This is a genomic window from Actinacidiphila yanglinensis (assembly GCF_900107965.1).
GTDB classification, from domain to species: domain Bacteria; phylum Actinomycetota; class Actinomycetes; order Streptomycetales; family Streptomycetaceae; genus Actinacidiphila; species Actinacidiphila yanglinensis.
Map to the genome: position 1 here is coordinate 456,614 of NZ_FNVU01000002.1, position 230,686 is coordinate 687,299.

The window sequence follows — 230,686 nt, forward strand, 5'->3', positions numbered from 1 at the left end:
CGCCCCAGCGCAGCAGGGGGTGCAGCAGGTCGTCGTCCAGCGCCCCGGCGTCGAACACGGCCTGCACGAGCCCGGCCAGCTCCGCCGGGTCGAAGCCGTAGGGGCCGGCGAGCAGCAGCCCGCGCAGCAGCGGCGTGCGCTCGGGCGTCGTGGGCCGGCGCAGCACGGCGCGCGCCACCGCGTTCCAGCCGCCGGTGCCGTACCCGAACCGCTCGTCCAGGTACGCCTCCAGCGCGGTCCGGCCGCCCACCCGGATCGTGCTGTCGTGGCGCTGCTCGGGGCCGGGCGCGGCGGCGAGGAGTTCCGCCAGCCGCCGGGCGACCTCGTCGGTGGCCGGGGCGGTCATCCGCCGGCCAGCGCGGTGAGGCGGAGGAAGGTGATCCGGTCGCCCTCGCGGACCGGCACCTGCTCGTCCAGGCACTCCAGCCGGCGTCCGCCCATGAAGACGGCGACCAGCCCGCCGCCGACCGCGGCGAGCGCGCGCTCCTCCTCGGCCGCGGCGTCGCCCACCGGCTCCGCCCGCTCCCGGTCGGCGCGGAACTGCGCGCCCACCGACCGCCGCGCCTCGGACTCTGCCTGCACCCCGCCGGCGGAGCCGGCCGCCGTGAACTGCGCCCGGACCGCGCGCCGCACGATCTCCCGCAGCGTCAGCGCGTCACCGTCGCCGCCCCCTCCGCCGGCTCCGGTTTCGGCCGCCGCCACCTCCAGCCACACGGCGGGCACCGCCGGTCCGCCCGGCACCCCCACCGTCCGGCTGCGTACCTCCAGCAGCGCCATGGCAGCCGCCCCCTCCCGGATGATCACGTCCCCGCGACCCTACGGCGCCCCACCGACAGTGCCCCCGGACCGCGGGCGCCGTACCGTCAGCGCCGCAGCTTGCCGCGCACCATCCCCAGCAGCGCGGTCAGTTCCTCGATCCGCATCCGCTTGGCGAGGGCGAGGAACAGCGCGACCTGCACCACCAGCCCGACCAGGAGCGCACCGGCCGTGCCGAGCAGCCCGCCGCCCAGCATGCCCTCGGTACTGCGGGCGAGCAGGTAGCTCAGCACCGACGGGATGAGGCTCGCCACGATCAGCCGGCCGTAGGTGCGGCGGATGCGCGGGCCGTCCAGCGTGCCGATCCGCCGCCGCAGCCGGGGCAGCGCGACCATCAGCCCGACGAAGTACGCGACGCCGTAGCCGAACGCCATCCCGATCACCGCCCGCTGCGGCGGCAGCACCAGGTACGACAGCCCCGCGACGGCGGCGTTGACCAGGGCGATCCACACCGTGTTGTAGAACGGCGTCCGGGTGTCCTCGTACGCGTAGAAGCCGCGCAGCATGACGTACTGCGCCGAGTAGGGGATCAGGCCGAGGGCGAACGCGGCGAGCATGTAGCCCACCGAGCGGCCGCCGTTGGCGCCCGTGCCGTAGATCAGCGCGCCGATCCACGGGCCGAGGGACAGGAAGAGGAAGGCGGCCGGCACGATCGCCACCGCCGAGGTGCGCAGGCCGTGCGAGATGTCGGAGCGGACCGCCGCCGCGTCGCCGTCGGCCGCGGCGCGGGATATCCGGGGCAGCACCGCGCTCATCACCGAGACCGTGATGACCGCTTGGGGCAGCTGCCAGATGGTCTGGGCGCTGGTGTACGCGGCCAGGCCGGTGCCGCTGGCGAAGCCGCGCGCCGCCGCGGACTTCTCGGCGGCAGTGGCGAGTTGGGTGACCACGATCAGCCCGGCCTGGTTGGCCAGCACGAACAGGAAGGTCCAGCGGGCGAGTTTGGCGGCGTGCCCCAGCCCGTGCCCGCGCCAGTCGAAGCGCGGCCGGAAGTGCAGCCCCGACGCGCGCAGGTAGGGGATCATCGACAGCGCCTGGACCACCAGCCCGAGCAGGGTGCCGACCCCCAGCAGCCGCACGCCCTGCGGCGAGATGCTGCTCGGGCTCACCGCGGAGTGGCCGAAGCTGCCGAACACCCAGATGTACATCCCGAAGGTGAAGATCACCACGACGTTGTTGAGCACCGGGGTCCACATCATCGCCCCGAAGCGCTCGCGGGAGTTGAGTATCTGGCCGGCCACGACGTGCACGCCCATGAAGAAGATCGTCGGCAGGCAGTAGCGCGCCATGCTCACCGTGACGTGCGCGCCGGCCGGGGTCGACATCAGCGACGGCGACAGCAGGCGCACCAGGAGCGGTGCGGCCGCCACCATCACCAGCACCACCGCGCCGAGTGCCGTGATCACCAGCGTCAGCAGGCGGTTGGCGTACGCCTCGCCGCCGTCCGGGTCGTTCTTCATGCTGCGGATGAGCTGCGGGACGAACACCGCGTTCAGGGCGCCGCCGCCGACCAGGAAGTACACCATCGTGGGCAGCGTGTAGGCGACCTGGTACGAGTCGCCCATCGTGCCCTGGCCGATGGCCGCGGCGATGGTCATGTTGCGGACGAAGCCCGTGCCCCGCGACACCAGGGTGCCCAGCGCCATCACCGCGCTCGACCCGAGCACCGAGTCCGCACGCTTCTCCTGCGTACGGGATTTGCGCCGCGTTCCCGGCCGCGGCGCCCGGTCGACGTCGATCACCGGGAAGGTCCCGGTGGCCTCGGCCGTTACGTCGCCGCCGGTCCCGCCGTAGACGTTCGGGGCGTAGTAGAGCGTGTAGTCCGCGTCCTCGTCGCGGTACAGGTGGGCGTACGGATCGGGGTCGGCCGGGGGGACCTGCCGCGGGACGGAGGTGTAGCCGTACGGACCGTGCTGCCGCTCCTGGGGGGCCTGCCCGTACGCCTCCTGCCGCGGGTGCCCGTCCTGCCCGTACCCGCCGTCCGCACCCTCACGCCGACCACCGCCGCTGCCCGGCGTGCCCATAGCTCTCTCCGCTCCCGCTGCACCGGGTGGCCCCTCGGCGCCACCGCCACCGCCGCCCGCAACGGATACCTTCTCATCCGCGGCGGCCCGGCACGTCCCCGCGCCCGCCGCGGACGGGAGTGGTGCCACTGGGCGTTCCGGCAAGGCGAGTTGGGCCGTGGACGCCGCCCGTGAGGTGCCCGGCGCCGGCGTTGCCGAACGCTCGTGCCCCGCGGGCGCAAGTAGGGGGTGAGGCCGGAACGGTCCGGTCTGCGAGGGAGGGGTGATGAGGTTTCTGCGCAAGGCGGGGGAGGGCGGCGGGCACGAGCCGCCGCAGGGCGACGACGGCGAACTGCTGGCCCGCTCGCTCCGGGAACCGGCCGCCTTCGAGGGGCTGGTCGCACGGCATTCCACGGCGCTGCACGGCTATCTGGCCCGGCGGGCCCCTGCCGCCGCCGACGACCTGCTGTCCGAGGTGTGGCTGCGGGCCTTCGCCGGCCGGTCGGGCTACGACCCGGAGCGCGGCACGGTCAGGGGCTGGCTGTTCGGCGTGGCCCGGCACGTGCTGGCGACGCACTGGCGGGCCGCCGAGACAGCCGGCCCCCTGGGACCCGAACCGGTCGCCGACCCGTGGCACGCCGTGGACCAGCGGCTGGACGCCGCGGCCGTGGCCCCACTGATCCGCCGCACGCTGGCCGCACTTCCCCATGCCGAACGGGAGTTGCTCCTGCTCGTGGTCTGGGAGCAGCTCACGCCGGCGGAGGCCGCGGCCGTGGTCGGGGTGCCGCAGGGCACCGCCCGATCCCGGCTGCACCGGGCCCGCACCCGGCTGCGCGAGGCACTCGACCAGCCCTCCCCGACCAGCCTGACAGGAGAATCCGCATGAGCACCGACGCATGGAACCAGTGGCCGGACCGCGCTGTCGACGGCACCGGCCGCCCCGAACTGGACGCGCTGGCCGCCTCCGGCGAGGTGGCCCCGCCGTCCACCGCGACCGTGGCCGTGGCGCGGGCCGCGCTGCGCGCCGCCGTCGAGCGCGAGGAGCAGGCGGCGGCCGTCCCGGCCGTCCGGCGCCGGATCGGAAGGCCGCGCCGCTGGATCGCCGCGGGCGTGGCGGTGGCGGCCGTCGCCACCGGAGCGGCCGTGATCCCGGTGGTGGACATCGGCGGCCGGACCGCGGCACGTGCCTCCGCGGCGACGTTCCTCGACCGGACGGCGGGCCGCGCGGCGGCGGCCGCCCCGCACCAGGGGACGTACTGGAAGGTGGAGACCGTACTGAACGCCGTCGGCGTCGCCGACCGCCGGACGACCTGGTACATCAACCGGGACACCTCCCGCTTCGTCGCCGAAGTGGGCACGGCGCCGACCCCGCTCACCGGCTACACCGTCGGGCCGTGGAAGTGGGGTTCCGGCCGGACCGCGGTGACCTGGGACCAGCTGAGCCACCTGCCGACCGGCACGGCGGCGCTGCGGAAGCGGCTGACCGGCAGCGGAGGCGCCCACGAGCTGTTCCGCACCGTCGGTTCGCTGCTCGCCACCTCGCCGGCGGATCCCGCGTTGCGCGCGGCGCTGTTCCGGGTGCTGGCCGGCACCCCCGGCATCCACCTCGACGGCACCGCGACGGACAGCCGCGGGCGGAGCGGCACCATGGTCAGCGTCGGCTACACGACCGGCGGGAGCGACCGCCTGCTGATCGACCCGCGCACAGCAGCGCTTCTCGAGGGGACGTACAAGCAGGGGAGCCTGCGCACCACGTACGTCTTCGCCGGCTGGACGAGCAGGATCGGCTGACCCGGCACGATCGGCTGTTCCCGCGACGCTCCCGGCGGCGGGTGGGACGCCGCCGGGAGCGATCAGGGCCGGGCGGGCCCGTCGCCGCGCCTTCGTCAGCCGCCGCCGTCGGAGGACTCCGCTTCGATGATCCGCCGCACGGCGTGCGCGGACCACGTCTCCCGCGTGAGGGCGCGGATCGACCGGCGCAGCTCCTTCTTGTTGCCGGTGTCCGGCACGATCCTGCGGGAGAGGTCGATGGCGCCCGCGAGGGCCGCGAGCGTGCGGCTCCGCGGGTCGGGGAAGCCCAGTTTGGCGGCGCCCTGGAAGTCCGCCAGCACGTGACGGGCCAGGTCGAGGTCGGTCAGGTGGTAGGAGCGCGAGCGGAAGAGGCCGAGCACCCGGCGCGACTCGATCCGGAGGACGCCGCGTTGCACCAGCCGCTCGGCGCAGGATTCGCTCACGGCGCCGGCGTGCCGGCTGATCCAGCGCCGCGTCCGTACCGGCTTGTCGGCGCGCAGCAGCGCCAGGCCCGCGTCGAAGAGGGGGTCGCCGGCCGCGGGCCCGGCGAGCGCCACCACCTTGCCCCGGTTCTCGGCGACGCGCCCGCGCCACTCCAGCTCGGAGAGCAGCGCGCCGGCCATCCCGTAATGGAGATGGTGGCGCAGGACGAGCCCCTTGGCCCGGCCCGGGTTGATCCCGAGGACCATCAACTCCTCGGGCAGGGTCAGCATGTGCGTGTTCATCGGATCGCCCTCCTGCGCGGCGGGACGCGTCCCCGACGCGATCCCGCCGGGTGACCGCAGCCTACGAGGCGGGCGTACCCGTTCCTTCGCCGTACCGTCCCGACCCCGTCACGGCGCCACCCCGGTACCGGCGTCCCTCTGAGGGCCTCTCCGGCGGATCCTGCCGGGCCCGCGACGCCCGGTACCGCACCTCCCAGCGTTGTCGAATCATCCATGGACGACCCGGTACGAGGAGGATTCTCCGCCTTGCGATGCACGGCACCGGACGCCGCGAGCTCGACCGGCAAGATCCGCCGGACAGGCCCTAGTCGGGGTTGTCGGCCCAGGCGATCAGCAGGCTCGGCCCGTAGAGCTCGGCGAACACCAGGAGCGCGAGCCCCCCGGTCAGCACGACGATCGTGATCTTCGCGCGTCGCGACACGTGGACCACCCTCTCTCCGAATGTCCTTCGTACGGTGGTGACTTGAGTCTATGGACCGTGCCCCCCGGCCGCTGCGGTCCGGACCTCCGTACTTCACCGGGGCGGCATCCCGGGAGCGTCCGGCGTGTGCGGCGTCTCCGGTTCGTGCGGGTTGTTCGGGGTGTCCAGGTCGTCCGGGTGCTCGGGGGTGAGCGCCCGAGCCAGCAGGAGCGCGGTGTCGTCGTCGGCCGGTCCCTCGGGCGCCATCGCAGCGACGACCGATCCGCACAGCTCGTCCAGGGACCGGAACGGCCGGGCCAGCGCGCCGCGCAACCGTTCCAGCCCGTGGTCGATGTCGGCGTCCCGCGTCTCGACCAGCCCGTCGGTGTACAGCGCGAGCACGCAGCCCCCCGGGAGTTCCGTCTCGAACGGTTCGAAGGCGCCCAGCCCGACCCCGATCGGCGCGCCCGGGGTGACGCCCGCGAAGTGGACGGAGTGGTCCGGGGCGACGACCGCGGGCGGCGGGTGCCCGGCGCTCGCCATGGTGCAGCGCCCGGTCGCCGGGTCGTACACCGCGTACAGGCAGGTGGCGCCCACGGGCATCGGCGACGGCGCGGCCCGGTCCCGGCCGCCCTGGCCCATCTCCAGGACGAGTTCGTCGATGTGGGTGAGCAACTCGGCCGGGGGCATCGCCAGTTTGGTCAGCGTGCGGACCATGGTGCGCAGCCGTCCCATGGTGGCCGCCGCGTTGATGCCGTGGCCGACCACGTCCCCGACCACCAGGGCGACCCTGCCGTCGGGCATCGGGATGACGTCGAACCAGTCGCCGCCCACACCGGCGTGCGTGTCCGACGGCAGGTACCGGGAGGCCACTTCGAGCGCGCCACCGCCCGACAGGCGGTGCGGCAGCAGACCGCGCTGCAGCGCGAGGGCGGCGGTTCGCTCGCGGGTGTAACTGATCGCGTTCTCCAGGCTGAGCGAGGCCCGCGCCACCAGGTCCTCGGCGAGGACGAGGTCGGGCTCGCTGAACGCGACCGGGTTCTCGCTGCGGACGAAGACGGCGACGCCCAGGATCGTGCCCCGCGCCAGCAGCGGGACCACCATCAGGGAGTGCATCCCGGTCTGCCGGACCACCCGTGCCCGGTCCGGGTCGTGGTCCAGCCAGGTGCCGGGGGAGGTGTCGAGCACCGGCTCGAAATGGGACTGCCGGCTCTCCAGCACCGCGGTGAAGGGCGACGACGGCGGGACGAAGACCGGCGTTCCCCGCGCCCACAGCGACTCGCGCAGGTCGGAGTGGACCGAGGCCACGCCGGCCCGGTAGAAGCCGGGGATGCTCTCCCCGGTGGACCTGAGGTGCTCCAGCGGCTCCTGGCCCAGCGGGATCGCCTCGGAGAGGTCGATCGTGACGTAGTCGGCCAGGTCCGGCACCGCGGTCTCCGCCAGCTCCTGCGCCGTGTCCATCGGGTCGAGGGTGGTGCCGATGCCCAGCTCCGCCTCGCTCAGGCGTTGCAGGCGCCCGCGTCCGCGCCCGCGGCTGACGCTCATCACCACCGAGCACAGGCCCAGCGCCCGCCCGTCACGCCCCTCCAGGCGGACGAAGGCGATCCAGCACTCGCGGTCGCCCCGCGCCGCCATCGTCCCCGCCGGCCACAGCTCGCGACGGAGCAGCGGCCTGCCGCTGTCGAGCACCTGCCGCATCGCGGACACCAGGAAGTCCGGGTGCCGGGTGTCGAGCAGGTCGGTGACGTAGCCGCCCAGTTCCGGGTCCCGGCGGAAGACCTCGTGGTTGTGCACCGCCTCGTTGAACCAGGTGCAGCGCAGGTCCCGGTCCCACAGCGCCAGGCTGAGCGGCGCGTGACCCAGCAGGGCCTCCAGCGCCGGCGGGTCCAGCCCGGGGCGTACGGCGGGTCCCGGCACGCACAGCAGCCAGCCGCTGTCCAGCGCGGAGACGGAGAGGCGCACCTCCTCCTGCCGGCCGTCGCGGCGCCGGATCCGCACTTGGCCCGGCTCTCGGCCGCCGGCGGTGAAGACCCCGGCCGGTGCCGCACCGCCCTCGGCGAGCAGCCGCGCGACCGGGCGGTGCAGCACTTCCTCCGCGGCGTACCCCCACAGGCGCGATGCGGCCAGGGTCCACACCGCGACCGTCAGATCCGCGTCGATCACGGCGAGCACGTCGACCGCTTCGGGAGCGGTCCCGTCTCCCCGTAGCGACATAACGCCGATTCTATGACATAGGGGTTGTGGGCCTGGCCCCTCGGGGTGCCCCCCGTCCGCGTGTTGCGGGACCTCGCGGTCCGGCTGTGGTTGCCCGCGCAGTTCTCCCCCTACCTGGCGGCCGGGTGGGGGTGCCCCCGGCGAAGCCAGGGGGAGTGCCCCCACGCGCCCCTGGTCAGTGACCCTCTTTCCGCGGAAGAAGCCGCACCGACCAAGGGGCGCGGGGAACTGCGCGACACGCCACGGCGGACCGCGAGGTCCCGCGACGGGCAGGACGGGACACCCTGGAGGGTCAGGGCGCCGTCAGCTCCGCGAGCTCCGCGGGGTCGAGCCGCAACCCGGCCGCCGCCACGTTCTCCGCGAGGTGCGCGGGTGACCCGGTACCCGGAATGGCGAGCATGTTCGGCGAAGTGGCGAGCAGCCACGCGAGGGCGACCTGCGACGTCGTCGCGCCGTGCCGCGCGGCGACCGACGCGAGGCGGTCGTGCTCGATCGGATCGAAGCCGCCGCCGAGCGGGAAGAACGGCACGTAGGCGATGCCGCGTTCGACGCATCGCGCGAGCACGTCCGCGTCGTCGCCGCGGTGCACGTGGAACTGGTTCTGCACCGCGGCGATGGGGGCGACGCCCAGCGCCTCGTCGAGCTGCACGACATCGACGTTGCTGACCCCGAGGTGCCGGATCAGCCCCTCCTCGCGGAGAGCGGCCAGTACCGCGAACCGGTCGGCCACGCTCTCGCCGCCCGGCCCCGACATCCCCCCGACCCGCAGGTAGACGAGCTCGAACCGGTCGAGCCCGAGAGTGCGCAGGTCCTCGGTCACCAGCGCCCGCAGCTGCTCCGGGCCGGCCTGGCCGCCGGGCCGGCCGTCCACGAGCAGCGGGCCGACCTTCGTCGCGATGAGCAGCTCGTCCGGGTAGGGCGCGAGGGCGGTGCGGATCAGTTCGTTGGCGGCTACGTCCCCCCGGCGGTAGAAGCCGGCCGTGTCGATGTGGTCGACGCCCGCCTCCACCGCCTGCCGGAGCACCGTGATGCCGGTCTGCGGATCGCGCGCGGGCCCGGTGAAGCCGCCGGCCGCCAGCCGCATCGCGCCGAAGCCGAGCCGGTGGACGCGGCGGTCGCCGCCGAGCAGGAACTGGCCGCTCGCGGCGGCCGTGATCTGTGTGGTCATGTCCCCAGCTTCCGGCCGCCGGCACCGCGGGGAGCACCGGATGGCAACCTGTTGCCACGCCGGTGAGCGAGACTGGGAGGGTGACCGACGAGACCACGCTGACGGTGCACGGCGAGCGGGAGCTCGCCGCGCGGACGGCCCGGCTGTTCGGCGAGACGCGGCGCGAGTTCTTCTGCGCCGCCAACGATCTGCGTACCTGGTACGGCTTCAGGGGCGCGCCCGGCCGCTTCGGCGACGCGGGCGCCGGCGAGCACGGCAACGAGGGGGCCGGGCTCGGAGCGGGCGAAGGGCTGCACGCCCGAGGCGAGATCGTGCGCCGGCTGCGTGCGAGGGTCGCGGGCGGGGTGACCGTGCGCAAGCTCTACACGCCCGCCGTCCTGGCCGACGAGCAGCAGCGGCTGCACCTGTTCGACGTCGCCTCCGCCGGCGGGCTGGTGCGCGTCCGCGCCGCGACCCTGCCGCAGGAGGCGATCGTCATCGACCGCCGCGTGATGATCGTCGCCGGCCGGCACGGCGCGCGGGGCCGCGCGTTCACGATCACGACCGCCCCGGCCCTCGTCGAGGGCGTGCACGCGCTGATGCGTGCCACGTGGGACGCCGGCGTGCCCTTCGCCGACTACCTCGCACGCGAGGACAGCGGTCTGGACGCCCAGGCGCTGGCCGTGCTGCGGGCGCTCGCCGCCGGACTCACCGACGCCGCCGGCGCCCGCCGGGTCGGCATGTCCGTGCGGACCTACCGCCGGCGGGTCGCCGAGCTGATGTCCGTCCTGGAGGCCGGCTCGCGCTTCCAGGCCGGGGTCAACGCGAGCCGGCGCGGCCTCACCGGCGCCTGATCCTCCCCGCGCGGGCGGAAAGGGGGACGGGAACGGGACGCCCAATTCCCTTTCCTGCCACGAGCGAACGGTCGCCGGTGCGCCCATGACCCCTCTCAGTAAGGGCCGTTGACGTTGTCGATGGAGCCGTAGACGTGGTACGCGTAATTGCACGCGGCGGTGATGTTCGCGACCGGGTCGTAGATGTTCGTCGAGGTGCCCGCCACGTGATAGGCGTCGAACGTCGGCTGGATGACCTGGAGCAGGCCGATCGACGGGTGGCCGGCGGCCGCGTTGGAATCCCAGAGATTGATGGCGTTGGGATTTCCGGAGGACTCCCGCATGATGTTGCGGTAGATCCCGTCGTAACTTCCCGGGATTCCGTCCTGCCCCATGATGGCGAGCGAGTGCTTGATCCAGCCGTCCAGGTCGTCGGTGTACGCCGCCGAGCCGGCGGTGGACGTGGTCGCCGCGGCGGGGGCCGCGGTCGTGGTGGACGACGACGCCGGGTGGGAGCCGGTGGGCAGCCTCAGCACCTCGTGCGGATGGATGATGTAGGGGCTGGTGATGTGGTTCTCCCGCGCGATGGCCCGCCAGCCGGCCGTCACCTTCTGGGACCGGGAGATGCCGATCAGGGTGTCGCCGCACTTGACGGTGTAGGTGGGCGCGGCGGTGGTGGACGTCTTCGCCGCGGTTCCCGGTGCGGTCTGCGGTGCGGTCGACGGCGCGGACGCGGGAGCGCCGGCGGCGTGGGCCGTCCCGGTCACGGCCGCACAGGTCGCTGCGGTGAACGTGCCGACGACGATGGCGCCGCGGGTGGAGAGCGCGCGCGTTCTGGATGGGCGCTTGGCTGCGTGCTTGGGCATGGGGCGGACCTCGCTCTAAGGATTCCAACGATGTGTTTTTCCGCAGCCGTCGGCCCCCCTCGCCTCGATCCGACCCGCAATTCCGTCCGGCGGTGTGCCGCGGTGGGGCACATTGCTAGCAGCCGGAAAACGTCCCGACAATTACCCTTTTGACTAACCGGAGTAGTAGTCGCCTTTTGCGCCGGCGCCGTCCGGCGCCATCTCGGCCCATGAAATCGGCTCATGAACGCGCTATTGCCACGGGAGCGCGTACTATCCGGCTTCGTAAGTGATTTACGTCCTATGCCGCGCATCACACAGAGAAAGGCGGCTAATTCATCTCGGAATATCCCACGAATCTCCATACATGGGTTATTCCGGCAATTGATACTTTCGGCCTCAACACCGTGAAACGGGACAGAAGGCCGCGGCGAACCCCCCGCGGCCGCGCTCCCGCCGGCGGGGCGGCCCTCCGGGCGGTGCCGTCCGGTGCGTCAGCGGGCCGACTCGCCGCGGGCCGCCGCTGCCTGCGACGTGAGGACGAGCGGGAGGAAGAGGGTGTCGACGATCTCTTCGAGCGCGGCGTCGGAGGCGGGGGAGTCGGAGGTGAGCAACTCCTGCCGCAGGAGGTCGAACGGGAGGGACTTCATCCGCTCGGTGACGCGGGCCGGGTCGATCTCGCCCCGCTCGGCGGCGCGCCGGTACATCGCGTCGATGGCGGCATGGCGTCCCGAGGGGAGCTGGTTGCGCAGGTCGGCGAGAGTGGTGCCGGTCTCCCGGAAGTAGGCGGCGAGCTGGACGCTCACGGCGGTGACGAAGTGCGCGCGGGTGGCGTTGGTGTGCCGCAGGAGCGCGAGCACGTCGCCGCGCAGGCTGCCGGTGTCGGGCGCGGAGATCGGGTGGCGCGCGCCGGCGCGGGCGAGGGCGGCGAGCACCAGCTGCTGCTTGTCGGGCCAGCGCCGGTGGATGACCGGCCGGCTGGTGCCGGCGCGGGCGGCCACTCCGTCCAGGGTGACGTGGGCGTAGCCGACGTCCAGGAGCTCGTCCCAGGCCGCGTCCAGCAGGGCGCTTTCCAGTTCCGCGCCGCGGCGCCGCTCGCCCATGCCGATCCCTTTCCTCGTTGGATGCGATTGCGCATCTTACCGCCGCGTCCTACACTCGCGGCTTAAGATCCATTCTCGCATCTTAGGGGCGTGCGTGAGTACCTCCACCGACCCCGTGTCCGTGCCTCAAGGCGACTCCGGCACGGTGGACCCGGCCGTGTGGCGGCTGGCCTTCACCATCATCGTCGGGGCCATGGCGGTCGTCTTCGACACCACCATCCTCAGCGTCGCCCTGCACGACCTGGCGGCCGATCTCCACGCCTCGCTGAGCACCATCCAGTGGGTCAGCACCGGCTACCTGCTGGCCATGTTCGTCACCATCCCGCTGGCGGGCTGGGCGCAGGCCCGCTTCGGCGGCAAGCGCCTGTGGATCGCCGCTCTGGGCGTCTTCGGCCTCGGATCCGTGCTCTGCGCGCTGGCCTGGAACGCGCCGAGCCTGATCGGCTTCCGGGTCGTCCAGGGCATCGGCGGCGGCATCATGATGCCGCTGATGACCACGCTGATCATGCAGGCAGCCAAGGGCCGCAACATCGGCAAGGTCATGGCCACCATCACCCTGCCCGTCGCCCTCGGACCCATCCTCGGTCCGGTGCTGGGCGGCATCATCCTCGGCCTGGGCGACTGGCACTGGCTGTTCCTCGTCAACATCCCCTTCTGCGCCGTCGGCTTCTGGCTGGCGCTGCGCAACCTGCCCGACGACCGGCCCGCCCCCGGCGCTCCGCGCCCCCGACTCGACACCGTCGGCCTGCTGCTGCTCTCCCCGGGCGCGGCCGCCGTCATCTACGGGCTCTCCCAGGTCGAAGGGGACGCCGGGTTCGCCTCCACCCGCGTCCTCGCCCCCCTGGTCGCCGGGCTCCTGCTCGTCACCGCCTTCATCCGCCGGTCCTGGCCGCGCGCCGCGGACGCGATCGTCGACCTCAAGCTCTTCCGGCACCGCAACGTCAGCGCGTCCGGCGTCCTCGCCTTCCTGTCCGGCGTCACCCTCTACGGAGCGATGCTCCTGCTCCCCCTGTACTTCCAGCAGGTCGAGGGGCGCGACGCCCTCGACGCCGGACTCCTGCTCGTCCCGCAGGGCGTGGGCACCTTGCTGTCGAGGAGCGTCGCCGGCAAGTACACCGACACGGTCGGCCCGCGCTGGGTCGCCTTCGCCGGCTTCACCGTGGTCGCGCTGGGCACCGTCCCCTTCGCCTTCGTCACCGGCTCCACCAGCGACATCCTGCTGATGGCCGTCCTGTTCGTACGCGGCATCGGCATGGGCGGCGCGACCATCCCCCTGACCAGCGCGATGTACGTCGGCCTCAAGCCCGCCGAGGTGCCGCACGCCAGCATCCTGCAGCGGGTGGTCCAGCAGCTCGGCGGCTCGGTCGGCACCGCCGCCCTCGCCGTCGTCCTCCAGCACGCGCTGGCCGGCGCCAGGACCCGCGCCGATCTCGCGGACGGCTTCGGCACCGCCTTCTGGTGGGCCACCGCCTTCACCGCCGTCGGCATCCCCCTGACCCTGCTCCTCCCGGGCCGGACCAGGACACCCGCCGCGCCCGGCGGGAAGTCCGCCGACGCCGGGAACCGGGCCGCCGGCGAAGGGGTGCCCGCGCCGCGCCCGTGACCGCCGGCGATCCCGGGGTGCCCGCGCCGCGCGCCTGACCGCCGTCTCGCGCGCTCCGGTCCTCCGAAACGGGCGGCCCGCACGGCACGTTGAGGTGCCGAGATGCGACGTCGTGCGCCCGCCCGGCGTCTTGACGCCGCCCTCTGTGAGCGCTAACAATACCCGGAAGGTGATCGGAGGAGCATGTCGCAGACCGCGAGGAACGACCAGACCCGGCGCGCGCCCACGATGGCGGACGTCGCGCAGGTGGCGGGGGTGTCCCACCAGACGGTCTCCCGCGTGCTGAGCAACCATCCCAACGTGCGGGAGTCCACCCGGGCCGAAGTACAGCGCGCCATCGAGCAGTTGGGCTACCGGCGCAACTCGTCGGCCCGCGCCCTGGTGACGCGGCGGACCCTGGCGCTGGGCGTCGTGGCGTGCAACCCGACGCTCTTCGGGCCGTCCAGCACCATGTTCGGCCTGGAGGAGGCGGCCCGCGACGAGGGCTACATGGTCTCCTCCGTCACCCTGCGCACGTACACCGCCCCCGCGCTGAAGGACGCGATCGACCAGCTCAGCGACTGGGGGGTGGAGGGGATCGTCGTGATAGTGCCGCACCGCGCGGCGGTCGGGGCCCTCGCCGAGCTGAAACTGCCCTTCCCGGTGGTCACGGTGGAAGGGGGCCACTCGCTGCCGATCGCCGGTGTCTCGGTGGACCAGGAACTCGGCGCCCGCCTGGTGACCGGCCACCTGCTGGAGGCCGGGCACCGGACCGTGTGGCACGTGGCCGGACCGCCGGACTGGCTGGAGGCCGGGGCCCGCACCCAGGGATGGCGGGCGACCCTGGAGGAGGCCGGGGCGGAGGTACCGCCGCCGCTGGCCGGCGACTGGACGCCGCTGTCGGGCTACCGCGCCGGCCAGGAACTCGTCGGCCGGATGACGGGGGTGGGCGCGCGCGGTGGCGCGCTGCCGGTGACCGCGGTGTTCGTGGCCAACGACCAGATGGCGCTGGGCGTGCTGCGCGCCTTCCGGGAGGCGGGCCTGTCCGTGCCCGGCAAGGTCGCGATAGCGGGCTTCGACGACATTCCGGAGGCGGAGTTCTTCGCACCGCCGCTCACCACGGTCCGGCAGGACTTCGCCGCGGTCGGCCAGGCCAGCATCCGCATGCTCATCGACCAGCTGGAGTCCGGTGTCGTCCGCCCGGACGAACGCGTGGTGATCGAACCGCGGTTGATCGTCCGCGGCAGCAGCACCCCGACCTGAACGGACACGGCAGCTCCCCGACCCGAACGGACACGGCAACCCGCACGTCAGTCCCGCCGGCCCACGCCGGTCGGCCCCGTCCCCTCGTCCTCCCAGCGATCCCCGCGACATCAGCGACCTCGGCGGACGTCCCGCACGGGCGCCCGGCACGAGATGCCGGCTCCGGCGGTCCTCCGGCCCGGGAGCCACCAACGGCCGTACGTCTGGAGACCACATGACAACCGATCCGCCCGCCGTCACCGTCGGTGTCGACTTCGGCACGCTGTCCGGGCGCGCCCTCGTCGTCGCGGTCGAGGACGGCCGGGAGCTGGGCAGCGCCGTGCACGAGTACCCCCACGGCGTGGTCGAGCACCGCCTGCCGGGCGGGCCGGAGCTGCCCGCCGACTGGGCGCTGCAGGTGCCGCAGGACTGGCGCGAGGTGCTGCGCCGGGCCGTCCCGGAGGCCCTGGCCGCAGCCGGTGTGATGCCCCGTCAGGTCGTCGGCGTCGGCACCGACTTCACCGCCTGCACCGTCCTGCCCGCGACGTGGGACGGCACCCCGCTGTGCGAACTGCCCGCGTACGCCGCCCGGCCGCACGCCTATCCCAAACTGTGGCGCCACCACGCCGCCCAGCCCGAGGCCGACCTGATCGTGCGCCGGGCCGAGGAGTCCGGGCAGCCGTGGTTGGCCCGCTACGGCGGGCGGATCTCCAGCGAGTGGCAGTACGCCAAGGCGCTCCAGGTGCTGCACGAGGACCGGGAGGTCTACGACGCCGCCGACCGGTGGATCGAGGCCGCCGACTGGATCGTCTGGCAGCTGACCGGCGCCGAGAACCGGAACATGTGCACGGCCGGCTACAAGGGCATCCACCAGGACGGCGGTTACCCTGACGCGGACTTCCTCGCCTCGCTGCACCCGGACTTCGCCGGCTTCACCGCCAAACTGGAGCACCCGCTGTCGCCCCTGGGGGCCGCCGCGGGCCGGCTCACCGCCCGTGCCGCCGAACTGACCGGCCTGCCCGAGGGGATCCCGGTCGCGGTCGGCAACGTCGACGCCCACGTCACCAGTGCCGCCGCCCGGGCCCTGGACCCCGGACACATGCTGGCGATCATGGGCACCTCGACCTGCCACATCATGAACGCGGAGGTCCTGGCCGAGGTGCCGGGCATGTGCGGCGTCGTCGACGGCGGCGTGGTCCCGGGACTGTGGGGCTACGAGGCCGGCCAGAGCGGCGTCGGCGACCTCTTCGCCTGGGCGGTGCGCACCACCACCTCACCCGAGTACGCCGCCGAGGCGCGCGACCGCGGGGTGTCGGTGCACGAGGTGCTCACCGAGCGGGCCGCGGCCCAACCGGTCGGCGGGCACGGCCTGCTGGCGCTGGACTGGCACAGCGGCAACCGCTCGGTGCTCGTCGACCACCACCTGTCCGGCCTGCTGGTGGGCCTGACCCTGGACACCCGGCCGGAGGACGTCTACCGCGCGCTCATCGAGGCGACCGCCTTCGGCGCCCGCACCATCGTGGAGGCGTTCGGCGCCGCCGGGGTGCCGGTAACCGAATTCACCGCGGCCGGCGGCCTGTTGAGGAACGAGTTCCTGATGCAGACCTACAGTGACGTCCTCGGCCGCCCGGTCCACGCGCTCGCCAGCGAGCAGGGCCCCGCCCTCGGGGCCGCCATCCACGCCGCGGTCGCCGCCGGGGCCCACCCGGACATCCGGGCCGCGTCGGCGGCGATGGGCCGGATCAGGCACCGCGCCTGGGTTCCCGACCCGGCCCGCGCCGCCGCCTACGACCTCCTGTACGCCGAATACCTCGCCCTGCACGACCACTTCGGGCGTGGCGGCAGCGAGGTGATGCACCGCCTCCGAGAGCTCCGCCCCCGCACCGGACGTCCGCACGCCGAATGATGTGAGCGCTCACAAAATACGACCGCACCCGATCCCGCGAGGACACCGCATGGCCAGTGCCGCTCCGCCTCCCGCCGACAACCCCCTCCCGTCGATACGCCGGCAGGTCAGCGACCTGCACCAGGAACTGGTCCGCTACCAGCTGGTCGTGTGGACCGCCGGCAACGTCTCCGCCCGCGTCCCCGGGCGGGACCTGTTCGTCATCAAACCGAGCGGCGTCGACTACGACGGCCTCTCCCCGCAGAACATGATCGTGTGCGACCTGGACGGCGACGTGGTCGAAGGGGAGCTGGCGCCCTCCTCCGACACCGCCGCGCACGCCTACGTCTACCGGCACATGCCCACCGTCGGGGGAGTGGTGCACACCCACTCGACCTACGCCTGCGCCTGGGCCGCCCGGGGCGAGCCGGTCCCGTGCGTGCTGACCGCGATGGCCGACGAGTTCGGCGCCGAGATCCCCGTCGGGCCGTTCGCCCTGATCGGCGACGACTCGATCGGCAAGGGCATCGTCGAGACGCTGGCGCAGCACCGCTCGCCCGCCGTACTGATGCGCAGCCACGGGGTGTTCACCGTCGGCAGGGACGCGCGCGCCGCCGTCAAGGCGGCGGTCATGTGCGAGGACGTCGCCCGGACCGTGCACATCTCGCGCCAGCTCGGCGAGCCGCTGCCGCTGGACCCGGCGGACATCGACCGTCTCCACGACCGCTACCAGAACGTCTACGGCCAGACCGGGCCGTCCGCCTCCCGAGGAGCCTGAGCCATGACATCGTCCGACGCGCGCGAGGTGTGGTTCCTCACCGGCAGCCAGGGGCTCTACGGCGAGGAGACGTTGCGGCAGGTCGCCGAGCAGTCCCGAGGGATCGCCGGGCAGCTCGCCGAGCAGCCCGGCTCCCCGGTCCGCGTGGTGTGGAAGCCGGTGCTCACCGGGGCCGACGCGATCCGCGACGCGATGGCCGGCGCGAACGCCGATCCGGCGTGCGTGGGCCTGATCGCGTGGATGCACACCTTCTCCCCGGCGAAGATGTGGATAGCCGGCCTGGACCTGCTGCGCAAGCCGCTGCTGCACCTGCACACCCAGGTGAACGTGGACCTGCCCTGGTCCACCATCGACATGGACTTCATGAACCTCAACCAGGCCGCCCACGGCGACCGGGAGTTCGGCTACGTGCAGGCCCGGATCGGGGTCGCCCGCAAGACGGTGGCCGGGCACGTCAGCGACCCGGCCGTGGTCGCGCGGGTGCACGCCTGGATGCGCGCGGCCATCGGCCACCACACCCTCCGGCACCTGAAACTCGCCCGGTTCGGCGACAACATGCGCGATGTCGCGGTCACCGAGGGGGACAAGGTGGAGGCGCAGCTGCGGTTCGGGGTGTCGGTCAACACCTACGGCGTCAACGACCTGGTCGCGCGGGTGGACCAGGTGGCGGACGCGGCCGTCACCGACCTGGTGAAGGAGTACGCCGGCGCCTACCGGCTGGCGCCCGAACTCGCCGCGGGCGGCGAGCGCCACGCCTCCCTGCGCTACGCGGCGCGGATCGAGCTGGGGCTGCGCGACTTCCTCACCGAGGGCGGCTTCGGGGCGTTCACCACCAACTTCGAGGACCTGGGCGGGCTGCGCCAGCTGCCCGGCCTCGCCGTGCAGCGGCTGATGGCCGACGGCTACGGGTTCGGCGGGGAGGGCGACTGGAAGACCGCGGCCCTGCTGCGCACGCTGAAGGCGGCGGGTGCGGGACTGCCGGGCGGCACCTCGTTCATGGAGGACTACACCTACCACCTGGCGCCCGGCCGGGAGCTGATCCTCGGTGCCCACATGCTGGAGGTCTGCCCCAGCATCGCGGCGCAGCGCCCGAGTTGCGAGATCCATCCGCTGGGCATAGGCGACCGGGAGGACCCGGTCCGGCTGGTCTTCGACGCCCGTCCCGGGCCGGCGGTGGTGGTGGGGCTGGCCGACATGGGCGACCGCTTCCGGCTGGTCGCCAACCAGATCGAGGTGGTGCGGCCCGTCGAGCCGCTGCCGCGACTGCCGGTCGCGCGGGCGGTGTGGAAGCCGGCGCCTGACCTGCGCACCTCCACGGAGGCCTGGCTGACGGCCGGCGGCCCGCACCACACGGTCCTGTCAGGCCAGGTCGGCGGCGAGGAGCTGGGCGACCTCGCGGACATGCTCGCCACGGAGTTGCTGCTGATCGACGCCGACACCACGGTGCGCCAGTTCGCGAAGGAGATCCGCTGGAACCAGGCGTACCACCGGCTGGCCGGCGGCCTCTGAGTGGCCGTCGTACGGGCGCGGCGGCCCGTACGAGGGAACGCACCTGTCCCGGCCCGGACAGGTGCGGCGCGGCCGCGCGTCCGCCCGTGGAACGCCGCCCCGAAGGGCGGGCAAAATTCCGCTGCGGGACACCTTGACGGGCTATCAGTGAGCGCTAACAATCACTTCCCAAGAGATGCCGGAGTCAAGGAGACAGGCATGGTCGTCGGTCGTACACCGGCACAACCTCCCACCCCCACCTGAGGTCAGCGGCAGTGCCGCACTGCATCGTCGCGCGCCAGGCGCGCTGAGAAGGGGAACCCGCCGGCTCCGGTGCGGCGTCCGGCGTGGACGCCGCACCGAGGCGGGCGGGCGCACCCGCCGGAACCGCGGCCCGATCCAGGGGCCATTCGCAGGAGTACACGGCGCTGCATTTTGTGAGCGCTAACACATCGGCCGCGAGGCCCTCCGTGAACAGGATGATCAGCATGCGCACAAGCCGATCCGCTTCGGTCACAGTCGGACGCTGGGGAGCCGCCGCGCTAACGGTGGCGTTGATCGCGACCCTCGGCGCGTGCAGCAAGAACGGGGCGGGCGGGTCCTCCACGGACAGCGCCAACGCGAAGGACACCTCGGCCGCACCGGCGATCAAGGGCGACATCGCCTTCAACGACGCGAACCTGGCCAAGCTGAACGCAGCGTTGAAGACGGCGCTCGCCGGCAAGGACCTGTCGAAGCTGGACGAGGCGATGGTGGTGAACATCGCCACCGACTACTGGAACGCCGGCAAGTCCGGGTTCACCAAGGGACTGAAGGACCTCGGCGTGAAGGGCACCTACCAGGCGCCCGCCAACGGCCGGCTGGACCAGCAGCTGTCGATCATCCAGACGCTGCGCGGGCAGGGCATCACCGGGATGAGCGTCTCGGCGATCGACCCGACCGCGATCAAGGCCCCCATCGCGTCGGCGAACAAGGCCGGCATCCCGGTGCTGGCGATCGACTCGCCGCTGCCCAAGGACGACGGCGCGGCGCTCTACCTCGGCACCCCGAACTACCAGGCCGGCCAGAAGGCGGGCGAGGCGATGAAGCAGGCGCTCGGCGGCAAGGGCCAGGTGGTCGTGCTCGTCGGCTCGCTGACCGCCTCCAATGCCGTCGAGCGGATCCAGGGCTTCGAGGACGCGATCAAGGGCTCGGGCGTCAAGGTCGTGCAGAAGCTCAGCGACAGCATGGACGCCTCCAAGGCGCTGTCCAACGCCGAGACCGCGATCCAGACCAACCCGAACGTCAACGGCATCTACGGCGTGTACTCCTACGACGGCCCGTCCGCGGGCCAGGCGATCCAGTCCGCGGGCAAGAGCGGAAAGATCAAGGTCGTCTCGGACGACAGCGACCCGCAGACGCTGAAGTTCATCCAGTCCGGCGTCATCCAGGCCACGGTGCTCCAGCAGCCGTACCAGCAGGGCTACACCGGCGCGTACCTGCTGGCCGCGCTGAAGGTGCTCGGCAAGGACGCCACGCTGCAGCTGGTCAAGCCGTACCTGGAGAGCGACGGCACCACGCTCAGCTCCGGTGTCGGCCTGGTGACACAGGCCAACCTGTCGGCGTACCAGGCCAAGTTGAAGCAGATGGGCATCAGCTGATGGCCTCCGCCACCGAGGTGGCCGTGTCGCTGCGGGACGTCAGCAAGTCCTACGGGCCGGTGAAGGTGCTGAACATCCCCGCCCTGGAACTGGCGCGCGGTCAGATCGCCGCGGTGGTCGGGGAGAACGGTGCCGGCAAGTCCACCCTGATGGGCGTGCTGTCGGGCACCGTCACCCCGACCACCGGCTCCATCGAGATCGCCGGGCAGCCGCTGCATCCCGGCCGGCCGGACCACTCCCGCGAGCGCGGAGTGGCCCTGGTCGCCCAGGAGTTCCCGCTGGTGGGCCAGCTCAGCGTCGCGGAGAACCTGCTGCTGGGGCGCCGGCCGCAGCGGGCCCGGTCCGGTCCGGCCGGCCGCGTGGTCTTCGACCGCGCGGGCACCCGGGCCGAGGCGCGGGCGCTGCTGGCCGAGGTGGGCGTGACCTCCGTGGACGTCAACCGTCCGGTGGAGCGGTACCCGGTGCCGGTCCGGCAGATGATCGAGATCGCGAAGGCGTGGGGTCACCGCCCGGTGGTGCTCATCCTGGACGAGCCGACGTCGTCGCTCGGTCCGGTCGAGGCCGAGCGGGTGCTCGAACTCGCCCGCCGCCACGCGGCGGGCGGGGGCGCGGTGCTCTTCATCGGGCACCGGCTGGACGAGGTGCGGGCGATCGCGGACCGGGTGGTGGTGCTGCGCAGCGGGAAGCTGGTCGCGGACCTCACCCCCGCGGAGGCGACCGAGGAGCGGATGATCCGCGAGATGGTCGGCAGCGAGCTGGCCCGCGCGAAGCTGGCCCCGCCGGGTTCGGTGGAACGCGCCACGGTGCTGGCGGTGCGCGGCCTGACCGCGGACGGGCTCGGTCCGGTCGACCTGGACGTCAGGGCCGGCGAGATCGTCGGGGTGGCGGGGCTGATGGGCTCCGGCCGCAGCAGGTTGCTGCACACCGTGATGGGTGCCCAGCCGCGCACGGGGGGCGAGGTGGCCTTCGAGGGCCGGGACTTCCGGCCGCGCCATCCGGCCGACGCGGTGGCGGCCGGCGTCGGCCTGGTCCCGGAGGACCGCAAGGTCCAGTCGTTGCTGCCCGCGCACTCGGTGCGGTGGAACGTCACGCTCAGCACGCTGCGCCGGATCAGCCGGCGCGGGGTGCTGTGGCCCGGCGCGGACAAGGCGCACGCGGCCGGGATCATCGACGACCTGGGAGTGCGGCTGCACAGCCAGGAACAGCTGATCAGCGACCTGTCGGGCGGCAACCAGCAGAAGGCCGTCTTCGGCCGCTGGCTCGCCGCGCAGCCCAAGCTGCTGCTGCTGGACGAGCCCACCCGCGGCGTCGACGTCGGCGCGAAGGCCGAGATCTACGGGCTGATCGACGCGGCCGCCGAGCGGGGGATGGCGGTGCTGGTGGCCTCCTCCGAGCTGGAGGAACTGATGTGGATCTGCCACCGGATCGTGGTGATGGCGCACGGCAGGGCGGTGGCCGACGTCCCGCGCGAACGGTTCGGCAAGGAAGCGATCATGACCGCGGCGGCGGGTACGCAGCCGCCCGTGGTCGTCGGGGAAGGGAAGGCGGGCGCATGAAGATGACAGTGGCTCAGGTCCCGGCCGGCACCACGGCCGGCACGCGCGGGGAGGCGGGCCGATGAACACCAGCACCGCGGCGGCCCCGCCCGAGACGTACGTGGACACCGAGCAGCGCCGGTCGCTGCTGCGGCGGATGGGCGAGACGCCGGAGGTCGGCGTCGTCGCCGCGTGCGTCGTGGTGTTCGTCGCCCTGGCCGTGGACAAGTCGTCGTTCGCCGGTGCGGTCAACCTCCAGGGCATGGGCTTCGACCTCGCCCAGTACGGGCTGATCGCGATCGGCGAGTCCCTGGTCATCCTGACCGGCGGCATCGACCTGTCGGTCGGCGCGCTGCTCGGCACCAGCGTGATCCTGATGTCCTGGTTCAACGTGCGCGCCGGCCTGCCGGCCGGGCTGGCGATCCTGATCACGCTGGCCATCGCCGGCACCGTCGGCCTGCTGCACGGACTGGCCGTCACCCGGCTGAAGATGGCCCCGTTCGTGGTGACCCTGGTGACGTACACCGTCGCCCAGGGCGTCACCCTCGCCATCACCTCGGGCACCTCGATCACCGGCATCTCGGGGGTGTTCGCGGACGTCGGCCAGACCTACGTCGCCCAGATCCCGCTGCCGCTGGTGCTGTTCGCGGTCGTGGCGGTGGTGGCCTGGTTCTTCCTGGAGCGCACCTACGCCGGGCGGCAGGTCTACGCGGTCGGCGGGAACGCCGAGGCGGCCCGGCTGGCCGGTATCCGCGGCGAGCGGCGGATCGTGTCGATGTACGTCACCAGTTCGCTGCTGTCGGCGTTCGCCGGGATCATGGTGCTGGGCCGGATCGGTGTCGGCTCGGCCAGCGGTGTGGGCGTCGGCTGGGAGCTGTCGGCGATCGCGGCCGCCGTGATCGGCGGGGTGAGCCTGGTCGGCGGCCAGGGGCGCATCCTCGGCATCGTGGCCGGCACGATCCTGCTGGAGCTGATCAACAACGGCCTGACGACCCTGCAGATCAACTCCAACTACACCAACATCGTGCTGGGTTGCGTGCTCGGCCTGGCCATCACCGCCGACCGGCTGAGAGCCAGGAGCATCGCGAAACGCGGCTGAGCCCGGGTGGCGGCGGTCCGCGAACCGCCGCCGCCCGCCCGGGGAGCCGACCCGTCACCGGGCCACCGAGCCGCCGGGCCCACCGCGGCGGGGCCGATCGGGTATCGCGAAATCACAGGAACCACCCGACCGGGCGGGACCCGCGCGGCCCGGCCGTGGCGGAGAAGCCCTGCTCAGCCGAGCTGTGCGATGTTGTGGACGGTGGCCGGACCGGTGGTTCCCGATGCACCGGGACGCCTGGGCCACGGCGGAACGACGCCCAGTCCACGGGAGGTTCGGTGCGAGTCCTGCTCATCGCGAGCGCGTTCAACAGCCTCACCCAGCGGGTGCAGGTCGAGCTGCGCGACCGGGGCCACGCCGTGGCCGTCGCGCTGGTTCACGACGCCGCCACGGTGCGCGCGGCGGCCGGCGGGTACGACCCGGAACTGATCATCGCCCCCATGCTCACCACCGCCGTCCCCGAGGACGTCTGGTCCCGGTACACCTGCCTGATCGTGCATCCCGGCCCGCCCGGCGACCGCGGCCCCTCCTCGCTGGACCGGGCGATCCAGGAAGGGCAGACCACCTGGGGGGTGACGGTCCTCCAGGCCGTCGCCGAGATGGACGCCGGGGACGTGTGGGCGTCCGCCTCCTTCGACCTGCCTCCCGCCGGCAAGAGCGACGTCTACCGCGGGGAGCTGGCCGACGCGGCCGTGGCCGCGGTGCTGCGCGCGGTGGAGCGGTTCGCCTCCGGCGACCAGCGGGCCGCGCCGCAGCCCGCGGACGGCCGCGGCGCCAGGCCGTACCTGCCGCAGAGCGAGCGCCGCATCGACTGGTACGCGGACACCACCGCCCAGATCCTGCGCACGCTGCGGGCGGCGGACTCCCGGCCCGGCGTCCTCGACGAGCTGGCCGGCGGGGAGTGGTTCCTGCACGGCGGCCACCCGGAGGACCGGCTGTGCGGGGAACCGGGCCGGATCATCGCCACCCGCGCGCAGGCGATCTGCCGGGCCACGGTCGACGGCGCGGTGTGGATCCCGCAGTTGCGCGCCCGCCGGACCCCGGGCGGGCCGGCCGGGGTCAAGCTGCCCGCCGCCCTCGCGCTCGGCGCCGCCCTGCCACGGGTCCCCGACCTGCCCGCGCCGCTGCGGCTGCCCCCGGGCCGCAGCACGTTCAGCGACATCCGCTACCGCGAGCGGGACGGCGTGGGCCTGGTCGGGTTCTCCTTCCCGGGCGGCGCCATGAGCGCCGGCACGTGCCGGCGGCTGCTGGCCGCCTACCGCTACGCGTGCACGCGGCCGACCGCCGTGGTCGTGCTGGGCGGCTCGCGGGACTTCTTCTCCAACGGCATCGACCTGAACGTCATCGAGGCCGCGGCCGATCCGGCCGCCGAGTCCTGGGCGAACATCCACGCGATGAACGACCTCGTGGAGGCGGTGCTCACCACCACCGACCGGCTCGTGGTCTCCGCGCTGGGCGGCAACGCGGCGGCCGGCGGGGTGATGCTGGCGATCGCCGCCGACGAGGTGTGGTGCAGGAGCGGTGCCGTCCTCAACCCGCACTACCGGCTGATGGGGCTGCCCGGTTCGGAGTACTGGACCTACTCGCTGCCCCGCCGGGTCGGCCCGGAGGCCGCCGAGACGCTGACCCGCGTCCCCGAGCCGCTGGGCGCCGCGTCCGCGCAACGGGCCGGCCTGGTGGACCGGGTGCTGCCGAGCACGCCGCGGGGCTTCACCGAGCACGTCATGGCGCTGGCCGCCGGCCTGGCGGGAGATCCCACGACCCATCAGCGCCTGGCCGACAAGAAGGCGGCGCGCGCCCGCGACGAGGCGGCCCGGCCGCTGGCGGCCTACCGGGCGGAGGAACTCGCGCTGATGCAGCGGGTCTTCTTCGACCCGGCCGCCGCCTACCACGCCCTGCGCCGCGCCTTCGTCCGCAAGGAGCCCCGGCCGGCGGCGGAAGCGGAGGCGGGCGTACGGGTGGAACCGGAGGCGGTTCCCCCGGGGCAGCGGGTACGGCAGGCGGCCCTCCCTTCGACGTGAGCGCCGTCCGGCACGGCGCGGCGCGCGCCCGCGCCGCCCATCCGGAAGAGGAATATCTCCCTCCGGGGAACAGGATCGAGCCGTAGGAGGTTGGCGCACGCATGGCGACACTCGGACTCATCGGCAGTGGAAACATCGGGAGCACCCTCGCCCGCCTGGCGGTCGACGCCGGGCTGGACGTGGTGCTCAGCAACTCGCGCGGGCCGCAGACCCTCTCCGACCTCGTGGCGGAACTCGGCCCGCGGGCCCGGGCGGCGACCGCCGCGGAGGCGGCGGCCGCGGGGGACTGGGTCGTCGTGACGATCCCGTTCCACGCGCTCGGCACGGTGCCGGTCGAGCCCCTGGTGGGCAAGACCGTCCTCGACACCGGCAACTACTACCCGCAGCGCGACGGCGTGATCCCCGAACTCGAGGAGGGCAAGGCGACCGAGAGCCAGCTGCTCCAGCGCCACCTCCCCAGGGCGCACGTCGTCAAGGCGTTCAACAACATCCTCTACCGGCACCTGGGCGAGCTGTCCCGGCCGGCGGGCGCGGCGGACCGCAGCGCCCTGCCGATCGCGGGCGACGACCAGGACGCGAAGAAGCACGCCGCCGAGCTGCTGTCGCTGCTCGGGTACGACACGGTGGACATCGGCCCGCTCGCCGAGAGCTGGCGCTCGCAGCCGGGCACCCCGGTCTACGGCAAGCCCTACGCGGTGAGCAAGGACGGCGAGTTCGGGACCGCGGCGGCCGCGCCGGCCCCCGCCGACGAGATCAGCGCGGCGCTGGCGGCGGCCACGCGCTGATCCGGTCCGCCCGCCGAGGGGCCGGTCCGGGCGACGGATCCGGGCCGGCCCCTCGGCGGGGCAGCGTCGGCAGCCGGCCCGATCAGCGTTCGATGTCGCCCTCGCGGACCAGCCAGACAGCCAGCACCGCCCCGGCGAAGCAGACCAGCGAGCCGAGGTAGACCACCTCGTTGAAGCCGTCGAGGAACCCGTCCCGGGCCGCTTTGGCGACCGCCTGCCGGGACTGCGGGGGGAAGGCGGCGAGCACCTGGTTCAGGTTCCCCGACGAGGCGGCCTCGACCAGCTCGTGCGGATGGCTGCCGTCGGCCGCGGGCGTTCCCGCGGCCGCCTTGCGGACCTCCGCGGAGCCCCTGCCGACGAAGATCGCCCCCCAGACGGCGACGCCCACCGCGATCCCGACCTGGCGGAACGTGTCGTTGATGCCCGCCGCCATCCCGCTCTGCTGTTTGGGCACCACGCTCACGGCGACGTCCGCGATCACCGGGTTGATCAGGCCCACCCCCGCGCCCGCGATCACGAAGCCGGGCAGCAGCGTCGTCCACTCGTCGTCGGGTGAGATGCCGCCCATGAGGTACAGGCCGAGCCCGACCGCGCCCAGGCCGGTGCCGAGCAGCACCCGGGCCGGCACCCGCGACAGCAGCAGCCCGGCGATCGGCGCGAAGAGGAAGCTCACCACGGTGACCGGCAGGTAGCGCAGGCCGGTGCCGAAGGGCGTGAGCCCGAGGTAGTTCTGCATGTAGAGGGTGAGGTAGAGGAACAGCGCGAACAGCGAGCTGGACACCCCGAACGCCGCCAACTGCACGCCGGTGAAGGCGCGTCGCCGGAAGAGCGGCATCGGGAGCATCGGCTCGGACACCCGGAACTCGATCCAGACGAACGCCAGCATCAGCGCCGCGGACGCCGACAGCAACGACAGGATCAGCGTGCTCGTCCAGCCCTCGTCGTTCCCCCGCACCAGGGCCAGCACCAGCAGGAACAGGGAGCCGCTGAAGGCCGCCACGCCCGGCCAGTCGACCCGCGTCGCATGCGGATCGCGGCTCTCCCGCAGCCGCGCGAAGGTCACCACCAGCGTGAGCGCGCCGATCGGCACGTTCAGGTAGAAGATCGACTCCCAGCCCAGCGAGTCCGTCAGCGCCCCGCCGATCAGCGGTCCCACCGCGACCGCCACGCCGATCGTCGAGCCGTAGAGCCCCATCGCCACCCCGCGCTCCCGGCCCGCGGCGAACTCCTGGGCCACCAGCGCCAGCGAGACCGCGAACATCGCGGCGCCGCCGACGCCCTGGATCGCCCGCGCCACGTTGAGGAAGGTCGGGTCCGGCGCGAGCGCGCACAGCAGCGAGGCCGCCGAGAAGATCGCCAGCCCCCAGGCGAACACCTTGCGCCGGCCCAGCCGGTCGGCCAGCGAGCCCGCGGTCAGCACCAGCGCGGCCAGCGTCAGCGCGTACGCGTCCAGCACCCACTGCAGGTCGGTGAAGCTGGCGTTCAGGTCCTTCCGGATCGACGGCAGCGCCACGTTCACCACCGTGATGTCGAGCAGGAGCATGAACGTCGCGACCGACACCGCGATCAGAGTCCACCACTTGCGATCCACGCCCGTTCGCTCCTTATGTCGCGTACATCCTGATTCGCACGCCCACGCTAAGCCGTCCCGCCCCGGAGCGGGTGGAGGTGCGGCGGCAGGGCGCCGGGCGGGGCGGAGCTGTACGACAGTTGGCCGGTTGTTCGCGTGATCTCCACCTGGGCGTGCGGGGTCGGCCGCGTCCCCGAACAAAGGTTCCGTTCGGCCTCCCGCCCGCCGCACCGGACGAGCGGGCCCGCCGCCCCTGCCCCGCGACAGCCGTGAGGACCCATGAACCGCAGCAAGACCACCGCGCCTGACGGAGCCGGCACCTCGCCGGCCCCCATCCGGCGGCGCGCCGCGCGTGCCCGCACCGTGCCGCTCGCCGCCGCCGTGCTGGCCGCCGTCACGCCGTTCGCGCTGGCCGGGACGGCGTCGGCCAGTTCCGCGGCACCCGCCGCCCGCGGACCGGTCACCGCGCAGTGGACGACGCAGACCGTCGCCCGCGGCGTCCAGGTGCGCACCGGCACGATCCGCGACACCGCCGCCGCGCCGTCCTGGACCGTCACGGTGCAGGCCCCGGCGACCAGCCGGCTGACCGGCGCGGCGACCTGGGCCGAGGTGGGCGCGCAGTCCTGGGCCGACAGCACCGCCGCGCGGCTGCGCACGGCCGGGTTCACCCCCCGCACGGAGACCGTGCGGTGGCCGGACTACACCGACACCCCGCACGGCACCATGGGCCTGCGCGTGCGCATCGGCTCCTACGCCGACCAGGCCGCGGCGCAGGCCGCCGCCGCGACCGTCACCGCCGCGGGCTTCCATGCCGTCGCCGAGTGGACGGGCTACGACGCCCAGCAGCCCGCGGACGTGGAGAACATCCACGTCGCAGTGATCGACCCGCGGACGTTCACCGGCACCGTCGAGGGCACCCACGACGGCGACGTGGCGCAGCGCGAGACCACCTCGTCGGTGGCCGCGAAGCTCGGCTCGCTCGTCGGCGTCAACGCCGGCTTCTTCGTCACCGCCGACGCCGACGGCGTCCAGGGCATCCAGTCCGGCATCGCCGCTTACGACGGCGAGTTGGAGTCGATGGCGTCGGGGTCCCGCGCGGCCCTGATCATCGGCGACGGCGGGCGGCAGGTCCGGGTCGCCGACTTGACGTCCACGGTCACCGCCCGCGCCGGCGCGTCGACCTACGCCGTGCAGGGCATCAACCGGGTGCCCGGCACCGTTCGGGACTGCGGGCGCCCCGGCCTGACGCCGAGTGCGCTGCCCTGGCAGGACGTCACCTGCCACACCACGGACGACCTGGTGCGGTTCACGTCCGCCTTCGGCGCGGACCTGCCGACCGGCGCCGGCACCCAGGTGGTGCTCGACGCCGCGGGCCGGGTCGTGTCCACCGGCGCGCGCGGCGGCCGCGTCCCGGCCGGCGGCACCGTCCTGCAGGGCATCGGCACCGCGGCGGCGTGGCTGGACGCGCACGCCACGGCCGGGCAGCGGGTCCAGGTCAGCGAGGAGGTGCGGGACACCGCGGGCCGGCGCGTCCCGCTCGGCAAGGGCGACAGCATCGTCAGCGCCGCGCCCACCCTGGTGAAGGACGGCCGGGTCAGCATCGACGCGGCGAGCGAGGGCACGGTCGACCCGTCGGACCTGTCGTTCGGCTATGCCTGGGCGAACACCCGCCAGCCGCGCACCCTGGCCGGCGTCGACGCGAAGGGCCGGCTGCTGCTGGTCACCGTCGACGGCCGCCTGTCCGGCGGCAGCGAGGGCTTCACCCTTCAGGAGGGCGCCGCGTTCATGCGCTCGCTCGGCGCGGTCCAGGCGCTCAACCTCGACGGCGGCGGCTCGACGGCGATGGCGGTGGACGGCCGGCTCGTCAACTCCACCTCGGACGCCACCGGGGAGCGCCCGGTCGGCGACACGCTCCAGATCCTGCCGGGCCGGCGCAACTCCTAGGGCCCGTCCGCCCCGTCAGGGGACCGCGACCGCGACCGCCCGGCTCCGCACAGGGGCCGGGCGGTTCACGTCGCGGGCGTCCACTCGTCCACGAGGAGGCCGAGGACGGCCTCGTCCGCGAACGCGCCGTACACCCAGGCCGAGCGCCGCAGGGTGCCCTCGCGCGTGAAGCCGGCCCGGGTCGCCGCCGTGATCATCGCCGCGTTGTCGGCGAGGGTCTCGATCTGGAGGCGGTGCAGCCCGCGCACGGCGAAGCCGTACGTGCACAGCACCCGCAGGACGTCGACGGACAGCCCGCGGCCACGGAACGCGGGGCGCAGGGAGATCCCGATGTGGGCGGCCCTCTGGTGCTGGTCGATGCCCCACAGCAGGGCCTCGCCGGCCAGTTCGTCCGACGCCAGCTCCACCACGGAGAAGCAGGCCGCCTCGTCCGACGGCTCGGGCACCGCGTACGGCGAGCGGGCCGAGCCCGGCGGAACGGGCCGCCAGGGGCGGGAGTCGGCGCGCGACCGGGTGGCCACGTCGTCGTACAGCTCGGAGTGCAGGACCGGGACGTCGCTCTCGTGCCGGGCGCGCAGCCCGGTCTTCTCGCCGTGTATCACGGGCCATTGCTATCCGAGCCCGGCGGTGCGATCAACCGGATTGTCGCGCCGACCCCCGTGCGGTGGTACGGCGCGCGGGCCGGGGACGGGTGGGCGGCGGCGTGCCGCGGCCCCGGGCACGGAGGACCGTGCCCGGGGCCGGGTGGCGCGGGGCCTTGGCCGTCACGGACGGCGGTGGACCCGCAGGGAGCGGGTCAGTGGCGCAGTGCCGCCAGACCGTCGGGCGAGCCGAGCCCGGTGGGGGCGTCGTAGCCCTTGAGCGCGGCGCACATCGAGGTGGTGGCGGGGCACTCCTGGCCGCTGCCGGGGATGCTGACGGCCGGACCGCCCACGACGTCGTTGAGCTCGTCGCTGTGGGCGTACAGGCCCGAGGCGTCCTTGATGCCCGCCGCGGGGCCGGCCATCACGTACATGGCCGCGACCAGCGGGGTGGCGGCGCTGGTCCCGCCGGCGTGCAGCCAGCCGCCGGGCAGGCCGTCGCCGGGGTCGGGGGTGCTGTCGTAGACGGCCAGCCCGGTGTAGGGGTCGGCGACGGCGGAGACGTCGGCGACCGTTCGGCCGGGACAGGCGGCGTCATGCTGCCAGGCCGGCTTGTCGATGTGCGCCGAGCAGGCCGCGCCGGCGCCGGAGGGGCGCTGGGTCGGGCCCCAGGCGGTCTCGGTCCAGCCGCGGGTGGTGTCGCTGCGGCTGAGCGAGGTGCCGCCGACCGCGATGACGGACGTGAGGTCCGCCGGGTAGGGCGCGTCCAGCTGGAAGCCGGAGTCGCCGGACGCGGCGAGGATCGGCACGCCGGGGTGGTTGTAGGAGGAACGGCGGGGCGGCAGGCCGCCCTTGGCCGTGATGTCGTTGTCGGTGACCGTGCTCTCCGGCGCGCTGTAGCTGTTGGACACGGCGTCGGCGCCGAGCCGGACCGCGGTGTCGGCGCTGTCGGCGAGGGCGTCCACCGCCGCTCCGTCACCCTCGACCAGGAGGATGTCGCAGTCGGGGCAGGCCGCCGAGACGGCCTCCACGTCGAGGCTGGTCTCCACCGCCCAGCTGACGTTGACAGCCGGCAGCGGGGCCGCGTCGCCGCGCTGGTTGACCTTGCGGAAGCAGCCGTTGGCGGTGGTGCAGGCCGGCAGCCCGTAGGTGGAGCGGTAGACCGCGAGGTCGGCCTCGACGGTGGGCGCGTCGTAGGCGTCGACGATGCCGACGGTGCGGTTCCTGCCGGCGTGCGCCTCGACCGCGGAGGCGAGGGCATACGCGGATTGGAGGTCGGCCGGGCCGTAACCGCCGGGGAGGGTGGCGCTGTTCTTGGCGCCGAACGTCCGGGCGCCCGTCGAGCTGTCCGGCGTCACCTCGGCCTGGCAGGCGAGTTGGCCGGGGGGCGGGGCGGAGCACACGGCCACCGGGGCGGTGGCGGTGTCCGTGCCGTCGGCTCCCGAGGAGGACGGCGAGGTGGCGGTGATCAGGCCGAGGACGGTCGCGGCGACCCCGGCCGCGGCCACCACGGGCCGGATGAGGCGGGTCTTCGTCACGGAGGACTCCTGAGAGGCTGTCATGGTCGCGGTCACCGCACCCGGTAGGCGCTCGGCAGCACCTGGTCGATCCGGTTGCCCTGGCTGTCCCAGGCGGCGAGTTTGAAGGAGACGGTGCCGCCACTGGCACTCGCCGGAACGCTGTAGCCGGCCCGGTAGTCGCCATGGGTGCCGGTCAGGTGCAGGTCCTGCCAGCTCTTGCCGTCGTCGTAGGACACCTGGAGGCGGGCGCCGGAGACCGCGGGAGCGGTGGCGTACTGCTGGCGGGTCACGTCGAGGTCGACGGTGTGGCGGCCGGTGGTGAGCTGGTGCTGGAGGTCGGCGTCGGTGTCGGTGGAGGCGAACAGCAGCGGCAGCGCGGCGCAGGAGTCGACCGGCCCGGCGCAGTGCACGTGGTCCGGCAGCGCCCTGCCCTGGCCCGGGTCGGCGGTGAACGTCCACGTCGTGTCGGTGCTGGGCGACAGGCTCACCCCGTCGCGGACGGTGTGCTGCGCCAGCTGGTAGGTGGCGCGGCCGGCCGGGACCGGCACGCTGGCCTCGAACAGGCCGTCGGAGCCGGTGGCCTGCAGCTCGCCGTTGCGGCTCAGGGTGACCGTGCTGGTCTGGTCGAAGCCCAGGCCGAGGGTGCCGGGCGAGGTGTCGCCGGAGTCACCGATGGCGAACACCATGGTGTCCGCGCTCGCGCAGGCGCCGCAGTACACCGCCGAGGTGCCCCGGTCCAGCTGGACGCTCGGGTGCGGTGCGCCCGCCTCCCAGGTCTCGGCGAGCCGGCTGCCGGGGCGGTAGACGGTGTCCGCTCCGTAGAGGGTGTCGGAGGTCTGCTCGTCCTCGACCGCGGTACGCCAGTTGAGGTCGGCGGGCGAGCCGACGTACTCGGTGCGGACCGTGCCGGGGGTGAGGAACTCGAACCCGGTGGCGGTCTGCGTGCCGGCGGTGGCCGCCCACACCGGCGTCACGTCGTTGACCAGCAGGTCGGTACCGGTCGCTCCGGCGGGCGCGGAGTAGGTCCGGGTGACCGTCGCCAGCGAGGACGCCTTGACCGAGGTCGGGTACGAACCCGGCAGCGCCTGGTAGGAGTTGGCGATGTGGTACGCGTAGGGCCGGGCGGTGCCGGCCGGCGAGGCGAGGTCGGCGGTGGTCACCACCTCGAACCGGCCGTGCTTGACCGGCGCGGTGGTGTTCAGCATGCTGCCGAGCGGGGACGAGCCCATGTCCTGGATCTGGAAGACCGGGCCCGCGGCGTCGCTGGAGGTCGTGCCGTCGCTGCGGTAGAGGGAGATCTCGGTGTTGGTGAGCGTCGCCGGGCGGGGCGTGGCCGGCACCTGCACCTGGTGCGTCGCGGTGCGGGCGTCCAGGGTGATGCTCGTGCCGTCGCCGACCGTGACCTCGGGCGCGACGGTGATGTGCGAGCCGTCGAGGTAGACCGCCGTGTAGTGGCCGGTGGGCACGGCCATCTTCAGGACGCCATTGGTGACGGCGAACAGCTGGTCGGCGTAGGTGGTGTGGTCCGCGTCGACGAGGAAGAGCAGTCCCTGGAAGGCGGGTTGCCCGTCGCCGTCGATCAGGTGCGTGGTGAGCCGGCCCATGGTGTACGTGTCGTGGCCGGCCGGCTTCGCGCTCTGCCCGGCCTGTGCGAACTCCGGGGCGGAGCAGGTCTGCTGGGCCAGCGCGGTGGTGTCGTACCCGGCCAGACCGCTGGGTCCGGTCCGTCCCGCGACGTCCTCGGGGACGAGGTACCGGTGGCCGTTGCTGCGGAAGCTGAGCATGGCCCGCCCGGCCGCCGCGGCCGGGTCGGAGAGGCGGGCGCCGCCGGGGGTGACGGTGGCCCGGAGACCGCCGGGGAGGGTGACCTGGCAGTCCGCGGCGGCGGCCTGGGCACCGGGCGCCTGGCTGAAGGCGGCCGGCGGGCTGCCCTGCGCGGCGGACGAGGGCACGAAGAACAGGCCGCAGGCCGCGGTGAGCGCCAGGGCCCACGTCGCGCTTCTGCGGAGCCCGGCCGGGGCTATGGGTCGTTTCAAGGGGAGGTCACCTTTCGGTGGGCGGGGTCACGGGCCGGTACGTCAGAGGGGTTCGTAGCCCGTGCAGGAGTGGTCGTCCGGGTCCTCGGGGGCCCCGGTGGCTGCGGGTCCGGCCGGTTCCCCCTCGGGGAGCGGCGGGTCGTCCGACGGTTCGGGTCCGGCCGGGCGCCCCTCGATCGGGACGTCCTCACCAGAGCGGCTCATTGGCGCTGAACTCCGTTTGCTGTCGTGGGAAGTGCGGTACGCGAGGTGAGTATGGCCACCGGCGTGAGCGCTGAGCGATGAGTCAAGTGACCTAAAGTTCGGCGCCGGTGCGCGAACCGTTCGCCCGGCGTTGGGCGAGGTGCCCAGGCGACCCGCCGCGACGAACCGGGTGACGCGCCGCTGGTGTTACGCGCCCGCCGGCGGGTCCGCGGGGAGTTCGGCGGCGGTCTCCGCGGGGGTGATCCCGGCCTGGAGCACGGCGACCGCCAGGGCGGTACGGGAGTTGACCCGGTGCTTGCGCATCGCGGAGTTGAGCTGCGCGGCAACGGTCTTGGGCGAGCGGGACAGCGACCTGGCGATGTCGGGGGTGGACAGGCCGGTCAGCATCAGCCGGACCACCTCCAGTTCGCGCGGGGAGAGCCGGTCGCCGTAGCCGCGCCGCCGGCCGCGCACCTGCCGCTCCTCCCGGGTGGCGACCCGGGAGGCGTCGCGCCGGGCGCCGAGGTCGTGCAGCCCCGCCTCGACGCGGGCGAGCAGGTCGGCCGCCTGGCGGGTGTGGCCCGCCGCGGCCAGCATCCGGGCCTGCCGTTCCCGGGCGAGCAGCGCCGGGTAGGGGCGGGGGAGTTGGTCCCACGCCTCGGCCGCGGCCGCCCACCGCTCGGCCGCCCGGTCGGCGGACTCGCGGGATTCGGCGAGCAGGGCGCGGCAGACCGCCAGCGCGCCCGCGGCGCTCAGGGCGGTGCAGCCCCGCAGCCCCCGGGCGTAGCGGGTGACGAGCGTGTCGGCCTCGGCGGTGCGCCCGGCCGCGATCAGCGCCTGGACGCGGACGGGCGCGATCTCGGTGGCCCACAGCCAGATCCCCTTGCGGGTGACGACGCCCATGCCCTCCTCGGTGAGGGCGAGCCCGTCGTCGTCGCGGCCCTCGGCGAGCCGCATGGCCGCGAGGGCGGCGGTGGGCGCCAGCGGCACCTCGACGAAGCCGCGCCGGGTGGCTTCGGCCAGCACGTGCCCGAACTGCTCCCCGGCGGTGCCGAGTTCCGCCGGGTCGGTGGAGGTGGCCGCGGTGAGCAGGGCGGTGACCAGGACACCGTCCAGGGCGATCAGCGGCTCCGCCTCGATGGCGGTGAAGGCGGCCGCGCGCTCGGCGAGCCCCTGCCACCGGCCGCTGTACCAGTCGAGGTGGGCCAGGGTGACCCCGGCCATGTCGCGCAGCCGCAGGTGGCCGCTGGCGGAGGCGAGGTCGACGGCCAGGACCAGGCGGCGCCGGGCCTCCTCGTAGTGCCCCCAGCGCAGCGCGGAGTCACCGATGTTGAGGTGGGCGCGGATCACGCTGAGGACGTCCGCGGTGCCGCTCGCGGTCTCGGGGATGTCGCCGGTGGCGTCCCAGCCGGTGGGGTCGCCCATCTCCAGCAGGGTGGTGATCCGGTCGATACGGAAGGGCAGCCGGCGGTCCACCGGGACGCGGGCCTCGACGAGTTCGGTCGACTTGTCCAGCCAGCGGCGGTGGGCGGCCACCGGCCAGTCCGCGCCGCCCGGGCGGCCCAGCGCGCTCATCGCCGACGCCGCCTCGTAGGGGCGGTCGTCCAGGTCGCCGACGGCGCGCTCCAGTTCGGCCGCGCCGTTGGCGTACTGCCCGGCGTGCATCAGCATGCGGCCCAACTGGGCCCGGACCTCGCCGCGTTCGGATCGGGAGAGGGAGCCGCCGTCCAGCAGGGCACGCAGCACCTGGAGCAGTTCGGTGCCCAGGAGGTAGCCGGAGAAGGCGTAGACGGGGAACTTCCGGCACCACCGGACCACGGCGCCGGCCGGCAGGTCGCCGGCGGACAGCAGGGCGTGCAGGGCGGTGACCGCGGTCTGCTGGTCACCCGAGGCGAGGGCGAGATCGGCGGCGAGCTCGGTGTAGTGGCGCCAGCCCTCGGTGTCGCCCGCCTCCCCGAAGTGGTGCGGTAGGAGGGCGATCGGGACCGGGTCGAGGGCCTCCAGGGCGCGGCCGGCCCGCAGATGGAGGGCGCGGCGCTCGCCGCCGGGGATGTCGTCGTAGACGGCGCGGGCGGCCAGCAGGTGGCGGAAGCGGATCCGCCCGCCGGAGTCCTCGACGAGGGCCCTGGCCCGTACCGCGGCGGCCAGCGCGGTCCGGCCGCGGTCCGCCGGGAGCCCGGAGACGGCGATCGCCACCCGCGGTTCCGCGCCCTCGGCGAGGACGGCGGCGGCGCACAGCATCTGCCGCGCGTCCGGGTCGAGCCGGGCGGCGCCCTCCAGGACGGCGTCGCGGATGGTGGGCGGGACGCCGATCCGGGTGAGGGTCCTGCGCCGCCACTCGCCGTCGCGCCGGATCAGGTCGGCGCGGTCGCGCAGCAGGCGCACGCACTCCTCGACCGCCAGCGGGAGTCCCGCCGTGTGCTCGTGCAGGAAGGAGGCGAACGCGTCGGAGACGTGCTCGTCGTGGAGCATCGAGGAGACCAGCTGCCCGGTGTCCGCGACGGTGAGCGCGGTGAGCACGATCCGCAGATGGGTGCTGCCGGGGGCCGGTTTGGCGGTCAGGCGCAGCAGTTGGGAGCTGGGCGGCACGTCCTCGGGACGGTAGGTGAGCGCGAGGCTGATCCGGTCCGCGACCGGCCGGTTGGCGAGGAAGAGCAGGAAGTCCAGGGTGGCCGCGTCGGCCCAGTGGGCGTCCTCGACGGCGAGCAGGGTGGTGCCGCACCCGGTGAGGAGCTCGTCCAGGGCGCGGAAGAGGCGGTGCCGGGCGGCCCCGGCGTCGTCGAGCGGTTCGGGCGCGGGCGGCAGGGTGTCCGCCCACTCCGGGAACAGCGGGCGCAGGGCGCCGGCCAGGGGGCTCAGGCGCAGGTCGGACACCTGGGTGCGGGCCTGGCGCACGGCGTCCACGACGGGGGCGAGGGTGAGGGCCTCGCGGAAGGGAGGGCAGCCCGCCACGAGTACGCCGGTGAGCCCGGGACGTTCCAGCGCCTCCTGGAGCAGCCGGGTCTTGCCGATGCCGGCCTCGCCCTCGATCAGGACGGTGGCCGGCGCGGCCTCGGTGAGGGCGTGCACGGTGCGGCGCAGTTCCGCCGACCGCCCGACCAGCCGGGGCCCGCGGACCGCGGGCTCGTCGTCCGGCGGCGCCGGTTGGTGTGCCAAGGCCGTGCCTCTCCTCCCAGGGGCTTGCTCGGGCGGCCGCCGGGTCCCCTCCCGGTGCCGGTCCCGTGCCGGGTGGTCGGTCCGACGCCGGACCATTCTGTCCCGCCGGGCCGCCCCTGGCCAGGGGTTCCGCCGCCGCGCGCGGGCGGGCGGACCGGGGGCGGAGCCGCGGCCGGCCCGCGGTCCGGCCGCACGCGGGATCGACGGGCGGGATCGGCCGGCCGGTGCCGCGCCGGGCACGAGGGGGACAAAGGGGACAGCGGGGGCGGTCTGCTATATCGTTCGGACCCGGAGGGCACTGTGGCGTCGGACGGGTTGCGCGAGGAACTGCGGCGGGCCGGGGTGGACGAGGTCGACACCGGCGGCCGCCGGCGGGCCGAGTACTCCTCCGACGCCTCCAACTACCGTGTGGTGCCGCGGGCGGTGGTCTTCCCGCGCGACGCCGACGAGGTGCTGGCGACACTCGATGTCTGCCGGCGCACGGGGGTGCCGCTGGTGCCACGGGGCGCGGGCACGTCGATCGCCGGGAACGCCGTCGGCGAAGGGGTCGTGCTCGACTTCTCCCGGCACATGAACCGGGTGCTGCGGGTCGACCCCGAGGCGCGGACCGCGGTCGTCCAGCCGGGCGCCGTCCTCGACGCCGTCAGCGCCGCGGGCGCGCCGCACGGACTGCGCTTCGGCCCCGACCCCTCCACGCACGCGCGGGCGACGATCGGCGGCGCGCTGGGCAACAACGCCTGCGGCGCGCGGGCACTTGCGTACGGACGCAGCTCGGACAACGCGCTGGAGCTGGACGTGGTCACCGGCGGCGGGGCGCGGTTCACCGCGGGACGGGGTGGGCACGGCGGCCTCGCCGCGGCGATGACCGGGCCGGGCGCCGGGCCTGCCGGCGGGCCGCCGCACGAACAGGCAGCCGCGCTCGACGCCGTAGTACGCCGCGATCTCGCCCTGATCCGGACTGAGTTCGGCCGCTTCACCCGCCAGGTCTCCGGCTACTCGATGCAGCACCTGCTGCCGGAGCACGGCGCCGACCTGGCGAAGTTCCTGGTCGGCACCGAGGGCACGCTCGCGGTGCTGCTCCAGGCGACCGTACGTCTCGTCGAGGCGCCGCGGCACACCGCTCTCGCCGTGCTCGGCTACCCGGACATGGCCGCGGCCGCCGACGCCGTGCCGGGGCTGCTGCCGCACCGGCCGGTCGCGATGGAGGGCATGAGCGCGCGGCTGCTCGACGTCCTGCGGGACCGGCGCGGCCAGGCGGCGGTGCCCGACGTGCTGCCGGCCGGCGCCGGCTGGATCTTCGCCGAGACCGCGGGGGAGAGCGGGGCGGAGGCGGAGGCCGCCGCCCGCGCGCTGGCGGCCGACGGCGGCTGCCTGGACTCCGCGGTGGTCACCGGCGCCGCGGCCGCCGCGCTGTGGCGCATCCGGGAGGACGGCGCCGGCCTCGGCGGGCGCACGCCGGCGGGCGCGCCGGCCTGGCCCGGCTGGGAGGACTCCGCCGTGCCGCCCGAGCGGCTGGGCGCCTACCTGCGCGACCTGTCCGCCCTGATGCGCGGCTTCGGTCTGGACGGCCTGATGTACGGGCACTTCGGCGAGGGCTGCGTGCACGTCCGGATCGACTTCCCGCTCGCCGAACGCCCCGCCGTCCTCGGCGACTTCCTCCAGGAGGCGGCCGCGCTGGCCGGCGGCTACGGGGGTTCGGTCTCCGGCGAGCACGGCGACGGGCGGGCCCGCGGCGCGCTGCTGCACCACATGTACTCGCCGCGGGCGCTGGAGATGTTCGCGGCCGTCAAGGGGCTGTTCGACCCGGACGACCTTCTCAACCCCGGCGTCATCGTGCGGCCCCGGCCGGTCGACGCCGACCTGCGCCTGCCCGCCGCCAAGGCGCCGCCCGGCCGGCTCGCCTTCGCCTACCCGCACGACCGGGGCGACTTCACCGCGGCCGTGCACCGCTGCGTCGGGGTCGGCAAGTGCCGGGCCGACGGCACCGGTTCCGGCGGCGTGATGTGCCCGTCCTACCTCGCCACCCGGGACGAGAAGGACTCCACCCGCGGCCGGGCCCGGGTGCTGCAGGAGCTCGCCAACGGCACGCTGGTGGACCGCGGTTGGCAGTCGCCGGAGATCGCCGAGTCGCTGGACCTGTGCCTGTCCTGCAAGGGCTGCGCCAGTGACTGCCCCGCCGGGGTGGACATGGCCACGTACAAGGCGGAGGCGCTGCACCAGCGGTACCGGCGCCGGCTGCGCCCGCCCGCGCACTACGCCCTGGGGTGGCTGCCGCGCTGGGCCAGGGCGGCGGCGGTGGCGCCGCGGCTGGTCAACGCGGTGCTGGGGGTTCCCGCGCTGGCCGCGCTCGCCCGGCGTGCCGGCGGCATCGACGCGCGCCGTCCGCTGCCGCGCTTCGCGGCCGGGACGTTCCGCCGCTGGTTCACCGCCCGCCCGGCATCCGCCGCCCGCCCGGCGGGAACTCCGGTGCTGCTGTGGGCCGACACCTTCACCGACCACTTCACCCCGGCCGTCGGCCGGGCCGCGGTGCGCGTCCTGGAGGACGCCGGATACGACGTCCGGCTCACCGGGCGCGCGGTGTGCTGCGGGCTGACCTGGATCTCGACCGGCCAACTCGACGGCGCGAAGCGTCAGTTGACCCGCACGCTGGACGCGCTCGGTCCGGCGCTCGACGGCGGCTGGCCGATCGTCGGTCTCGAGCCCTCCTGCACCGCTGTGCTCCGGGGCGAGTTGACCGAGCTGCTCCCGGACGACCCGCGCGCCGCGCGTGCGGCCGCGGCCACCCGCACCCTCGCCGAGCTCCTCACGGCCACCCCCGGCTGGACGCCTCCGGACCTCGGCGACGTGCGGGCGGTCGCCCAGCCGCACTGCCACCAGCACGCGGTCCTCGGCTGGGCGCCCGACGCCGCGTTGCTGCGGGCCGCGGGCGCGGAGGTGCGCGCGGTCGGCGGCTGCTGCGGACTGGCGGGCAACTTCGGCGTGGAGAAGGGCCATTACGACGTCTCGGTGGCCGTGGCCGAGACCGCGCTGCTGCCCGCCGTGCGCGCGGCGGGCCCGGACGCGGTGGTGCTCGCCGACGGGTTCTCCTGCCGCACCCAACTCGACCAGCTCGCCGACCGCGAGGGCGTCCACCTCGCCGAACTGCTCGCCTCCCGCCTCCCGACGACGGGCGAGGCCCCTCCCGGCGGCACCCTCTCGCCGTAGCCGTAGCCGTAGCCGTAGCCGTAGCCGTAGCCGTAGCCGTAGCCGTAGCCGTAGCCGTAGCCGTAGCCGTGCCCGGGGCTCAGCGGGCCAGCAGGTCGCCGCAGAAGGAACGGATGGCGCGGTTGACCAGGACAGGCCGCTCCCACGGCATGAAGTGGCCGGCGCCCTTGACCCAGAAGGGGCCCACCGCTTCGGGGAGGGCGAGCGCGCACCGCTGCTCGACGTGGTCGCCGAGCGTCACCTGGTCCTCGCCGATCAGCAGCAGGGCCCGCTGGCGCACGGGCCGGTCGATCATCTCGGGCGCCGACAGCCCCCGGGTGCCCATCACCACCTCGTAGTCGGCGAAGGCGGCACGCAGCCGGGCCGCGTCGCCGTACGGCTCGGTGAGGAAGTCCAGGTCCTCGCTGTCGAAGGCGTCGGGCGGGCACCACATGCGGTGCCCGTAGAACTCGCTCACGTAACGCCGCCGCCGCTCGGGGGTGTTCAGCTCCGCGACGAGCTCGTCGGCGTGGTGCCCCTGGCGGAGCTGGTAGTCGTGGATCGCGGATCGGGGCCGGCCCGGCGGTATGCCCGCCGCGGTGAACGCCTCGCCCAGGTCGGGCATCGAGTCGTCCAGGATCACCAGGCGGTCCACCCGGCCGGGGTACCGGTTGGCCATGTCGACGGCGACCATCGCGCCCAGGTCGTGCCCCGCGACGACCGCACGGTCCCAGCCGAGCGCGTCGAACAGGCCCGTCAGGTCGGCGTTGAAGGCGTTGAGGTCGTAGTGGCCGTCCGGTGCGAAGTCGGAGTCGCCGTAGCCGCGCAGGTCCGGCGCGACCACGTCGAACCCCGCCTCGGCCAGCGGGAGCAGGTTGTGCGACCAGATCCGGCTGGTGCAGGGGAACCCGTGGACGAGCAGCAGCGGCACGCCGCCTTCGCCCCGGCGCCGCACCGCCAGGCGGTGGCCCGCCCGGACCTCGATCCGGACGGGCGCGACGACTTCTGCGGGAAGGGCCATGCCCCCGGTCTACCCGATCTCCGCGCCGGGCGGGCCCGCATCGCGCATGCGCCCGCTTCGGTGCGGGCCACGGCCCGGTCGGTGCCGCCGCGGGGGGACGCACCGCGGGCCCGCGCGCGACGGAGAGGTCCGCCGCACGCAGGCCCGCGCGATGACGACGCGTCAGCAGCCGTCCACCGGGGTTCAGCCGGCCGCCGCGTTGTCGACCTCGATCCCGTCGAAGGTCGCGTAGGAACCGGAGAGCTTGGTGACAACCACGGTGTGCACCCCGGCGGGCAGCGTGCCGCTGGAGTAGACGGGGACGTCGGCGTGGCGTGCGCCGTCCGCGGGCACCGTGTCGACCACGGTGGCCGGGCCGCCGTCGATCGAGACACTGATGTCGCCCTGGTCGGTGTACTCCTCGCCGAACACGGCCACCCCGGTGCCGATGAAGGTGGAGGTGAGACTGCTGCCGTTCGTCGTGGCGTAGTGGAGGTCGTCGCCCAGGTCGCCGTAGCCCCGGCCGTTCGAGTAGTCCCAGCCGGTGTAGGCGATCGACGGGTCGGTGTCGTCGACGCGGGCCGCGGCCGGCGGGGCGCCGACATAGACCAGGACGGCCGCCGACGCCTTGGAGGCGACGCCGTCGCGGTCGGTCTGGACGGCGGTCAGCGTGTGCAGTCCGTCCGCCGCGCCGCTCAGCGCGCAGCTCCAGGTCCCGTCGGAGCCGGCCGTCGCGGTGCAGCCGCCGCCGCTGGTGTCGCCGACGGTCACGCCGTCGCCGGCCGCGCCCGTCCCGCGCACCGTGAAGGACGCGCCGAGTCCGGTGCTGCCGCCGGCCGGAGCGGTGATCGCCGGCCTGGGCACGTAGGGACCCACGGTGACGTCGGTGCCGTCCGCCCCGGCGGGCACGGTGGCGACGAGGAACCCGGCGGAGACGAACCGGACGTGGCTCGCGGGCTGTCCGCCGAAGTACACCGGGGTGGTGGGTGAGAACCCGGCGCCCGCGACGAGCACCTCGTCCGTGCCGGAACCGGCGGCGGCCGGCGCGGGCGCGGAGACGTAGCTGGTGCGCAGCGGGACGCTGCCGGCCAGGGACCGGTGCGCCGCGCTGACGCCCGCGTTCGCCAGGACGTCCGCGGGGAGGTCGCCGGCTGCGGGCGAGGCGGGGATGGCGGTGTTGTCGCTGACGTGCGAGTCGACCGGCCCGTTGCAGAGGTAGTTGCCCGGCGCGTCGGAGAACCAGTTGCCGGTCACCCAGAAGTGGCCGGTGGACGAGCAGCCGCCCTGCGCGCCGATCGCGGCCAGCGGGTGGAACTCGACGTTGCCGCTGAAGCCGATCCACTCCGAGCCGGCGTCGTCGTAGAAGGCCTCGTAGCGCGAGCCGTCGTTGTAGACGACGTTCCCGGTGACGTGCAGGCCGTTGGCGAGGGTCGCGACCGGGTCGAGCGTGCCGTCCGCCGCGTTCACGTACTGGGCCTGGTGGCCCTCCATGTAGATGGCGCCGCCGTCGTCCAGGACCTGCATCACGTCGAAGATCAGGTTGTCGCTGATGGTGTTGTCGGCGTTGACGTTGGTGGAGTTCTGCGGGTGGTCGGCCTCGTCGACGTGGCCCTGGATCACCCCGGCGGTGATGCCGGTGTAGGGCAGGTCGTACACCTCGTTGTGGGTGATCGAGGTGTGCCGGCTGAAGAGCAGGGTGATGCCGCAGGCCGAGCGGTAGTCGGTGCCGACGTCGTGGATCACGTTGTCGGAGACCGTGGTGTGGTCCAGGATCTCGTTGTCGCCGACGGTGTCGCCGCGCACCAGGTCCGGGTCCGGGGTGCAGTTCGCCTCGATCACCGCGGCCGGCGTCTGGGTCGGGGTCGGGTCGTAGGTGCAGCCGAGGGACAGCGCGGTGGACGCGATCGCGGTGAACTCGTTGCCGTCGACGACGTTGTGGGTGCCGCCGTACATGAAGCTCAGGCCGGCGCCGCCGAGGTCCACGAACCGGTTGCCGGTCAGGGTCACCCGACTCGCCCCGCTGAAGGCGACGTTGGCCAGCGGCTGGGTGAGCGCTCCCCACGGGCAGGTGCCGGCCGGGTCGGAGAAGGTGCACAGGCCCTGGTTGGTGTCGCCGGTCCGGTGCAGGTTGCTCTGCACGTCGGCGAAGCCCGTCGGCAGCGAGGGGGCGTTCCAGGTGGCGTAGGAGAAGCGCAGGCCCGCGAAGGTGAGGTCGTGCAGCGGGTGCGCGAGACTGCCCGCGCCCTGCACCAGCTTCTCCAGCCGCGGCAGTTCGACGTCGAGACCGCTCATCTTCTGCCCGGCGGCCGGCGCGTAGTACAGCGTGTCCGCCGAACCGCCGCCTGCCGTTCCGGAGTTGTCACCCGAGTCGAGGTACCACTGCCCCGGGGCCAGCAGGGTGGGGGCGTTCTGGATGGTGGCGGGCATCTGCGAGGTGGACATCGAGGGCAGGCCGCCGGTGCCCTGGTTGAAGGACGCGATGTCGGTGACGTCCCGCCAGCACGGCTGGTCCATGGTCAGGGTGGTGCCGGACATCCCGGCGACACCGCACCGGGAGTCCGTCCAGGCCCCGTTGCCCGCGGGGTAGTCGAACTCGACCCGGGCCAGCTGCGCCGGGGTGAGAGCGGCGAACCACGCCTGTGCGGTCGGGTCCTTCGCCAGGTCGTACCCGGTGGCCGAGCCGGACCAGTTCCCGGTGAAGTGCAGGGCGGCCGGGGTGGCCTGGGCGACGGGCGCCTCCTTGCCGCCGACGTAGAGCTGGCGGGTGGCGCTGCCGCCGGGGACGCGCGCCGACCACACGCCGGTGCCGCCCACTTCGTGCCAGCCGGTCACCCGGCCTGCACCGGAGATCACCGGGTGGGCGCCCGGCGCGGCCTCCCACACCACGGGGTGGCCCGGCGTGCCCGAGTCCTGCGCCCCGAACTGCCACGTCCTGGCCAGCCGGTAGGTGCCGTCCGTGAGTTCTACCCGGACCCCGGACGGGTTCCGGCCCTGCTCCAGCTTCCGCACCTCGGCCTGCGCGGTGTCCAGCGAGCAGGGTGCGTGCGCGGTGCAGGCCGAGCCGTGGCCGTCGGGCGCGGCCCACAGCACTGCGGCCCCGCCCTGCCCCCCGCCCGCCGCCTGCGCGGGACTCGCCGTCGCGGTCCCCGCTCCCGCTCCCCAGGCCCCCGCGCCCACCAGCACGAGGGTCACCGCCGATCCGAGGAATCTTCCTGCCGACGCCGTCCATTTCATGAGCGCTCCGGGAACCGTCGCCCCTGGGGTTCACCCGCAGGGAATCAAGACATCCGATGACTGCCGCAGCCTGGCACCTGCATCCGGGGGCGTCAACAGGATCGACATGACGTCTCTGCGCAAGATCCCTGCGGGAGGAACGAGTTCGCCGGGCCGAGGGGTCCGATGTCTGTGCGGGGGGTGTGCCCTGTGGGGGCCGGGGCCGCACCCCCCGCGGCAGCCGGGGCCGCACCCCTCGTGGCAGCCGGCCGCACCCCCCATGGCGCGAGCGGCTCCACCGCGGCGCGACCGGCGCCGACACGCGCGAGGGTTGCACCGGCGAATGGTCTGTTTCAGACTGAAAGCGGTTGGGTTCACGCATAAGGGGACAGAAGGCCCGCGGCAGGAGCCGGAGCGGACCTCGGTCGTGCTCGCGTCATGGCGAAGAGCCGTCGGACGTGCCGTTCCGCGTGCCGGACGCCGGAAGCGGACGGGAGCCGGGACGAGGCGCGTCCTTCCCACCCCTTGGAGGGTCCATGCGTGCCGCTGTCGCCACCGGAGCCGACCAACCGCTCTCCGTCACCACCCGTGACGTGCCCGAACCCGGCCCCGGCGAGATCCTCGTCAAGCTCAGGGCCTGCGGAATCTGCTACTCCGACCTCAACCTGCTCGAGGGCGAGTACCCCTTCGCGGCCTTCCCCGTCATCCCCGGACACGAGATCAGCGGGGTGGTGGAGGCGCTCGGCGCGGGAGTGTCCTGGCCCGAGGTGGGCACCGCGGTCGGCGGGCAGTTCCTGCACGACTCCGACGGCACCTGCGACTACTGCGCCGGGGGCGAGCCGATCCTCTGCCCGCGCAAGCGGATCACCGGCATCGTGGTGGACGGCGGCTACGCCGAGTACACCCTCCTGCGCGAGGGGTTCGCGACCCCGCTGCCGAGCGGCCTCGACCCGATCGCCGCCGGGCCGCTGATGTGCGCCGGCATCACCGCCTTCAACGGGCTGCGGCAGGCGGGCGCCACGTCCACCTCGCGCGTCGCCGTGATCGGCGCCGGTGGCATCGGTGCCATGGCGATCCGCTACGCCGTCGCGATGGGCGCCCGGGTCGCCGTCGTCGCGCGGTCGCGGCGCGGCGAGGACAGCGCGAAGGCGCTCGGCGCCGAACTGTTCGTCGCCACGAACGACCAGGACCCCGCCGAGGCGCTGAAGGCATGGGACGGCGGCGCGAACGTCATCCTGAACGCCGCACCCTCCAACTCCACCGCCGCCGCCACGGTGGGCGGCCTGGCCCCCGACGGCACGCTCGTGATGTGCGGCTACAACACCGAGCCGTTCACCCTGCCGCTGCCGGCGATGGTCCTCAACCGCCTGCACGTGATGGCGAATCCGTCCGGGTCGCCGCACGACCTGCGCGACACCCTCGAGTTCTCGGCGCAGCACAACATCCTGCCCGAGATCAGCACCGTCGGCCTCGATGACGCGCAGTCCGTCCTCGACGCCATGAAGGCCGGCACCGCGCACGGGCGCAGCGTCATCGTCTTCGACTGAACCCTGCTTCGACCCCAACCGCGACCGCGGCGCGGGGCGGCGCCGCGGCTTCACAGCAACCCCGGGAGGACCCCATGCCCAAGACCATCCTGATCAGCGGGGCGTCCAGCGGCTTCGGCGCCATGACGGCCCGCGCCCTCGCCGACGCCGGCCACGTCGTCTACGCCGGCATGCGCGACACCCAGGGCCACAACGCCAAGGCCGTGGCCGACGCGCGGGCCTACTCCGAGGAGCACTCCGTGCACCTGCGCACCGTCGAACTCGACGTCTCCGACCAGGAGTCCGTCGACGAGGGTGTGCGCAGGGTGAGTTCGGACGCGGGCCCGATCGACGTGGTGGTCCACAACGCGGGCCACATGTGCATCGGCCCCACCGAGGCGTTCACCCCGGAGCAGATGGCGCAGATCTACGACACCAACGTGCTGTCCACGCAGCGGCTCAACCGGGCGGTCCTGCCGCAGATGCGCGCCCGCCACGACGGCCTGCTGCTGTGGGTGGGCTCCAGCAGCACCTATGGCGGCACGCCGCCGTTCCTGGGCCCGTACTTCGGCTCCAAGGCGGCCGAGGACCACGTGGCCAAGTGCTACGCGGTGGAGCTCTCCCGGTTCGGCATCGACGCCGTCATCGTCGTGCCCGGCTCCTACACCACCGGCACCAACCACTTCGCGCACGCGATGCAGCCGGAGGACCAGGAGACCGCACGCGCGTACGACGAGGAGTACGACGGCCTGTCGGAGGAGGTCACCAAGCGGCTGGCGGGCATCGCGCCGCGCGACGCCGACCCCGCGGAGGTGGCCCGCGCGGTCGTGCGGGCCGTCGACACCCCGAAGGGCGACCGCCCGTTCCGGATCACCGTGGACCCGGCCGACGACGGCTCCCAGGTGGTCAGCGAGGTCGCCGACCGGATCCGTACGGAGTTCTACGACCGGATCGACTTCCGCGACCTGCTGACCGTCCGGACCTGATCCCGCTCACCGTCCGGACCCGATCCGCCTGAGCGTCCGGACCCGATCCGGCCGGCCGCCCCGGTCCGTCACGACGTCCGGCACGGGCCCGGGGCGCCGCCCGGCGTCCGGTGGATGCCGATCTCGTTGATCCGCACGTACCCGGGCTGGCGGTCCGGGCCGCTCTCGCACAGCACCCGCAACCGCCGGCACCTCACGGGTGCGAAGGCGTGCACCCGGTAGGCCGCGGTGTTGCCGGACACCGCGGCCACATCCGTCCAACCGCCGCCGTCCCAGCGCTGGACGCGGTAGTCGCGCAGCTCGTACCCGCTCGTGGTGTACAGGTCGACGCGGGCCACGGTCCGGTCGCCGCCGAGGTCCAGCTCCAGCCACTGCGGCAGCTCGGTGCCCTCGGCGTTGCTCCAGCCGTAGTCCCCGCCCAGCTCGGTGGAGGTCCGCCCGTCCACCGCGCGCTCCGCCGCGTAACCGGGGTACGTGGACGACGCGGTGACCCGCGCGCCGCGCGCCAGGTCGGGCCCGGGCGGGCCGGCGGGCGGGCTCAACGGGAGTTCCAGCCAGGCCAGTCCGACATCCCGGCCCATGTGGGAGACGTCGGGGGCCGGCCGGCCGTCGTAGAACACCGCGAGCCGGCCGCCGACCGGGACGACCGACGGCAGCCCGACGACGTAGGGCGACCAGGCGCAGTTGGTGCGGTCCAGCACCACCGCCTTGTCCTGCGGGTCCCAGTGGTCGAGGTCGCGGGTCCAGTACACCCAGATCGCGTCGGTGTACTCGCCGAAGGCGTCCAGCGCGATGTGGTCGGTGAACAGGAACCAGGTGTCGTTCGCGGGCTCGTGGTACAGCGAGGTGTTCTCGATCTGCTCGTCGAGCGGGACGATCGGTTCGGGGTCGACCTGCCAGGGCCCGTCCAGGTCACGGGTGCGGGCGATGCCGATCGTGCGGCGGGTCGCGCCGTCGTCCTGCCGGGACGCGCTGAAGAACTGGAGGTACTCGCCGCCGTGCCGGACCACCTGCCCGGGACTGGCGGTCGTCTCGTAGTACGTGCCGGGCTGCGGGCTGAACGGCACGACGTCCGGCTGCTTCGTCCAGGGGCCGGCCGGGCCGTCGCCGTGCGCCTTCAGCGTCAGGTACGGGAAGGCGGGGATGCGGTCCGGCGGCGGGGTGGTGTTCGGGGTGCCGAGGTAGAACATGTGCCAGTCGCCGGGGGCGGCTTCGTAGGTGACGCCGTAGCTCGCCGACCCGGAGTCGGGCGCGCCGGGCGGGCCGAGCTGCAGGACGGCGCCCTTCTTGGTCCACCGCACGCCGTCGCCGCTGGTGGCGAGCGACGCCAGCCAGCCGTCGTCGCCGGCGCCGTCGTAGTTCATGTAGTAGGTGCCGCCGTCCTGGTAGACCCACACGTCGCGGGCGCCGTAGACGTCGCAGCGGCCCGGGCCGTCGCCGTGCCGCAGCACCGGGCCGGCGTCGCGGGCGTCGAGGCGGCGGGTGGCGACCGGCCGGCCGTCGAGGTAGGACGGCAGCCACCCGGGTGCGGGTGGCGGGCAGGACGCGGAGCCGATCGGGCGGCCCGGCTCGCCTTGGAACGATCCACCCGGCGCCGGAGCTGCGGCCCATACCGGGCCGGACGCCGCCAGCGACGCGGCGGCCGCCGCACCCGCGCCGCCCGCGATACCCAGCAGGCGCCGCCGGGTGAGACCGGACTCGACCGAACGCTCCATCAGTCCTCCTGTGATGACGGTGAATCAGGCGGTGCTGCCCTCGGGTGGTGCGCTGTTGGGCGGCGCGCCGTTCTTTCGCGTGGCTGCCGGAGCCGGCGGTGGCCGCACCCCCGTACCCCTGCTGAGCAGCGACGAATGGCGGGTCGCCGCCCGGGTCGGACGCCTGTGGGACGCCTGCGGTGCGCCGTACCGCGAGGGCGGATGGGCGGCCGCCTCGACATCCTGACGAGGCGTCAGTCGATCGTCCGCGTACGGGTGCTGCGTCGGCTTCCGCTTAGGTCCCCCGGACGGGATCGCCCCGCGACGGCACGGCAACTGCCTCGGTCCGACTCCTTGCCAGGGGTGGTCGCTGCGCCCACACTGATGGCTTCGGTGGACATGAATCGTTTAAAAAAACGTAACGGAGATGCCGATGCCTGACAACCCTGCCGACACCTCGAACCCGCCCGCCCCGGAGGACCGCACGCCCCAGCGGCCGGGCACTCCGGGTGCCCTGGCGGCTAGTTGGCCGCGGCGGCGCTTCCTCGGCGTGTCCGGGCTGGTCGGTGCGTCGGCGCTGGCCGCTCCGCTCGCGCACCCGCAGACCGCGGCCGCCGCCCCGTCCGGCGCCGCCTCGCCCGCCCGGGCATCCCGTTACGCATCCGCGCAGGCCGCGGGCGCGTCCGGGCCGCCGGCCGGCCTGCGCGCCGAGCACGCCGAGCAGCCGCTCGCCCTCGACACCGCCCGCCCCCGGCTGAGTTGGCGCGCCGACCCCGCCGCGGCCGGCCGGCAGACGGCCTACCAGGTCGTCGTCGGGCGCGACGCGCAGCAGGTGCACGCCGGGCACGGCGACCTCTGGGACAGCGGCCGGGTCGGCTCCGACCAGTGCGTGGACGTGGGTTACGGCGGGACGGTGCCCGGCGCGGGCAGCCGCTGCCACTGGGCGGTGCGCACCTGGGACGAGGACGGCGCGGTGTCCGGCTGGAGCGCCCCGGCGTGGTTCGAGGTCGGCCCGCTGGACGAGGCCGACTGGCACGGCGCGGACTGGATACAGGCCCCCGGCGCCGACCTGCCGTCGCTGACCGGGTCGCACTGGATCTGGTACCCCGAGGGCGCGGCCGGGGACTCCTTCCCGGACGAAGTCCGCTACTTCCGGCGGGACTTCACCCTCGCCGACGCCTCCGCGGTGACGGACGCGACGGCGGTGGTGACCGCGGACGACTTCTACGACCTCTACGTCAACGGGACCCTCGTCGCCTCCCACCCGCAGCAGACCGACGGCTGGCAGCGGGCCCAGGTGTACGACGTGCGGCCGCTGCTGCGCACCGGGGCGAACACCGTCGCCGTGGCCGCCACCAACATCGGCCCCACCCCGGCCGGTCTGCTCGCGGCGGTGCGGGTCACGGCGGGGGCGAGCGTGGTCGCGCTCCCCACCGACGCGTCCTGGCGGACCTCCACCACCGCGCCGACCGGCTGGCAGGACGCCGGTTTCGACGATTCCGGCTGGGCCGCCCCGCTCGACCAGGGCACGTACGGCACCGGCGTGTGGGGGAGCAACGTCACGGTCGACAGTTCGGCCCCGGCGCCCCTGCTGCGCAAGCGGTTCCCGATCGCCGCGCCGGTGTCCTCGGCCCGGCTGTACGTCTGCGGCCTGGGCTACTACGTCGCCTCGCTCAACGGCGAGCGGGTCGGCGACCGCGAACTCGACCCGGCGCCGAGCGTGTACGACCGGACCGGCCTGTACAGCGCGTACGACGTGACGGACCTGCTGCGGCGCGGCGACAACACCGTCGGGCTGGTCCTGGGCCGGTCCTTCTACGCGATCGACAGCCCCAACATCTACTGGGAGTTCGCCTCCTGGATCTCGGACCGGCCCGCCGCCCGGCTGGTCCTGCGCGCGACCCATCCCGACGGCAGCACCACCACGGTCGTCAGCGACGGCGGCTGGGAGACGCGCCCCGGGCCGACGCTGAGCGACTCGGTGTACAACGGCGACATCTTCGACGCGCGCGCCCTGCCCGCCGGCTGGGACCGGCCCGGGGCGCCGTCGGCCGGCTGGACGCCGGTGGCGGTCGGTTCCGGCCCGAAACTCCCGCCGGCCACCCGCCCGCAGATCATGCCGCCGATCAGGGTGACCGGTACCCTCGCGGCGACGTCGATGACCGCGACGGCCTCGGGCGGGTACGTGTTCCGCTTCCCCCGGCTCGTCACCGGCCGTCCCCGGCTCCGGGTGCGCGCCCCCGCCGGCACCACGATCGACCTGCGGTACGGCGAGATCCTCCGCGCCGACGGCACCGTCGACAACCAGGGCGACGCCGGCATCACGCCCGGCGAGATCCAGCACGACACGTACACCGCCGCCGGGTCGGGCCTGGAGACGTGGGAGCCGTCCTTCTCCTACGGCAGCTTCCAGTACGTGCAGGTGGACGGTTATCCGGGCCGGCCGCCGCTCGACGCGGTGAGCGCCCGCATGCTGGGCACCGACCTGCCGTCCGCGGGCGACTTCCACTGCTCGGACGACCTGCTCGACACCGTGCACGCGATGTGCCGCGACACGATCGCCAACAACCTCACCGGTATCCCCACCGACACCCCGATGTACGAGAAGCGCGGCTGGCTCGGGGACGCGTCGCTGTTCTGCGCGCCCAGCGTCGACAACTTCGACGCGCAGACGTTCTGGACCAACTTCCTCGCGGTGGTGGCCGACGACCAGGGGGCCGACGGGAATTTCGGCGACCTCGCACCGGCCGTGGGCCCCGGCCAGGGCGCCGACCCGACATGGAGCACCGCCGGCCTGGTCCTGCCGTGGACGCTCTACCAGGAGTACGGCGACCTCGGCATCCTCGAGACGCGGTACGCCGGCATGAAGCGCTTCGTGGACCACCTCACCGGCCGGGCCACCGGCTCGATCCTCGACGGCACCTACGGCGACTGGTGCGCGCCGGGATACGTCGCGCCGCCGGAGGGCGCGCGGCTGACGTCGACCGGTTCGTACTACCGGTGCGCGGTGCTGCTGTCGCAGATCGCGGGCGCGCTCGGCCGGACCGCCGACCAGACGTCGTACGCGGCGCTGGCCGGGCAGATCGGCGACGCGTTCAACGCGGAGTTCCTGGACACGGCGGCGGGCGTGTACCGCACCGGCACCGGGACGGCGTACCGCCAATCGTCCAACGCCTACCCGCTGTTCCTCGGGCTGGTGCCCGACGCGCAGCGCGACGCGGTCGTCACCCACCTCGTCGAGCGGATCGCCGCGAACGGCAACCATCTCGACACCGGCATCGTCGGCACCATGGCGCTGTTCCCCGCCCTCACCGAGCACGGCCACGTGGACCTCGCCCACCAGGTCGCCGCGCAGCGCACCTACCCCGGCTACGGCTACTGGGTCTCGCTGGGCGCGACCACCCTGTGGGAGCAGTGGATCGCCACCCCGAGGTCGCACGACCACGCGATGTTCGGCTCGATCGACGACTGGTTCTACAAGTACCTCGCGGGCATCCGCCCGGCCGCCCCCGGCTACCGGAGCATCGCGATCCGCCCGTACGTGCCCAGCGGCCTCACCTCGGTCTCCGCGCACCGCGACACCCCGTACGGCCGGGTCGCCGTCGACTGGCGCACCAGCGGCCGCACCTTCGCGATCGACGTCACCGTCCCGGCGAACACCACCGCGACCCTCACGGTGCCCTGCGCCCCCGGCGCCCGCGTCCACGCGTCGCCGGGCGTCACCCCGACACCCGGCGCCCCGGCCGGCACGGCCGCGTTCCGCGCGGGTCCGGGCGCGCACGCGGTGACCGTGAGGAGCTGAGCCCGCGGGTGCGGGCGCGGGGTCGGGTTGCTGCGTGGACCGCAGTGTTCAGCCCGTCCTCGCGCCTCGCCGGCCTGGCGCGGTGCCGCGTCGCCCCGAACATCCGTACCAACCGAACCCCACGCCGCCCGAACCCCGCACCGCCGGGACGCCGCGCCCTCCCAACGCCCTTGCGGCCGGGGCGACATCGGCTCGGCGGGGGACGTTTCTGCCGGTGGGGCGGGTTGGTGGGGCGGGCGGGAGTACCGGATCTTGGGCTTCCGGCTATGTGCGGGACGCACCACGGACACCTCATGGCCCGAACGCGGCAGCAGGGTCAGGTTGCTCCCGACGCGAAGGAACCCACCATGTCCCCATTCTCCCGCAGAAAATTCCTCGGCGCCGCCGCCACCGTCACCGGAGCGGCCGCCGTGGGCGCCGCCACCCCCGGTGTCGCCGCCGCGGCCTCCGAGACCGGCCACGAGCCCGCCGCGCACGGCCAGGACGGCCACCGGTACGGCGACCTCCGCGACATCAAGCACGTCGTCGTGATCATGCAGGAGAACCGCAGCTTCGACCACTACTTCGGCTCGATGAAGGGCGTGCGCGGCTTCGCTGACCGCGCGACGATCCAGCTGCCGGGCGGCAAGTCGGTCTGGGAGCAGCCGAAGACGCCGGCGGTGGGCGCCGACACGCAGTTCCCGTGGCGGCTGAGCGGCGCGAAGACCTGGAGCGGCGCCACCCCGCCGAGCGCGGAGCTCGGCGCGGCCAACTACGGCGGCACCAGCCACGGTTGGACCGACCAGCACGGCGCCTGGTACGGCGGCCTGATGAACGGCTGGTACTACGCCAAGGGCGGCCCGACCACCCTCGGCTACCTGGACCGCAAGGACCTGCCGTTCCACTACGCCCTCGCCGACGCCTACACCGTCGGCGACGCCTACCACTGCGCCGTGCTCAGCGCGACCGGCCCGAACCGCACGTACCTGTGGGGCGGCACGATCAACGCCGACAAGACGCACGGCACGTACACGGCCAACGACGGCGGCGACGAGCTCGGCCGGTTCCTGCCGTGGGAGTCCTACGCCGAGACGCTGCAGAAGGCGGGCGTCGACTGGCGCGTCTACCAGTGCGCGGACGACTACGGCGACAACGGCGTCGAGTACTTCGACACCTTCGCCAAGCTCGACCCGACGCAGGGCGGCACGGCCGCTCCGGGCAACCCCTACTACGACAACGGCGTCAAGAACGTCCCCGAGCCGGTCACCGGCCTCGCCGGCAACGCCGACAACATCAACGCGGCGATCCGCTCCGACGTGGTGAACGGCACGCTGCCGCAGGTCAGTTGGGTCGTCAACAACCAGTTCTTCTCCGAGCACCCGGTCACCGCCCCGAGCAACGGCGCGTACTTCCTGCGCGGAGTCCTGGAGGCCCTCAACGCCGACCCCGAGGTCTTCAACTCGACCCTGGTGATCATCAACTACGACGAGAACGACGGCCAGTTCGACCACGTCGCGCCGCCGGTCCCGGCACCGGGCGAGGGCGACGAGTTCGTGGCCGGCACCATGACCGACTACGGCGTCACCGAGCCGCTCCCGGTGGGCCTCGGCTTCCGCGTACCGCTGCTCCTCATCTCGCCCTGGACCCGCGGCGGTTGGGTCACCTCCGAGGTCTCCGACCACACCTCGGTGATCCAGTTCGTGGAGAAGTGGACCACCGCGCTCGGCAAGCCCGCCGTCTCCCCCAACATCAGCGCGTGGCGCCGCAAGGTGTGCGGTGACCTCACCAGCGCCTTCGACTTCTCCACGCCCGTCTACGGCCTGCCGCAGCTGCCCGAGACCGGCGACCTGGTCCCGGAGACCCGCTACACCCCGCTGCCGGGCGACAACACCATGCCGGTCCAGGAGAAGGGCACCAAGCGGGCCCGCCCGCTGCCGTACCAGCCCAACGCCAACCTGACCGGCTTCGGCACCGGCACCGCGAAGCTGGAGTTCGGCAACGAGGCGCCGTTCGCCACCAGGGCCGCCCACTTCGCCGTCTACGACAACACCCTGACGGCCGTCCCGACGCTGGCCGCCTACCCGGCCGCCTTCCCGGGCCAGTTCACCGTGGGCGCCAAGGGCACGGCCACCGGCACCGGCCCCGTCGGCTCCGGCGCGAGCGACACCGCGTACGACCTGACGGTCACCGGCCCGAACCGCTTCCTGCGCCGCTTCACCGGCGACACCACCGCCGCCGGCAAGGACCTCGTCGTCGAGGCGGCCTACTACGAGGGCGCGGCGGCAGGTCACCCGAAGCTGCGGCTGACCCTGCGCAACAACGGCAAGCAGCCAGTCACGTTCACCGTCCGCCACAACCACTACATCTCCGGCGCCCCGCACCGGGCGCACCTCGCCGCGCACGGCAAGGAGACGTGGGTGGCAGACGCCGTCAAGCTCAGCGACGGCTGGTACGACGTGACGGTCACGGCCGACAGCGACGCCTCGTGGTCGCAGCGCTTCACCGGCCACCTGGAGACGGGCAAGCCCAGCATCACCGGCTGACCCCGGCCCGTCCGCGCGACGTGGGCGGCCCCGGAAGGTGGGGCCGCCCACGAAGTCCGCGCCGGGCAAGGGGACTTCGAAGCGTTCGTCGAGTGAGTCGCGTTCGTCGGGTTCGTCGTGGTCGTCGCGTCGATCGTGGTCGACGCCATTCGTCGAGGGGAGCCGCTTCCTCAGCGGGTGCCCGCCTCCGCGCGGGCGTAGAACGCGGCGAGCTCGTCCGGGTTCTTGGTGTAGACGTCGATCTTCCGGACCAGGCCGTCCTCGACGTGGTGGATCTCGACCATGGTCAGCGGGTACTGCTCGCCGGTGGTGTGGGCCGTGAGGGTTCCGGTGAGCGTCCCGACGACACCGGCCGGCCCCTCGAACACCGCGGCGTCGGTGATGGCGACGTTCGCGTAGCCCATCATCGCGCCCAGCACGGACTGCACGAACACCTCGCGGCCTACGTGCACGCCGCCGTACGGCAGCGCGTTCGGCTCGTCCACGACCACGTCCGTGGCCAGCCTGGCCAGCACGCCGGGCACGTCGCCCTGGCCCAGCGCGTCGTACAGCCCTCGCACGACCTGCGCGGGGCTCTCCGTCACGGTCTCGTTGTCGTTGCTCATCTCGCGTGCCTTCCGGGTGCGTCCCGCGGGGGGACTGGGGGACCGGCCGGCCCGGAGCGCGTACGCCCCTGCACCGGTCGGGCCCCGGGGGATCGGGGCACGCACCATGCAACCGGAGCCCGCCGGGGCGGGGGAGTCCCTGCCGTGAGGGGTACTGGCAGGAACCCCCACGCGCCCCGCGGCCTGCCTACCCTGGACCTCATGGAGAACCGGGACGCAGTCAGCGCATTCCTCCGCTCCCGACGCGAGAGGATCAGCCCCGAGCAGGCAGGTCTGCCGGTGTACGGACAGCGGCGGGTGCCCGGGCTGCGCAGGGGCGAGGTCGCCACGCTCGCCGGTGTGAGCGTCGAGTACTACACGCGGCTGGAGCGCGGCAACCTCCGCGGAGTCTCCGACGGCGTGCTGGACGCGCTCGCCCGCGCACTGCGCCTGGACGCCACGGAGCGCATGTACCTCAACGACCTCGCGCGCGCGGCGGGCCCGGCACCCAGGGCGCGTACTCCGCGGCGGGACGCCGCACCGACGGTACGGCCCAGCGTGGCGCGGATCGTCGAGGGAATGCCGGAACTGGCGGCGTACGTGATGAACAACCGCCTCGACACGCTCGCCGCCAACCCGCTCGGCCGGGCCCTGTACACGGAGATGTACGCCGACCCGGGCTGCGGGGCGAACGTCGCCCGGTTCGCCTTCTTCCACCCCGCGGCCAGGCGGTTCTACACCGACTGGGAACGCATGGCCCGCTTCGCGGTGGGCGCCCTGCGGGTCGAGGCGGGCCGCAGCCCCTACGACCGCGAACTGTCCAACCTGATCGGCGAACTCTCCACCCGCAGCGACGCCTTCCGGGTGATGTGGGGCTCCCACGACGTGCACGTCTTCCGCGACAGCACCAAACGCCTCAACCACCCCGTGGTCGGCGACCTGGAACTCGACCAGGAGACGTTAGGTCTGCCCGACGAGAGCGGCCTGAGCGTGGTCGTCTACAGCGCGCCCCCGCGCAGCGCGACCGCGGACGCGCTGAAGCTCCTTGCGAGTTGGTCCGCCACACCTGACCAGGAGCGCAACGAGGAGACCCCGAGCCAGCCGTGACGGGTGCGCCCGGGGTGGTCAGAACGGTGTGGAGGTCGGGGTCGTCAGCTTGGTAGCCCAGTTCAGCAGAAGTAGTTCTCTCCGCGCGGCGTGACTTCCCATCCGCGGAAGAAGTCGTCACTGATGCGAACCGCGAGCAAGGCCGTACGGGTCGACGGTGCGTCGCTCGGAACGGCACTCGTCCCGTTGCGTGCGCTACCGAGGTGGAAAGCGACAACGGGCGCCGTGCGATCGGCAGTTACGTAGCTGAGCGTCCGGGGACCTCCCGGGTCCGTGGAGCCGAACGTGACGGACGGCGATCCGAACGTGGCGGTGATCTCGTGGAGCGAGTGGTCGTCCTTCGACCAGGTCGCCGCGCTGTCGACGAGGACGCAGTGCTCGGAGGGCGTCAGCGTACGGTCGGGGCGGAGCCAACCCCGACGGTGGGCGTCCTCCCCGTACTGGGACGCGGCGACGTGGATGTCCGGGTCGGCCAGGATCTCCCTCAGCATCGACGAGGGAGCCATGCGCGCGTTCGTGTCGGGAATCCACACGTGGTCCCCGGCCTGCGGTTCGGTTGCCGCGAGCCCGTCGAGGAGGCGCGCCACCGCCGGGAGGCCACCGAAATCCTCGGGCCGGCGTACCGCCCGGTTGAACTGCTCCAGCAGGCGCTCACGGTCCCCGTCGATGCCCGAAGGCACCTGCCGCGCGGCAGCACCTGTTGATGTCTGCTCGTGAAGGCCCGACGCAACGCTGGGAGGCATGCCGCCAGTCTGGTGTTCCCTGCCGAGCGGCGGCAACGATTTTTGCCGTTGCGGGATCCCGGAAAGGCCCGTGGACCTGGATCAGCGCTTCTTCTTCGTGCTCTTCTTCCCAGCGGCGCGACGCTTGTTCGCCTCGTACGCGGACCAGGCGCCTTGGTGGTGCTGGCAACGGGACGAGCCCTTCAACGCGGGATTCCGGCAACTCGTCCCCTGCTGAGTCAGGGCGTTGCACCTCGGCTGTAACTGCCCCACGGTCACTCCTCCGATCACCCACCGAAAACGGATGCGCCTGCCACGATCGCAGCGGCGCCGAGCGGTTGGGGAGGGCGCGCGGCCGGTGTGAAGGAAGCACGACCAGCTCGCAGCGAGGTGCGCTACGTGGGGATCCGCCTGGAACCCGCTTCCGTTGCCTCGTCTCGGAAAGCGGTGAGAACGAGGTGCTCGCCTTCTCCCGTCGCGACGACATCGACCAGGACCGTACTCTCGTCGTCGAATCGGAGGGTGAAGAAGGGGTCGAGCTCCATCAGGAAGTCGAAGCCTTCCTGGTCCTCCGCGGAGAGGCGGGGCTCAAGGGTCGCCTCGCACGTCCAGTCGTCGCCGGTGACGCGGACCGCGACGCGCACTCCGTAGCTGCCCAAGCAGGTCGACCGATTCGCCCACCAGTCAAGGCTCGCGGCGCCCTCGTAGCTGTCCATGGCCCAAGTATCGCGTGCGGCTTGGCCGTTCACCGTTGTTGAGGTTCCGCGGCGTCACGGTACGGCGCGGCTCAACGCCAACCACGCCGTGTACGTGGTCAGCCGCGGTTCTCCACGCGATGCCGTTTCGATCCCGGCCGGTTGTAGAGCTGGGCCGCTGAGCCGAGTACGACGAGGACCAGGCCGACGGTGGCCAACGCGAACCCCACACCGCTGGACCAGCCGAGGAGTTTCGGTAGCCCGTCAATGGCAAGTCCGCTGCCGACCGCGACGCCACCCCCACCGGCCACGAGCGGACTCCGATACTGCGCCGCCCGCCAGCCATTCAGGGTCAGGACTCCCAAGAAGGCGATGAAACAGCCGCAAATGACCATCACCCATGCCGCCATGGCATCCTCCCCCATCAACTCCCAGCGTAGCGGCGGCGTACCCCCGCCTCTACAACGCGCGACCGTCCCCTTTCGCGCCTGAGGTCTCTCCTCCTCTCACTGGGCAGACTGAAGGTGGTGCCGTTGGTACATCGCCATATGGGGGGACGATGCTGGCTCTGCTGATCTCGGTTCTTGCCGTGCTGGTGTCGCTGGGATCGCTCGTCCTTGCGTACGCCTCTGATCGTCGCTCTCAGATGCCGGTCCTGCAGTTCATGTGGGAGACCAACCAGGGGACGACGGGGGAGCCGAAGTGGTGGCTGGCCAACGTCGGCGCGAGCCCGGCGACGAACGTCGTTGTCGCGCAGACCCTTCGTACGAGCCTGGCCCGTGGACTGGATGGCGAGACCTGGTTCAATCCGGTCTCCGTACCCTCGATCCCGGCGGGCGGAAAGCTGGCACTGCTCTGGCTGGGAGGGACCCAGGGCCTCAACTGCGGTTTGGGCGCGAGCTATACGGACGTCCACCGGTTCTTCTACACCACCAAGTGCGGTGACGACGTGTCGATGTTCCACGTCGGCCTGCACCTGCCGCGCTGGCCACTCCTGAAGCTCAACGGGGAGAAAGCGGTGAAGACATGGTGGGGCGTCGAGGATCTGTCCGGACCGGAGTGGTCCCACGCTGCAGGGGGAAGCGTACGTACGCGTTGGTGGCTACCCCGGCGTTTCGGCCTGAGCCGCCGCCTCGGCGGTTGGGCGGACCCCGTTCTCACCTATCGCCCGACCTCAGTTGGCAACGGTACGGAGTGACGCCCACGACTCGGACAAGCGGGCCGCTCGTGGTGCAGGTAGTGGCCGAGAAAGTTGACGAACTGCTGACTGTCGCGTCCGACGGTAACGAATGAGACGAAGGCTCAGCTCACCGGTCAGCCGCATACCCGCTGATGAAGTACTCAAGATCGGGATCGGGCGGGCCGCAGTGCAGGATCTCGTTCACCTTGGACCAGACATCAAGTGGCACGGGGTAACTGAACATATACCAGGGGTCGTCCGGATCGGGGGCGACTACCTCCCGTAATTTCGCCAACTGGTCTTTACCGATGGGAAGCTCGCTGTGCAAAGAGTGATCTCCGCGGAAGGCGGAGATCCTCCACACCATGTTCAGGTCGTCGGGCGGCATACGGCGAGACTATCTGGACTGTCGATGATTTCACGGGTTGAAAGACGGCGGGCAACCAGCACTTCGCGCCGCCGGAACCGTGGGGCGTCACGTCGGCGTCGGCATCGGTGTGACCACCTCATCGGAGCGCCGCGCGCAGATCGCCTGGGTGGGCGCGGCAGTCTTCGGGGCGGCGGTGGAGCACACCACGTGGAACCTGTCGGTGCGCCCACGAAAATACTGCGACGCGGGGTTCGACTCCGGCGGTGGCTTCGAGAGGATGTTTTATCTCCCGCTGATCGCGGGTGCCGGTGTCGTCCTCGGCGTCGCTACGTGCGCCGCAACCCAGTACTTCACACGGAGTGCGCCGGCACCGGTGCGAGTCTGTGCCGTGACGTTGCTGGTGGTCCTGACGACGCTGCTGCTGGGCTGGAGTTTCTTCCCGCTCCTGGGCACCCTCAACGGCTGTCGCGGCGACTCCGGACTCTGCCCGGCCAGCAACATCCCCCCGTGGTGGCCCACCTGGATCCCGGCCTGATAAGACAGCACGGGACGGGCCGTTGGTCGACGTCGCATTCCGGGACGAGCGGCGGCACGCGGAAATCAGCATGCGCCTGGTTGAGACCACCGAGGATTCCGGGAAACGTCTGCAGGCAACGGCCGAGTCGCTTCGGTCAGCTGGAGCTCGAATTCCCGTTGAGCCTCAAAGCGTTTCGCGCTCTATTGCAACGAAGCTGGCGGTCGGGCATTCGGGGCCAGCTGCCTCAGCCGTAGAAGGTGATGTGGCAGACGTAGACGCATGCGTGGCGCGGGACGGAGAGGAAGCTGATGAAACCCGACCGTTGAGGATGTCGAACTCGCGGAGGCCGCCTTCCCGGTCGAAGGGACGGCCGACCTTCGTGGAGTCGTCGCCGAGCGCGGCGAGTTCGGTGGCGAGGCGTTCGACCTCGGCGATCACGCCGGGCGGCAGCCCGCTGGTGAGGTAGTCGGCGCTCGGTTGTAGTCCCAGGTCCACTCGTTCACAGGCCGGTCTGCCCGGTTGCCGTACCCGCCCCGGCCACCCTCACCGCCACCTGGCACCACCCCTTCTGGAACGCCTCCACCCGCCAATGGACCGAAGCGTCCCAGCTCACCCCCGGCACCCGCCTTCGCGAAGCCAACGGCACGTATGCCACCGTCACGGCCATCCGCAACTACCACGCGTTGGCCGTCACCTACGACCTCACCGTGGCCGGCCTCCACTCGTACTATGTACTCGCCGGGGCAACACCCGTCCTCGTCCACAACTGCGACACAACTGATCTCTACCGAACGGCACAGAAGGGGAATGGGGCATCTGAGCGCGCGAATGGCCTGAACCCATCAAACCATCCCGTTGACCTGGAAAATGGCAATGATGGAAGTGCATGGTTCGGTGGAAACCGCGAGACGGCCGAAATATTCGCCAAGCCGGAAATGACGACGCACGAAAACTACATGACTCGATTTACCGTCTCCAATAAATTCATGGAGGCTGCACGCGCCCATCCGGACTTCTATGAAGATTCCTATGAGCTCGATGGCCAAACCGTTCACGAGATCGGAATTCCCCACGATCTAATCGAGGAATTTAATCGCAGCATTGTGGATACGGGGTCATGGGGAAGATGGCATGGGCTTCAGCCTGGTCGTCGTGTAAGCGAGGGATAGCGAGGCCTGTATTGTGCTAGTTGTTCGAGCGTCATACAGGGATGGTCCGCTTGCCGGGAGATGGAAGGATCTGAAAATTGATAGCGCAGGACTTCCACCGGAGTATGTCCGCACCTACGGCTACCTCGGCATCCCCGTGGCTGACGGTGGTACCCGTCGTTGCGTCGTATATCGACGGAGTGGCGAGGCGGACGCATATGGTCAGTGGCCTTACGTGTACGACCATGACGAGCCGTACGAGATTCCGTAGAGCGCATCTTGCTTGACCGAATTCTCGGACGTTTGCTAAACGCCGTTAGATCAGTGACCTAAGGAGATAATCCCCGCTGGGTCTCTGCTAAGAAAAGTCGTGGTGCCCCCGCCGATGAAAAAATTCGGCGGGGGCACCGTGGTGTTTGACGGCAACGCTGACGGCAACGCCATCGGACGTCCCCACGGGGTTCTCGTGGGAGCTCCGGCGTGTCGGCCACAGTTCAGCGGACACCCCTCGCAGCGATGAGCGGACCGTCATGACCATTGTCATTGCCGAGAACGCCGCTCAGGGTGTCGATGGCTTGGTGCTGGAGGCGGAGTCGGACGTGGGCGTAGACCTCGGCGGTGACGGCGATGTGGGCGTGGCGGAGGAGTTCCTTGATCGTGACCAGTTCGACGCCCTGAACCGTTCCGGGTCTGGTGGAGACTCTGATGTGCCCCGGGTCTGGTGGAGTCACCTTGCCGGAGAGGTGATGTCCCAGTCCCTGAGCATTTTCAGCGTTGCCTCTCCAGGGTGAGGACGGCTTTGGCGATGACGTGGCGCCGACTGCCGGGCAAATGCGCCGCCGTGGGGGTGGCCCGGTGATCGCCTCGCATGGACTGCGTTGGATACTCAGCCTGCTTTCGCCGCTGTGACCGCGCTCAGCCTGGTCCGCGCGGTTCGCCCCGGCGTCGACCGGTCCCAGGCCCTGTCGGAACGGATAACGCACGCCCTTCATGCGCTGATGGGCATCGCGATGGCTGTCATGGTCTGGCCGCGTGGCATGGACGTGCCGACACACCGCAAGCGATCGTCTTCGCCCTGGCCGCAGCGTGGTTCCTGGTCTCCCTCGCCCTGCACGGGCGGTGGACCTGGAGCGCGGCGGGGGAGCACCGCCCCCCGTCCACGCGGTCCTGCACGCTGTGATGATGGGCGCGATGGCCTGGATGTTGCTGGCGATGCCGGACTCGATGAGCGGCGGCCACACCTCCGCGTCCGCTGGCGGCTCGATGGCGGACATGCCCGGGATGAGCATGGGCGGCTCGGGTGGCGGCATGGCGATGCAGCTCCACAGAACGGCCCGTACCACCGGTGTCGTGCTGCTCTTCGTCTTCGTCGTCCTGGGGCTCTGGTGGCTGTCGAGGGCGTTCTGCGCGGGCCGCTTCACCCCGGCCGGTCCCGCTCCCGACCAGTAGCCGGACGACTCGCTGGCCCTTCGAGGAGCGGTGGACGCGGGCTGCCACGGACGATGGCCCTGGGCATGGCGGTGATGCTCCTGGCCGTGGTGTGAGGGGTTCGGCCTTGATCGTCCGCGACTGGAGGGATCGCGCAAGATCATGGAACGCGTCGCTTGCGGACGGGCAGGATGCTCAACGCCATGAGCGTGCCGTCCGGGCGCACCGAGAGGGGGCCGTTCCAGCCGGCCGACTCGGCGGCCCCTCGCAACGTCGCGCGAAATCGGGAGGCTTCCTCCCGGTACTCCTCGACGCTGCCCTTCCTAATCAGCTCGTACAGGCTGTCGGCCATTCCGGAGAAGGCTTCGACGCGCACGGAGTCGATGCGGAAGACGTGATCGGTGCCGACGAATCGGACACCTCCGACATGGAATTCGGCGTCGTCGGTACTTGATGTTGCGGCGGCCGCGGGTGCCTCGTAGTGCTCGCGTCCCTGGCGTGCGGTGAGGTACTGGGCAGTGTTCCGGCCTCCACCGGAGAACGCGGACAGGCCGGCCGCGCCGGTGCGGGCGAGAAGCTGGCCGAACCAGGCGAGGTCGCCTGTGCCGATCTGGAAGCCGTCGACGTTCCGGGCCCGCCTCCCCGCACGGGCCGGCATGTGGATGGCGTTGGGGTAGGGGACGCCGGACTTGTCGGGGATTTCCTCGTCGGCGTTTCCGGGGGCGTTGGGCAGACGCAGGGGGAGAGCGGCTTCTCCTGGCGACTGGAGGACGTTGACGACGACCCCGCCCTGGCCGAGGATCTCGGTGGACAGCACCAGGCAGGGAACGCTGTTCCAGGGGCCGATCTGCATGCCCTCGGTCAACTCGGAGCCCTTGATCAGCTGCTGGATAGTGGTGCTTCGGGTGCGGCCGGAGCGCTTGCCGGCTTTTTGGTGGTTGCCCCGGCAGGCCACGAAGGTGATCTTGGACGGCTCGCCGGGCTTCCACGCCTCGATGAGGTAGTCGGGCCGGGGACGCCCCGTCTTATTGCGTTGCGAGACGGCCAAAGGCCACCCGGCCCGCAGAACGGTGCTCGCCTCCACGACCGAGACGGAGTGATCCGGATACCGCTCTTGGACGAGCTGTTCCGCCGCTGCGAGCCCGAACCCGACGGCCAACTCCCGCGCCTGCATGGACTTGTACCAGCGCTCCGGCGTGCGGCCCTTGTCGGTGAGGTCCATCGCGCCGGCCCGGTTGCCGTCCAGCGCTTCGCAGAACTTCAGACTCAGCCAGTGCTCGGCGAGCCCGCGGGCCATGCCCTGGCCTGCCAAGGTGTAGCCGCGGGACAGTGCATGCAGAACCTGCCAAGGTGCCAGCTCGATCCCGGTCTCGCTCGCACGGGTGTCGATCGGAACCAACACCGGCTTCCTGCGCAGAGGCTCCTGGCCTTTCTCCCGGTGCTTCTTGTCGAGTGCCGCCCCGGCGGACTCGACGCGCCCGGCGAGTTCGGCGGTGGAGTGGATGTGCAGGGTTGTCGAGCGGCGCAGCGCGTTCATGGTCTGCCGTGCTGTCCTGGCCATGCTTCCCCCCACGGTGATCGCTGACCTGGCTGCCGCGGAACGTAGCCGGAGGCGTCGGGGCGCACACAAGTGCGCATACGGCGCACGGAACCGGTAGCACGAGACGAGAAGGACGGCGGCGCTGAAGGCACCCGACGGGCGCCGGCTCACTCGTAGTCGAAGCCGAGAGGCCGCAGACCATCGAACACGAAGAGCGACGCAGGCCGTCCCCGTCAGGCGATGTGGCATCGCGGCTCACGTCTTCTCACCCCCCTGTGAGCCCTTCGCGCCGGTCCCGGAGGCCCCCCGCAGGGCCGTGTGCGACACCGCGAACGCCTGTCACAACGCTACAAAATCAACTCGCCCACGGACGCTGTCCGTAATGAGCAACGACCCTCGTGGCCTCTTGCGTTTACGGGAGTCGTCGCAGGTGGCAGAGCTGCTGGTGCGGAACGTGGGTGGCGGGCCGATGTGGTTCGCAGAGTGCCCCCGGCGAAGAAGAAGGCAGTCGCCACCGGATGGTCGGACGCTTGACTAGCAGGAACGACTGGGCCAAGGGCGCTCACTGCTTCTTTGTAGGGTTCTCACGCCGAAAAGAGCAAAGGTCAGAAGACCGTGTGCGTTTTGGCATGGACGAGAAAGGCTCTGACCGGCGTTTCCGCTGGTCAGAGCCTCATTTTCGGTGTGCCCCCGGCAGGATTCGAACCTGCGCACACGGCTCCGGAGGCCGTTGCTCTATCCCCTGAGCTACGGGGGCGACGGGAAGAACATTAGCAGGTTGGGGAGGGTGGACGTGTACGGGGTTTTCCGGGGGCCACCCGGCCCTCGCGGGGGCCGGGGGAAGGGGGCGCGAGGGGAGGCGGGTTCACCCGTGGCGGGGAAGAAACCGGCAAAACGCGGACGCATCGCGAGGGGGGCGCCTACGATTTCGGGTGTGACGGGCGCGTCCGGCCGGGTGCTTGTTGTGGATGACAACAGGGTGATCCGGCAACTGATCAGGGTCAACCTGGAGCTGGAGGGCTTCGAGGTCGTGACCGCGGCCGATGGTGCCGAGTGCCTGGAGATCGTCCACTCCGTGCGGCCCGACGTCGTGACCCTCGACGTCGTGATGCCCCGCCTCGACGGCGTGCGCACCGCCGCCCGGCTGCGCGCCGACGCCCGGACACGGGACGTCGGGATCGTGATGGTCAGCGCGGGCAGCCCGCCCGAGTCCGTCAGCGGGCCGGGCGGCGTCGACGCGTACGTCGCGAAGCCGTTCGAGCCGGCGCTCCTCGTGGAGACGGTGCGCCGCCTGATCCGGCGCGGCGGGCGCACCCCCGCCCAGCCCGGCGGTCGGCAGGGCCAGCCCCCGGCCCAGGACCCGGACCGACCGGCGGGCCACCCCGCCGCCCACCCACCGGCTCACCCCACCGGCCACCCCCACCCCGAGGGGCAGCCCGCCGCCACCCCCGGCCCCGGCCCCTGCTCGTAACCGCGGCCAAACCCGCTCGCCGCCCCACCCCCCACCTCGCCTACGCTTTTCCCGTGACCCCCGCCGAGCTGTCCCGCACCGTCCTGATCACGGTGCGCCGTGCCGTGGACGCGGCCGAGCTCGCCGTGGAGGTGCCCGAGAAGGTCCTGGTGCAGCGCCCGCCGCGCGCGGGATGCGGGGACTACGCGACGAACGTGGCGCTCCAGCTGGCCGGGCCGGCCGGGCGCAGCCCGCACGAGGTCGCCGAGATCCTGCGCCGCCGGCTGGCCCGGGAGCCGGGCATCGCGGGCGTACGCATCGCGGGCGCCGGCTTCCTCAACATCACGCTCAGCTCGCGCGCGTACGACGTGGTGGTACGCCAGGTGCGCGAGCAGCGAGAGGCGTACGGACGCGGCGAGGGGCTCGGCGACGAGCGGCTCACCGTGGCCGCCGCGGACGGCGCCGTACGCGGCCTGCTCGTCGCCGAGGTGGTGAACGGCCTGCTGCGGGCCGCCGGCGCGCACCCGGTCGACCCCGGCACCCCGCCCGAGCGCCTCGACGTGGCCGAACCGGCGGAGCCGTCCCGCACGGCCCCCACCCCCCTCACCTTCGCCGCCCTCGCATCCACGCTCGGCTCCGACGCCGCCCGCTGGGCGCTGCTCCGCCCGCCGGCCGAGGACGCGCCGCGGCTCGACCCGGACGCCCGCGCCGCCCTCCTCACCCAGCGCGAGGCCAACCCCCTCTTCCGGGTCCGCTATGCCCACGCCCGCACCCGCGCCCTGCTCCGCAACGCCCACGACCTGGACATCCCGGACAGTGTCGACCAGGACGCGTGTACGGTCGAAGGGGTGGCCACGGACCGCGCTCCCGCCACCGCTGCCCCCGACAGCGGCGACCCCGCACTCCCAGCTCCGAGCGACCCGACCCCTCCGTACCACCCCGCGGAGACCGAACTCCTCGGCCTGATCGCCGACTTCCCCCGTGTCGTGGAGAGCGCCGCCCGCCGCCGCGGGCCGGACCGGGTGGCCCGCCACCTGGAGCGGCTCGCCGACGCGTTCGCCCGTTTCCACGACGAGTGCGGCGTGCTGCCGAAGGGCGACGAGAAACCCTCGGCCGTCCACGCGGCACGGCTCCGCCTCACCGACGCGGCGGGCATCGTGCTGGCGAACGGCCTGCACCAGCTCGGGATCAGCGCCCCCGACCGGATCTGACCCCGACCGGACCGGCACGACCCCGAACGGCCCGGCCCGACCCTGGTGCGCCCGGGTCCGAGCCGTTCCGACCCGGACCCGGGCGGACGGAGCCCGACCTCCCGGGCCCGGCCGGACCACCCCCACCCGACACCGAACGATCCCGAACCCGAACCGCCCCCGCACCCCCGCACCCCCGCACCCCCTACGAACCCTCACCCCGCCCGTACGCCCGAGGAAGTCCCCAAGTGAGCCGTTCCGCACACCCCGCAGGCCCCCGCCACGCCGACGTTCTGCCCGAAGGGCACTACGCCGGGCCGCCGGCCGACCTCAACGCGCTCGACCCGCGGATCTGGTCGCGCACCGTCACCCGCAACGCCGACGGCGCCGCCGAGGTCGCCGGGCTGGACGTCCGCGACCTCGCCGCCGAGTTCGGCACGCCGGCGTACTTCCTGGACGAGGAGGACTTCCGGGCCAGGTGCCGCGCCTGGCGGTCGGCCTTCGGGCACGGCGCCGACGTCTTCTACGCGGGGAAGGCGTTCCTGTCCCGCGCCGTGGTCCGGTGGCTGTACGAGGAGGGCATGAACCTCGACGTGTGCTCGGGCACCGAACTCGCGGTGGCGCTGGACGCGGGGATGCCCGCGGAGCGGATCGCGCTGCACGGCAACAACAAGAGCAACGCGGAGATCGAGCGCGCGGTGCGCGAGGGTGTCGGCCGGATCGTGCTGGACTCCTTCCAGGAGATCGCCCGGGTCGCCGCCGAGGCCACCCGGCAGGGCCGCCGCCAGCGGGTGCAGATCCGGGTGACCGTCGGCGTGGAGGCGCACACCCACGAGTTCATCGCCACCGCGCACGAGGACCAGAAGTTCGGCATCGGGCTGGCCGACGGGCAGGCCGCCGAGGCGGTGCGGCGGGTGCTGCAGCTGAACAGCCTCGAACTCGTGGGCATCCACAGCCACATCGGCTCGCAGATCTTCGACATGGCCGGCTTCGAGGTGGCCGCGCGCCGCGTGGTGTCGCTGCTCGCCGAGGTCCGCGACGAGCACGACCTGGAGCTGCCCGAGATCGACCTCGGCGGCGGCCTCGGCATCGCCTACACCGCCGCCGACGACCCGCGCGAGCCGCAGGAGATCGCCAAGGCGCTGGGCGAGATCGTGGCCCGGGAGTGCGAGGCCGCCCGGCTGAGCCCGCCGCGGCTGTCGGTCGAGCCGGGGCGGGCGATCGTCGGCCCGACGGCGTTCACGCTCTACGAGGTGGGCACCGTCAAGCCGCTCGACGGCCTGCGCACGTACGTCAGTGTCGACGGCGGCATGTCCGACAACATCCGCACCGCGCTCTACGACGCCGAGTACAGCGTGGCGCTGGTCTCCCGGGTCAGCGACGCCGAGCCGATGCTCGTCCGGGTCGTCGGCAAGCACTGCGAGAGCGGCGACATCGTGGTCAAGGACGCCTTCCTGCCGGCCGACGTGGCCCCCGGCGACCTGCTCGCGGTGCCGGCCACCGGGGCGTACTGCCGGGCGATGGCCAGCAACTACAACCACGCGCTGCGGCCGCCGGTGGTCGCCGTCGCGGACGGGAGCGCGCGGGTGATCGTCCGCCGCGAGACGGAAGAGGATCTGCTGCGACTGGACGTCGGCTGACCGGAAACGCCGCAAGATCGCCGGGCGGACGCGAAATCTTCCCGACCGCGTGGCGATGACCGATTCGGTCTCGCGATCCGGACAGGGTGTGGTTTCTCCCGTCCGGTGCGTGAGACTGGACCACTCAACGAGATGTGCGTGCCCCCGGCCGCCTCGGACCGCCTCCCCGCAGCACCCGCCCGCGTCCGCGGGCCGGACCGGGCGGGGCGGGCGGTGCGAGAGCCGGGCGGCACCGGTGTGACGAGTTTGACGAGAAACGAGGTCGGATGATGCGTACGCGTCCGCTGAAGGTGGCGCTGCTGGGGTGCGGTGTGGTCGGCTCCGAGGTCACGCGCATCATCACGACGCAGGCGGACGACCTCGCCGCGCGGATCGGGGCCCCGATCGAGCTGGCCGGGATCGCGGTCCGCCGCCCCAACAAGGTGCGCGACGGCGTTCCCGCCGAGCTGCTCACCACCGACGCCACCGCGCTGGTCAAGCGCGGCGACATCGACGTGGTGGTCGAGGTGATCGGCGGCATCGAGCCGGTCCGCACCCTGATCACTACCGCGTTCGAGCACGGCGCCTCGGTGGTGTCGGCGAACAAGGCGCTGCTGGCCGCCGACGGCGCGAGCCTGCACGCCAAGGCCCTCGAGCACAACGTCGACCTGTACTACGAGGCCGCGGTGGCCGGTGCGATCCCGCTGATCAGGCCGCTGCGCGAGTCGCTGGCCGGCGACCGGGTCAACCGCGTGCTGGGCATCGTCAACGGCACCACGAACTTCATCCTCGACAAGATGGACTCCACCGGTGCCGGCTACAGCGAGGCGCTGGACGAGGCCACCGCGCTCGGTTACGCCGAGGCCGACCCGACCGCGGACGTGGAGGGTTTCGACGCCGCCGCGAAGGCCGCGATCCTGGCCGGCATCGCCTTCCACACCCGGGTCACCATCGACGACGTGCACCGCGAGGGCCTGACCGAGGTGACCGCCGCCGACATCGCCTCCGCGCGCCGGATGGGCTGTACGGTCAAGATGCTCGCGATCTGCGAGCGCAGCCGCGACGGCCGTTCGGTCACCGCCCGGGTGCACCCGGCGATGATCCCGCTCAGCCACCCGCTGGCCTCGGTGCGTGAGGCGTACAACGCCGTCTTCGTCGAGGCGGAGGCGGCCGGGCGGCTGATGTTCTACGGTCCCGGCGCCGGCGGTGCACCCACCGCCTCCGCCGTCCTCGGAGATCTGGTCGCCGCCTGCCGCAACAAGCTCGCGACGACGACAGGAGCCGGCGAGTCCGCGTACACGCGACTGCCGGTCAGCCCCATGGGGGATGTGGTCACCCGCTACCACATCAACCTCGACGTGGCGGACAAACCGGGCGTCCTCGCTCAGGTCGCGACGGTCTTCGCCGAGCACGATGTGTCGATCGGCACGGTGCGCCAGCAGGGCAGGAACCAAGGCAGCGGCGATGACGCCGCGGTCGAGCAGAGCGGTGCCGGGGAGCGCGACGGCGGCGAGGCGTCCCTCGTCGTGGTCACCCACCGCGCGACGGACGCCGCCCTCTCGGCGACCGTCGCCAGTCTGCGCGAACTCGACACCGTACGCGGCGTGGCCAGCATCATGCGCGTGGAAGGGGAGTAGCACCGCTATGAACGGAACCATCGACCAGCCCCGAATGTCCGGCACCCACCAGTGGCGCGGCATCATCGAGGAGTACCGCGACCGGCTGCCGGTCAGCGCGGACACCCCGGTGGTCTCGCTGCTGGAGGGTGGCACCCCGCTCGTGCAGGCCCAGGTGCTCTCCGAGCGCACCGGGTGCGACGTCCTGCTGAAGGTCGAGGGGGCCAACCCCACCGGGTCCTTCAAGGACCGCGGCATGACCATGGCGATCTCGAAGGCGAAGGAGGCCGGCGCCCAGGCGGTCATCTGCGCCTCCACCGGCAACACCTCCGCTTCCGCCGCCGCGTACGCGGTGCGGGCCGGCATGGTCTGCGCCGTGCTGGTGCCGCAGGGCAAGATCGCGCTCGGCAAGATGGGCCAGGCGCTGGTGCACGGCAGCCGCATCCTCCAGGTGGACGGCAACTTCGACGACTGCCTCGACCTGGCCCGCGGGCTGAGCGAGAAGTACCCGGTCGCGCTGGTCAACTCGGTGAACCCGGTGCGGATCGAGGGGCAGAAGACCGCCGCGTTCGAGATCGTGGACGCGCTCGGCGACGCGCCCGACGTGCACATCCTCCCGGTGGGCAACGCGGGCAACATCACCGCGTACTGGAAGGGGTACCGCGAGTACGCCGCCGACGGCCTCGCCACCCGCACGCCCCGGATGTGGGGCTTCCAGGCGGCCGGCTCCGCGCCGATCGTCAACGGTGCGCCGGTGCGCGAGCCGCAGACCATCGCCACCGCGATCCGGATTGGCAACCCCGCGTCCTGGCAGCTGGCCGAGCAGGCCCGCGACGAGTCGGGCGGCCTCATCGAAGCCGTGACGGACCGTCAGATCCTTGCCGCCTACCGGCTGCTGGCGGGCCGTGAGGGCGTTTTCGTCGAGCCTGCCTCCGCCGCTTCCGTCGCCGGGCTGCTCAAGGCCGCCGACGAGGGCCGGGTCGACCCGGGCCAGCGCATCGTCTGCACGGTCACCGGCAACGGCCTGAAGGACCCCGACTGGGCGGTGGCCGGCGCGCCCCAGCCCATCACGGTCCCCGTCGACGCGGATGCCGCCGCGACCCGGCTGGGACTGGCCTGACCCCGCTCCCGGCGGGCGCCCCTTCCCCTGGTCGGGGCGCCTGTCGGCGGGACAGCCGCCCCTCCCACCCCAGCTTTCCCAGCGGCCACCCCCGCAAGGGGCGCACGCCGCGAAGGCGACACGCATCACGCGCGGTCCGTGCGCCCTATGTCGCGGGGGAACCTTGTTTCGATAGGCTTACCCCAGCGGCGCACAATCGCGCCGAGTTCCGGCAGGTGCCTTCGGCATCGCCATTTCCCGCCTCGCCGCATGGCAACGGAGCCGCGCCCGCAGGGCGTACGCACCAAGGAGATTCGTCGAACGATGGCAGGTCCCGCGTTTCGCGCCGCCGCAGTACGAGTGCGCGTCCCCGCGACCAGCGCAAATCTCGGACCGGGCTTCGACGCGTTCGGCCTGGCGCTGGGGTTGTACGACGACGTGGTGGTGCGGGTCGCCGACTCCGGCCTGCACGTCGACATCGCGGGCGAGGGCGCCGACACGCTGCCGCGCGACGAGAAGCACCTCGTGGTCCGCTCGCTGCGGACCGCCTTCGACCTGCTCGGCGGTCAGCCGCGCGGCCTGGAAGTGGTCTGCGCGAACCGGATCCCGCACGGCCGCGGCCTGGGCTCCTCGTCGGCCGCCATCTGCGCGGGCATCATGGCCGCCCGCGCGGTGACGATAGGCGGCCCGGCGGGGCTGGACGACGCAGCCCTGCTGGAACTGGCCACCGAGATCGAGGGCCACCCCGACAACGTCGCCGCGTGCCTGATGGGCGGTTTCACCGTGGCCTGGACCGAGGGCGGCGCCGCCCGGGCGGTCCGGATGGAGCCGGTGGAGTCGCTGGTTCCGGTGGTCTTCGTGCCCGGGGTGCCGCTGCTGACCGAGACCGCGCGCGGGCTGCTGCCCCGTACCGTTCCGCACGTCGACGCCGCCGCCAACGCGGGCCGCGCCGCGCTGCTCGTCGAGGCGCTGACCAGGCGTCCCGAGCTGCTGTTGGCCGCCACCGAGGACCGGCTGCACCAGGAGTACCGGGCGCCGGCGATGCCGGAAACCCTCGCCCTGGTGAACCGTCTACGCGCGGAGGGCGTCCCTGCTGTCGTATCGGGTGCCGGGCCGACCGTGCTCGCGCTCACCGACGAGGGCGCCGCAGACAAGGTCTCCCGGCTCGCGGGGGACGGTTGGGCGGCCAACCGCCTGGCACTTGACGCCACCGGGGCGAGTGTCCTGCCACTCTCAGGTGGGCAGTGACACGATTGCCGGTCGAAGAGAGGGGGAATATCTGTTGGACCGGGTAGTGTTAACCTCAAGCCAGCATTCACCGCCCTTTGGGCGCGATGGGCTGTGTCCCCGCCGTGGGACCGCACTTCTTCCGGGAGCCTCCCACACCGAATAGGCAGCCAGTCCGGTTCACCCGGGCAGCCTGTCCGGGAAGTGTCGAGCACGCTCCGGATTCGGTACGAGTTTCTCTCCCGTGCCGAGAGCACCTATGTATTTCTGCCGCCATCAGGCGGACCACCGCCCCGGGTCTCAGCAGCGGGAACGCAAAGACCCGGACAGCACGACCGGTCGCCGAGCCAGACAGGCCGACGTCCGCTCCAGGGAAGGACCCTTCGTGAGCGACACCACCGATCTGATGGGCGTGCGCGCAGACAACACTGTCGCCGCGTCCGAAGCCGACGCGCCTGCCACCGGTGCTGCCACGGCCGCACGGCGCCGCCGGTCCGGGACCGGCCTGGAGGGCATGGTCCTGGCCGAACTCCAGCAGGTCGCCGCAGGTCTCGGCATCAAGGGCACTGCGCGGATGCGCAAGGGCCAGCTCATCGAGACGATCAAGGAGCGCCAGGCCGGCGGCGGCGCCCCGGCGTCCGCCCCCGCGGCCGGTGCGCCGGCCGAGAAGCCCAAGCGTCGCGCCACGTCGCGGGCCCGCCTCGAGCAGGCGGCCGAGACCGCCGAGGCTCCGGCGGCGGAGGCCCCCGCGGTGAAGGAGCCGCAGGAGGCGAAGCAGCCGCAGCAGATCGAGATCCCTGGCCAGCCGGCCGGCGAGAAGGCGAAGGCCGCCGCTTCCGCGCCGGAGCGGGCGCAGGGCGAGCGCACCGCCGACGCCGCGGCGGACAACGCCGAGGGCCGTGACGGCAAGGGCGGCGACGCCAAGCAGCAAGGCGGCGGGGACGACCGCCAGGACGGCCGGCGCGGCCAGCGCGGTGACCGCCGCGAGCGGCAGCGCGACCGCCAGCGCAACCGCGGCGAGGACGGCGGCGACAACCAGCAGGGCGGCGGCCAGAACCGCCGGGACCGCCAGCAGCAGGGTGGCGGCGGCCAGGGCGGTCAGGGCGGCCCGCAGCACCAGGGCGGCCCGCAGGGCGGCGTGCAGGACGACGACGAGTTCGGCGAGGGCCGCGGCCGGCGCCGTGGCCGCTACCGCGACCGCCGGGGGCGCGGCCGGGGCCGTGAGGAGTTCGGCGGTGGCGGCGAGCCGCAGGTCGCCGACGACGACGTGCTGATCCCCGTCGCGGGCATCCTCGACATCCTCGACAACTACGCGTTCATCCGCACCTCCGGCTACCTGCCGGGGCCGAACGACGTGTACGTCTCGCTCGCCCAGGTCCGCAAGAACGGCCTGCGCAAGGGCGACCACGTCACCGGTGCGGTGCGGCAGCCCAAGGACGGCGAGCGGCGCGAGAAGTTCAACGCGCTGGTCCGTCTCGACTCCGCGAACGGCATGGGCGCCGACTCCGGCCGCGGCCGCCCGGAGTTCAACAAGCTCACCCCGCTGTACCCGCAGGACCGGCTCCGGCTGGAGACCGACCCGGGCGTGCTGACCACGCGGATCATCGACCTGGTCTCGCCGATCGGCAAGGGCCAGCGCGGCCTGATCGTCGCCCCGCCGAAGACCGGCAAGACGATGATCATGCAGGCGGTCGCCAACGCGATCACCACCAACAACCCCGAGTGCCACCTGATGGTGGTCCTCGTCGACGAGCGGCCCGAAGAGGTCACCGACATGCAGCGCTCGGTGAAGGGCGAGGTCATCTCCTCGACCTTCGACCGGCCCGCCGAGGACCACACCACCGTCGCGGAGCTCGCCATCGAGCGCGCCAAGCGGCTGGTGGAGCTGGGCCACGACGTCGTGGTGCTGCTGGACTCCATCACCCGGCTGGGACGCGCCTACAACCTGGCCGCGCCCGCCTCCGGCCGGATCCTGTCCGGTGGTGTCGACTCGACCGCGCTCTACCCGCCGAAGCGCTTCTTCGGTGCCGCGCGCAACATCGAGGACGGCGGCTCGCTGACCATCCTGGCCACCGCGCTGGTCGAGACCGGCTCGCGGATGGACGAGGTGATCTTCGAGGAGTTCAAGGGCACCGGCAACATGGAGCTCAAGCTCGACCGCAAGCTCGCCGACAAGCGGATCTTCCCCGCGGTGGACGTCGACCCGTCCGGTACCCGCAAGGAGGAAATCCTGCTGGACCGCGACGAGTTGGCGATCGTCTGGAAGCTGCGCCGGGTGCTGCACGCGCTCGACTCGCAGCAGGCGATCGAGCTGCTGCTGGACAAGATGAAGCAGACCAAGTCCAACGCCGAGTTCCTGATGCAGATCGCCAAGACCACCCCGGGCCAGAACAACGACTGACCGTCACCGCCGGGATCGGTCCAGCCGCCCGCGTACCCCCACTGAGCTGGGGATACGCGGGCGGTTGCGCGTTTCCCGTTCGTGTGCCCGCCGCTCGGATGGCGGCATACCGGACCTCGGGCGCACGATGGTTCGTCTGAGGTGACGACGTTCCCGGCGCAGGGAGGCCGGGCTCCGGGAAGGCGCTCAGGGCGCCGGACAGCGAGCAGGTAGGAAGCCGAGGTGCCGCCATGCTGGACGATCAGCAGCCGCGGACCGGCTCCAGCCCCAGCGGGGCCGGAGAGGGCCGCAGGCGCCGGCGGCGCGTCCTGTACATCGTCGCCTGGGCCGCGGTCGCCGTGGTGCTGCTCGGAGCCGCCGGGGCCGGCTACCTCTACCACCGGCTGAACGCCAACATCCACAGCGTCGACATCGACGGCGCGCTGGGCACCCACCGGCCCGCCAAGCTCGGCAACGGCTCGATGGACATCCTGGTGCTCGGCTCGGACTCCCGCTCCGGCGCGAACCGCGAGTACGGCCACGACAGCGGCACCGCCCGCTCGGACACGACGATGATCGTGCACCTGGCCAAGGGCCACAAGCGTGCCAGCGTGGTCAGCATCCCGCGCGACACCCTGATCGACCGCCCGGCCTGCACGGGCGCCAAGGGGGCCGTGGAGCCCGCGCAGAGCAGCGTCATGTTCAACACCGCCTACGAGGTCGGCGGCCCCGCCTGCGCGGTGAAGACGGTGGAGCAGCTCACCGGGCTGCGGATGGACCACTACGTCGAGGTCGACTTCACCGGCTTCAAGAACCTCGTCAACACCCTCGGCGGGGTGCCGCTGACCACGACCCAGGCGATCCACGACGACAAGAGCCATCTCAACCTGGCGGCCGGCACCCACACCCTCAACGGCGAGCAGGCGCTCGGCCTGGTCCGCACCCGGCACGGTGTCGCCGACGGCAGCGACCTGGGCCGTATCGAGCTCCAGCAGGCGTTCATGAAGGCGCTGCTGAACCGGATCGGCGGCCTGGGGCTGATGAACAGCCCCACGAAGCTGTTCTCGGTCGCCGACACCGCGACCAAGGCCATCACCACCGACACCGGCCTCGGCTCGGTGAACAAGCTGATGGGGCTCGCCGAGAGCGTGCAGCACCTGGACTCCGGGAACGTGCACATGGTGACCCTGCCGGTACGCTACGCGCCCGACAACCCCGACCGGGTCGAGCCGATCGACGCCAAGGCCGCCATGGTGTGGGCCGCGCTGCGCGCCGACCGGCCGATCCCGGCCGCCGCGACGCAGGGCTCGGCCGCCGACCACGTGGAGGCGGGCAAGGTGGTCCGCGGCGACGGCGCCCCGCCGGACCGCCCGGCACCGTCCGCGTCAGCCCCGGGGACCGCGTCACCCTCGCCCACACGGCGCTGACCTGCGGGGACGCTCCGGGAATTATCCGGAGCCCGACCTGGTTTTGGAAGGTGCGGCCAGTGCTGGCAGACTGGTCCGCTGGCCCCGGTTCACGTTCCCGTAAACCCGCGTGAGCGACCCGGCGCCCTCCCGAACCTAGGAGCACCCTTGAAGCGCGAGATCCACCCCGAGTACGTAGAGACCCAGGTCACCTGCACCTGCGGCGCCTCGTTCACCACCCACAGCACCGAGACCAGCGGCCAGATCCGCGCGGACGTGTGCTCCGAGTGCCACCCGTTCTACACGGGCAAGCAGAAGATCCTCGACACCGGCGGCCGTGTGGCCCGCTTCGAGGCCCGTTTCGGCAAGAACGCCGGGTCCGCCAAGAAGTAGCGACCTGACCAGCGCCGGTCTCCGGTCGCCCGCCCAGGGTGACCGGACCGGCGCTTTGTCGTCCCGGCTCGCGTCCCAGCCGCCGGCGCCCCGTCCCCGGCGCCCCGGCCCCAGGCAGTACCTACTCCTCCAGGAATTCATGATGTTCGAGGCGGTCGAGGAACTGATCGGCGAACATGCCGACCTCGAAAAGCAGCTTGCCGACCCCGCGGTCCACACCGACCAGGCCAACGCCCGCCGGCTCAACAAGCGGTACGCGGAACTCACCCCCATCATCGCCACCTACCGCTCCTGGCGGCAGACCGGCGACGACGTCGACACCGCCCGTGAACTGGCGGCCGACGACTCCGAGTTCGCCGCCGAGGTCAAGGAGCTGGAGAAGCACCGCGAGGAACTGACCGACCGGTTGCGGCTGCTGCTGGTGCCGCGCGACCCCAGCGACGACAAGGACGTCATCCTGGAGGTGAAGGCCGGTGAGGGCGGCGAGGAGTCCGCGCTGTTCGCCGGCGACCTGCTGCGGATGTACCTGCGGTACGCCGAGCGGGAGGGCTGGAAGACCGAGATCCTCGACGCCAACGCCTCCGACCTCGGCGGCTACAAGGACGTCCAGGTCGCCGTGAAGGCCAAGGCGAGCCACGAGCCCGGCCAGGGCGTGTGGGCGCGCCTGAAGTACGAGGGCGGCGTGCACCGCGTGCAGCGGGTGCCCGCGACCGAGTCGCAGGGCCGGATCCACACCTCCGCGGCCGGTGTCCTGGTGACGCCGGAGGCCGAGGAGGTCGAGGTCGAGATCAACCCCAACGAGCTGCGGATCGACGTCTACCGCTCGTCCGGCCCCGGCGGGCAGTCGGTCAACACCACCGACTCCGCGGTCCGGATCACCCACCTGCCCTCCGGTCTGGTGGTGTCCTGCCAGAACGAGAAGAGCCAGCTGCAGAACAAGGAGTCGGCGATGCGCATCCTGCGCTCCCGGCTGCTGGCCGCCGCCCAGGAGGAGGCCGAGCGCGAGGCGTCCGACGCCCGCCGCAGCCAGGTCCGCACCGTGGACCGCTCCGAGCGCATCCGGACCTACAACTTCCCGGAGAACCGCATCTCCGACCACCGGGTCGGCTTCAAGGCGTACAACCTGGACCAGGTGCTGGACGGGGACCTCGACCCGATGATCCAGGCGTGTGTGGACGCCGACTCGGCCGCCAAGCTGGCCGCGGCCGGCGACGGCAGCTGAGAGAGGGGGCGGATGTGAACCTGCTGCTCGCCGAGGTGGCCCAGGCCGCCCAGCGACTGGCCGACGCCGGGGTGCCCTCGCCCCGCTTCGACGCCGAGGAACTGGCCGCCTACGTGCACGGCGTCAAGCGCGGCGAACTGCACTCCGTCGCCGACGCGGAGTTCGACGCGCGCTACTGGGAGGCCGTCGCCCGCCGCGAGGCACGCGAGCCGCTCCAGCACATCACCGGCCGCGCCTTCTTCCGCTACCTGGAACTCCAGGTCGGGCCGGGGGTGTTCGTGCCCCGCCCGGAGACCGAGTCGGTGGTCGGCTGGGCCATAGACGCGGTCCGGGCGATGGACGTCGCCGAACCGCTGATCGTCGACCTGTGCACCGGCTCCGGCGCGATCGCGCTGGCGCTGGCCCAGGAGGTGCCCCGATCCCGGGTGCACGCCGTGGAGTTGTCCGAGCAGGCCCTGGAGTGGGCCCGCAAGAACGTCGCGGGCAGCAAGGTCGACCTGCGGCACGGCGACGCGCTCGCCGCGTTCCCCGACCTCAACGGCCAGGTCGACCTGGTGATCTCCAACCCGCCCTACATCCCGCTCACCGAGTGGGAGTACGTCGCGCCCGAAGCGCGCGACCACGACCCCGAACTCGCCCTGTTCTCGGGCGAGGACGGCCTGGACACCATCCGCGGCATCGAGCGCACCGCGCACCGCCTGCTGCGGCCCGGCGGCGTCGTCGTGATCGAGCACGCCGACTCCCAGGGCGGTCAGGTGCCGTGGATCTTCAAGGAGGACGCCGGCTGGGCCGACGCCGCCGACCACCCGGACCTGAACAAGCGGCCCCGCTTCACCTCCGCCCGCAAGGCGACCCCGTGAGCAGCCCGCACCTCCCGGCCGCGCACCCCCCGGCGGCACGTCCCGCAACGGCCCACCCCGCAACGGCAGCAGAAGAGCTTCTGGAGGTCCTTCCATGACACGGCGATACGACTGCGCGGACACGACCGACCGGGCCACCGGCCTGCGCGAGGCCGCCTCCGCCGTCAAGCGCGGCGAGCTCGTGGTGCTGCCCACCGACACCGTCTACGGCATCGGCGCGGACGCCTTCGACAAGGAGGCGGTCGGCGACCTGCTGGAGGCCAAGGGCCGCGGCCGCAACATGCCCTCACCGGTGCTGGTCGGCTCCCCGAACACGCTGCACGGCATCGTCACCGACTTCTCCGAGCAGGCGTGGGAACTGGTCGACGCGTTCTGGCCGGGCGCGCTGACCCTCGTCACCAAGCACCAGCCGTCGCTGCGCTGGGACCTGGGCGACACCCGCGGCACCGTCGCGGTCCGCATGCCTCTGCACCCGGTCGCCATCGAACTGCTCACCGAGACCGGCCCGATGGCGGTCTCCAGCGCCAACCTGACCGGCATGCCGTCCCCGCAGGACTGCGATGCCGCCCAGGGCATGCTCGGCGACTCCGTGGCGGTCTACCTCGACGCCGGGCCCACGCCCGCCGCCGTGCCGTCCTCGATCGTCGACGTGACCGGCAAGGTGCCCGTGCTGCTGCGGGCCGGTGCGCTCAGCGCCGAGGAACTGCGCAAGGTGGTACCCGACTTGGAGGAGCGCCGTTGACCACGCCCGACGGGCGTGCCATACGGGGATTCACCACTTCGCCGGCCGCGACCGGGGGAGTCGGCCCCCCCACCCACGCCCCCCACGACGTGCTGCGCGTCCTGCACGTGTGCACCGGCAACGTCTGCCGCTCGCCGATGGCCGAGCGGCTGATGCGGCACGGCCTGGCGCAGCGGCTGGGCGCCGGAGCCGACGCGATCCTGGTCGAGTCGGCCGGCACCTGGGGCCACGAGGGCGCCCCGATGGAAGTGCACGCCGCCGCCGTGCTCACCGAACACGGTGCGGACCCGGCCGGGTTCACCGGCCGCGAGCTGCTCGACGACCACGTGATCGACGCCGACCTGGTGCTCACCGCCACCCGCGACCACCGGGCCCAGGTCATCTCGATGGGCCACGCGGCGGGCCTGCGTACCTTCACGCTCAAGGAGTTCACCCGCCTGGTGCGGGCGATAGACCCGGCCACGCTGCCCGACGGCAGCGTCACCGAGCGGGCCCGCGCGCTGGTCCAGGCCGCGGCGGCGCTGCGCGGCTGGCTGCTGGCACCCAGCCCCGACGCCGACGAGGTGCACGATCCGTACGGTGCACCCATCTCGTACTTCCGCAGCATCGGCGAGGAGATCCACGACGCCCTCGACCCGGTGGTGACCGCGCTCACCGGGATTCCGGCCGCGGTCTGACCTGCGGCTTCGTCCCTGCCACGGCATAGGGCAAACTCGTTACATGCCCGCAACCGGCCTTCTGCAACCCCTCGCGCCGCCTGTGAGTCTCGATAGGTGTTCGCCGTCCCGGCCCGCCCACCACTAGGGTGTGACGCTGTGAAGATCCCCCGGACGTGTGCGCGTGCTCGTCGCACCCCCGAGTACGTCGGAGGCTGCGCGTGCGCGAGTATCTGCTGACCCTGTGCGTCTCCGCGGCCGTCACCTACCTGCTGACCGGCCCGGTGCGGAAGTTCGCGATCGCGGCCGGCGCGATGCCCCCGATCCGCGACCGCGACGTGCACCGTGAGCCGACCCCGCGGCTGGGCGGCATGGCCATGTTCGGCGGGCTGTGCGCGGGCCTGCTGGTCGCCGCGCACCTCAGCAACCTCTCCGGGGTCTTCAAGCTCTCCAGCGAGCCGCGCGCGCTGCTGTCCGGCGCCGGGCTGATCTGGCTGCTGGGCGTGCTCGACGACAAGTGGGGCGTGGACGCGCTGATCAAGCTCGGCGTGCAGATGATCGCCGCCGGCGTGATGGTCTTCCAGGGCCTGGCCATCCTGTGGCTGCCGGTGCCGGGCATCGGCACGGTCATCCTCACCCCGGTGCAGTCCACGCTGCTCACCGTCGCGCTGGTGGTGATCACCATCAACGCGGTCAACTTCGTCGACGGCCTGGACGGCCTGGCCTCGGGCATGGTGTGCATCGCGTCGATCGCGTTCTTCATGTACGCCTACCGCATGTGGTACGGCTACGGCATCGAGCAGGCCGCGCCCGCGACGCTCTTCTCGGCGATCCTGATCGGCATGTGCCTGGGCTTCCTGCCGCACAACATCCACCCGGCGCGGATCTTCATGGGCGACTCCGGGTCGATGTTGATCGGCCTGGTGCTGGCGTCCGGTGCGATCTCCATCACCGGCCAGGTCGACCCGGACGCCATCACCGACTTCACCGGGTCCACCCGCCAGACCGTGCACTTCATGGTGCCCGTCTACATGCCGCTGCTGCTGCCGCTGACGATGATCGCGATCCCGGCCGCCGACCTGGTGCTCGCGGTGGTGCGCCGGACCTGGCGCGGCCAGTCGCCGTTCGCCGCCGACCGCGGCCACCTGCACCACCGGCTGCTGGAGCTGGGCCACACGCACAGCCGCGCGGTGCTGATCATGTACTTCTGGGCGGCCCTGTTCGCCTTCGCCGCGGTGGCGTTCTCGGTGAGCTCCTCCAGCCTGTGGATCGTGCTGGTGATCGTCGCACTCAGCGCGGTCGGGCTCGTGGTGCTGCTGCTGCCGGCCTTCCGTCCGCACGCACCGCGCTGGGCGGAGTCCGTGGTGCCGCCGCGCTACCGGCGCCGGCGGCGCCGGCTGGCAGCCGCCGCTGCCGCCGCGGAGCGGGAGATGCACGGCCCGGACCGGCCCGCGTTGAACGGCTCGACGGCGGTGGGCGACCGCCCGCGGCTGCCGGAGCGTTCGGCCGCGGCCACCCAGCCCGCGCCGACCGCGAACACCACGCGCTGATGAGTGGTCGACCAACTACGCACCGTCACCGAGTCGTTTCCTGTACGAGGAACAACTCCGGTAAATGGGACGGCGTGTCGCTACCTCGCGCGTGTGACAGGCAGCACATCTCCATGGTAAAGACCGCATCAAATACTTTGTGATAGCGTTCACGAAAGCTAGGGGACACGCCGAAAGACCTTGAGTGAGACGGTCTTCCGGCGAGAGGCACACCCTGCTTCCGTCCCCCGCTCGTCTCCGACGACACCCGCTCGCCCCAACTCCCGCCGGAGGAGCCGCCCCATGCAGCCCAACGACGCCCGGATCCTCCGGGGCTCGGCCCTCGCGGCCGGACCTGTCGGAGTCATCGCCACCGTTGTCAGCGCTCTCGTCGCAGGCGAGAAGGGCCTGCTCGGCGGAGTGGTGGCCGTGGCCGTGGTGGCCGTCTTCTTCGCGGCCGGCTCGTGGGCGCTGATGCGGCTCACCCAGAACCAGCCCCAGTTGGCGATGGCCGCCGGGATGCTGGTCTACGCGGTGCAGATCCTGCTGATCGGCGTCTTCATCGTCGTCTTCAAGGACACCAGCGCTTTCAACGGCCGCGCGTTCGGCCTGACTCTGCTGGTCACCGCGCTCGCCTGGGTGGGCGGCCAGATCAAGCAGTCGCTGACCAGCCGGATGCTCTACGTGGACCCCGAACCCTCGGTCCCCGCCGCCCGGACGCAGGAGCCGGACGCGGTCGGGACGGGGTCGCGCGATGCTACGTAAGGGGAGGGTAAGGGGCCTTCATCCTGGTCTGCTATCGTCCGAAGTCGCATCCGGACGTGAGGGCCCCTCGCACATGCAGAGGGTCAAGCCCCCGCGCCCTGCGGTGTATTCGGATTCGGAACCGCGCACGCGGCACGGACGACGGATGCCCGCGTCACGATGCGGGCTCTCAGCGGACCGAGCGGGCTTCGCCACGCCCTACCCGCAGTGCCGAACAGCGGCCCCACCAGCCGCGCTGACACACAAGGTTGCCGTTACTTATGCGTCACGACGAAGGAGTCACGGGTGAGTGCCCACACGCTGCTCGCTGAAGCTGGATGCCACATCCAGCACGGTTGCGCATTCCCCGCTCCTGGCCTCAACTCGTTCGACTTCAAGCCGATCTTCAGCATCGGCAGCTTCGACTTCACCAAGCCGATGCTGCTCGCGATCCTCTGCATGCTGCTGGTGGTGGGCTTCTTCTGGGCCGCGTTCAGCAAGCCCAAGATGGTGCCGGGAAAGCTGCAGCTGGTCGGTGAGATCGGTTACACCTTCGTGGCCCGCAGCATCGCCCGCGAGGTGATCGGCAAGAAGGGCGACAAGTACGTCCCCTTCCTCGCGTCGATCTTCTTCTTCGTGTGGTTCATGAACATCATGTCGATCATCCCGTTCGCCCAATTCCCGGCCACGTCGCGGTTCGCGTTCCCGGTCGGCCTGGCGGCGCTGGTCTTCATCACGTACATGTACCTGACGTTCAAGACGCACGGATTCCGCGGCGGCATCAAGAACCTGGTCTGGATTCCGGGCCTGCCCAAGCCGCTCGTGCCGCTGATCGTGCTGCTGGAGTTCATCCAGAACGTGATCACCCGGCCGTTCACCCTCGCCGTGCGGCTGTGGGCGAACATGTTCGCCGGTCACATGCTGATCGTGATGTTCAGCGTCGCCACCTGGTACCTGCTCACCCCCTCGGCCTTCACCGCGGTGGCGGGCGGCTCCTTCGCGCTGGCGATCTTCATGACCGCCTTCGAGTTGCTGATCCAGTTCCTGCAGGCGTACATCTTCACGCTGCTCGCCTCGATCTACATCCAGGGAGCGCTCGAAGAAGGGCACTGAGCCCGCAGCCGAGCCACCCCACCACCGAAACTTCCGCTGGGAAGCCCCCCAGCGGACCGCATCACAAAGGAAGACAGGGAAATGTCTGCCGAGCTCGTTAACCTCGCCGCCGCCACCACTGCCGGCCGCCTGGGCGCGGTCGCCTACGGCCTCGCCGCCATCGGCCCGGGCGTGGGTATCGGTCTGGTCTTCGGCCACTCGATCGAGGCCATGGCCCGCCAGCCCGAGGCCATGCCGGTCATCCGCACCAACATGTTCCTCGGCTTCGCGCTCTGCGAGGTCCTCGCACTGCTCGGCCTGGTCGTCCCCTTCATCTTCCAGAAGTGACCTGGACTCCCGACCAGTAGCCACTCGACGAAAGGTTCAGACATGATGATCTTCCTTGCGGAGGAGGGGTCGCAGAATCCGCTCATCCCCGACACCGCGGAACTGATCGTCGGCCTGCTCTGCTTCTTCATCGTCTTCGGCATCCTCGGAAAGAAGCTCCTGCCGAACATCCAGAAGACCCTCGCAGAGCGGCACGACGCGATCGAGGGTGGCCTGGAGCGGGCGGAGAAGGCTCAGGCCGACGCCAATCGCACGCTGGAGGAGTACAAGGCCCAGCTCGCCGGCGCCCGCCACGAGGCGGCCCGGATCACCGAGCAGGCCCGCGAGCAGGGTGCGCAGATCATCGCGGAGATGCGCGAGGAGGGTGCGCGGCAACGCGACGCCGTCGTCGCCGCGGGTCACGCCCAGATCGAGGCGGACCGCCGCCAGGTGACGGTCAGCCTCCGCCAGGAGGTCGGCAAGATCGCCACCGACCTGGCCGGCCGCGTCGTCGGCGAGTCCCTGGAGGACTCGGCCCGGCAGTCCCGCGTGGTCGACCGCTTCCTGGACGGGCTGGAGCAGAGTGCGGCTTCTTCCGCTGAGGCGACGCGATGAACGGTGCGAGCCGTGAAGCACTGGCGGCCGCGCGCGAGCGGCTGGACGCGCTGACCGACAACACGTCGGTGGACGCGGCCGCGCTCGCGGGCGAGCTGGCCGCGATCACCACGCTGCTCGACCGCGAGAGCGGTCTGCGGCGGGCGCTGACCGACCCGGCGAAGTCCGGTGAGGCGAAGGCGGAGCTGGTCCGCCGCGTGCTCGGCAACCAGATCGGCGGCGAGACGCTCGACCTGGTGGCCGGTGTGGTCAGGTCCCGCTGGTCGCGCTCGCGCGACCTGGTGGACTCCCTGGAGGAGCTGGCCGACGGCGCCGACCTGATCGCCGCCCAGCGCGGTGGCGACCTGGACGACGTCGAGGACGAGCTGTTCCGGTTCAGCCGGATCGCCGCCGGCAGCAGCGAGCTGCGGGCCGCGCTGGCCGACCGCACCGCGAGCCCCGACGCCAAGGCGACCCTGCTGGGCACGCTGCTCGGCGGCCGGGCCAATCCGGTCACGGAACGGCTGGTCGTACGGCTGGTCAACGCGCCGCGAGGACGTAGCCTGGAGGGCGGGATCGAGTCCCTGTCCAAGCTGGCCGCGGCCCGCCGGGGCCGGACAGTGGCGGAAGTGGTCTCGGCCGTTCCGCTCAGTGACCGGCAGAAGCAGCGGCTCGGTGACGCGCTGTCCCGCATCTACGGCCGCCCGGTGCACCTGAACCTCGACGTGGACCCCGCGGTCCTCGGCGGAGTCCGGGTCCGCGTCGGCGACGAGGTCATCAACGGCTCCATCGCGGACCGGCTCGACGAAGCCGCCCGCCGCATGGCCGGCTGACAGCCACCAACGCAACAAGCATGAAGGCGGCCCTAGTTGGGCCGTGAGGAATACAGGGCCCAACAAGGAGAGCAGGGAACCCAGATGGCGGAGCTCACGATCCGGCCGGAGGAGATCCGGGACGCGCTGGATACTTTCGTCCAGTCGTACCAGCCGGACGCCGCCTCGCGCGAGGAGGTCGGCACGGTCAGCGTTGCCGGTGACGGCATCGCGAAGGTCGAGGGACTGCCCTCGGCCATGGCGAACGAGTTGCTGAAGTTCGAGGACGGCACCCTCGGCCTCGCCCTCAACCTCGAGGAGCGCGAGATCGGTGCGATCATCCTCGGCGAGTTCGACGGCGTGGAGGAGGGCCAGCCGGTGCAGCGCACCGGCGAGGTGCTCTCCGTCGCGGTCGGTGAGGGCTACCTCGGCCGGGTCGTCGACCCGCTGGGCAACCCGATCGACGGCCTCGGCGAGATCGAGACCGAGGGCCGGCGTGCCCTCGAACTCCAGGCGCCCACCGTCATGCAGCGCAAGTCGGTGCACGAGCCCATGCAGACCGGCCTGAAGGCCGTCGACGCGATGACCCCGATCGGCCGCGGCCAGCGCCAGCTGATCATCGGTGACCGGCAGACCGGCAAGACCGCGCTGACCATCGACACGATCATCAACCAGCGTGACAACTGGCGCTCCGGCGACCCGAAGAAGCAGGTCCGCTGCATCTACGTGGCGATCGGCCAGAAGGGCTCCACCATCGCGGGCGTGCGCGCCGCGCTGGAGGAGGCCGGTGCACTGGAGTACACCACGATCGTCGCCGCCCCGGCGTCCGACCCGGCCGGCTTCAAGTACCTCGCCCCGTACACCGGCTCGGCCATCGGCCAGCACTGGATGTACCAGGGCAAGCACGTACTGATCATCTTCGACGACCTGTCGAAGCAGGCCGACGCCTACCGCGCGGTCTCCCTGCTGCTGCGCCGTCCGCCGGGCCGCGAGGCCTACCCGGGCGACGTCTTCTACCTGCACTCCCGCCTGCTGGAGCGTTGCGCGAAGCTCTCCGACGACCTGGGCGCGGGCTCCATGACCGGCCTGCCGATCGTGGAGACCAAGGCCAACGACGTGTCGGCGTTCATCCCGACCAACGTGATCTCGATCACCGACGGCCAGTGCTTCCTGGAGTCCGACCTGTTCAACGCCGGCCAGCGGCCCGCGCTGAACGTCGGTATCTCGGTCTCCCGGGTCGGCGGCTCCGCGCAGATCAGGGCGATGCGCAAGGTCGCCGGCCGGCTCAAGCTCGACCTGGCCCAGTACCGCGAGCTGGAGGCGTTCGCCGCCTTCGGTTCCGACCTCGACGCGGCCTCCAAGGCGCAGCTCGAGCGTGGTCAGCGGATGATGGAGCTGGTCAAGCAGGGCCAGTACGCACCGTTCCCGATCGAGGACCAGGTCGTGTCGATCTGGGCCGGCACCACCGGCAAGCTCGACGACGTACCGGTCGAGGACATCCACCGGTTCGAGCGCGAGCTGCTGGACTACCTGCACCGCGAGCACAAGTCGATGCTCACCGCGATCGTCGAGACCGGCCAGCTGCCGGACGAGACCGTGGACGCGCTGACCGACGCGGTGGCCGCCTTCAAGAAGCAGTTCGAGACGTCCTCGGGCGCGCTGCTGGTCGAGGGCTGATCGCATGGGCGCACAGATTCGGGTCTACAAGCGCCGGATCAGGTCCGTCACCGCCACCAAGAAGATCACCAAGGCGATGGAGATGATCGCGGCCTCGCGGATCATCAAGGCCCAGCGCCAGGTGACGGCATCGTCCCCGTACGCGGACGAGCTGACCCGCGCGGTGACCGCGGTCGCGACCGGCTCGCACACCAAGCACCCGCTGACCACCGAGGCGGAGCACCCGAGCCGCGCCGCGGTGCTGGTCGTGACCAGCGACCGCGGCCTGGCCGGCGGGTACTCCTCCAACGCGATCAAGGCGGCCGACCGGCTCACCGAGCGGCTGCGCGCGGAGGGCAAGGAGGTCGACTCCTACCTGATCGGCCGCAAGGCGGTGGCGTACTACGCGTTCCGTGAGCGCAAGGTCGCCCAGTCCTGGACCGGTTTCTCCGACAGCCCGAGCTACGCCGACGCCAAGGCCGCCGCGGCACCGATGATCGAGTCGGTGCTGGCGGACACCGCCGACGGCGGCGTGGACGAGCTGCACATCGTCTTCACGGAGTTCGTGTCGATGATGACGCAGAACCCGGTCGACCGCCGGCTGCTGCCGCTCTCGCTCACCCGGGACGGTTCCGTCGACGGCGAAGGCGCCGGTGAGGCGGCCGCTCCGGCCAAGACCGAGGCACTGCCGCTGTTCGAGTTCGAGCCGTCCGCGGAAGGCGTGCTCGACGCGCTGCTGCCGCGGTACGTCGAGAGCCGGATCTACAACGCCCTGCTGCAGGCCGCCGCTTCCGAGCACGCGGCCCGCCGCCGGGCGATGAAGTCCGCCACGGACAACGCGGAAGACCTCATCAAGTCGCTCACGCGGCTTGCCAACGCGGCCCGACAGGCCGACATCACCCAGGAAATCAGCGAGATCGTCGGTGGCGCCAGCGCCCTCGCCGACGCGAGCGCGGGGAGTGACTGACCACTATGACCACCACTGCTGAAACGGCACCCTCGGCCGGCGTGGCCGCCGGCCGCGTAGCCCGGATCATCGGCCCGGTCGTCGACGTGGAGTTCCCCGTCGACGCCATGCCGGAGATCTACAACGCCCTCCACGTCGAGGTCGCCGACCCGGCCGCGGACGGCGCCACCAAGACGCTGACCCTGGAGGTCGCGCAGCACCTCGGCGACGGCCTGGTCCGCGCCATCTCCATGCAGCCCACCGACGGCCTGGTCCGCCAGGCCCCGGTGACCGACACCGGCGACGGCATCACCGTGCCGGTCGGCGACGTCACGAAGGGCCGCGTCTTCAACACCCTCGGCGCGATCCTCAACGAGCCGGAGGCCGAGTCCGAGGTCACCGAGCGCTGGGCGATCCACCGCAAGGCGCCGAAGTTCGACGACCTCGAGTCGAAGACCGAGATGTTCGAGACCGGCCTGAAGGTCGTCGACCTGCTCACCCCGTACGTCAAGGGCGGCAAGATCGGCCTGTTCGGCGGCGCGGGCGTCGGCAAGACCGTGCTCATCCAGGAAATGATCATGCGTGTGGCGAAGCTGCACGAGGGCGTTTCCGTGTTCGCCGGCGTCGGCGAGCGCACCCGTGAGGGCAACGACCTCATCGCGGAGATGGCGGAGTCCGGCGTGCTGCCGCAGACCGCGCTGGTCTTCGGTCAGATGGACGAGCCGCCGGGCACCCGGCTGCGGGTCGCGCTGGCCGGCCTGACCATGGCGGAGTACTTCCGCGATGTGCAGGGCCAGGACGTGCTGTTCTTCATCGACAACATCTTCCGGTTCACCCAGGCCGGTTCCGAGGTCTCCACGCTGCTCGGCCGGATGCCCTCCGCGGTGGGCTACCAGCCGAACCTGGCGGACGAGATGGGCCAGCTCCAGGAGCGGATCACCTCGACCCGTGGTCACTCGATCACCTCGATGCAGGCGATCTACGTCCCCGCGGACGACCTGACCGACCCGGCCCCGGCGACTACCTTCGCCCACCTCGACGCGACGACCGTGCTCTCGCGGCCGATCTCGGAGAAGGGCATCTACCCCGCGGTGGACCCGCTGGACTCCACCTCGCGGATCCTGGACCCGCGGTACATCTCGCAGGAGCACTACGACACCGCCTCGCGGGTCAAGGGGATCCTGCAGAAGTACAAGGACCTCCAGGACATCATCTCCATCCTCGGTATCGACGAGCTCGGTGAGGAGGACAAGCTCACCGTCTACCGCGCCCGCCGGATCGAGCGCTTCCTGTCGCAGAACACCCACGCGGCGAAGCAGTTCACCGGTGTCGACGGCTCGGACGTGTCGCTGGACGAGTCGATCACGGCGTTCAACGCGATCGCCGACGGTGAGTTCGACCACTTCCCGGAGCAGGCGTTCTTCATGTGCGGTGGCCTGGACGACCTCAAGGCCAACGCCAAGAAGCTGGGCGTCAGCTGATCCCACGCACCACCCGGGCCGTCAGGCCCACGCGACCGGCGGGCGGTCCGGTGGATCCCGCCGGGGGTCCTCGGACCAGCCTTCCGGTCGCACCCCTTATTCTGTGTCCTATGCATCCTCCGCAGGCGGTGGGTGCCAACCCGAGGAGCCGTCTTGGCCGATCTTCACGTCGAGCTGGTCGCCGCGGACCGCAACGTCTGGTCCGGCGAGGCCAACCTGGTCGTCGCCCGTACCAAGTCGGGTGACATCGGCATCATGGCCAACCACGAGCCGCTGCTCGGGGTGCTCCAGTCCGGTCCGATCACCATCCGGACCAGTGACGGCGGCACGGTGATCGCCGCGGTGCACGGCGGCTTCATCTCCTTCGCGGACAACAAGCTGTCCATCCTGGCGGAGATCGCCGAACTCGCCGACGAGATCGACGTCGACCGGGCCGAGCGGGCGCTCCAGCGCTCCAAGACCGAGGCCGACAGCGGCGCCGAGCGGCGGGCGGAGGTCCGGCTCGCCGCGGCGTCGGGCGCACACTGAACGACGTTTGACCGCAGGACGCAGTACCCGCAGTACCACGGTGCCGCGGACCGCCCGGGAGGGACGGTCCGCGGCACCGGCACAGCAAGGGCGGCAACCATTCCCAGGCGAGGAGGTCGGTGGACGTGATCCTCGCTTTCGAAGTGGGCGGCGCGATCCTTGCGGCGGCGCTGCTCGGTCTCTTCCTCTTCGGCCTGCGCCGCCGCCTCATCCAGCGTCCCGGCGGCACCTTCGACTGCTCGCTGCGGCCGGCCCCCGCCGCCGACGCCGAGCCGGCCGCCGGCGGCAAGGGCTGGGTCTACGGCGTGGCCCGCTACAGCGGTGACCGGGTGGAGTGGTTCCGGGTCTTCTCCTACGCGATCCGGCCGCGCCGGGTGCTGGAGCGCCCGCTGATCGAGGTCACCGGCCGCCGCGAGCCGCAGGGTTCGGAGGAACTCGCGCTGCTGTCGGACGCGGTGGTGCTCTCCTGCGTCCACCGCGGCACCCGGCTGGAGCTGGCGATGAGCGACGACGCGCTGACCGGTTTCCTCGCCTGGCTGGAGGCGGCTCCGCCCGGCCAACGCGTCAACGTGGCGTAGTCCGAGGCGTCGTCGTGGCGCGGCCGGCCCGGGGCGCCGTGGCGCGGCTCAGCGCTCGCCGCCCGGGACCCACAGGATGTCGCCGCGGGACACGTTCGCCGTGCGGGCGAGGATGAAGAGCAGGTCCGAGAGCCGGTTGAGGTATGTCGCGGTGAGCGGGTTCATCGTCTCGCCGTGCTCGGCCAGCGCCGCCCACGTCGAGCGCTCCGCGCGCCGGACCACCGTGGTGGCCTGGTGCAGCAGCGCGGCGCCGGGGGTGCCGCCGGGCAGGATGAAGCTGCGCAGCTTGTCCAGGTCGGCGAGGAAGCGGTCGCAGTCACCCTCCAGCCGGTCGACGTAGGGCTGGTCCACCCGCAACGGCGGGTATGCGGGGTCCGGCACGACCGGGGTGGCCAGATCCGCGCCCACGTCGAAGAGTTCGTTCTGGACCCGGCGTACGACGGCCGCCACCGGCTCGGCCAGGTCGCCGAGCGCGAGCGCCACCCCGAGCACCGCGTTCGCCTCGTTGGCGTCGGCGTACGCGCCGATCCGCGGGTCGGTCTTGGCGGTGCGGCTCATGTCGCCCAGGGCCGTCGTGCCGTCGTCGCCGGTACGGGTGTAGATGCGGGTGAGGTTGACCATGCCGACGAGCGTAGGGCCTGTCCGGCCCGCCATCCTCCCGCCACGGCGCCCCCAACTGTGCGACCAAGGACACATGGTGACGCGGCCGACATCCTGCTGCGCCCGGTGCGACACGAGCGTTAGGGTCCGGCCAGATACCCCAACGGAGAGGTGTGTGCCGTGGCGAAGAAGCTCGCCGTCGTCGGAGCCGGACTGATGGGCGCCGGCATCGCGCAGGTGTCCGCGCAGGCGGGCTACGAGGTGGTGCTGCGGGACGTGACCGACGAGGCGCTGGCCCGCGGCCGGAGCGGAATCGCCGCCTCCTACGAGAAGTTCGTGGCCAAGGGGAAGATGACGGCCGAGGACGCCGAGGCCGCGCTCGCCCGGATCACCACGACCACCGACCTGGACGCGGCCGCCGACGCCGACCTGGTCGTGGAGGCGGTCTTCGAGCGGATCGAGGTCAAGCAGGAGATCTTCCGCACCCTCGACCGGCTGGTCGGCGACGACACGGTGCTCGCCTCGAACACCTCGGCGATCCCGATCACGAAGATCGCCGCGGTCACCGAGCGGCCCGAGCGGGTGGTCGGCACGCACTTCTTCTCGCCGGTGCCGCTGATGCAGCTGTGCGAACTGGTCCGCGGCTACAAGACCAGTGACGAGACGTTGGCGCGGGCCCGGGAGTTCGCGGAGAGCACCGGCAAGACCTGTGTCGTCGTCAACCGCGATGTCGCGGGCTTCGTCACCACCCGGCTGATCTCCGCGCTCGTCGTGGAGGCGGTGAAGCTCTACGAGTCGGGCGTCGCCTCCGCCGAGGACATCGACACCGCGTGCAAGCTCGGCTTCGGCCACGCGATGGGCCCGCTGGCCACCACCGACCTCACCGGCGTGGACATCCTGCTGCACGCCACCGGCAACATCTACACCGAGTCACAGGACGAGAAGTTCGCCCCGCCGGAGATCATGCGGCGCATGGTCGATGCGGGTGACCTGGGCCGCAAGAGCGGGCAGGGGTTCTACACGTACTAACCGACGTCACTCGGAGGAGTGAATTCGGTATCGGTTCGCTCACAGGCGGCAACTTCTGTATACGACGGGCCGTCAGTTGTGTGAGGACTGACGGGTCGACGGGTGCCGGCCGGGACGCCGTGAGGGCGGCGTCCGCGCCGGCGCCGCGTCCCACGAGCACCGTGTCCATGCCAGCACCGTCCGGGAGTGACTATGCACATCAGGGGCGACCACGCCGAGCTGGTCGTCGGGGGGCGCCTCGACGTGCGCAGCGCTGCGGACGCCCGTACGGCCCTGCACACCGCGCTCGACTCCGGTCACGGCGACCTGGTGCTCGACCTGACCGAACTCGACTCGTGGGACGCGACCGGGCTCGGCGTGATCATGGGGGCGCACCGGCGGGCCGGCCGCGCCAACCGCCGGCTGGTGCTGCGCGGCGTGCCCCCGCAGATGCAGCGGCTGCTGATCGCCACCCGGCTGCACCGAATCCTCGCGATCGAGGCGGAAACGTAATCCGTGGCAGCCACCCGCACGTATGGGACGGCTCACGTCCGGTGAGGCACCCCGGCACTTCATGGATGGTCTGCGAACCTTTAGAGTTTGCGCATCGATGGCCGGGAGGCGTGCCACCGCGTACGCCGCAGGAGGGGACATCGGGCGGCGGTCCGTGAGCGCGGACCCGTGGCGGCCCGTGTCGGCCCCCAACCAGTGACGCACCTTGGGGGCGTACGACATGGATCACACCGAGCGGTTCGACTCCGTCGAGGGCGAGGACGGTCGCGACGGCGAGAGCCGTAGCGGCGAGGAGCGCACGGGCACGGGTCTGCCCGGCTCCGGGGTGTCGCCGTTCGGCGCCGTCTCCGGCAGCTCGTCGGCCCAGCGCCCGGCCGGCGCCTTCGACGCCTTCGCGGCCGGCGCACCCGGTCGCGGCGACCGGCACTCCCAGGAGCCGTCCGCGCAGGACGCTTTCCCCGGGCCCGCGGTCTTCCAGGACCCCGCAGCCGGCGACGAGGACGGGCTCGGGCTCGCGGCCGGCGCGGGCGCCGTGGCCCGGCTCAGGGGCGCGGACAGCTTCGACGCGTTCGGGACCGGCGGGAGCCCGCAGGGCAGCGACGGGAGCGCCGCGGACGAGGAGACGGACGAGGCGACGGACGCGGGCGAGGGCGGCGCGGAGGCGGGCTCCGGCGCGGACGGGGCCGAGCCGTCGCTCGGCGAGGACGTCGACCCCTTCACGCCGGCCGACCCGGCCCCGGCCGCGGACCTCGTGCCGTTCGGCGGGAGCGCGGGCGACGTCGCCGTGTACGGCGGGTTCGACGACGGCTTCGGGGGCGGGTCCGGCGGCGGTTCGGGCGATGCCCCGGCTGTCGACGTCAGCGGCCCGGGCGGGCTGGCCCCCGCGGACCGCGACCTGAGCGGCGGCGCGTCGAGCGGCGGCTTCGACGCGTTCGACGCCTTCGGCACGGCGAGCGGTGCGGGTGGCTCCGGCGGCCGGGGGAGTGTGGGCGGCATCGGGGGCAGCGGGGGAGGGGCCTCGCAGGGCGGCAGCTTCGACGCGTTCGCCGCCGGGGCGGTCGGCGGGAACGACCGGCTGCCCGAACTGCGGCCCTCCAGTACCCCCTCGCTGTTCGACGCCACCGCGCCCGTACCCCGGATCAGCCGTCCCGCGCGCGACCCGCTCGCCCCGGAGGTGGGCAGCGGCAGCGGCTCCAGCGCGAAGGTCGAGCGGGTGGTGACCGACGGCTACCTGCTGACGGTCAATCACATCGACGGCACCGAGGTCTCCGTGTGCCCGCCCGAGGAACTGCGGGTGCCGGTGCGCCGCACCGGGGAGGAACGCGCCGCGCGGACCGGCGCCGCCCGGCCCACCCCGCCGCCGGGGCCGCCCGGCCCCGAACTCCCGCTGCTGGAGCGCGAGGAGGAGCGGGAGCGGCTGATACGGCTGCTGGCCCGCGGTCGCTCCATACGCGTCACCGGCCCGTCCGGGGCCGGACGTACCGCCCTGCTGGAGTCCGTGGCCAACGCCTGCGGCGACATGGCGCCCTACGGGGTGCTGTGGCTGTCCGGCTACCACCGCACCGCCGCAGACGTCCTCCAGGACCTCTACACCGTCGTCTACGCCGGTGACGGCTACCGCCCCTCCCGCGCCGAACTGCCGGGACTGCTGGGCGAGATCGGCGCCGTGGTTGTGGTGGACGACCTGGAGTTCGGCGGCGCCGCGCTCGAGGAACTGCTCTCCGTGGTCCCCGAATGCGCCTTCCTGATGTCGGCGACGCCGGACGTGCCCGCGCCCGCCGCCGACTCCATGGTCGAGGAGGTCTTCCTCGCCGGCCTCACCCGCGTCGCCAGCCTGGACCTGCTCCACTTCGCCGCCGGGCGGCCCCTGGCCGAGGACGAGGCCGCGTGGGCGGCCGACCTGTGGTTCGAGTCCGAGGGGCTGCCGCTGCGCTTCGTGCAGGCGGGCGCGCTGCTGCGGCAGCGTGACGCGCTGGCCGAGCCCGCCGGCGAGGTCGAGGCGGCCGACATCGGGTGGGACGACTCGGTGTGGGAGAAGGGTTCGCCGGGTGCGGCCGGCGGGATCGGCGGCGAGCAGCCGGAGTCCCGGCGCCGGACCTCCACGGCGCCGCTGCCCTCCCTCGGGGAGAGCGCCGCGCCCGCGGAACTGCTCGCCTCCCGGTTGAGCGAGGCCGCCCGGGAGGCGCTGGCCTTCGCGGTCGCCCTCGACGGCGAGTGCCCGCACCCCTCGCACCTGCCCGCGCTGGTCGGCGACACCCACGGGGACGCGGCCCTCGGCGAGTTGACGTCCGTCGGGCTCGCGGTGCCGGTCGCCGCGCACTTCCGGCTCTCGGCCGGGGTCGTCGCGCAGCTCACCCCGAGCCTCGCGGTCGACGGTGAGCTCTCCGACGTCCAGGCGCACACCGCGGCGCTGCACTACGCCTGGTGGACCGGGCACCCCTCGGTCACGCCGGAGCGCGCCACCGCCGAGTCCGAGGCGATCATCGCGGCGATGGCCGCCTGCCGTGACGGCGGGCACGCCAGCGCGGCGGTGCTGCTGGCCCGTACGGTCGCGCCCGCGTTCGCCGCGGCGCTGCACTGGGGCGCGTGGGAGCGGGCGCTGCGGATCGGCCAGGAGGCCGCCCGGCTGACCGGGGAGGTCGCCGAGGAGGCGTACTTCCTGCACGAACTCGGCGTGCTCGCCCTGTGCACGGGCAACCTGGACCGGGCCCGCGCCGACCTCGAGGCGTCGATAGCGCTGCGCGCCGCGCTCGCCGACCGCCAGGGCACGGTCGTGGGCCGCCGGACCCTCGCGCTCGTCGCCGACCTCGAAGGTCCCGAAGTCCCGGACATACCCGCGGCCCTGGCCGAGGAGCCGCTCGCGCTGCCCGGGCCGCTCGCACTGCCCGAACCCGAGACGGTCCTCATCAGCAGGGCGCCCGTACCCCTCCCGGCCCCCGCGCCCGCCCACTCCGCGCCCAGCGCCCGCCGGCTGGCCGTCGTCGGCTCCCGCCGCAACCTCGTCGCCGCGGGCACCGGCGTCCTCATCGCCGCCGTGGTCGGCACGATCGTCACCCTCGGGGCCACCTCGGGCAGCAACGACACCCCGGACAACCAGGTCAAGCCGATCGAGTCCGTCCAGCAGGACCCGCCGGACACCACGGCGCCCCCGTCCGAGGACGGCACGACGAGTTCCCCCTCGGCGAAGCCCTCCTCCACCTCCCCCTCCACGACGGCGACCACCACAGCCACGCCGTCCACCTCCGGCACCACCGCGACCACCGCCGGCGGCACGGCCACCACCCCGCCGACCACCCCCTCCACCTCCTCCGGCGGCCACCACGGCGGAGGCGGCAGCCACCCCACGACGAAGCCCCCCACCAAAACCCCCACCACCCCGCCCCCGACCACGCCGCCGCCCACCACGCCGCCTCCGACGACGCCCCCTCCGACCACCATCCCGCCCAGCTCGTCGGACACGGAGACAGCCAGCTCCCCCGTCATCAGCCCGGCTACTCCCTGACCACCGCCCAAGACGTACGACGGTCGCCCCTCAGGGCCGCCGGGCCCGAGGGGGGGAACTGCGCGAGAACCTCCACGGCCGGGCGGTCTGGGCATGGCGGGCACCGGCCACCCCGTGCGGTTCAGGGGCGGGTGGGGGCACCTCCCAGGGCCGCCGGGCCCGAGGGGGGGAACTGCGCGAGAGCCTCCAGGCGGGTCAGCCCGGCGAGGTCCGGCACGGACGAGGGGCGCCCCGTCAGGGGCGGGTGGGGACACCTCCCAGGGCCGCCGGGCCCGAGGGGGGGAACTGCGCGAGAACCTCCACGACCAGGTGGTCCGGGTACGGCGGGCACCGCCCCACCCGGGGGTCAGGGGCACCCGACCCCCGGGTGCCCCACCCCGCTAGAACAAGCGAAGCTTGTCATCCTGGATCCCCCGCAACGCGTCATAATCCAGCACCGCGCACTCGATCCCGCGATCAGTGGCCAGCACCCGCGCCTGCGGCTTGATCTCCTGCGCCGCGAACACCCCCTTGACGGGGGCAATCAGGCTGTCGCGGTTGAGGAGTTCGAGGTACCGGGTGAGCTGCTCCACCCCGTCGATCTCCCCGCGCCGCTTGATCTCGATCGCCACTGTCGTCCCGTTGCCGTCGCGGCCGAGGATGTCCACCGGGCCGATCGGCGTGGGGTATTCCCGCCGGATCAACGTCCACCCGGCGCCGAGGACCTCCATCCGGTCGGCGAGGAGCTCCTGCAAGTGCGCTTCGACGCCGTCCTTGATGAGACCCGGGTCGACCCCGAGCTCGTGCGAGGAGTCGTGCAGGATCTCCTCTATCGAGATGATCAGCTGCTCGCCCGCCTTGTTGGTGACCGTCCACACGTCGCCGTCGCCCTCCTTGAGGGTGCAGGGCGGCGACATCCAGTTGAGCGGCTTGTAGGCACGGTCGTCCGCGTGCACGGAGAGGCTGCCGTCGGCCTTGATCAGCAGCAGCCGGGTGGCGGAGGGAAGATGGGCGGAGAGCCGGCCGGCGTAGTCCACGGAGCAGCGGGCGATCACGAGGCGCATGGTGCGCAACGCTATCCGACCCCGGCCCCGGCCGGAAAATTGGCCGGTAGTGGGCGCTGCCGCCTGGTGCGGCCGCTCCGGTGACGCCTACGGTTGACGTGCCGGGGCCGACATACCGCACGTTGCGCGGCTTCCGGGCAACACGTCCTCCCACACGGCGCTCGTCGCCGTGCGGGGTGCCCGCAGACCCCCGTCCGGCAGGACGCGTGGTCACGAGAGGAGTACCCATGTCGCTCGACGTCTCTCCGGCCCTTCTCGAACAGGCCGAGCGAGGCGAGGTCGACGAGCAGGAGTTCGTCGACTGCGTCCGGACCTCCCTTCCTTACGCGTGGGAGATGATCAGCTCGCTGGTGGCCCAACTGAAGGTCGACGGAGGGGAGTTCGCCGACAACCAGGTACCGCCACCGAGTGAGAAGGAGCGCGGCCAGCTGCTGCGCGCGCTGGCCAGCGACGCGATCCGCGGCGCGCTGCAACGGCACTTCGGAGTGCGGCTCGCCTTCCAGAACTGCCACCGGGTCGCGGTGTTCCCGTGGGACCCGGCGGTGGAGCGCAGCTACGACGAGTTCACCTCGTTGCGGTCCCAGATCCTCAACCAGTCGCCGGAGTTGCGGGACTGCTGACGTCAGGCCGCCGGCCTGCGGTCGAGCGGGCCGACCCGCTCGCCGCGGCCCGGCGGGCCCGAAGACGGCGGCCCGCGCAAGATGGCGTGCCGCCGCTGCCGGGTCCCGACACCGGATCAGGCCAGTTCCGGAAGCACCTCCGCGCCGAGCCGGGCCACGTTCTCCAGGGTGGCGTCGAGGTCACCGGAGCCCTCGGCGAGCAGTGCGAACCGGGTGATCCCGGTACGGGCGGCGGTGGCCGCCAGCCGGTCGGCGCACAGCTGCGGCGGCCCCACCGGGTGCAGGTCGCAGAGGAGTTCGGTGTACTGGCGCGGGTCGCGCATGGTGCGCGGCCGGCCGTCGTAGGTGCGGTGGGCGGACAGTCCCTGCTGGAGCCAGCCGGGCATGGCCTTCGCCAGCGTCTCCACCGCGTCGGTGCGGGTGTCGGCCACCTGGATCACCCCGGCGGAGACATGGCCGGCCGTCTCGACCGCGTCGCGCGGGTGCCCGGCGGCGAGCGCGGCCCGCCGCCACATCGCAACCATGTCGGCCTTGTCCTCGTCGCCGCAGTGCATGCCCAGCAACATGGGCAGGCAGCGCCGGGCCGCCTCCGCCACGGTCGAGGGCGAGGTGCAGGCCACGACCACCGGCGGGCCCGGCCGCCCGTCCAGCTCGTCCGGCCGCGGCACCACCGCGACCTCGCGGAACGAGTACCGCGCGCCGCGTGCCTCCACCGCGGGCTCCCGCAGCCACCGCAGCAGCAGGTCCAGCGATTCGGGGAAGCCGCGCTCGAACGCGTCGATGCCCGCGCCGAAGACCTCCAGGTCCACCCATGGTCCGCCGCGTCCCACGCCGAGCGTGAACCGGCCGCCGGAGGCGAGATGCAGCAGGGCGGCCTGCTCGCCGAGCGCCACCGGATGGGCGGTGGGCAGCACGCTCACCGCGGTGCCGACGCCGATCCGCGAGGTGCGGCCCAGCATGAGCCCGGCCAGCGTGACGGCCGACGGGCAGACTCCGTAGGGGACGAAGTGGTGTTCGGCCAGCCACACCGAGTCCAGTCCCGCCGCTTCCACCGCGCCGGCCGTGGATATCGCCCGGTTCAGCGCCTCGCCCTGGCCCTGACCGGGGAACTGGGCCGCGAGGACGAAGGTCCCAATGCGCATCACGTGCTCCCTCTTTCCCCGTCCAACGGCTGGCACGTGCCAAAGGCACGGGTTCTTCCGTGGTTTTCATGATTTTCGGCAGCCGGCGGGGAGTGCGCCGGTGGCACGCGAGGGGTCGGTGGGGAGCGTGGCGCCGCGGACTGCGCGCCGCCGGCGTCCCGGGGTCGCCGGGCGGATCAGGGGCGGAAACCCTGGATCGCGAGGTCCAGCAGGCGCTGGGCCTGGGTGGCGCCCGCCGGGGTGGCCGGAGTACGCCACAGGCAGCTCAGCAGCATGATGACGTCGACAGGATCGATGCCCGGACGGATCTCGCCGGCCTCCTCGCAGGCGTCGAGGAGCTGCTGGACAGCAGCGGTGACGGGGGGCCACGACTCGCTGATGACCTCCTGCGCGGCGGCCGAGTGCAGCGCCTCGCCGAGGTCGTGCTTGATGCGCACGTAGCCGGTGAGGTCGGTGAACCAGTGCCGCAGCGCGTCCAGCGGGGGATGGGCGGCGAGATGGTCGGCCACGGAGGCGACCAGGTGGCCGATGTCGTTGCGGTAGACCTCCAGGATCAGCGCCTCGCGGGTCGGGAAGTGCCGGTAGAGGGTCCCGGCGCCGACGCCCGCACGCTTGGCGATCGAATTGAGGGACGCGTCGGGGGCTTCGGCGAGGGCGTCGTGCGCGACCTGGAGGATCGCCTCCCGGTTCTTGAGCGCGTCGGAGCGGTGCGGTGCGGTGCCGGCCATGGGCTCCTCCGGATTGTCGGTGACGGTGTTCGGCGGCGGTGTTCGGCGGCGGTGTTCAGCGGTGGTGCGGGCGGTGGCGTCGGTTGGTGGCTCGGGTTTGCCAACCGGAGAGCTCTCCGTTAACGTCGAAAGCGAACCGGAGACCTCTCCGTTCCCTGACCATCATACGAGCATGGGAGCTTCCGCATGCGGTACATCAAGCTGGGCCGCACCGGCCTGGACGTGTCCCCGATCGCCATCGGCGCCATGACCTACGGCACCCCGGACCGCGGCCACCCGGTCTGGTCGTTGGACGAGGAGGCCAGCCGCCCCCTGATCAAGCACGCCCTCGACGCGGGAATCAACTTCTTCGACACCGCCAACCTGTACTCCTACGGCTCCAGCGAGGAGATCCTCGGGCGGGCCCTGAAGGACTTCGCCGACCGCGACGACGTGGTCATCACCACCAAGGTCCGCAACGACATGCGCCCGGGCCGGCCCAACGGCGGCGGGCTGTCCCGCAAGGCGATCATGACCGAGATCGACGCCAGCCTGCGCCGGCTCGGCACCGACTACGTCGACGTCTACATGATCCACCGCTTCGACACGGGGACCCCGCTGGAGGAGACCCTGGAGGCCCTCAACGACGTGGTGAGGGCCGGCAAGGCCCGCTACCTCGGCGCGTCCTCGATGCACGCCTGGCAGTTCGCCAAGGCGCTGCACCTCCAGGAACGCAACGGCTGGGCCCGCTTCGTCACCATGCAGGACCACTACAACCTCCTCGCCCGCGAGGAGGAGCGCGAGATGCTTCCGCTCTGCGCCGACGAGGGCATCGCGACCATGATCTGGAGCCCGCTCGCCCGCGGCCGCCTCACCCGCCCCTTCGACCAGGCGAACGCGGGCGTCCGGGCGGCCACCGACGGCTGGTACGCCGACCTGCTCTACCAGGCCAACGCCGACAGCGACCGCCGGATCATCGACGAGGTCGGCGCCGTCGCCGAGGCCCGCGGCGTTTCCCGCGCCCAGGTCGCCCTGGCCTGGCTGCGCCGCAACCCGGTCGTGGCCGCACCCCTGGTCGGCGCGCGGACGATCCAGCAGATCGACGAGGCCGTGGCCTCCCTCGACGTGGAGCTCGGCGACGAGGAGGCCCGGCGGCTGGAGGCCCCCTACACGCCCCGTCACGACTTCCAGGGCGTCTCCGACCCCGCGGAGATGGAACGCATCAAGGCCGCGATCCCCGGCTACGCCAACGTCTGACCGCGCGCGGGCACTTCGGGCGGGCCCGGCAGGGTGCCGGCGGGCTCCGCGCGGGGTCCCGTGCCGCGGGGGCGGGCGCGTAATCTGGAGGGACGGTTCGGCCCCGGCGGCTCGGGCCGGTCCGCTGTCGAACCAGTGCAGCCCGGGTTCCGGCCGGGCAGAGCGCGAGGTGTCCGTGTCGCCGCGACGTAACCGCCCGTACAAGCCGGCACCCGCGCAGGAGCGGGAGTCGGGCTTCGGCAGCGGTCGCACCGAGGAATGGCAGGGCGAGGACTGGGTGGTGCGGCCGATCGCCGGCGCCGCCTCCGCGAAGCACTACCGCTGCCCGGGCTGCGACCAGGAGATCCCGCCCGGCGTCGGCCACGTGGTCGCCTGGCGGGAGTACGACGGCGCGGACGACCGCCGGCACTGGCACCGCGCCTGCTGGAACGCGAGGGACCGCCGCACCAGCAAGGTGCAGCGGTCCCGTAACGCACCGCGGTACTGACACGAATGGTGGTCCCGCCCGCCGAAGAATTCACTCGTTCGAGTGATCCCGCGGTGGGCTCATCCTGGCCCCCGGGCCGCTCGGGCTCCCGGCGGGCCGCCGCTCAGGCGTCGCGGCGCTTGAGCACCGCGTAGCCGCCGATGAGCACGACGGCCACCCAGATCGCCATGATGCCGATGCCGCCCCAGGGGCCGTACGACGTGTGGCTGTCGGAGTCCGGCACCACCTGCATGATCTTCTGTCCGGCCTGGTCGGGGAAGTAGCGGGCCACCGACTTGACCTTCGGCACCGCGGTGAGGATCGGCGAGACCAGGAAGAAGAACGGCATCAGGATGCCCAGGCCCAGCATCGGGCTGCGCAGCATCGCCGCGGTGCCCACGCAGAACAGCACGATGAGCGTCATGTACAGCCCGGCGCCGAACACCGCGCGGAACACCCCGGGGTCGCCGATCGACGCGTGGTGCGAGCCGAGCAGCGCCTGTCCGAGGAAGAAGGTCAGGAAGCTGGTCACCATGCCGACGACCAGCGCCAGCAGCCCGGCGACCAGGACCTTCGAGGCATAGAAGTGGCCGCGCTGCGGCACCGCCGCCAGCGAGGTGCGGATCATGCCGGTGCTGTACTCGCTGGAGATCACCAGCACGCCGAAGACGATCAGCGCGAGCTGGCCGAGCGTCATGCCGAAGAAGCTGGTGTTGGTCGGGTCGAAGGTCGCCTTGTCGGAGTCCGACATCGAACTCCACTGGCTGTTGAAGACCGCGCAGATGATCGCGCCGAGCGCGAGAGTGACCAGGAAGGCCAGCGCGAGGGTCCACACGGTGGAGCGCACCGAGCGGATCTTCGTCCACTCCGACTGGAGGACGGCAGAGGTCGCGGCCATGTCAGCGCCCCTTCTTCTTGCTGTTGTCGCGCCACTGCGCGCCCCACTCCTGGCCGGCGGGCGGTGCGGGCGGTGCGGGCGGAGCACCCGCCTGGCCGCCCTGGCCCGGCTGCTGCGGCCAGCCCTGCGCGCCCTGCCCCTGCCAGCCCGGCTGACCCTGCGGTGCGCCCTGGCCGGGCGTGTAGGGCGACGGGCCGTACGGCGACGCTCCGTACGGGGAGGGCGCCGCGGGAGCCCCGGGCGCGCCCATTCCCGCCGGCACGGGGGCCCCGGGCCCGCCGGCCGGCGCGGAGCCCATCTGGCCGCCCGCGTGATACTCCACCGACTCGGCGGTGAGCTGCATGAACGCTTCCTCCAACGACGCCCGCTGCGGGCTGAGTTCGTGCAGCACCAGCTGATGCTGTGCCGCGAGTTCGCCGAGCGCGGCCGCGTCGCTGTCGGCGATCTCGAACGCGCCGTCGCCGGTCTCCACCACGGTGTGGCCGGCGCGGCTCATCACGTCCTTGAACCGCTCCTGCTGCGGGGTGCGCAGCCGGACGAAGGACCGCGAGTTCTTCTCGATGAAGTCCGACATCGAGGTGTCCGCCATCAGCCGGCCGCGGCCGATCACGATCAGGTGGTCGGCGGTCAGCGCCATCTCGCTCATCAGGTGGCTGGAGACGAAGACGGTCCGGCCCTGGGCGGCCAGGCCCTTCATCAGGTTCCTGATCCAGTGGATGCCCTCGGGGTCGAGGCCGTTGACCGGCTCGTCGAACATCAGGATCTCCGGGTCGCCGAGCAGCGCCCCCGCGATGCCCAGGCGCTGGCCCATGCCGAGGGAGAAGCCCTTGGAGCGCTTCTTGGCGACCGCGCTCAGACCCACCGTCTCCAGCACCTCGTCCACCCGGTGCCGGGGGATGCGGTTGGACTGTGCCATGCACAGCAGGTGGTTGTACGCGGTGCGGCCGCCGTGGATCGCCTTGGCGTCCAGCAGCGCGCCGATGTACTTCAATGGCTCGCTGAGCTGCGCGTAGTGCTTGCCGTCGATCCGGACATCGCCGCTGGTCGGGTTGTCCAGACCCAGCAGCATCCGCATCGTCGTGGACTTGCCCGCGCCGTTCGGCCCGAGGAAGCCCGTCACCACGCCGGGGCGCACGGTGAAGGTCAGATGGTCGACTGCGGTCTTGTCCCCGTACCGCTTGGTGAGCCCCTGCAACTCAATCATGGGCCCGAGGCTACTTCAGACGGCACAACCCCCGCCCGAGGAGGGACGGGGGTTGTGGAAAAAGCTGCCGTCGGCGGTGCCGCCCGGGGTGAAACCGGTGGTCAGCGGGACTGCTGGGCCGGAACGCCACGCGAGACCGGCTCGTCGTCGGCAGGGGAACCCGCCGCGGCGACGGCCGCACCCGTCAGCGTGGCCAGCATCTCGCGCACGTTGGTGAGCTGTGCGTTGATGCTGTCGCGACGGTTGGTGAGCGCCGCCAGCTCGCGCTCGGACTCGCTGCGGATCCGGTCGGCCTTGGCGTTCGCGTCCGCGACGATGTCCTCGGACTGCCGCTGCGCGGTCTCCACGGTCTGGCGGGCACGGCGCTCGGCGTCCGTGCGCAGCTTCTCCGCCTCCAGGCGCAGCTGCTCCGCACGGTGCTCGATCTCCGCCAGCCGCTTCTCCGCCTTCGCCTGACGGGACGCCAGGTCACGCTCGGACTGCTCGCGCCGCTTGGCGAGGTTGGTCTCGAAGTCCGCAGCGGCCTGGGCGGCCTTGGCGCGGGTCTCCTCGAACAGCGCGTCGGCCTCCTCACGCTTGGCCGAGGCGTCCTTCTGGGCGTCGGCGCGCAGCTGCGTCGCGTCGCCCTTCGCCTTGTCGACGATCCGCGCGCCCTCGTCCTCCGACTTCGCCTTCCGGTCGGAGGCGTAGGACTCGGCATCGCTGCGAACCTGTGCGGCGGCCGACTCGGCCAGCTCGCGGTGCTGCTCGGCCGCGCGGCGCGCCTCCTCGCGAAGGTCCTTCGCCTCCTCCTCGGCGAGGCGGAGGATCTTCTCCACCCGGGCACCGAGACCGGCGTACGACGGCTCGGAGTCGGTGACCTGGGCCTGTGCGTTCTGGGTTTCGAGGTGCAACTCCTCGATGCGCTTCTCCAGCGCGGTGATCCGGGTCAGGGCGCTGTCACGGTCGGCGACGAGCTTGGTGATGCGGTCGTCCACCTGACCGCGGTCGTATCCGCGACGCACGAGCTCGAAGCCGAAGGGGGAGGAAGTGTCGCTCATGGGGTTCCTGTCGATGATTCAGACCGGTGAGGTGATAGGGGGAATCCTAGGGGGCACGGCGGCGTGTCACCGAGCCATTGCGTATTCGGTATGGAGAATGTCCGCTCAATCGAGTGGAGCCTCGTCGGACCGCTTGCCGCTCGTCCGGGTGGCTGGTGCGCCCGCACCGGCAGCCACGGCGCTCTTGCCGGACCCGCTGCCCGGGGCCTCGAACGACTCCAGCGCCTCCAACACGTCCTGCACGCGCGAGATCTCCGCGTTGATGTCCTCTCTGCGGCGCACCAGGACGTCCAACTCCCTTCTGCCCTCGGCGACGATGCGCTCCGCCTCGGCCCGTGCCTCCCCCTTGACCCGCTCGGCCTCGCGCTCCGCCTCGGACTTCTTCTGCTCGGCCTCCTTGAGCAGGCCCTCGACCTTCTTCACGGCGGCGATCCGTACCTTGCTCGCCTCCGACGTCGCGGTGCTCTTGATCTCGGCGGCCTTCGCCTCGGCCTCCCCCAACTGCTCGGTCGCGGCGGCCACCAGCTTGTCGACCCGCTCGCCGACCACCTTCATCGCCTCGGCGGCCTCCTTGCGGGCCCGCTCGTGGAGTTCCTCCACCTCGGACTCCACCCGGCGGCGCAGTTCCGCGGTGCGGTTCCTGGTACTGGTGGCGTCGCTGCGCGCCTCGACCAGCAGCGTATCGGCGTCGGTGCGGGCGCGTTCCACCATCGTGTGGGAATCGTTGGTCGCCTCGGCGACGATCCGGTTCGCCTCGGACCGGGCCGCGCCCACCATCGCGTCGGCCTGCTGCTCGGCCGCGGCCTGCGTCGCGACCGCCTCCGCCTGCGCCTTGCCCATCAACTCGTCGGCCTGCTCGGCGGCTTCGCTGCGCCGCTTGTTCGCCGCCTCGCGCGCCTCGTCCAGGATGCGCTGCGCCTGCGCGCGCGACTCCTCGGCGGTGCGCTCGGCGTCCCCGAGGGCCTCCCGGGCCTGCGCGCCCAGGCGTTCGGCCTCCTCGCGGGCCTTGCCCACCAACTGGTCGGCCTGGTTCGCCGCGTCGGTGCGCATCCGGTTCGCGTCCTCGCGCGCCCCGGTCCGCAGCCGGTCGGACTCCTCGATCGCCTCGCTGACCGTACGGTCGGCCAACGCGCGGGCGGCCTCGGACTCCTCGGCCGCCTCCCGGCGGATCCTGGAGGCGTCCTCACCGGCCCGCTCCCGCTCGGAGTTGGCGTCGGCGTGCAGCCGGTCCGCCTCGCCCTGCGCCTCGGCGCGCATCCGCTGGGCGGCGTGCTCGGCGGCCGACCGCAGGCCGGTGATCTCCTCCTCGGCCTCCTGGCGCAGCCCGGCGACCGAGTCGCGCACCTGCTGCGCGGTCGTCTCGGCGCCGCCCACCATCTCCGCGGCCCGCTGCTCGGCCTCGGCGACCAGCCGCTCCGCCTCGGCGCCGGCGTCCTCCACCCGCTTGCGGGCGGCCGCCAGCAGCTCCTCGCTCTCCCGGCGGGCCTGGGTGCGCTCCTGCTCGGCCTCGGTGCGGGCCGCGCCCAGCACCTCCTCGGCCTCCCGGCGGCGGCGGGTCGCCTCCTCCTGGGCGGCGCCCAGCGCCTCGGCGGCCTCCACCCCGATCCGCTCGGCGGCGGCCGCGGCCTCCGCGCGCAGCCGGTCGGCGGTCTCCTGCGCCTCCGTGCGGCGCTGCTCGGCGTCCGCGGCTGCCTCGGCCTGCAGGCGCACCGCGACGGACTCGCCCTCCGCGCGGCTCTGCGCCGCGTCGGAGGCCGCCTCGTCGCGCAGCCGTACCGCCTCGGCCTCGGCCTGCTCCTGGAGAGTGCGGATCCGCTCGGCGGTCTCGGTGCGCAGCCGCTCGGACTCCTCGCCGGCCTCGGCGCGGATCCGGTCCGCCTCGGCGGTGGCCTCGCGCAGCGCCTGCTCGGCGCCGGCGACCCGCGCCTCGGCCTCCTCGCGCAGCCGGACCAGTTCCGCCTCGGCCTCGTCGCGCATCCTGGCGGCGACCTCGCCGGCCTCCGTCCGCGCCTGCTCGACGGTCTGCTCGGCCGCCTCCTTGGCCGCCTCGGTCTGCCGCTCGGCCTCCGCGTGCAGCTCGTCGGCCTCCGCGCGGGCCTGCCGCAGCGCCTCCTCGGCCTTGGTGTTCAGCGCGGAGGCCCGCTCCACGGACTCGGTCCGCATCCGCTCGGCCTCGGCGCCCGCGCCCTGGCGGACCTCGTCGCCGTCGGCCTTCGCCTTGGCCAGCAGCTCCTCGGCCCGGTGCGCGGCCTCCTCGATCTGCTGGACGGCCTCGCGCCGCGCCTCGCCGCGGATCCGCTCGCCCTCGGCGACGGCGTCGGCCCGCAGCTGCTCGGCCTCGCCGCGCAGCCGCCGGGCCTCCTCCTGGAGCTCGACGGTCCGGGCGCGGTACTCCTCGGTGTCGTCCTGGGCGGCGCCGCGCAGCTCCTGCGCGGACGCCTCCGCCTCGGCCCGCAGCCGCTCGGCCTCGGCGTCGGCCTCGTGCCGGATCCGCTCGGCCTCGTCGGCGGCGGCCTTGGTGCTGGACCGGGCGTCCTCGGACGCCTTGGTCAGGATCTCCTCGGCCGACCTGGCGGCCTGCGCGAGCTGCGCCGCCGCGTCCTCGGTGGCCTTGGCGCGGGCGGTCTCCTGCGCCTCGGTCCTGATCCGCTCGGCCTCGGCGCGGGCGTCGGCGACGGTCTGCTCGGCCTCCGCCTTGGCCGCCTCGGCCTCCTTGGTGGCCTCGCCGACCATGCGGGCGATCTCGGCGCGGGCGGTCTTGGTGCGCTGCTCGTTCTCGGTCTCGGTGGCCGCCAGGCGCTTCGCGGCACCCGCCGCGGCCTCCTCGCGCAGCCGCTCGGCCTCGGCACGGGCCTGCCGCAGCGACTCCTCGGCGGCCCTGGCCCGCTCGTCGGCCAGCCGGGACAGCTCGGTGGCGCGGGTGCGCGCCTCGTCGGACTCGGTGCGGGTGGAGGTACGCAGCTGCTCGGCCTCGGCGGTGGCCTCGGTGGCCTGCGTGGAGGCGGCGGTCAGCAGCCGCTCGGCGTCGGCACGGGCCCGGCGCAGCAGCTGCTCGGCCTCGGTGCGGGCCGCCTCGGCCTCCGAGGTCAGCCGCTGGCCGGTCTGCTCGGCGACCCGGGACGCCTCCGCCCGGGCGGAGGCCAGCGCCGCCTCGGACTCGGTGCGGGTCTCCTCCAGCAGCCGCCGGGCCTGCGACTCGCTGCGGGCGCGCAGCTGCTCGGCCCAGGCCACGTTCTCGTTGACGTGGGTCTCGACGTTGGCCCGGCGCTCGGCCAGCTCCTCGTCGAGCTGGCGGCGGCGGGCGATCGCCTCGGCGTGCCAGTCCGACTCGAACCTGGCCTGGTGCTCGGCCTGCTCCTGGAGCAGCCGCTGGGTCTGGGCGCGGGCCTCGCGCAGCTCCCGCTCGGCGTCGGCGCGGAGCTGGTCGGCCTGGATCTGGGCGTTGCGCAGGAGCTGGTCGGCCTGGTGGCCGATGTTGTCGTAGGCGGGACGGGTGGCGAGATTGCGGCGCGCCTCGTGCAGCTTGGCGCGCAGCACCTCGACCTGGTAGCCGAGGTCGTCGGCGTGATCGACCGCCTTGCCGCGCTCGGTACGCAGCCGGTCCATCTCGGCTTCGAGTCGAGAGAGCTGGTCGTCAGCCCGGTAGCTGTCGTTGCCCCGCACTCCGCGGTCCCATCGGTCTCCTGGCGTACTCACCCGCCAACCGGGTGAGATTCTCCGTAACTCGGTTTGAGAGAACAGAGCTGTACGAAGAATGGTGTCAGATCAACGTCGCGGAGCGGGAGCGTACCCAGGAGCGTGCTCCCGGCCGCCCACCCCGGTCGGCCCCGGTCACTCTACCGGGCGGCACCGGGGTTGGGTCAGTGGTCTCGGGCCGGTTCGGCGGTTCCGGGCCGGATCGCCGCCGCCGCGAAGCTACGCCTCCTCGCCGGCGGAGTGGGCGCCGGGGGCGGAGGTGACCAGCTCGGTGAGCACCCCGTGGCAGTCCTTCGGGTGAAGGAAGGTGATCCGTGAGCCCGAGGTGCCGCGGCGGGGCTCGTCGTACAGCACCCGCACTCCCTTGCCCCGGATGTCGGCGGAGTCGGTGTCGACATCGCCGGTGCCGAAGGCGATGTGGTGCACGCCCTCGCCGTTCTTCGCCAGCCACTTGCCCACCGCGGAGTCCTCCCGGGTGGCTTCCAGCAGTTGGAGGTAGGAGGCGCCGCCGTCGTCGGTGCCGCTGATCCGCAGCATGGCCTCGCGGACGCCCTGTTCCTCGTTCACCTCGCTGTGCTCCACCTCGAAGCCGTACGTGGCACGGTAGAACTCGACGGTCGCGTCGAGGTCGAAGCAGGCGATCCCGATGTGGTCGATGCGAGTCAGCATGTACACAGTGCACCGCATGGACGGCTGATCACGCAACGTGCGCGCCATCACACGTTCTGCCTCGTGACCCTGTCTCTACCGGTCAGTACATTGAAGGCTAACCCTCGTTAACCTCTCTTCAGCCGAAGGGGCCGCACCATGACAAGTCAGGAAGCCCGCACCTCCGTGATCGTCGCCGGCGCCCGCACCCCGATGGGGCGGCTGCTCGGCAGCCTGCGGTCGTTCTCCGGCGCCGACCTGGGCGGTTTCGCCATCAAGGCCGCGCTGGAGCGGTCCGGCGTCACCGGCGACCAGGTGCAGTACGTGATCATGGGGCAGGTGCTCCAGGCCGGCGCCGGGCAGATCCCGGCCCGGCAGGCGGCCGTCAAGGCCGGCATCCCGATGAACGTCCCGGCGCTCACGGTGAACAAGGTGTGCCTGTCCGGCCTCGACGCGATCGCGCTCGCCGACCAGCTGATCCGGGCCGGGGAGTTCGACGTCGTGGTGGCCGGCGGCCAGGAGTCGATGACCAACGCCCCCCACCTGCTGCCCGACTCCCGCGCGGGCCACAAGTACGGCGCGATCGAGCTGCTCGACTCCATGGCGCACGACGGGCTGACCGACGCGTACGACGAGATCGCGATGGGCGCGTCCACCGAGCGGCACAACACCCGGCTCGGCATCGAGCGCGCCCCGCAGGACGAGTTCGGCGCGCTGTCGCACCAGCGGGCCGCCGCCGCCCGCAAGAACGGCCTGTTCGACGCCGAGATCACCCCCGTGGAGATCCCGCAGCGCAAGGGCGACCCGGTGGTCTTCGCGCAGGACGAGGGCATCCGCCCGGACACCACCGTGGAGTCCCTGGGCCGGCTGCGGCCCGCCTTCCCCGACGCGACCGGCGCCGGCACCATCACCGCCGGCACCTCCTCGCAGATCTCCGACGGGGCCGCCGCGGTCGTCGTCATGAGCCGCGCCAAGGCGGAGGAGCTGGGCCTGTCCTGGATCGCCGAGATCGGCGCGCACGGCAATGTGGCCGGCCCCGACAACTCCCTCCAGTCCCAGCCGTCGAACGCGATCAACGACGCGCTGCGCAAGGCCGGGCTGACCGTCGCCGACCTCGACCTCATCGAGATCAACGAGGCGTTCGCCGCGGTCGCCGTCCAGTCCATGAAGGACCTCGGCGTGACACCGGAAAAGGTGAACGTCAACGGCGGCGCGATCGCCCTCGGTCACCCCATCGGCATGTCCGGCGCCCGTATCGTGCTGCACCTCGCCCTGGAGCTGAAGCGGCGCGGCGGCGGTACCGGAGCGGCCGCGCTGTGCGGCGGCGGCGGCCAGGGCGACGCCCTGATCGTCCGGGTGCCGGGCAACTGATCAGGCGGAGGGTGCCCGCGGGCGGGCGAGCCCGACGGGCGGGCCGGTGTCGAAAGGGAGAACACGCGCAGTGAGCGATGGGAGTGCCCCCGCCGAGGGCAGGGCGACGGCGAGCGAGCAGGACCGGTCGGCGACGGCCGGTCCGGAAACCTCCGGACCGGGCGCCGCGGGCCGGAGGGGAGCCGGCCCGCGCAGGGCGCTGGACGTCGGCGCGCTCGTGGAGCAGGCGCGGGAAGGACGGCCGCGCGCGGTGGCGCGGCTGATCTCGCTCGTGGAGGGGGCCTCCCCGCAGTTGCGCGAGGTGATGGCCGCGCTGGCGCCGCTGACCGGCGGGGCCTATGTCGTCGGGCTGACCGGCTCGCCCGGCGTCGGCAAGTCCACCACGACCTCGGCGCTGGTCACGGCGCTGCGCCGGGCCGGCCGCCGGGTCGGCGTGCTGGCCGTCGACCCGTCCTCGCCGTTCTCCGGCGGGGCCCTGCTCGGCGACCGGGTCCGGATGTCGGAGCACGCCTCCGACCCGGGCGTCTACATCCGCTCGATGGCCACCCGCGGCCACCTGGGCGGGCTGGCCTGGGCAGCCCCGCAGGCCATCCGGGTGCTCGACGCCGCGGGGTGCGACGTGGTGCTGGTGGAGACCGTCGGCGTCGGGCAGTCCGAGGTGGAGATCGCCGCGCAGGCCGACACCTCCGTGGTGCTGCTCGCCCCGGGCATGGGCGACGGCATCCAGGCCGCGAAGGCGGGCATCCTGGAGATCGGCGACGTCTACGTGGTCAACAAGGCCGACCGCGACGGCGCCGAGGCCACCGCCCGCGAGCTGAACCACATGCTGGGCCTCGGCGAGGCGCGCGCGGCCGGCGACTGGCGGCCCCCGATCGTCAAGACGGTCGCCGCGCGGGGCGAGGGCGTCGACGAACTGCTCGACGCCCTCGACAAGCACCGCGGCTGGATGGAGGAGCACGGTGTCCTCGCGGAGCGGCGCCGCGCCCGCGCGGCGGGCGAGATCGAGAACATCGCGCTGACCGCGCTGCGCCGCCGGATCGGCACCCTGCACGGCGACAGCCGGCTGTCCGCCCTCGCCGGGAAGGTCGCCGCCGGCGCGCTGGACCCGTACGCGGCGGCGGACGAGCTGGTCGCCGGGGTGACCGCCGAGGCGTAGCGGACGACGCCTCGGCGCGAGGGGGCGGGGGAGCGAGGGCCTGGGGAGGGCGCAACGAACTTGCCGCCCACGCCGGTTGGCGGTCCCGCTACGCCAGGCCGCCCTCCGGAGCGGCCGCGCCCGTCGCCATACCGGTCTTGCGCACCGTCCTGAGCACCGCGAGCACGCTGACGGTGCCGACCATGCCGCCGCCGCAGATGACCACGTACGGCGGGACCACCTCGGCCACGGCGCCGCCGGCCGTCATGCCGATGCCCTGAAGCGTCATCAAACCGGTGCCGAGCAGCGTCATGGCGCGGCCGCGCATCTCCACCGGGACCGCCTGCACGAACCAGCGGTCCATGCCGAGCGCGTAGCCGCCGCACAGGCCGGTGGCGACCAGCAGGCCCACCGAGACGGACAGCGAGGGGTGGGCGAGGAACGCGGCCATCGGCAGCAGCGAGACGGCCGCCAGCGGCAGCGTGATCCGGTCCCTGGTCTCGGGGCTGAGCAGCGATCCGGCGGCGACCTGGCTGGCGACGGTGCCGGCGGGCATCGCGGCCAGGAAGATGCCGTAGCCGACCGATCCGGCGCCGGCCGCCGCCGCGAACGGCACCGCGACCCCCTCGGCGATCCCGAAGAACATCGGCGGCACCCACCACATCAGCAGCAGCGCCCTGATCCGCGGGTGCGCCATCATCCGGCCGCTCGCCGCCAGTGACTCGCGCAGCAGGGCCGCCCCCCGCGTCACCCGCGCGGGGCGGTGCACGGTGCCGAACCGCAGCAGCGTCGCCGAGCAGAGGAAGGTGGTGACGGTGACGTAGAGGGTCTCCCGCGGCGTGAGCCAGGCGACCACCAGGCCGGCCACGCCGAAGCCGAGGATCTGCGAGGACTGGTTGACGATCCCGATCAGCGAGCGGCCCAGCACGTAGAGGTCGCCCTCCAGGATGTCCGTCAGGCTCGCTCCCCGGGTCCCCGTGAACAGCGGCGAGATCATGGAGACGCACACCCGCAGGGCGAGGAGCGCGGCGATCGGCATGCCTGGGATCACCATCAGGGCGACGCACGCCGCCGACAGCAGGTCGCAGGCGACCAACACCTGCCGGGCGGGGGCGTGGTCGGCGATGCCGGACAGCAACAGCCCGCTCAGCGCGTACGGCAGGGTGGTGAGCGCGAAGACCAGCGCGGTCAGCAGCGCGGAGCCGGTCTCGCCGTAGACCAGTACGGCCAGGGCGACTTCGCAGAAGACGGTGCCGAGCATCGACAGGACATGGGCGGCGAATATCGCCCGGAACTCACGGACCGCGAACACCGCGCCGTACCCGGCCCTCTTCGTCTTCTCCCCAGGGGTGCGGGGAGAATCGTCCGAGCCGGCCTGCGAGGAGGCGTTCTCCCTGCGAGGTGGGTGCTCGCTGTCCGTTGTCATGACATCACACTGGTGGCACTGGCCCCACCCGTCGTAGTGTTTCGGCTGGTGCCGAATCTTGGGGGGTGTGATGTCGTTTCGCATGCGATTTGCGGCCGAAGAACTCCTGCGCTGCCGCTTTGCCATCTCTCCGCTCCGGGAGACGCAAGGGGCGATCCGGACCCTCTCCCGGCCGGACCGGCACGGCTATCACCTCCAGTGGCTGCGCCAGGCGCGAGCGGCCGCCGCGGGCCTGGACCTGACCGCGTTCTGGCTGCTCGCTCCGGAGAGCGGGCACGGCCCCGACTTCCTCCACCCCACCCCGACGGTGCCGTTGGCCGCGCTGGAGGACGAGACCGCAGCGATCCGCGGCACCGATCCGGAGCTCGCCCGCGAGCAGATCGCCGAGGCGCTGACCCAGACGCCGGGCGCGGAGCACACCCGCCGCGGCCGGGCCATGCTCGCCGACCCGGCCGGCACCGTGCGGCAGCTGGCCGGGAGTTACGAACACGTCTGGTCCGCGCTGCTCGCGCCGCACTGGCCGCGGTTGCGCGCGGTGCTGGAGGCGGATGTCGCCTACCACGCGCGGCGGCTCGCCGACGGCGGCATGCAGCGGCTGTTCACCGGGTTGCACCCGCTGCTCAGCTGGTCGGAGGGCGCCCTGACGATCGGCGGCCCGCCGCAGGCGGGGGTGCCGCAGCCGGGCGGGCTGGTGCTGGTGCCCAGCGTCTTCTTCTGGCCCGGGGCGGCCAGCGCGTTCGACCCGCCGTGGCAGCCGACCGTCGTCTACCCGGCCCGCGGCGTTGGCGGCCTGTGGGCCCGGCCGGAACCGGCGGCGTCCACCGCGCTGGTGCGGCTGCTGGGCGCCAACCGGGCCGCGATACTCACCGGCCTCGACGCGCCGACCACCACCACGGCCCTCGCCCACCGGCACGAGATGGCGATGTCGTCGATCTCCGCCCACCTCTCGGTGCTGCGCGACGCGGGACTGCTCAGGTCCCGCCGCTACGGCCACCAGGTCCTCTACGAGCGCACCCCGCTGGGCATCGCGATGGCGACCGGCGGCCTGCTCTGATCCTGCGGACTGCTCCGGCTCCGCGCGGGTACGCCCGGCCGGCCGCTGCTCAGGGCGCCAGGAACCGCTCGACCGTCTCGACCTTCGAGGTCAGCCCGTCCGTCACCGACGGCCGGATGTCCGCCTTGAGCACCAGGGAGACCCGCGGCGCGCGCGCCTCGACGGCGGCCACCGCGCGGCGGACGACGTCCATCACCTCGTCCCACTCGCCCTCGATCGAGGTGAACATCGCGTCGGTGCGGTTCGGCAGCCCGGACGCGCGGACCACCCGCACGGCGTCCGCGACGTACTCCCCGACGTCCTCGCCGACGCCGAGCGGGGTCACGGAGAAGGCGACGATCATGCGGAGGTCACCGCCTGCGCGTCCGCGCCGGAGCCGCTCTCGGCCTGCTCCTGGGCCGCCCGTGCCGCCGCGACCGCGGCCTCGCACTCGCGCGCCAGCATCCGCTCCGCGAAGAAGCCGCCGGTGGGCAGCACCGACAGCACCAGGTACAGCACCGAGCGGCCGAGCGGCCAGCGCGCCCGGTTCCAGGCGTCGGCCCAGAAGAGCACATAGATGATGAAGAGGATGCCGTGCACCATGCCCATCACGGGCACCGCGTTGAAGTCCGTGGTGCTCTTCAGCACCACGCACACCAGCAGGATCAGGAAGGAGGCCGCCTCCGGGGCGGAGATCAGGCGCAGCCTGCGCAGGGCGGCGGCGGTCTTGAGTTCCACGGGAACCTCGCTGTCGGAACGGTCGTACGGTGGTCGGGCGGTCGTGTGCGACCCTCTTGTGAAGACGATCACAAACTCCTCCCCATTATCACCGGACCGTATCGATGACCGGCGCCGGGGGTCGGCAACCGCCCGCCGGGGGATAACGTCCCCTTCCACGTACCGCCGCTCGCGTACGGCGCCGCCGCGGCGCAGCACCTTCCGATTCCGCGCCACCACCACCCACGGGGACCGACAGCGATGAGCAGAGACTGGGACCGCAGGCACTGCGCCAGCAAGGGCCACATCACCTACGCGCCCGACGAGCCGGGGCTGCGCGAGCGGCTCCGGGCGAGCACCGCGGTCGGTCCGGTGTGGCGCTGCCTGCGCTGCGGGGACTTCGTGCTCGGCGAGCCGCACGGCTCGGGACCGGCCGGCAACGCCCCGCTGGTGCCGCGCGGCCGGGCGCTGCGCGACCTGTTCATCCTGCGCTTCCTCGCCGTCGAGCGGGTGCTGCGCGGGGTGCTGGTGATCCTGGCCGCCTGGGCGGTGTGGAAGTTCTCCAACTCCCAGGACGCGGTGCGCAAGCTCTTCGAGGACGACCTCACCGTCTTCCGCCCGGTCGCGAACCACTTCGGCTACGACCTGGACCACTCGCCGGTCGTCGACACCATCCAGAAGACCTTCGACTACAAGAAGTCGACCCTGCACGTGGTGGCCGGCGGCCTGCTGGGCTACGCGCTGATCGAGACGGTCGAGGGCGTCGGGCTGTGGTTCGGCAAGCGCTGGGCGGAGTACCTCGCGGTCGTGGCCACGGCGGCGTTCCTGCCCATCGAGGTCTACGAACTGACCGAGAAGATGAGCGCGTTCAAGGTCGGCACCCTCGCGCTGAACGTCGTCGCCGTCCTCTACATCCTCATCGGCAAGCGGCTGTTCGGAATCCGCGGCGGCCACGCCGCGTTCGAGGCGGCGCGGCGCGGGGAGTCGCTGCTGGAGGTCGAGGCCGCGGCGGGCGTCGCGGACGGCGACGACACTCCCGCCGCGGGCGCCGCCGGTGGTCAGGGCGGCACCAAAGCCCCGCTTCCGGTCCGGCGCCGCTCATCGGCCGATACCGTGTGATCCATGGCGTTTCTCAGGCTGCAGGGCACCCGCGTGCTCGCCGTCGACCTCGCCGGGGACGCGGTCAGGGCGAAGAACGGCGCGATGGTCGCCTACGACGGCGAGATGACGTTCAAGAAGATGACCGGCGGCGGCGAGGGCCTGCGCGGCCTGATGACCCGCCGCATCACCGGTGAGGCGATGGCCGTGATGGAGGTCAAGGGCCACGGCACCTGCTACTTCGCCGACCGCGCCACCGAGATCAACCTGGTCCGGCTCGACGGCGAGAAGCTGTTCGTCGAGGCCTCCAACCTGCTCGTCACCGAGACGTCGCTGCGCACCGGCACCACCTTCACCGGGCTGCGCGGCGCCTCCCAGGGCAACGGGCTGTTCACCACCACCGTGGAGGGCACCGGGCAGGCCGCGATCCTGTCCGACGGCCCCGCGATCGTGCTGCGGGTCACCGCGCAGACGCCGCTGGTCGTCGACCCGGGCGCGTACGTCGCGCACACCGGCGGCCTGCGGCAGCAGCTCCAGACCGCGGTGGGCTGGCGCACCCTGGTCGGCGAGGGCTCCGGCGAGAGCTTCCAGATCCGGTTCGAGGGCGACGGCCTGGTCTACGTCCAGCCCAGCGAGCGCATCACGGTCGGGGGTCAGCTCTAGTGCCTTTCACCCGGATCAACTCCAAGATGATCGAGGCGCAGATCGCGCCGGGGCAGCGGGTGTTCAGCCAGCGCGGGGCGATGCTGGCCTACCGCGGCCCGGTGACCTTCACGCCCAGCATCACCGGCGGCCAGGGCGGGCTGATGTCGATGATCGGCCGCCGCGTCGCCAACGAGGCGACGCCGCTGATGACCGTGGACGTGCCGGCCGGGCCCGGCGGCCCCGGACAGACCCCGTCCGGCACGGTGATGTTCGGCCACGGCGGCCACCACATCCACATCGTCGACCTCACCGGCGAGACGCTGTACGTGGAGGCCGACCGGCTGCTCGCCTTCGAGGGCTCGCTCCGGCAGGGCACGATGTTCATGGGCTCCCAGGGCGGGGTGATGGGCGTGATACGCGGTCAGGCCACCGGCCAGGGCCTGTTCACCACCACCCTGGCGGGCAAGGGCGCGGTCGCGTTCATGGCGCACGGCGGGGTGATCGAACTCCCGATCGGCCCGCGGGGCCCGGTGCACGTCGACCCGCAGGCGTACGTCGCGCACCGCGGCGACGTCCGCAACAAGCTCACCACCGCGCTCGGCTGGCGGGAGATGGTCGGCCGCGGTTCGGGCGAGGCGTTCCAACTGGAGCTGTCCGGCAACGGGATGGTGTACGTGCAGGCGTCGGAGGAGAAGCTGTGAGCCATCCGCCCCCACCGTCCGCGCCGCCCACGCCGCCGGCCGGTCCGGTGATCCACGACGCGTGGACGCTGCCGTCGAACGACAACGTCAACCCGTACGCCTTCAGCGTGGAACTGGACGGGCAGTGGTTCCTGCAGAAGGGGAAGATGATCGCCTTCTACGGGCAGGTCGACTTCCAGGGGATCGGCGCGGGCCGGCTGGACCACCTCATCGCCGAGAACTTCCACTCGCCGATGCACGCCGCGGACTGGGTCGTCGCCCAGGGGCGCGGCAAGATGCTGCTCGCCGACCGGTCGTACGACATCAACTCCTACCGGCTCGACGACGGCAACCTCACCATCCGCTCGGGCAACCTGCTCGCCTTCGAGCCGGGCCTGTCGCTGAAGCAGTCGATCATCCCGGGCTTCCTCACCCTCATCGGCACCGGCACGTTCGTGGCCGCGTCCAACGGCGCCGTGCACTTCGTGGAGCCGCCGATCCGGGTCGACCCGCAGGCGCTGGTCGGCTGGGCCGACTGCCCCTCGCCCTGCCACCACTACGACCACGCGTACCTGCGCGGCGTGCTCGGCGGTGTCCGGGCGATGACGGGGATAGGCGGGGCGTCCGGCGAGGAGCACCAGTACGAGTTCGTCGGCGCCGGGCAGGTGCTGCTCCAGTCCACCGAGTCGGTGCTGGCCGAACGCGCCACCGGGGCGGGCCCGGAGCCCGGTACGTAGGACCTCCGTACGGGCCCGCGCCCCGAATCGGGCCCCACGCCCCGGGTTCCGGCGGAGGCCGTGACCTCGCGCCCGCCGGATCGTTCCGCACGGTGACCACACGGCTACCTTGGCGATCCGTCGGGGGTGCAACTCCCGGTAGCATGTACCTATGCAGACCGAGACCGCGGACGACGTCACCACCTGGCTCAACGAGGACGAACAGCGGGCCTGGCGGATCCACCTGGACGTCAGCCGCCTGCTGATGTACCAACTCGAGCGCGATCTCCAGCCGTTCGGCCTGACGAACAACGACTACGAGATCCTGGTCAACCTCTCCGAGGCGCCCGAGCGCCGGATGCGGATGAGCGACCTGGCGAAGTCCACTCTCCAGTCGAAGAGCCGGCTGTCCCACCAGATCACCCGGATGGAGAGCTCCGGCCTGGTTCGCCGGGAGGACTGCGAGTCCGACCGCCGCGGCCTGTACGCGGTCCTCACCGACCAGGGCTGGGAGACCATGAGCCAGGTCGCCCCCCGCCATGTCGCCTCGGTCCGGGCGCACTTCATCGACCTGCTCACCCCTGAGGCGCTCTGCGCCTACCGGCAGGCCCTCCAGCCGGTCGCCGAGCACCTGCGGGCCGAGCGCGTCCGCTAGGACGCGCCGCCAGGGTGTACAGCAGGGCGTACAGCCGGGGCGCGCGGCGCTTTGCCGGCCGCCCTGCCGCCCCGTGACCGCGCAACCGCCCAGAAAGTGGACGCCTGTGCCCGGCATGTGACCGGCGGGTAGGCTCGGGGCCGTGCCAAAGCCGTTGAGCCTGCCCTTCGACCCCATCTCCCGCGCCGACGAGCTGTGGACGCGGCACTGGGGCGGCGTGCCCTCGATGGCCGCCATCACCTCGATCATGCGCGCGCAGCAGATCCTGCTCGGCCAGGTCGACGGGGTCGTCAAGCCCTACGGCCTCACCTTCGCCAGATACGAGGCCCTGGTGCTGCTCACCTTCTCCAAGGAGGGCGAGCTGCCGATGTCCAAGATCGGCGAGCGGCTGATGGTGCACCCCACGTCCGTCACCAACACCGTCGACCGGCTCGTCACCGCCGGCCTCGTCGACAAGCGCCCCAACCCCAACGACGGCCGTGGCACGCTGGCCTCGATCACCGCCAAGGGCCGCGAGATCGTGGAGTCCGCGACCCGCGACCTGATGGCGATGGACTTCGGCCTCGGCGTCTACGACCGGGAGGAGTGCGGCGAGATCTTCGCGCTGCTGCGCCCGCTGCGGATAGCGGCCGGCGACTTCCAGCCGGAGTGACGGCTCTCCCCGGGGGTGCCCCCCGGCCGTCCCCGGGTGCCCCTGCCCCGGGGTCGGGGGGAGTTTCGGGGCGGTTTACGCTCGTCCCATGAAATCCAGCGTGTTGACCCGCTACCGGGTGATGGCCTACGTGACGGGTGTGCTGCTGATCGTGCTCACCCTGTGCGTCATCGCCCAGTACGTGCTCCACCTCGACGGCGCGAGCACCGCTACCGGCATCGTCGGCTTCGCCCACGGCTGGCTCTACGTGGTGTACCTGATCTTCGCCTTCGACCTGTGCGCCAAGGCGAAGTGGCCGCTCGGCCGGATGGCCTGGGTGCTGCTGGCCGGCACCGTGCCGACCGCCGCCTTCTTCGTCGAGCGCCGCGTCACCCGCGAGCTCGGCCCGAAGGTGGTCCGCGCCGAGAAGGCCGCCGAGCCGGTCAAGGTCTGACGGCTTCCTGAATTCCGACCATTTTTTCCCTGACCCGGCCGCTCCGCCGCAGGTCAGGGAGGTGCGGGGCCGATTCACCCGGGTGGTGAGCCGCGTCGCATCGACATTTAGTTGGACGTCCAAGTAAATTTGGGGGATGGACGCCAACGAGATCGAGACAGGCCGCCGGCGCTGGCAGGCGCGCTACGACTCCGCGCGCACCCGGGACGCCGACTTCACCACCCTTTCCGGCGACCCGGTGCAGCCGGTGTACGGGCCGCCGCCGGGCGCGGACGTGCCCGGTTTCGAGCGCATCGGCTGGCCGGGTGAGTACCCCTTCACCCGCGGCCTGTACGCGACCGGCTACCGGGGCCGTACCTGGACCATCCGGCAGTTCGCCGGCTTCGGCAACGCCGAGCAGACCAACGAGCGCTACAAGATGATCCTGGAGGCGGGCGGCGGCGGGCTCTCCGTCGCGTTCGACATGCCGACCCTGATGGGCCGCGACTCCGACGACCCCCGCTCGCTCGGCGAGGTCGGCCACTGCGGGGTGGCGATCGACTCCGCCGCCGACATGGAGGTCCTCTTCGGCGGCATCCCGCTGGGCGACGTGACCACCTCCATGACGATCTCCGGCCCGGCCGTCCCGGTCTTCTGCATGTACCTGGTCGCCGCCGAGCGCCAGGGCGTCGACCCCGGGGTGCTCAACGGGACGCTGCAGACCGACATCTTCAAGGAGTACATCGCCCAGAAGGAGTGGCTGTTCGCCCCCGGCCCGCACCTGCGGCTGATCGGCGACCTGATGGAGCACTGCGCGAGCGCGGTTCCGGCGTACAAGCCGCTGTCGGTCTCCGGATACCACATCCGCGAGGCCGGGTCGACGGCCGCGCAGGAGCTGGCGTTCACCCTCGCGGACGGCTTCGGCTACGTGGAGCTGGGCCTGTCCCGCGGCCTGGACGTCAACACCTTCGCGCCCGGGCTGTCCTTCTTCTTCGACGCGCACCTGGACTTCTTCGAGGAGATCGCCAAGTTCCGCGCCGCGCGCCGGATCTGGGCCCGCTGGCTGCGCGACGAGTACGGCGCCACCTCGGAGAAGGCGCAGTGGCTGCGCTTCCACACCCAGACCGCGGGCGTCTCGCTCACCGCCCAGCAGCCGTACAACAACGTGGTGCGCACCGCGGTGGAGGCGCTGTCGGCCGTGCTCGGCGGCACCAACTCGCTGCACACCAACGCGCTGGACGAGACGCTGGCGCTGCCCAGCGAGCAGGCCGCCGAGATCGCGCTGCGCACGCAGCAGGTGCTGATGGAGGAGACCGGCGTGGCCAACGTGGCCGACCCGCTCGGCGGTTCCTGGTACGTGGAGGCGCTGACCGACCGGATCGAGGCGGACGCGGAGCGGATCTTCGAGCGGATCCGGCAGCTGGGGGCGAAGGCGGTGCCCAGCGGCGAGCACCCGGTCGGCCCGATCACCTCGGGCATCCTGCGCGGCATCGAGGACGGCTACTTCACCGGGGAGACCGCCGAGTCCGCGTTCCGCTACCAGCAGGCCCTGGAGAAGGGCGAGAAGAAGGTGGTGGGCGTCAACTGCCACACCGGCTCGGTCACCGGTGACCTGGAGATCCTGCGGGTCAGCCACGAGGTGGAGCGCGAGCAGGTGCGGGTGCTGGCCGACCGGAAGGCGGCCCGGGACGACGCCGCGGTGCGCGCCGCCCTCGACGCGATGCTCGCCGCCGCCCGCGACGGGTCCAACATGATCGAGCCGATGCTGACCGCGATCCGGGCGGAGGCCACGCTCGGTGAGGTCTGCGGAGTGCTGCGCGAGGAGTGGGGTTCCTACACCGAGCCGGCCCGTTTCTGACCCTTCGTCACTCCAACAGACCAACACCCCTTTCCTCGAACCGAGTTGATCACGTGAGGAGACGGGCGGCAACGCCCGTAATCTCGTAGGCACGCAACCGGTTTCTCCGAGGAAGGAACGTCGTGTCCCTCGAAGCGACCGTCGGTGACGACGGGATGATCTACATCCGCGAGACAGAGCGGCCGGAGGTGGTGGCGGTGACCACGCCCGCGAAGTGGGAGGCATTCGTGAAGGGCGTCAAGGCGGGCGAGTTCGACCACTTCGTCGCGGGCGTGGAGACGGAGGCGGACGCGGGCTGACCGGAGCCGGTCGCCGGCGGCCGGCTCAGCAGCCCGGGTTCGCGGTCAGGCCGCCCACCAGCAGCCGTGCCAGCCGGTCGGCCCACTCCCGGTCGACCGGCTCCGAGCTGACCATCACCCGGTGCAGCACCGTGCCCGCCACCACGTCGAAGATCAGGTCGTCCCGGGCCGGATCGGCGGTGCCGTCGTCCCCGGGCATCTCGCCGCGCCGTTGCGCCCGGGCCCGGCCGAGCAGCACCAGGTGCTTCTGCCGGTCGACGATCGCCTCCCGGATCCGGTCCCGCAGCGCCTCGTCGTGGCCGGCCTCGGCGACCACCGCCATCAGAGCGGTCCGGGTCTCGGGGCGGTCGAGCAGCCCGGCGAAGCGCAGCACCACGCCCTCGATGTCGGCGTGCAGGCTGCCGCGGTCGGGCAGTTCGAGCTGCTCCTCGAACAGGGCCGCCAGCGTGTCCACCACCAGCTCGTTCTTGCCCGCCCAGCGGCGGTAGAGCGTGGTCTTCGCGACGCCGGCGCGGGCCGCCACGTCGCCGAGGGTCAGGCCGGCGAAGCCCAACTCCACCAGTGCCGCACGGGTCGCGTCCAGGATCGCGCGGTCCGCCTCGGCGCTTCGGGGCCGTCCGGTGCGTCTACGGGAACGGGCCGGGGGGGTGGGGGGCATAGGGCGGACCATACCGGCCAGTAGCCGGCGCGGACCGAGTGATCGTTGTCACAGGAACCGCCAGGACGCGGCCGGCCTGCGGCAGTTACGCTACGACTCGTAGCGAAACCGCGGCCCGTACGGGCCCGCCGACGCGACGACCACACCCGTACGGATGGGGTTCCGTACCGAGCACGTACCGCGGCGCTCCGCCGTCGCGAGGGGACCGCTCCCCGCGCCCGCAATCCGGCGGGTCCCGGGGTCTGTGCACGCTTTGCTCCGCGAAGGGGGAGGATTGGCCTCATGCAGCCACGGAACATGTCCATGAGCGGCGTGGTCGACCTCGCCGCGGTGAAGGCGGCCACAGAGGCCAAGGCGAAGGCCGAGCAGGCCCGGGCCCAGCGCCAGGAGGCCGGCCCGGACGCCGCCCCCGCCTCCCCGCTCGTCATCGAGGTGACCGAGGCGACCTTTGAGAGCGACGTCCTGGAGCGCTCCGCCGAGGTCCCGGTCGTCATCAGCTTCTGGGCCGATCAGGCCGAGCAGAGCAAGCAGCTCAACACGGTGCTGGAGCGGCTGGCCGCCCAGTACCGGGGGCGTTTCGTCCTCGCCACGGCCGACGTCTACGCCAACCAGATGCTCTTCCAGCAGTTCGGCGTCCAGGGCGTGCCCGCGGTCTTCGCGGTGCTGGCCGGACAGGCGATGCCGCTCTTCCAGGGCGCGGCGCCCGAGGACCAGATCACCGAGGTGCTCGACCAGGTGATCGCGGTCGCCGAGCAGCGGTTCGGCATCGTCGGGGCCGAGGTCGAACCGGGAGCCGTCGCCGAGGAGCCGGCCGAACAGCCGCCCCGCCCGGCCACCCCGCAGGAACTCGCGCTGAGCGCCGCCCACGAGGCGCTGGACGCCGGCGACCTGGGCGGCGCCATCCAGGCGTACAAGAACGTCCTGTCCGACGAGCCCGCCAACGCCGAGGCGAAACTCGGCCTGGCCCAGGCGGAGTTGCTGGAGCGGGTGGAGGGTGCCGACCCGCAGTTGGTGCGGCAGGCGGCGGCCGCCGCGCCCGGCGACATCGACGCCCAGCTCGCCGCGTCCGACCTGGACCTGGTCGGCGGCCACGTCGAGGACGCGTTCAGCCGGCTGGTGGACACCGTGCGGATCACCGCCGGAGACGACCGGGACCGGGTGCGGTTGCGGCTGCTGGAGCTGTTCGAGGTCATCGGCCCGGACGACCCGCGCGTCGCCGCGGCGCGCACCGCGCTGGCCCGGGTGCTCTTCTGACGTCGCGCCGGCCTCACCGGGGCCGCACGCACTCAGTGATTTAGCGGCAGGCGGCCGCACTTTATCAAACCGTGACAATGCGCGGCCGCTGTTACTTCCGGTAGGAAGGCCACCCCCTTTTGCGCGGTGTTGTCCTCCGATGCCGCATTCGCTTTCTCGGCGCACGGTGACTCAGCGTCACATTACTGGCTGTTGCGATCATGTTGGTGACTCTCTGCCGTTACCCGCTGGTAACGATGCCCCTTGTGCACCGGCTCCGAATGGACCACGATCGGCCAAGCTCGGTCCCGTAACTCCAGCCCGGCAGCCAGCCGGTGCGAGGGTGACGGGTCCCCGCCGAGCGGGGTGCGCGGTGATCGCCGTCGCCCCGGAACAGGGGGGTCTCCGTCCACGGATGGAACCGGATGGAGCCTGTTCCGCAAGGTTGCGCGAGAGCGTGGCCAGTGGTTGTCGCTCGGGGGTGATCGCCGACGTTCGGACACCGCCGTCCGTGACTCCCCTGGGAGGGACGGCCCCGCCGACCACGGCGCTCTCCTTTCCGAGGACGTAGCACTTCTCCCATCCCGGGCCGGGCCCGAACGATCCGGCCGGAGATGTACGTCCGAGAAGGAGGAAGTATGGAGTCGCTCGTTCGTGGCGGTACCAGATGGCGGCGGTTCGCCGTCGTCATGGTGCCGAGTGTCGCGGCCACGGCCGCGATAGGCGTGGCACTGGCTCAGGGGGCGCTGGCCGCGTCCTTCGCGGTGTCGGGCCAGGAGTTCAAGGTGCACGCCGACACCCTGAACGGCAGGGGGTTCGTGCAGTACGGCAACGTGGACGTGCAGCACGGCAAGAAGGGGGCCGTCCCGGTCGCCGTCTCGGCGTTCAAGTCGGCCACCATCACCGGCCTGTGCCAGTCGGTGGTCGTCCCCGCGCCGATCATCGGCGACGTGACGCTGCGGCTCACCGCCGGCAACAACGGCAAGAAGGTCCAGGCGAGCAATCTCTACATCGACCTGAACCAGCTCAATGCGGATGCGACCTTCTACGACATCAACATCGGTGTCGCGGCCGGCGACACGGACCCGTCCTACGCGGTGCCCGAGCCCTCGGTCGCGAAGGACGAGGACCACGGTGGCGCCTCGTCGTTCGCGCAGGAGGCCAAGTCGGCCGTCCTGAAGAACGTCAACCAGACCGCTTGGGCGACCAGCGCCGGCACCTTCAAGCTCGCCGGCCTGAGCATGAGCGTGAAGAAGGGCTCCGGCTCCGGAGTCGAGTGCTACTAGGCGACCCGGCGAAAGCCGCGCCTGAGTGGTCACGGGCGAGCCGCGCCCGACGCGGCTCGCCCCGGCCACCGCATTGATCCCCATCGCACAAGCCAGTCCCAGGGAGCTGTTTTCGATGAGCGCCGAGTCGACAGGACTGCGTGCCCGGTTCCGCTACGGACGTCTGGCGTTCCGCCACTGGAGGTGGCAACGCCCGTTCTGGGCAGGATTGCTGACTCTTCTGTCCGGCGTGCCCATCGCGTACTTCCCGTACGCGGACCTCACGCTCGGCCAGCTGACCGTGCGGATGTCCACCTCCACCGGGTCCGCCTCGCTGATCATCGGCGTCCTGCTGTTCACGCTGGGCCTGACCATGTGGTTCCAGGCCGCCGTACGGATCTTCGCCGGTGTCGCGTCGATCCTGCTCGCGCTGGTGTCGCTGCCGAAGTCCAACGTCGGCGGCTTCGTGATCGGCTTCCTGCTCGCGCTGCTGGGCGGAGCGCTCGCGGTGTCCTGGGCGCCCGGCGTCCCGGCGACCGACGACCCGGGCGAGAAGGCCGAGTTGCCGGACGGCGACCCGGCCCCGGCGGGCGAGGACCAGGACACCCCGGCGGCCACCCGCCCCGGCGGGCTGTTCCTGCCGGCGCAGGACCGGGGCGACGACCGGGCACGTCCCGAGGAGCCGGCGCTCGCCGGCGGCCGTCCCGACGAAGAGACCACCAAGGAGAACGGGAGGCACCGTGCTGGGTGACGACGCTCAGCCGGCCACGAGCGACGGGCCACGTGTCAGGGCGACCTCGGGGCCGCGCCACGCGGCTCCGCGCAAGTCGCTGCTGACCAAGCTGCATGTCCCCGCCGGGAAGGCGGTGGCGCTCGCCGCCATGCCCACCGCGGTGCTGATGGGCATGGGCCTGACCCCGCACCTCGCGCAGGCCGACGAGCCCAAGAACACCTCGTCGCTGGCCCCCGGCGCGTGTGTCGCCCAGCCCGACACGCCGTCCCCGAGCGCGACGGACGCCAAGAAGGCCGACAAGGACGCGAAGAAGAAGACCGACAAGGGCAGCACGTCCACGAAGGACGCGAAGGACACGCCGACGCCGTCGGCCAGCCCGCAGGGCGAGGACACGCCCGACCCGTCGGCCAGCCCGTCCTCGGGCGACACGGCCAAGGCGCCCAAGTCCACGGCCACCACCGCCCCGACGCCGACCCCCAGCCCGACCAAGTCGGTCAACCCGCTGGACCCGCTGGGCCTCGGCAACCTGCTGGGCGACCTGCTCGGCGGAGGCGGCAACTCCTCCCCGACGCCTTCGCCCACCTCGGCGAGCCCCACCCCGACGCCGACCACGTCCTCGCCCAAGCCCACGCCGACGCCGAGCAGTTCGGGCGACTCGGCGGTCAAGGAGGCCGGCAAGGCGGCAGGCGACGCGGTCAAGGGCGCCACGGACGACGTCAAGAAGGCCACCAAGGCGCTGTCGGACGCCACCGCGACCCCGAAGCCCTCGGCCACACCGTCGCCCTCCACAACGGCGGACAGCGGCGATCTCGCGAACGGCTATCCGTGCCCGACGTACGATGCCAAGGCGCTGGACGACGCCAAGCTGGAGCCGGGTATCCCGCTCCTGCCCGACCAGCCCTGGACGCTGAAGAGCAGCATCCTGACCCTGCACGGCCTGAAGTACGACGGCATCGTCCAGGTGAAGACCGCCAGCGGTGAGATCAAGGACGTCCTGAAGTTCACCACCACCGGCATCGACATCGGTGACCTGGACCAGTTCGTGGTGGGCCCGAACGGCAAGGGCCACACCGAGGTCAAGGCGGCCAAGGGCTCCACGTCCACCATCACCGGTGGCACCACGACCCTCTACACCGAGTCGCTCAGCGGCAACCTCCTCGGCCTGGTGCCGATCACCTTCACGCCGAAGGCCCCGCCGCCGCTGACCCTGCCGGAGCTGTTCTTCACCAACGTCACCGTCATCAACGCCGGCCAGTTCGGCGGGAACCTGCACATCCCCGGCATGCAGGTGCTGCCCGGCCAGCCCTAGACGCCCTGGTGACCGCCGCCCGCGCGGGAGGTGCGAACCGCCGCGCGGGCACGGCGACACGAAGCGGCCACGTACCCCCTCCCACAGGGGTACGTGGCCGCTGGTCGTCGCGCCGGTCGAGCCGTCAGTCCCCGAGGTGGTGCACCCGGACCAGGTTGGTGGTGCCGGGGACGCCGGGCGGGGAGCCGGCCGTGATGATGACGGTGTCGCCCTTGGCGTACTCCGACAGCTTCAGCATCTCGCGGTCGACCAGCTCCACCATCGCGTCGGTGTTGCCGACGTGCTCGACCACGAACGTCTCGACGCCCCAGGTGAGCGCGAGCTGGTTGCGGGTGGCGGGGTCGGTGGTGAAGGCGACCACCGGCTCGGGCACCCGGTAGCGGGCCAGCCGGCGGGCGGTGTCACCGGACTTGGTGAAGGCCACCAGGGTGCGGGCGTCGAGGAAGTCGGCCAGCTCGGCCGCCGCGCGGGCCACCGCACCGCCCTGGGTGCGGGGCTTCTTGCCCGGCGCCAGCGGCTGCAGGCCCAGGCACAGCAGCTCCGCCTCGGCCGCCTCCACGATCCGGGCCATCGTCTTGACCGTCTCGATCGGGTACTTGCCGACCGAGGACTCGGCCGAGAGCATCACCGCGTCGGCGCCGTCCAGGATGGCGTTGGCCACGTCGGACGCCTCGGCGCGGGTCGGCCGGGAGTTGGTGATCATCGACTCCATCATCTGGGTCGCCACGATCACCGGCTTGGCGTTGCGGCGGCACAGCTCGATCAGCCGCTTCTGCACCACGGGCACCCGCTCCAGCGGGTACTCCACCGCGAGGTCGCCGCGGGCGACCATCACGGCGTCGAACGCCATGACGACGTCCTCCATGTTCTCCACCGCCTGCGGCTTCTCCACCTTGGCGATGACCGGGACCCGGCGGCCCTCCTCGTCCATCACCCGGTGCACGTCGCGCACGTCCTTGGCATCCCGGACGAAGGACAGCGCGACCATGTCGACGCCCATCCGCAGCGCGAACCGCAGGTCCTCGATGTCCTTCTCGGACAGTGCCGGCACGTTCACCGACGCGCCGGGCAGGTTGATCCCCTTGTGGTCGGAGATCACGCCGCCCTCGACGACCAGCGAGCGGACCCGGGCGCCCTCGACCTCGATGACCCGCAGGGCCACGTTGCCGTCGTTGATCAGGATCGGGTCGCCCTGCGAGACGTCGCCGGGCAGGCCCTTGTAGGTGGTGCCGCAGATCGTCCGGTCCCCGGCCACCTCCTCGGTGGTGATGGTGAACTCGTCGCCCGCCACCAGCTCCACCGGTCCGTCGGCGAACTTGCCCAGACGGATCTTCGGCCCCTGGAGGTCGGCGAGGATGCCGACCGCGCGGCCGGTCTCCTCGGCGACCTTGCGCACGCGCTGGAAGCGGCTCTCGTGCTCGGCGTGGCTGCCGTGGCTGAAGTTGAGACGGGCCACGTTCATACCGGCGTCGACCAGCGTTTTCAGCTGGTCGTACGAGTCGACGGCGGGACCCAGGGTGCAGACGATCTTGGCTCGGCGCATGGGCGCTATCCTATCGGTTTGTTCCGCTCCGGAATAATCTGGGACTACGGGGCTGTGCCGGTGGACGGAGTCGCTCAACCGCCTGCCAGCCGATAAGTATCCCGGGCGATCTCCCACTCCTCGTCGGTGGGGACCACCGCGACCGCCACCCGGCTGGAGGCGGCCGAGACCAGCCGGGCGCCCGAGGCGCGCACCGCGTTGTGCACCGGGTCCAGCTCGATGCCCAGCGCCTCCAGGTCCCGTACGGCAGCCGCGCGCACCGAGGCGGAGTTCTCCCCGACGCCCGCGGTGAAGGCGATCGCGTCCACCCGGCCCAGCACGGCGGTGAACGCGCCGATGTAGCGGCGCAACCGGTGCACGTACACGTCGAACGCCAGCCGGGCATCCGCGTCGCCCTCGCCCATCCGGCGGCCGATCTCCCGCATGTCGTTGGCGCCGCACAGGCCCAGCAGCCCGGAGCGCTTGTTGAGCAGGGTGTCGATCTCGTCGGCGCTCAGGCCGCCGACCCGCTCCAGGTGGAAGACCACCCCCGGGTCGATGTCGCCGGAGCGGGTGCCCATCACCAGGCCCTCCAGCGGGGTCAGACCCATCGAGGTGTCCACGCACACCCCGCCCTGGACGGCGGAGGCCGAGGCGCCGTTGCCCAGGTGCAGCACGATCACGTTGACGTCGGCGGGCTCCTTGCCGAGCAGCGCGGCGGTGGCCCGGGAGACGTACGCGTGCGAGGTGCCGTGGAAGCCGTAGCGGCGGATGCCGTACCGGTCGGCGGTGGCGGCGTCGATCGCGTAGCGGGCCGCGGCCTCCGGGAGGGTGGCGTGGAAGGCGGTGTCGAAGACCGCCACCTGCGGCAGGTCGGGGCGCAGTTCCCGGGCGACCTTGATGCCGGTGATGTTCGCGGGGTTGTGCAGCGGGGCGAGCGGCACCAGCTCCTCGATCTCGGCGACCACCTCGTCGGTGATCAGCGTCGGCTCGGTGAACCGGGTGCCGCCGTGCACCACCCGGTGCCCCACCGCCGCCAGTTCGGGCGAGTCCAGGCCGAGGCCCTTGCCGGTGAGGTCGCGGGCGACCTGCCGCAGCGCCTCCGCGTGGTCGGCGACGCCGCCCTCCTCGCCGATCCGCTCCACGAGGCCGGACGCGAGCCGGGTGCCGTCGGCCATGTCCACCAGCTGGTACTTCACCGACGAGGAGCCGGAGTTGAGCACGAGTACGCGGGTCGCGGTGGTCACCTGAGGTCCCCCTGGGCCTGGATCGCGGTGATCGCGACCGTGTTGACGATGTCCTGCACGAGCGCGCCCCGGGACAGGTCGTTCACCGGCTTGCGCAGGCCCTGCAGGACCGGGCCGACCGCGACCGCGCCGGCCGAGCGCTGGACGGCCTTGTAGGTGTTGTTGCCGGTGTTGAGGTCGGGGAAGATCAGCACCGTGGCCTGGCCGGCCACCGCGGACCCCGGCAGCTTGGTGGCGGCGACCACCGGGGAGACCGCCGCGTCGTACTGGATCGGCCCCTCGACCAGCAGGTCGGGCTGGTGTGCGCGGACCAGGTCGGTGGCGGCCCGCACCTTGTCGACGTCGGCGCCCGAGCCGGAGGTGCCGGTGGAGTACGACAGCATCGCCACCCTCGGCTGCACGTCGAAGCGCGCCGCGGTGGCCGCCGCCTGGATGGCGATGTCCGCGAGCTGCTCGGCGTCCGGGTCCGGGTTCACCGCGCAGTCGCCGTAGACCAGCACCTTGTCGGCCAGGCACATGAAGAACACCGAGGAGACGATGGCCGCGCCCGGCCGGGTCTTGATGATCTCGAAGGCGGGCCGGATCGTGGCGGCCGTGGAGTGCACCGCGCCCGACACCATGCCGTCGGCCAGGCCCTCCTGCACCATCATCGTGCCGAAGTACGACACGTCGGCGACCATGTCGTACGCCAGCTCGTAGCTGACGCCCTTGTGCGCGCGGAGCTTGGCGTACAGGGCGGCGAAACGATCCCGCAGCGGCGAGGTGTGCGGGTCGATGATCTGCAGGGCCGGGTCGTCCAGGCCCACGCCGAGGTCGCCGGCCTTCTTGCGGACCGCGTCCTCCTCGCCGAGCAGCGTCAGGTCGCACACGCCGCGGCGCAGCAGCACCTCCGCGGCCCGCAGGATGCGTTCCTCGCCGCCCTCCGGCAGCACGATCCGCCGCTTGCGGGACCTGGCCCGCTCCAGCAGCGCGTGCTCGAACATCATCGGGGTGACCCGGGCGGACCGCGCCACCGACAGCCGCTCGGTCAGCTCGGCGGTGTCCACGTGCGTCTCGAACAGGCCGAGCGCGGTCTCCGTCTTGCGCGGAGTGCCCGCCGCCAGCTTGCCCTCCAGGCCGAAGAGTTCGGTCGCGGTGAGGAACGAGCCGGTCGGCACCGCCACCACCGGCGTGCCCGGCGCCAGTCGCCCGGCCAGCGCCAGGATGTCGGGGCCGGGCTTCTCGTCCAGCGTGAGCAGCACGCCCGCGATCGACGGCGAGCCGGCCGAGTGGGCGGCCAGCGCCCCTATGATCAGGTCGGCGCGGTCGCCCGGGGTGACCACCACGCACCCGGGGGTCAGCGCCGGCAGGAACGTCGGCAGCATCGCGCCGCCGAAGACGAAGTCCAGCGCGTCCCTGGCCAGTCCGGCGTCGTCGCCGAGCAGCACCTCCGCGTCCAGGGTCTCCACGATCTGCCGGACCGTCGGGGCCGCCAGCGCGGGCTCGTCCGGCAGCGCGTACACCGGCACCGGCAGGCTGCGCCGCAACTGCTCGGTCGCCGCGTCGAGCTGCGCCGGGTCCACCCGGTTGGCGACCATCGCGATCACGTCGCAACCGAGGTTGGTGTAGGCGTGGTGGGCGTTGCGGACCTCGGCGGCCACCGACTCCGCGCTCTGGTTGCGGCCGCCGATCACCGCCAGCACCGACGCCCCGCACTCGTTGGCCAGCCGGGCGTTCACCCCCAGCTCGGCGGGCAGGTTGGTCTCGGCGAAGTCCGAGCCGAGGATCAGTACCGTCTCGTAGCTCGCGGCGACCCGCAGGTAGCCCTCGACCAGCCGCGCGGTCAGCGCCGCCTGGCCCTCGTCGGCCTGGAGCGCGGCCGCCTCGGGGTAGCCCATGCCGAAGACCGTCGCCGGGTCCTGGTCGAGCCGGTAGCGGCTGCGCAGCAACTCGAAGATCCGGTCGGGCGCGTCGTGGACCAGCGGACGGTAGATCCCGACCCGGTCGACCTGCCGGGTGAGCAACTCCATGATGCCGAGCTCCACGACCTGGCGGCCGTCGCCACGGCCGATGCCCGTGACATAGACGCTGCGCGTCACCCCTGTACTCCGTTTCTGCCGTCCCCGGGCCGCGGGTCTGCCGTGCCCGTGCGCGGGCCGGCCCCGACCCGCGGGTGAAGGTGCGTACGTGCGTGCGTACCCACATCCGACGCTAACGCCCCGACCGGGCGAATGCCCGACGAGGGCGGGGCATGCGGGGGGCGCGTCGGAGGACGATCGGTGCATCGGGGCGTTCGGCCGGCCGGGTGGGCGCGCTCCGAGGGATACCCCGGGTCCGGCGGACGGTACACGTAGGGTGAGGGGGAGCGGAGATGGAGGGCGGTGCCATGGAGGTATTGGCCACCGGAGTGCAGCGCGACGAGCGGCCCCTGCTGGAGCGCGCCTTCGCGCCGCGGCACCAGGTCCGCTGCCTGGAGACCACCCTGACCGCCGACACCCTCCCGCTCGCCGCGGGCTACGAAGCGGTGTCGACCAGCGTCAACGCGGTCCTGGACGCCCCTGCCCTGGAGACGCTGGTGCGCGGCGGCACCCGGCTGATCACCCAGCGTTCCACCGGGTACAACAACATCGACCTCGCGCACGCCGAGCGGCTGGGCCTGACGGTGGCGCGGGTGGCCGGCTACTCCCCGTACGCGGTCGCGGAGTTCGCGTGGACGCTGGCGATGGCGCTCAACCGCCGGATCGTGCGGGCCTCCTCGCGGACCCGCGACTTCGACTTCCGGCTGGACGGGCTGCTCGGCCGCGACTTCCACGGCCGTACCGCCGGGGTGATCGGCACCGGGCGGATCGGCTCGGCGTTCGCCGCCATCGCCCGCGGCTTCGGCATGCGGCTGCTCGGCTGGGACATCGCGGTCAGCCCGCAGTGCGAGGAGATGGGGATGGAGTACGTCGAGCTGGACCGGCTGCTGCGCGAGTCCGACCTGGTCAGCCTGCACGTGCCGCTGATGCCCTCCACCCACCACCTGCTGGGTGCCCGGCGGCTGGCCGAGCTCAAGGACGACGCGATCGTGATCAACACGAGCCGCGGCGCGCTGATCGACTCCGACGCGCTGGTGGACACGCTGCGCGAGGGCCGGCTCGGCGGGGTGGGGCTCGACGTCTACGAGGAGGAGGCCGGTGTCTTCTTCTACGACAAGTCGCTGGAGGTGATGACCGACGACACCCTGGCGCGGCTGATGACCTTCACCCACGTGCTGATCACCTCGCACCAGGCGTACTTCACGGTGGACGCGGTGGAGGAGATCGTCGCGGCGACCGTCCGCAATGTGGACGACTACCTCGTCGGGCGGATCACGGAGTGCACGCTGATCCCGAAGTCCCCGTGACGCCGGGGGCCCGGTCCGCCCGGTCCGCCGGGCGGCGCGGACCCGCACGCGCCACGCGAACCGCTACCCGTATCTCCTGGAGAGATCGCCCATGCGCATCGGAGTGCTCACCGCCGGCGGCGACTGCCCCGGCCTCAACGCCGTCATCCGGTCGGTCGTGCACCGCGCGCTGACCGGCCACACGGACGAGGTCATCGGTTTCGAGGACGGCTTCGTCGGCCTGCTGGAGGGCCGCTTCCGCGAACTCGACCTCAACTCCGTCAGCGGCATCCTGGCGCGCGGCGGCACCATCCTGGGCTCGGCCCGGCTGGAGCGGGCCCGGCTGCGCGAGGCCGCCGACAACGCCGACGAGCTCTGCGCCCAGTACGGCATCGACGTACTGATCCCGATCGGCGGCGAGGGCACCCTGACCGCAGCCCGGATGCTCTCCGACGCAGGGATGCCGGTGGTGGGGGTGCCCAAGACGATCGACAACGACATCAACGGCACCGACCGCACCTTCGGCTTCGACACCGCGGTCACCGTCGCCTCCGAGGCGATCGACCGGCTGCAGACCACCGCGGAGTCGCACCAGCGGGTCATGGTGGTGGAGGTCATGGGCCGGCACGCAGGCTGGATCGCGCTGGAGGCCGGCATGGCCAGCGGCGCGCACGGCATCTGCGTGCCGGAGCGGCCCTTCGACCCGGCCGACCTGGTGGACATGGTCCAGAAGCGCTTCGCCCGCGGCAAGAAGTTCGCGGTGGTCTGCGTCGCGGAGGGCGCGCACCCGGCCAAGGACACGATGGACTACGGCGTCGGCGCGATCGACAAGTTCGGCCACGAGCGCTTCACCGGCATCGGCACCACCCTCGCCCGCGAGCTGGAGGCGCGGCTGGGCAAGGAGGCCCGCCCGGTCATCCTCGGCCACATCCAGCGCGGCGGCGTCCCCACCCCCTACGACCGGGTGCTGGCCACCCGTTTCGGCTGGCACGCGGTGGAGGCGGCGCATGCCGGTTCCTTCGGCCACATGACCGCCCTGCACGGCACGCGGATCGCCATGGTCCCGCTCGCGGACGCCATCACCCACCTCAAGACCGTCCCCGAGGACCGGATGGAAGAGGCCGAATCGGTCTACTGAGACATCTCCGGAGCGGCATTCTGTAAAGTTCGGGCCACATGTCCGGCAGGACTCGTACAACTCTTCGTTACCTTGGGTGGTCTGTTCAGGGTGTTACGAGTGGCAGAAGAAAGAGTGCAGGGAGAGGTCCGCTCATCGTGTTGAAGGCCAGCATCGTCGTTCCCATATACAACGCAGGGGAGTACATAGAGCGCTGCGCTCCGTCGCTGGTCGGGCAGAGTCTGGGTCCGGACGCGTACGAAGTGATCTACGTGAACGACGGCTCCACGGACGACTCCGCCAAGCGCCTGGACGAGCTGGCCGAGAAGTACCCGCACGTCCGGGTGTACGCCCAGGAGAACTCGGGCTGGCCCGGCAAGCCGCGCAACGTCGGGGTGCGGATGGCCCGCGGCGAGTACGTCCAGTTCGTCGACCAGGACGACGAGATCGCCGGCGACGCGCTGGAGCGCCTGTACGACATGGCGGTCCGCAACGACTCCGACATCGTCTTCGGCAAGACCCGCGGCCACATGCAGGGCCCGGTGCCGATCTTCCGGCACACCCGGGAGAAGTGCGGCGTGGCCGACGCCGACCTGTTCGACACGCTCACCCCGCACAAGATGTTCCGCCGGCAGTTCCTGCTGGACAACGGCATCGAGTTCCCCGAGGGCCGGGTCCGCCTGGAGGACCAGCTCTTCCTGGCCCGCGCCTACCCCAAGGCGAAGAACGTCTCGATCCTCGGCGACGTGCCGACCTACCACTGGCGGCGCCGGGACGACGGCGGCAACAACAGCAGCCGCCCGCCGAAGCCGGAGGACTACTACACGCACGTGCGCAACGTGGTCCGGGCGATCAAGGAGAACAGCGAGCCCGGCGAGGTGCAGGACCGGATGCTGCGCCGCAGCTACCGGGTCGAGGTCCTGCGCCCGGTCACCGAGCCGCGCGCACTCCAGCGCACCGGTGAGCAGCTCGAACGCTACTTCAAGATCGTCCGCGACCTGGTGCTGGCGGAGTTCCCGCCCGGTGTCGGGGCCGGCTTCCCCGCGATCAACGCGCTGCGCGCGCACCTGCTGGAGCAGAGCAATCTCGACGGCCTGGTGGAGCTGGCCCGCCGCACCAAGGCGATGAAGCTGCACGTCGAGGTCGGCGCCACGTCCTGGCGGCGCGGCAAACTGCACATTCCGGTCAAGGCGTGGCAACTGCGCCGTGACGGCAAGCCGCTCGCCCTGGTGCGGCGCGACGGCAAGCTGATGCTCGACCCGGAGTTCATCGACGGCGTGCCGGGCGTCACGGAGTGGGAGGTCAAGGACCCGTTCCTGGCCATGCGCGGCTCCGTGCTGCTGCGCGACACCGAGCGGCTGGTGTGGTGGTTCGCGGAGAACGACCTCGAGCCCCGGCTCGAACCGCTCGACGGTGACCGGGTGCACGTGGTGATGGAGTCCGAGGCCGTCATCGACCCGATGGAGGCCGCGGGCGGCCAGCCGCTGGAGTCCGGGCGGTACGAGATCTGGCTCGACACCCAGGTGCACGGCATCGGCCGGCGCCCCCGGCTGACCCTGCCCGGCCGGACCGACCGCAAGGCGCGGGTCCAGGCCGCCCGGTGCAACCGCAAGCTCGCCGTCGGCAAGCCGCGCCGGCTGGTCGTCGCCCATTGGGGCGGCAAGGACGAGCAGCTCGAACTGCTGGTGGCCGCACCCCAGCGGATACGGCTCGGCCGGGGCATCGCACTGCGGCTCGCCGCGGACGACCGGGTGCGCACGTCGGTCAAGGGGATGGTCGGGAAGCTGCCGAGCCCGGTGCGGGCGCGGGTGCTGCCCGGAGCGGGCTCCAAGCGCTGAGCCCTGTCGCGGGGGTGGGCCGGCGCCGGACGGCACCGGCCCACCCCCGCGGCCGCCGGGGCCGATCGCGGCCGAGCGGCTCCCGGGGGCCTACTCCGTCACCGGGCGCAGCCACACCGTGGCGAGCGGCGGGACCGTCACCGCGATGCTGTGGCGGCGGCCGTTCCAGGTGGTCGCCTCGCTCTTGACGTGGCCGTCGATCCGCACGCCGCTGCCGCCGTAGCGCTCGTCGTCGGTGTTGAGCACCTGCGTCCAGACGCCCTCCGGGCAGCCCACCCGGTAGTCGTGCCGCACCACCGGGGAGAAGTTGCTGACGCACATCAGCGGTTGTCCCGCGGTGTCCAGGCGCAGGAAGGACAGCGTGTTGTCCTCGGCGGCGCCGCCGTCGATCCACTCGAAGCCGCCCGGGTCGGTGTCGCGCTGCCAGAGCGCGGGCGTCGCGGAGTAGACGGCGTTGAGGTCGCGCACCAGGTCCCGCACCCCCCGGTGGTCGCCGGCCGCGGAGTACGTCTCGTCCACCAGCCACCAGTCCGGACCGTGGTCGTGCGACCACTCCGCGCCCTGGGCGAACTCCTGCCCCATGAAGAGCAGTTGCTTGCCCGGGTGGGCCCACATGTAGCCGAGGTAGGCGCGGTGGTTGGCGCGCCGCTGCCACCAGTCGCCGGGCATCTTCTCGACCAGCGCGCCCTTGCCGTGCACCACCTCGTCGTGCGAGATGGGCAGCACGTAGTTCTCGCTGTAGGCGTACACCATCGAGAAGGTCATCTCGTTGTGGTGGTACTTGCGGTGCACCGGCTCGTGCGCCATGTACTCCAGCGTGTCGTGCATCCAGCCCATGTTCCACTTCAGGCCGAAGCCGAGGCCGCCGAAGCCGGTCGGGCCGACCTGGTGGGTGGGCCGGGTCACGCCGTCCCACGCGGTGGACTCCTCGGCGATGGTGACCACGCCGGGGCAGCGCCGGTAGACCGTGGCGTTCATCTCCTGGAGGAAGGCCACCGCGTCGAGGTTCTCCCGGCCGCCGTAGACGTTGGGCAGCCAGTCGTCGCCCTCGCGGGAGTAGTCGAGGTAGAGCATCGAGGCGACCGCGTCGACCCGCAGCCCGTCGATGTGGAACTCCTCGCACCAGTACACCGCGTTGGCCACCAGGAAGTTGCGGACCTCGGTGCGCCCGAAGTCGAACTCCAGGGTGCCCCAGTCCGGGTGCTCCGCGCGGCGCGGGTCCGCCGGCTCGTAGAGCGGCTCGCCGTCGAAGCGGGCCAGCGCCCAGTCGTCCTTGGGGAAGTGCGCCGGCACCCAGTCCATGATCACGCCGATGCCGGCCCGGTGCAGCGCGTCCACCAGGTACCGGAAGTCGTCCGGCGAGCCCAGCCGCGAGGTCGGGGCGTAGTAGGACGTGACCTGGTAGCCCCAGGAGCCGCCGAAGGGGTGCTCGGCGACGGGCATCAACTCCACGTGGGTGAAGCCGAGTTCCTGTACGTAGGCGGGCAACTGGTCGGCCAGCTGCCGGTAGTCGAGGCCGGGCCGCCAGGAGGGCAGGTGCAACTCGTAGACGGACAGCGGTGCGCGGTGCGCCGGGATGTCCCCGCGGTGGGCCATCCACTCCTGGTCCTGCCAGCCGTAGGACGACTCCGTGACGATCGAGGCGGTGGCCGGCGGCACTTCGGTGGCGCGGGCCATCGGGTCGGCCTTCATCCCGCGCGAGCCGTCGGGCCGGGTGATCTCGTACTTGTAGGCGGTGCCGGGGCCGACTCCCGGCACGAACAGCTCCCACACCCCCGAGGAGCCGAGCGACCGCATCGGCAGCGCGGCGCCGTCCCAGAAGTTGAAGTCCGCGGCCAGCCGTACCCCGCGGGCGTTGGGCGCCCACACCGCGAAACGGGTGCCGCCGACCCCGCCGTGCGTCATCGGCTCCGAGCCCAGCACCTTCCACAACTGCTCGTGCCGGCCCTCACCGATCAGGTGCAGGTCCAACTCGCCCAGCGAGGGCAGGAACCGGTACGGGTCGTCGACCACCGACTCCGCCCCGTCGTACGTCACCGCGAGCCGGTAGTCCGCCGCCTCGGGCAGCACCGCCGAGAACAGGCCGTCGCCCTCCGGGGTGAGTTCGGTCCGCTCCCCGTCCACGACGACCGCGACGGAGCGGGCGAACGGGCGCAGCGCCCGCACCCGGACTCCGCCGGGCTCCGGGTGGGCCCCGAGCAACCCGTGCGGGTCGTGGTGCGCGCCGTTCAGCAACCGCCACCGATCGTCCGGGCCCAGCCCGGTCCCCCCGCCCCTGACTTCCGGGGCGCCCCCGCAGACCGCGTGTGCCGCGGCGCCGCTGCGTTCCGGGGCTCCCCCGGAAGACCCAGGGGCGCGGGGAACTGCGCGACCGGCCCCGATGACGCCGCGGTCCGCCACCGGCCCGGTGGGGCTGCTCGGCTCGTCCCGGACCACCGGCCCGGTGGGGGTGCTCGGTTCGTCCTGGACCACCGGCCCGGGAGGTACCCCCACGCGCTCCTTCGGAGCGCCGTTCGGGGCGCCGCCCCGAGTCGGCCCGCCGGACGCGGCGGGATGCGGGGTCGCGGCGTCGTAGCCGCGGGCGGCGGCTTCCGGAAGAGCGCCATCACCGTGCGACGGCTGGCGCGGGGGCTGTGCGGCGGGGGTCACGGCAAGCACTCCTCGGGGTATGGGCGCCGTCAGGGCGTGGTGGAGAGGCGGGCCAGCGCGGACAACGGGATGGGCAGCCAGGCGGGACGATGCCTCGCCTCGTAACGGGCCTCGTACACCGCCTTGTCGGTCTCGAAGGCCCGTATCAGTACGGGCTGTTCGCGCGGGTCGAGGCCGGCGACCCCGGCGTATCCGGCGCAGTAGGCGTCGCGGTGCCGGGCGGCCCAGGGGCCGTTGCCGCTGTGGTGGGCGGCGTAGTCGAAGGACCGCAGCATGCCCGCGACGTCCTGGACCGGCGGCGCGGGGCGGCGCCGCTCGGCCAGCGGACGGGCCGGCTCGCCCTCGAAGTCGATCAGCACCCACGCGCCGTCCGGCCCGCGCAGCGTCTGGCCGAGGTGCAGGTCGCCGTGCACCCGCTGGGCGGTGACCACGCCGTCCGACCCGGTGCCCGCACCGAGTTTGGCGAGGTCGTCGAAGGCCAAGCGGAGCGCGCCGGCGAAGGGGCGCACCGCGGGCACCTCGGCGGCGGCCTCCTCCAGCCGGCGGGTCATCGCCGCGGCGATACGTTCCAGCGCGCGGCCGTCGAGCCGGTGCACCGGCAGCGCCGCGGCGAGGGCCTGGTGCACCTCGGCGGTGGCCCGGCCCAGCGCGGCCGCCTCGGCGCGGAAGTCGCCGTCCTCCGCGACGGACGCCAGCGCGAGGGCCCAGCCGTCGGCCGAGCCGGGCAGGAAGCGCTGGAGCACGCCGAGGGTGGTCGGCTCCCGGCCCCCGGTCGTCGCGCCGCCGGTGTCGCGGTCGGGATCGCCGTCGGTGTCCAGCGCCTCGAACCACGCCACCGGCTCCGCCACCCGCTGCGACCCGGCCCGGGCCAGCGCGCGGGACAGCTCCAGATCCGGGTTGGCGCCCGGTGAGACGCGCCGGAAGAGCTTGAGGATGTAGCGGTCGCCGTACACGACGGAGGTGTTGGACTGCTCCGCGGTCGAGACCCGCGGGGTCAGCCCGGGCGGGAACTCGGCGGTCGGCTCGGTGGTGAAGCGCAGCCCACCGCTGGTGCCCGGCAGCTTGAGCCGCTCCAGCAGCAGTGCGGCCATTCGGGGGTCGTGCGGGGCGTCGTAGAGCGTCAGCCCGTCGTAGGGGCCGCCGACGGCCGGGCCGAGGGCGGCGCGCACCAGCGCGGAGGGCAGCAGGGGATGGGCGCCGAGCAGGAGTTGGTAGCAGTCCGGCGGCCGGCCGGGCTGCTCCACGTCGACCAGGACGTGCAGCAGGCCGAGCGGGCCGAGTCGGCCACCCGGGGGAACCAGTTCGGTGGCGGCCGCCAGCCGGAAGTCGCCGATGGGCAACCCCTTGCCCGCGAACCAGCGCTGCCGCGGCAGCCATCGGCGCAGCAGGGGGTCGAGGGAGCGAAGCAGCCCCGGCACGAGATCGCGGCCGGTGACGGCGGGGACACGGGTCCAGGAGCTGTCCGACATGACGTCCTTTCCCCGGGGAGTCGCGCATCCTCCGCCGGGTCCAGCGGCGGATGCGCCAGCCTCCCGGATGACGGGTTCGGGCTGTCCGGCGACACGGGGAGCCTGCCCCGGGCGGGTGACAGGAAACCGCCGTACGGGCTGCTGCGGGTTTCGCTTGATCGTCCCAAAGGTGCGGGCCCCCCGCACCTCGGGCGGGTGAACGTAACCTCGCGGAGGGCACCCGTAACCTCCCGGGTGACGGAACGTTACGCCGGGCGGCCGGTGCAGCGGGGGGCCGGTTCGCCCGGCCCCCGCCGTCAGGACGGGTCGCGGCGCAGCCGGAACCAGTAGAAGCCGTGCCCGGCCAGGGTGAGCAGGTACGGCAACTGGCCGATCGCCGGGAACCGCACCCCCCCGATCAGCTCCACCGGGTGGCGGCCCGCGTACTGCCGCAGATCCAGCTCGGTGGGCTGGGCGAAGCGGGAGAAGTTGTTCACGCACAGCACCAGGTCGTCGCCGTCCTCCCGCAGGAAGGCGAGCACCGCCGGGTTGCTCGACGGCAGCTCCGTGAACGAGCCGACCCCGAACGCCCGGTTCTGCTTGCGGATCTCGATCATCCGCCGGGTCCAGTGCAGCAGGGAGCTGGGGGAGCTCATCTGCGCCTCGACGTTGGTGACCTGGTAGCCGTAGACCGGGTCCATGATGGTCGGCAGGTAGAGCCGGCCGGGGTCGGACGAGGAGAACCCGGCGTTGCGGTCCGGGGTCCACTGCATGGGGGTGCGCACCCCGTCGCGGTCGCCGAGCCAGATGTTGTCGCCCATGCCGATCTCGTCGCCGTAGTAGAGGATCGGCGAGCCGGGCAGGGACAGCAGCAGCGCGGTGAACAGCTCGATCTGGTTGCGGTCGTTGTCCAGCAGCGGGGCCAGCCGGCGGCGGATGCCGATGTTGGCGCGCATCCGCGGGTCCTTGGCGTACTCCGCGTACATGTAGTCGCGCTCTTCGTCGGTGACCATCTCCAGCGTCAACTCGTCGTGGTTGCGCAGGAAGATGCCCCACTGGCAGGTCGCGGGGATGGCCGGGGTCTTGGCCAGGACCTCCGAGACCGGGTAGCGCGACTCGCGGCGCACCGCCATGAAGATCCGCGGCATCACCGGGAAGTGGAACGCCATGTGGCACTCGTCGCCGCCGGCCCGGAAGTCGCCGAAGTAGTCGACCACGTCCTCCGGCCACTGGTTCGCCTCGGCGAGCAGCACCGTGTCGGGGTACTGCGCGTCGATCTCGGCCCGCACCTTCTTCAGGAAGTCGTGGGTGCGCGGCAGGTTCTCGCAGTTGGTGCCCTCCTCCTGGTAGAGGTAGGGCACGGCGTCCAGCCGGAAGCCGTCGATGCCCAGGTCCAGCCAGAACTTCAGGGCGGCGAGGATCTCCTCCTGCACCCGCGGGTTCTCGTAGTTGAGGTCCGGCTGGTGGGAGAAGAAGCGGTGCCAGTAGTACTGCTTGCGGACCGGGTCGAAGGTCCAGTTCGACGTCTCGGTGTCCACGAAGATGATCCGGGCGTCCGAGAACTGCTTGTCGTCGTCCGCCCAGGTGTAGTAGTCGCCGTACGGCCCGTCCGGATCGCTGCGGGAGGCCTGGAACCACGGGTGCTGGTCGCTGGTGTGGTTCATGACGAAGTCGATGATGACGCGCATGCCGCGCTGGTGGGTGGCGTCCACGAACTCGACGAAGTCCGCGAGGTCGCCGAACTCGGGCAGCACCGCCGTGTAGTCGGCCACGTCGTACCCGCCGTCCCGCAGGGGGGAGGCGAAGAACGGCGGCAGCCACAGGCAGTCCACGCCGAGCCATTGCAGGTAGTCGAGTTTGGCGGTGATCCCCTTCAGGTCGCCGACGCCGTCGCCGTTGCTGTCCTGGAAGGAACGGACGAGGACTTCGTAGAACACCGCCCGTTTGAACCATTCGGGATCACGGTCCTTGGCGGGGGTGTCCTCGAACGTGTCAGGAACGGGTTCGTTGACGATCAACTGAGTGACCCTCCGATCGATGGAGACGGTCGCAGCGACAGAACGTGCGCGGGCGCGCGGCCCGGCTCGAGGCGCACATAGTTGTCCCTGCCCCAGTGGTAGGTCCGACCGGTGAGCTCGTCGCGCACCGGGAACGACTCGTGCCAGGAGAGCCCGAGCGCCGGCATGTTCAACGACACGGTGGCCTCCTGGGTGTGGAAGGCGTCCAGGTTGACGACCACCAGTACGACGTCGTCCCCGCGCCGCTTCGAGTAGGCGATCAGGGCCTCGTTGTCCACCGGGTGAAACGTGATGTCCCGCAGCTGCCGGAGCGCCGGATGGCGGCGGCGCAGCCGGTTGAGCGTGGTGAGCAGCGGCGCCAGCGAGCGCCCGGCGGCCTCGGCACCGGACCAGTCGCGCGGCCGCAGCTCGTACTTCTCGGAGTCGGCGTACTCCTCGCTGCCGGGGTGGGCGGGGGTGCCCTCGCAGAGTTCGTAGCCCGCGTAGACCCCCCAGCTCGGGGAGAGGGTGGCGGCGAGCACGGCGCGGGCCTCGAACGCGGGCCGGCCGCCGTGCTGCAGGTAGGCATGCAGGATGTCGGGGGTGTTCACGAAGAAGTTCGGCCGCATGTAGGCGGCCGTCGGCCCGCTGAGCTCCTGGAGGTACTCGGTGAGCTCCGCACGGGAGTTGCGCCAGGTGAAGTAGGTGTACGACTGCTGGAAGCCGATCTTGCCGAGGGTGCCCATCATCGCCGGGCGGGTGAACGCCTCGGCGAGGAAGATCACGTCGGGATCGGTCCTGTTGATGTCGGCGATCACCTTCTCCCAGAACACCACCGGCTTGGTGTGCGGGTTGTCGACCCGGAAGATCCGGACGCCGTGCGCCATCCAGTGCCGCAGCACGCGCAGCGTCTCGCGCACGATGCCGGCGAAGTCCTGGTCGAAGGAGATCGGGTAGATGTCCTGGTACTTCTTCGGCGGGTTCTCGGCGTAGGCGATGCTGCCGTCGGCGCGGTGCGCGAACCACTCCGGGTGCTTCTCCACCCAGGGGTGGTCCGGCGAGCACTGGAGCGCGAAGTCCAGCGCGACCTCCAGCCGCAGGTCGCGCGCGCGGGCCACGAAGTCGTCGAAGTCGTCGAGGGTGCCCAGGTCCGGGTGGACCGCGTCGTGGCCGCCTTCGGGGGAGCCGATCGCCCAGGGCGAGCCGACGTCGTCGGGCCCGGCGGTCAGGCCGTTGTTGCGCCCCTTGCGGAAGGCGGTGCCGATCGGGTGGATCGGCGGCAGGTAGACCACGTCGAAGCCCATCGCGGCCACCGCGGGCAGCCGCTCGGCCGCGGTGCGGAAGGTGCCCGAGCGCAGCCGCCCGTCCGGCCCGGTCGTCGCGCCCTCGGAGCGCGGGAACATCTCGTACCAGGACCCGAACAGGGCGCGCTCGCGCTCGACGTGCAGGGGCATCGGCCGGGAGGCGCTGACCAGTTCGCGCAGCGGGAAGCGGTCCAGCGCCTCGACCACCTCGGGCCGCAGTGCCGCGGCGTGCCGGGCGGCCGGGCTGAGGGCGGCGTCGCGCAGCGCGTCGACCGCGGCCAGCACCGCCGGCCGGCCGTCGCCCTTGGGCACGCCGGCGGCGGCCCGCTCGTGCAGCTGCGCACCCTCGGCGAGCACCAGTTCGGTGTCGATGCCGGCCGGGATCTTGATGCCCGCGGTGTGCCGCCAGGTCGCCACCGGGTCCGACCACGCCTCCACCGTGCAGGTCCAGCGCCCTTCGGCCGTCGGAGTGACGTACGCCCCCCAGCGGTCGGTGCCCTGCGCCAGCTCCCGCATCGGGGTCCACGGCCCGGAACGGCCCGCGGCATCCCGCAGCACCACGTTCGCGGCCACCGCGTCGTGGCCTTCCCGGAAGACGGTGGCGGTCACCTGGAAGCGCTCGCCCACCACCGCCTTGGCGGGCCTTCGGCCGCAGTCCACGCACGGGTGGACATCGACGACGGGGATACGACCGATCATTTCCTCACCTGACAGCTGGTAGGGGACTGACGCGACGCGTGCGCGGGTGGCCTCGGTGCACGGCGGGTATCCAGGGCCCCGAGGAAAGGGAGCCCCCGCTACTTTTTAACTGTTCTTGGCCGAACCGGCTCGCCCGCGAGGTCCCTCGCAGAGGGGTTCACCCGGGTGGCCGCCGGTGCGGTGGTGCACATGTCGGAGCCTGCCCACGCTTCCGGGCGGGAACGCACTCTCTGACGCCGTTTCGGTAGCGCGCGGCGAGTGCGCGCATTCGTGGTGACCGTTCCGCCGACCGGCCGCACCCCTTACGCGCACCCGACGCGCCCTGTTCACGCCCCTCAACGCGCCCCCGCGTACGCCTGCGAGTACGCGAACGCCGCCGGAGAGCCGTCCGCACGCCGTCTCGTTCAAGCCACCAGCATCGCACCCGCCCGCCCCGCCCGCCCACCTCCGCAACCTGCTGCGGAGATCCGCACCGGCCCCCGCCGAACGCGCCCGCGCGCCGGCGGGGCGCACGTCTGCCTCGGTGAGCCGCCGTTGGTGCGTTTGGCCCCGAAGATCGCGCGCAACGTGCCCGGCCCCCGGCCCGCGGGGCTACGGTCGAATACGTGAAGGCAATCCGTCGATTCACCGTGCGCACCGTCCTGCCGGAACCTCTGCGCCCGCTGGGGGAACTGGCTTCGAACCTCCGCTGGTCGTGGCACCACGAGACCAGGGACCTCTTCCAGAGCGTCGACCCCGCGGGTTGGCGGGCCGCCCAGGGCGACCCGGTCCGGCTGCTCGGCGCGGTCTCCAAGGAGCGGCTGGCCGCGCTGGCCGGCGACCGCCGCTTCCTGCGCCGGCTGAACGCCGCCGCCGAGGACCTCGCCGACTACACCGCCGGCCCCCGCTGGTACCAGGACCAGAGCGACCTGCCGGCCGCCATCGCCTACTTCTCACCCGAGTTCGGCATCACCTCGGCGCTGCCGCAGTACAGCGGCGGCCTCGGCATCCTCGCCGGTGACCACCTCAAGGCCGCCAGCGACCTGGGCGTGCCGCTGGTCGGTGTCGGCCTGCTCTACCGGCACGGCTACTTCCGGCAGAGCCTGTCCCGCGAGGGCTGGCAGCAGGAGCACTACCCCGTCCTCGACCCCAACTCGCTGCCCGTCGGCCCGCTGCGCGAGCCCGACGGCAGCCACGCCCAGGTCACCCTCGCGCTGACCGGCGGCCGGACCCTGACCGCGCGGATCTGGAGCGTCCAGGTCGGCCGGGTGCCGCTGCTGCTGCTCGACTCCGACGTCGAGTCCAACCAGCCCGCCGAGCGCGACGTCACCGACCGGCTCTACGGCGGCGGCAGCGAGCACCGCCTGCTCCAGGAGATGCTGCTGGGCATCGGCGGGGTCCGCGCCGTCCGCGCCTACTGCCGGATCACCGGCCACCCCGACCCCGAGGTCTTCCACACCAACGAGGGCCACGCCGGCCTGCTCGGCCTGGAGCGGATAAGAGAACTGTCCCACGAAGGGCTCGACTTCGACGCGGCCCTGGAGGCGGTGCGGGCCGGCACCGTGTTCACCACCCACACCCCGGTCCCGGCCGGCATCGACCGCTTCACCCGGGATCTGGTCGCCCGTCACCTCGGCGACGGCGGCGAGCTGCCGGGCGTCGACGTCGGCCGCATCCTCGAACTCGGCCGCGAGACCTACCCCGGCGGTGACCCCGACCTCTTCAACATGGCCGTCATGGGCATGCGGCTGGCCCAGCGGGCCAACGGCGTGTCCACCCTGCACGGCGCGGTCAGCCGGGAGATGTTCGCCGGGCTGTGGCCCGGCTTCGACCCCGACGACGTGCCGATCACCTCCATCACCAACGGCGTGCACGCCCCGACCTGGGTGGCGCCCGAGGTGCTGCGGCTGGGCGGGCGCCAGTTCGGCCCCTCGCGCGCCGAGGACGCGCTGATGATCGGTGGCGCCGAGAGCTGGGCGGCGGTCGCCGACGTGCCCGACGCCGCGGTGTGGGAGCTGCGCCGCACCCTGCGCGAGCAACTGGTCGAGGACGTACGTCGCCGGCTGCGGGCCTCCTGGCGGCAGCGCGGTGCCAATGACGCCGAACTCGGCTGGACCGACCACGTCCTCGACCCCGACGTCCTGACCATCGGCTTCGCCCGCCGGGTGCCCTCCTACAAGCGGCTCACCCTGATGCTGCGCGACCAGGAGCGGCTGGCGGCGATGCTGCTGCATCCCGAGCGGCCGATCCAGATCGTGGTCGCGGGCAAGGCGCACCCGGCCGACGACAGCGGCAAGCGGCTGGTCCAGGAGCTGGTGCGGTTCACCGACGACCCGCGGGTCAGGCACCGCATCGTCTTCCTGCCGGACTACGACATGCGGATGGCCCGCACCCTCTACCCCGGCTGCGACGTCTGGCTCAACAACCCGCTGCGCCCGCTGGAGGCCTGCGGCACCTCCGGGATGAAGGCCGCCCTCAACGGCTGCCTCAACCTGTCCGTCCTCGACGGCTGGTGGGACGAGTGGTACGACGGCGAGAACGGCTGGGCGATTCCCACCGCCGACGGCGTGGCGGACGAGGACCGGCGCGACGAGCTGGAGGCCGCCGGGCTGTACGACCTGCTGGAGCAGCAGGTCGCCCCACGCTTCTACGACCAGGGCAGGCACGGCATGCCGCAGCGCTGGATCCAGATGGTCCGGCACACCCTGACCACGCTCGGCCCCAAGGTGCTCGCCGGGCGGATGGTCCGCGACTACGTCGGGCAGCTCTACGCCCCCGCGGCCCGCTCGCACCGCGCCGTGCAGGGTGAGGACGCCGTCGAACTCGCCGGGTGGAAGCGGCGGGTGCGGCAGGAGTGGCCGCGGGTCGCGGTCGACCACGTGGAGACGGACTTCGCCGAGGGACCCGGGGAGGGGGTCGCGGAGATGGGCTCCACCCTGACGCTCCGGGTGCAGGTCGCGCTCGGCGGCCTCGACCCCTCCGAGGTGGACGTCCAGTTGCTGGCCGGGCCGGTGGACACCGCCGACCGGCTGCGCGGGCCGGAGGCGATCCCGCTCAAGCCGGTGGCGCGCACGGACGTCGAGGGCCGCTTCACCTACGAGGGCCCGCTCACCCTGGACCGGACCGGGCCCTTCGGCTACACGGTGCGGGTACTGCCGGCGCATCCCCTGCTGGCCACCTCGGCCGAGCTGGGGCTGGTGACGTTCCCGCCGGAGGCCGAGGGCATGACGGCGGGGGTGCTGCGCTAGTGCCGTGACCGGAAAGGTTCACCGGCTCACGGCGCCCGGCGGCGCCGGGCACGCGTGGCCCGGCAACGGGGAGGCCCGCACCGAACTTCTCGGTGCGGGCCTCTGGTGAGCCGCTGGGGGTGAAGCGGTGCGGCCGGGCTCAGACCGTGCTGTTCACCATGCGGATGTTCTCCGCCTGCGGGCCCTTGTTGCCCTGGGTGACGTCGAACTCCACTTTCTGACCCTCCAGTAGCTCCCGGTAGCCGGTGGCCATGATGTTGGAGTAGTGGGCGAAGACGTCGGAGCCGCCGCCGTCCTGCTCGATGAAGCCGAAGCCTTTTTCCGAGTTGAACCACTTCACGGTTCCGGTTGCCATATCCATCTCCTACGGGTGGTGCGGGTTTCCAAAACCGCACTGTACGGAATCGGGCACCGAGGGATGATCACCCCACACCGGAGGAAAATGGCAAGAGTCGTTCCGGCTGACGGCCAATCAGATGACCCCGCAGCCGCTGCGGCCCGGGAATCCGGGGTCGGATTACCGCCAGACCCGGACGGCCGCGCTCGGCAGGATCAGGCGCATGGAGCACACGCAGACCACACAACTGGCGGGCACGGCGGCCCTCGTCACCGGCGGCAGCCGCGGCATCGGGCGGGCGGTCGCCCTCGCCCTCGCGGGTGCCGGGGCCGACGTCGCGCTGACCTACCGCGCGGACGAGGGCGCCGCCAAGGACGTCGCGGAGCGGATCCGCGGGATGGGCCGCACCGCCCTGGCGATCCAGGCGGACGCCGCCGACCCGCAGGCCCCCGCCGCGGCCGTCGACCGCGCGGCCGAGGCACTCGGCCGGCTCGACATCCTCGTCAGCAACGCGGCGGTCTACCCGACCGGGCCGATCGAGGACTTCGACGCGGACGCGTTCGACCGGATCGTCGCGGCCAACGTGCGCGGTCCCTATCTGGCCGCCCGTGCCGCCCTCGCCCACCTGCCCCGCGGCGGGCGCATCATCGCCATCGGCAGCAACGTCGCCGACCGGACCCCCTTCCCCGGGCTGACCCTCTACGCGCTCACCAAGACCGCCCTGGTCGGCCTCACCAAGGGCCTGGCCCGCGACCTCGGCCCGCGCGGCATCACCGTCAACCTCGTCCACCCCGGCGCCACGGACACCGACGCCAACCCGGCGGACGGGCCGTTCGCCCCGACCGTCCGCGGCCTGACCGCTCTCGACCGCTACGCCGATCCGGCCGAGATCGCGGCCACCGTCGTCCACCTCGCCTCGCCGGCCGCCTCCTACACCACCGGCGCCGCGATCCACGTCGACGGCGGGTTCACCGTCTGACCGCGGCCGGCGGTCGCCGCGTACGAGCCCGACCCGCCTGACCTGGGGCGCGGGGCCGGGGGCCGGGCGGGCGTCGGGCCCACAGTCGGCCGGAAAACCGGATGAGCGTTGTCACAGGGTGGGCCTAGTGTCGACAAGTGACCTCTCCCACCAGCGACACGACCGCGCCCGACAGCCCGCACCGATCCACCGTCCACTCGCTGGTGAGACTGTGGCCCTATGTCAGACCGGTGCGGGTGAGACTCGCGGTCTCCGCGGTCGTCGCGGTGGCCGCGTCCTGCATGTCGCTGTTCATCCCGCTGGTGCTGAAGTGGATGGTCGACGGGCCGGTCCAGGACCGCGACCCGGGCGGGGTCTGGCTCGGCGGCGGGCTGGTGCTGCTGCTCGGGCTGCTGGAAGCCGGCCTGTTCGGGGTCCGCCGCTGGCTGGTGGCCCGCCCGCTGGCCGGCGTCGAGGCGGCCATGCGCAAGGACCTCTACGAGCACTTGCAGCGCCTGCCGGTCGACTTCCACGACCGGTGGGCGTCCGGCCAGCTGCTCTCGCGGGCCACCATGGACCTCCAGATCCTCCGGATGTTCCTCGCCTTTCCGCTGGTGTTCCTGGTCGTCAACGGGGCCACGATCCTGATCGGCTTCGCGATCCTCTTCACCCAGGCGTGGCTGCTCGGGCTGGTCCTGCTCGCCCCGGCCGTCCCGCTGATGATCCTCTGCTCGTACTTCGAGACCAGCTACGCGCTGGCCGCCCGGCGGGCCCAGGACCAGGCCGGCGACCTGGCCACCCTCGTCGAGGAGTCGGTGCTCGGCATCCGGATCATCAAGGCGTTCGGCCGGCACCGCAGCCAGGCGAACGCCTTCCGGCGGCAGACCCGCGAGCTGTGGGACACCGAGATCCACAAGGCGCGGCTGCTGTCCAACATCTGGGCGGTCATCATGACGCTGCCCGAGATCGCGATCGGTGCGGCCCTGGTGATCGGGTCGCTCCAGGTCGCCGACCACAAGCTGTCGGCGGGCACGCTCGTCGCCTTCCTGTCCACCGCGCTCGCGCTGCGCTGGCCGGTGGAGTCGATCGGCTTCCTGCTCGCGATGAGCAACGAGTCGGCCACCGCCGCCGACCGCTACTTCGAGGTCAGGGACACCCCGGTGGTGTCCGACACCGACGGCACCGGCGCGGGCGCGCGCCCCGATGGCATCCGGCTGGAGGGCGTGCGCTTCCGCTATCCCGACGCCCCGCCGCACACTGCCGAACTGCTGCGCGGCATCGACCTGCACATCCGTCCCGGCGAGACGATGGCGCTGGTGGGCGCCACCGGCTGCGGCAAGACCAGCCTCACCGCGCTGCTGCCCCGGCTGCACCGCGCCACCGGCGGCCGGATCACCCTGGACGGCGTCGACACCGCCGAACTGAGCGGCGACCGGCTGCGCGAGCTGGTGGCCGTCGCCTTCGAGGAGCCGACCCTCTTCTCCGCCTCCGTGCGGGAGAACGTCGCGATGGGCGCGGGCCCGGCCGGGGCCGGCGAGGAGGACGTGCGGCGGGCGCTGGCCGTCGCGCAGTGCGACTTCGTCGACGCGCTGCCGCAGGGTCTCGACACCCAGGTCGGCGAGCAGGGGCTGAGCCTCTCGGGCGGGCAGCGGCAACGGCTCGCGCTGGCCCGGGCGGTGGTCGGCCGCCCGCAGTTCCTCGTGCTGGACGACCCGCTGTCCGCGCTCGACGTGCACACCGAGGCGCTGGTCGAGGCGGCGCTGCGCGAGGTCCTGCGGGACACCACCGCGCTCGTCGTCGCCCACCGCCCCTCGACCGTCATGCTCGCCGACCGCGTCGCCCTCCTCGCCGACGGCCGGATCGCCGCCGTCGGCAGCCACGCCGACCTGCTGCGCGACAGCGCCGAGTACCGCTACCTGATGTCGGGCGGTACACCGGAGCACGACGACGACGCACTCTCCGCGCTCGAAGGGAGCGACGCCCGATGACCTCCTCGGCCGCCACCGAGACCGGGGCGACCCCGGACACCCCGGATACCCCGGAACCCGGGGACTCCCCGGCCCCCGCGGACGCCCACCCGGCCGGCTCGGACACGGACACCGGCGCGGCCCCCGGCACGGGCAGCGGCTCCGGTACGGGCGCGGGTGCCGTCGTGGACCCGTTCGACCGGGACATCCTGCCCGCGCCGCGCAACGCCCAACTCCTGCTGCTGCGCTCGCTGCTGCGGCCGCACGCGCGGCGGGTGTGGACCGCCGCGATCTACCTGCTGGTGCAGCAGGCCGCGGTCCAGGTCGGGCCGCTGCTGGTCGCGTACGCCATCGACCACGCCATCCCCGCGGTGCGCGACGGCCGGCACGGCGCGCTGATCGCCGTGGCCTGCGGCTACATCGGCTGCGGTATCGCCTCCGGCGTGCTGCAGCGGGTGTTCATCAGGATCGCCGCCCGGGTCAGCCAGGACGTGCTGGTCGACCTGCGCGGGCGGATCTTCCGGCACGCGCAGACACTGAGCCTCGACTTCCACGAGCGCTACACCTCCGGGCGCCTGATCGCCCGCGCCACCTCCGACGTCGAGTCGATCCGCGAGCTGCTCAACGACGGCCTCGACGAGCTCATCGAGGTGGTGCTCTCCGGCATCTACATCACCGCCCTGCTGCTCTTCCTGGACTGGAAACTCGGCCTGCTCACGCTGGTGTCGTACGGCCCGCTCTACCTCGCGATCCGCAGCTACCAGGGGCGCGCCGTCGAGGCGTACCGCCGGCGCTCCACCGCGATCGCCGCGGTCATCGTGAAGTTCACCGAGACGATGAACGGCATCCGCCCGGTCAAGGCGTTCCGCCGCGAGCAGCCCAACGACGAGGCGTTCGCCGAGCTGAACGCCCGGCACTACCGCGCCAACGGCGACGCGATCCTGGAGATGGCCCGCTACGTGGTCTGGTCCCGGCTGATCGCCAACATCACCATCGCCGGGATCGTGCTGTGGGGCGCCTACCGGGTGGCCGGCGGCGGGATGGCGCTCGGCGTGCTCGCCGCGTTCGTGCTCTACCTGCGGCGGCTGTACGACCCGATCGACCGGCTCGGGATGTTCCTCAACTCCTACCAGTCCGCCGCCGCGTCGCTGGAGAAGATCGCCGGGCTGCTCGCGCAGGCGCCGACCGTGCCCGAGCCCGAGCAGCCGGTGCCGCTGCCCGCCCGCGGCGAGGGCGTGCTGCCCGGCCGCGAGGTCGTCTTCGACGAGGTGCGGTTCGCCTACCGCACCGGCGGCGAGGTGCTGCCCACCTTCGACCTGCGCATCCCCGCCGGGCAGATCGTCGCCGTGGTCGGTGCGACCGGCGCGGGCAAGTCCACGCTGGCGAAACTGCTGGCGCGCTTCTACGACCCGACCGACGGCCGGGTGCTGCTGGACGGCGTCACCCTGTGCGACCTCGGCCGCGACGACCTGCGCCGGGGCGTGGTCATGGTCACCCAGGAGGCGTTCCTCTTCTCCGGCACCGTCGCGGAGAACATCACCATCGGGCGGCCCGACGCCACCCGCGAGGAGGTCGAGGCCGCGGCGAAGGCGATCGGCGCGCACGACTTCATCACGGCCCTGCCCGACGGCTACGACACCGACGTCCGCAAGCGCGGCGGCCGGATCTCCGCCGGGCAGCGCCAGCTCGTCGCGTTCGCCCGCGCCCTCCTCGCCGACCCGGCCGTGCTCATCCTCGACGAGGCGACCTCCTCCCTCGACGTCCCGGGCGAGCAGGCCGTCCAGCACGCCATGGACACGGTGCTGCGCGGCCGCACCGCGGTGATCATCGCGCACCGCCTCTCCACCGTCGAGATCGCCGACCGCGTCCTGGTCATGCGCGCGGGCCGGGTGATCGAGGACGGCACGCCCGCCGAACTCATCGCCGACGACGGCCACTTCGCCGGGCTCCACCAGGCCTGGCAGGACAGCCTGGTGTAGGGCGGTCGACGCGGCGGGGCCCGGACCGTCCGGTGGGAGGACGGTCCGGGCCCGCGGCGTCACCCGATCAGAGCCGCAGAGCGGCCCATCGGTGCCACCTCACCGGTGCGGGGCCTCCGACAACGGCGCCCACGACCGGCGTTCACGAGCGGGGCAGGGCGATGGAGTACAGGCCGCGGCCGTGCGTGGCGGCGTAGATCCGCCCGTCCGGCCCGGACTTGAGCTGGAGTACGGCGACGGCCGGGAGCTTCCCGACGCGTTGCCACCCGGTGCGGTGCGGCGCCCGGTAGACCACGCCGAGGTCGGTGGCCAAGGCGAGTCCGCCGCCGGGCAGGGCCAGCAGGGAGTCGGCGGGCACGTCCGGCAGGTTCGCCGAGATGTCCTTCCAGGTGGTGCCGCCGTCGGTCGACTCGAAGACGTGGCCCGTGCCGGCGCCGGGGCCGTCGGTCCAGTGCCGGGAGAAGCCGTTGACCGCGAGGTAGACGTGGTTGGCGTTCGCCGGGTCGATGGCGAGTCCGGACAGGTAGCGGTTCGGCACGCTGCCGTCGGCTCCGGTGGCGGGCAGCGCCACCTGGTGCCATCCGGTGCCGTCGGCGTTGCCGACCGCGATGCCGCGGGTGAAGCCCTGGCTGTCGCACGGGCCGCACCAGGCCGCGTAGACCTTGCCGCCCTGCGCGGCCAGGGCGGTGGCCACATGGCCGGTGCCCAGGTCGAAGGCGTCGGTCCACTCGTCCCCGCTGCGGATGGCGTAGCCGTGCGTCTGCACCCACACGTGCTGGCCGCCGGCCACCCAGGTGTCGCTGTCGCGGGTGTCGGTGGTCAGGGGGGCGGTGAACCGGGCGGCCCCGGTCGCGTTGTCCGGCGGGGCCACGTCGTAGCTGGTGATCCTGGACGGGTCGTCCACCCACGAACCGTCGTTGACCGCGCAGTTCTGGGTGACGTTGACCGCCAGGTAGACGTACTCCTGCGCGATGTCGCAGCCGTCGGCGGGATCGGTGAGGGTGTCGCCGCCGTCGCCGCCGAAGTTGGAGCCCATCACCTTGTCGCCGGGACGCAGAATGGACTGGCCGTTGTCCTGGAGGCCGCCGTTGATCGCCAGGCCGTGACCGGACGGGTCGGCGCCTACGCCCACGGAGTAGTACTGGAGGGTGTCGATGGTGCCGTCGTTGGTCGACACCCAGTCGGTGGCGTGGCCGTCCGCGTCCTGGCTGCCGTTCAGCGGCCGCTTGTACACCCCGCCGTCGTCGCCGACGTAGACGAAGGGGGCGCCGTGGTAGCTGCCGACCGCGACCGCGTGCTGGTCGGGGTGCGTGGTCGGGTTGCAGTCACCGGTCTGCCGGGACGGGTCGATGCTCCAGCACGGGAAGCCGAAGTTCCAGTACGGGCCCACGGCGGACCAGTTGGCGCCGCCGTCCTTGGTCTCGAAGACCTCCTCCAGGCCGGCGTAGACGTGGTCGGGGTCGGTCGGGTCGACCTGGAGGAACTCGTTGTACCAGGTCTGCGTGCCGGGCGGGTCCAGCGCGGAGCCGGAGTCGGCGAGCTGGTCGGCGTCGGCGATGCGGGTCCACGGTCCGAAGGGGTCACCGGATCGGGAGACGTAGATCCCGTCCAGGTTGGTCTCCGCGCCGCTGCTGAGCGCCTCGGGCGACTGGTTGATCGCGTAGTAGCGGGAGCCGTCCGCGGACCGGGCGAAGGTCACGTTGCCCACGTCCTCCGGGTCCGTGGGCAGGTCGCCCAGCGAACCCACCTTCGTCCAGGCGCCGTTCTTCTTCGCGTAGAAGCCGTTGTAGGTGTCGCCGCTGCGCCATCCGACGGCCAGCAGGACCTTCGAGGGGTTCTTCGGGTCGATCGCCACGTCGTTGGTGATGTTCTTGTAGGGCGCGGCGGGGTCGTTCGCCAGCGGACCGCCCGGCAGGTAGGCCGGGTTGGGCGCGTACTGGAGCTTCCACGGGCCGCGCAGGTCTGTGGTGGAGTGGCTCCACACGCCCTCGCTGGTCGCGGCCCACACGGTGCCGCCGCCGAACCGCAGGGTGTGGATGGTGGTGGAGTCCAGCTCGCTGCCGCCGACCCGGTCGTACGCGCTGAAGGTGCCGGAGTGCGGGTGCGTCAGGACGTACACGCCGCTGCCGAGGTAGGCGTCCGCGTTCGTCGTGGCCTCGCCGGTGCCCAGCCAGAGCCGGCCCGTGCCGTCCAGCGCGAGGGCGCCGGTGGACTGGGTGGGCAGCTGGTCGCTGATCGGCGTCCAGTGGCCGCCCCCGGTGGCCGAGCGCCAGACACCGCCGCCCGCGCTGCCCTCGTAGACGTAGCCGTCGTCGTCGGCGGCCAGCGCGGCGGTCCGGCCGGTCACCAGGCCCGAGCCGCCGCTGGAGTTGGAGTCGTAGTCGCGGTAGCGCGGGTCGTCGGAGTCGTACGGCAGGCCGGTCAGGTGCTTCCAACTGCCGCCGGTGCCGGTCAGCTTGGTGAGGTCGTTCCAGGCGGAGCCGAAGGCGCCGGGCGCGACGGTGCCCGGCGAGGTGCGGGCCTCGGCGAACTGGGCCGCGCCCTCGGAGATCTCGTCGGACTCCTCGCCGCCGTCGTCGTCACCGCCACCGCCGTCCCCGTCGTCGGCGGGCGAGGCGGTGACCTTCGCGTCGAACGACCGCGGGTGGGCGGTCGGGTGGCCGGGCGCGGCACTGGCCGGCAGCGCGAACAGTGCGGCCACCGCGGTGACGGCTGAGATCGTCAGCCAGCGTCTCCTGCGGTTCGGAACGTTCACATGTCCTCCCCTGAACGGAACGGATGGTGCTCCTGGGCACCAGACCTGATCACGGGGAGCGGCGAACTGACCCTCGCGCGAGGTGATTTGGTGAAATCTTGACGAGTTCGTGTCAGTGCGGCGTGGCCGACTTGGCGCGCCCCAGGGTGCGGACCGGGCGGATGGACAGCAGGGTGGCGGCGACGATCAGGGGGACCACACCGCCGGCCAGCAGCACGTGGCGGGCGCCGAACGCGGTGGACGCGGGGCCGGCCAGGGCCTGGCCGACCGGGACCATGGCGATGGAGCCGGCCACCTCGTAGGCGTGGATGCGGTTGAGGATGTCACCGGGTACCTGGGTCTGCACGCTGGTGGCCCAGTTGACGCCCCAGTACGCCGAACTCGCCCCGGCCGCCAGCACGCAGCAGGCGATCGCCCACACCGGCAGGCCGAGCCCGACCGAGGTCGGCATCAGCGCGGTGCCGAACAGCGCCATCGAGCCGGCCCGCAGCGGGCGGGCCGCCCGTACCCGCATCGCGCACACCGCGCCGACCGCGGTGCCCGCCCCGAGCGCGGAGTTGACCAGGCCGTACGCGCCCGCGCCGTGCGCCGGGATGATCTGGGCGGCGGCCAGCGGGGTGTAGGGCCCGATGGTGCACACCATATAGAGCATCCACACCAGGATCACCGACCACATCCAGGTGCGGGCGAGGAACTCCCGCCAGCCCTCGGCCAGATCGGCCCGGAAGGTCGAGGCCGCCGCCGCCAGCCGCGGCGGCAGCGCCGGCAGCCGCAGCGAGATCAGGCACAACGCGCTGGTGAGGTAGGTCGACGCGTGGACGGCGAACACCACGCCGGTGGAGGTGAAGCCGATCAGCACACCGGCGAGCGCGGGCCCGATCAGCGAGGCGATCGACTCGGCGGTGCGGGTCGCGCCGTTGGCGCCCTGCACGTCGGTCGACACCCGCACGATGGTGCTGGCCACCCCGGGCTGGAACATCGCCGCACAGGTGCCGTTGACCACCGCGATGACGGCCATCTCCCACAGCCGGACCTGGTGGGTGGTGAACAGCACGGCCGCGGTGGACTGCGAGCAGACCCGGACCAGGTCGGCGCCGATCATCAGCCGGCGGGCGTCGAACCGGTCGGCGAACACCCCGCCGAAGACCACGAATCCGGCGAAGCAGGCGGTGGACGCGGCCATCACCAGGCCGATGTCGCCGGCCGAGTAGCCGTATCCCAGCAGCCCGGCCGACAGCGCGACGGGCAGCATCGTGTCGCCGAGCATCGCGACCGCGCGGGCGCTGAAGAAGAACCGGAAGTTGGCCGACCACAGCCCGCCGGCCGGCGGACGTGGCGAAGGCCCCGAAACGGCGCGCGCGGCTTCGGGGCCGGAGTGCGGAGAGCTCACCCCGCCAATATGGACTGGACCAGTCCGAAGGTCCACAGGGTTCTGACCTGCGAGACGGAGGTAACGCCCCGGCCCGGCGGGCTGCTTCCCCCGCACTCAGGCGCGCACGGCCGGTCTGACCCGCAGCAGCCGCACCGAGCGCGCCTCGACCGTCACCGCGGCCCCGGAGGCCACGGGCTGCCCGGGGCCGGCCGCTTGCGCGGGCACCCCTGGCGCACCTGCTGCCCGGGCCCGCCCGGGCGGATCCTCGCGCGCGGTGTCCAGCACCTCGTCGTACCCGGACGCCCACGGCGGGCCGGGCAGCGTGAACTCCACCGGCCGGTGGTCGGCGTGCACGATCAGCAGGAAGCTGTCGTCCACCACCGGCTCGCCCCGCGCGTCCCGCTGCGGGATGTCCTGCCCGGACAGCAGCATCCCGAGCGTCGCGGACGGCGCGAACCAGTCCGCCTCGGTCATCTCCCGCCCGGCCGGGCCGAACCAGGTCACGTCCCGCAGCCCCTCGGGCGCCAGCGACATGCCCGAGAAGAAGCCGCCGCGGCGCAGCACCGGGTGCGCCCGGCGCAGCGCGATCAGCCGCGCGACCAGGTCGACCAGCCCCGACCAGGCCGGGTCGTCGCGCAGCGACCAGTCGACCCAACCTGTCTCGTTGTCCTGGCAGTAGGCGTTGTTGTTGCCGCCCTGGGTGCGACCCATCTCGTCGCCGGCCACCAGCATCGGGACCCCGGTGGACAGCAGCAGCGTCGCCAGCAGGTTGCGCACCTGGCGGTGGCGCAGCGCCAGGACGTCCGGGTCGTCGGTCGCGCCCTCGGCGCCGCAGTTCCAGGACCGGTTGTCGTCGGTGCCGTCGCGGCCGTCCTCGCCGTTGGCGTCGTTGTGCTTGCCGTTGTGGCTGACCAGGTCGCGCAGGGTGAAACCGTCGTGCGCGGTGACGTAGTTGACGGAGGCGTACGGCCGCCGGCCGCCCCAGTCGTACAGGTCGCTCGACCCGGACAGGCGGTAGCCGAGGTCGCGCAGGTCGCCGGTCGCGCCGCGCCAGAAGTCCCGTACGGTGTCGCGGAACCGGTCGTTCCACTCCGTCCACAACGGCGGGAAGGAACCCACCTGGTAGCCGCCGTCGCCGACGTCCCACGGCTCCGCGATCAGCTTCACCCGGCGCAGCACCGGATCCTGGGCGATCACCGCGAGGAACGGCGAGAGCATGTCCACGTCGTGCAGGGAGCGGGCCAGCGCGGCGGCCAGGTCGAAGCGGAAGCCGTCCACGCCCATCTCGGTGACCCAGTAGCGCAGGCTGTCGGTGATCAGGCGCAGCACGTGCGGCTGCACCACGTTGAGGGTGTTGCCGCAGCCGGTGTAGTCGGAGTAGCCGCGCGGGTCGGGGCCGAGCCGGTAGTAGCCGCGGTTGTCGATGCCGCGCAGGGACAGCGTCGGGCCGCCCTGGCCGCCCTCGGCGGTGTGGTTGTAGACCACGTCGAGGATCACCTCGATGCCCGCCGCATGCAGGGCCCGCACCATCCGCTTGAACTCGCCGACCTGCTCGCCCCGGCTGCCGCTGGCGCTGTACGCGGCGTGCGGGGCGAAGTAGCCGATCGAGTTGTAGCCCCAGTAGTTGCTCAGCCCGCGGCGCAGCAGGTGCTCCTCGTCGGCGAACTGGTGCACCGGCAGCAGCTCCACCGCGGTGACGCCCAGCCGGGTCAGGTGGTCGATCGCGGCGGGGTGCGCGAGCCCGGCGTAGGTGCCGCGCAGTTGCGGCGGGATGTCGGGGTGCCGCCGGGTGAAGCCGCGCACGTGCAGCTCGTAGATGACCGTGTCCGACCAGGGCGTCTTCGGGCGGTGGTCGTCCTCCCAGTCGTCGGCGTCGTCGACCACCACGCCCTTGGGCACGTACGGCGCGGAGTCGCGGTCGTCGCGCACGGTGTCGGCGACGTCCTGCTCGGGCCAGTCGCGGGCGTGCGCGTAGACCTCGGGGACCATGCCGAAGTGGCCGTCCACGGCGCGGGCGTACGGGTCCAGCAGCAGCTTCGCCGGGTTCCAGCGGGCGCCGGTCCACGGGTCCCACCGGCCGCCGACCCGCAGGCCGTAGCGCTGCCCGGGGCGCACGCCGGGCACGAAGCCGTGCCACACCTCGTGGGTGAGGTCGGTGAGCGGGGCGCGGGTCTCGGTGCCGTCGTCGGCGAACAGGCACACCTCGACGGACTCCGCGCCGCCCGCCCACAGCGCGAAGTTGGTGCCCGGCGTGCCGTCCGGGCCGGTGTGGAAGCGGGCGCCCAGCGGCTGCGGGGAGCCGGGCCACACCGGTGCGAGGGGCGGAGGAGCGCCGGCCGCCGCGGTACGGCCGCGGGCGCGGGTGCGGCCGCGGGGGAGGGGCGGTGCGGCCGGGGCGCCGGGCGGGCCGGCCGCCGGCGCGTCGGGTAGGGCCGGCTCCGGCACCTCGCGGGCGCCCGGCTCCACCACTTCACGGACTCCCGGCGCCGGGCGCGGGAAGGACTCCGCCCGCCCGGCGGCGCCGAACTCGCGCGTCTCGGACACGTGTCTGCCTCCCACGGCTCCGGCACGGATTCCGGCGCTGCCAGGCGTCCCGTGCCCGGCGGCCGACCGTGTCCCTGGAAGGAGTGTTCCCCTCAGGGGTGGCCCGTCACCCCGATGCCGCCCCGCAGTCACCAACCCGGCGCCGGGTCGTTGACCTTGCGTGACAGGTCTGGTGACGCGCGCACAGCGCGCAACGAAGGGCCCGGTCGCGGTGCTCGCCGCGGCGGTGGCGGCGCTGGCGGTGCTGACCGCCGGATGCGGCTCGGGCGGCGGTTCCGACGACAAGGGGAAGATGTCGGCGAGTCCGGGGCCGTCGACGACACCGCCGACGTTCATCGGGGTGTTCTCCCCGGAGAGGGGGACGACCGTCGGCACCGGGATGATCATCTCCCTGGACTTCACCCGGCCGATCGCCGACCGGGCCGCCGTCGAGCGCGGGATCAGCGTGACCAGCGTGCCGCCGGTCGAGGTGACCGGGCACTGGTTCGGCGACGAGCGGATCGACCTGCGCCCGGCCCGGTTCTGGCGGCCGGGCACCCGGGTCACCCTGCACCTGCGGCTGCGCGGGGTGCGGGGCGCGCCGGGGGTGCGCGGCACCCAGTCCAAGGACGTGTCGTTCTCCATCGGGCGCGACCAGCGCAGCACCGTGGACGTGGCCGACCACATCATGACCGTGGTCCGCGACGGCCACCTGCTGCGCCGGCTGCCGATCTCGGCGGGCAGCGCCCGGCACACCACGTACAACGGGATCATGATGATCTCCGAGAAGTACGCGGTGACCCGGATGAACGGCAGCACCGTGGGCTTCGGCGGGGAGTACGACATCCCGGACGTGCCGCACGCGATGCGGCTGACCAGCTCCGGCACCTTCGTGCACGGCAACTACTGGTCGCCGCCGCAGGTGTTCGGCACCGAGAACGTCAGCCATGGCTGCGTCGGGCTCCAGGACCGCAAGGGCGGGGGCGCGGACACGCCCGCCGGGTGGTTCTACGGCGAGTCCCTCATCGGTGACACCGTCGACGTGGTGAACTCCCCGGACCGCACGGTCGCCCCGGACAACGGGATGAGCGGGTGGAACCTGACCTGGCCGGAGTGGACCGCGGGCTCCGCGCTCTGAGCGGTGCCCCCTCGTACGGCAGGTCGAAACGTCACTCCGGCGGCGGCGGATCCGTACAGGTGACCGCCTGTGCTCGCGCGGCTGAACCGGGCGTTGAGAGGAAGCGACTTCCGGGTAGACACCCGGACAGCACTTGGGACGGAACGGTGACAATTCCGTGGCATCAGCTCGGGGTCCATATGGTTGTCTTGCGCTGGCAGGGGGACTTCGGGTGTTTCGCGCGGTAGGGGAGTAGGGACGTTGAAGCCGATAGGGGTGGCGTCGCGTGCCAGACGGCATGCGGCCGCGGCGCTGGTGCTCGGGGCGATGATGCTGGCGGTGACCGCGTGCGGTCCCGACGGCGGCGGCAGCAAGGCCGCGAGTTCCGGCAGCGACGGCAAGGGCGGGGGTGCGTCGACCAGCGCACCGGACACGACCGTCTCGAAGGCCGTCGTCGACATCTCGCCCAAGGACGGGGCGAGCAACGTCGCCACGACCGGGGCGCTCAAGGTGTCGACCACGGGTGGCAAGTTGTCCTCGGTGACCGTGAAGGACGACAAGGGCCACGCGGTGGACGGCAGCATCACCTCCGACGGCCTGGGCTGGGCGCCGTCGGGGCATCTGAACACCTCCACCGAGTACACGGTGGACGCAGCCGCGAAGGACTCCGCGGGCCGCGAGTCCGACAAGCACGCGACCTTCACCACCATCGTGCCGAAGGACACCTTCATCGGGTTCTTCACGCCGGAGGACGGTTCCACCGTCGGCGTCGGCATGGAGGTGTACCTCAACTTCAACCGGCCGATCACCGACAAGAAGGCGGTCGAGGCCGGGCTGAGCGTCACCGCGTCGCCGTCCGTGCCGATCGCGGGCCACTGGAACGGCGACACCCAGCTGTTCTTCCGCCCGCAGGACTACTGGGCGGCCGGCACCAAGGTCACCCTCAAGCTGAACCTCGACGGGGTGGAGGGCGCGCCCGGCGTCTACGGCAAGCAGGACAAGTCGGTGCACTTCACCGTGGCCCGCCGCCAGGTCAGCGTGGTGGACGCGGCCAAGCACACCATGACCGTCTACCGCGACAACAAGGCGATCCGCACCATCCCGATCTCCTCCGGCGCCCCGGCGCACACCACGTACAACGGCAAGATGGTGATCTCGGAGAAGTACATCAAGACCCGGATGAACGGTGACACGGTCGGCTTCGGCGGGGAGTACGACATCCCGGACGTGCCGCACGCGATGCGGCTGACCAACTCCGGCACCTTCATCCACGGCAACTACTGGGCGGCGACCTCCGTCTTCGGCCACAGCAACACCAGTCACGGCTGCGTCGGCCTGCACGACGTGCGCGGCGCCGGCGACTCGAGCACCCCGGCCGCCTGGTTCTACAACAACTCGATCATCGGGGACGTGGTCCAGGTGACCAACTCCCACGACAAGACGGTCCAGTGGTGGAACGGCCTCAACGGCTGGAACATGCCCTGGAGCCAGTGGACTGCCTGATTGTGTTCGCTCGCCTCCGGGCGCTTTGACCCGGTGTCGACGGTCGATCATGCTCAGTCCCTCCTTCGTCGGGGCTTGCGCGTGTTCTCCCTTTCGACACCGGCGCGCCCTTTGGCTCGCTCACCGTGGTTGGCCCTCGGAACCGGCTGATGTCGCGGCCCGTCCCCCTTCGTCGGGGGCGGGCCGTCGTCGTACGCTCCGGTCATGACTGAGACCGCAGTGACCCTCGATGTCGACGACGGTGTCGGCACCATCCGGCTGGACCGGCCGCCGATGAACGCGCTGGACGCGGCGATGCAGGATCTGCTCAAGGAACTGGCCGAGCAGGCCGCCGCGCGGGCGGACGTGCGGGCGGTGGTGGTCTGGGGCGGCCCGAAGGTGTTCGCGGCGGGTGCGGACATCAAGGAGATGCGGGCCATGTCCTACCAGGACATGGTGGACCGCTCGCGGGGCCTGCAGGACGCCTTCACCGCGGTGGCCCGCATCCCCAAGCCGGTGGTGGCGGCCGTCAACGGGTACGCGCTGGGTGGCGGTTGCGAGCTGGCCCTGTGCGCGGACATCCGGATCGCCGCGGAAAACGCCAGGTTGGGCCAGCCGGAGATCCTGCTCGGGCTGATCCCGGGCGCCGGCGGCACCCAGCGGCTGGCCCGGCTCATCGGCCCGTCCCGCGCCAAGGACCTGATCTTCACCGGCCGGACCGTGGACGCGGCCGAGGCGCACACCCTCGGCCTGGTCGACCGGGTGGTCCCCGCCGAGGAGGTCCATGCCCAGGCGCTGGCCTGGGCCCGGCAGCTGGCCCGCGGTCCGGCGTACGCGCTGCGGGCCGCGAAGGAGGCGGTGGACGCTGGCCTCGACACCGACCTGACCAGCGGACTCACCCTCGAACGCACCCTGTTCGCCGGGCTGTTCGCGACCGCCGACCGCGAGGAGGGCATGCGCAGCTTCGTCGAGAACGGCCCGGGCAAGGCGGAGTTCGCCTGACCCGCCCGCGGGGTGACGCCGGTTCAGATGAATTCCCGGGGTTACCCGGCGAAGCCGTCCCGTTACGGCCATGATGAAGGCATGGCGGGACGGGGTGGCGCGGAACGGCCGCGACAGGTGGAGCACGTCGCGGGGACGGCTTCGTTCCCGGACGCGGACGACCCCGGTGAGGCCGACGACCCCGACGACGCAGCCGACGCGGCGGCGAAGGCGCTGGAGCTGCTGGGCGACCCCTCGATCGAGGAGGTCCGCCTCACCTCCCGCCCCGAGTCGGCCTCCGCCGCCCGCCGGCTGTCGCTGTCGGTGGTGCGGAAGTGGGGCCTGCCGCACCTCGCCGACACCGTGGAACTGCTGGTCTCGGAGCTGGTCGGCAACGCGGTGCGGCACACCGGCGCGCGGACGTTCGGACTGCGGATGCACCGGCGGCGCGGCTGGGTGCGGGTGGAGGTGCGCGACCCGTCGCGGGGGCTGCCCTGCCTCATGCCGGTGCGGGAGCTGGACACCAGCGGGCGCGGGCTCTTCCTGGTGGACAAGCTCTCCGACCGCTGGGGCGTCGATCTCCAGCCGCGCGGCAAGACCACGTGGTTCGAGCTGCGGGTGATCGACCGGATCTGAGGAGGATCGGGAAAAGTGGGGCCGGAAGAGGAAGAGGCCCTCCGCGCGTCGGGGGGGATGACAGCGGAAGGGCCTCTTCAACATCGCCGCGAAGCAGGGGGGGTGTTCCGCGGCGTCCGGGGAACGGCCGAGCTCGGGTCTTCGGCGGCCGTTGCTCTCGACTCTCGCACGGTTCGGGGTGCGAGGGCAAGTTCGGGAAGCGTGTCTCTCGCCACAAACCGGGCATATTACTTGACGATGCAAGGGTGACATGTGCCACCGCCTTGTAAATGATGGCTAAAATCTCTCATTACCTTTTCATATAGAGAATGCTTATGTGACTGGTGGGATCCTGTCAGGGTCCACCCTGAGACGAGGGTGGGGTATGCCCCCGGACGAGTTGGGGGATGAGCCGGATGGGCCGCACCACGCCGCCGCGAGAGAGTCGGGGGGTCGGTCGGCAACATGAGGAGAACCCCGTGGCAGGCACCATGACAGCAACCGCGACAGGCGGCGGCAGCGCGGCGGCACGCGCCGTTCCGGCCTTCGTCCGGTTCGTCGTCTTCGGCGGCGGGGTCACCCTGCTGGGCAGCGGCGCGCTGCTGCTGATCGGCGATCGCGCACCGGTCGCCGCCGCCAACGCGGTCGTCACCGTCGTCACCACCCTGCTCGCCACCGAACTGCACACCCGCTTCACCTTCCGGCGCGGCCGGGCGAGTTGGAGCGACCACTGCGCGAGCGGGCTGACCGTCCTGCTGTCGTACCTCTTCACCACCGGCGCGCTGATCGGCTACGACGCGTGCCACACCGGCGGCGGCGCCCTGGTGCGGCAGGGCGTCTACCTCGCCGCCTCCGGGGCCGCCGGGATCGCCCGCTTCCTGCTGCTGCGTTACGTCTTCGCCCGCACCCGCCGCGTTCCCCGCGCTCAGTCGCCGGCCGCGCGCAGGGTGCGCACCGCGTGGGCCGGGCGGGCCGCGGCGGCCGCCGTGCCGTTCTCCCGGGCCGCCCGCGCGCTGCGCACCCCGCTTCCCGCGCCGGGCCGCGGACCCGAGCCGGTGTCCTTCACCGGGCCCGTCGCGTCCGCCTGAGCCGGGATCGCCGCCCCGAGGCCCGGGGCCAGGTCAGCGCCGTGGGCCATGGCCGCGGCCTCCCCGCGCGAGCCCGCGCCGAGCTTGCCCAGGATGTTGGCGACGTGGAACTTCACCGTCGACTCGCTGATGTGCAGCTCCGCCGCGATGTGGCGGTTGCGCCGGCCGAGCGCCAGTTGCTCCAGCACTTCCCGCTCCCTGGGGTGCAGCGACGCCAGCGCGTCCTTCGTCCCCGGCGGCCCGCCGGCGGGCGCCGCGACCGGCGGGTCCAGCGGCACCGTCAGCGTCACCGCGGTGCCCCAGCCGGGCAGCGCGTCCACCTCGACCCCGCCGTCCAGCGCGGCCAGCCGGTCCGGCACCCGGTGCGACTCCAGCGCGTCCAGCCCCAGCAGCCCGGGGCCGTCGTCGCGCACCACCGCCCGCAGCCTCTCCTGCTCCAGGGCCCAGCCCACGTGCAGCCGGGCCGGCTCCTCGCCCTGCTCCAGCATCGCCAGCACCGCGCCGCGCACCGCGGCCCGCGCGGCGTGCGCCACGTCCGCCGGCAGCGTCCGCCGCGAACCGGGCGGGCGCAGGTCCAGGGCGACCGGGCTGTAGCGCAGCAGCGCCCGCAACTCGTCGGTGAGCCGGCCGAACGCCGCGTCCGCCGGCTCCTCGCTCATCGTGCGGTCCAGCTCCAGCCCCGCCCTGGTCTCCACCAGCGCCGCCACCGCGAGGTCCACCGCCGCCCGCCGGGCCGTACGGTCGTCCAGCGACGGCGCGCGCAGGGCGCCGAGGATCGCCGACAGCGCGCTGGCGTGCGTGTCCGTCAACTCCGCGATGGCCCGCGCCCGCGCGCCGGCCGCCGCCCGGGAACTGGCCGTCGTCACCGGTCCCGCCTCCGCGGTGAGCCGCCGGGTGTGGGTCATCACCACGTCCCACAGCGCCTGGGTCACCGCCGCCGCGTCCTCCTCCAGCGGTTCGTCCGAGGCGCGCACCACCGCGAGCAGCGAGAGCACGTGCGTGCCCGGCACCACCACCGCCACCGCGAGCACCGGCCGCCGCCCACCGGCGAGTTCCGCCTCGCCGAGCCACGGCGTCCCCACCGTCACCCGCTCCGCCAGCCGCCCCAGCTCGGCCGCGGTGATCCGGCCGGTCAGCTCGGCGTTCCCGGCGAACTGCGTCGGCGTGAAGGCGCACACGCTGGCCAGCCGGGCCAGGCCCACATGCGGCACGACGTCCGCCAGCGCCTCCGACAGCCGGTCCATGGTGTCGGGGAGCGGCGCGGACATCACCGTCAGCGCGCGGGCCAGCGCGTCCTGCGGGCGTTTCCAGCCATGCGTCTGCATGCGCTCCACCGTACGGCGTCACCCGACCGGGCGGACTGGTCTTTCGGCCAGGCGAAACCCTCCCAAGAGCCGGTCGGATCGGGGCCGTCGGGAGGGATGCTGGACGAGGCGGCGCCCGACCGGGGACCTTCCGGAGAGCCCGCCGCCCTCGCTCACGCAAGCCGACGAGACACCCAGGAACGGGACACGCCATGACCAAGGCCATCGCCTTCACCGAGTTCGGCAGCGCGGACGTGCTGCACCCCGTCGACGTCGAGCTGCCCGAGCCGGGAGCCGGGCAGGTGCGGATCGCGGTCCGGGCCGCCGGGGTCAACCCGCTCGACAGCAAGATCAGGACGGGCGCCATGCAGCAGTTCTTCCCGGTCGCCTTCCCGCACGTGCCCGGCCTCGAAGTGGCCGGTGTGGTCGAGGCGGTGGGCCCCGGCGTCACCGGCTTCGAGGCCGGCACCCCGGTACTGGGCCGGACCGCCACCGGTTCCTACGCCGAACAGGCCCTCGCCGACGTGGATCTGCTCACCGTGAAGCCCGACTCCCTGGACTGGGCGCACGCCGCGGCCCTGCCGGTCGCCGCCGAGACCACCTACCGGGCGCTGGAGCCGCTCGGCCTGCGCTCCGGCGAGACGCTGCTCGTGCACGGCGCCGCGGGCGGGGTGGGCTCCGTCGCCGTCCAGTTCGCCGTCGCCCGCGGCCTGACCGTCATCGGCACCGCGCGGGAGGACAACCACGCCTACCTGCGGGAGTTGGGCGTCATCCCGGTGCGGTACGGCGACGGGCTCGTCGAGCGGGTCCGGGCCCTGGCGCCCGGCGGGGTCGACGCCGCCTTCGACCTCTCCGGGCGGCCGGAGGCGCTGATCGACTCCGTCGCCCTCACCGGCGGCACCGAGCGCGTCATCACCGTCGCCAACGCCGCGACCGCCGCGGAGCACGGCATCGCGTTCACCGGGGGCGGCGGCGACACCGACCGCACCCGGCCCGGGTACGAGGAGGCGCTCTCCCTGCTCGCCGCGGGAAAGCTGAGGATCGCCCTGCACCACACCTATCCGCTCGCCGAGGCGGCGGAGGCGCAGCGCGCGAGCGAGGCGGGCCGGCTGACCGGCAAGATCGTCCTGGCGGTCTGACGCCTCTGCCGCCTGAGGCGCCTGCGGCACATCCGGGCCGGAGCGACCGGGGCCGGTCCGCCCGTTCGCCGCGCGCACGGCAGGGCGGACCGGACTCCGGGTCCGGGCCGCCCTGCCGCGTTGCCGTCAGGTGAGTCGGGGGCCGTTCACCGCTGCGCGGAGCGGCGACTCCGGCCCTACGGCGCCTTGTTGTAGACCGCCACGTAGTCGATGTTCATCTGCCCGCCGGAGACGGTGGAGGCGTTGGGGCCGCCGCCGAACGCGTCAGGGAAGCCGCCGCCCATCGCCAGGTCGTAGATGATGAAGAACGGGTGGTCGACAGCGTTCGCCCACGTGGTGGCGTCCACCTGTGTCGAGTTGACGGTGAAGTAGTTCTGGCCGTCGAGGTACCAGCGGATCTGCTCCGGCGAGACCGAGCGGTCGATCTGCACGGCGTAGGTGTGGTAGCCGGTCTGGCAGCCGGAGCAGGCGTGCTCGCCCGAGCCGATGCCGGTGGACTCGTTGCAGGGGCCGCCGGGGTTGGTGCCGCAGTGCAGCGTGCCGAACACCGAGCTGCGGGCGTTGATGTCCTCCAGGATGTCGACCTCGCCCGAGGTCGGCCAGGTCGTGCCGGTACGCAGGGTCGAGCCCAGCATCCAGAACGCGGGCCAGTAACCCGCCCCGTTGGAGGTGTTGAGGTCCGGCTGCTGGATCGAGGACTGCATCTCGACCACACCGCCGGCCGGAGCGCCGAACGACGACGACTGCGTCTCGATCCGCCCCGACGTCCAGCCCGAGCTGGGATCGGAGCCGGAGTGCAGGGCCTTGAGCACGAGGTGGCCGTTGCCGTCCTCGTAGACGTTGGAGGTGCTGTCGCTCATGGTCTCGATCTCACCGGTGCCGAAGCTGCTGCCCGGGCCGGTGTCGTACTTCCAGTCCGAACTCGGCACGCCGGTGTTCGCCCCGCCGTTGAAGTCGTCGCTCCAGGTCGTGGTGAACCCGGCGGGCGGCCCCGGCACGTCGTTCGGCGCGGCGGCCACGGGGACGTCGGCGGCCGTGGGGGTGGCCGCGCCTCCGGTGCCCGTCGCGGCCGTCATCCCGGCCAGGCTCAACGCGGCGACGGCCACGGTGGCGAAGGCCAGCCGGAGCTTCGACCTGCGGGCCCGGTGCGCCGTGGGGCCCGAACGGCCTGGCTCGTACGCGGAGTTCTCCTGCTCGTCTTCCTGTCCGCTGGACATGCGATCTCCTGTCCCGATCGGAATGTGGGGGTTGCGCCGGCGCGGCTCCGACCGGTCCACGGCGGCGCGGTGGTGGGGGTGGGGGATGAGCGGGCGGGCGTGCTCACGCCGCACGAGGCCCGGCTCTCGCGAGTGCTGCGCCGCGGGTGGCCGACATGCGTGTCTCTCCTGACCGGGTGGGGGACCGTGCAGGCTGTGTACGCCCGTTGAGAGCGCTCTCTTCGTCAGACAGAGGTCTAGTGCCCCGCGTTTTCGCGGTCAACCAGCCCCACAGAACCCTCACGTAACACCATCCCCATCACCACGACTCGCCCACGGGCCCGCCGTCCGGCGGAGGTTGGCGGGGCCGGGGCCGGGGTTGGGGGCGGGAGAGGGGGCGGCGCGGGGTGGGGACGGGCGTGGCGGGTTGGGCGATGGCGGGTGCCCGGGGCCGAGTAGTTCCGGTACAGGATTTGGCGCTGAGAAGGATCACGATCTGGCTCTCCGCCGATAGGCGGCCCGTCCCTGCCCGTCCCCGACCCGCGAAATCGGCTCGCCCAGGTCGGGGCCCCACCGCCAGGATGTCCCGGTGAGTACCGCGCCGCTCCTGACCTCCGATAGCTACGAACGACTCGTCGCCGGCCTGCGCGGACGAACCATCGTCGCGGTCGACTACTTCGTGCTGATGGTCGGAGACGAAGGCACCGATCCCGACGAGTGGGACTACGGCGCGTGGCACGAACCCACGATGGGCGTCGAGCTGATCATGGACGACGGCGGCACCTACTCGGCTGTGTGGGGCAGCACGTTCGACTACTACGGGGTCGAGCTCCACTTGGCGCCTATGCGCGACTTCCTCTCCCGCATCGACGAGCCGGGCGGGTCGGCGCGCGTCGTGGTCGCGGATCACGCCCTCTGGGCCGGGGTCGTGTCCGCCCCGATCGAGTCGTGCCGCATCCAGTGGTGCGGCGAGGAGCACGGCGCCCCGCGTCCGGTGCCGGAAGCCATCCACCTGCGGACCGCCACCGGGCAGGTGTGGATCGCCTCTGGCCGCTCGGCCACTTACGAGCCTGACGGGCCGGGGCCGTTCTACTTGTGCACCGACGATGTGCTCGTCATCTTCGACACGGATGTCGCCGAGCGCGCCGGACTCTGAGTCTGATCAACGGCCTCGAACGGGCTCACGGGCCGACAGCCAGGCGTCCCGTCAGCCAGATCGTTCGGCACCGTAGTAGGCCCTGTACTCCCGAAGCTGCCGCGAAGTGACAAGCAGCTCTACGTAATCGGGCGGTCTTGGTGTAGCCGGATGCAGCGGTGATTCAGCAGGTCGAGCGCATTGTGAATGCCGCCGTCGGACTCGTCACGGATCCTCTGCAGGCCTTGAATTTCTGCGCCCCTCCAAGATCAGGTAGTCGATCTGCGACCAGCGCGGGTCTGTACCGTCGCTGGGTTGCTTGAGGGCATCAATCTCGGCCCGCAGTTGGGCGACAGCGGCGACGATCTCCTTATCGGACGCCACGCTCAGGGACAGTCAGCCCTTGGGGTCCCGGTTCCTGACGCAGGATTCCGAGCTCTCTGCAGAGCCACGCGCGCAGAGGGTGCCGCCGAGCGAGAGCTTGACGCCGCGGGCGGTGAGCGAGTCGCCGATGTCGCGGGCGTCAGGGACGGAGCGTGCGAGGCGGTCGAGCTTCGGGACGACGAGGGTGTCGCCGGCGCGCACCGCCGCGAGGGCCTGGGCCAGGCCGGGCCGGTCGCGATTGGTTCCGGTCAGTCCGTGGTCCAGGTAGATCCGGTCCTCCGGGACGTCCAGGCTGAGCAGGATCTCGCGCTGGGCTGTGAGGTCCTGCTTGTCCAGACTGCATCTCGCGTACCCGACGCGTTCGCTCATGCCCGGACCGTACGGTAAGCCCCCGCTCACCGTACAGATCACCGGACACCCTAAATGAGACGCCGTCGGCGCAGGTCGATCATTCCGACCGGGCAAAATCGCGATTGCTCGGTGGGGGTTCCCCTATCGGACATAAAAGAGGGCCGCGGTCAGTACCCTGACGCGGTGACGACCGACACCGCTTTGTCGAGGGCTATGGGCTGCACCGTCGACCCGCCGCTGCGCCCGCTGCCTGATCGCGTCGTAGAGCTCCTGACCGAGCTGGGGAGTTCACCGCGGCTGGCGGCTCACCTGCGGGCCGTCCACGATGTCGCGCACCAAGTGGTCGGCTGAATGAAAGAGCGCCACCCAGCCGTGCTTTTCGACCGCGAGGCGGTGCTCTTCGGGGCCGCGACACATGACATCGGGAAGACGGTGCACGTCTCCGAGCTCTCTGGACCAGGAGCGGCGCACGAGGAGGCTGGACAGGCTCTTCTGCTCGGCCGCGGCGTCAGCCCGGAGCTCGCTCGCTTCGCCGCGACACACGCGTCGTGGGCCGAGCCCCGTGTCGGCTTGGAGGACCTCCTGGTGAGCCTTGCTGACAAGATCTGGAAGAACAAGCGCGTCTCCGACCTGGAGGACCTCGTCGTTGCCCGGCTGGCCGAAGAAACCGGCCGGGCGGCATGGGAGGAGTTCATCGCTCTCGACGAAGTCCTCTCCCGCATCGGCGATGACGCCGACGGTCGCCTGGCGTTCCAGGCGTCCTTCCCGATCCACACCTGAGAGAGGGGAAGGACACCGCGACGATGAGCCCCGACGGCCCCGGCCAGACGCCGAACATCCCGCCGAGGCCGCAACTTCCCGATCTCGCCGCGGCCCGCGAGCTTGGACCTGCGGCGACCGTGGAGGCACGCTGGCAGCAACTGCTGCTCGTCTGGCAGTGGCATCACATGCGGCACGAGATCTTGAAACCGGGAACTGCCTACCCGGGCATCGTGTCCCTGATCGAGGCGGCCGGAGCGGAGCCGAGACTGCGGCAGTTCTACCCCTTCACCAGCCATTTCAGCCTGAACTTCAGCAGCTTCACGAGCTACCCGTGGTCAGTTCAGGCGCCGTCGGTCGATCCTCTGCATGACGGGCGGTTCCGTGTCCGCCGTCCTCGAAGTTCGGAGGTCATCGGGTTCGCCCACACCGCGGACGCCGCGGTGTCCCTCGTCGTCGGCAACCTCCCGGCCGGGCTCGGCCCGGCCGTCGCCCATGAGTAGACCGGCCGCTGACGCAAAGACCCGAGGGCTCTACTCCTCGCTGTCGGTGTCCTCGGGAGCCGTTCGGTCCCGCAGGGGCCGCAGACCCTGGGACGGCGAGGTGGCTTCGAAGGCGTAGCGGCCGTGGAAGTTGATGTGGTGGTTCTGCAGCGGGGAAAGGCGCTTGACGTCCTCCTCGGCCACCGCTTCGCCCGCCATGCGCAGCGCGGTGAGGGCGGCATCCAGGTATCGGTGTTCCACAGCACCACGGCGTTCAGGACCAGACCGAGGGCGGCGAGCTGGTCTTCTTGGCCGTCGCGGTAGGCCTGACGGATCTGCCCGTTCCCACCGTGGGCGATGGTGCGGGCGAGGCGGTGCCGCGACGTGCCCGGCCGCCGTCCGGCGGGACGACGATCTCGACCTTCGCGTCGTCGCCGGCCTCCTCCAGGCGGGCCTGCATCTGCCGCCACCCGGCGTCCAGGGCGCACACCTGTCCGGCCAGGTGCTCGGTTGCGTCTTTGACTGAACGGCCTCAAACCCGCCGCAGCCTGTGCTATCGACAAAGCCGCTGCCTTGGCTGATGGCGCGGGTACTCACGTGCTGTCCAGAGCGTCAGCGTGCTGAGTGAGTTCCGCCGCGATGTCGTCCCAGTCCGGCCCGTGCAGCCACAGGTTCTCTGCGGCCGACCTGAGCAAAGCCGGCTCGTCCGGCCGCTGCAGGAGCGCAAGCCGGTAGGCGAGGTTGCGGACCCACACCGGGAGGCGGCCGTCGACCACGTTCGGGCAGAGCTCATGCAGCATCGAGAGGATCGTGTCCACGTCCGCGAAGGTCAGCTCCTCGACGAAGTAGTGCTCGCGGTGCTCCTGGCCGCACTCCGGTGTGGGGCGGTACTCATCTCCGTAGAGACAGCGGGCGTGCTCCGTCAGCGTCTTGTGCACGGGCTGGAGCCTACGGCGTCGCGATCCGCCAGATAGAACTCAGCCCCAGGTCAGCCCGTGATCGATCTCAGCGCCAAATCCTGTACCGGAACTACTCGGCCCCGGTGCCTGGCGGCCGGGTGTCGTGGGGGTGGTGTGCGGACGACCGGTGGCGGCGTCCGGACCCGGTCAGCCGGCGGCGGACCGTACCGCGGTGGTCGCCAGGGTGGTGGAGCGCATGGTGAAGTGGCCGCCCAGGGCGTCGATGGCCTGGCCCACCGCGCCCAGGATCTCGGCCAGTTGGTCGGGGCGGAGCCGGGTGAGGCCGCCGGTGGTGGGGAGCAGGTCCAGCCACCGGTCGCGGGTGTAGGACCGCTCCCAGTCGAACCGCCACTGCTCCGGCTCCTCGAACTGCCCGTTCTCCCGGAGCGTGTCGGCGATCGTCGCGTACCCCGCCTGGTAGACGTCCAGCGGGCGTCGCGCGGGCCGGCCGCTGAACGGCGAGTCCGGTGCCACCCGACGGAGAGCGGCGGCGAACGGCTCGGCCACCTCGGCGGGCGGCTCGAAGACGTGCCCGAAGATCGCCAGGCGCCCGTGCGGGCGCAGCACTTGGGCCGCTTTCGCGGCGCCGGCGACCGGGTCCACCCAGTGCCACGACTGCGCGGCGATCACCGCGTCGAACGACCGGCCGGCCGGTTCCCAGGTCTCGAAGGTCGCCGTCTCGACCCGCAAGCCGCGGGATCGGGCGAAGTCGGCCATGCGGACGTCGGGTTCGACACCGGTCACGGTGCAACCGGCGGTCTGGAACTGGCGGGCCGCGATGCCCGTCCCGCAGCCGACGTCGAGCACGTCGAGGGGGTGCGGGGTGCCCGGCGGCGGGCTTCCGGCGAGGACCCGCGCCACCAGGTCGTCGGGGTAGGGCGGTCGGGCCCGGTCGTAGCGCTGGGCATCGGTGCCGAAGGACTCGGCCGTCTGCCGGGCCTCATGGAGTGGCGGCGGCGCGGGCCGCTCCGGCGGTAAAGTGGGCATGCGTTCACTCTAGTGGGCGGGTGCCCACTTTCCAACGGATGCCAGGGATCCCACGACGGGAGGATCGGTACGTGCCGACCGGGGTACACCTGCGCGACGCGCGGCAGCAGCTGTTCGACGCGGCCGAGCGCGTGCTCCTGCGGGACGGCCCCAACGGGCTGACCAGCCGGGCCGTCACCGACGAGGCGTCCTGCGCCAAAGGCGTCCTGCACCGGCACTTCGCCGACTTCGACGCGTTCCTCGCCGAGCTCGTGCAGGACCGGGCCGCGCAACTCGCGGTACAGGCAGAGGCGTTGGGGGAGTGCGTCGGCACGGGCACCCTGGCCGGCAACCTCACCGGCGCGCTGACCACCCTGTTCGGCCCGGTGCCGGTCGCGATCATCCCGCTCATCACGTTCCGGGACGAGCTGCGCGCGCGGTTGCGGCGGGCGAGGCCCGGAGGCGGCATCGCCATCCTCACCGAGCTCACGGCCGCGGTCTCCGGCTACCTGGCCGAGGAGCGTGCCGCGGGCCGTATCGCGGCCGAGGCCGACATCGACTCCCTCACCCTCTCCCTGGTGGGCGGCGGGCACCTCCTCTTCGCGGACCGCGACGCCGGGCCTCCGTCTCCGACGACGGTCCGCCGGATGGTGACCGCGGCGCTCGCCGACGTCGTGCGGGAGGACGGCGAACTCTAGGACAGCTCGCCGTTCTTGAGGGCAGTGAGGAAGGCGGTCCAGGCCGGGGCGTCGAAGAGGAGGGCCGGGCCGTGGGGGTCCTTGGAGTCGCGTACGGGGACGCCGGTGGGGTGGTGGTCGATGATCTCGACGCAGCTTCCGCCGTCGCCGTTGCTGTAGGTGGACTTGCGCCAGCCGGTCAGGGCGGAGGCGTCCGGGATGGTGTGGTGGGCCATGCTGTCCATGGTCCTCCGACCGTCAATGCTGCGAGGGTGAGCGGATGATGACGGGAGCGGGCCCTGCTGCTGTTCTGTTCGACGTGGACGGTGTGTTGATCGACTCCGGGGCCGCCCACAACCGGGTGTGGTCCGCCTGGGCGGGACTCCGGCGACTGGATCCGGCGTACGTACGGCAGGCCGCCCAAGGTCGGCGTCGCCTAGACACGCTCCGTCTGGTGGCCCCCGATCTTGACATCGCGGAGGAACACCGCGCCCTGGACGAGCTGATGGCCGCCGAGGAAGTGCACCTGCGCGCTTACCCGGACGCCGCCCGTGTGCTGGGCGCTTTGCGGACCCGCTGGGCGGTCGTGACCTCCAGCCGACGCGAGGCGACCCGTCCGCGCATGGAACGACTCGGACTCCCCGTACCGGAGGTGCGGATCTGCGCCGAGGACGTCCCGTACGGCAAACCCGCACCGGACGGCTACCTCGCTGCGGCCGCACGACTCGGCGCCGACCCGCGGCACTGCACGGTGATCGAGGACTCGCCGGCGGGCATCCGCGCCGGCCGCGACGCCGGCTGCACCGTCCATGCCGTGACCACCACGCACACGAAGGACCAGCTCGCGGAGGCCGATGCGTGCTTCTCGACGTTGGAGCGGGCTGTGCGTGCGGTGGAGGGTGTGCTGTGGGAGATGCCGGGGTGAGGTGAACGCTAGGCGAGTTCACCGTTCTTGAGGGCGGTGAGGAAGGCGGTCCAGGCGGGGGCGTCGAAGAGGAGGGCCGGGCCGTGGGGGTCTTTGGAGTCGCGTACGGGGACGCCGGTGGGGTGGTGGTCGATGATCTCGACGCAGCTTCCGCCTTCGCCGTTGCTGTAGGTGGACTTGCGCCAGCCGGTCAGTCTGGACGCATCAGCGATCGAGTGCTTTGTCATGGTGTCCATAGTCCTTAGCCGTCGCTACCAGGAGAGCGATGGACTCCCGCATGGGGATCGCATCGCCCAGAGCCAGATCGTAGCGACCTTGCAGTGCCTGGACGACGGTCGGGGAATCGTGGACCTTCCCGATGGACGCTCCTTCGCTGTAGGCGGCGGGTGGCTGGTCCTCGAACCACATCAGGGTCAACATGCCTGCCAGAATCGGTTGGTATCCGACTCCGAAGGGCAGGACGTGCAGGCGGACGCGTCGACGCTCCGCCAAGTCGGCAAGGTGCATGAGCTGTTCAGCCATGACCTCCGGGCTGCCGATGACTCGCCGCAGAACCGACTCGTCCAGTACGGCCCATACGGCAGGGCTCGACGGGTGGTTCAGGATCTCAGCCCGCTGTCGCCTGGTGACGATGAAACGGTCGCGCTCCTCTTCGGTGCGGGCGGGGTACCACGTGTCGAACACCGCCCGCGCGTACGCCTCCGTCTGGAGGATGCCGGGTACGAAGGTCAGGGCGAACTCGCGGATCTCCGTCGCCTGTTGTTCGAGCTGCCGGGCCGCCTCGAAGTAGTCGGCGACGGCCACGTCCCGCTCCGGCAGGAAACTGCTCAGCACGTCGCCGGTGTTGAGCGCCTTGTCCAGTCGCTTGGCGTCGTCCGGGGACGGCAGGCGGCGGCCCGCCTCGATGTGCGCGATGTGCGAGCGGGTCATCACGGCGGCCTGGGCCAGCTCTTCCTGGGTGAGCCCCGCTGCGAGACGCCGCGCCTTGAGCCAGTGGCCATAGGTATTACTCACGGTCAACACTCCTCGGACAAAAGGGGTTTCATCTGCCCTGTGCGATGAGCGTAGCGTGAGCGATGCCTCTGTGTATGCGGATCGTTACGGATCGACCCTGTTCGCTTCCGATCGTCCGGCGCACGAAAACGGTCGGCGGCGGCTCCTTTCGTTGCCACCGCCGACCGTCAACGGGTCAGTGCCGAGAGCGTGTCACGGCTTGAGCCGGATGACCTGCGGGTCGTGGTCGCTGGTCTGGTTCGCGAACTCGGAGTTGATGTGGACCACGTCGTAGTCCACGTGCTTGTCGAGGTTCGGGCTGACCAGGATGTGGTCGAGTACCTGGGAGTTGCCCTCGTAGACGTAGGAGTAGCGCTCCACGACCGGGAGGGTGTTGACGAGGTCGGTCAGCGTCTTGCCGTTGTCGGTGAGGGAGGTCACCGCGGGCGAGAACTGGTAGTCGTTGAGGTCGCCGAGAACGACGACCTCGGCCTTCGGGTCGGCGGTCTCGAGCTGCTGCACGAAGTCGTGCTCGATGATCGCCTGCCGCACCCGCTGCACCTCCGAGCTGCGCACGGGAGGCTGGAAGCGGCTGTCGATGCCCTGGTCGCCGCCCTTGCTGTCGAAGTGGTTCGCGATGACGAACAGCTTCTTGCCGCGGAAGGTGAACTCGCCCGCCAGCGGCTTGCGGCTGTCGGTCCACGCCGTGTCGTTCGGCGCGATCCGGCCGGGGGAGGCGGTGAGTTCGGTCGAGTTGCCGGTGCCGGTGATGCCGACCGCGGTGGTCGAGTCGCCACCGGCGTGGTCGGTGAAGCCGACCCGGTCGGGGTTGAAGAGGAAGGCCTGGCGGATGTTGCCGCCGGGCTCGCCGCCGTCCTTGTCGTTGACCGGGTCGATCTCGCGCCACTGGTAGTGCGGGCCGCCTGCCGCGACGATGGCGGCGGTGAGCTTCGTCAGCGTCTGGTCGGCGGCGACCACGCCGTCGTCCTTGGCGCCGTCGTTGTCCTGGATCTCCTCCAGCGCGACGACGTCCGGCGAACGCAGGTTGGTGACCAGGCCCTTGGCCAGCGCGTCGAACTTCGACTGCGGGTTGTCGGGCGCGAGGTTCTCCACGTTGTACGTGGCGATGGTGGCCTGGTCCGACTTCGCCTTCGCGGTGACCTCGGGGGTGATGCCGCCGCTCTTGACGGTGCCGAGGGTGCGGGCCTGGATCGCGTAGGTGCCGCCGAACTGGTTGTAGTCCAGCGGGCCGGCGGTGGTGCCGTTCAGCGTGTCGCCGACGTTCGCCGTCGGGAAGGCCGAGGTGGAGGTCGGGATGAGCGACTGGACCATCAGGCGGCCGGAGTTGGGGCCGTCGTAGCCCTCGTAGAGGGTGCCGCCGCGCTTGGTCGGGTTCTCCTTCGGCTTCACCGTGACCCACAGCTCGGAGTACGGGTCGGTGGCGCCGACCACCCGGCTGCTGCCGATCTGGACGTTCATCCCTTCGAGGGAAGCGTACAAATCGAGCGCGTATTCGGACGGGCGCAGGGGCAGGTTCTCGATGGAGCCGCCGCCCGCGCTGGGCACGAAGGAGTCGGGGACCTTCGTGTCATCGAGGACGACGGGGGCGGGCAGCGCGTTGCCGCTGGAGATCTTGGTCACCGCGGGCTTGGTGATCTCCGTGACCGCCTGCACCCCCGTGTCGGCTCCACCCGGGTAGTAGTCCGAGACCGTGCCGTCGACGGAGACGCTGTCGCCGACCGAGACCGTGGGAGAGGAGCTGGTGTAGACGAAGATTCCCTCGCTGGTGCGCGGGTCGTTGTCGGGGTGCGGGTCCTGGAACCAGAAACCCTGCGACGAGCCGTAGGCGCGCACTCCGGTGACGATGCCGGTCGCGCCGGTCACCGCCTTGCCCTCGTACGGCGACACCCGGGTGTCCCCCTGGATGTCGTGGATCTTCACCGCGGCCGGCGGTGAGGTGGGGGGCGGCGTGGTGGGCGGAGTGGTCGGCGGCGAGGTCGGACCGCCGCCGGTGCCCGCGGAGTTCTGCGGGGTCGGGTCGCCCGCGGTGAAGTCGGCGGCGTTGTCGTCGGTGTCGGTCAGCGCGGTCCCGCGCGCCACCGACTCGGTGTTGCTCGCGCCGGCCGCCGGACCACTGCCCTCGTGCACCACGGCCGTGCCGTAGCCGACCAGGTCCTTGACCCGGGAGTCCGCCGCGCAGTCCGCCGCCGTCACGCAGGTCAGCGGGTCCGCACCCTGCACGAGTGCGATGGTGCCGGACGTGCCCGACATCGCGATGGTCCCGCTCGCGTCCGGCGTCGGCAGCGCGGTGCTGCCGCCGGTGCCCGCGGCCTCGCCGACCAGGTAGCGGCCGCCCGCCGCCAGCGATCCGGTCAGCGGGGTGGCCTGCCACTTCGAGCTGGCGGTCGGCGCGCCCGGCAGGTACTGGACGCTGTAGGCACCCAGGTCCAGCGCCGAGTTGCCGGCGTTGGCCAGCTCGACGAAGTCGTTGGTGTACGTGGCACCGGAGTTGCCCCCGCCGCCGTACACCTCGGCGACCACCGCGTCGGCGGACGGCGAGGCGAACGCTGAGTGGACGCCGATGCCCGCCAGGACGACGGCGCCGGCTATGCCGAACGGCAGGACCCGCTTGCGCAACCGGGCGGAGTGTGGCGTGCCGGTCGCGGACGTGGCCTGCGCGGGCTGCGACGGCTGCCCGGACGTACCGGGTCTCGCGGGGGGCGAGGCGGCCCCAGAGGAGTGCGACACCGGAGCGGATCTCCTTCGTGCGGTGGGTGACTGACGGTGTCACGGGCACGTCCGCTTCCCGTCGGGGAAGGAGGAGGCGCGCGCGACCGCGCTCAAGATACGCGCGTAGACCGGCCGCAGAAGGTACTTTGCGTTAATTCCCGGTGCTGATCGTCGTGTTCGGCGGCGGCTTGCGGGCGGCGGAGACGGCCCCGCCGGTCCGGCGGGGTGCACCGCGGGGGCAGCCGGGTGCCCGTGAGGCGGGCCGCGCCAGGGGTTCCTGCCGGGTCAGCCGGCGACCGGACGGGCCGCGTTCTGCAGTCCGCGCAGCCCGGTGACGATCAGTTCGAGTCCGCGCCGGTAGTACAACTCGGCGCTCGCGCACATGGACAGGGCGTCCGCGGCGTTGACGACGTGCGGGTAGCGGCGCGGCGGGAGGGACTGCAAGTAGGCCCGCCGGCCGCGGAGTTCGGCGTCCTGCTCCTCGGCGGATCCGGCCGCGACCCCGGGTTCGCCTATCACCAGGGTGATCAGCGAGAAGAGCACGTGGCAGGCGCTGTCCGCCGCCTGCTGGACGTCCATCCCGGCGGCTTCGAGCTGGGTGAGGACGCGCTCGGTGAGGTCGAGGCCGGCCTCGCTCGCCACGATCCGGTTGATCAGCAGCACGGCGGCGTTCGGGTGCGGGCGCAGCGAGTCGAGCACGCCGGACAGGAGGTCCTCCAACTGCTCGTGCCAGGGCCGGTCGTCCGCCTCCGGCACCTCGACCTCGTCGAGCAGGCGCTCGGCGATGGCGTCGAGCAGGCCGTCCTTGTCCGGGAAGTGCCGGTAGAGGGCCATGGGCGTCACGTCGTGCTGCTGCGCGACCCGGCGGATGGTGACGGCCTCCAGACCTTCCGCGTCGATCACGCCCAGGGCTGTCGCGACCAGCTCGTCCCGGTTGAGGCGCTTGTGCGCGGCCATGTCTCCGCCTTCCGATCAGCTCGGTCGTGTACATCGTACGCAGCGTGCGCGCACGTCGAGCCCGGTCGGCGGTGCCGCCGGTCCTCCCCCCTGGTTTCCCGGCGACCCGCTCCGGGTCGCCGGTATACGTTGTACACATCTCATGTATGGTGACTCCGTAAGCATACGCCGTACACAACGGCGATGCCCACCGGATCCGGCCTGTCCCGATCCGGAGCACCGGCGACCGATCGCCCGATCGCCGGCCACCAGTCACCAGTCACCAGCTATCTGCGGAGACACCATGCGACGCAGTCCCTGGGCCACGCTCACCGTGCTGGCCCTCGCTCAATTCATCGTGGTGCTCGACGTGACGATCGTGAACGTCGCGCTGCCCGACATCCAGTCCTCGCTGGGCTTCAGCACCGACGGCCTGCAATGGGTGATCAGCGTCTACACCCTCCTGTTCGGCGGGTTCCTGCTCCTCGGCGGCCGCGCGGCCGACCTGCTCGGGTCCCGCCGGATCTTCGTCGCCGGGCTCGTCCTGTTCGGCGTCACCTCGCTGGCCGGCGGCCTGGCCGGCTCACCCGGGCTGCTGATCGCGGCCCGCGCCGTGCAGGGCCTGGGCGGCGCGATGCTCTCACCGGCCGCGCTGTCCATCCTCACCGTTACCTTCGAGCACGGCCGCCGGCGCAACATCGCCATGGGCATCTGGGGCGGTCTCGCCGGTCTCGGCGGCACCCTCGGCGTGGTCGCGGGCGGGGTGCTGGTGGACTCCTTCAGCTGGCGCTGGGTCTTCATCGTCAACGTGCCGATCGTGGTCGGCCTGGTCATCGCCACGCCGATGTTCGTCCGGCACTTCCCGGCCAGGACCGGTACCCGCTCCTTCGACCTGCCGGGTGCGCTGCTGGGCACCGGGGGCCTGCTCGCGGTCGTCTTCGGCGTGGTGCGGGCCGAACCGGCCGGCTGGTCCTCCTTCCAGGTGCTCGGCTGCCTGGTCGGCGGGGTGGCCATGCTGATCGGCTTCCTCGCGGTCGAGTCCCGCGCGGTCGCACCGCTGGTGCCGCTGCGGCTGCTGCGCTCCCGCGCGCTGAGCACGGCCGGCGGCGCGCTGGCGCTCAACGGGGCCGGCTTCCTGTCGATGTTCTTCCTGACCGCGATCTTCCTCCAGCAGGCCCGGCACGGCTCGGCGCTGCACGCGGGCGTCGAGTTCCTGCCGATGGGCGGCACCGCGATCTTCGGCGCGGTCGCGGCCACCCCGCTGGTCACGCGGTTCGGCACCCGCCCGGTGCAGATCGGCGGCGCCGTGATGAGTACGGTCGGGTTGCTGCTGCTCACCAAGGCCGGCGCCGACGGGTCCTACGCGGCCCAACTGCTGCCCGGGCTGCTGCTGTTCGGCGCGGGCATCACCTCCGTCGCGGTGCCCGCACAGATCGCCGCGGTCGCCGACGTCTCCGCCCACGAGGCCGGGGCCGCCTCCGGCGTCGTCACCGCCTTCAACCAGGTCGGCGGCGCGCTCGGCCTCGCCGTCGTCACCACGCTGTCCACGTCCAAGTCCACCTCCGACCTGGCGCACGGCAGTTCGCCGTCGGATGCGCTGGTGGCCGGGTTCCACCGGGGGCTGCTGATCGCGGCGGCCTTCATGGTGGTGGCGATCCTGGTCACCGCGGTGTCGCCCCGGCTGGCGCCCAGCGCGGAGCAGATCGCCGAGGCGGCAGCGGCGGCCTGAGCCCGGGCCGGGCCCGCCCGCACCTACCCGTACCCGTACGGACGGGCCCGCCCGAGACCTGCCCGCCCGTACGCACCTCGGTCAACCGGGGCGTACGGGCGGGCGGTTGCGGTCCTCCCGCGGTGACCGTCAGGCGGTGACCGTCAGGCGGTGGCCGACGGGCGGTGGCCGGGCGGCGGGTCAGCCCGCGGCCGTCTCCGCGTCCAGCCACGCCAGGTACTCCGCGCTGCCCCGCTCGACCGGCAGCGCGATGATCTCCGGAGTGTCGTAGGTGTGGGCCGACCTCAGGACCGCTTCGAGGGTGTCGTACCGCTCGGCCGGGGTCTTGAACAGCACCCGCCACTCCTGGTCGGTGCGGACCTCGCCCTGCCACCAGTACACCGAGCGGATCGGGCCGTCGATCTGCGCGCAGGCCGCGGCGCGGGCCCCGACCGCCGCTCGCGCCAGTTGCTCGGCACGCTCGGCACTGTCGGTCGTGGTCAGCACGGTGACGTACCCGGACACGGAACCTCCCCAAGTCGGCTGCGGCGAGCGTAGTGGCACCCGCGCCACGCGGCGCGCCGCGTCACTCCACGAAGGTCGCGACCACGACCGCGTACCCGCCCAGGGTGCAGGTGTCGGCGTGGTTCCACTCGCCGCGGATCTCGCCGCCGCCCGACTGCTGGTCCACGATGCGGAGGTGCGCTCCCCGCAGGCCGGGGATGTCCACGGTGACCGGCGCGTTGGTCCGGTTGATCAGCAGCACCTTGCGGCGGCCCCGGTCGTCGAGCGCGAGCACATAGGCGCCCGAGGCGGGCTGACCGGCGACCTCGATGAGGCGGCTTCCCGTCCGGATCTCGTCGAGAATCAACTCCAGTACCCGGTAACGGGCGTTGGGGGCGCCGGTGTTCCAGTCCAGCATCGAGACCGATGGGTACTGGCTCGGGTACCCCATCAACTGGCTCTCGCCGACCACATCGATGCCCATCAGGGCCAGCCGGGCGAACACGTAGGCGTAGATGCCGCCGGAGAAGTTCCAGTACGCGTCCGGGATCGGCGCCGGATCGGCCTGGGTGGCCGAGCCCGGGAGGATCGAGCCGAGCTCGTCGACGGTGGTGCGGACGTCCGGCGCGAGCTGCTTGCGGATCGCCTCGACCTGCTGGACGGTCGAGAGGAAGCCGTCCGCCTGCGCGAAGCCGTCGGGCCCGTAGTCGTCGGCGGTGTCGGCGGGGTTCGGCTGGGCGTAGAAGTGGTAGCTGATGAAGTCCAGCGGCACGCCCGGCTGGTGGTTGGCCCGGTCCAGGAAGTACCGGTAGTAGTCGAAGCCGGCCGAGTTGCCGAGGGCCAGCCCGACGAACTTCGTGCGTGGCGACACCTCGCGGATCGCGGTGACGATCGCGTCGTACAGCTCGGTGTACTCCTGCGGGCTGAGGGCGTGCTCGAAGTCGACCTCGTTGAGCACTTCCCAGTACGGCAGTTCGTAGTGGTGCGGCGAGCGGTGGAAGGTGCCGTACTCGTCGGTGAAGCCGCCCGCGGTGTACCAGGAGACGAGGCGCCGGTAGTAGTCGGCCACCACCGAGACGGGGACGGCGAGCCGCTGGCCCTGGGAGTAGCCGAAGGCGGGGGCGTCCGGGTCGTCCGGGTAGGCGACGGGCGCCGCCCACCGGGACAGGTCGCCGGAGAAGTCGTCGGCCAGGAGCGTCTGTCCACCGGCGGCCGTCACCTGCACGTTGTCGAAGGTGGCCGACTCCGAGCCGTTCTCCCGGAAGCCGACCGTCCCCGCGGCGAAGGTGGTGTCGTGCACGGTCAGCACGTCGGTGCCGTCGACGCTGACGGTCAGGTCGGCGCCGGCGACCGTCGTCCGCACCTGGTAGGTCGTGCCGGCCTCGACGGCGAAGGGCAGCGCCGTGGGCTGGACGGAGGCGACCCCGCCGTTCTGGAACCGGACGAAGGTGAGGTAGCCGGTCGCGGCCGGCGACGTGTAGGGGTAGTTGGACAGCAGGAAGGCGTAGCCGTTCCCGGCGTCCTGCATCCGGACCATCCAGCCCGCCTGCGCGTAACTGGCGCCGTCCTGCGCGCCGGTGCCCAGCGGAGTCACGTCGACGGCGAGGGTGTAGTCCGTCCAGTCCGTGCCGCTCGCGGCGATGCCGTTGTCGCCGCCGTACACGCGCAGCGCGCCGTCCTGGATCGTCCAGGGGGCGGGCTGCCACATCCACTCCGGGGTGGTGCTGAAGTTGAGGATCGTCGATCTGCCGCGGGTGGCCTTCTCGAAGTCCTCCACGAGCGGGTCGATCAGCGAGAAGTCCCAGCTGGTACGGCCGTCGGCGGGCGCTTCGAGTTCGGCCACGCCGAGCTTCGGATACGGGAACCACGGGACGAAGCGGATGTAGTCGGTGTCCAGGTTCCGCAGCGCGCTGTAGACGGCGTCGTGGATCGGCGACTCGCGGCGGATCTTGGGGTTGACCACGACCTGGAGGGTCGGGGTCGTCTTCGAGACGGTGCTCGGGCCGTTCCAGTCGATGGCCGGCGCGGCTCCGGTGCCTTCCGCGTGCGCGGTGCTCAGGGGCAGCAGCGGGGTGGCCGCGGCGGCGACCCCCGCGGCGCCGAGCGACTTCAGTACGGTGCGGCGGCGGGGCGGCACCGGGCCACCCGCTTCGTGGGTCGAACGATTCATGTCGGCTCCTGGCGTGGTCTGGGCAGGCTCATGACAGCGCTCTGCGCGAAGCGGTTGGTCGGGGCGTTTCGTGCCGGACGGCCGCGCGGGGGGTCGCGCGTTACCCCTCGCATGGGGATGAAACGTTTCATATGGGCGGAACGACGCGAGACTATGCGGTGCGTCCCGGGGGTGTCCAGGGTCCGGGCGATATCCGCGCCGCGTCCCCGCGAACGGAGTAACGGCGGGGTGGGGTGGGGGTGTTCGCGGTCGCGGTTCCCGGGTGCCGGGGTGGCCGGGCGGTGCGCGGTCCGGAGGTCCGGGCCGGGGGGCGGGCGGGCCGGGGGAGCGGAGGTCCGGGCGGGCCGGTGGCCTGTGCTCTCCCTGCTACCGCGTGCCTGCCCACCCTGCTCCCGCCACGGCAGCGTTCCGCGGCTCCATGACGTACGAAGGTGATCCGGCTCCACGGGTAGGACAAGGCAGTTCGGGCCCAGGGGTGGGAGAGGGCCTGTGCGTCGCATGGCACGGCGTGATCGAATAGGGGATGACTTCGTTCTGGACTGGTGAGCGGGTACGTCTGCGCGGTATCGAGCCCGAGGACTGGACGGCGTTCGTGGGCTTCGCCATCGATGAGGAGCGGTCGGGAGGCCTCCTGCATCCGCCTCGGTCCGCCGAGGGGTTCCGGGCCTGGGCGAAGGAACAGGCCGTCGCGAAGTCCGACGGTGACTGCTTCGCTCTGGCCGTCGAAGCCGTGGACACGGGGCAGATCGTCGGGGCTGTCGGCTCCCACTACGCGGATCCGCGGGCGGGGCGGTTCGAGTACGGCATCACGATGGGCGCTGGGCACCGGCGTAAGGGCTACGCGGCAGAAGCCGTGGTGATGCTGCTGCGGTTCATGTTCGCCGAACGGCGCTATCACAAATGCGAGGCGCGGATCTTCGCGCACAACGAGGCATCGCTGGCACTGCATCGCCGTCTTGGCTTCGCCGAGGAGGGGCGCCTGCGCGATCACGTGTTCTTTGCCAGCCGACACCATGATCTCGTCGTCATGGGCATACTCGCCGACGAGTTTGCGCAGCTGTACTCGATGAGCGAACTCGAGTAAACGGTCGGCCTCCGGACCAGGGTGGGGCTGCGGCAGCCTACCGACGACCTCCGCTCTTCGGGGTGCGCTGCTCCGTCCGCCGGCGACGGCGGGGTTTGTGCGTCGATCACGGTCGTTGCGCGTTGTCTCGACGCAGTTCAGCCGTGCGGGTGGCGGAGACGACGACGGTGCGATGCAGGCGGTCGCTGGCCGTCTCGTCACTGATGACGGCCCTCACGGGACAGGCACCGCGAGCACTTCGGCGATGGTGCGTCGCCCAAGCTCGGCCATGGCAGGGTTGGTCCGGCGGTAGTACGTGATCCCACCGACGAATGTCAGGGCCCAGCCTCGCCCCCGGGCAAGCTGCCGCCGAGCTTCATGTACCGCCGCTCGGGCGTGACGTAGCGGTGAACCAGGGCGAGCAGTTCGGGATCCTCATCGGCATGGCGCATCACAGGACCGATCCTGCCGAGCCGGTGTGCAACGAGGCCACTCCCTTTTGGCGCGGCGCCGCCCTTCTGAGGAGAGAGCCCGCGTCCCACGCTTCCGCGCCCCGCGCCCTACCGCGCTCGCGCGGGCTCGGCGCGAGGTCGTCGGGTGGCCAGGAGGGAGCCCTTACGCGGTCAGGGGTTCGGGTTCGTCCGCGGCGGCGCACTCGGCGGCGAGCCGGTCGGCGGACAGGCCGAGGGCGGCGGCGAGGGCGGTGATCGTGAAGAAGGCGGGGGTGGGGGCCCGGCCGGTCTCGATCTTGCGCAGCGTCTCCGCGGAGATGCCGGCCGAGGCCGCGACGGCGGTCATGCTCCGGTCGCCGCGGGCAGTGCGGAGCAGCGCGCCGAGACGTTCGCCGCGGGCTCGCTCTTCGGGGGTCAGAGGATTGCGCACCATGGACGTGATACTAATACCGGGATAGTTATCCGGTATGAGAATGGGGAGCGTGGTCCCGTGGTCGAGATCAAGACGGACGCGGCGCTGGACGCGATGCGCGAGGCGGGACGGGTGGTGGCGCAGGCACTGGCCGCGGTGCGGGCGGCCGCCGCGGTGGGCGTGCGCCTCACCGAACTGGACGAGGCGGCACGCGAGGTGCTCGCCAAAGCCGGTGCGAGCTCGCCGTTCCTCGGCTACCGGCCCTCGTTCGCCCCCGTGCCGTTCCCCGCGGTGATCTGCGCCTCGGTCAACGACGCCGTCGTGCACGGCATCCCGAACGACTACCGGCTGCGCGACGGCGACCTGGTCAGCATCGACTGCGGCGCCGAACTCGACGGCTGGACCGGCGACGCCGCGACCAGCTTCACCGTCGGCACGCCCCGCCCCGAGGACACCGCGCTGATCGAGGCCACCCAGCGGGCGCTCGACGCGGGGATCGCCGCCGCCGTGGTCGGCCACCGGATCGGCGACATCTCGCACGCGGTGGGCGAGGTGGCCCGCGCGGCCGGCTGCGGCATGCCCGCGGACTTCGGCGGGCACGGCATCGGGCGGCGGATGCACGAGGACCCGCACGTGCCGGGGCGCGGCCGGCCCGGCCGCGGCTACCCGCTGCGGCACGGCCTCGCGCTGGCCATCGAGCCGATGCTGATGTCCGGCGGGCGGGACGCCTACGTCACCGACCCGGACGGCTGGACCCTGCGCACCGTGGACGGCAGCCGCGCCGCCCACATCGAGCACACCGTCGCCGTCACCGAGTCCGGCCCGCGGGTGCTCACGCTGCTCTGAACGGCCCGCGCCCGCACGGGGATCGGCCGGCCGCCGCCACCCGCGGCGACCGCCCGCCGGTGCCGTAAGGTACGGGCGCGAACGGGGCCGGACGGCGAGGAGAGAACCACCGTGAACGTGAACGACCAGGTGAACGCGGCACTGCTGCTGATGGACTTCCAGAACGGCGTGGTCGAACGCCTCGGCACCCCGCAGACGCTGGCCGCGGCCGCCGACGCGCTGGCCGCCGCCCGTGCGGCGGGCGTGCCGGTGATCCACGTCCGGGTCGGCTTCCGCCCCGGCTACCCGGAGGTCTCTCCCGCCAACCAGTCCTTCTCCGCGATCGCCACCAGCGGCGCCGACCTGTCCGAGGGCGGCCCCGCCACCCAGGTGCACGCGGACCTGGCGCCGGCCGACGGCGAGACGGTCGTCGTCAAGCGCCGGGTGAGCGCCTTCACCGGCAGCGACCTGGAGGTGGTGCTGCGGGCGCAGGGCGTCCGCACCCTGGTGCTCGGGGGCATCGCGACCAGCGGGGTGGTGCTGTCCACCCTGCGGGAGGCGGCCGACCGCGACTACCGGCTCGTCGTGCTGGCCGACGCCTGCGCGGACGCCGACCCCGAGGTGCACCGGGTGCTCACCGAGAAGGTCTTCCCCCGGCAGGCCGAGGTGACCACGGTCGCGCGGTGGACCGCCGCGAGCTGACCTCCCGAGCCGGATGGAGCCGCCCCCCGCGGGTCCTGCGTCCGCGGGTGCGTCCCCGCGGGGCGCGTAAGCGGAGGGCGCGGCTCCAACCAGGCCCAGGTGAAGGCGAGTTCCTGGCCTGTGCGAGATTGGGCCGTATGATCCGGACCCGCCGATCGGAAGCTTCGCGCCCGCCTGCCCGGACGCGGCGGGCCCGCGTCCCGCGCACCCTGCTCGTCGCGGCGGGCCTCGCCCCGCTGCTCGCCGCGTGCGGCCTCGGGGGCGGCTCGCACGGCAACGGCGGTGGCGTCACCGACGACCTCGCGCCGATCGCCGTCGCGGACCGCGTCGCGGCACCCGACCTGACCGGCTCCACGCTGACCGGGGGACAGGAAAGCCTCGCCGCCTACAAGGGCCACGTGGTGGTGGTCAACATCTGGTCCAGCACCTGCGGTCCCTGCCGCGCCGAGGCACCCGGGCTGGCCTCGGTCGCGACGTCCACCCGCGCGCAGGGCGTGCGGTTCCTCGGCATCGACACCCGCGACGGCGGCCGGGCCAACGCCGCCGCCTTCCAGAAGCGGTTCGCGCTGCCTTACCCGAGCCTGTTCGACCCGTTCGGCCGCGAAGTGCTCAAGTTCCCCAAGGGCAGCGTCAATCCGCAGAGCGTGCCGGCCACCGTGGTGATCGACGCCCAGGGCCGGATCGCGGCCCGCGCGCTGCACATCGTCGACGAGGCGGACCTGCGGCACATGCTGCGGCCCTTCCTGCCCGCGTCTGCGTCGGCGCCGTCGTCGGCGTCTTCCCCACCCGCCGCACCGTCGTCCGCACCCGCCGCACCATCCTCCGCGCCCGCCGGCTCCCCGTCCTCGGCCGCCCCCGCGCGGACCCGTACGTAGCCCGCACCGGACCTCACCCCCGCGGGCCCGCCGCGGTTCCGGCGACCGTCTCGCCCACCGCCACCGGAGCCCGGTCGCACCAGAGCTCCAGGGTCTCGGCGTACTCCCGCACGGCCTGCTCGGCGCGCCACGGCGCGGTCCTGGCCAGCAGCTCGTGCGCGCGCTGGGCGACCGACCTGATCGGGCTGTCCACGGTGAGTTCGAGCGCCGACCGGCCCAGCGACAGGGCGTGTTCGAGGTCGGGCCCGGGCCGCTCCAGCAGCGCGGTGGCGACGTCGAGCGCGACCAGGGCGCGGCTCCACACCGAGTCGGAGCCGTTGACGTGGGCCTCGACCTCGTCGGCGTAGCCGAGCACCCGCGCGGTGTCGCCGAGCGAGAGGTGGGCGGTCGCGAGGTTGGCGAGGGTGCGGGCCCGGCCGTAGGGGGCCGGCGAGACGCACGGGGTGAGGCCGGCCGGCAGCGCGGTGTCCTCGCTGAGGTGGAGGGCCCGGTCGGCGGCGCGCTCCACGCCGGCCCGGTCGCCGAGCCGGCCGAGCGCGCGGGCGACGCCGTTGGCGAGCAGCCGGACGGCCTGCGGGCTGCCGGGCGCGGCGCGCAGCCCGGCGAGGGCGAGCTCGTGGGCCTCGGTGTAGCAGCCGCCGTAGTACGCCGCGAAGGACTGGGTGCCGCGGATCCACGCGACCAGGTCGCGGTCCTCGACCTCCTCGGCCAGCCCCAGCGCGTGGGCGGCATAGGTCGCGGAGACCGTCAACCGGCCCGCGTTGACCGACATGTAGGCCAGCAGCGCGGCGGTCGTCGCGGTCAGCGTGTACAACGCGTGCCGTTGACGCGGGTGTTGGGGACCGCCGAGCAACTCGTGCTGGAGCCGGAGCAGTCCGGCGGCACGGGGGGCCAGCAGCCCGGGCCCGTCCGCCTCGTACCGCGCGACGATCTCGTCGATCGCGCCGCGCAGGGCGACGAGGGTGCCGTCGTCGACGTTCACCGCGGCGACGCTGCGGGCGCGGTCGGCGACGGCGACGGGGTCGGCCCAGTCGGGGTCGGCGCCGGCGGTCGCGCCGCGCTCGGGAACTCCGGTGCCGGCGAGCCCGCCGCGGAGCGGGCCCGCGAGCCCGGTTCCGATCGACCCCGCGAGCCCGCCGCCGAGCCCGCCCGAGCCGGTTCCCGCGACGCGCGGCGCACCGGCCGCCTTATTCGGTACCGAGTCCGTGTGTTTTCCCGGGAGAAGTGTGAAGGAATGCGGTACGCCCAGTCCGTTCACGAACTGGAGTGCCTTTTCCAGGTTCGTCAGCCGCCGCGCGCCGGACTCAAGTGCCGACAGGTAGGATTGCCGAATTCCGGTCAGTGCCGCGACGTCCTCCTGGCGCAGGCCGGTGCGCTCCCGGACGATCCGGCTCAACCCGCCGAAGTCCATCTTGCCCAGTGCGTCCCGCACCTCGGGCTCGTCCCACAGGCGGGCGGGTATGGCGTGCGGCCCCGGTACCGCCTCGCGCGGCCGCGTCCGCGCGCACGCACCGCACCTCACCGCGTCGTTGTACCGGCTTAATCGGCAGCCGCACTGCACGCAGCGGCGGTCCTCCTCCTCGGCCACGAAAGCCCCTTCCCCGTCCGTCCGTCGGCCGCGGCTTCTCCGAATCGCGGATATTACCCCTGTGATATCACCGCTGTGATGTGCGTGCCCGGGATTCTGATCAGATGCTTTCCCCGCCACCACCGAACGCTCGACCGGACACGGGGTTTTACGGTGGCGACAAGGAACCGTGGCCGAGGCGACATGACCGTATATCGACGGGCGAACATCCCGAAGTGCCGCCATTTCCGGCATCACCGGACCATGGACTCCGAGCAACTGCCGCGACGCTGCCTACCCCCATTGAGGTAACCCGATGCCCTTGCCATCGGCCGGCGCCCCGCCGGGTCTGATGCGCGACCGCACGCCCGACCGCCGCTCCCCGGGCGAAGGCCCCGCACGGTGTCGCCGTGCCTGCGTACCGGACGGCCGGACCGCCTGGTGAGCGCACTGCGCAAGGGGGCCGGTTCGTCGGGCCGCAAGGGCGCCGGGCAGCCGGGCAGGAACGACTTCAACCCTTCCTTCGATCCGGTCGGGCTCGACTCCGAACTGCGGATCGCCCTGGAGGAGGTCCGGATCGGACGCTGGCTGGCGATGCGCGACCTGCTGGCCCGCACCGGGGACCGGTGGGGCCTGCGCACCGCCCGCTCGCAGGTCCTCGCGTCCGCCGCGGCCCGCTCGCACGTGGTGCGCGAGTGGCTGTCGGAGGAGCCCGGCAGCGTCGACGCGATGATGATGCGGGCCCGGGTCGGCACCGAGCGCGTCCTGCGCGCCCACCGCTCCGGCCACGAGGACGCGGCCCAACTCGCCGAGCAGGCCAGGAGCACGGTCTGGGACGCCGCCCGCCTGGCCCGCGCCGACCCGGTGCCCTGGGTGTGCCTGCTGGCCCTCGCCGTGCTCGACGCCGAGCAGCTCATGCCCGAGCACCGGATGGCCGCGCCCGAGGACATGCTGCCGCCCGGTCCCTGGCGGCTGCTCCAGGAGGCGCGGCGCCGCGACCCGTACAACCGCGAAGCCCACCACCGGATGCTCCAGTTCCTGCTGAAGGCGCGGCTCGGCGGACCCGCGCAGGCGCTGAACTTCGCCCACTGGGTGGGCACATGGGTGGAACTGGAGTCGGGCTCCCCGCTGCTGGTGCTGCCGGTGTACGCCTACGCGCAGCACTACTGGGCCAAGCGCGAGGGCGGCAGGTACGACCCGATCGGGCGGGTGCAGTGGACCCGCGAACCGCTCACCGCCGACGTCGACCGGGCGCTGCGCGGCTGGTTCCGGCGCGCCCTGCCCGCCGAGTCCTCGCCGCTCGACCTGAACCACCTGGCGCACGCGCTGTGGGCGGGCCGCCGCTTCGACGAGGGCGCCGAGGTCTTCCGGGTGCTCGGCACCCATGTCACCGCGCAGCCCTGGACGATGGTCGCCGCCGACCCCGCCGACCCGCAGTCCGGGCTCGACGAGTTCCTCAAGGCCCGCAGGCAGTGCCTGTCGATCGCCGGCGCGCCCCCGAACGGGTAGGCAGCGCCCGGGCGTTGAACCGCCCCGGCCCCTCGGGCCCACAAGGCCCCGAACCCATCCGCCCCCGACCCGTGATCCCCCAGGAGGTTGTGCCATGTCACAGGCCGAACCCGGCCCCGCCGTATCACGGCTGGACGACGACAGTCTGTTGCGCGAACTGGGCTACGAGCCCGAACTGAGCCGGAAGATGAACGGATTCGGCAACTTCGCCATCTCGTTCTCGGTGATCTCGGTCCTCTCCGGCTGCATGACGCTGTACGGGTTCGGGCTGAGTACCGGCGGCCCCGCGGTGATGCTGTGGGGCTGGGTCGTGGTCGGCGCCATGGTGATGCTGGTGGGCGCCGCGCTCGCGGAGGTCACCTCGTCGTACCCGACCAGCGGCGCGCTCTTCGACATGGCCAACCGGCTCGGCGGCCCCCGCTGGGGCTGGTACACCGGCTGGCTCAACCTGCTCGGCCTGCTCGGCGCGATCGCCGGCATCGACTACGGCGCCGCCCTGTTCACCGGCGCCTTCGCCAACCTGGAGTGGGGCTTCCATCCCACCCCGGGCCGGACGATGGCCATCTACCTGGTGATCCTGCTGCTGCACGCGGCCCTCAACCTCTTCGGCGTGCGCCTGGTCAACCTGCTCAACTCGGTGTCGGTGTGGTGGCACCTGGCCGGTGTCGCGGCGATCGTCGCGGCCCTGGTGATCGTTCCCGACCGGCACGAGTCGCCGCACTTCATGGCCACCACGTTCGTCAACGACACCGGCTGGTCGTCGCACTGGTACGTCGTCCTGATCGGCCTGCTGCTCGCCCAGTACACCTTCTGCGGCTACGACGCCTCCGCGCACCTGTCGGAGGAGACCACCAAGGCGCAGGTCAGCGCGCCGCGCGGGATCGTGCACGCGATCGGCTGGTCGTGGCTGGCCGGGTTCGTGCTGCTCTGCGGCCTCACCTACGCCATCCAGGACTACGCCGGCACCCAGAACACCGGCACCGGCGTGCCGCCGGCGCAGATCTTCCTCGACGCGCTCGGCTCGGGCGGCGCCAAGGCGCTGCTGCTGGTGGTGATCATCGCGCAGCTGTTCTGCGGCAACGCCGAGGTCGCCGCCTGCTCCCGGATGGTGTTCGCGTTCTCCCGTGACGGCGCGCTGCCCGGCTCGCGGCTCTGGCGCCGGGTCAGCGGCCGTACCGGCACGCCGACCCGGGCGGTGTGGCTGGCCGTCGCCGTCGCCGCGGTGCTCGCGCTGCCCGCCCTGTACAGCACCGTCGCGTACGGCGCGGTGACCGCGATCAACGTCATCGGCATCACCCCGGCCTACGCCATCCCGATCTACCTGCGGCTGCGCGCCGGCCGCCGCTTCCAGCGCGGGCCCTGGCACCTGGGCCGCTGGAGCGCGCTGATCGGCTGGACCGCGGTCACCTGGGTGGTCTTCGTGACCGTGCTGTTCTGCCTGCCGCAGACCCGCCCCGCGCACCACCTGGTGACGGTCTCCTCCTTCAACTACGCGCCGATCGCGCTCGCGGTGGTGCTGATCCTCGCCACCGTCTGGTGGCTGGTCGCCGGCCGGCGCGACTACGAGGCGCCGACCCTGGCCGGGCAGGCGGAGATGGCGGAGTACGCGGAGGGCGTCGTCTGACGCCGCGCCGCCGGCGCGGTTCGCGACGGTGGATCGGCGGGCGCCCCGGGCACCCGCCCCGCCGTCCCGGCCCGCACCGGCGCCACGGATCGCGCTCAGCACATCTTGTACGCCACCCGCGTCGAGTTGTACGAGCAGGTGTCGACCTTGGTGCCCTTGGACGACCGGAGCGTGGCGGTGTCCTTGTCGTTGTTCCACACGTAGGCGGCCCGGCCCTGGTACCGGTTGGCCGCGGTGTTCGTCCCCTTGCCGGTGCGGACAGCCACCGTCTTGTGCGCGCCGAGCGTGTACGTGCCGAAGGTGTAGGTGTGCCTCGACGCGTCGGTGAGCGTCCAGCCCTTCAGGCTCGCGGACTTCGACGTGGTGTTGGCGATCTGCACGTACTCCGCGTTGAGGCTGGAGTTGGTCCGCGTGTCGGAGCCCGGGCTGTTGTAGTAGATCTTGTACAGGTGCACGGACCCGGCCGACGCGTCCGCCTGGGCGGGCGCGAGCAGTGCTCCGGCGACGGCCGCGGCGGCGACCGCGGCGGCGGCGAGCATACGAGAGCGGTTCATGGTGTCCCTGATGTCCCCTGATCGAACCCCGGGCGCCCCCCTGGCAAACCCGGTGGGACAGTCAGACTAAGGACGAAGCCCGCGCACCGCCCGCCCGTTACCCAACCGGGACAATCGTTCCTTCACGCGCCCCGCGCCCCGCGCCCCGCGCCCCGCGCCCCGCGCCCCGCGCCCCGCGCCCCGCGCCCCGCGCACCTCGCGCCGAAGGCAGGTCGGCAGTTTCCGGGTTCCCCCGCGCGGCCGGCCGCGGAGCGGCAGGCTTGACGCATGGCCGAGGGGGACGCGGTACGCGTACGGGGGCTGCGCAAGCGGTACGGCGACGTCGTCGCGCTGGACGGCCTCGACCTGGACATCCGGGCGGGCGAGGTGTTCGGGCTCCTGGGGCCCAACGGCGCCGGCAAGAGCACCACGGTGGAGATCCTCCAGGGCCACCGGTCCCGCGACAGCGGCGAGGTGAGCGTGCTGGGCGCCGACCCCGCCGCCCCGGACCGCCGGTGGAAGGCACGGGTTGGCATCGTGTGGCAGGACGAGTCGGCGGTCACCGAGATGACCGTCGGCGAGACCGTCCGGCACTTCGCCCGCTACTACCCGCGGCCGCGGGACCCGGCCGAGGTCATCGCGCTGGTCGGGCTGGAGGCCAAGGCCCGCAGCCGGGTCAAGGAGCTGTCCGGCGGGCAGCGCCGGCGGCTCGACGTGGCGCTCGGCGTGATCGGCGGACCCCGGCTGCTGCTGCTCGACGAACCGACCACCGGCTTCGACCCGGTGGCCCGGCGTCAGTTCTGGGAGCTGATCCGCACCCTCGCCGCGGAGGGCACCACCATCATCCTCACCACGCACTATCTGGAGGAGGCCGAAGCCCTCGCCGACCGCCTCGCGGTGATCGCCGCCGGCCGGGTCGTCGCCGAGGGACCGCCCGGCTCGCTGGCCGGCCGGGCCGAGGCCCGGGCCACCGTGCACTGGGCCGGTCCGGACGGCGTCGAGCGGTCCGAGGAGACCGGCACCCCGACCGCCACCGTCACCTCGCTCGCCCGGCGCTTCGACGGGGAGATCCCCGGACTGCGGGTCACCCGGCCGACCCTGGAGGACGTCTACCTGCGACTCATCGGACAGGAGGACCCGCGATGACCGCCGCCGACGCCGCGCCGCCCGCGGCCCAGCCGGAACCCGACGGCGCCGACGGCGCCGGCACCGCCGGCGGGACCGGCAGCGACCGGGAGCGGCTGCCCGGAGCGTGGCAACTCGGGCTGCTGCGCGGCGCGATGGAGATCAGGCTGTTCTTCCGCCAGCGCGAGCAGGTGGTGTTCACCTTCGCCTTCCCCATCGTCTTCCTCTTCCTCTTCGCCTCCATCTTCAGCGACACCATGAAGAACACCGGCACCACCGCGTCGCAGTACTACGTCACCTCGATGATCGCGTCCGGCATCATGTCGACCAGCTTCCAGTCGCTGGGCATCTCCATCGCCATCGAGCGGGACGAGAAGGTGCTGCGGCGGCTGCGCGGCACCCCGATGCCCCCGGCCGCGTACTTCCTCGGGAAGATCTGGCTGGTGCTGGTCACCGGCGTGCTGGAGACCGCGGTCCTGCTCGCCTTCGGCACCACGGTCTACGGCGTGGACCTGCCCTCCACCGCCGGCCGCTGGCTGACCTTCGGCTGGGTGTTCGTGCTCGGCATCACCGGCTGCGCGCTGCTCGGCATCGCGATCAGCAGCGTGCCCAGGTCCGGGCGCAGCGCCACCTCCGTGGTCGTCCTGCCCTTCCTGGTCCTCCAGTTCATCTCCGGTGTCTACATCCTCATCGACACCATCCCGAACTGGATGCTCACCGTCGGCTCCTTCTTCCCCCTGAAATGGCTCTGCCAGGGCCTGCGCAGCGTCTTCCTCCCGCAGGCCGCCGCCGCTCTCGAACCCGCGGGCGCCTGGGAGAGCGGCCGCACCGCGCTGGTCCTGGGCGCGTGGTGCCTCGGCGGCCTGCTGCTGTGCCTGCTGACCTTCCGCTGGAAGAACCGCGGCGACGCCTGAACGCCCCCTGCCGTACGCCTGGTCGGGGGTATGCGGAGGCGGATTCACCCTGCGTGAACGACGGGCAACTTCGTGGTGAAGTATCCCGCGCCGATCCTGTGAAGCATGCCCAAGGCAAGATTCCGCAAATACATTGCCGGTGCCGCGCGCGGGTTCACGGCGTGCGGCCGTGCCTCGGGCGTGGGGCCGGGGGCGAGCCGACAAGGGTGGGGTGGGGCGATGACCCGGGAGACCGGGGCGCTGGGGGTCGGCGGGATCGGGACCCGGTGCCAGATCGACATCGGCGAGGACGGCTGGTACTCGTGGCGGCTGACCGCGAACAACGGGCGGGTGATCGCGCTCGGCGCGGTCACCCATCCCGACGAGAAGGCCTGCCGGGCCGCGTTCGAGGCGCTGTGCGAGGCGGCGGCCTCGCTGCTCGGCGGGGTGCAGCACGCGGCCGAGTCCAACGGGTGGATCTGGCGATTACGGGACGCCGACGGCGAGGTCCGGGCGGTGTCCTCGCGGGCGTACGAACGCCACTCCACCTGCCAGGCCGCGTACGACCGGTTCCGCGTGCTGTTACTGGACCTGGGCGCCGCGCCGTCGGTTCCCTGGGGCGACGCGCACTGAGCCGGGCCGGCACCCGTACCGGTACCCGTATGGAGGGGGCCGCCGTTCCGCCGCACCGCGACGGAACGGCGGCCCCCTCCGCTTGTGTGGGGTGATCGCCGCGAGGTGAACGGAAGTTGCCCCTACGGGTGCTGTCGTTCACACACTGGTGCGGGCGCGGCCACTGCACCCCGTGATCGTGCGTTCGGTGAGCATACGAACACAGCCGCGACCGGCCGGGCCCGACCACGGCGCGGACCGGCGCCGCCGGCTGTACTCCGACTCCGCCCTGCCCGACCGGCTCTTCCACGCGGTGGCCCGCAGCGGCGGCGGCCTGGTGCTGGCCGTCATGCTGCTGGTCGGCGGGTTCCTGCTGTACCGGGCCTGGCAGGCGCTGCGCAAGGCCGGCCTCGGCTTCCTCACCACCGCCCAATGGGACCCGGACGCCGGCCACTTCGGGATCGCCGCGGTACTCACCGGCACCGTGCTGATCGCCACCGTCGCGGTGGTGATCTCGGTGCCGCTGGCCATCGGCACCGCGCTGTACATCGCGGAGTACGCCCCCGTCCGGCTGCGCCGCACCCTGGTGAGCGTGGTCGACCTGATGGCGGCGGTGCCCTCGGTGGTCTACGGGCTGTGGGGGCTGTTCTTCCTCCAGGGCAAGGTGATCGGCCTGGCCCGCTGGCTGTCCACCTACGGCGGCTGGTTCCCGCTGTTCACGGTGGACGGGGCCGACCCGCACGACCCGCTGGCCACCGCCACCGTCTACACCGCCTCCACCTTCGTGGCCGGCATCGTGGTCGCGATGATGGTCACCCCGATCATCTGCTCGATCATCCGGGAGGTCTTCTCCCAGGCGCCGGTCGGCGAGCGTGAGGGCGCGTACGCGCTGGGCGCGACCCGCTGGGGCATGATCCGCTCGGTGGTCCTGCCGTTCGCCACCGGCGGCATGATCGGCGGCACCATGCTCGGCCTCGGCCGCGCGCTGGGCGAGACGATCGGCGTCTACCTGGTGATCTCCCCGGTGTTCGCGATCCAGCCGCACATCCTGCAGACCGGCACCAGTTCGGTCTCGTCGCTGATCGCGCTGCGCTACGGCGAGGCCAGCCCGTTCGGCATGTCCGCGCTGATGGCAGCCGGACTCGCCCTGTTCCTGATGACGCTGGTGGTCAACTTCGCCGCGTCCTCGATCGTCGCCCGCAGCCGTTCCGGTGCCACCGCCGAGTAGCCGCCCCCACCGGCTGCCGCGCCGGCCCGATCGTCCCCCCACCGCCCGCCCGCCCGAGACCTGTCCCACACCAGCCGCGCAGCAACCGGCGGATCGAGGAGATGCCCCCGCATGACCACGGATGTCACCAGCGCCGCCGGCGCGGCCGGTCCCGGCCCGCACGCCGCGCAGCCGCCGCGGCCGGGCGGGGCGGAAACGCCGCGGGATCCCGCGCCCCCACCGCCGGCCACCACGCTGCCGCGCACCGCCGGGACGACCGGCACCGCTCCCGAGCGGCGCCGCTCCACCGGCACCACGCGGCAGTCCGACGTGCTCGCCCTGGTCGGCGCGGCGGCCGCGGCCCTCTCCACCACCTGGCTGTTCTTCACCCGCCTCGCGCCCTTCAGCGGCGGCCTCGGCTTCGTCGTCTGCGCGTACCTGCTCTTCCTCGCGTTCTACGCGCTGCTGGTCTCCTTCGACGAGGACGGCCCCGCGGTCCGCGACCGGATCGCCTCGGCGATCGTGCACAGCCTGGCGCTCCTGCTGCTGGTGGCCCTGACCTTCGTCCTCGTCTACACCCTGTGGTCCGGGCGCAAGGCGCTGCCGCACCTCAACTTCCTCACCCAGGACATGCGGAAGGCCGGACCGCTCGATCCGCTGACCGTCGGCGGCATCCGGCACGCGATCATCGGCACGCTGATCCAGATCACCATCGGCCTGGTGCTCACCGTCCCGGCCGGCCTGCTGTGCGCGGTGTTCCTCAACGAGGTGCCCGGCCGCTACGCGCGTTTCGTGCGGACCGTGGTCGAGGCGATGACCGCGCTGCCGTCCATCGTCGCGGGCCTGTTCGTCTACGCGACCGCCATCCTCGCGGTCGGCCTGGACAAGTCCGGCCTCGCGGCGTCGCTGGCGATCTCGGTGATGATGCTGCCGATCATCATCCGGGCCTCGGACGTGGTGATCCGGCTGGTGCCCGGCACCCTGCGGGAGGCGTCGTACGCGCTCGGTTCGCCGCGCTGGCGCACCGTGTGGCACGTGGTGCTGCCGACCGCCCGGTCCGGGCTGACCACCGCGGTGATCCTGGGCACCGCCCGCGGGGTGGGCGAGACCTCGCCGGTGCTGCTCACCGCGGGGTTCACCGCGGTCACCAACTACCAGCCGCTGCACAACCCGATGGTGTCGCTGCCGCTGGCCGCGTTCGAGTTCGTGCAGTCGCCGCAGCCCGCGATGATCGCGCGCGGCTTCGGCACCGCCTCGGTGCTGGTGGTGCTGGTGCTCGCGCTCTTCGTGGTCGCCCGCGTCATCGGCGGCCGGGGCCCCGGCGAGCTGACCCGGAGCGGCACGCACCGCGCGGTGCTCGCCTCCCGCCGGGACCAGCAGCGCTTCGCCCGGCGCGCCGCCGCGAGCACCGCGGCCACCGCCACGGGCAGCACCGCGAGCGCCGCCGCCGACACCGTCACGACCAGCAGCGCCGCCGCCGACACCGTCACGACCGGCGGCATCGCTGCCGATGGCCCCGGCCGTACCGACACCGCCGAGCAGGACCACGCACACCCCGACCAGGGGCCCGCACAGGGAGTTGACGGATCGTGAGAAGGATTCGGGCGGCAGCGGCAGCCCTCGGGCTGCTCATCTGCTCGCTGCTGGTACTCGGCCAGCAGGGGCCGAGCGCCTCCGCGGCCACCTACGCGCGGATCAGCGGCGCGGGCTCCACCTGGAGCCAGAACGCCATCGACCAGTGGCGGCGCAACGTCACCCAGTACGGCATGACGATCGACTACGCCGGCACCGGCTCCTCCGACGGCCGCCAGCAGTTCCGCAACGGCACCGTCGACTTCGGGGTGTCCGAGATCCCGTACGGCATGACCGAGTTCGGTGTGCGCGAACCTCCGCCCACCCGCGGCTACGCCTACATGCCGATCGTGGCCGGCGGCACCGCGTTCATGTACAACCTGCAGATCGGCGGGAAGCGGGTCACCAACCTGCGGCTGAACGGCGACACCGTCAGCAGGATCTTCACCGGCAAGATCACCAACTGGTCGGACAAGGCGATCGCCGCCGACAACCCGGGGCTGACGCTGCCGAACCGCAAGATCATCCCGGTGGTCCGCTCCGACGGCTCCGGCACCACCGCCCAGTTCTCGCTGTGGATGTCCAAGGAACACGGCTCGGTGTGGAACGACTACTGCCGGCGCGTCGGCAAGCCGGTGCCCTGCGGCCTGACGTCGTACTTCCCGGTGGTCCCCGGTTCGGGCTTCATCTCCCAGTCGGGCTCGCTCGGGGTGTCCGGCTACACGCGGCAGAACTACGCCAACGGCGCCATCACCTACGTCGAGTACTCCTACGCGGTCACCACCGGCTTCCCGGTCGCGAAGATCGAGAACTCCGACGGCTACTACACCGAGCCCACCGCCTCCAACGTCGCGGTGGCGCTGACCCAGGCCCAGATCAACCAGAACAAGAGCTCGTCGCAGTACCTGACGCAGATCCTCGACAACGTCTACCACTACAAGGACCCGCGCACGTATCCGCTGTCCAGCTACAGCTACATGATCCTGCCGACCAAGGTGGAGAAGGGCTTCACCACCGACAAGGGCAACACGCTCGGGGCGTTCGGCTACTACTTCCTCTGCGAGGGTCAACGCCAGGCCGAGCCACTGGGCTTCTCACCGCTGCCGATCAACCTGGTGCAGGCGGGCTTCGACCAGCTCAAACGGATCCCCGGGGTGCAGGTCCAGAGCATCAACCTCAAGGGCTGCGACAACCCGACCTTCTCCACCAACGGCACCAACACGCTGGCGAAGAACGCGCCCTTCCCCAAGTCCTGCGACAAGGCGGGGCCCACGCAGTGCTCGGACGGCACCGGTGGCGCGAGCCATGTCAAGACCCCGGTGAAGTCCTCGGCCGGCGGCGGCACCGGCGGTTCCTCCGCCGGCACCGCGGGCTCCGGCAGCGGTACCACGGCAGGGAGTTCGGGCACCGGCTCCGGGACCACCGCCGGTTCCGGCAGCACCTCGGGCGCCGGCTCCGGGACCACCACCGCGGGCGCCACCTCCGCCGGTACCTCCGGCGGAGTGGACCCCGACACCGGCCTGTCCACCGGTGACGCGGGTGGCAGCGGCGACGGCGGCCAGGACATCGCGGCCTCCACCGTCTCCGTCGGCTCCGAGTCCTTCTGGGGCCTGCGCACCTGGCTGATGGGCCTGTCCGCGCTGCTGCTGCTCGCCGTCGTCGTCGCCCCGCCCACCATCGCCCGCCGGCTCACCACCAGGACAGGAAAGCGTCATGGCAGTGCGTAACCACCCCCAAGAGGGCCGGGCGCAGTTGGTACGCCTGGGCGGCCTGCTGTCCGCACTGCTCGCGGCGGTCGGCCTGGTGCTGCTGCCGCTGCCCGCGGGCACCACCGCGGCGCACGCCGCCGACAGCAGCGGCTCGGCGGTCACCAGGTCCGGCACGAAGGGCACCTGGGACGACTTCTCCTCGCTCAAGGTGACCGTCGAGCAGACGAAGGGACTGCGCGACCAGGGCCTGAAGGTGTCCTGGTCCGGCGGCGCCCCGACCACGATGGCCAACGGCACCCAGTTCGGCTACGACTTCCTCCAGATCATGGAGTGCTGGGGGAACTCGCCGGACGGTCCCACCCGCGAGCAGTGCGAGATGGGGGCGCCGCCGGGCGGCATCGCCCCCTCCCAGACGGCCCGGCGCATGGTGGGCTACCCCGCCACGACCGCGCTGTACGACCCGCAGGAGACCACGTACACCGGCGGCGGGCAGACGCTGCCCTTCCAGCCGGTCAAGGGCGCGGCCAGCACCGACACCAACACCTTCTTCACCGCACTGACCAGCAACGAGCAGGACTTCGCCCCCACCGCGGCCGACGGCACCGGCGAGGCCGTCATCGACCTGCTGTCCGCCGTCGACGCGGACTACCTCGGCTGCGGGGCGGTGGCCGAGGACGGCGCCGCCCCCGAGCCGTGCTGGCTGGTGGTGGTCCCGCGCGGCACCCACGAGCCCGACGGCACCATCCCCGACCTCGGCAACGGCGGGCTGTCCACCTCGCCGCTGTCCGCGACGAACTGGGCCCAGCGCATCGTCTTCCGGCTGGACTTCGCGCCGATCGGCGGCTACTGCACCATCGGCCAGAAGGAGCAGATGACCATCGGCTCCGAGATGGCCGAGGAGGCGATCACCTCCTGGCAGCCGACGCTGTGCACCGAGGACAGGATCACCTTCGGCTACGAGCGGGAGACCGACGACCTCGGGCGCAGCGCCGTCACCCGGCCCACCGACGGCTCACCGGGGCTGGCCTTCATGGAGGCACCGATCTCGCCGCCCCCGCAGGGGAAACCCGTCGTCTACGCGCCGGTGTCCATGTCCGGCCTGGTGATCAGCTACAACGTCGAGGTCGCGGCGTCGACGAAGATGGTGCCCAGGATCAGGCTCGACGCGCGGCTGGTGGCGAAGATGCTCACCGGCTCCTACCAGTGGGACGTGCCCGGCACCGACCCGCCGCGCGGAAACCTGCCGAAGGAGAACGCCGAAGGGCTCTCCAGGGACCCCGAGTTCCTGAAACTCAATCCCGACCTCGGGAACTACGCAGGCTCCAGCGCGATCGAGGGCATCGCGATGCCGCAGGGATCGGGCGACTTCATCGCGGAACTGTGGCGATGGCTGCGCTCCGACCCGGACGCGAAGAGCTTCCTGGAGGGAAAGCCGGATCCGTGGGGCATGACCATCAACCCCTATTTCCTTTCCCAGTTGAAGCCGGCTGATTCCGCCATCTCGGAATTCCCGAAACCCGATCCGACCACCTATCGGCCGTCGGCGGCCTATCCCAACCTGATCATCGACAGCACCGCGGCCAATCCGTACACCGCCTCGCTGCACGACGACGCGACGCGGGTGCTCACCGCGGCCCAGCCCGGCGCGACCGGTGTCGACCTCACCGCCCAGCCGCCGAAACTGCAGATCGGCCAGACGCTGCCCGGCCAGGCGTTCTCCTTCGGCGTGACCGACGCGGCCACCGCCGCCCGCTACCGGCTCGGCGTCGCGGAACTGCTCAACCCCGCCGGCCAGTGGGTCTCCCCGACCACCGACTCCATGACCAGGGCGGTCAACGGCTGGAAGGACGGCCCGGTCCCCGGGGTGCTCGACGAGGACCCGGGGCTGAGGACACCCGGCGCCTACCCGCTGACCACCGTCACCTACGCGACCGCCGCCCTCGGCCAGGACGCCACCGCGCGCAAGGACTACGCGGCCATGATCCGCTACGCGACCGGCCCGGGACAGCAGTCCGGTATCGGCCCCGGCCTGCTCCCACCCGGCTACGCGCCCCTCACCGCCCACCTGCGGGACCAGGCGGCAACCGCCGCGTCCCAGCTGGTCACCGGCGTGCTGCCGGCGTCCGGCGGTACGGCGGGCGGCTCGTCCGGGGGCGGCGGCTCGACGGCCTTCGGGGACTCCGGCGGCGGCTCGTCCGGCATCACCGGCGGGTCGGCGACCGGCGGCGCGAGCGCCGCCGGGGGAGCCTCGCCGTCGTCCTCCGCGTCGAAGGCGGCGCTGACCGGAGGGTCGAACGGCACCTCGGGCAGCAAGCCCGCGGCCGACGCGCGCGGCACCACGCCCGGCGCCTTCCTCGGCGCGGTGCGCTGGGTGCTGCTCATCGTGCTGATCGCGGGCATCGCCGGGTCGCTCGGCGGACCGCTGCTGATCCGCGCGGGCGGGATACGCGGCGCCGGCCGGTCACTGATCCCCCCGCGTTTCCGGCGGAGGACGGCATGACCGGGCAGCGGGAATTCCTGCCCCGGCGGGGACTTGCGCGCCCCGTGGAAGGAAAATCCAGATGATTTTCACCGTCCCTTTGTTCACTTTACCGGAGCTTTTCTTTTGGTTGCCGCCCGGTGGTGCGGTCGGCAGACTGACCGGTGTCCGGCAGCGCCGGATGTTCTCCGCAGAAAACCGGGGAATCAGTTTTCCCCGGCACGTCGCACCTGAAATTCCATCCGCCTTATTCGGAGGAAGCAAGTGAACGTGAAACTCGCCAAGCGCGCGGCTGTCGCCGCAGGTGTCGCCGCACTGAGCTTCGGGCTGGCCATGCCCGCCGCGCAGGCCGACCCGGGCAGTGACCCCGTCACCGGCAGCAACTTCCGCGAGCTGGTCGGTGTCGGCTCCGACACCACCCAGGACGTGATGAACGGTCTGGGCGCCGTGGTCCAGGACCCCGACGCCGACCCGGCGTCGCTGCTGATCGGCTCCTACGACGCGGTCGACCCCAGCACCGGTGCGGTGCACGGCACCATCACGACCCGGGCCGGCCACGCCGCCGTGCAGCGCCCGAACGGTTCGGCCGAGGGCGTCAACGCGCTGGCCGCCGACATCAACTCCGGCGCCAACAACTTCGACTTCGCCCGCTCCTCCTCCAAGCCCACGCTGCCGGCCTCCTCCGGCATCAGCGGCACCTGGGTCCCCTTCGCCCTCGACGCGGTCACGGTGGCGGTCTCCGGCACCAGCACCCTGCCGGCCAACTTCTCGCTCCAGGACCTCACCCGCGCCTACAACTGCCAGGACCCGGCGACCGGCAACGCGCTGCCGTCCGGCCAGTTCCCGGTGATCGGCGGCGTGACCGTCCACCCGCTGGTGCCGCAGGCCGGCTCCGGCACCCGGAAGTTCTGGGCCTCCACCCTCGGCTTCAACGCCACCACCCTGCCCTCCTGCGTCAAGGACACGGACAAGGACGGCGTCGCGGTCGAGGAGCACGACGGCGGCTCGCTGAAGCGCACCGTCGCCGCCAACGGCTCCGAGGACATCGCGCCGTTCTCCATCGCCCAGTACATCGCGCAGACCAACAGCGCGCAGACCGGGGTGCGCGACCGGCGCCACGGCGCGCAGCTGCGCTCCATCAACAACGCCGCCCCCATCATCAGCGGCGCGCTCAACGACCAGTTCCCGGTCCACCGCAACGTCTACAACGTCTTCCAGACCTCCCGGCTGACCGAGCCCGACATCGCGCAGGCCTTCGTCGGCTCGACCTCGGACGTGTGCGCCAACTCCGACGTCATCAAGGAGTTCGGCTTCGGCACCATCAGCGACTGCGGCGACGTCAGCCTGACCGGCGCGCTCCAGCTCTGACACCACCTCAGTACCGCTGAGCACGCACCGACGGGCGGTCCGACCGCCGGGGCCGGGCACCTCCACGGAGGTGTCCGGCCGTACCCCCCGTGGTCCGGCCGCCGGGCGGCCGGACCCGATCGACCCTCCGAGCTCCCAGGAGACACCACCGATGAACCGAAGACTGTACGGCGCGCTGGTCGGCGCGTTGACCTTGCTCATGGGCGCAGGTGCCGCGCTCGGCGCGACCGGCACCGCCAGTGCGCAGACCGCGACCCGCCACGACCCGGCGGGACCGAAGGTCACGCTCACCGCCCGCAGCGACAGCCTCACCGACAGCTCGCCGTTCAGCCTCGTCTCGGTCGCCCGTGCCTGCCCGGCCGGCTACCAGGACAACCTCGGCGTGTACCTCGTCGTGCCCGACGGCCGCGAGTCCGCGCTGGCCCTCAACCTCACCGACGGCGCCCCCTACAGCGCGGACACCGTCACCACGCGGCCGCCCGCCCAGCCGGCAACCGGCGTCCTGGTGCGGTCGCTCGCGTCCGCCTTCCAGATCGTGCACGTGCCGGTCGCCGACGGGGTGTACCCGATCCACGTCGTCTGCGGCAACGCCGACCACGCCGACTTCCCGGACCGGCCGACGGCCACCGGCTTCGTCCAGGTCAGCGGGAGCACCTTCACCGTCGCCGACCTGCCCGCCCCGGTCGAGACCACGCTGCGGCTGTCCGCCGACCCGGCCACCCACGTGCAGGCCGGCAACACCTTCACGCTGACCGCCAGGGTCAGCGCGGCGGCGAGCGGCACGGTCCGCTTCACCACCGACAACACCAACCCGATCGGCAGCCCCGTCCCGGTGGTGAACGGCACGGCGCAGGTCACCGCGCCGGCCAACGCCAACCCGGGCGTGCGCCGCTACGTCGCCACCTTCGTGCCGTCCGACCCGATCGGCTACGCGCAGGACGTGGCGGTCTTCTCGTACGCGTTCACCGCGGCGCCGGGCATCCAGGTCACCGACGCGGCCGGCAACGCGCTCGGGGACACCCCGCGGCTGACGCCCGGTCAGCACGTCGAGGTCTCCGCGCAGGGCTTCCTGCCCGCTTCCGAGGAAGAGGTCACGGCCTCCGTCAGCGGCGCGCTCGGCTTCTTCCCCGCGGTCACCACCGACGCCGCCGGCGCGGTGACCGGCTACGACCTCCACGTGCCGTACGTGATCGCCGACGGCACCCACACGCTGACCCTCAGGGGTCGGACCAGCCATGTCTCGGTCACCTTCACCTTCACCACGAAGTGGCCGTCATGACGGGCTGACCAGCACCATCGCGCCACCGGCCGGGCACCCACAGGTGCCCGGCTGCCGCCGTGAGGACGGCACCGCACCACCGACCGCATCCCCGAGGGGACGAGGAGAGATGAAACGAAGAATGCGCGCCGCACTGCTGAGCGTGCCGGCGCTGATCCTGGGCACCGGTGCACTGGTGTTCACCACATCGGGGACCGCGCGAGCGGAGATCGACGGCACCGTGACCCTCACGCCGGCGAGCGGCACCGTCACCGACAAGCCCTTCGTCACCGGGCTGTCGCTGTCGGCGGGGTGCCCGGCGCCCTACCAGGACGGGCTGCGGGTCTCGCTGGTCGCGACGGACGGCACGTCGAAGATCCTGCTGCTCGTCCGCGACGGCGCCCCGTACACCTCCGTCCCGGCCGAGGTGGCGCTGCCGGCCACCGCGCCGAGCGGCGAGCTCTACAACTCCATCACCACCGCGCTGCGGACCGTCGCCGACGGCACCTACCCGCTCACCGTCGAGTGCGGCACCACCACACCGGCCACCGACCAGGCCCTGCGGACGTACACCACGTCCCTCGAGATCACCGGGCAGAACTGGGCGATCAAGCAGGCCGCGCCGGCCACGCAGACCAGCGTCACCCTCACCACCGATCCGGTGGGCCACGCGGTGGTCAACAACACGGTCACCCTCACCGCGAAGGTCCAGCCGGCCGACGCGGCGGGGAAGGTGCGGTTCCTGCGGGACGGCACCTCGCAGATCGCCGAGGCCACCGTGACCAACGGCACGGCGACCGCCCAACTCCCGGCGGTGGCCAACCCGCTGGTGGTACCGCTCGGGGCGACCTTCGTCCCGGACGACAGCACCAAGTACACCCAGAGCTCCACGACGGCGAGCTACTCGATCGTCGACGAGCCGTCCCTCACGGCGCTGGACGACACCGGCAACGCCCTGAGCGACACGCCGAACCTGGCGGGCGGCCAGAAGCTCTCGCTGACGGCGGCGGGCTTCCTCCCGGCGGTCTCCGGCAGCACCAGCGAGACGGTGGACCTCACCCTGGACGGCGCCGCGGCGACACCCTCCACCGCGACCGCCGACAGCGCCGGGGCGGTCGACAACCTCGCGTACACGCTGCCCGGTTCGATCGCGGACGGCAGCCACAAGCTGACCCTCACCGGCCACACCAGCCACATCGCGGTGGACTTCCCGTTCACCACCGGCGCCGCGGCCGGGAGCACCGACGGCACGACGTCGGGCGACACCGGGGACGACTCGGGCGCCACCGCCGGCGACACCGCGGGCGACTCGGGGACCACCGCCGGTGACACCGCCGGCGACTCGGGCACCACCTCGGGCGACACCGGCACGACCGGGACCACCGGGACCACCGGGTCGGCGGGCGAGGACGTATCCGGCGGCAGCACCGGCACCGGCGGGTCGTCCGGCGGCGGCGGATCGCTCGCGGCCACCGGAGCGGGCGGCGTCCTCCCGCTGACCGGGCTCGCCCTGGTGCTCGCCGCGGGCGGCGGCTACGCCGTCCACCGGGTGCGCCGGGACGGCAAGTTGCTCAGTTTCGGCCCGCACCCGAAGGACTGAGCCCCCGCCCGGCGGGTACGGCGGCACCGCCGTACCCGCCGGGCGCGCACCGCCGCACCGGCACGCACCCGTGCACCGCCCGACCGCACCCCTCGCCCACGCCGCACCCAAGGAGCCACCCGTGGCCGTCATCTCACCGCCGCAGCCGGAGGCCGGGCCGCCGCCTTCGCACCCGTCCTCGCCGCAGGGGTCGCAGCCGGCGGTGCCCGCGCAGGAGCGCAAAGGCCCCGACCCGCGGTTCACCGTCCCGGGTGCGGCACTCACCCTCCTGGCCGCGCTGCTGCTCGGCTTCGCCGCGCATCTCACCGTGCTCGGCCACATCGAGCACGCCCGCGCCCAGCAGACCGGATACGACCGGCTGCGCGACGAACTCGCCCTCGGCACCGCTCCGGTGGGCCCCCGCGACCAGCAGGGCAGGCCCGTCCCGAACGGTGCCCCGGTGGCGGTGCTGCACATCCCCGCGATCGGTCTGCGCGAGGTGGTGTTCCAGGGCACCAGCTCGGAGGTGCTGATGTCCGGTCCCGGCCACCTGCGGAACACCCCGCTGCCCGGCCAGCCCGGCACCAGCACGATCCTCGGCCGGCAGTGGGGGTACGGCAGCCCGTTCAACCACCTCGACCAGCTGCGCGCCGGGGACCCCATCACCGTCACCACCGGCCAGGGCCAGCAGCACTACACCGTCACCGGCACCCGCCGGGCCGGCGACCAGGACCCCGTGGCGCTGACCGCAGGGCAGGGCCGGCTGACCCTGGTGACCGCGACCGGCGGCTACTACACCCCGCACGGCGTGCTGCGGGTCGACGCGCGGCTCGTCGGCCAGGCGCAGCCCGCGCCGGCGGCCGGCGGCGCCGTCCCGGCGGCCGAACTGCCGCTGGCGGGCGACCAGTCGGCATGGCTGCCGGTGCTGCTGTGGCTCCAGGCGCTGCTGGTGGCCACGGTCGCCGTCAGCTGGGCGTACCGCCGCTGGGGCCGCTGGCAGACCTGGATCGCTGGACTGCCGGTGCTCACCGCGCTGGTGATCGCCCTGTCCGGAGCGGCCACGGCGCTGCTGCCCAACCTGATGTGACCCACCCACCCACACCCGCCCCGAGGGGATCGCCCGCCATGCCAGCCACCGACAAGACCGTGGAACTGCCGCCCGTGCCCGTGCGGCCGTCCGCTCCCGGTCCGTCCGCAGCCCCCGGTCCGTCCGCGGTCCCCGGCTCGTCCGCCCCCGGCGCGCACCCGGCCACCCTGGACGCCCGCGAGGTCTCCGCCTGGTTCGGCGACCACAAGGTCCTGGACCGCGTCTCGCTCACCATGCCCGCGCGGCACGTCACCGCCCTGATCGGCCCGTCCGGCTGCGGCAAGTCCACCTTCCTGCGCATCCTCAACCGGATGCACGAACTCGTCGGCAGCGCCTCGCTCGCGGGTCAGGTGCTGCTGGACGGCGAGGACATCTACGACCGCGGCCGCCGCATCACCCATGCCCGACGCGAGATCGGCATGGTCTTCCAGAAGCCCAACCCCTTCCCGGCGATGTCGATCTACGACAACGTGCTCGCCGGGCTGAAGATGAACGGCGTCAAGGCCACCCGCGACGAGCGCGACGGCCTGGTCGAGGAGTGCCTGAGCAAGGCGGGCCTGTGGCGGGAGGTCGCCGACCGGCTGCGGCAGCCGGGCGGGGCGCTGTCCGGCGGGCAGCAGCAACGACTCTGCATCGCCCGCTCGCTGGCCGTCCGGCCCCGGGTACTGCTGATGGACGAGCCCTGCTCCGCGCTCGACCCCACCTCGACCCGGCGGATCGAGCAGACCATCGGGGAGCTGTCCGCCGAGGTCACCATCGTCATCGTCACCCACAACATGCAGCAGGCCGCGCGGGTCTCCGACCAGTGCGCCTTCTTCCTCGCCGAGCAGGGCACCCCCGGGGTCATCGTCGAACACGGCTCCACCGAGGCGATGTTCGACCACCCCCAGGACCCCCGCACCACCGACTACGTCCAGGGCCGGTTCGGCTGACCGGCCCCGCCCGGCCCGCCGCGTCCGCGGCCGGGCCGGGCGACTCGCACAATGGGCGGATGCCCCCTCGCGACGACGTCTCCACGGACGACCTCCGGCTGCTCCTGGCCCTCGCGCGCACCGGCCGGCTGGTCGCGGCCGCGGCGCTCGTCGGTATCGACCACACCACGGTCCGGCGCCGCCTGCGCCGGCTGGAATCGGGCCTGGGCGTCACGCTCATCGAGCACGGCCCCGACGGCTGGGTGCTGACCGAGGTCGGCCGCAGCGTCGTGGAGCGCTCCGTCCGGCTGGAGGACATCGTCCAGGACGTGCGCGCCGCGGTCCGGGGCGAGGAGGGGACCGTCCGCGGCACCGTCCGCATCGCCGCCCCGGACGGCTTCGGCGCGACCCTGGCCCCCGTGGCGATCGCCGAGGTGGTCCGCGAACACCCCGGCGTCAGCGTCGAGCTGGTCACCATGACCCGGCCGCTGAGCCCGCGCGCGGCCGGGTACGACCTGTCGGTCAGCATCGGGGAGCCCCGGCAGGGCTGGCTCACCTCCGAACTGCTCACCCACTACGAGCTGGGCCTGTACGTCGCGCACGACTACCTGCGCCGGCACGGCCCGCTGCGGGGTACCGCCGACCTCGCCGACCACCGGCTGGTCTTCTACGTCGACTCCCACCTGGCGGTGGCCGAACTCGACCTGGCCCGCAGCTTCGCCGGGACCGGCGTCGGCCTCGCCTCCACCAGCGTGCACGCCCAGGTCGCGGCGACCCGGGGCGGCGCCGGGATCGGCCTGCTGCCGTCCTTCCTCGCCGAGCCGGAACCGGACCTGGTGCGGGTGCTGCCCGCCGAGGTCCGGTTCGTCCTGGCGTACTCCCTGAGCCGCCGCAGGGACAGCCCCGCCCCCGAGGCCGTCGACCTCATCCGGGCCGCCCTGCACCGGCACGTGGCGCGGCACCGGAGCGAGCTGCTGCCCCTCGGGTGAACCCCGGTGCCGGGGGTTCGGGGTGCCGGGGGCCTGGGTGGCGGGGGGCCTGGGTGCCCGGGTGAACTCCCGTGCCCCGGACCGCGTTCCGGGCCGGGTCCCGCCGGTGCCCACCCGTATCCCCGGCCCGCCGCGAAGCGGACTGTGCACAAACGCAGATCCGCTGTGCGGGATCGGTGGTTGTCCACCGTCCGGTGCGGGGTGCAGGCTTGGCGCTGATCACGCCGCCGCACCGCGGAGCAGCGGGTCCGCACGCCGGCGGCCCGCGGCCGATCACGGGCAGCGGTCCGTGATCGGCCGCGGTCGCCGGACGCGACCGCGTCCGGGCCCCGGGCGGGCCGGCGTTCGACCCACCCCGAAAGGCCGCCCATGCCCGAGTCCGCCTCCGCCGTGCCCGACGAGCGCATCCCGCACTGGATCGACGGCGCACCCGTCGACCCGGGCGACGGTGCCCGGCTGGGTCCGGTGCACGACCCCGCCCTCGGCTCGCGGACCGCGTCCGTCGTGCTGGCGGCGCCGGCCGACGTCGACCGGGCCGTGGCCTCGGCGGCCCGCGCCTTCCCGGCCTGGCGCGACCTGTCGATGGCCCGCCGCCAGGTGATCCTGTTCCGCTTCCGCGAACTGCTCAACGCCCGCCGGGAGGAGCTGGCGGCGATCATCACCGGCCAGCACGGCAAGGTCCTCCCCGACGCGCTCGGCGAGATCGCCCGCGGCCAGGAGGTGCTGGAGTTCGCGCTGGGCTTCCCCGAGATCCTCAAGGGCGCGTTCTCCCGGAACGTCTCCAACGGCGTCGACGTCCACTCGTTCCCCGAGCCGGTCGGGGTCTGCGCCGTCATCAGCCCCTTCAACTTCCCGGCCATGGTGCCGATGTGGTTCTTCCCGGTGGCCCTCGCCGCCGGGAACACGGTGGTGCTCAAGCCCAGCGAGAAGGACCCGTCGGCCGCGGTGTGGCTGGCCGCCCTGCTCACCGAGGCGGGCCTGCCCGACGGGGTGCTCAACGTGGTGCACGGGGACAAGGTGGCGGTGGACGCGCTGCTCACGCACCCCGAGGTGGCGGCCGTGTCGTTCGTCGGCTCCACCCCGATCGCCGCCAAGGTCTACGAGACCGCCGCCCGGGCCGGGAAGCGGGTCCAGGCGCTGGGCGGCGCGAAGAACCACATGCTCGTTCTCCCCGACGCCGACCTCGACCTCGTCGCGGACGCCGCGGTCAACGCCGGTTTCGGCTCCGCCGGTGAGCGGTGCATGGCCGTCTCGGTGGTGGTGGCGGTCGAGCCGGTCGCCGACGCGCTCCTCGCGAAGACCGCCGAGCGGATGGCCGCGCTGCGCACCGGGGACGGCCGGCGCGGCTGCGACATGGGCCCGCTGATCACCCGCGAGCACCGCGACAAGGTCGCCTCCTACATCGAACTGGCGGAGCAGGACGGCGCCGCGGTGGTCGTCGACGGCCGCGGGGTCGTCCCCGACGGGGACCCCGGCGGCTTCTGGCTCGGCCCCACGCTCCTCGACCGCGTCCCGACCACCTCGAAGGTCTACACCGAGGAGATCTTCGGCCCGGTGCTGTCGGTCGTGCGGGTGGCGTCCTACGAGGAGGGCGTGCGGCTGATCAACTCCGGCGCCTTCGGCAACGGCACCGCGATCTTCACCCGCGACGGCGGAGCCGCCCGCCGCTTCCAGCACGAGGTCCAGGTCGGCATGATCGGCGTCAACGTGCCCATCCCGGTGCCGGTCGCCTTCCACTCCTTCGGCGGCTGGAAGGCGTCGGCCTTCGGCGACACCAAGGCCTACGGCACCCAGGGCTTCCACTTCTTCACCCGCGAGAAGGCGGTGACCACCCGCTGGCCCGACACCGGCCACGGCGGCATCGACCTCGGGTTCCCCCGCAACGACTGAGCGGCGCGGCGCGGGCGGGCCCCGCACTCCCCGGCGGGGCGAGGTGCCCCGGGCACTTCGCCCCGCCGGGGAGGGGGCGCGGTCGCGCGGGTTAGCGTGCGACCAATCCGCGGTGCGCGTGGCTCCGGATTACCAGGGGATGTCCCCCCAGTCCGGCCCGTGGGAGAACCAACGTGAAGGAACCCGTACACATCGGTGGAAGCCCGTCCGCCGCACCCGATCTGCAGGACCTGCTGCACGACGTGGCCCTGGGCGACCAGGACGCCTTCGCGTCGGTCTACGACGCGGTGGTCGGCCCGGTGCTCGGCGTCGCCCGGGCGGTGCTGCGGGACCGGGCGCAGTCGGAGGAGGTCGCGCAGGAGGTGCTGGTGGAGGTGTGGCGCACCGCGCCGCGCTACCGGCCCGAGCGCGGCAGCCCCCTCAACTGGATCCTCACCCTCGCTCACCGGCGCGCGGTGGACCGGGTCCGCTCGGTGGAGGCCGCCGCCGCCCGGGACACCAAGGCCGCGCTGCTCGCGCACCAGCCGGTCTACGACGAGGTGACCGAGCAGGTCGAGACCCGGCTGGAGCAGGAGCAGGTGCGCCGCTGCCTGCGGACCCTGACCGCGCTGCAGCGCCAGTCGGTCACCCTGGCCTACTACCGCGGCCTGACGTACCGGGAGGTCGCCGAGGCGCTCGCGCTGCCGCTCGGCACCGTCAAGACCCGGCTGCGCGACGGGCTGATCCGGCTCCGCGACTGCCTGGGGGTGACCGCGTGACCACCACCGATCCGCACGCCCTGACCGGTGCCTACGCGCTGCACGCCCTCCCGGACGAGGAGCGGGCCGCCTTCGAGCGCCACCTCGCCGGGTGCGAGTCCTGCGCGCAGGAGGTCGCCGAGTTCAGCGCCACCGCCGCCCGCCTGGCCCTGGCCGCGGCCGTGCCCACCCGCCCCGCCATGCGGGAGGAGGTGCTGCGGCGCGTGGCCACCGTACGCCAACTGCCGCCCGCCGCGGCGTCGTTGGACCGGGCGCGGCGGAGTGTGTGGCGTGGACGCGGTGCGGGCCGCCGGGCGCTGGCCGCCTGCGTGGCCGCGGCGGTCGCGTGCGGCGGCGTCGCGGTCTGGCAGTACCAGCGCGCCCAGGACGCCGGGGACCGGGCCGCGCGGGCCCAGCGGCAGGTCGAGGAACTCGCCGGGGTGCTCGCGGCCCCCGACGCCAAGTCGCGTGTCGCGCGGATCGGGGACGGCGCCGCCACCCTCGTGGTCTCCGCCGGCCGGGACCGGGCGGTGTTCGTCGCCTCCCGCATGGCCGCGCCCCCGCGGGGCAAGGTGTACGAACTCTGGTTCTCCGACGGCGGGAAGATGCGCGCGGCCGGCCTGATGGACCCCGACCGGAGCAGCCAGGCCGTCCTGCTGCGGGGCAAGGTCGACGGCGCTTCCGGCATCGGCATCACGGTGGAGCCGGAGGGCGGCTCCCGCGCGCCGACCACCCCCCCGCTCGCCCTGCTCGGCCTGCCGACGTGACAGCCGCCGGCATGCCGACCTGAGCGCGGGCGGGGGAGCGAGCCCGTGCCGCGGCCCGACCTCCCCCGCCCTCACCGGGGGCGGCGCGGCGGCCGGGGCAGGAAGCCGCTGGTGCGGGCGGCGTAGGCGGCCCAGCCCGGCCGGCCCTCCATGCGGCGTTCCGTCAGCCGCTTCCCGCTGCCCTGGGTCAGCAGCAGGCTCATGACCACCGGCGAGACCACCGAGACCACGGCGGGGGAGAGCCCCCCGTCGCAGGCGACCAGGAACAGGCCCCACCAGACGCAGAAGTCGCCGAAGTAGTTGGGGTGCCGGGTCCAGCTCCACAGCCCCCGGTCCATGATCCGTCCGCGGTGGGCCGGATCGGCCTTGAACCTGTCCAACTGGGCGTCCCCGACGGCCTCGAAGAACAGGCCCACCGCCCACACCCCCGCCCCGGCCCAGGCCAGGGCGGACAGCGGCCGGGGCGCGTACTGCGCGGCCTGCACCGGCAGCGACACCAGCAGGACCAGCGCCGCCTGCAGCAGGTACACCATCCGCAGGGCGTACAGGTTCCGGTTCCCCGGCGCGCGGGCCAGCATCGCGTCGTACCGCGGGTCCTCGCCGTGCCCGCTGCCCCGGCGCGCGATGTGGACCGCCAGGCGCAGCCCCCACACGACGGTGAGGACGGTCACCAGCAGGCGCCTGCCGAGGTCGCCGTGCCCGGCCGAGGCGGCGAAGGCCACCACGGCCACCGCGGCGAAGGCCGCGCCCCAGGCGACGTCGACGACCCGGTGCAGGCCGCGGACCACGGCGACCGCGAAGGTGACGAGCAGGACGGCCAGGGCGGTCGCCGCGGCCCAGCCGAGTCCGATGGCGAAGGCACCCCAGGCGAAGGCGCTCACCGGCCGGCCAGGTCCCGGTACCAGTCCGCGGGTTCGGCCGCCCCCGGGTCGATGCCCCCGTCGTCGGACGGCCGCGCGCACAGGATCTGGTCGACGCCCATCCGGCCCTCCTCGAAGGCCAGCGCGCCGCCCACCAGGTACAGCCGCCACACCCGCGCCGTCTCCTCGCCGGCCAGCCGCACGAACGCGTCCCAGCGGTCCTCCAGCGTGCGGTGCCACGCCCGGATGGTCCGCACGTAGTGCTCGCGCATCGCCTCCACCGACCGCACCTCCAGCCCCGCCGCCTCCAGCAGGCCGACGGTTTCGCCGACCGGGCGCATGTGCATGTCCGGGGCGATGTACGCCTCGATGAACGCGCCGCCGCCCGGTGCGTTCGCGCCGCGGGACATCTGCTGGACGAGCACGCGTCCGCCCGGGCGGACCCGGCGGTGCAGGGCGGCGGCGAAGGCCGGGTACTCCGCGTCCCCCACGTGCTCGCCCATCTCGACGGTGGCGACGGCGTCGTAGCCGGTGCCGGTGATGTCCCGGTAGTCCTGGCCCACCACCTCCACCAGCTGCTCCAGCCCCCGCTCGCGCACCTGCTGCCGTACGTACCCGGCCTGTTCGCGGGAGAGGGTGACGGCGGTGACCCGGGCCGCGTGCCGCTCGGCCGCGTGCAGGGTGAGCGAGCCCCAGCCGCAGCCGATGTCGAGCAGGCGCGCCCCGGGGGCCAGGGCGAGCTTGCGGCAGACCAGTTCCAGCTTCGCGCGCTGGGCCCGCGCCGGGTCGCCGGTCGCGGGCTCCCGCGCCGTCCAGTAGCCGCAGGAGTAGGCCATGGTGTCGTCGAGCAGGAGCCGGTAGAAGTCGTTGGAGAGGTCGTAGTGGTGGCTGATCGCCGCGCGGTCCCGGTCCTTGCTGTGCAGGCCGCCGCGCAGCCGCGCCTGGGAGGCCGGAGCCGGCGGTGGCGCGCCGACGGCGCCGAGCCGGACGGCCGACCCGGCGACGCGTGCCCAGCCTGCCGGTGACAGCCGCGGGGTGTGCGGGCCCCGCGCGCGGGCGGCGCCCCACACGGCGCGCAGGCCCTGCGCGAGGTCGCCCTCCACGTCCAGTTCCCCGGTGACGTACGCCTGGGCGAGGCCGAGTTCGCCGGACCGCCACAGCAGGCGGCGCAGCGCGCGCCGGGACCGGACCACCACCGTGGGTGCGCCGTCCGGGCCGGTCTCGCTGCCGTCCCAGGCGCGCAGCCGGACCGGGAGGGGGGTGCCGAGCGCGTCCTCGGCGAGTGCGGCGAGCCGGTGGGCCGCACCGGGCCGGACGAGGGTGCGGGCGGTGGTCATCGGGCGGGGCCCTCCTTGGTGAGCAGGTATTGCTGGACATCCAGGTAGCCGGCGCGGAACCCGGCCTCGGAGTAGGCGAGGTAGAAGGTCCACATCCGGCGGAAGGTGGCATCGAAGCCGAGGGCGGCGACGTCCTCGGCGCGCTCGGCGAACCGCTGCCGCCACAGCCGCAGCGTCTCGGCGTAGTGGGCCCCGAAGCCGTCCCGGGCCGCCACCGACAGCGCGGTGTGGTCGCGGACGGCCTCCTCGACCGCCCGCGTCGAGGGGATCAGGCCGCCGGGGAAGACGTACTTCTGGATCCAGGTGTGGGTGCCGCGGGCGGCCAGCATCCGCGCGTGGGGCATGGTGATGGTCTGCAGGGCGGCCCGGCCGCCGGGGGCCAGGCGCGCGTCGATCGTGCGGAAGTACACCGGCCAGAACTCGGCGCCGACGGCCTCGATCATCTCCACGCTCACCACCGCGTCGTAACGCCCCCCGGCCTCGCGGTAGTCGCGCAGCTCGATCGACACGCGGTCGGCGTACCCGGCCGCCCGCACGCGTTCCCGGGCCAGCCGGCGCTGCTCCTGGGAGAGGGTCAGCGAGGTGACGTGCGCGCCCCGGGCCGCGGCGCGCAGGGCGAGTTCGCCCCAGCCGGTGCCGATCTCCAGCAGCCGGGTGCCCTCCCGGACGCCGGCCAGGTCGAGCAGCCGGTCCACCTTGCGCTGCTGGGCGGCCGCCAGCAGGGACCGCTCGGCGGGGAAGCCGCGGAAGACGGCGGAGGAGTAGCTCAGGGTCTCGTCGAGGAACAGCGCGAACAGGTCGTTGGAGAGGTCGTAGTGGCGGCCGACGTTGGTACGCGACCCGCGCGGGGTGTTGCGCTGCGCTGCCGGCTGCCGGTGCGCCCACAGGCCGCGCAGCCGCTGCAGCGGGGCGGGGATGAGCTCGGCCGCGTGGGCGGCGAGCACCGTGAGCACGCCGACCAGGTCGGGGGCTTCCCACTCCCGGGCCATGTACGACTCGCCGAAGCCGATCAGGCCGCGGCTGCCGAGGCGGGCGTGGAACGCCCGGGCGTCGCGCACCTCCAGCAGCGGGCCGCCCCGCCCGAGGGCGGAGCCGTCGGCGAACCGGACCCGCAGCGGCAGCCCGTCCAGTGCGTGCCGGACGAGCGCGGCGGCGACCGCCCGCACCGGCCACGACGTCCGCGGCACCGCGGCCACGTCGGGCCAGCGGGCAGCGGCGGCCGGTTCCGCCGGTTCAGTCGGTTCGGACGGGTGGTCGTCGGTTCCGCGGGGTGCGGCGGAACGGGATTCAGCTGTGGTCATGACGCATCTCCGGGGTGCGGCGGCCCGGGTGCGGCTGCACCGGCAGGCCGCGCAGGTACAGGCGGACGCCGTGGAAGCGGATGGCGGCCGACACCGCGAGGGTCGACCAGGGGTGGCGCAGGGCCAGGCGCAGCAGTGCGGCGGGGGTCGCCTCCCGCCGGCGGCCGCGGACGGCGGCGGTGAAGGGGGGGCCGCCGGGCCGGTCCAGACGCACGGTCAGGTCCAGCCGCTCCCGGGGCAGCGGCAGCCGCATGCGGTAGCTGCCGTCGACGGGATGGAACGGCGAGACGGGGAACTCCTTGCCGACCCGCGCGGTGCCGTCCGGGCCGGGACGCACCAGGTAGGCATGGCGCTGCCCGTAGGTGTTGTGGACCTCGGCGACCACGCAGCGCGGGGTGCCGTCGGGGCCGTGGCACCAGTACAGGGTCAGCGGGTTGAAGACGTACCCGAGCACCCGGGCGTGCGCGAGCATCAGGACCGGGCCGCCCTCCAGGTCGACGCCGTGCGCGGCCAGGAAACCGTCGAGCCCGGCCCGGATCGACGGGGCGCGGCCGGTGAAGTGGTCGCGGGCGCGGAAGCGGGCGAGCGGCCGCAGCGGCCGCGGCAGCACGGGCGGGCGGTCGGGGTCGATCAGCCACAGGTAGGTGCGGTGCCGCAGGACGGAGCGCCACGGCGCCCTGCGCACGTGCGTGATCGTGCACGGGTAGAGGGCGGGCACCACCGGTACGGGCCGCCGGTCGGCAGGGGCGGTCACCATCGCACCCCCAGGGCCGCGGCCGCCTCCACACCGCTGCGGCAGCCGTCCTCGTGGAAGCCCCAGCCGTGGTAGGCGCCCGCGAACGCCGTGACGGACGTGCTCAGTTCGGGCAGCCGGCGCTGGGCGGCCACCGACCCGGGCGTGTACACCGGGTGGTCGTAGGTCATGCGGGCCAGCACCCGGGCGGGGTCGACGCGGTCCTCGCCGCCGAGGGTGACGACATAGGTCCGCGGCGCGTCGAGCCGTTGCAGCCGGTTCATGTCGTAGCTCACCCGCACCCGGTCCGCGCCGGCCGCGCAGGAGGGCATCAGGTAGTTCCAGGAGGCGCGGGCCCCGCGCGCCCGCGGGAGCAGGGTGGTGTCGGTGTGCAGCAGCGTGGGGTTGCGGGAGTAGCGGAAGGCGCCCAGCAGTTCCTTCTCCAGCGGGGTGGCGTCCCCGAGCAACCGCAGCGCCTGGTCGGGGTGCACGGCGACGACGACGTGGTCGTAGCGCGCTGTGCTGCCGTCCGCCGCGACCACGTCGGCGCCGTCCGCGTGCCGCAGCACGGCCCGGACCGCGGTGGCAGCGCGCACCTCGTGCACGCAGGCCGCGATCCGCTCCACGTAGGAGCGCGAGCCGCCCGTGACGGTGCGCCACGCCGGCGAGCCGCCGACCGACAGCAGCCCGTGGTGGGCCAGGAAGCGGAACAGGTGGGAGGCCGGGTGGCGCAGGGCGGCCCCCGCGTCGCAGGACCACACCGCGGACACCAGCGGGGTCATGAAGTGGGCCCGGAAATAGGGCGAGAAGCCCGCCTCGTCGAGGAAGGCGCCGAGCGTGAACGCGTCGTCCTCCCCACCCCGGTCGAGCAGGCGGCGCGCCCTGCGGTGGAAGACCGGGACCTCCGCGAGCATCCGCAGGTAGGCGCTGCGCAGCGCGTTGCGCGGCTGGGCGAGCAGCCCGCGCGGCCCGCGCGCGCCCGCGTACTCCAGACCGCAGCCCTCGCACCGCACCGACATGCTCATCTCCGACTCCTGCGTGGCGACGCCCAGTTCCCGGAAGAGCCGCAGGAGGTGCGGGTAGGTACGGCGGTTGTGCACGATGAAGCCGGAGTCGACGCGGTCCGTGCGCCCGCCGTGCGCCACCAGGTCGTGGGTGTGGGCGTGGCCGCCGAGCCGGCCGTCGGCCTCGTACAGGGTCACGTGGTGCGCCCGCCCCAGGACGTACGCGGCCGTCAGGCCCGCCACCCCGCTGCCGACCACGGCGGTGCGGGGCGCGGCCGGGCGGCCGCGCGGTGTTCGGTGGTTGCTCGCCTCGTCCGTCACGCAGGGAATCCGGTGCCGCGACCTTGGCGGATTGGTGGCACCCGCGCCGAGACGGGAGAAAACCGCGGGCATCCCTCCGCGGCGCTTCCGGCGACGGTGCGGGTCCCGGAACGTGGCACCGGCGACCGCCGGTCTGATATGCACCATTCGCCCGAGAATAGCCAGGAAGTCGGCCGCGGGCGCGCGGTCCGGCGGGGGTGCACCCTGATGCCGGGGCGGCACGGGCTGTTGCGATCATGGCGAGGGGCGGGACCGTCGCACCGGTCCCGACGGGCGGCGCCGCACCTGCCCGCGCACCCCGTACGTCCGTGCATCCTGTACGTCCGTGCATCCCGTACGTCCGCATGCCGCCGGCCGCGGCCCCGGGAGCGGCCCCGGGGGCGAGGCAGAAAGAGGGCTTCTCCGTGACCCCCGTGACCTCCACCAACACCGTGAACGGCACCACCACCTACACGATCCCCGGCATGCGGGTGCGCGAGGGCGTCACCGACGTCCCGCTGGACTGGTCCGATCCCGACCGGGGCACCCTCCAGCTGTTCTTCCGCGACATCGTCGACCCCGCGCGGGCCCGCGAGGACCTGCCCTGCCTGGTCTACCTCCAGGGCGGACCGGGCGGGAAGGGGCCGCGGCCGCTCGATCGCGGCGGCTGGCTCGGCGTCGCGCTGGAGACCCACCGGGTGGTGCTGGTCGACCAGCGCGGCACCGGCCGCAGTACCCGGATCGACGGCCGCCGGATGGGCGCGTTCGGCACCGCGCGGGAAGCCGCGGACTTCCTCGCCTGCTTCCGGGCCGACGCGATCGTGGCCGACCACGAGCACCTGCGCACTTCCGTCTACGGCGGCGGCCGCTGGTCCACGCTGGGCCAGTCCTTCGGCGGATTCCTCACCCTGGCCTACCTGTCGCGGGCGCCCCAGGGCCTGAGCGCCTGCTACGTCACCGGCGGGCTGCCGGGCCTGGACCCGTCGGCGGCCGAGGTCTACCGGCGCACCTACCCGCGGGTCGAGGCGAAGAACGCGACCTTCTACCAGCGCTATCCGCACCAGGTCGCGCAGGTCGCCCGGATCGCCGACCATCTGGCCGAGCACGACGTGCGCCTGCCCGACGGCGACCGGCTGACCGTCCGGCGCATGCAGAGCCTGGGCCTGGACCTGGGCATGAAGCCGGGCCACGAGCGCCTGCACTGGCTGCTCGACGAGGCGTTCACCGGGGCGGAGTTGTCCACCACGTTCCTGCACCAGGTGCTGGCCCGCACCTCCTTCGGCGACAACCCGCTGTTCGCGGCGATGCAGGAGAGCGTCTACGGCCACGGCCCCGGCGCCACCGGATGGGCGGCGCAGGCCGAGCGGGCCGCGCACCCGCAGTTCGCCGAGGACGCGCGCCCGTTGCTGTTCACCGGGGAGATGATCTACCCCTGGATGTTCGAGGAGATCGCCGAACTGCGCCCGTTCCGCGGCGCGGTCGAGCTGCTGGCGGCCCGCGAGGAGTGGCCGCCGCTCTACGACCTCGACCGGCTGGCCGGCAACGAGGTCCCGGTCGCGGCCGCGGTCTACTTCGACGACATGTACGTGGACTCCGGCCTGCAACTGGACACCGCGTCCCGGGTGGGCAACGTCCGCACCTGGGTCACCAACGAGTACGAGCACGACGGCGTCGGCGACGCCCGGGTCCTGACCCGGCTGAGGGACATGGTCCGCGAGTCGGGGGGAGGGCTCGCCGACGCGTGACGGCGGGCGCGCCCGGCCGTCCGGCGTTCCGCGGGTGAACGAGCCTTCTGTCATGTGACATTGCACTGGTAGCCTCGGCTCACCGTCACCACCTCGGCCCGCCTTCACCAGAGGAGCCGCAGCAATGACCACCTCCGCGACACCGTGGCAGGGCGTGCACGTCGCCACCGCCCTCCCGTTCCACGCCGACCTGTCGGTCGACCACGATGCCTACGCCGAGCACGTCCGCTTCCTCGCCGCCGGTGGCTGCGACGGGGTGGTGCCCAACGGCTCGCTGGGCGAGTACCAGACGCTGACACCGCAGGAGCGGGCCCGCGTCGTCGAGACGGCGGTCCAGGCCGCGCCGGCCGGGTTCGGCGTCATGCCGGGCGTGGGCGCGTACGGCGCGCTGGAGTCCTGCCGCTGGGCCGAGCAGGCGGCCGAGGCCGGAGCCACCTCCGTGCTGCTGCTGCCGCCGAACACCTACCGGGCGGAGCGGGCCGCGGTCCTCCACCACTACCGCGAGGTGGCCAAGGTCGGTCTGCCGGTCGTGGCGTACAACAACCCGCACGACACCAGGGTCGACCTCACCCCGGAACTGCTCGCCGAACTCTTCCAGGAGGGCGCGATCGTCGCCGTGAAGGAGTTCACCGGCGACGTCCGCCGGGCCTACCAGATCGCCGAGTCCGCGCCCGGCCTCGACCTGCTGGTCGGCGCCGACGACGTGCTGCTCGAACTGGGCCTGGCCGGCGCCGTCGGGTGGGTGGCCGGCTACCCGAACGCGATCCCGGAGAGCACCGTGGAGCTCTTCCGGCTGGCCACCTCCGGCGATCCCGCCGACCTGGCCCGGGCGGTGCCGATCTACCGCGACCTGCACCCCTTGCTGCGCTGGGACTCCCGGACCGAGTTCGTGCAGGCGATCAAGCTGTCGATGGACGTCGCGGGCCGCAAGGGCGGTGCCTGCCGCCCGCCGCGCTCGCCGCTCCCGCCCGAGGCGGCCGCCCGCATCACCGCCGACACCGAGGCCGCGCTCGCCAAGGGCTACAAGTGAGGTCCCGCCGCACCTTCCACGCGGTCGACTCGCACACCGAGGGGATGCCGACCCGGGTCGTCGTCGGCGGGGTGGGCACCCTGCCGGGCGCGACCATGGCCGAGCGCAGGCGCTGGTTCATCGACCACAGCGACGACGTCCGCACCCTGCTGATGTACGAGCCGCGCGGGCACAGCGCGATGAGCGGCGCGATCCTGCAGCCGCCGACCCGCCCCGACGCCGACTTCGGCGTGCTGTTCATCGAGGTCTCCGGCCTGCTGCCGATGTGCGGCCACGGCACCATCGGGGTCGCCACGGTCCTGGTCGAGACCGGGATGGTGCCGGTCGAGGAGCCGGTCACGACGATCCGGCTGGACACCCCCGCCGGCCTCGTCGTCGCCTCCGTCGCGGTCCAGGACGGCGCGGCCACCTCCGTCACCCTCGAGAACGTCCCGTCGTTCGCCCACACCCTGGACGCCACGGTCGAGGTCCCCGGCCTCGGGCAGGTGGCGTACGACCTCGCGTTCGGCGGGAACTTCTACGCGATCGTCGAACTCGCCGACCTCGGGCTCCCCTTCGAGCGGTCCCGGGCCGGCGACCTGCTCGCCGCCGGGCTGGCGATCATGGACGCCGTCAACGCCGCGGCCCCGCCGGTGCACCCCGAGCGCGCGGACATCACCGGATGCCACCACGTCCACCTCACCGCCCCGGGCTCGACCGCGGAGCTGTCCCGGCACGCCATGGCGATCCACCCCGGATGGTTCGACCGCTCGCCCTGCGGCACCGGCACCAGCGCGCGGATGGCGCAGCTGCACGCCCGCGGTGCGCTGGCGATCGGCGCCGAGTTCGTCAACGAGTCCTACATCGGCACCCGTTTCACCGGCCGCCTGCTCGGCGAGACCACGGTCGGCGGCCACCCGGCGGTGCTGCCGTCCATCACCGGCCGCGCCTGGGTCACCGGCACCTCGCAGTTCCACCTCGATCCGACCGACCCCTTCCCCGCGGGATTCCTGCTGTGAGCGCACCCACCTCCTCGAACCTGCGCACCCTCGGGCAGCGGGAGACGCTGCGCGACCGGGTCAGGGACGCCCTGCGCGCCGCGGTCATCTCCGGCGAACTGGAGCCCGGCGCCGTCTACTCCGCGCCCACCCTCGGCGCGCGGTTCGGCGTCTCGCCCACCCCGGTCCGGGAGGCCATGCTCGACCTCGTCAAGGAGGGCCTGGTCGTCGCCCAGCCCAACAAGGGCTTCCGGATCACCGAGGTGTCCGAGCAGGATCTCGACAACCTGGCCGCGGTGCGGCTGCTCATCGAGCCGCCGACGGTCCGCGACTGCGTGCCCGTGATCCCCGACCGGGACCTCCCGGCGCTGCGGGCCCTGGCGCAGGACATCGTCGACGCGGTCGACCGCGAGGACCTGATCGGCTACATCCGGGCGGACCACGTCTTCCACCTGGCCCTGCTCGGCTACAGCGGCAACCGGCACCTGGTCGATGTCGTCTCCGACCTGCGCACCCGCACCCGGCTGCTCGGCCTGGCCCCGCTGCTGCGCAGCGGCCGGCTGGACCGCTCCGCCGCCGAGCACCACGACCTCGTGGACCTGATCGAGGCCCGCGACCCCGCCGCCGCCGAGGAACTGATGCGGCGTCACATCGGGCACGTGCGGGGCCTGTGGGCGAGCGGCACGGAAGAGCCGTGACCGCGGCAGCCGGGAGCGCCGATCTCGTGGTCGTCGGCGCGGGCGTCGTCGGTGCGGCAGCCGCCTACTTCGCCGCGCTGGCCGGCCTGCGGGTGACGGTCGTCGAGCGCGGCGCGCCCGGGGGCGGCACGTCCAGCGCGGGGGAGGGCAACCTGCTGGTCTCCGACAAGGAGCCCGGTCCCGAACTCGACCTCGCGCTCCACTCGCAGCGGACCTGGCGCGAGGACCTCGCCGAGCACGCCGGGCAGTGGGAGTTCGAGTCCAAGGGAGGTCTGGTCGTCGCCTCGACGGGGGACGGCGTCGCCTCCCTGCGGGAGCTGACCGCCCACCAGCGCGCCTGCGGTGTCGAGGTCGTGCAGGTCGCCGGCGCCGAACTGCGGGGGTACGAGCCGCACTTGTCCGAGGACCTCGCCGGCGGGGCGTTCTACCCCCAGGACGCCCAGCTCCAGCCGATGCTGGCGGTGGCCCACCTGCTGCGCCTGGCCCGGGGCCTGGGGGCGTCGGTGTGCCCGCACACCGAGGTGACCGGCTTCCTGCGCGACGGCGACCGGGTCACCGGCGTCATCACCACCGGGGGCGACCTGCCCGCCGGCGCGGTGCTCAACGCCGCGGGAACGTGGGCCGGCCAGGTGGCCGCGCTGGCCGGGGTGCCGCTCCCCGTCCATCCCCGGCGCGGCTTCGTCCTGGTCACCGAACCGCTGCCGGCCCGCACGATCCGGCACAAGGTCTACGCGGCGGAGTACGTCGGCGACGTCGCCAGCTCCGACGCCGCACTGCAGACCTCGCCCGTGGTGGAGGGCACCCGCGCCGGCACCGTCCTGATCGGCGCCTCGCGCGAGCGGGTCGGCTTCGACCGCACCGTGTCGGTGCCCGCCCTCGGCGCGCTCGCTTCCAAGGCGATCGCGCTGTTCCCGATGCTGCGTCAGGTGCGCCTGATGCGGACGTACCTCGGCTTCCGCCCGTACTGCCCGGACCATCTGCCCGTCATCGGCGCCGACCCGCGGGCGCCGGGGCTGTGGCACGCCTGCGGCCACGAGGGCGCCGGCATCGGACTGGCCGCGGGAACCGGCAAGCTGATCGCCCAGGCCCTGGCGGGGCGGGAGCCGGACCTCGACCTGGCCGCGTTCGCCCCCGAGCGGTTCTCCGGGGGAGCCCCCGGGAGTTCTCCCGGCCGGCCGCGGGACACCGGGGAGGCGCGGCCGTGACGTACCGGATGACGTTCCGCGGTGCCACCGTCCCCGCCGAACCCGGGCAGAGCGTCGCCGCGGCGCTGGTGGCGGCCGGCATCCTCGACTGGCGGACCACCCGGAAGGAGGGCCGGCCGCGCGGGCTGTTCTGCGGCATCGGGATCTGCTTCGACTGCCTGATCACCGTCGACGGCGTCCCCGGCGAGCGCGCCTGCCTGGTCCCGGCCGCCGACGGCATGCGGCTGGGCGACGGCACGGACACCGGGGACGACCCCGCGGGCCCCGGACCGGGCAAGGAGGACGGCGATGCCGCATCCGCATGACGTGGCCGTGGTCGGTGCCGGACCGGCCGGGCTCGCCGCCGCCGTCGAGGCCGCCGAGGCGGGGCTGGACGTCGCGCTCGTCGATGCCGCCGGGCAGCCCGGCGGCCAGTACTGGCGGCACTTCGACGAGCGGCACGCCGCTCCCGGCGACGCCCGGGGCCTCCCCGGTGGGCCGGTCTTCACGGATCTGCGCGCCCGCCTGCGCGCGCTGAGCGGCAGCGGCCGGGTCCGCTACCTCCCGGGGCGGCAGGTGTGGCTGGCCACCCGCGACGACGACGGCACCTTCACCCTCCGGACGACCGCGACGGTGTCCGCGCCCGTGTCCGCGGCCGCGTCAGTGCCCGTGTCGGCGCCCGAGTCGGTCACCGCGCGGGCGCTGATCCTCTGTCCCGGGGGGTACGACCGCCAACTGCCCGTGCCCGGCTGGGACCTGCCGGGTGTCATGGCGGCGGGCGGGGTGCAGGCCCTGCTCAAGGGACACCGCACCCTCGCCGGGAAGCGCGCGGTCGTGGCCGGCACCGGGCCGTTCCTCCTCCCGGTCGCCACCGGACTCGCCCGCGCCGGGGCGGCCGTCGCCGCCGTCGTCGAGGCCAACGGCACGCTCGGCTGGTCCCGTGACCCGCGCGGCGCGGTCTCCGCCCCCGGCAAGGGGGTCGAAGCCCTCCGCTACGCCGCCTCGATGGCCCGCCACCGCATCCCGTACCGGACCGGCACCGTCATCCGCGAGGTCCTCGGCGACGGCAGGGTCGAGGCCGTCAGGACCGCAGTGCTCGCCCGCGACGGCCGGCCGGCCGGGCCGGAACGGGAGATCGCCGCCGACCTGGTGGCGCTCGGCTGGGGGTTCACGCCCTCGCTCGAACTCCCGCTGATGCTGGGCGCGCGGACCCGGCTGGACCTCGACGGCTCCCTCGTCGTGGTCGTCGACGCGTTGCAGCGCAGCAGCGTGGAGGGGGTGTACGTGGCCGGCGAGGCGACCGGGGTGGGCGGCGCCGCGCTGGCCGTCGCCGAGGGCCGGCTGAGCGCGCTGGCCCTGGCCGCCTCGACGGGTGATCCGGCCGGTACGGCCGCCATCCGAAGGGTCCGGCGCCGGATCCGGCGGGCCCGGCGGTTCGCCGCCGCGATGCACCGGGCCTACCCGGTCCCGGCCGGCTGGCCGCGGTGGCTGCCGGACTCGGCCGTGGTGTGCCGCTGCGAGGAGGTCACCTACGGGGACCTCCGCCACGCGCACGCCGACCTCGGCGCGACCGACCCGCGCACCCTGAAGATGCTGGCCCGCCCGGGGATGGGGTGGTGCCAGGGCAGGATCTGCGGGTTCGCCACCGCGGGGATCGCGTCCTGCCTGAGCGGCCGCCCCAGCACCGCGGAGGACCTGCGGGCACTGTCCGGCCGTACCCCCGCGGCCCCGGTCCGCCTCGGCGAACTCGCGGCGCTGGCCGAGGAGACGGGGGGTGGCGGCCCCGCCGAGGAGACGGGCGGCAGCTCCTGACGCGTCCGGTGCCGGGCGGTACGCAGCCCTGCCCGGCGGATCACGCCGGCGGGACCGACGGCTCCACCGTCAGCACTCGATCACGTTGACGGCCAGCCCGCCCCGCGCGGTCTCCTTGTACTTCACCTTCATGTCCGCGCCGGTCTGCTTCATCGTGCGGATGACCTTGTCCAGGGAGACGTGGTGCCGGCCGTCGCCGCGCATGGCCATCCGGGCGGCGGTGACCGCCTTGACCGCCGCCATGCCGTTGCGCTCGATGCAGGGGATCTGGACCAGGCCGCCGATCGGGTCGCAGGTGAGGCCGAGGTTGTGCTCCATGCCGATCTCGGCGGCGTTCTCGACCTGCTCGGGGGTGAGGCCGAGCACCTCGGCGAGGCCGCCGGCGGCCATCGAGCAGGCGGAGCCGACCTCGCCCTGGCAGCCGACCTCGGCGCCGGAGATCGAGGCGTTCTCCTTGAAGAGCATCCCGATCGCGCCCGCTGCCAGCAGGAAGCGGACCACCGCGTCGTCCCGGTCGGCGGCCGAGGTCGAGGGGGAGCAGACGAAGTCGAGGTAGTAGGACAGCACCGCGGGGATGATGCCGGCCGCGCCGTTGGTCGGAGCGGTGACGACGCGGCCGCCCGCGGCGTTCTCCTCGTTGACGGCCATCGCGTAGAGGGTGATCCACTCCATGGCGCGGGTGGCCGGGTCGCCCTCGGCGCGCAACTGGCGGGCGGACTGCGCGGCCCGCCGCCGCACCTTCAGGCCACCGGGCAGGATGCCCTCCCGGGACATGCCGCGCTCCACGCAGGCCCGCATCACCTGCCAGATCTCCAGCAGGCCGGCCCGGATGTCCGCCTCGCTGCGCCACGCCTTCTCGTTCTCCAGCATCAGCGCGGAGATCGACAGCCCGGTCTCCCGGGACAGCCGCAGCAGCTCGTCGCCGGTGCGGAAGGGGTGCCGCAGCACCGTGTCGTCCAGCTTGATCCGGTCCTCGCCGACCGCGTCCTCGTCCACCACGAAGCCGCCGCCCACCGAGTAGTACGTCTTCGCCAGCAGCACCTCGCCCGCGTCGTCGTACGCCGCCAGCGTCATGCCGTTGGCGTGGTAGGGCAGCGAGCGGCGCCGGTGCAGCACCAGGTCGGTGTCCGCGTCGAAGCCGATGTCGTGCGTACCCAGCAGGCTCAGCCGCTTCTCGGCGCGGATCCGGGCGACCTCGTCGTCGGCCGTCTCCACGTCGACGCTGCGCGGCGAGTGGCCGGACAGGCCGAGCAGTACCGCCTTCGGGGTGCCGTGGCCGTGGCCGGTCGCCCCCAGCGAGCCGAACAGCTCGGCCCGGACGGCGGCGGTGTGGGTGAGCAGCGCGTCGTTCTTCAGGCGGTGCACGAAGATGTTCGCCGCGCGCATGGGGCCGACGGTGTGCGAGCTGGAGGGGCCTATTCCGATGGAGAACAGGTCGAAGACGGAGATTGCCACGGTGTTCTTTGCTCCTGGGGTGCGCGGACGCCGTCGTCCGGCGAAGGGTGCTCGGGTGCCTTGTGGGCCCGGCGCCCGGACCCGGCCCCTGGATGTGGGCCGGGCGGGCGTGCTGTACCCCTGCTACAGCCCCGGGTACAGCGGGTGCTTGTCCGCCAGTGCCGTGACCCGCTTGCGCAGGGGACCGCTCTCCGACGGCGGGAACGCCGGCGTCGCGGTCAGCGTCGCGGCGATGATGTCGGCGACCTCGCGGAAGTCGTCGGCGGTGAAGCCCCGCGTGGCCAGCGCGGGCGTGCCGATCCGCAGGCCCGAGGTGACCATCGGGGGCCGGGGGTCGTTCGGGACCGCGTTGCGGTTGACGGTGATGCCGACCGCGTGCAGCCGGTCCTCGGCCTGCTGGCCGTCGAGCGCGGAGTTGCGCAGGTCGACCAGGACCAAGTGGACATCGGTGCCGCCGGAGAGCACGGAGATGCCGAGTTCCGCCACGTCCGGCCGGGTCAGCCGGTCGGCGAGGATCTTCGCGCCCTCCAGGGTACGGGACTGGCGGTCCTTGAACTCGTCCGTCGCCGCGGCCTTGAACGCGACCGCCTTCGCGGCGATCACGTGCTCCAGCGGACCGCCCTGCTGGCCGGGGAAGACCGCCGAGTTGATCTTCTTGGCGAGGTCGGCCTTCGCCAGGATCACCCCGCCGCGCGGGCCGCCGAGCGTCTTGTGGGTCGTGGTGGTGACCACGTCGGCGTACGGCACGGGGGAGGGGTGCAGTCCGGCCGCGACCAGCCCGGCGAAGTGCGCCATGTCGACCATCAGGTAGGCGCCGACCTCGTCGGCGATCCGGCGGAACTCCGCGAAGTCCAGCTGCCGCGGGTAGGCCGACCAGCCCGCGACGATCAGCTGCGGGCGGTGCTCCTTGGCCAGCCGCTCCACCTCGGCCATGTCGACCAGGTTGGTCTCGGCGTCCACGTGGTAGGCGGCGACCTTGTACAGCTTGCCGGAGAAGTTGATCTTCATGCCGTGGGTCAGGTGCCCGCCGTGCGCCAGGTCCAGGCCGAGGATGGTGTCACCCGGCTTGATCAGGGCGAACATCGCGGCGGCGTTGGCCTGGGCGCCCGAGTGCGGCTGCACGTTGGCCGCCTCCGCGCCGAACAGCGCCTTGACCCGGTCGATGGCGAGCTGCTCGATCACGTCGACGTGCTCGCAGCCGCCGTAGTAGCGGCGGCCCGGGTAGCCCTCGGCGTACTTGTTGGTGAGGACCGAGCCCTGCGCCTCCAGCACGGCGACCGGCGCGAAGTTCTCGGACGCGATCATCTCCAGCGTGGACTGCTGGCGCAGCAGTTCGGCGTCGACCGCGGCGGCCACATCCGGGTCGAAGTCGTGCAGGGACTGGTTCAGCAACGACATCGCGGGTCCCTCAGCTCTCGATGAAGGCGTCGTACTCGGTGGCGGACAGCAGGTCGGACGGCTCCTCGGCGACCTTCACCTTGAACAGCCAGCCGCCCTCGAAGGGCGCGGAGTTCACCAGCGACGGGTCGTCGGCGACGTCCTGGTTGGCCTCGGTGACCTCACCGCTGACCGGCGAGTACAGGTCGCTGACCGACTTGGTCGACTCCAGCTCGCCGCAGGTCTCCCCGGCGGTCACCGTGGCGCCCACCTCGGGGAGCTGGACGAAGACCACGTCACCGAGCGCGTCGGCCGCGTGCGAGGTGATGCCCACCGTGGCCACGCCGTCGGCGGGGGCGGAGAGCCACTCGTGCTCCTTGCTGTAACGAAGCTGCTCAGGGTTGATGCTCATGCGGAAATTCTCCCGGATCGACAGGGTGCGCGCGTGCGCGGCACGGCAAACGGAAAGGTAAGGGCTCAGGACGGAGAGCCGGCGGAGCCGGGATGGCGCGGCCGGCGCGCCCGGCGGCTCAGCGCCGGCGCTTGTAGAAGGGCAGCGCCACGACCTCGTACGGCTCCTTCGAGCCGCGGATGTCCACCGCGACCCCCGGCGTGCCGGGCGTGGCGTGCGCCGCGTCCACGTAGGCCATCGCGATCGGCTTGCCCAGCGTGGGCGACGGGGCGCCCGAGGTGACCTCGCCGATCACGGCGCCCGAGGCGTCCGTGACCGGGTAGCCGGCCCGCGGCACCCGGCGGCCCTGGGCCACCAGCCCGACCAGCGTGCGCGGCGGCACGTCCGCCGCCCGCTCGGCGGCCGCGCCCAGCGCGTCGCGCCCGACGAAGTCCTCCGGCTTATCGAACTTCACCACCCGGCCCAGGCCCGCGTCGAAGGGCGTGACGGCCGCGGTCAGCTCGTGCCCGTACAGCGGCATGCCCGCCTCCAGGCGCAGCGTGTCGCGGCAGGACAACCCGCACGGCACCAGGCCGGCGGGCTCGCCGGCGTCGGTCAGGGCCTGCCACAGCCGCTCCGCGTCGGCGGGCGCGACGAACAGCTCGAAGCCGTCCTCCCCGGTGTAGCCGGTCCGGGCGATCAGCGCGTCCACCCCGGCGACGGTGCCGGGCAGGCCGGCGTAGTACTTCAGCCCGTCCAGATCGGCGTCGGTCACCGACTTCATGATCGCCGGGGCCTGCGGGCCCTGGACCGCCAGCAGCGCGTACGCCGCACGGTCGTCGCGGACCTGCGCGTCGTAGCCGGCGGCCCGCAGCGCGACCGCGTCCAGCACGGTCTGCGCGTTGGACGCGTTGGCGACGATCATGAACTCCTGCTCGGCGAGCCGGTAGACGATCAGGTCGTCGAGGATGCCGCCGTCGGTCGCGCAGATCATCGTGTAGCGGGCCCGGCCGACCGCCAGCGCGGACAGGTGGCCCACCAGGGCGTGGTCCAGCGCCTCGCCCGCCTGCGGGCCGGTCACGGTGATCTCGCCCATGTGCGACAGGTCGAAGAGCCCGGCCCGCTCACGGACGGCCAGGTGCTCCTCGCGCTCGCTGGCGTAGCGCAGCGGCATGTCCCAGCCGGCGAAGTCGGTCATGGTCGCGCCGAGTGCGCGGTGCAGGGCGTCGAGCGCGGTACGACGGGGTTCGCTCATCGGTGACAGGCTCCCAGGCTCGGTCTCGGTCAGGAGGAAGGAGGGACGACAAAGGGTCGCCTCCCCATCTGTCA

At 72.7% G+C, this 230,686-nt stretch carries 190 protein-coding genes, 1 tRNA gene and 5 pseudogenes (1 of these 196 only partly in view); 121 read left to right on the top strand and 75 right to left on the bottom strand.

All coding sequences use genetic code 11. The features are described from left to right. The 3 genes in view from C4U44_RS05945 to murJ are tightly spaced (at most 59 nt apart) and all read right to left on the bottom strand, a layout consistent with a single transcriptional unit that may run on beyond the window. Positions 1 to 346: the 5' portion of a DUF4132 domain-containing protein gene (locus C4U44_RS05945; protein WP_103884534.1), read on the bottom strand. It extends 2,243 nt beyond the left edge of the window; the window shows 346 of its 2,589 coding nt (coding positions 1-346); the start codon lies at positions 344 to 346; its stop codon lies beyond the left edge, outside the window. Beyond that, positions 343 to 804 carry a hypothetical protein gene (locus C4U44_RS05950; RefSeq protein ID WP_146088207.1) on the bottom strand — a complete coding sequence of 154 codons (462 nt, stop codon included), beginning with the start codon at positions 802 to 804 and terminating at the stop codon, positions 343 to 345. The genes C4U44_RS05945 and C4U44_RS05950 overlap by 4 nt, the downstream gene beginning before the upstream one ends. 59 nt (positions 805 to 863) lie before the next feature. Further along, on the bottom strand, positions 864 to 2,840 hold the full coding sequence (gene murJ / locus C4U44_RS05955; RefSeq protein ID WP_103884536.1) for a murein biosynthesis integral membrane protein MurJ: 1,977 nt from the start codon (positions 2,838 to 2,840) through the stop codon (positions 864 to 866). A gap of 265 nt (positions 2,841 to 3,105) precedes the next feature. Between murJ and C4U44_RS05960 the strand changes: the two genes are divergently transcribed. Both C4U44_RS05960 and C4U44_RS05965 read left to right on the top strand, forming a co-directional pair. Next, complete coding sequence (locus C4U44_RS05960; RefSeq protein WP_103884537.1) at positions 3,106 to 3,705, top strand: RNA polymerase sigma factor; 600 nt, start codon at positions 3,106 to 3,108, stop codon at positions 3,703 to 3,705. Beyond that, the gene (locus tag C4U44_RS05965; protein ID WP_103884538.1) at positions 3,702 to 4,610 is read left to right on the top strand and encodes a CU044_5270 family protein; all 909 of its coding nucleotides are present in this window, start codon (positions 3,702 to 3,704) and stop codon (positions 4,608 to 4,610) included. The genes C4U44_RS05960 and C4U44_RS05965 overlap by 4 nt, the downstream gene beginning before the upstream one ends. 95 nt (positions 4,611 to 4,705) lie before the next feature. Here C4U44_RS05965 and C4U44_RS05970 read toward each other — a convergent pair whose 3' ends face one another. The 3 genes from C4U44_RS05970 to C4U44_RS05980 all read right to left on the bottom strand — a co-directional run bounded on the left by C4U44_RS05970 (position 4,706) and on the right by C4U44_RS05980 (position 9,117). Then, entirely contained in the window at positions 4,706 to 5,335 is a 630-nt protein-coding gene (locus C4U44_RS05970) for a GOLPH3/VPS74 family protein (RefSeq protein WP_103884539.1), read from the bottom strand. Between the two features lie 514 nt (positions 5,336 to 5,849). Next, positions 5,850 to 7,949 (bottom strand): SpoIIE family protein phosphatase, encoded by a 2,100-nt coding sequence (locus tag C4U44_RS05975; protein WP_235031826.1) that lies wholly within the window; start codon positions 7,947 to 7,949, stop codon positions 5,850 to 5,852. A 292-nt stretch (positions 7,950 to 8,241) separates the two neighbouring features. Continuing rightward, positions 8,242 to 9,117, bottom strand: a complete 876-nt coding sequence (locus C4U44_RS05980) for an oxidoreductase (protein WP_103884540.1) — start codon at positions 9,115 to 9,117, stop codon at positions 8,242 to 8,244. Between the two features lie 80 nt (positions 9,118 to 9,197). Here C4U44_RS05980 and C4U44_RS05985 point away from each other — a divergent pair, with 80 nt between their 5' ends. Continuing rightward, on the top strand, positions 9,198 to 9,950 hold the full coding sequence (locus tag C4U44_RS05985) for a DNA-binding response regulator (protein WP_235031827.1): 753 nt from the start codon (positions 9,198 to 9,200) through the stop codon (positions 9,948 to 9,950). Between the two features lie 95 nt (positions 9,951 to 10,045). Here the strand turns inward: C4U44_RS05985 and C4U44_RS05990 are convergent, their stop codons facing one another. Then, positions 10,046 to 10,795, bottom strand: a complete 750-nt coding sequence (locus C4U44_RS05990; protein ID WP_103884542.1) for a LysM peptidoglycan-binding domain-containing protein — start codon at positions 10,793 to 10,795, stop codon at positions 10,046 to 10,048. Between the two features lie 473 nt (positions 10,796 to 11,268). After that, positions 11,269 to 11,877 carry a TetR/AcrR family transcriptional regulator gene (locus C4U44_RS05995; protein WP_103884543.1) on the bottom strand — a complete coding sequence of 203 codons (609 nt, stop codon included), beginning with the start codon at positions 11,875 to 11,877 and terminating at the stop codon, positions 11,269 to 11,271. Positions 11,878 to 11,971: 94 nt separating this feature from the next. Between C4U44_RS05995 and C4U44_RS06000 the strand changes: the two genes are divergently transcribed. The 10 genes from C4U44_RS06000 to C4U44_RS06045 all read left to right on the top strand — a co-directional run bounded on the left by C4U44_RS06000 (position 11,972) and on the right by C4U44_RS06045 (position 25,932). Beyond that, complete coding sequence (locus tag C4U44_RS06000) at positions 11,972 to 13,480, top strand: MDR family MFS transporter (protein WP_265737308.1); 1,509 nt, start codon at positions 11,972 to 11,974, stop codon at positions 13,478 to 13,480. 183 nt (positions 13,481 to 13,663) lie between these two features. Further along, positions 13,664 to 14,722 carry a LacI family DNA-binding transcriptional regulator gene (locus C4U44_RS06005; protein ID WP_103884545.1) on the top strand — a complete coding sequence of 353 codons (1,059 nt, stop codon included), beginning with the start codon at positions 13,664 to 13,666 and terminating at the stop codon, positions 14,720 to 14,722. Positions 14,723 to 14,936: 214 nt separating this feature from the next. After that, positions 14,937 to 16,607: a ribulokinase gene (araB, locus tag C4U44_RS06010; RefSeq protein ID WP_103884546.1), complete on the top strand. Its 1,671-nt coding sequence runs from the start codon at positions 14,937 to 14,939 to the stop codon at positions 16,605 to 16,607. A gap of 49 nt (positions 16,608 to 16,656) precedes the next feature. Further along, complete coding sequence (locus C4U44_RS06015; protein ID WP_103884547.1) at positions 16,657 to 17,364, top strand: L-ribulose-5-phosphate 4-epimerase; 708 nt, start codon at positions 16,657 to 16,659, stop codon at positions 17,362 to 17,364. Positions 17,365 to 17,367: 3 nt separating this feature from the next. Further along, positions 17,368 to 18,873, top strand: a complete 1,506-nt coding sequence (araA, locus tag C4U44_RS06020; protein WP_103884548.1) for an L-arabinose isomerase — start codon at positions 17,368 to 17,370, stop codon at positions 18,871 to 18,873. A gap of 527 nt (positions 18,874 to 19,400) precedes the next feature. After that, the gene (locus C4U44_RS06025; RefSeq protein ID WP_235031828.1) at positions 19,401 to 20,492 is read left to right on the top strand and encodes a substrate-binding domain-containing protein; all 1,092 of its coding nucleotides are present in this window, start codon (positions 19,401 to 19,403) and stop codon (positions 20,490 to 20,492) included. Further along, positions 20,492 to 22,048, top strand: coding sequence for a sugar ABC transporter ATP-binding protein (locus C4U44_RS06030; protein ID WP_103884550.1), 1,557 nt, complete (start codon positions 20,492 to 20,494; stop codon positions 22,046 to 22,048). The genes C4U44_RS06025 and C4U44_RS06030 overlap by 1 nt, the downstream gene beginning before the upstream one ends. Positions 22,049 to 22,109: 61 nt before the next feature. Next, positions 22,110 to 23,126, top strand: coding sequence for an ABC transporter permease (locus C4U44_RS06035; protein WP_103884551.1), 1,017 nt, complete (start codon positions 22,110 to 22,112; stop codon positions 23,124 to 23,126). A 278-nt stretch (positions 23,127 to 23,404) separates the two neighbouring features. Further along, positions 23,405 to 25,147, top strand: coding sequence for a hydrogenase maturation protein (locus C4U44_RS06040; RefSeq protein ID WP_103884552.1), 1,743 nt, complete (start codon positions 23,405 to 23,407; stop codon positions 25,145 to 25,147). Between the two features lie 101 nt (positions 25,148 to 25,248). Continuing rightward, positions 25,249 to 25,932, top strand: coding sequence for an NADPH-dependent F420 reductase (locus C4U44_RS06045; RefSeq protein ID WP_103884553.1), 684 nt, complete (start codon positions 25,249 to 25,251; stop codon positions 25,930 to 25,932). An 82-nt stretch (positions 25,933 to 26,014) separates the two neighbouring features. Here C4U44_RS06045 and C4U44_RS06050 read toward each other — a convergent pair whose 3' ends face one another. After that, a complete protein-coding gene (locus tag C4U44_RS06050; RefSeq protein WP_103884554.1) occupies positions 26,015 to 27,523 on the bottom strand; it encodes an MFS transporter in 1,509 nt (502 codons plus the stop codon). Between the two features lie 258 nt (positions 27,524 to 27,781). Here C4U44_RS06050 and C4U44_RS06055 point away from each other — a divergent pair, with 258 nt between their 5' ends. After that, a complete protein-coding gene (locus C4U44_RS06055; RefSeq protein ID WP_103884555.1) occupies positions 27,782 to 29,446 on the top strand; it encodes a phosphodiester glycosidase family protein in 1,665 nt (554 codons plus the stop codon). Between the two features lie 65 nt (positions 29,447 to 29,511). Here C4U44_RS06055 and C4U44_RS06060 read toward each other — a convergent pair whose 3' ends face one another. The 5 genes from C4U44_RS06060 to C4U44_RS06075 form a co-directional block, all read right to left on the bottom strand. Continuing rightward, positions 29,512 to 30,048, bottom strand: coding sequence for a GNAT family N-acetyltransferase (locus C4U44_RS06060; protein WP_103884556.1), 537 nt, complete (start codon positions 30,046 to 30,048; stop codon positions 29,512 to 29,514). 194 nt (positions 30,049 to 30,242) lie between these two features. Beyond that, positions 30,243 to 31,565, bottom strand: coding sequence for a S53 family peptidase (locus C4U44_RS41450; protein WP_103884557.1), 1,323 nt, complete (start codon positions 31,563 to 31,565; stop codon positions 30,243 to 30,245). Between the two features lie 32 nt (positions 31,566 to 31,597). Next, positions 31,598 to 33,583 carry a hypothetical protein gene (locus C4U44_RS06070; protein ID WP_103884558.1) on the bottom strand — a complete coding sequence of 662 codons (1,986 nt, stop codon included), beginning with the start codon at positions 33,581 to 33,583 and terminating at the stop codon, positions 31,598 to 31,600. Positions 33,584 to 33,625: 42 nt separating this feature from the next. After that, positions 33,626 to 33,787: a hypothetical protein gene (locus C4U44_RS41455; RefSeq protein WP_160144985.1), complete on the bottom strand. Its 162-nt coding sequence runs from the start codon at positions 33,785 to 33,787 to the stop codon at positions 33,626 to 33,628. A gap of 186 nt (positions 33,788 to 33,973) precedes the next feature. Then, positions 33,974 to 36,922: an ATP-binding protein gene (locus C4U44_RS06075; protein WP_160144986.1), complete on the bottom strand. Its 2,949-nt coding sequence runs from the start codon at positions 36,920 to 36,922 to the stop codon at positions 33,974 to 33,976. 300 nt (positions 36,923 to 37,222) lie between these two features. Between C4U44_RS06075 and C4U44_RS06080 the strand changes: the two genes are divergently transcribed. After that, the gene (locus C4U44_RS06080) at positions 37,223 to 40,126 is read left to right on the top strand and encodes an FAD-binding and (Fe-S)-binding domain-containing protein (protein WP_200823148.1); all 2,904 of its coding nucleotides are present in this window, start codon (positions 37,223 to 37,225) and stop codon (positions 40,124 to 40,126) included. Between the two features lie 79 nt (positions 40,127 to 40,205). Here C4U44_RS06080 and C4U44_RS06085 read toward each other — a convergent pair whose 3' ends face one another. Further along, positions 40,206 to 41,126 (bottom strand): alpha/beta fold hydrolase, encoded by a 921-nt coding sequence (locus tag C4U44_RS06085; protein ID WP_103884560.1) that lies wholly within the window; start codon positions 41,124 to 41,126, stop codon positions 40,206 to 40,208. Positions 41,127 to 41,309: 183 nt separating this feature from the next. After that, positions 41,310 to 44,339 carry a right-handed parallel beta-helix repeat-containing protein gene (locus C4U44_RS40970; RefSeq protein WP_146088208.1) on the bottom strand — a complete coding sequence of 1,010 codons (3,030 nt, stop codon included), beginning with the start codon at positions 44,337 to 44,339 and terminating at the stop codon, positions 41,310 to 41,312. 515 nt (positions 44,340 to 44,854) lie between these two features. Between C4U44_RS40970 and C4U44_RS06095 the strand changes: the two genes are divergently transcribed. Both C4U44_RS06095 and C4U44_RS06100 read left to right on the top strand, forming a co-directional pair. After that, complete coding sequence (locus C4U44_RS06095) at positions 44,855 to 45,865, top strand: alcohol dehydrogenase catalytic domain-containing protein (protein ID WP_103884561.1); 1,011 nt, start codon at positions 44,855 to 44,857, stop codon at positions 45,863 to 45,865. Positions 45,866 to 45,939: 74 nt separating this feature from the next. Next, positions 45,940 to 46,830 (top strand): SDR family oxidoreductase, encoded by an 891-nt coding sequence (locus C4U44_RS06100; protein ID WP_103884562.1) that lies wholly within the window; start codon positions 45,940 to 45,942, stop codon positions 46,828 to 46,830. 68 nt (positions 46,831 to 46,898) lie between these two features. Here C4U44_RS06100 and C4U44_RS06105 read toward each other — a convergent pair whose 3' ends face one another. Then, entirely contained in the window at positions 46,899 to 48,545 is a 1,647-nt protein-coding gene (locus C4U44_RS06105) for a discoidin domain-containing protein (protein WP_103884563.1), read from the bottom strand. Between the two features lie 13 nt (positions 48,546 to 48,558). On the opposite strand from C4U44_RS06105, the gene C4U44_RS06110 reads away from it, so the two are divergent. From C4U44_RS06110 to C4U44_RS06120, 3 genes are all read left to right on the top strand, one after another. Then, the gene (locus tag C4U44_RS06110; RefSeq protein ID WP_103884564.1) at positions 48,559 to 48,771 is read left to right on the top strand and encodes a hypothetical protein; all 213 of its coding nucleotides are present in this window, start codon (positions 48,559 to 48,561) and stop codon (positions 48,769 to 48,771) included. Positions 48,772 to 48,957: 186 nt separating this feature from the next. Beyond that, a complete protein-coding gene (locus C4U44_RS06115) occupies positions 48,958 to 52,326 on the top strand; it encodes a family 78 glycoside hydrolase catalytic domain (RefSeq protein ID WP_103884565.1) in 3,369 nt (1,122 codons plus the stop codon). Positions 52,327 to 52,673: 347 nt separating this feature from the next. Continuing rightward, complete coding sequence (locus C4U44_RS06120) at positions 52,674 to 54,848, top strand: phosphocholine-specific phospholipase C (protein ID WP_103884566.1); 2,175 nt, start codon at positions 52,674 to 52,676, stop codon at positions 54,846 to 54,848. A 170-nt stretch (positions 54,849 to 55,018) separates the two neighbouring features. Here C4U44_RS06120 and C4U44_RS06125 read toward each other — a convergent pair whose 3' ends face one another. Continuing rightward, positions 55,019 to 55,453: a nuclear transport factor 2 family protein gene (locus C4U44_RS06125; RefSeq protein ID WP_103884567.1), complete on the bottom strand. Its 435-nt coding sequence runs from the start codon at positions 55,451 to 55,453 to the stop codon at positions 55,019 to 55,021. A 201-nt stretch (positions 55,454 to 55,654) separates the two neighbouring features. On the opposite strand from C4U44_RS06125, the gene C4U44_RS06130 reads away from it, so the two are divergent. Then, positions 55,655 to 56,539, top strand: a complete 885-nt coding sequence (locus tag C4U44_RS06130; protein ID WP_103884568.1) for a helix-turn-helix domain-containing protein — start codon at positions 55,655 to 55,657, stop codon at positions 56,537 to 56,539. A gap of 62 nt (positions 56,540 to 56,601) precedes the next feature. Here the strand turns inward: C4U44_RS06130 and C4U44_RS06135 are convergent, their stop codons facing one another. After that, positions 56,602 to 57,282: a hypothetical protein gene (locus C4U44_RS06135; RefSeq protein WP_146088209.1), complete on the bottom strand. Its 681-nt coding sequence runs from the start codon at positions 57,280 to 57,282 to the stop codon at positions 56,602 to 56,604. Positions 57,283 to 57,352: 70 nt separating this feature from the next. Here C4U44_RS06135 and C4U44_RS41460 point away from each other — a divergent pair, with 70 nt between their 5' ends. After that, entirely contained in the window at positions 57,353 to 57,499 is a 147-nt protein-coding gene (locus C4U44_RS41460; protein ID WP_160144987.1) for a hypothetical protein, read from the top strand. 157 nt (positions 57,500 to 57,656) lie between these two features. Here the strand turns inward: C4U44_RS41460 and C4U44_RS06140 are convergent, their stop codons facing one another. Both C4U44_RS06140 and C4U44_RS06145 read right to left on the bottom strand, forming a co-directional pair. After that, a complete protein-coding gene (locus C4U44_RS06140) occupies positions 57,657 to 57,977 on the bottom strand; it encodes a hypothetical protein (protein ID WP_103884570.1) in 321 nt (106 codons plus the stop codon). Positions 57,978 to 58,075: 98 nt separating this feature from the next. Further along, a complete protein-coding gene (locus C4U44_RS06145; RefSeq protein WP_146088210.1) occupies positions 58,076 to 58,381 on the bottom strand; it encodes a hypothetical protein in 306 nt (101 codons plus the stop codon). 134 nt (positions 58,382 to 58,515) lie between these two features. Here C4U44_RS06145 and C4U44_RS06150 point away from each other — a divergent pair, with 134 nt between their 5' ends. Then, positions 58,516 to 59,154 (top strand): hypothetical protein, encoded by a 639-nt coding sequence (locus tag C4U44_RS06150; RefSeq protein ID WP_103884572.1) that lies wholly within the window; start codon positions 58,516 to 58,518, stop codon positions 59,152 to 59,154. A 109-nt stretch (positions 59,155 to 59,263) separates the two neighbouring features. Here C4U44_RS06150 and C4U44_RS06155 read toward each other — a convergent pair whose 3' ends face one another. Then, positions 59,264 to 59,524, bottom strand: coding sequence for a DUF7683 domain-containing protein (locus tag C4U44_RS06155; RefSeq protein ID WP_103884573.1), 261 nt, complete (start codon positions 59,522 to 59,524; stop codon positions 59,264 to 59,266). A 37-nt stretch (positions 59,525 to 59,561) separates the two neighbouring features. Between C4U44_RS06155 and C4U44_RS06160 the strand changes: the two genes are divergently transcribed. Next, on the top strand, positions 59,562 to 60,041 hold the full coding sequence (locus C4U44_RS06160; RefSeq protein WP_146088211.1) for a hypothetical protein: 480 nt from the start codon (positions 59,562 to 59,564) through the stop codon (positions 60,039 to 60,041). 165 nt (positions 60,042 to 60,206) lie between these two features. Here C4U44_RS06160 and C4U44_RS06165 read toward each other — a convergent pair whose 3' ends face one another. Then, positions 60,207 to 60,518, bottom strand: a complete 312-nt coding sequence (locus C4U44_RS06165) for a hypothetical protein (protein WP_235031829.1) — start codon at positions 60,516 to 60,518, stop codon at positions 60,207 to 60,209. 53 nt (positions 60,519 to 60,571) lie between these two features. Here C4U44_RS06165 and C4U44_RS06170 point away from each other — a divergent pair. Next, a pseudogene (locus tag C4U44_RS06170) lies at positions 60,572 to 61,192 on the top strand (polymorphic toxin-type HINT domain-containing protein); the annotation flags it as partial. Positions 61,193 to 61,665: 473 nt separating this feature from the next. Here the strand turns inward: C4U44_RS06170 and C4U44_RS42280 are convergent. Beyond that, positions 61,666 to 61,848 (bottom strand): annotated as a pseudogene (locus C4U44_RS42280) (site-specific integrase); the annotation flags it as partial. A 228-nt stretch (positions 61,849 to 62,076) separates the two neighbouring features. Between C4U44_RS42280 and C4U44_RS43570 the strand changes: the two are divergent. Next, positions 62,077 to 62,214 (top strand): annotated as a pseudogene (locus tag C4U44_RS43570) (DUF5134 domain-containing protein); the annotation flags it as partial. Between the two features lie 76 nt (positions 62,215 to 62,290). Beyond that, a complete protein-coding gene (locus C4U44_RS42285) occupies positions 62,291 to 62,620 on the top strand; it encodes a DUF5134 domain-containing protein (protein WP_146088212.1) in 330 nt (109 codons plus the stop codon). A 139-nt stretch (positions 62,621 to 62,759) separates the two neighbouring features. Here C4U44_RS42285 and C4U44_RS06185 read toward each other — a convergent pair whose 3' ends face one another. Together C4U44_RS06185 and C4U44_RS06190 are read right to left on the bottom strand one after the other, a co-directional pair. Continuing rightward, a complete protein-coding gene (locus C4U44_RS06185; protein ID WP_235031830.1) occupies positions 62,760 to 64,136 on the bottom strand; it encodes a hypothetical protein in 1,377 nt (458 codons plus the stop codon). Positions 64,137 to 64,824: 688 nt separating this feature from the next. Beyond that, positions 64,825 to 64,896 (bottom strand) — tRNA-Arg (locus C4U44_RS06190). A gap of 207 nt (positions 64,897 to 65,103) precedes the next feature. On the opposite strand from C4U44_RS06190, the gene C4U44_RS06195 reads away from it, so the two are divergent. The 24 genes from C4U44_RS06195 (at position 65,104) to C4U44_RS06310 (ending at position 90,286) form a co-directional block, all read left to right on the top strand. Further along, entirely contained in the window at positions 65,104 to 65,610 is a 507-nt protein-coding gene (locus C4U44_RS06195; protein WP_407642784.1) for a response regulator transcription factor, read from the top strand. Between the two features lie 53 nt (positions 65,611 to 65,663). After that, positions 65,664 to 66,800, top strand: a complete 1,137-nt coding sequence (nrtL, locus tag C4U44_RS06200; protein ID WP_103884578.1) for an ArgS-related anticodon-binding protein NrtL — start codon at positions 65,664 to 65,666, stop codon at positions 66,798 to 66,800. 227 nt (positions 66,801 to 67,027) lie between these two features. Continuing rightward, positions 67,028 to 68,419 carry a diaminopimelate decarboxylase gene (gene lysA / locus C4U44_RS06205; protein WP_103884579.1) on the top strand — a complete coding sequence of 464 codons (1,392 nt, stop codon included), beginning with the start codon at positions 67,028 to 67,030 and terminating at the stop codon, positions 68,417 to 68,419. Positions 68,420 to 68,685: 266 nt separating this feature from the next. Further along, a complete protein-coding gene (locus C4U44_RS06210; protein ID WP_103884580.1) occupies positions 68,686 to 70,035 on the top strand; it encodes a homoserine dehydrogenase in 1,350 nt (449 codons plus the stop codon). 34 nt (positions 70,036 to 70,069) lie between these two features. Next, positions 70,070 to 71,134 carry a threonine synthase gene (thrC, locus tag C4U44_RS06215; protein ID WP_103884581.1) on the top strand — a complete coding sequence of 355 codons (1,065 nt, stop codon included), beginning with the start codon at positions 70,070 to 70,072 and terminating at the stop codon, positions 71,132 to 71,134. Between the two features lie 303 nt (positions 71,135 to 71,437). Next, positions 71,438 to 72,361: a homoserine kinase gene (gene thrB / locus C4U44_RS06220; protein WP_103884582.1), complete on the top strand. Its 924-nt coding sequence runs from the start codon at positions 71,438 to 71,440 to the stop codon at positions 72,359 to 72,361. A 364-nt stretch (positions 72,362 to 72,725) separates the two neighbouring features. Then, positions 72,726 to 74,741 carry a transcription termination factor Rho gene (gene rho / locus C4U44_RS06225; protein ID WP_235031831.1) on the top strand — a complete coding sequence of 672 codons (2,016 nt, stop codon included), beginning with the start codon at positions 72,726 to 72,728 and terminating at the stop codon, positions 74,739 to 74,741. Between the two features lie 230 nt (positions 74,742 to 74,971). Then, the gene (locus C4U44_RS06230) at positions 74,972 to 76,147 is read left to right on the top strand and encodes an LCP family protein (protein ID WP_103884584.1); all 1,176 of its coding nucleotides are present in this window, start codon (positions 74,972 to 74,974) and stop codon (positions 76,145 to 76,147) included. Positions 76,148 to 76,294: 147 nt separating this feature from the next. Continuing rightward, complete coding sequence (gene rpmE / locus C4U44_RS06235) at positions 76,295 to 76,519, top strand: 50S ribosomal protein L31 (protein WP_103884585.1); 225 nt, start codon at positions 76,295 to 76,297, stop codon at positions 76,517 to 76,519. A 142-nt stretch (positions 76,520 to 76,661) separates the two neighbouring features. Beyond that, positions 76,662 to 77,741: a peptide chain release factor 1 gene (gene prfA / locus C4U44_RS06240; RefSeq protein ID WP_103884586.1), complete on the top strand. Its 1,080-nt coding sequence runs from the start codon at positions 76,662 to 76,664 to the stop codon at positions 77,739 to 77,741. A gap of 14 nt (positions 77,742 to 77,755) precedes the next feature. Further along, the gene (prmC, locus tag C4U44_RS06245) at positions 77,756 to 78,601 is read left to right on the top strand and encodes a peptide chain release factor N(5)-glutamine methyltransferase (protein WP_103884587.1); all 846 of its coding nucleotides are present in this window, start codon (positions 77,756 to 77,758) and stop codon (positions 78,599 to 78,601) included. Between the two features lie 94 nt (positions 78,602 to 78,695). Next, the gene (locus C4U44_RS06250) at positions 78,696 to 79,343 is read left to right on the top strand and encodes an L-threonylcarbamoyladenylate synthase (protein WP_103884588.1); all 648 of its coding nucleotides are present in this window, start codon (positions 78,696 to 78,698) and stop codon (positions 79,341 to 79,343) included. Beyond that, on the top strand, positions 79,340 to 80,020 hold the full coding sequence (locus C4U44_RS06255) for an arsenate reductase/protein-tyrosine-phosphatase family protein (RefSeq protein ID WP_407642785.1): 681 nt from the start codon (positions 79,340 to 79,342) through the stop codon (positions 80,018 to 80,020). The genes C4U44_RS06250 and C4U44_RS06255 overlap by 4 nt, the downstream gene beginning before the upstream one ends. 200 nt (positions 80,021 to 80,220) lie before the next feature. Then, positions 80,221 to 81,549: an MraY family glycosyltransferase gene (locus tag C4U44_RS06260; protein WP_103884589.1), complete on the top strand. Its 1,329-nt coding sequence runs from the start codon at positions 80,221 to 80,223 to the stop codon at positions 81,547 to 81,549. Positions 81,550 to 81,831: 282 nt separating this feature from the next. Beyond that, positions 81,832 to 82,293, top strand: coding sequence for a hypothetical protein (locus tag C4U44_RS06265; protein ID WP_103884590.1), 462 nt, complete (start codon positions 81,832 to 81,834; stop codon positions 82,291 to 82,293). Positions 82,294 to 82,578: 285 nt separating this feature from the next. Continuing rightward, on the top strand, positions 82,579 to 83,385 hold the full coding sequence (gene atpB / locus C4U44_RS06270) for a F0F1 ATP synthase subunit A (RefSeq protein ID WP_103884591.1): 807 nt from the start codon (positions 82,579 to 82,581) through the stop codon (positions 83,383 to 83,385). An 81-nt stretch (positions 83,386 to 83,466) separates the two neighbouring features. Next, the gene (gene atpE / locus C4U44_RS06275; protein ID WP_037913419.1) at positions 83,467 to 83,712 is read left to right on the top strand and encodes an ATP synthase F0 subunit C; all 246 of its coding nucleotides are present in this window, start codon (positions 83,467 to 83,469) and stop codon (positions 83,710 to 83,712) included. Between the two features lie 42 nt (positions 83,713 to 83,754). After that, on the top strand, positions 83,755 to 84,306 hold the full coding sequence (locus C4U44_RS06280; protein WP_103884592.1) for a F0F1 ATP synthase subunit B: 552 nt from the start codon (positions 83,755 to 83,757) through the stop codon (positions 84,304 to 84,306). Next, positions 84,303 to 85,118 (top strand): F0F1 ATP synthase subunit delta, encoded by an 816-nt coding sequence (locus C4U44_RS06285; RefSeq protein WP_103884593.1) that lies wholly within the window; start codon positions 84,303 to 84,305, stop codon positions 85,116 to 85,118. The genes C4U44_RS06280 and C4U44_RS06285 overlap by 4 nt, the downstream gene beginning before the upstream one ends. A gap of 84 nt (positions 85,119 to 85,202) precedes the next feature. Beyond that, a complete protein-coding gene (atpA, locus tag C4U44_RS06290; RefSeq protein WP_103884594.1) occupies positions 85,203 to 86,774 on the top strand; it encodes a F0F1 ATP synthase subunit alpha in 1,572 nt (523 codons plus the stop codon). 4 nt (positions 86,775 to 86,778) lie between these two features. Continuing rightward, entirely contained in the window at positions 86,779 to 87,720 is a 942-nt protein-coding gene (locus C4U44_RS06295; protein WP_103884595.1) for a F0F1 ATP synthase subunit gamma, read from the top strand. Between the two features lie 5 nt (positions 87,721 to 87,725). Further along, on the top strand, positions 87,726 to 89,180 hold the full coding sequence (atpD, locus tag C4U44_RS06300; protein ID WP_103884596.1) for a F0F1 ATP synthase subunit beta: 1,455 nt from the start codon (positions 87,726 to 87,728) through the stop codon (positions 89,178 to 89,180). Between the two features lie 153 nt (positions 89,181 to 89,333). Further along, positions 89,334 to 89,708: a F0F1 ATP synthase subunit epsilon gene (locus C4U44_RS06305; protein ID WP_200823150.1), complete on the top strand. Its 375-nt coding sequence runs from the start codon at positions 89,334 to 89,336 to the stop codon at positions 89,706 to 89,708. Between the two features lie 125 nt (positions 89,709 to 89,833). Beyond that, on the top strand, positions 89,834 to 90,286 hold the full coding sequence (locus tag C4U44_RS06310) for a DUF2550 domain-containing protein (protein ID WP_103884781.1): 453 nt from the start codon (positions 89,834 to 89,836) through the stop codon (positions 90,284 to 90,286). Positions 90,287 to 90,334: 48 nt separating this feature from the next. Here C4U44_RS06310 and C4U44_RS06315 read toward each other — a convergent pair whose 3' ends face one another. Then, a complete protein-coding gene (locus tag C4U44_RS06315; protein WP_103884598.1) occupies positions 90,335 to 90,907 on the bottom strand; it encodes a cob(I)yrinic acid a,c-diamide adenosyltransferase in 573 nt (190 codons plus the stop codon). 159 nt (positions 90,908 to 91,066) lie between these two features. Here C4U44_RS06315 and C4U44_RS06320 point away from each other — a divergent pair, with 159 nt between their 5' ends. The 3 genes from C4U44_RS06320 to C4U44_RS43195 all read left to right on the top strand — a co-directional run bounded on the left by C4U44_RS06320 (position 91,067) and on the right by C4U44_RS43195 (position 95,909). Then, the gene (locus C4U44_RS06320; protein WP_103884599.1) at positions 91,067 to 91,915 is read left to right on the top strand and encodes a 3-hydroxyacyl-CoA dehydrogenase family protein; all 849 of its coding nucleotides are present in this window, start codon (positions 91,067 to 91,069) and stop codon (positions 91,913 to 91,915) included. Between the two features lie 192 nt (positions 91,916 to 92,107). Beyond that, the gene (locus C4U44_RS06325) at positions 92,108 to 92,407 is read left to right on the top strand and encodes an STAS domain-containing protein (protein WP_103884600.1); all 300 of its coding nucleotides are present in this window, start codon (positions 92,108 to 92,110) and stop codon (positions 92,405 to 92,407) included. 220 nt (positions 92,408 to 92,627) lie between these two features. Next, the gene (locus C4U44_RS43195) at positions 92,628 to 95,909 is read left to right on the top strand and encodes an AAA family ATPase (protein WP_103884601.1); all 3,282 of its coding nucleotides are present in this window, start codon (positions 92,628 to 92,630) and stop codon (positions 95,907 to 95,909) included. 380 nt (positions 95,910 to 96,289) lie between these two features. Here C4U44_RS43195 and nucS read toward each other — a convergent pair whose 3' ends face one another. Beyond that, positions 96,290 to 96,952, bottom strand: a complete 663-nt coding sequence (nucS, locus tag C4U44_RS06335) for an endonuclease NucS (RefSeq protein WP_103884602.1) — start codon at positions 96,950 to 96,952, stop codon at positions 96,290 to 96,292. Between the two features lie 227 nt (positions 96,953 to 97,179). On the opposite strand from nucS, the gene C4U44_RS06340 reads away from it, so the two are divergent. Beyond that, the gene (locus tag C4U44_RS06340; RefSeq protein WP_103884603.1) at positions 97,180 to 97,572 is read left to right on the top strand and encodes an SCO5389 family protein; all 393 of its coding nucleotides are present in this window, start codon (positions 97,180 to 97,182) and stop codon (positions 97,570 to 97,572) included. A 116-nt stretch (positions 97,573 to 97,688) separates the two neighbouring features. On the opposite strand, the gene C4U44_RS06345 is transcribed toward C4U44_RS06340, so the two are convergent. After that, a complete protein-coding gene (locus C4U44_RS06345; protein ID WP_103884604.1) occupies positions 97,689 to 98,714 on the bottom strand; it encodes an LLM class flavin-dependent oxidoreductase in 1,026 nt (341 codons plus the stop codon). A 176-nt stretch (positions 98,715 to 98,890) separates the two neighbouring features. Beyond that, positions 98,891 to 99,442, bottom strand: a complete 552-nt coding sequence (locus tag C4U44_RS06350; RefSeq protein ID WP_103884605.1) for a TetR/AcrR family transcriptional regulator — start codon at positions 99,440 to 99,442, stop codon at positions 98,891 to 98,893. 186 nt (positions 99,443 to 99,628) lie between these two features. Between C4U44_RS06350 and C4U44_RS06355 the strand changes: the two genes are divergently transcribed. Continuing rightward, positions 99,629 to 100,678: an aldo/keto reductase gene (locus C4U44_RS06355; protein WP_103884606.1), complete on the top strand. Its 1,050-nt coding sequence runs from the start codon at positions 99,629 to 99,631 to the stop codon at positions 100,676 to 100,678. A 175-nt stretch (positions 100,679 to 100,853) separates the two neighbouring features. After that, the gene (locus C4U44_RS06360) at positions 100,854 to 101,165 is read left to right on the top strand and encodes an ATP/GTP-binding protein (RefSeq protein WP_103884607.1); all 312 of its coding nucleotides are present in this window, start codon (positions 100,854 to 100,856) and stop codon (positions 101,163 to 101,165) included. Between the two features lie 103 nt (positions 101,166 to 101,268). Here the strand turns inward: C4U44_RS06360 and C4U44_RS06365 are convergent, their stop codons facing one another. The 5 genes from C4U44_RS06365 to mce all read right to left on the bottom strand — a co-directional run bounded on the left by C4U44_RS06365 (position 101,269) and on the right by mce (position 108,651). After that, the gene (locus tag C4U44_RS06365) at positions 101,269 to 102,042 is read right to left on the bottom strand and encodes an ABC transporter permease (RefSeq protein WP_103884608.1); all 774 of its coding nucleotides are present in this window, start codon (positions 102,040 to 102,042) and stop codon (positions 101,269 to 101,271) included. A 1-nt stretch (position 102,043) separates the two neighbouring features. Continuing rightward, entirely contained in the window at positions 102,044 to 103,246 is a 1,203-nt protein-coding gene (locus C4U44_RS06370; protein ID WP_407642786.1) for an ABC transporter ATP-binding protein, read from the bottom strand. 101 nt (positions 103,247 to 103,347) lie between these two features. Beyond that, positions 103,348 to 104,286, bottom strand: coding sequence for a coiled-coil domain-containing protein (locus tag C4U44_RS06375; protein ID WP_103884609.1), 939 nt, complete (start codon positions 104,284 to 104,286; stop codon positions 103,348 to 103,350). A gap of 105 nt (positions 104,287 to 104,391) precedes the next feature. Continuing rightward, positions 104,392 to 107,982 (bottom strand): polarized growth protein Scy, encoded by a 3,591-nt coding sequence (scy, locus tag C4U44_RS06380; protein WP_407642787.1) that lies wholly within the window; start codon positions 107,980 to 107,982, stop codon positions 104,392 to 104,394. A gap of 219 nt (positions 107,983 to 108,201) precedes the next feature. Continuing rightward, positions 108,202 to 108,651, bottom strand: coding sequence for a methylmalonyl-CoA epimerase (gene mce, locus C4U44_RS06385; RefSeq protein ID WP_103884782.1), 450 nt, complete (start codon positions 108,649 to 108,651; stop codon positions 108,202 to 108,204). A gap of 138 nt (positions 108,652 to 108,789) precedes the next feature. On the opposite strand from mce, the gene C4U44_RS06390 reads away from it, so the two are divergent. Then, entirely contained in the window at positions 108,790 to 110,001 is a 1,212-nt protein-coding gene (locus tag C4U44_RS06390; protein ID WP_103884611.1) for an acetyl-CoA C-acetyltransferase, read from the top strand. A 199-nt stretch (positions 110,002 to 110,200) separates the two neighbouring features. Next, entirely contained in the window at positions 110,201 to 111,157 is a 957-nt protein-coding gene (meaB, locus tag C4U44_RS06395) for a methylmalonyl Co-A mutase-associated GTPase MeaB (RefSeq protein WP_103884783.1), read from the top strand. Positions 111,158 to 111,245: 88 nt separating this feature from the next. On the opposite strand, the gene C4U44_RS06400 is transcribed toward meaB, so the two are convergent. After that, a complete protein-coding gene (locus C4U44_RS06400; RefSeq protein WP_107503974.1) occupies positions 111,246 to 112,562 on the bottom strand; it encodes an MFS transporter in 1,317 nt (438 codons plus the stop codon). A 70-nt stretch (positions 112,563 to 112,632) separates the two neighbouring features. Here C4U44_RS06400 and C4U44_RS06405 point away from each other — a divergent pair, with 70 nt between their 5' ends. Further along, entirely contained in the window at positions 112,633 to 113,616 is a 984-nt protein-coding gene (locus tag C4U44_RS06405) for an ArsR/SmtB family transcription factor (RefSeq protein WP_103884613.1), read from the top strand. Between the two features lie 49 nt (positions 113,617 to 113,665). On the opposite strand, the gene C4U44_RS06410 is transcribed toward C4U44_RS06405, so the two are convergent. Together C4U44_RS06410 and C4U44_RS06415 are read right to left on the bottom strand one after the other, a co-directional pair. Next, on the bottom strand, positions 113,666 to 113,959 hold the full coding sequence (locus C4U44_RS06410; protein WP_103884614.1) for an MTH1187 family thiamine-binding protein: 294 nt from the start codon (positions 113,957 to 113,959) through the stop codon (positions 113,666 to 113,668). Continuing rightward, a complete protein-coding gene (locus C4U44_RS06415) occupies positions 113,956 to 114,333 on the bottom strand; it encodes a DUF3817 domain-containing protein (RefSeq protein ID WP_103884615.1) in 378 nt (125 codons plus the stop codon). Before C4U44_RS06415 ends, C4U44_RS06410 begins: the two co-directional genes overlap by 4 nt. 240 nt (positions 114,334 to 114,573) lie before the next feature. Here C4U44_RS06415 and C4U44_RS06420 point away from each other — a divergent pair, with 240 nt between their 5' ends. The 9 genes from C4U44_RS06420 (at position 114,574) to C4U44_RS06460 (ending at position 121,327) form a co-directional block, all read left to right on the top strand. Beyond that, on the top strand, positions 114,574 to 115,431 hold the full coding sequence (locus C4U44_RS06420; protein WP_103884616.1) for a DUF2127 domain-containing protein: 858 nt from the start codon (positions 114,574 to 114,576) through the stop codon (positions 115,429 to 115,431). A gap of 3 nt (positions 115,432 to 115,434) precedes the next feature. Further along, positions 115,435 to 116,073, top strand: coding sequence for an AIM24 family protein (locus C4U44_RS06425; RefSeq protein ID WP_103884617.1), 639 nt, complete (start codon positions 115,435 to 115,437; stop codon positions 116,071 to 116,073). Further along, positions 116,073 to 116,756 (top strand): AIM24 family protein, encoded by a 684-nt coding sequence (locus C4U44_RS06430; RefSeq protein WP_103884618.1) that lies wholly within the window; start codon positions 116,073 to 116,075, stop codon positions 116,754 to 116,756. The genes C4U44_RS06425 and C4U44_RS06430 overlap by 1 nt, the downstream gene beginning before the upstream one ends. Continuing rightward, the gene (locus tag C4U44_RS06435) at positions 116,753 to 117,472 is read left to right on the top strand and encodes an AIM24 family protein (protein ID WP_103884619.1); all 720 of its coding nucleotides are present in this window, start codon (positions 116,753 to 116,755) and stop codon (positions 117,470 to 117,472) included. The genes C4U44_RS06430 and C4U44_RS06435 overlap by 4 nt, the downstream gene beginning before the upstream one ends. A gap of 151 nt (positions 117,473 to 117,623) precedes the next feature. Further along, positions 117,624 to 118,106, top strand: a complete 483-nt coding sequence (locus C4U44_RS06440; protein ID WP_103884620.1) for a MarR family winged helix-turn-helix transcriptional regulator — start codon at positions 117,624 to 117,626, stop codon at positions 118,104 to 118,106. 142 nt (positions 118,107 to 118,248) lie between these two features. Further along, positions 118,249 to 118,758: a MarR family winged helix-turn-helix transcriptional regulator gene (locus C4U44_RS06445; RefSeq protein ID WP_103884621.1), complete on the top strand. Its 510-nt coding sequence runs from the start codon at positions 118,249 to 118,251 to the stop codon at positions 118,756 to 118,758. Positions 118,759 to 118,846: 88 nt separating this feature from the next. Then, the gene (locus C4U44_RS06450; protein WP_103884622.1) at positions 118,847 to 119,191 is read left to right on the top strand and encodes a DUF3817 domain-containing protein; all 345 of its coding nucleotides are present in this window, start codon (positions 118,847 to 118,849) and stop codon (positions 119,189 to 119,191) included. Positions 119,192 to 119,327: 136 nt separating this feature from the next. Next, positions 119,328 to 121,028: an acyl-CoA mutase large subunit family protein gene (locus tag C4U44_RS06455; RefSeq protein WP_103884623.1), complete on the top strand. Its 1,701-nt coding sequence runs from the start codon at positions 119,328 to 119,330 to the stop codon at positions 121,026 to 121,028. Between the two features lie 122 nt (positions 121,029 to 121,150). Beyond that, positions 121,151 to 121,327 carry a DUF397 domain-containing protein gene (locus tag C4U44_RS06460; RefSeq protein WP_235031835.1) on the top strand — a complete coding sequence of 59 codons (177 nt, stop codon included), beginning with the start codon at positions 121,151 to 121,153 and terminating at the stop codon, positions 121,325 to 121,327. 25 nt (positions 121,328 to 121,352) lie between these two features. Here the strand turns inward: C4U44_RS06460 and C4U44_RS06465 are convergent, their stop codons facing one another. Next, on the bottom strand, positions 121,353 to 121,985 hold the full coding sequence (locus C4U44_RS06465) for a TetR/AcrR family transcriptional regulator (RefSeq protein ID WP_235031836.1): 633 nt from the start codon (positions 121,983 to 121,985) through the stop codon (positions 121,353 to 121,355). A gap of 282 nt (positions 121,986 to 122,267) precedes the next feature. Here C4U44_RS06465 and C4U44_RS06470 point away from each other — a divergent pair, with 282 nt between their 5' ends. The 4 genes from C4U44_RS06470 (at position 122,268) to C4U44_RS06485 (ending at position 126,525) form a co-directional block, all read left to right on the top strand. Next, positions 122,268 to 123,239 (top strand): tetratricopeptide repeat protein, encoded by a 972-nt coding sequence (locus C4U44_RS06470; protein WP_103884625.1) that lies wholly within the window; start codon positions 122,268 to 122,270, stop codon positions 123,237 to 123,239. A gap of 617 nt (positions 123,240 to 123,856) precedes the next feature. After that, on the top strand, positions 123,857 to 124,504 hold the full coding sequence (locus C4U44_RS06475; protein ID WP_103884626.1) for a DUF6230 family protein: 648 nt from the start codon (positions 123,857 to 123,859) through the stop codon (positions 124,502 to 124,504). Positions 124,505 to 124,619: 115 nt separating this feature from the next. Further along, positions 124,620 to 125,234, top strand: a complete 615-nt coding sequence (locus C4U44_RS06480; protein WP_103884627.1) for a DUF6114 domain-containing protein — start codon at positions 124,620 to 124,622, stop codon at positions 125,232 to 125,234. After that, positions 125,224 to 126,525 carry a hydrogenase expression protein HypF gene (locus tag C4U44_RS06485; protein ID WP_103884628.1) on the top strand — a complete coding sequence of 434 codons (1,302 nt, stop codon included), beginning with the start codon at positions 125,224 to 125,226 and terminating at the stop codon, positions 126,523 to 126,525. Before C4U44_RS06480 ends, C4U44_RS06485 begins: the two co-directional genes overlap by 11 nt. Before the next feature lie 124 nt (positions 126,526 to 126,649). Here the strand turns inward: C4U44_RS06485 and pyk are convergent, their stop codons facing one another. The 3 genes from pyk to pta all read right to left on the bottom strand — a co-directional run bounded on the left by pyk (position 126,650) and on the right by pta (position 131,372). Beyond that, positions 126,650 to 128,068: a pyruvate kinase gene (gene pyk / locus C4U44_RS06490; RefSeq protein ID WP_103884629.1), complete on the bottom strand. Its 1,419-nt coding sequence runs from the start codon at positions 128,066 to 128,068 to the stop codon at positions 126,650 to 126,652. A gap of 74 nt (positions 128,069 to 128,142) precedes the next feature. Then, a complete protein-coding gene (locus C4U44_RS06495) occupies positions 128,143 to 129,294 on the bottom strand; it encodes an acetate kinase (RefSeq protein WP_103884630.1) in 1,152 nt (383 codons plus the stop codon). Continuing rightward, complete coding sequence (gene pta, locus C4U44_RS06500; RefSeq protein WP_103884631.1) at positions 129,291 to 131,372, bottom strand: phosphate acetyltransferase; 2,082 nt, start codon at positions 131,370 to 131,372, stop codon at positions 129,291 to 129,293. The genes C4U44_RS06495 and pta overlap by 4 nt, the downstream gene beginning before the upstream one ends. A gap of 287 nt (positions 131,373 to 131,659) precedes the next feature. Here pta and C4U44_RS06505 point away from each other — a divergent pair, with 287 nt between their 5' ends. The 3 genes from C4U44_RS06505 to C4U44_RS06515 all read left to right on the top strand — a co-directional run bounded on the left by C4U44_RS06505 (position 131,660) and on the right by C4U44_RS06515 (position 135,592). Beyond that, complete coding sequence (locus C4U44_RS06505) at positions 131,660 to 132,658, top strand: 2-hydroxyacid dehydrogenase (RefSeq protein WP_103884784.1); 999 nt, start codon at positions 131,660 to 131,662, stop codon at positions 132,656 to 132,658. A 91-nt stretch (positions 132,659 to 132,749) separates the two neighbouring features. Beyond that, on the top strand, positions 132,750 to 133,775 hold the full coding sequence (locus C4U44_RS06510; RefSeq protein ID WP_103884632.1) for an ATP-dependent 6-phosphofructokinase: 1,026 nt from the start codon (positions 132,750 to 132,752) through the stop codon (positions 133,773 to 133,775). 137 nt (positions 133,776 to 133,912) lie between these two features. Then, entirely contained in the window at positions 133,913 to 135,592 is a 1,680-nt protein-coding gene (locus tag C4U44_RS06515) for a glycosyltransferase family 2 protein (protein WP_235031837.1), read from the top strand. 90 nt (positions 135,593 to 135,682) lie between these two features. On the opposite strand, the gene glgB is transcribed toward C4U44_RS06515, so the two are convergent. The 4 genes from glgB to C4U44_RS06530 all read right to left on the bottom strand — a co-directional run bounded on the left by glgB (position 135,683) and on the right by C4U44_RS06530 (position 143,689). After that, positions 135,683 to 137,851, bottom strand: a complete 2,169-nt coding sequence (gene glgB / locus C4U44_RS42310) for a 1,4-alpha-glucan branching enzyme (RefSeq protein WP_407642797.1) — start codon at positions 137,849 to 137,851, stop codon at positions 135,683 to 135,685. Positions 137,852 to 138,270: 419 nt separating this feature from the next. Then, entirely contained in the window at positions 138,271 to 139,710 is a 1,440-nt protein-coding gene (locus C4U44_RS42315; protein WP_235031839.1) for a maltokinase N-terminal cap-like domain-containing protein, read from the bottom strand. Positions 139,711 to 140,006: 296 nt separating this feature from the next. Then, positions 140,007 to 141,707: a maltose alpha-D-glucosyltransferase gene (treS, locus tag C4U44_RS06525; protein ID WP_103884634.1), complete on the bottom strand. Its 1,701-nt coding sequence runs from the start codon at positions 141,705 to 141,707 to the stop codon at positions 140,007 to 140,009. Next, positions 141,704 to 143,689, bottom strand: coding sequence for an alpha-1,4-glucan--maltose-1-phosphate maltosyltransferase (locus C4U44_RS06530; protein ID WP_103884635.1), 1,986 nt, complete (start codon positions 143,687 to 143,689; stop codon positions 141,704 to 141,706). The genes treS and C4U44_RS06530 overlap by 4 nt, the downstream gene beginning before the upstream one ends. Before the next feature lie 605 nt (positions 143,690 to 144,294). On the opposite strand from C4U44_RS06530, the gene glgP reads away from it, so the two are divergent. Continuing rightward, a complete protein-coding gene (gene glgP, locus C4U44_RS06535) occupies positions 144,295 to 146,916 on the top strand; it encodes an alpha-glucan family phosphorylase (RefSeq protein ID WP_103884636.1) in 2,622 nt (873 codons plus the stop codon). Between the two features lie 139 nt (positions 146,917 to 147,055). On the opposite strand, the gene C4U44_RS06540 is transcribed toward glgP, so the two are convergent. After that, positions 147,056 to 147,271 carry a cold-shock protein gene (locus C4U44_RS06540; protein WP_103884637.1) on the bottom strand — a complete coding sequence of 72 codons (216 nt, stop codon included), beginning with the start codon at positions 147,269 to 147,271 and terminating at the stop codon, positions 147,056 to 147,058. Between the two features lie 205 nt (positions 147,272 to 147,476). On the opposite strand from C4U44_RS06540, the gene C4U44_RS06545 reads away from it, so the two are divergent. The 3 genes from C4U44_RS06545 to C4U44_RS06555 all read left to right on the top strand — a co-directional run bounded on the left by C4U44_RS06545 (position 147,477) and on the right by C4U44_RS06555 (position 152,157). After that, positions 147,477 to 148,232: an SDR family NAD(P)-dependent oxidoreductase gene (locus C4U44_RS06545; RefSeq protein WP_103884638.1), complete on the top strand. Its 756-nt coding sequence runs from the start codon at positions 147,477 to 147,479 to the stop codon at positions 148,230 to 148,232. Between the two features lie 137 nt (positions 148,233 to 148,369). Continuing rightward, on the top strand, positions 148,370 to 150,199 hold the full coding sequence (locus tag C4U44_RS06550) for an ABC transporter ATP-binding protein (protein ID WP_103884639.1): 1,830 nt from the start codon (positions 148,370 to 148,372) through the stop codon (positions 150,197 to 150,199). Continuing rightward, positions 150,196 to 152,157 carry an ABC transporter ATP-binding protein gene (locus C4U44_RS06555; RefSeq protein ID WP_103884640.1) on the top strand — a complete coding sequence of 654 codons (1,962 nt, stop codon included), beginning with the start codon at positions 150,196 to 150,198 and terminating at the stop codon, positions 152,155 to 152,157. The genes C4U44_RS06550 and C4U44_RS06555 overlap by 4 nt, the downstream gene beginning before the upstream one ends. A 142-nt stretch (positions 152,158 to 152,299) precedes the next feature. Here the strand turns inward: C4U44_RS06555 and C4U44_RS06560 are convergent, their stop codons facing one another. The 3 genes from C4U44_RS06560 to glgX form a co-directional block, all read right to left on the bottom strand. Beyond that, a complete protein-coding gene (locus tag C4U44_RS06560) occupies positions 152,300 to 154,912 on the bottom strand; it encodes a beta propeller repeat protein (RefSeq protein WP_103884641.1) in 2,613 nt (870 codons plus the stop codon). 112 nt (positions 154,913 to 155,024) lie between these two features. Next, entirely contained in the window at positions 155,025 to 156,311 is a 1,287-nt protein-coding gene (locus C4U44_RS06565) for an MFS transporter (RefSeq protein WP_235031884.1), read from the bottom strand. 87 nt (positions 156,312 to 156,398) lie between these two features. Beyond that, on the bottom strand, positions 156,399 to 158,729 hold the full coding sequence (gene glgX / locus C4U44_RS06570) for a glycogen debranching protein GlgX (protein ID WP_103884787.1): 2,331 nt from the start codon (positions 158,727 to 158,729) through the stop codon (positions 156,399 to 156,401). A 271-nt stretch (positions 158,730 to 159,000) separates the two neighbouring features. On the opposite strand from glgX, the gene C4U44_RS06575 reads away from it, so the two are divergent. The 4 genes from C4U44_RS06575 (at position 159,001) to C4U44_RS06590 (ending at position 163,023) form a co-directional block, all read left to right on the top strand. After that, complete coding sequence (locus C4U44_RS06575; protein ID WP_235031841.1) at positions 159,001 to 159,945, top strand: L,D-transpeptidase; 945 nt, start codon at positions 159,001 to 159,003, stop codon at positions 159,943 to 159,945. Between the two features lie 306 nt (positions 159,946 to 160,251). Next, positions 160,252 to 161,427, top strand: coding sequence for a L,D-transpeptidase (locus tag C4U44_RS06580; RefSeq protein WP_103884789.1), 1,176 nt, complete (start codon positions 160,252 to 160,254; stop codon positions 161,425 to 161,427). Between the two features lie 204 nt (positions 161,428 to 161,631). Then, positions 161,632 to 162,408 (top strand): enoyl-CoA hydratase/isomerase family protein, encoded by a 777-nt coding sequence (locus tag C4U44_RS06585; protein WP_103884642.1) that lies wholly within the window; start codon positions 161,632 to 161,634, stop codon positions 162,406 to 162,408. 81 nt (positions 162,409 to 162,489) lie between these two features. Then, entirely contained in the window at positions 162,490 to 163,023 is a 534-nt protein-coding gene (locus tag C4U44_RS06590; RefSeq protein WP_103884643.1) for an ATP-binding protein, read from the top strand. A gap of 904 nt (positions 163,024 to 163,927) precedes the next feature. On the opposite strand, the gene C4U44_RS43415 is transcribed toward C4U44_RS06590, so the two are convergent. After that, positions 163,928 to 165,415, bottom strand: a complete 1,488-nt coding sequence (locus C4U44_RS43415) for a helix-turn-helix transcriptional regulator (protein WP_103884644.1) — start codon at positions 165,413 to 165,415, stop codon at positions 163,928 to 163,930. Positions 165,416 to 165,606: 191 nt separating this feature from the next. Here C4U44_RS43415 and C4U44_RS06600 point away from each other — a divergent pair, with 191 nt between their 5' ends. Continuing rightward, on the top strand, positions 165,607 to 166,533 hold the full coding sequence (locus tag C4U44_RS06600; protein ID WP_103884645.1) for an NADP-dependent oxidoreductase: 927 nt from the start codon (positions 165,607 to 165,609) through the stop codon (positions 166,531 to 166,533). Between the two features lie 176 nt (positions 166,534 to 166,709). On the opposite strand, the gene C4U44_RS06605 is transcribed toward C4U44_RS06600, so the two are convergent. Continuing rightward, on the bottom strand, positions 166,710 to 167,750 hold the full coding sequence (locus C4U44_RS06605; RefSeq protein WP_235031844.1) for a glycoside hydrolase family 16 protein: 1,041 nt from the start codon (positions 167,748 to 167,750) through the stop codon (positions 166,710 to 166,712). Positions 167,751 to 168,318: 568 nt separating this feature from the next. Between C4U44_RS06605 and C4U44_RS06610 the strand changes: the two genes are divergently transcribed. Continuing rightward, positions 168,319 to 168,885 carry a hypothetical protein gene (locus C4U44_RS06610; RefSeq protein ID WP_103884646.1) on the top strand — a complete coding sequence of 189 codons (567 nt, stop codon included), beginning with the start codon at positions 168,319 to 168,321 and terminating at the stop codon, positions 168,883 to 168,885. Between the two features lie 375 nt (positions 168,886 to 169,260). On the opposite strand, the gene C4U44_RS06615 is transcribed toward C4U44_RS06610, so the two are convergent. Continuing rightward, entirely contained in the window at positions 169,261 to 169,617 is a 357-nt protein-coding gene (locus tag C4U44_RS06615) for a recombinase family protein (RefSeq protein ID WP_200823151.1), read from the bottom strand. 195 nt (positions 169,618 to 169,812) lie between these two features. On the opposite strand from C4U44_RS06615, the pseudogene C4U44_RS06620 reads away from it, so the two are divergent. Together C4U44_RS06620 and C4U44_RS40980 are read left to right on the top strand one after the other, a co-directional pair. Further along, positions 169,813 to 170,379: pseudogene (locus C4U44_RS06620) on the top strand (HD domain-containing protein). 23 nt (positions 170,380 to 170,402) lie between these two features. Further along, positions 170,403 to 170,861, top strand: coding sequence for a DUF6193 family natural product biosynthesis protein (locus tag C4U44_RS40980; protein WP_107503975.1), 459 nt, complete (start codon positions 170,403 to 170,405; stop codon positions 170,859 to 170,861). Positions 170,862 to 170,891: 30 nt separating this feature from the next. On the opposite strand, the pseudogene C4U44_RS42330 reads toward C4U44_RS40980, so the two are convergent. The 3 genes and pseudogenes from C4U44_RS42330 to C4U44_RS06635 all read right to left on the bottom strand — a co-directional run. Further along, positions 170,892 to 171,223: pseudogene (locus C4U44_RS42330) on the bottom strand (Tn3 family transposase); the annotation flags it as partial. Positions 171,224 to 171,433: 210 nt separating this feature from the next. Beyond that, positions 171,434 to 171,778, bottom strand: a complete 345-nt coding sequence (locus tag C4U44_RS06630; RefSeq protein ID WP_103884648.1) for a hypothetical protein — start codon at positions 171,776 to 171,778, stop codon at positions 171,434 to 171,436. Between the two features lie 168 nt (positions 171,779 to 171,946). After that, positions 171,947 to 172,786: a class I SAM-dependent methyltransferase gene (locus C4U44_RS06635; RefSeq protein ID WP_103884649.1), complete on the bottom strand. Its 840-nt coding sequence runs from the start codon at positions 172,784 to 172,786 to the stop codon at positions 171,947 to 171,949. A 71-nt stretch (positions 172,787 to 172,857) separates the two neighbouring features. Between C4U44_RS06635 and C4U44_RS06640 the strand changes: the two genes are divergently transcribed. After that, entirely contained in the window at positions 172,858 to 173,463 is a 606-nt protein-coding gene (locus tag C4U44_RS06640) for a TetR/AcrR family transcriptional regulator (RefSeq protein ID WP_103884650.1), read from the top strand. Here C4U44_RS06640 and C4U44_RS06645 read toward each other — a convergent pair. Further along, positions 173,460 to 173,678 (bottom strand): DUF397 domain-containing protein, encoded by a 219-nt coding sequence (locus C4U44_RS06645; RefSeq protein WP_103884791.1) that lies wholly within the window; start codon positions 173,676 to 173,678, stop codon positions 173,460 to 173,462. The genes C4U44_RS06640 and C4U44_RS06645 overlap by 4 nt on opposite strands. Before the next feature lie 47 nt (positions 173,679 to 173,725). On the opposite strand from C4U44_RS06645, the gene C4U44_RS06650 reads away from it, so the two are divergent. Next, on the top strand, positions 173,726 to 174,367 hold the full coding sequence (locus C4U44_RS06650; RefSeq protein WP_235031885.1) for an HAD-IA family hydrolase: 642 nt from the start codon (positions 173,726 to 173,728) through the stop codon (positions 174,365 to 174,367). An 8-nt stretch (positions 174,368 to 174,375) separates the two neighbouring features. On the opposite strand, the gene C4U44_RS06655 is transcribed toward C4U44_RS06650, so the two are convergent. From C4U44_RS06655 to C4U44_RS06670, 4 genes are all read right to left on the bottom strand, one after another. After that, positions 174,376 to 174,594 (bottom strand): DUF397 domain-containing protein, encoded by a 219-nt coding sequence (locus C4U44_RS06655; protein ID WP_103884652.1) that lies wholly within the window; start codon positions 174,592 to 174,594, stop codon positions 174,376 to 174,378. Beyond that, a complete protein-coding gene (locus C4U44_RS06660) occupies positions 174,572 to 175,381 on the bottom strand; it encodes a helix-turn-helix domain-containing protein (RefSeq protein ID WP_103884653.1) in 810 nt (269 codons plus the stop codon). The genes C4U44_RS06655 and C4U44_RS06660 overlap by 23 nt, the downstream gene beginning before the upstream one ends. Before the next feature lie 192 nt (positions 175,382 to 175,573). Further along, on the bottom strand, positions 175,574 to 177,997 hold the full coding sequence (locus C4U44_RS06665; RefSeq protein WP_103884654.1) for an endonuclease/exonuclease/phosphatase family protein: 2,424 nt from the start codon (positions 177,995 to 177,997) through the stop codon (positions 175,574 to 175,576). Between the two features lie 378 nt (positions 177,998 to 178,375). Next, complete coding sequence (locus C4U44_RS06670) at positions 178,376 to 179,047, bottom strand: TetR/AcrR family transcriptional regulator (protein ID WP_103884655.1); 672 nt, start codon at positions 179,045 to 179,047, stop codon at positions 178,376 to 178,378. Between the two features lie 283 nt (positions 179,048 to 179,330). On the opposite strand from C4U44_RS06670, the gene C4U44_RS06675 reads away from it, so the two are divergent. After that, entirely contained in the window at positions 179,331 to 180,755 is a 1,425-nt protein-coding gene (locus C4U44_RS06675; RefSeq protein ID WP_103884656.1) for an MFS transporter, read from the top strand. A 180-nt stretch (positions 180,756 to 180,935) separates the two neighbouring features. Here C4U44_RS06675 and cutA read toward each other — a convergent pair whose 3' ends face one another. Then, on the bottom strand, positions 180,936 to 181,259 hold the full coding sequence (gene cutA, locus C4U44_RS06680; protein WP_103884657.1) for a divalent-cation tolerance protein CutA: 324 nt from the start codon (positions 181,257 to 181,259) through the stop codon (positions 180,936 to 180,938). Positions 181,260 to 181,320: 61 nt separating this feature from the next. After that, positions 181,321 to 183,408 (bottom strand): GH39 family glycosyl hydrolase, encoded by a 2,088-nt coding sequence (locus C4U44_RS06685; protein ID WP_103884658.1) that lies wholly within the window; start codon positions 183,406 to 183,408, stop codon positions 181,321 to 181,323. A 523-nt stretch (positions 183,409 to 183,931) separates the two neighbouring features. On the opposite strand from C4U44_RS06685, the gene C4U44_RS06690 reads away from it, so the two are divergent. Next, positions 183,932 to 184,492 carry a GNAT family N-acetyltransferase gene (locus tag C4U44_RS06690; protein WP_103884659.1) on the top strand — a complete coding sequence of 187 codons (561 nt, stop codon included), beginning with the start codon at positions 183,932 to 183,934 and terminating at the stop codon, positions 184,490 to 184,492. A gap of 594 nt (positions 184,493 to 185,086) precedes the next feature. On the opposite strand, the gene C4U44_RS06700 is transcribed toward C4U44_RS06690, so the two are convergent. Next, positions 185,087 to 185,356, bottom strand: coding sequence for a helix-turn-helix domain-containing protein (locus tag C4U44_RS06700; RefSeq protein ID WP_103884660.1), 270 nt, complete (start codon positions 185,354 to 185,356; stop codon positions 185,087 to 185,089). 57 nt (positions 185,357 to 185,413) lie between these two features. On the opposite strand from C4U44_RS06700, the gene map reads away from it, so the two are divergent. The 3 genes from map (at position 185,414) to C4U44_RS06715 (ending at position 187,737) form a co-directional block, all read left to right on the top strand. Further along, positions 185,414 to 186,181 carry a type I methionyl aminopeptidase gene (gene map, locus C4U44_RS06705; protein ID WP_103884661.1) on the top strand — a complete coding sequence of 256 codons (768 nt, stop codon included), beginning with the start codon at positions 185,414 to 185,416 and terminating at the stop codon, positions 186,179 to 186,181. A gap of 150 nt (positions 186,182 to 186,331) precedes the next feature. Then, complete coding sequence (locus C4U44_RS06710) at positions 186,332 to 186,862, top strand: cysteine hydrolase family protein (protein ID WP_200823162.1); 531 nt, start codon at positions 186,332 to 186,334, stop codon at positions 186,860 to 186,862. Positions 186,863 to 186,999: 137 nt separating this feature from the next. Further along, positions 187,000 to 187,737, top strand: coding sequence for a TlpA family protein disulfide reductase (locus tag C4U44_RS06715; RefSeq protein ID WP_103884662.1), 738 nt, complete (start codon positions 187,000 to 187,002; stop codon positions 187,735 to 187,737). A 13-nt stretch (positions 187,738 to 187,750) separates the two neighbouring features. Here the strand turns inward: C4U44_RS06715 and C4U44_RS06720 are convergent, their stop codons facing one another. Beyond that, positions 187,751 to 189,325 carry a helix-turn-helix domain-containing protein gene (locus tag C4U44_RS06720; protein ID WP_160144989.1) on the bottom strand — a complete coding sequence of 525 codons (1,575 nt, stop codon included), beginning with the start codon at positions 189,323 to 189,325 and terminating at the stop codon, positions 187,751 to 187,753. A gap of 420 nt (positions 189,326 to 189,745) precedes the next feature. Here C4U44_RS06720 and C4U44_RS06725 point away from each other — a divergent pair, with 420 nt between their 5' ends. Then, entirely contained in the window at positions 189,746 to 190,813 is a 1,068-nt protein-coding gene (locus tag C4U44_RS06725) for a hypothetical protein (RefSeq protein ID WP_235031845.1), read from the top strand. Between the two features lie 94 nt (positions 190,814 to 190,907). Further along, entirely contained in the window at positions 190,908 to 192,437 is a 1,530-nt protein-coding gene (locus C4U44_RS06730) for an amino acid permease (protein WP_103884664.1), read from the top strand. Positions 192,438 to 192,532: 95 nt separating this feature from the next. On the opposite strand, the gene C4U44_RS06735 is transcribed toward C4U44_RS06730, so the two are convergent. Further along, positions 192,533 to 192,991 carry a lamin tail domain-containing protein gene (locus C4U44_RS06735; protein WP_103884665.1) on the bottom strand — a complete coding sequence of 153 codons (459 nt, stop codon included), beginning with the start codon at positions 192,989 to 192,991 and terminating at the stop codon, positions 192,533 to 192,535. 267 nt (positions 192,992 to 193,258) lie between these two features. Between C4U44_RS06735 and C4U44_RS06740 the strand changes: the two genes are divergently transcribed. From C4U44_RS06740 to C4U44_RS06815, 17 genes are all read left to right on the top strand, one after another. Then, positions 193,259 to 194,116 carry an ABC transporter ATP-binding protein gene (locus C4U44_RS06740; RefSeq protein ID WP_103884666.1) on the top strand — a complete coding sequence of 286 codons (858 nt, stop codon included), beginning with the start codon at positions 193,259 to 193,261 and terminating at the stop codon, positions 194,114 to 194,116. Between the two features lie 134 nt (positions 194,117 to 194,250). After that, complete coding sequence (locus tag C4U44_RS06745; protein ID WP_235031886.1) at positions 194,251 to 195,009, top strand: ABC transporter permease; 759 nt, start codon at positions 194,251 to 194,253, stop codon at positions 195,007 to 195,009. Between the two features lie 219 nt (positions 195,010 to 195,228). Beyond that, positions 195,229 to 195,621 (top strand): YegP family protein, encoded by a 393-nt coding sequence (locus C4U44_RS06750; RefSeq protein WP_103884668.1) that lies wholly within the window; start codon positions 195,229 to 195,231, stop codon positions 195,619 to 195,621. Positions 195,622 to 195,808: 187 nt separating this feature from the next. Beyond that, a complete protein-coding gene (gene pstC, locus C4U44_RS06755; protein WP_235031846.1) occupies positions 195,809 to 196,828 on the top strand; it encodes a phosphate ABC transporter permease subunit PstC in 1,020 nt (339 codons plus the stop codon). A 111-nt stretch (positions 196,829 to 196,939) separates the two neighbouring features. Beyond that, positions 196,940 to 198,400, top strand: coding sequence for a phosphate ABC transporter permease PstA (gene pstA / locus C4U44_RS06760; protein WP_103884669.1), 1,461 nt, complete (start codon positions 196,940 to 196,942; stop codon positions 198,398 to 198,400). Beyond that, the gene (locus C4U44_RS06765) at positions 198,397 to 200,106 is read left to right on the top strand and encodes a phosphate ABC transporter substrate-binding protein PstS (RefSeq protein WP_103884670.1); all 1,710 of its coding nucleotides are present in this window, start codon (positions 198,397 to 198,399) and stop codon (positions 200,104 to 200,106) included. The genes pstA and C4U44_RS06765 overlap by 4 nt, the downstream gene beginning before the upstream one ends. Continuing rightward, positions 200,093 to 202,588: a hypothetical protein gene (locus C4U44_RS06770; RefSeq protein WP_103884671.1), complete on the top strand. Its 2,496-nt coding sequence runs from the start codon at positions 200,093 to 200,095 to the stop codon at positions 202,586 to 202,588. Before C4U44_RS06765 ends, C4U44_RS06770 begins: the two co-directional genes overlap by 14 nt. A 61-nt stretch (positions 202,589 to 202,649) precedes the next feature. Continuing rightward, positions 202,650 to 202,835 (top strand): hypothetical protein, encoded by a 186-nt coding sequence (locus tag C4U44_RS41075; protein ID WP_146088213.1) that lies wholly within the window; start codon positions 202,650 to 202,652, stop codon positions 202,833 to 202,835. Then, positions 202,832 to 203,935, top strand: a complete 1,104-nt coding sequence (locus C4U44_RS06775; protein ID WP_103884672.1) for a hypothetical protein — start codon at positions 202,832 to 202,834, stop codon at positions 203,933 to 203,935. Before C4U44_RS41075 ends, C4U44_RS06775 begins: the two co-directional genes overlap by 4 nt. Positions 203,936 to 204,086: 151 nt before the next feature. Next, a complete protein-coding gene (locus C4U44_RS06780; protein ID WP_103884673.1) occupies positions 204,087 to 205,214 on the top strand; it encodes an Ig-like domain repeat protein in 1,128 nt (375 codons plus the stop codon). A 109-nt stretch (positions 205,215 to 205,323) separates the two neighbouring features. Further along, positions 205,324 to 206,793, top strand: coding sequence for a hypothetical protein (locus C4U44_RS06785; protein ID WP_146088214.1), 1,470 nt, complete (start codon positions 205,324 to 205,326; stop codon positions 206,791 to 206,793). Between the two features lie 121 nt (positions 206,794 to 206,914). After that, positions 206,915 to 207,859, top strand: a complete 945-nt coding sequence (locus tag C4U44_RS06790; RefSeq protein WP_103884675.1) for a sortase — start codon at positions 206,915 to 206,917, stop codon at positions 207,857 to 207,859. A gap of 38 nt (positions 207,860 to 207,897) precedes the next feature. Then, positions 207,898 to 208,791 carry a phosphate ABC transporter ATP-binding protein gene (locus C4U44_RS06795; RefSeq protein WP_103884676.1) on the top strand — a complete coding sequence of 298 codons (894 nt, stop codon included), beginning with the start codon at positions 207,898 to 207,900 and terminating at the stop codon, positions 208,789 to 208,791. A gap of 59 nt (positions 208,792 to 208,850) precedes the next feature. Further along, entirely contained in the window at positions 208,851 to 209,759 is a 909-nt protein-coding gene (locus C4U44_RS06800) for a LysR family transcriptional regulator (RefSeq protein ID WP_103884677.1), read from the top strand. A 369-nt stretch (positions 209,760 to 210,128) separates the two neighbouring features. Further along, positions 210,129 to 211,649 carry a CoA-acylating methylmalonate-semialdehyde dehydrogenase gene (locus tag C4U44_RS06805; protein WP_103884678.1) on the top strand — a complete coding sequence of 507 codons (1,521 nt, stop codon included), beginning with the start codon at positions 210,129 to 210,131 and terminating at the stop codon, positions 211,647 to 211,649. A gap of 173 nt (positions 211,650 to 211,822) precedes the next feature. After that, the gene (locus C4U44_RS06810) at positions 211,823 to 212,407 is read left to right on the top strand and encodes a sigma-70 family RNA polymerase sigma factor (RefSeq protein WP_103884679.1); all 585 of its coding nucleotides are present in this window, start codon (positions 211,823 to 211,825) and stop codon (positions 212,405 to 212,407) included. Then, complete coding sequence (locus tag C4U44_RS06815; RefSeq protein ID WP_103884680.1) at positions 212,404 to 213,153, top strand: anti-sigma factor; 750 nt, start codon at positions 212,404 to 212,406, stop codon at positions 213,151 to 213,153. Before C4U44_RS06810 ends, C4U44_RS06815 begins: the two co-directional genes overlap by 4 nt. Before the next feature lie 71 nt (positions 213,154 to 213,224). On the opposite strand, the gene C4U44_RS06820 is transcribed toward C4U44_RS06815, so the two are convergent. The 5 genes from C4U44_RS06820 to C4U44_RS06840 are packed head-to-tail and all read right to left on the bottom strand — an operon-like array spanning position 213,225 to position 218,709. After that, on the bottom strand, positions 213,225 to 214,034 hold the full coding sequence (locus tag C4U44_RS06820; RefSeq protein ID WP_103884681.1) for a DUF1295 domain-containing protein: 810 nt from the start codon (positions 214,032 to 214,034) through the stop codon (positions 213,225 to 213,227). After that, positions 214,031 to 215,350, bottom strand: coding sequence for an SAM-dependent methyltransferase (locus tag C4U44_RS06825; RefSeq protein ID WP_103884682.1), 1,320 nt, complete (start codon positions 215,348 to 215,350; stop codon positions 214,031 to 214,033). Before C4U44_RS06825 ends, C4U44_RS06820 begins: the two co-directional genes overlap by 4 nt. After that, on the bottom strand, positions 215,347 to 216,651 hold the full coding sequence (locus C4U44_RS06830) for an SAM-dependent methyltransferase (RefSeq protein ID WP_103884683.1): 1,305 nt from the start codon (positions 216,649 to 216,651) through the stop codon (positions 215,347 to 215,349). The genes C4U44_RS06825 and C4U44_RS06830 overlap by 4 nt, the downstream gene beginning before the upstream one ends. Then, positions 216,638 to 217,408, bottom strand: coding sequence for a DUF1365 domain-containing protein (locus C4U44_RS06835; protein WP_103884684.1), 771 nt, complete (start codon positions 217,406 to 217,408; stop codon positions 216,638 to 216,640). The genes C4U44_RS06830 and C4U44_RS06835 overlap by 14 nt, the downstream gene beginning before the upstream one ends. Further along, positions 217,402 to 218,709: an NAD(P)/FAD-dependent oxidoreductase gene (locus C4U44_RS06840; RefSeq protein ID WP_235031847.1), complete on the bottom strand. Its 1,308-nt coding sequence runs from the start codon at positions 218,707 to 218,709 to the stop codon at positions 217,402 to 217,404. Before C4U44_RS06840 ends, C4U44_RS06835 begins: the two co-directional genes overlap by 7 nt. Positions 218,710 to 219,173: 464 nt before the next feature. Between C4U44_RS06840 and C4U44_RS06845 the strand changes: the two genes are divergently transcribed. From C4U44_RS06845 to C4U44_RS06875, 7 genes are all read left to right on the top strand, one after another. Continuing rightward, complete coding sequence (locus C4U44_RS06845; protein ID WP_200823163.1) at positions 219,174 to 220,433, top strand: alpha/beta fold hydrolase; 1,260 nt, start codon at positions 219,174 to 219,176, stop codon at positions 220,431 to 220,433. A 124-nt stretch (positions 220,434 to 220,557) separates the two neighbouring features. Further along, on the top strand, positions 220,558 to 221,463 hold the full coding sequence (locus C4U44_RS06850) for a dihydrodipicolinate synthase family protein (protein WP_103884687.1): 906 nt from the start codon (positions 220,558 to 220,560) through the stop codon (positions 221,461 to 221,463). Continuing rightward, positions 221,460 to 222,461 (top strand): proline racemase family protein, encoded by a 1,002-nt coding sequence (locus C4U44_RS06855; protein WP_103884688.1) that lies wholly within the window; start codon positions 221,460 to 221,462, stop codon positions 222,459 to 222,461. Before C4U44_RS06850 ends, C4U44_RS06855 begins: the two co-directional genes overlap by 4 nt. Further along, positions 222,449 to 223,138 (top strand): GntR family transcriptional regulator, encoded by a 690-nt coding sequence (locus C4U44_RS06860; RefSeq protein WP_200823164.1) that lies wholly within the window; start codon positions 222,449 to 222,451, stop codon positions 223,136 to 223,138. The genes C4U44_RS06855 and C4U44_RS06860 overlap by 13 nt, the downstream gene beginning before the upstream one ends. Then, positions 223,135 to 224,343: an NAD(P)/FAD-dependent oxidoreductase gene (locus tag C4U44_RS06865; RefSeq protein ID WP_103884690.1), complete on the top strand. Its 1,209-nt coding sequence runs from the start codon at positions 223,135 to 223,137 to the stop codon at positions 224,341 to 224,343. The genes C4U44_RS06860 and C4U44_RS06865 overlap by 4 nt, the downstream gene beginning before the upstream one ends. Beyond that, complete coding sequence (locus C4U44_RS06870; protein WP_322973561.1) at positions 224,340 to 224,648, top strand: (2Fe-2S)-binding protein; 309 nt, start codon at positions 224,340 to 224,342, stop codon at positions 224,646 to 224,648. The genes C4U44_RS06865 and C4U44_RS06870 overlap by 4 nt, the downstream gene beginning before the upstream one ends. Further along, positions 224,632 to 226,134, top strand: coding sequence for an FAD/NAD(P)-dependent oxidoreductase (locus tag C4U44_RS06875; protein ID WP_103884691.1), 1,503 nt, complete (start codon positions 224,632 to 224,634; stop codon positions 226,132 to 226,134). Before C4U44_RS06870 ends, C4U44_RS06875 begins: the two co-directional genes overlap by 17 nt. A 69-nt stretch (positions 226,135 to 226,203) precedes the next feature. Here the strand turns inward: C4U44_RS06875 and C4U44_RS06880 are convergent, their stop codons facing one another. The 4 genes from C4U44_RS06880 to gcvT all read right to left on the bottom strand — a co-directional run bounded on the left by C4U44_RS06880 (position 226,204) and on the right by gcvT (position 230,612). After that, a complete protein-coding gene (locus tag C4U44_RS06880) occupies positions 226,204 to 227,589 on the bottom strand; it encodes an L-serine ammonia-lyase (RefSeq protein ID WP_103884692.1) in 1,386 nt (461 codons plus the stop codon). Positions 227,590 to 227,712: 123 nt separating this feature from the next. After that, on the bottom strand, positions 227,713 to 228,987 hold the full coding sequence (gene glyA, locus C4U44_RS06885; RefSeq protein ID WP_103884693.1) for a serine hydroxymethyltransferase: 1,275 nt from the start codon (positions 228,985 to 228,987) through the stop codon (positions 227,713 to 227,715). A 10-nt stretch (positions 228,988 to 228,997) separates the two neighbouring features. Then, positions 228,998 to 229,378 (bottom strand): glycine cleavage system protein GcvH, encoded by a 381-nt coding sequence (gene gcvH, locus C4U44_RS06890; RefSeq protein ID WP_103884694.1) that lies wholly within the window; start codon positions 229,376 to 229,378, stop codon positions 228,998 to 229,000. A 118-nt stretch (positions 229,379 to 229,496) separates the two neighbouring features. After that, entirely contained in the window at positions 229,497 to 230,612 is a 1,116-nt protein-coding gene (gcvT, locus tag C4U44_RS06895) for a glycine cleavage system aminomethyltransferase GcvT (RefSeq protein ID WP_103884695.1), read from the bottom strand. Between the last annotated feature and the right edge of the window lie 74 nt (positions 230,613 to 230,686).

Coding starts and splice junctions, on each gene's coding strand:
- araA (WP_103884548.1), top strand. CDS start 17,368: ATGACATCGTCCGACGCGCGCGAGGTGTGGTTCCTCACCGGCAGCCAG.
- pyk (WP_103884629.1), bottom strand. CDS start 128,068: ATGCGCCGAGCCAAGATCGTCTGCACCCTGGGTCCCGCCGTCGACTCG.
- murJ (WP_103884536.1), bottom strand. CDS start 2,840: ATGGGCACGCCGGGCAGCGGCGGTGGTCGGCGTGAGGGTGCGGACGGC.
- C4U44_RS06645 (WP_103884791.1), bottom strand. CDS start 173,678: ATGGCCCACCACACCATCCCGGACGCCTCCGCCCTGACCGGCTGGCGC.
- C4U44_RS06125 (WP_103884567.1), bottom strand. CDS start 55,453: ATGAGCAACGACAACGAGACCGTGACGGAGAGCCCCGCGCAGGTCGTG.
- C4U44_RS06845 (WP_200823163.1), top strand. CDS start 219,174: ATGCGGGTGCGCGAGGGCGTCACCGACGTCCCGCTGGACTGGTCCGAT.
- pstA (WP_103884669.1), top strand. CDS start 196,940: ATGACCACGGATGTCACCAGCGCCGCCGGCGCGGCCGGTCCCGGCCCG.
- gcvH (WP_103884694.1), bottom strand. CDS start 229,378: ATGAGCATCAACCCTGAGCAGCTTCGTTACAGCAAGGAGCACGAGTGG.
- C4U44_RS06690 (WP_103884659.1), top strand. CDS start 183,932: ATGACTTCGTTCTGGACTGGTGAGCGGGTACGTCTGCGCGGTATCGAG.
- C4U44_RS06850 (WP_103884687.1), top strand. CDS start 220,558: ATGACCACCTCCGCGACACCGTGGCAGGGCGTGCACGTCGCCACCGCC.
- C4U44_RS06605 (WP_235031844.1), bottom strand. CDS start 167,750: ATGTCCAGCGGACAGGAAGACGAGCAGGAGAACTCCGCGTACGAGCCA.
- C4U44_RS06340 (WP_103884603.1), top strand. CDS start 97,180: ATGTCGCTCGACGTCTCTCCGGCCCTTCTCGAACAGGCCGAGCGAGGC.
- C4U44_RS05990 (WP_103884542.1), bottom strand. CDS start 10,795: ATGCCCAAGCACGCAGCCAAGCGCCCATCCAGAACGCGCGCGCTCTCC.
- C4U44_RS06600 (WP_103884645.1), top strand. CDS start 165,607: ATGACCAAGGCCATCGCCTTCACCGAGTTCGGCAGCGCGGACGTGCTG.
- C4U44_RS05980 (WP_103884540.1), bottom strand. CDS start 9,117: ATGACCACACAGATCACGGCCGCCGCGAGCGGCCAGTTCCTGCTCGGC.
- C4U44_RS06035 (WP_103884551.1), top strand. CDS start 22,110: ATGAACACCAGCACCGCGGCGGCCCCGCCCGAGACGTACGTGGACACC.
- C4U44_RS06730 (WP_103884664.1), top strand. CDS start 190,908: ATGTCACAGGCCGAACCCGGCCCCGCCGTATCACGGCTGGACGACGAC.
- C4U44_RS06295 (WP_103884595.1), top strand. CDS start 86,779: ATGGGCGCACAGATTCGGGTCTACAAGCGCCGGATCAGGTCCGTCACC.
- C4U44_RS06545 (WP_103884638.1), top strand. CDS start 147,477: ATGGAGCACACGCAGACCACACAACTGGCGGGCACGGCGGCCCTCGTC.
- C4U44_RS06085 (WP_103884560.1), bottom strand. CDS start 41,126: ATGGCCCTTCCCGCAGAAGTCGTCGCGCCCGTCCGGATCGAGGTCCGG.
- C4U44_RS06650 (WP_235031885.1), top strand. CDS start 173,726: ATGACGGGAGCGGGCCCTGCTGCTGTTCTGTTCGACGTGGACGGTGTG.
- C4U44_RS06450 (WP_103884622.1), top strand. CDS start 118,847: ATGAAATCCAGCGTGTTGACCCGCTACCGGGTGATGGCCTACGTGACG.
- C4U44_RS06795 (WP_103884676.1), top strand. CDS start 207,898: ATGCCAGCCACCGACAAGACCGTGGAACTGCCGCCCGTGCCCGTGCGG.
- C4U44_RS06145 (WP_146088210.1), bottom strand. CDS start 58,381: ATGGGGGAGGATGCCATGGCGGCATGGGTGATGGTCATTTGCGGCTGT.
- C4U44_RS41455 (WP_160144985.1), bottom strand. CDS start 33,787: ATGAGCCGCTCTGGTGAGGACGTCCCGATCGAGGGGCGCCCGGCCGGA.
- C4U44_RS06015 (WP_103884547.1), top strand. CDS start 16,657: ATGGCCAGTGCCGCTCCGCCTCCCGCCGACAACCCCCTCCCGTCGATA.
- C4U44_RS06055 (WP_103884555.1), top strand. CDS start 27,782: ATGAACCGCAGCAAGACCACCGCGCCTGACGGAGCCGGCACCTCGCCG.
- C4U44_RS40980 (WP_107503975.1), top strand. CDS start 170,403: ATGAGCCCCGACGGCCCCGGCCAGACGCCGAACATCCCGCCGAGGCCG.
- C4U44_RS06475 (WP_103884626.1), top strand. CDS start 123,857: ATGGAGTCGCTCGTTCGTGGCGGTACCAGATGGCGGCGGTTCGCCGTC.
- C4U44_RS06390 (WP_103884611.1), top strand. CDS start 108,790: ATGACAAGTCAGGAAGCCCGCACCTCCGTGATCGTCGCCGGCGCCCGC.
- C4U44_RS06740 (WP_103884666.1), top strand. CDS start 193,259: ATGGCCGAGGGGGACGCGGTACGCGTACGGGGGCTGCGCAAGCGGTAC.
- C4U44_RS06780 (WP_103884673.1), top strand. CDS start 204,087: ATGAACCGAAGACTGTACGGCGCGCTGGTCGGCGCGTTGACCTTGCTC.
- C4U44_RS41075 (WP_146088213.1), top strand. CDS start 202,650: ATGATTTTCACCGTCCCTTTGTTCACTTTACCGGAGCTTTTCTTTTGG.
- C4U44_RS06345 (WP_103884604.1), bottom strand. CDS start 98,714: ATGCGCATTGGGACCTTCGTCCTCGCGGCCCAGTTCCCCGGTCAGGGC.
- C4U44_RS06750 (WP_103884668.1), top strand. CDS start 195,229: ATGACCCGGGAGACCGGGGCGCTGGGGGTCGGCGGGATCGGGACCCGG.
- C4U44_RS05960 (WP_103884537.1), top strand. CDS start 3,106: ATGAGGTTTCTGCGCAAGGCGGGGGAGGGCGGCGGGCACGAGCCGCCG.
- C4U44_RS06375 (WP_103884609.1), bottom strand. CDS start 104,286: ATGAGCGACACTTCCTCCCCCTTCGGCTTCGAGCTCGTGCGTCGCGGA.
- C4U44_RS05995 (WP_103884543.1), bottom strand. CDS start 11,877: ATGGGCGAGCGGCGCCGCGGCGCGGAACTGGAAAGCGCCCTGCTGGAC.
- atpA (WP_103884594.1), top strand. CDS start 85,203: ATGGCGGAGCTCACGATCCGGCCGGAGGAGATCCGGGACGCGCTGGAT.
- C4U44_RS06095 (WP_103884561.1), top strand. CDS start 44,855: ATGCGTGCCGCTGTCGCCACCGGAGCCGACCAACCGCTCTCCGTCACC.
- C4U44_RS05975 (WP_235031826.1), bottom strand. CDS start 7,949: ATGTCGCTACGGGGAGACGGGACCGCTCCCGAAGCGGTCGACGTGCTC.
- C4U44_RS06005 (WP_103884545.1), top strand. CDS start 13,664: ATGTCGCAGACCGCGAGGAACGACCAGACCCGGCGCGCGCCCACGATG.
- C4U44_RS06285 (WP_103884593.1), top strand. CDS start 84,303: ATGAACGGTGCGAGCCGTGAAGCACTGGCGGCCGCGCGCGAGCGGCTG.
- mce (WP_103884782.1), bottom strand. CDS start 108,651: ATGCTGACTCGCATCGACCACATCGGGATCGCCTGCTTCGACCTCGAC.
- C4U44_RS06700 (WP_103884660.1), bottom strand. CDS start 185,356: ATGGTGCGCAATCCTCTGACCCCCGAAGAGCGAGCCCGCGGCGAACGT.
- C4U44_RS06785 (WP_146088214.1), top strand. CDS start 205,324: ATGAAACGAAGAATGCGCGCCGCACTGCTGAGCGTGCCGGCGCTGATC.
- nucS (WP_103884602.1), bottom strand. CDS start 96,952: ATGCGCCTCGTGATCGCCCGCTGCTCCGTGGACTACGCCGGCCGGCTC.
- C4U44_RS06655 (WP_103884652.1), bottom strand. CDS start 174,594: ATGACAAAGCACTCGATCGCTGATGCGTCCAGACTGACCGGCTGGCGC.
- C4U44_RS06405 (WP_103884613.1), top strand. CDS start 112,633: ATGTCGTTTCGCATGCGATTTGCGGCCGAAGAACTCCTGCGCTGCCGC.
- C4U44_RS06030 (WP_103884550.1), top strand. CDS start 20,492: ATGGCCTCCGCCACCGAGGTGGCCGTGTCGCTGCGGGACGTCAGCAAG.
- C4U44_RS06835 (WP_103884684.1), bottom strand. CDS start 217,408: ATGGTGACCGCCCCTGCCGACCGGCGGCCCGTACCGGTGGTGCCCGCC.
- thrB (WP_103884582.1), top strand. CDS start 71,438: ATGGCAGGTCCCGCGTTTCGCGCCGCCGCAGTACGAGTGCGCGTCCCC.
- C4U44_RS06770 (WP_103884671.1), top strand. CDS start 200,093: ATGGCAGTGCGTAACCACCCCCAAGAGGGCCGGGCGCAGTTGGTACGC.
- C4U44_RS43195 (WP_103884601.1), top strand. CDS start 92,628: ATGGATCACACCGAGCGGTTCGACTCCGTCGAGGGCGAGGACGGTCGC.
- C4U44_RS06745 (WP_235031886.1), top strand. CDS start 194,251: ATGGAGATCAGGCTGTTCTTCCGCCAGCGCGAGCAGGTGGTGTTCACC.
- C4U44_RS06045 (WP_103884553.1), top strand. CDS start 25,249: ATGGCGACACTCGGACTCATCGGCAGTGGAAACATCGGGAGCACCCTC.
- C4U44_RS43415 (WP_103884644.1), bottom strand. CDS start 165,415: ATGCAGACGCATGGCTGGAAACGCCCGCAGGACGCGCTGGCCCGCGCG.
- C4U44_RS06830 (WP_103884683.1), bottom strand. CDS start 216,651: ATGACCACAGCTGAATCCCGTTCCGCCGCACCCCGCGGAACCGACGAC.
- C4U44_RS06590 (WP_103884643.1), top strand. CDS start 162,490: ATGGCGGGACGGGGTGGCGCGGAACGGCCGCGACAGGTGGAGCACGTC.
- C4U44_RS06480 (WP_103884627.1), top strand. CDS start 124,620: ATGAGCGCCGAGTCGACAGGACTGCGTGCCCGGTTCCGCTACGGACGT.
- glyA (WP_103884693.1), bottom strand. CDS start 228,987: ATGTCGTTGCTGAACCAGTCCCTGCACGACTTCGACCCGGATGTGGCC.
- C4U44_RS06400 (WP_107503974.1), bottom strand. CDS start 112,562: ATGACAACGGACAGCGAGCACCCACCTCGCAGGGAGAACGCCTCCTCG.
- C4U44_RS06465 (WP_235031836.1), bottom strand. CDS start 121,985: ATGCCCCCCACCCCCCCGGCCCGTTCCCGTAGACGCACCGGACGGCCC.
- atpD (WP_103884596.1), top strand. CDS start 87,726: ATGACCACCACTGCTGAAACGGCACCCTCGGCCGGCGTGGCCGCCGGC.
- C4U44_RS06555 (WP_103884640.1), top strand. CDS start 150,196: ATGACCTCCTCGGCCGCCACCGAGACCGGGGCGACCCCGGACACCCCG.
- C4U44_RS06715 (WP_103884662.1), top strand. CDS start 187,000: ATGATCCGGACCCGCCGATCGGAAGCTTCGCGCCCGCCTGCCCGGACG.
- C4U44_RS40970 (WP_146088208.1), bottom strand. CDS start 44,339: ATGAAATGGACGGCGTCGGCAGGAAGATTCCTCGGATCGGCGGTGACC.
- C4U44_RS06675 (WP_103884656.1), top strand. CDS start 179,331: ATGCGACGCAGTCCCTGGGCCACGCTCACCGTGCTGGCCCTCGCTCAA.
- C4U44_RS06510 (WP_103884632.1), top strand. CDS start 132,750: ATGCGCATCGGAGTGCTCACCGCCGGCGGCGACTGCCCCGGCCTCAAC.
- C4U44_RS06440 (WP_103884620.1), top strand. CDS start 117,624: ATGCAGACCGAGACCGCGGACGACGTCACCACCTGGCTCAACGAGGAC.
- C4U44_RS06325 (WP_103884600.1), top strand. CDS start 92,108: ATGCACATCAGGGGCGACCACGCCGAGCTGGTCGTCGGGGGGCGCCTC.
- C4U44_RS06670 (WP_103884655.1), bottom strand. CDS start 179,047: ATGGCCGCGCACAAGCGCCTCAACCGGGACGAGCTGGTCGCGACAGCC.
- C4U44_RS06805 (WP_103884678.1), top strand. CDS start 210,129: ATGCCCGAGTCCGCCTCCGCCGTGCCCGACGAGCGCATCCCGCACTGG.
- C4U44_RS06365 (WP_103884608.1), bottom strand. CDS start 102,042: ATGGCCGCGACCTCTGCCGTCCTCCAGTCGGAGTGGACGAAGATCCGC.
- C4U44_RS06155 (WP_103884573.1), bottom strand. CDS start 59,524: ATGCCGCCCGACGACCTGAACATGGTGTGGAGGATCTCCGCCTTCCGC.
- C4U44_RS06355 (WP_103884606.1), top strand. CDS start 99,629: ATGCGGTACATCAAGCTGGGCCGCACCGGCCTGGACGTGTCCCCGATC.
- C4U44_RS06120 (WP_103884566.1), top strand. CDS start 52,674: ATGTCCCCATTCTCCCGCAGAAAATTCCTCGGCGCCGCCGCCACCGTC.
- C4U44_RS06580 (WP_103884789.1), top strand. CDS start 160,252: ATGATGCTGGCGGTGACCGCGTGCGGTCCCGACGGCGGCGGCAGCAAG.
- C4U44_RS06140 (WP_103884570.1), bottom strand. CDS start 57,977: ATGGACAGCTACGAGGGCGCCGCGAGCCTTGACTGGTGGGCGAATCGG.
- thrC (WP_103884581.1), top strand. CDS start 70,070: ATGTCCGGCACCCACCAGTGGCGCGGCATCATCGAGGAGTACCGCGAC.
- C4U44_RS06185 (WP_235031830.1), bottom strand. CDS start 64,136: ATGAACGCGCTGCGCCGCTCGACAACCCTGCACATCCACTCCACCGCC.
- C4U44_RS05965 (WP_103884538.1), top strand. CDS start 3,702: ATGAGCACCGACGCATGGAACCAGTGGCCGGACCGCGCTGTCGACGGC.
- C4U44_RS06265 (WP_103884590.1), top strand. CDS start 81,832: ATGCAGCCCAACGACGCCCGGATCCTCCGGGGCTCGGCCCTCGCGGCC.
- C4U44_RS06410 (WP_103884614.1), bottom strand. CDS start 113,959: ATGATCGTCGCCTTCTCCGTGACCCCGCTCGGCGTCGGCGAGGACGTC.
- C4U44_RS42315 (WP_235031839.1), bottom strand. CDS start 139,710: ATGTCGGACAGCTCCTGGACCCGTGTCCCCGCCGTCACCGGCCGCGAT.
- C4U44_RS06135 (WP_146088209.1), bottom strand. CDS start 57,282: ATGCCTCCCAGCGTTGCGTCGGGCCTTCACGAGCAGACATCAACAGGT.
- C4U44_RS06130 (WP_103884568.1), top strand. CDS start 55,655: ATGGAGAACCGGGACGCAGTCAGCGCATTCCTCCGCTCCCGACGCGAG.
- C4U44_RS06585 (WP_103884642.1), top strand. CDS start 161,632: ATGACTGAGACCGCAGTGACCCTCGATGTCGACGACGGTGTCGGCACC.
- C4U44_RS06210 (WP_103884580.1), top strand. CDS start 68,686: ATGATGCGTACGCGTCCGCTGAAGGTGGCGCTGCTGGGGTGCGGTGTG.
- C4U44_RS06800 (WP_103884677.1), top strand. CDS start 208,851: ATGCCCCCTCGCGACGACGTCTCCACGGACGACCTCCGGCTGCTCCTG.
- C4U44_RS06685 (WP_103884658.1), bottom strand. CDS start 183,408: ATGAATCGTTCGACCCACGAAGCGGGTGGCCCGGTGCCGCCCCGCCGC.
- C4U44_RS06230 (WP_103884584.1), top strand. CDS start 74,972: ATGCTGGACGATCAGCAGCCGCGGACCGGCTCCAGCCCCAGCGGGGCC.
- C4U44_RS06115 (WP_103884565.1), top strand. CDS start 48,958: ATGCCTGACAACCCTGCCGACACCTCGAACCCGCCCGCCCCGGAGGAC.
- C4U44_RS06150 (WP_103884572.1), top strand. CDS start 58,516: ATGCTGGCTCTGCTGATCTCGGTTCTTGCCGTGCTGGTGTCGCTGGGA.
- C4U44_RS06110 (WP_103884564.1), top strand. CDS start 48,559: ATGACGGTGAATCAGGCGGTGCTGCCCTCGGGTGGTGCGCTGTTGGGC.
- atpE (WP_037913419.1), top strand. CDS start 83,467: ATGTCTGCCGAGCTCGTTAACCTCGCCGCCGCCACCACTGCCGGCCGC.
- C4U44_RS06875 (WP_103884691.1), top strand. CDS start 224,632: ATGCCGCATCCGCATGACGTGGCCGTGGTCGGTGCCGGACCGGCCGGG.
- araB (WP_103884546.1), top strand. CDS start 14,937: ATGACAACCGATCCGCCCGCCGTCACCGTCGGTGTCGACTTCGGCACG.
- C4U44_RS06825 (WP_103884682.1), bottom strand. CDS start 215,350: ATGACCACCGCCCGCACCCTCGTCCGGCCCGGTGCGGCCCACCGGCTC.
- C4U44_RS06635 (WP_103884649.1), bottom strand. CDS start 172,786: ATGCCCACTTTACCGCCGGAGCGGCCCGCGCCGCCGCCACTCCATGAG.
- C4U44_RS06530 (WP_103884635.1), bottom strand. CDS start 143,689: ATGATCGGTCGTATCCCCGTCGTCGATGTCCACCCGTGCGTGGACTGC.
- C4U44_RS06455 (WP_103884623.1), top strand. CDS start 119,328: ATGGACGCCAACGAGATCGAGACAGGCCGCCGGCGCTGGCAGGCGCGC.
- C4U44_RS06105 (WP_103884563.1), bottom strand. CDS start 48,545: ATGGAGCGTTCGGTCGAGTCCGGTCTCACCCGGCGGCGCCTGCTGGGT.
- prfA (WP_103884586.1), top strand. CDS start 76,662: ATGTTCGAGGCGGTCGAGGAACTGATCGGCGAACATGCCGACCTCGAA.
- C4U44_RS06315 (WP_103884598.1), bottom strand. CDS start 90,907: ATGGTCAACCTCACCCGCATCTACACCCGTACCGGCGACGACGGCACG.
- C4U44_RS05970 (WP_103884539.1), bottom strand. CDS start 5,335: ATGAACACGCACATGCTGACCCTGCCCGAGGAGTTGATGGTCCTCGGG.
- C4U44_RS06615 (WP_200823151.1), bottom strand. CDS start 169,617: ATGAGCGAACGCGTCGGGTACGCGAGATGCAGTCTGGACAAGCAGGAC.
- C4U44_RS06350 (WP_103884605.1), bottom strand. CDS start 99,442: ATGGCCGGCACCGCACCGCACCGCTCCGACGCGCTCAAGAACCGGGAG.
- gcvT (WP_103884695.1), bottom strand. CDS start 230,612: ATGAGCGAACCCCGTCGTACCGCGCTCGACGCCCTGCACCGCGCACTC.
- C4U44_RS06470 (WP_103884625.1), top strand. CDS start 122,268: ATGCAGCCACGGAACATGTCCATGAGCGGCGTGGTCGACCTCGCCGCG.
- C4U44_RS06735 (WP_103884665.1), bottom strand. CDS start 192,991: ATGAACCGCTCTCGTATGCTCGCCGCCGCCGCGGTCGCCGCCGCGGCC.
- C4U44_RS06100 (WP_103884562.1), top strand. CDS start 45,940: ATGCCCAAGACCATCCTGATCAGCGGGGCGTCCAGCGGCTTCGGCGCC.
- C4U44_RS06420 (WP_103884616.1), top strand. CDS start 114,574: ATGAGCAGAGACTGGGACCGCAGGCACTGCGCCAGCAAGGGCCACATC.
- C4U44_RS06425 (WP_103884617.1), top strand. CDS start 115,435: ATGGCGTTTCTCAGGCTGCAGGGCACCCGCGTGCTCGCCGTCGACCTC.
- C4U44_RS06280 (WP_103884592.1), top strand. CDS start 83,755: ATGATGATCTTCCTTGCGGAGGAGGGGTCGCAGAATCCGCTCATCCCC.
- C4U44_RS06710 (WP_200823162.1), top strand. CDS start 186,332: ATGGACTTCCAGAACGGCGTGGTCGAACGCCTCGGCACCCCGCAGACG.
- C4U44_RS06370 (WP_407642786.1), bottom strand. CDS start 103,246: ATGATTGAGTTGCAGGGGCTCACCAAGCGGTACGGGGACAAGACCGCA.
- C4U44_RS06540 (WP_103884637.1), bottom strand. CDS start 147,271: ATGGCAACCGGAACCGTGAAGTGGTTCAACTCGGAAAAAGGCTTCGGC.
- C4U44_RS06250 (WP_103884588.1), top strand. CDS start 78,696: ATGACACGGCGATACGACTGCGCGGACACGACCGACCGGGCCACCGGC.
- C4U44_RS06505 (WP_103884784.1), top strand. CDS start 131,660: ATGGAGGTATTGGCCACCGGAGTGCAGCGCGACGAGCGGCCCCTGCTG.